215 protein-coding genes, 2 tRNA genes, 5 pseudogenes and 1 riboswitch (2 of these 223 cut by a window edge) are annotated in these 230,686 nt (G+C 45.9%); of the genes and pseudogenes, 49 read left to right on the top strand and 173 right to left on the bottom strand.

The window, feature by feature from the left end:
- Both DW720_RS01120 and DW720_RS01115 read right to left on the bottom strand, forming a co-directional pair.
- Positions 1 to 107: the beginning of a spore maturation protein gene (locus tag DW720_RS01120; RefSeq protein WP_118749161.1), read on the bottom strand. The gene continues 418 nt to the left of window position 1, outside the view; 107 of the gene's 525 nt are visible here — the first part of the coding sequence; it begins with the start codon at positions 105 to 107; its stop codon lies off the left edge, out of view.
- Between the two features lie 164 nt (positions 108 to 271).
- Positions 272 to 913 (bottom strand): nucleoside recognition domain-containing protein, encoded by a 642-nt coding sequence (locus DW720_RS01115; RefSeq protein ID WP_118749160.1) that lies wholly within the window; start codon positions 911 to 913, stop codon positions 272 to 274.
- 280 nt (positions 914 to 1,193) lie between these two features.
- On the opposite strand from DW720_RS01115, the gene DW720_RS01110 reads away from it, so the two are divergent.
- Positions 1,194 to 3,068, top strand: a complete 1,875-nt coding sequence (locus DW720_RS01110; protein ID WP_118749159.1) for an ABC-ATPase domain-containing protein — start codon at positions 1,194 to 1,196, stop codon at positions 3,066 to 3,068.
- Positions 3,069 to 3,207: 139 nt separating this feature from the next.
- Here DW720_RS01110 and DW720_RS01105 read toward each other — a convergent pair whose 3' ends face one another.
- From DW720_RS01105 to DW720_RS01065, 9 genes are all read right to left on the bottom strand, one after another.
- Positions 3,208 to 4,314: a nitronate monooxygenase family protein gene (locus tag DW720_RS01105; protein ID WP_118749158.1), complete on the bottom strand. Its 1,107-nt coding sequence runs from the start codon at positions 4,312 to 4,314 to the stop codon at positions 3,208 to 3,210.
- 61 nt (positions 4,315 to 4,375) lie between these two features.
- Positions 4,376 to 6,268: an acetyl-CoA carboxylase, carboxyltransferase subunit beta gene (accD, locus tag DW720_RS01100; protein ID WP_117796539.1), complete on the bottom strand. Its 1,893-nt coding sequence runs from the start codon at positions 6,266 to 6,268 to the stop codon at positions 4,376 to 4,378.
- Positions 6,269 to 6,288: 20 nt separating this feature from the next.
- The gene (gene fabZ / locus DW720_RS01095) at positions 6,289 to 6,711 is read right to left on the bottom strand and encodes a 3-hydroxyacyl-ACP dehydratase FabZ (protein ID WP_022359380.1); all 423 of its coding nucleotides are present in this window, start codon (positions 6,709 to 6,711) and stop codon (positions 6,289 to 6,291) included.
- A 124-nt stretch (positions 6,712 to 6,835) separates the two neighbouring features.
- Positions 6,836 to 8,080, bottom strand: coding sequence for a beta-ketoacyl-ACP synthase II (gene fabF, locus DW720_RS01090; RefSeq protein WP_107000851.1), 1,245 nt, complete (start codon positions 8,078 to 8,080; stop codon positions 6,836 to 6,838).
- A gap of 159 nt (positions 8,081 to 8,239) precedes the next feature.
- On the bottom strand, positions 8,240 to 8,980 hold the full coding sequence (gene fabG / locus DW720_RS01085; protein WP_118471598.1) for a 3-oxoacyl-[acyl-carrier-protein] reductase: 741 nt from the start codon (positions 8,978 to 8,980) through the stop codon (positions 8,240 to 8,242).
- A complete protein-coding gene (gene fabD, locus DW720_RS01080; protein WP_118749157.1) occupies positions 8,974 to 9,906 on the bottom strand; it encodes an ACP S-malonyltransferase in 933 nt (310 codons plus the stop codon). Before fabD ends, fabG begins: the two co-directional genes overlap by 7 nt.
- 17 nt (positions 9,907 to 9,923) lie before the next feature.
- Positions 9,924 to 10,850, bottom strand: a complete 927-nt coding sequence (gene fabK / locus DW720_RS01075; RefSeq protein WP_118749156.1) for an enoyl-[acyl-carrier-protein] reductase FabK — start codon at positions 10,848 to 10,850, stop codon at positions 9,924 to 9,926.
- Positions 10,850 to 11,083: an acyl carrier protein gene (acpP, locus tag DW720_RS01070; protein ID WP_022360533.1), complete on the bottom strand. Its 234-nt coding sequence runs from the start codon at positions 11,081 to 11,083 to the stop codon at positions 10,850 to 10,852. Before acpP ends, fabK begins: the two co-directional genes overlap by 1 nt.
- A gap of 131 nt (positions 11,084 to 11,214) precedes the next feature.
- Complete coding sequence (locus DW720_RS01065) at positions 11,215 to 12,177, bottom strand: beta-ketoacyl-ACP synthase III (protein WP_118749155.1); 963 nt, start codon at positions 12,175 to 12,177, stop codon at positions 11,215 to 11,217.
- A gap of 444 nt (positions 12,178 to 12,621) precedes the next feature.
- Between DW720_RS01065 and DW720_RS01060 the strand changes: the two genes are divergently transcribed.
- The 3 genes from DW720_RS01060 to DW720_RS01050 are packed head-to-tail and all read left to right on the top strand — an operon-like array spanning position 12,622 to position 17,034.
- Positions 12,622 to 13,317: a response regulator transcription factor gene (locus DW720_RS01060; protein WP_022360531.1), complete on the top strand. Its 696-nt coding sequence runs from the start codon at positions 12,622 to 12,624 to the stop codon at positions 13,315 to 13,317.
- A gap of 45 nt (positions 13,318 to 13,362) precedes the next feature.
- Complete coding sequence (locus tag DW720_RS01055; protein ID WP_118742776.1) at positions 13,363 to 15,906, top strand: HAMP domain-containing sensor histidine kinase; 2,544 nt, start codon at positions 13,363 to 13,365, stop codon at positions 15,904 to 15,906.
- Positions 15,907 to 15,933: 27 nt separating this feature from the next.
- Positions 15,934 to 17,034, top strand: coding sequence for an alginate O-acetyltransferase (locus tag DW720_RS01050; protein ID WP_118742775.1), 1,101 nt, complete (start codon positions 15,934 to 15,936; stop codon positions 17,032 to 17,034).
- Between the two features lie 536 nt (positions 17,035 to 17,570).
- Here DW720_RS01050 and glf read toward each other — a convergent pair.
- The 26 genes from glf to DW720_RS15595 all read right to left on the bottom strand — a co-directional run bounded on the left by glf (position 17,571) and on the right by DW720_RS15595 (position 45,030).
- A complete protein-coding gene (gene glf, locus DW720_RS01045) occupies positions 17,571 to 18,683 on the bottom strand; it encodes a UDP-galactopyranose mutase (protein WP_117796542.1) in 1,113 nt (370 codons plus the stop codon).
- A 265-nt stretch (positions 18,684 to 18,948) separates the two neighbouring features.
- Positions 18,949 to 19,716, bottom strand: coding sequence for a hypothetical protein (locus DW720_RS01040; protein ID WP_118468888.1), 768 nt, complete (start codon positions 19,714 to 19,716; stop codon positions 18,949 to 18,951).
- Positions 19,716 to 20,648 (bottom strand): MarR family transcriptional regulator, encoded by a 933-nt coding sequence (locus DW720_RS01035; protein WP_118468890.1) that lies wholly within the window; start codon positions 20,646 to 20,648, stop codon positions 19,716 to 19,718. Before DW720_RS01035 ends, DW720_RS01040 begins: the two co-directional genes overlap by 1 nt.
- 137 nt (positions 20,649 to 20,785) lie before the next feature.
- Complete coding sequence (locus tag DW720_RS01030; RefSeq protein WP_147355499.1) at positions 20,786 to 21,835, bottom strand: hypothetical protein; 1,050 nt, start codon at positions 21,833 to 21,835, stop codon at positions 20,786 to 20,788.
- Positions 21,836 to 21,983: 148 nt separating this feature from the next.
- Positions 21,984 to 23,210 (bottom strand): glycosyltransferase family 4 protein, encoded by a 1,227-nt coding sequence (locus DW720_RS01025; protein ID WP_118742773.1) that lies wholly within the window; start codon positions 23,208 to 23,210, stop codon positions 21,984 to 21,986.
- A 16-nt stretch (positions 23,211 to 23,226) separates the two neighbouring features.
- On the bottom strand, positions 23,227 to 25,698 hold the full coding sequence (locus DW720_RS01020) for an LTA synthase family protein (RefSeq protein ID WP_118742772.1): 2,472 nt from the start codon (positions 25,696 to 25,698) through the stop codon (positions 23,227 to 23,229).
- 24 nt (positions 25,699 to 25,722) lie between these two features.
- Positions 25,723 to 26,775, bottom strand: a complete 1,053-nt coding sequence (locus DW720_RS01015) for an acyltransferase family protein (RefSeq protein WP_182427947.1) — start codon at positions 26,773 to 26,775, stop codon at positions 25,723 to 25,725.
- 1 nt (position 26,776) lies between these two features.
- A complete protein-coding gene (locus DW720_RS01010; protein WP_118742770.1) occupies positions 26,777 to 27,691 on the bottom strand; it encodes a sugar phosphate nucleotidyltransferase in 915 nt (304 codons plus the stop codon).
- A gap of 57 nt (positions 27,692 to 27,748) precedes the next feature.
- The gene (locus tag DW720_RS15645) at positions 27,749 to 27,919 is read right to left on the bottom strand and encodes a hypothetical protein (protein WP_182427946.1); all 171 of its coding nucleotides are present in this window, start codon (positions 27,917 to 27,919) and stop codon (positions 27,749 to 27,751) included.
- Between the two features lie 57 nt (positions 27,920 to 27,976).
- Entirely contained in the window at positions 27,977 to 28,330 is a 354-nt protein-coding gene (locus DW720_RS01005; protein ID WP_118742769.1) for a multidrug ABC transporter, read from the bottom strand.
- Positions 28,320 to 28,682 carry a transporter gene (locus DW720_RS01000; RefSeq protein ID WP_118742768.1) on the bottom strand — a complete coding sequence of 121 codons (363 nt, stop codon included), beginning with the start codon at positions 28,680 to 28,682 and terminating at the stop codon, positions 28,320 to 28,322. The genes DW720_RS01005 and DW720_RS01000 overlap by 11 nt, the downstream gene beginning before the upstream one ends.
- Positions 28,675 to 29,832 carry an ATP-grasp domain-containing protein gene (locus DW720_RS00995; RefSeq protein ID WP_118742767.1) on the bottom strand — a complete coding sequence of 386 codons (1,158 nt, stop codon included), beginning with the start codon at positions 29,830 to 29,832 and terminating at the stop codon, positions 28,675 to 28,677. Before DW720_RS00995 ends, DW720_RS01000 begins: the two co-directional genes overlap by 8 nt.
- Positions 29,829 to 30,842, bottom strand: a complete 1,014-nt coding sequence (locus tag DW720_RS00990; protein ID WP_118742766.1) for an NAD(P)-dependent oxidoreductase — start codon at positions 30,840 to 30,842, stop codon at positions 29,829 to 29,831. Before DW720_RS00990 ends, DW720_RS00995 begins: the two co-directional genes overlap by 4 nt.
- Before the next feature lie 4 nt (positions 30,843 to 30,846).
- On the bottom strand, positions 30,847 to 31,773 hold the full coding sequence (locus tag DW720_RS00985; protein WP_118742765.1) for a glycosyltransferase family 2 protein: 927 nt from the start codon (positions 31,771 to 31,773) through the stop codon (positions 30,847 to 30,849).
- Entirely contained in the window at positions 31,773 to 32,909 is a 1,137-nt protein-coding gene (gene rffA, locus DW720_RS00980) for a dTDP-4-amino-4,6-dideoxygalactose transaminase (protein ID WP_118749154.1), read from the bottom strand. Before rffA ends, DW720_RS00985 begins: the two co-directional genes overlap by 1 nt.
- A gap of 26 nt (positions 32,910 to 32,935) precedes the next feature.
- On the bottom strand, positions 32,936 to 34,447 hold the full coding sequence (locus tag DW720_RS00975; protein WP_118742764.1) for a glucosyltransferase domain-containing protein: 1,512 nt from the start codon (positions 34,445 to 34,447) through the stop codon (positions 32,936 to 32,938).
- A gap of 89 nt (positions 34,448 to 34,536) precedes the next feature.
- Positions 34,537 to 36,867 carry a glycosyltransferase gene (locus DW720_RS00970; protein ID WP_182427945.1) on the bottom strand — a complete coding sequence of 777 codons (2,331 nt, stop codon included), beginning with the start codon at positions 36,865 to 36,867 and terminating at the stop codon, positions 34,537 to 34,539.
- A 40-nt stretch (positions 36,868 to 36,907) separates the two neighbouring features.
- A complete protein-coding gene (locus tag DW720_RS00965) occupies positions 36,908 to 38,782 on the bottom strand; it encodes a DUF4422 domain-containing protein (RefSeq protein ID WP_118742762.1) in 1,875 nt (624 codons plus the stop codon).
- 41 nt (positions 38,783 to 38,823) lie between these two features.
- The gene (locus tag DW720_RS00960; RefSeq protein ID WP_118471628.1) at positions 38,824 to 39,585 is read right to left on the bottom strand and encodes an ABC transporter ATP-binding protein; all 762 of its coding nucleotides are present in this window, start codon (positions 39,583 to 39,585) and stop codon (positions 38,824 to 38,826) included.
- Between the two features lie 9 nt (positions 39,586 to 39,594).
- Positions 39,595 to 40,383 carry an ABC transporter permease gene (locus DW720_RS00955; protein WP_118493379.1) on the bottom strand — a complete coding sequence of 263 codons (789 nt, stop codon included), beginning with the start codon at positions 40,381 to 40,383 and terminating at the stop codon, positions 39,595 to 39,597.
- Positions 40,384 to 40,411: 28 nt separating this feature from the next.
- Positions 40,412 to 41,359 carry a DUF4422 domain-containing protein gene (locus DW720_RS00950; RefSeq protein WP_118468910.1) on the bottom strand — a complete coding sequence of 316 codons (948 nt, stop codon included), beginning with the start codon at positions 41,357 to 41,359 and terminating at the stop codon, positions 40,412 to 40,414.
- 32 nt (positions 41,360 to 41,391) lie between these two features.
- Positions 41,392 to 42,738, bottom strand: a complete 1,347-nt coding sequence (locus tag DW720_RS00945) for an exopolysaccharide biosynthesis polyprenyl glycosylphosphotransferase (protein WP_118749153.1) — start codon at positions 42,736 to 42,738, stop codon at positions 41,392 to 41,394.
- Between the two features lie 25 nt (positions 42,739 to 42,763).
- A complete protein-coding gene (locus DW720_RS00940) occupies positions 42,764 to 43,276 on the bottom strand; it encodes a transcription termination/antitermination NusG family protein (protein WP_118742761.1) in 513 nt (170 codons plus the stop codon).
- Between the two features lie 364 nt (positions 43,277 to 43,640).
- Complete coding sequence (locus DW720_RS00935; protein ID WP_118742760.1) at positions 43,641 to 43,829, bottom strand: hypothetical protein; 189 nt, start codon at positions 43,827 to 43,829, stop codon at positions 43,641 to 43,643.
- A gap of 245 nt (positions 43,830 to 44,074) precedes the next feature.
- Positions 44,075 to 44,362 carry a type II toxin-antitoxin system HicB family antitoxin gene (locus DW720_RS00930; protein WP_243023737.1) on the bottom strand — a complete coding sequence of 96 codons (288 nt, stop codon included), beginning with the start codon at positions 44,360 to 44,362 and terminating at the stop codon, positions 44,075 to 44,077.
- 203 nt (positions 44,363 to 44,565) lie between these two features.
- Positions 44,566 to 45,030, bottom strand: coding sequence for a hypothetical protein (locus tag DW720_RS15595; protein WP_147355498.1), 465 nt, complete (start codon positions 45,028 to 45,030; stop codon positions 44,566 to 44,568).
- A gap of 615 nt (positions 45,031 to 45,645) precedes the next feature.
- Between DW720_RS15595 and DW720_RS00925 the strand changes: the two genes are divergently transcribed.
- Together DW720_RS00925 and DW720_RS16110 are read left to right on the top strand one after the other, a co-directional pair.
- A complete protein-coding gene (locus DW720_RS00925) occupies positions 45,646 to 49,239 on the top strand; it encodes a hypothetical protein (protein ID WP_147355497.1) in 3,594 nt (1,197 codons plus the stop codon).
- Between the two features lie 155 nt (positions 49,240 to 49,394).
- Complete coding sequence (locus DW720_RS16110) at positions 49,395 to 49,517, top strand: hypothetical protein (protein WP_279221033.1); 123 nt, start codon at positions 49,395 to 49,397, stop codon at positions 49,515 to 49,517.
- A gap of 137 nt (positions 49,518 to 49,654) precedes the next feature.
- Here DW720_RS16110 and DW720_RS00920 read toward each other — a convergent pair whose 3' ends face one another.
- From DW720_RS00920 to DW720_RS00860, 13 genes are all read right to left on the bottom strand, one after another.
- The gene (locus DW720_RS00920) at positions 49,655 to 50,248 is read right to left on the bottom strand and encodes a YHYH domain-containing protein (protein ID WP_118742757.1); all 594 of its coding nucleotides are present in this window, start codon (positions 50,246 to 50,248) and stop codon (positions 49,655 to 49,657) included.
- Positions 50,249 to 50,400: 152 nt separating this feature from the next.
- A complete protein-coding gene (locus DW720_RS00915) occupies positions 50,401 to 51,444 on the bottom strand; it encodes an ATP-binding protein (RefSeq protein ID WP_347560693.1) in 1,044 nt (347 codons plus the stop codon).
- Positions 51,445 to 51,755: 311 nt separating this feature from the next.
- Entirely contained in the window at positions 51,756 to 51,881 is a 126-nt protein-coding gene (locus DW720_RS16105; protein ID WP_270224331.1) for a hypothetical protein, read from the bottom strand.
- 154 nt (positions 51,882 to 52,035) lie between these two features.
- Positions 52,036 to 52,812 carry a hypothetical protein gene (locus DW720_RS00910; protein ID WP_117796563.1) on the bottom strand — a complete coding sequence of 259 codons (777 nt, stop codon included), beginning with the start codon at positions 52,810 to 52,812 and terminating at the stop codon, positions 52,036 to 52,038.
- A gap of 414 nt (positions 52,813 to 53,226) precedes the next feature.
- Complete coding sequence (gene hisIE, locus DW720_RS00900; RefSeq protein ID WP_118742756.1) at positions 53,227 to 53,913, bottom strand: bifunctional phosphoribosyl-AMP cyclohydrolase/phosphoribosyl-ATP diphosphatase HisIE; 687 nt, start codon at positions 53,911 to 53,913, stop codon at positions 53,227 to 53,229.
- Between the two features lie 336 nt (positions 53,914 to 54,249).
- Positions 54,250 to 55,008 (bottom strand): imidazole glycerol phosphate synthase subunit HisF, encoded by a 759-nt coding sequence (hisF, locus tag DW720_RS00895; protein ID WP_117796566.1) that lies wholly within the window; start codon positions 55,006 to 55,008, stop codon positions 54,250 to 54,252.
- A gap of 84 nt (positions 55,009 to 55,092) precedes the next feature.
- Complete coding sequence (gene hisA / locus DW720_RS00890; protein ID WP_118471643.1) at positions 55,093 to 55,803, bottom strand: 1-(5-phosphoribosyl)-5-[(5-phosphoribosylamino)methylideneamino]imidazole-4-carboxamide isomerase; 711 nt, start codon at positions 55,801 to 55,803, stop codon at positions 55,093 to 55,095.
- Between the two features lie 78 nt (positions 55,804 to 55,881).
- A complete protein-coding gene (hisH, locus tag DW720_RS00885) occupies positions 55,882 to 56,499 on the bottom strand; it encodes an imidazole glycerol phosphate synthase subunit HisH (RefSeq protein WP_022360499.1) in 618 nt (205 codons plus the stop codon).
- Between the two features lie 108 nt (positions 56,500 to 56,607).
- Positions 56,608 to 57,204, bottom strand: coding sequence for an imidazoleglycerol-phosphate dehydratase HisB (gene hisB, locus DW720_RS00880; protein WP_118493391.1), 597 nt, complete (start codon positions 57,202 to 57,204; stop codon positions 56,608 to 56,610).
- A 109-nt stretch (positions 57,205 to 57,313) separates the two neighbouring features.
- A complete protein-coding gene (gene hisC / locus DW720_RS00875; RefSeq protein ID WP_118524365.1) occupies positions 57,314 to 58,429 on the bottom strand; it encodes a histidinol-phosphate transaminase in 1,116 nt (371 codons plus the stop codon).
- A 6-nt stretch (positions 58,430 to 58,435) separates the two neighbouring features.
- Positions 58,436 to 59,149 carry an ATP phosphoribosyltransferase gene (gene hisG / locus DW720_RS00870; protein ID WP_022360496.1) on the bottom strand — a complete coding sequence of 238 codons (714 nt, stop codon included), beginning with the start codon at positions 59,147 to 59,149 and terminating at the stop codon, positions 58,436 to 58,438.
- The gene (locus DW720_RS00865) at positions 59,143 to 60,315 is read right to left on the bottom strand and encodes an ATP phosphoribosyltransferase regulatory subunit (RefSeq protein ID WP_118749152.1); all 1,173 of its coding nucleotides are present in this window, start codon (positions 60,313 to 60,315) and stop codon (positions 59,143 to 59,145) included. Before DW720_RS00865 ends, hisG begins: the two co-directional genes overlap by 7 nt.
- Positions 60,316 to 60,576: 261 nt before the next feature.
- Complete coding sequence (locus tag DW720_RS00860; protein ID WP_107000889.1) at positions 60,577 to 61,344, bottom strand: NAD(P)-binding domain-containing protein; 768 nt, start codon at positions 61,342 to 61,344, stop codon at positions 60,577 to 60,579.
- A gap of 402 nt (positions 61,345 to 61,746) precedes the next feature.
- Here DW720_RS00860 and DW720_RS00855 point away from each other — a divergent pair, with 402 nt between their 5' ends.
- The 5 genes from DW720_RS00855 to DW720_RS00835 are packed head-to-tail and all read left to right on the top strand — an operon-like array spanning position 61,747 to position 66,776.
- On the top strand, positions 61,747 to 63,087 hold the full coding sequence (locus DW720_RS00855; RefSeq protein ID WP_118482493.1) for a potassium transporter TrkG: 1,341 nt from the start codon (positions 61,747 to 61,749) through the stop codon (positions 63,085 to 63,087).
- Between the two features lie 13 nt (positions 63,088 to 63,100).
- The gene (locus tag DW720_RS00850; RefSeq protein ID WP_118482492.1) at positions 63,101 to 63,748 is read left to right on the top strand and encodes a TrkA family potassium uptake protein; all 648 of its coding nucleotides are present in this window, start codon (positions 63,101 to 63,103) and stop codon (positions 63,746 to 63,748) included.
- Between the two features lie 17 nt (positions 63,749 to 63,765).
- Entirely contained in the window at positions 63,766 to 64,050 is a 285-nt protein-coding gene (locus DW720_RS00845; protein WP_147353584.1) for a hypothetical protein, read from the top strand.
- A 49-nt stretch (positions 64,051 to 64,099) separates the two neighbouring features.
- A complete protein-coding gene (locus DW720_RS00840; RefSeq protein ID WP_243015363.1) occupies positions 64,100 to 66,082 on the top strand; it encodes a DUF4118 domain-containing protein in 1,983 nt (660 codons plus the stop codon).
- Entirely contained in the window at positions 66,075 to 66,776 is a 702-nt protein-coding gene (locus DW720_RS00835; RefSeq protein ID WP_022360489.1) for a response regulator transcription factor, read from the top strand. The genes DW720_RS00840 and DW720_RS00835 overlap by 8 nt, the downstream gene beginning before the upstream one ends.
- Positions 66,777 to 66,952: 176 nt before the next feature.
- On the opposite strand, the gene DW720_RS00830 is transcribed toward DW720_RS00835, so the two are convergent.
- From DW720_RS00830 to DW720_RS00710, 25 genes are all read right to left on the bottom strand, one after another.
- Positions 66,953 to 67,441: a MogA/MoaB family molybdenum cofactor biosynthesis protein gene (locus DW720_RS00830; RefSeq protein WP_117796574.1), complete on the bottom strand. Its 489-nt coding sequence runs from the start codon at positions 67,439 to 67,441 to the stop codon at positions 66,953 to 66,955.
- A 29-nt stretch (positions 67,442 to 67,470) separates the two neighbouring features.
- Positions 67,471 to 67,908 carry an MOSC domain-containing protein gene (locus DW720_RS00825; RefSeq protein ID WP_022360487.1) on the bottom strand — a complete coding sequence of 146 codons (438 nt, stop codon included), beginning with the start codon at positions 67,906 to 67,908 and terminating at the stop codon, positions 67,471 to 67,473.
- Between the two features lie 126 nt (positions 67,909 to 68,034).
- Positions 68,035 to 69,015, bottom strand: a complete 981-nt coding sequence (moaA, locus tag DW720_RS00820; RefSeq protein ID WP_118493371.1) for a GTP 3',8-cyclase MoaA — start codon at positions 69,013 to 69,015, stop codon at positions 68,035 to 68,037.
- Positions 69,012 to 69,488, bottom strand: coding sequence for a cyclic pyranopterin monophosphate synthase MoaC (gene moaC, locus DW720_RS00815; RefSeq protein WP_118749151.1), 477 nt, complete (start codon positions 69,486 to 69,488; stop codon positions 69,012 to 69,014). Before moaC ends, moaA begins: the two co-directional genes overlap by 4 nt.
- Positions 69,463 to 70,452 (bottom strand): NTP transferase domain-containing protein, encoded by a 990-nt coding sequence (locus tag DW720_RS00810; RefSeq protein ID WP_182436500.1) that lies wholly within the window; start codon positions 70,450 to 70,452, stop codon positions 69,463 to 69,465. The genes moaC and DW720_RS00810 overlap by 26 nt, the downstream gene beginning before the upstream one ends.
- 22 nt (positions 70,453 to 70,474) lie before the next feature.
- On the bottom strand, positions 70,475 to 71,563 hold the full coding sequence (locus DW720_RS00805) for a sulfate/molybdate ABC transporter ATP-binding protein (protein WP_118742749.1): 1,089 nt from the start codon (positions 71,561 to 71,563) through the stop codon (positions 70,475 to 70,477).
- The gene (gene modB, locus DW720_RS00800) at positions 71,560 to 72,339 is read right to left on the bottom strand and encodes a molybdate ABC transporter permease subunit (protein ID WP_118742748.1); all 780 of its coding nucleotides are present in this window, start codon (positions 72,337 to 72,339) and stop codon (positions 71,560 to 71,562) included. Before modB ends, DW720_RS00805 begins: the two co-directional genes overlap by 4 nt.
- A gap of 263 nt (positions 72,340 to 72,602) precedes the next feature.
- Positions 72,603 to 73,463 carry a molybdate ABC transporter substrate-binding protein gene (modA, locus tag DW720_RS00795; RefSeq protein WP_118742747.1) on the bottom strand — a complete coding sequence of 287 codons (861 nt, stop codon included), beginning with the start codon at positions 73,461 to 73,463 and terminating at the stop codon, positions 72,603 to 72,605.
- A gap of 390 nt (positions 73,464 to 73,853) precedes the next feature.
- Positions 73,854 to 74,930: an XdhC/CoxI family protein gene (locus tag DW720_RS00790; protein ID WP_182427943.1), complete on the bottom strand. Its 1,077-nt coding sequence runs from the start codon at positions 74,928 to 74,930 to the stop codon at positions 73,854 to 73,856.
- 69 nt (positions 74,931 to 74,999) lie between these two features.
- Entirely contained in the window at positions 75,000 to 76,019 is a 1,020-nt protein-coding gene (locus tag DW720_RS00785) for a molybdopterin-binding protein (protein ID WP_118742745.1), read from the bottom strand.
- A 21-nt stretch (positions 76,020 to 76,040) separates the two neighbouring features.
- Positions 76,041 to 77,726, bottom strand: coding sequence for a DVU_1551 family NTP transferase (locus DW720_RS00780; RefSeq protein ID WP_118742744.1), 1,686 nt, complete (start codon positions 77,724 to 77,726; stop codon positions 76,041 to 76,043).
- Between the two features lie 11 nt (positions 77,727 to 77,737).
- Positions 77,738 to 78,139 carry a NifB/NifX family molybdenum-iron cluster-binding protein gene (locus tag DW720_RS00775; protein WP_022360477.1) on the bottom strand — a complete coding sequence of 134 codons (402 nt, stop codon included), beginning with the start codon at positions 78,137 to 78,139 and terminating at the stop codon, positions 77,738 to 77,740.
- Between the two features lie 130 nt (positions 78,140 to 78,269).
- Complete coding sequence (locus tag DW720_RS00770; RefSeq protein WP_118742743.1) at positions 78,270 to 80,159, bottom strand: DVU_1553 family AMP-dependent CoA ligase; 1,890 nt, start codon at positions 80,157 to 80,159, stop codon at positions 78,270 to 78,272.
- Positions 80,160 to 80,188: 29 nt separating this feature from the next.
- Positions 80,189 to 81,718 (bottom strand): radical SAM (seleno)protein TrsS, encoded by a 1,530-nt coding sequence (trsS, locus tag DW720_RS00765; protein ID WP_207665576.1) that lies wholly within the window; start codon positions 81,716 to 81,718, stop codon positions 80,189 to 80,191.
- Between the two features lie 41 nt (positions 81,719 to 81,759).
- Positions 81,760 to 81,996 carry a DVU_1557 family redox protein gene (locus tag DW720_RS00760; RefSeq protein ID WP_022360474.1) on the bottom strand — a complete coding sequence of 79 codons (237 nt, stop codon included), beginning with the start codon at positions 81,994 to 81,996 and terminating at the stop codon, positions 81,760 to 81,762.
- A gap of 5 nt (positions 81,997 to 82,001) precedes the next feature.
- Complete coding sequence (locus DW720_RS00755) at positions 82,002 to 84,296, bottom strand: pyridine nucleotide-disulfide oxidoreductase/dicluster-binding protein (RefSeq protein WP_182436499.1); 2,295 nt, start codon at positions 84,294 to 84,296, stop codon at positions 82,002 to 82,004.
- Between the two features lie 414 nt (positions 84,297 to 84,710).
- The gene (locus DW720_RS00750; protein ID WP_022359117.1) at positions 84,711 to 87,632 is read right to left on the bottom strand and encodes a molybdopterin cofactor-binding domain-containing protein; all 2,922 of its coding nucleotides are present in this window, start codon (positions 87,630 to 87,632) and stop codon (positions 84,711 to 84,713) included.
- Positions 87,633 to 87,717: 85 nt separating this feature from the next.
- Complete coding sequence (locus DW720_RS00745) at positions 87,718 to 88,158, bottom strand: C-GCAxxG-C-C family protein (RefSeq protein ID WP_118672475.1); 441 nt, start codon at positions 88,156 to 88,158, stop codon at positions 87,718 to 87,720.
- A 193-nt stretch (positions 88,159 to 88,351) separates the two neighbouring features.
- A riboswitch (molybdenum cofactor riboswitch) is annotated at positions 88,352 to 88,471 on the bottom strand.
- Positions 88,472 to 89,056: 585 nt separating this feature from the next.
- On the bottom strand, positions 89,057 to 89,764 hold the full coding sequence (locus DW720_RS00740) for an FCD domain-containing protein (RefSeq protein ID WP_107000908.1): 708 nt from the start codon (positions 89,762 to 89,764) through the stop codon (positions 89,057 to 89,059).
- Between the two features lie 256 nt (positions 89,765 to 90,020).
- Positions 90,021 to 91,709 carry a peptide ABC transporter substrate-binding protein gene (locus DW720_RS00735; RefSeq protein ID WP_243099680.1) on the bottom strand — a complete coding sequence of 563 codons (1,689 nt, stop codon included), beginning with the start codon at positions 91,707 to 91,709 and terminating at the stop codon, positions 90,021 to 90,023.
- Positions 91,710 to 91,901: 192 nt separating this feature from the next.
- Positions 91,902 to 92,840 (bottom strand): ATP-binding cassette domain-containing protein, encoded by a 939-nt coding sequence (locus DW720_RS00730; RefSeq protein WP_022359121.1) that lies wholly within the window; start codon positions 92,838 to 92,840, stop codon positions 91,902 to 91,904.
- Complete coding sequence (locus DW720_RS00725; protein ID WP_022359122.1) at positions 92,837 to 93,916, bottom strand: ABC transporter ATP-binding protein; 1,080 nt, start codon at positions 93,914 to 93,916, stop codon at positions 92,837 to 92,839. Before DW720_RS00725 ends, DW720_RS00730 begins: the two co-directional genes overlap by 4 nt.
- Before the next feature lie 11 nt (positions 93,917 to 93,927).
- Positions 93,928 to 95,052, bottom strand: a complete 1,125-nt coding sequence (gene opp3C / locus DW720_RS00720) for an oligopeptide ABC transporter permease (RefSeq protein ID WP_227589457.1) — start codon at positions 95,050 to 95,052, stop codon at positions 93,928 to 93,930.
- Between the two features lie 11 nt (positions 95,053 to 95,063).
- Entirely contained in the window at positions 95,064 to 95,999 is a 936-nt protein-coding gene (locus DW720_RS00715) for an ABC transporter permease (RefSeq protein ID WP_118524694.1), read from the bottom strand.
- Positions 96,000 to 96,104: 105 nt separating this feature from the next.
- A complete protein-coding gene (locus DW720_RS00710) occupies positions 96,105 to 98,048 on the bottom strand; it encodes a beta-L-arabinofuranosidase domain-containing protein (protein WP_118749148.1) in 1,944 nt (647 codons plus the stop codon).
- Positions 98,049 to 98,497: 449 nt separating this feature from the next.
- On the opposite strand from DW720_RS00710, the gene DW720_RS00705 reads away from it, so the two are divergent.
- Positions 98,498 to 99,415 carry an AraC family transcriptional regulator gene (locus DW720_RS00705; protein WP_118749147.1) on the top strand — a complete coding sequence of 306 codons (918 nt, stop codon included), beginning with the start codon at positions 98,498 to 98,500 and terminating at the stop codon, positions 99,413 to 99,415.
- Positions 99,416 to 99,630: 215 nt separating this feature from the next.
- On the top strand, positions 99,631 to 99,870 hold the full coding sequence (locus DW720_RS00700) for a helix-turn-helix transcriptional regulator (RefSeq protein WP_022359127.1): 240 nt from the start codon (positions 99,631 to 99,633) through the stop codon (positions 99,868 to 99,870).
- Positions 99,871 to 100,064: 194 nt separating this feature from the next.
- Here DW720_RS00700 and DW720_RS00695 read toward each other — a convergent pair whose 3' ends face one another.
- From DW720_RS00695 to nrdD, 3 genes are all read right to left on the bottom strand, one after another.
- Positions 100,065 to 101,039 (bottom strand): hypothetical protein, encoded by a 975-nt coding sequence (locus tag DW720_RS00695; protein ID WP_118524693.1) that lies wholly within the window; start codon positions 101,037 to 101,039, stop codon positions 100,065 to 100,067.
- Positions 101,040 to 101,247: 208 nt separating this feature from the next.
- The gene (nrdG, locus tag DW720_RS00690) at positions 101,248 to 101,745 is read right to left on the bottom strand and encodes an anaerobic ribonucleoside-triphosphate reductase activating protein (RefSeq protein WP_117796799.1); all 498 of its coding nucleotides are present in this window, start codon (positions 101,743 to 101,745) and stop codon (positions 101,248 to 101,250) included.
- 47 nt (positions 101,746 to 101,792) lie between these two features.
- Complete coding sequence (nrdD, locus tag DW720_RS00685; RefSeq protein WP_117796798.1) at positions 101,793 to 103,982, bottom strand: anaerobic ribonucleoside-triphosphate reductase; 2,190 nt, start codon at positions 103,980 to 103,982, stop codon at positions 101,793 to 101,795.
- A 735-nt stretch (positions 103,983 to 104,717) separates the two neighbouring features.
- Between nrdD and DW720_RS00680 the strand changes: the two genes are divergently transcribed.
- Positions 104,718 to 104,790 (top strand) — tRNA-Lys (locus tag DW720_RS00680).
- A gap of 261 nt (positions 104,791 to 105,051) precedes the next feature.
- On the opposite strand, the gene trxA is transcribed toward DW720_RS00680, so the two are convergent.
- The 3 genes from trxA to trmB all read right to left on the bottom strand — a co-directional run bounded on the left by trxA (position 105,052) and on the right by trmB (position 106,460).
- Positions 105,052 to 105,369, bottom strand: a complete 318-nt coding sequence (gene trxA, locus DW720_RS00675; protein ID WP_118468980.1) for a thioredoxin — start codon at positions 105,367 to 105,369, stop codon at positions 105,052 to 105,054.
- Positions 105,370 to 105,430: 61 nt separating this feature from the next.
- The gene (locus DW720_RS15640) at positions 105,431 to 105,574 is read right to left on the bottom strand and encodes a hypothetical protein (protein ID WP_181357206.1); all 144 of its coding nucleotides are present in this window, start codon (positions 105,572 to 105,574) and stop codon (positions 105,431 to 105,433) included.
- Positions 105,575 to 105,824: 250 nt separating this feature from the next.
- A complete protein-coding gene (trmB, locus tag DW720_RS00670) occupies positions 105,825 to 106,460 on the bottom strand; it encodes a tRNA (guanosine(46)-N7)-methyltransferase TrmB (RefSeq protein ID WP_118749146.1) in 636 nt (211 codons plus the stop codon).
- A 576-nt stretch (positions 106,461 to 107,036) separates the two neighbouring features.
- Here trmB and DW720_RS00660 point away from each other — a divergent pair.
- Positions 107,037 to 107,939 (top strand): SH3 domain-containing protein, encoded by a 903-nt coding sequence (locus tag DW720_RS00660; RefSeq protein WP_118749145.1) that lies wholly within the window; start codon positions 107,037 to 107,039, stop codon positions 107,937 to 107,939.
- 139 nt (positions 107,940 to 108,078) lie between these two features.
- Here DW720_RS00660 and DW720_RS00655 read toward each other — a convergent pair whose 3' ends face one another.
- Positions 108,079 to 108,741 carry an HAD family phosphatase gene (locus tag DW720_RS00655; RefSeq protein ID WP_107000922.1) on the bottom strand — a complete coding sequence of 221 codons (663 nt, stop codon included), beginning with the start codon at positions 108,739 to 108,741 and terminating at the stop codon, positions 108,079 to 108,081.
- 440 nt (positions 108,742 to 109,181) lie between these two features.
- Here DW720_RS00655 and DW720_RS16170 point away from each other — a divergent pair, with 440 nt between their 5' ends.
- Complete coding sequence (locus DW720_RS16170; protein WP_347560686.1) at positions 109,182 to 111,560, top strand: TIGR01906 family membrane protein; 2,379 nt, start codon at positions 109,182 to 109,184, stop codon at positions 111,558 to 111,560.
- 153 nt (positions 111,561 to 111,713) lie between these two features.
- On the opposite strand, the gene DW720_RS00640 is transcribed toward DW720_RS16170, so the two are convergent.
- Entirely contained in the window at positions 111,714 to 112,697 is a 984-nt protein-coding gene (locus DW720_RS00640; protein ID WP_118749144.1) for a 3'-5' exonuclease, read from the bottom strand.
- Positions 112,698 to 113,026: 329 nt separating this feature from the next.
- Here DW720_RS00640 and DW720_RS00635 point away from each other — a divergent pair, with 329 nt between their 5' ends.
- Positions 113,027 to 114,316: a RelA/SpoT domain-containing protein gene (locus DW720_RS00635; protein ID WP_118628363.1), complete on the top strand. Its 1,290-nt coding sequence runs from the start codon at positions 113,027 to 113,029 to the stop codon at positions 114,314 to 114,316.
- A 204-nt stretch (positions 114,317 to 114,520) separates the two neighbouring features.
- Here the strand turns inward: DW720_RS00635 and DW720_RS00630 are convergent, their stop codons facing one another.
- Both DW720_RS00630 and DW720_RS00625 read right to left on the bottom strand, forming a co-directional pair.
- Positions 114,521 to 115,711 (bottom strand): iron-containing alcohol dehydrogenase, encoded by a 1,191-nt coding sequence (locus DW720_RS00630; RefSeq protein WP_022359140.1) that lies wholly within the window; start codon positions 115,709 to 115,711, stop codon positions 114,521 to 114,523.
- Between the two features lie 132 nt (positions 115,712 to 115,843).
- Positions 115,844 to 116,731 carry a LysR family transcriptional regulator gene (locus DW720_RS00625; RefSeq protein ID WP_118628362.1) on the bottom strand — a complete coding sequence of 296 codons (888 nt, stop codon included), beginning with the start codon at positions 116,729 to 116,731 and terminating at the stop codon, positions 115,844 to 115,846.
- A 250-nt stretch (positions 116,732 to 116,981) separates the two neighbouring features.
- Between DW720_RS00625 and DW720_RS00620 the strand changes: the two genes are divergently transcribed.
- The 15 genes from DW720_RS00620 (at position 116,982) to DW720_RS00545 (ending at position 131,099) form a co-directional block, all read left to right on the top strand.
- Positions 116,982 to 117,941, top strand: a complete 960-nt coding sequence (locus DW720_RS00620; protein WP_118628361.1) for a threonine/serine dehydratase — start codon at positions 116,982 to 116,984, stop codon at positions 117,939 to 117,941.
- Entirely contained in the window at positions 117,938 to 118,315 is a 378-nt protein-coding gene (locus tag DW720_RS00615) for a RidA family protein (RefSeq protein WP_118628360.1), read from the top strand. Before DW720_RS00620 ends, DW720_RS00615 begins: the two co-directional genes overlap by 4 nt.
- 311 nt (positions 118,316 to 118,626) lie before the next feature.
- On the top strand, positions 118,627 to 120,600 hold the full coding sequence (locus DW720_RS00610; protein WP_182436498.1) for a phosphatidylglycerol lysyltransferase domain-containing protein: 1,974 nt from the start codon (positions 118,627 to 118,629) through the stop codon (positions 120,598 to 120,600).
- Positions 120,601 to 120,616: 16 nt separating this feature from the next.
- Positions 120,617 to 121,540, top strand: coding sequence for an alpha/beta hydrolase (locus tag DW720_RS00605; protein ID WP_118628359.1), 924 nt, complete (start codon positions 120,617 to 120,619; stop codon positions 121,538 to 121,540).
- A 138-nt stretch (positions 121,541 to 121,678) separates the two neighbouring features.
- The gene (locus DW720_RS00600; RefSeq protein WP_118628358.1) at positions 121,679 to 122,218 is read left to right on the top strand and encodes a phosphatase PAP2 family protein; all 540 of its coding nucleotides are present in this window, start codon (positions 121,679 to 121,681) and stop codon (positions 122,216 to 122,218) included.
- Between the two features lie 118 nt (positions 122,219 to 122,336).
- Positions 122,337 to 122,483 (top strand): helix-turn-helix transcriptional regulator, encoded by a 147-nt coding sequence (locus tag DW720_RS00595; protein ID WP_118749143.1) that lies wholly within the window; start codon positions 122,337 to 122,339, stop codon positions 122,481 to 122,483.
- Between the two features lie 351 nt (positions 122,484 to 122,834).
- Positions 122,835 to 123,569, top strand: coding sequence for a hypothetical protein (locus tag DW720_RS00590; RefSeq protein ID WP_042741426.1), 735 nt, complete (start codon positions 122,835 to 122,837; stop codon positions 123,567 to 123,569).
- Between the two features lie 35 nt (positions 123,570 to 123,604).
- Positions 123,605 to 123,913, top strand: coding sequence for a hypothetical protein (locus DW720_RS00585; protein ID WP_004614026.1), 309 nt, complete (start codon positions 123,605 to 123,607; stop codon positions 123,911 to 123,913).
- 487 nt (positions 123,914 to 124,400) lie between these two features.
- Positions 124,401 to 124,865, top strand: a complete 465-nt coding sequence (locus DW720_RS00580) for a hypothetical protein (protein ID WP_004614025.1) — start codon at positions 124,401 to 124,403, stop codon at positions 124,863 to 124,865.
- Positions 124,865 to 125,356 (top strand): hypothetical protein, encoded by a 492-nt coding sequence (locus DW720_RS00575; RefSeq protein ID WP_004614024.1) that lies wholly within the window; start codon positions 124,865 to 124,867, stop codon positions 125,354 to 125,356. Before DW720_RS00580 ends, DW720_RS00575 begins: the two co-directional genes overlap by 1 nt.
- A 533-nt stretch (positions 125,357 to 125,889) precedes the next feature.
- Positions 125,890 to 126,264, top strand: coding sequence for a hypothetical protein (locus DW720_RS00570; RefSeq protein ID WP_054344485.1), 375 nt, complete (start codon positions 125,890 to 125,892; stop codon positions 126,262 to 126,264).
- Between the two features lie 131 nt (positions 126,265 to 126,395).
- Positions 126,396 to 127,610 carry an XRE family transcriptional regulator gene (locus DW720_RS00565; protein WP_054344484.1) on the top strand — a complete coding sequence of 405 codons (1,215 nt, stop codon included), beginning with the start codon at positions 126,396 to 126,398 and terminating at the stop codon, positions 127,608 to 127,610.
- 1,046 nt (positions 127,611 to 128,656) lie between these two features.
- Positions 128,657 to 128,866, top strand: coding sequence for a tRNA wybutosine-synthesizing protein 3-like protein (locus DW720_RS00555; RefSeq protein WP_113990460.1), 210 nt, complete (start codon positions 128,657 to 128,659; stop codon positions 128,864 to 128,866).
- A 111-nt stretch (positions 128,867 to 128,977) separates the two neighbouring features.
- Complete coding sequence (locus tag DW720_RS00550; RefSeq protein ID WP_113990459.1) at positions 128,978 to 130,591, top strand: recombinase family protein; 1,614 nt, start codon at positions 128,978 to 128,980, stop codon at positions 130,589 to 130,591.
- A 61-nt stretch (positions 130,592 to 130,652) separates the two neighbouring features.
- Positions 130,653 to 131,099, top strand: coding sequence for an XRE family transcriptional regulator (locus tag DW720_RS00545; protein WP_118628349.1), 447 nt, complete (start codon positions 130,653 to 130,655; stop codon positions 131,097 to 131,099).
- A 268-nt stretch (positions 131,100 to 131,367) separates the two neighbouring features.
- Here the strand turns inward: DW720_RS00545 and DW720_RS00535 are convergent, their stop codons facing one another.
- From DW720_RS00535 to DW720_RS00370, 33 genes and pseudogenes are all read right to left on the bottom strand, one after another.
- Entirely contained in the window at positions 131,368 to 132,195 is an 828-nt protein-coding gene (locus DW720_RS00535) for a Tim44-like domain-containing protein (RefSeq protein ID WP_118749141.1), read from the bottom strand.
- 35 nt (positions 132,196 to 132,230) lie between these two features.
- A complete protein-coding gene (locus tag DW720_RS00530) occupies positions 132,231 to 132,707 on the bottom strand; it encodes a YbaK/EbsC family protein (protein ID WP_117796789.1) in 477 nt (158 codons plus the stop codon).
- Positions 132,708 to 133,089: 382 nt separating this feature from the next.
- Positions 133,090 to 134,730 carry a hydroxylamine reductase gene (hcp, locus tag DW720_RS00525; protein WP_118628345.1) on the bottom strand — a complete coding sequence of 547 codons (1,641 nt, stop codon included), beginning with the start codon at positions 134,728 to 134,730 and terminating at the stop codon, positions 133,090 to 133,092.
- A gap of 31 nt (positions 134,731 to 134,761) precedes the next feature.
- Positions 134,762 to 134,935: a hypothetical protein gene (locus DW720_RS15635; protein ID WP_182436497.1), complete on the bottom strand. Its 174-nt coding sequence runs from the start codon at positions 134,933 to 134,935 to the stop codon at positions 134,762 to 134,764.
- A gap of 74 nt (positions 134,936 to 135,009) precedes the next feature.
- Positions 135,010 to 136,242: an ATP-binding protein gene (locus DW720_RS00520; RefSeq protein ID WP_118749140.1), complete on the bottom strand. Its 1,233-nt coding sequence runs from the start codon at positions 136,240 to 136,242 to the stop codon at positions 135,010 to 135,012.
- 140 nt (positions 136,243 to 136,382) lie between these two features.
- Positions 136,383 to 136,604, bottom strand: coding sequence for a calreticulin (locus DW720_RS00515; protein WP_243099679.1), 222 nt, complete (start codon positions 136,602 to 136,604; stop codon positions 136,383 to 136,385).
- A gap of 120 nt (positions 136,605 to 136,724) precedes the next feature.
- Positions 136,725 to 137,787, bottom strand: a pseudogene (locus DW720_RS00510) (FUSC family protein).
- Between the two features lie 31 nt (positions 137,788 to 137,818).
- Entirely contained in the window at positions 137,819 to 138,862 is a 1,044-nt protein-coding gene (locus DW720_RS00505; RefSeq protein WP_118672467.1) for a HAMP domain-containing sensor histidine kinase, read from the bottom strand.
- Positions 138,862 to 139,533: a response regulator transcription factor gene (locus DW720_RS00500; protein ID WP_118749138.1), complete on the bottom strand. Its 672-nt coding sequence runs from the start codon at positions 139,531 to 139,533 to the stop codon at positions 138,862 to 138,864. Before DW720_RS00500 ends, DW720_RS00505 begins: the two co-directional genes overlap by 1 nt.
- A gap of 18 nt (positions 139,534 to 139,551) precedes the next feature.
- The gene (locus DW720_RS00495) at positions 139,552 to 140,985 is read right to left on the bottom strand and encodes a phospholipase D family protein (protein WP_118749137.1); all 1,434 of its coding nucleotides are present in this window, start codon (positions 140,983 to 140,985) and stop codon (positions 139,552 to 139,554) included.
- Positions 140,986 to 141,101: 116 nt separating this feature from the next.
- A pseudogene (locus DW720_RS00490) lies at positions 141,102 to 141,374 on the bottom strand (antirestriction protein ArdA); the annotation flags it as partial.
- Positions 141,375 to 141,948: 574 nt separating this feature from the next.
- A complete protein-coding gene (locus tag DW720_RS00480; protein ID WP_107000935.1) occupies positions 141,949 to 142,107 on the bottom strand; it encodes a rubredoxin in 159 nt (52 codons plus the stop codon).
- Positions 142,108 to 142,197: 90 nt separating this feature from the next.
- On the bottom strand, positions 142,198 to 142,572 hold the full coding sequence (locus DW720_RS00475) for a desulfoferrodoxin family protein (RefSeq protein ID WP_118749136.1): 375 nt from the start codon (positions 142,570 to 142,572) through the stop codon (positions 142,198 to 142,200).
- Between the two features lie 27 nt (positions 142,573 to 142,599).
- Positions 142,600 to 142,899: pseudogene (locus tag DW720_RS00470) on the bottom strand (L-lactate dehydrogenase); the annotation flags it as partial.
- Positions 142,900 to 142,915: 16 nt separating this feature from the next.
- Positions 142,916 to 144,097, bottom strand: coding sequence for a rubrerythrin (gene rbr, locus DW720_RS16100; protein WP_107000937.1), 1,182 nt, complete (start codon positions 144,095 to 144,097; stop codon positions 142,916 to 142,918).
- Positions 144,090 to 144,497, bottom strand: coding sequence for a transcriptional repressor (locus tag DW720_RS00460; RefSeq protein ID WP_107000938.1), 408 nt, complete (start codon positions 144,495 to 144,497; stop codon positions 144,090 to 144,092). Before DW720_RS00460 ends, rbr begins: the two co-directional genes overlap by 8 nt.
- Before the next feature lie 127 nt (positions 144,498 to 144,624).
- Positions 144,625 to 145,374 (bottom strand): peroxide stress protein YaaA, encoded by a 750-nt coding sequence (gene yaaA / locus DW720_RS00455; protein ID WP_118749135.1) that lies wholly within the window; start codon positions 145,372 to 145,374, stop codon positions 144,625 to 144,627.
- Entirely contained in the window at positions 145,374 to 145,829 is a 456-nt protein-coding gene (gene bcp, locus DW720_RS00450) for a thioredoxin-dependent thiol peroxidase (protein WP_118293336.1), read from the bottom strand. Before bcp ends, yaaA begins: the two co-directional genes overlap by 1 nt.
- A 3-nt stretch (positions 145,830 to 145,832) precedes the next feature.
- Positions 145,833 to 146,042 carry a DUF6219 family protein gene (locus tag DW720_RS00445; RefSeq protein WP_015516636.1) on the bottom strand — a complete coding sequence of 70 codons (210 nt, stop codon included), beginning with the start codon at positions 146,040 to 146,042 and terminating at the stop codon, positions 145,833 to 145,835.
- Positions 146,043 to 146,306: 264 nt separating this feature from the next.
- Positions 146,307 to 146,609 (bottom strand): annotated as a pseudogene (locus tag DW720_RS00440) (NifB/NifX family molybdenum-iron cluster-binding protein); the annotation flags it as partial.
- Positions 146,603 to 147,001: pseudogene (locus DW720_RS00435) on the bottom strand (AAA family ATPase); the annotation flags it as partial. The pseudogenes DW720_RS00440 and DW720_RS00435, both read right to left, overlap by 7 nt.
- A gap of 21 nt (positions 147,002 to 147,022) precedes the next feature.
- Positions 147,023 to 147,469, bottom strand: coding sequence for a ParB/RepB/Spo0J family partition protein (locus tag DW720_RS00430; protein ID WP_243099678.1), 447 nt, complete (start codon positions 147,467 to 147,469; stop codon positions 147,023 to 147,025).
- 700 nt (positions 147,470 to 148,169) lie between these two features.
- On the bottom strand, positions 148,170 to 149,633 hold the full coding sequence (locus DW720_RS00425) for a site-specific integrase (RefSeq protein WP_015573044.1): 1,464 nt from the start codon (positions 149,631 to 149,633) through the stop codon (positions 148,170 to 148,172).
- A 12-nt stretch (positions 149,634 to 149,645) separates the two neighbouring features.
- The gene (locus DW720_RS00420; protein ID WP_015573045.1) at positions 149,646 to 149,852 is read right to left on the bottom strand and encodes a helix-turn-helix domain-containing protein; all 207 of its coding nucleotides are present in this window, start codon (positions 149,850 to 149,852) and stop codon (positions 149,646 to 149,648) included.
- On the bottom strand, positions 149,842 to 150,543 hold the full coding sequence (locus DW720_RS00415; protein WP_015573046.1) for a helix-turn-helix domain-containing protein: 702 nt from the start codon (positions 150,541 to 150,543) through the stop codon (positions 149,842 to 149,844). Before DW720_RS00415 ends, DW720_RS00420 begins: the two co-directional genes overlap by 11 nt.
- Positions 150,530 to 150,781 carry a helix-turn-helix domain-containing protein gene (locus DW720_RS00410; RefSeq protein ID WP_015573047.1) on the bottom strand — a complete coding sequence of 84 codons (252 nt, stop codon included), beginning with the start codon at positions 150,779 to 150,781 and terminating at the stop codon, positions 150,530 to 150,532. Before DW720_RS00410 ends, DW720_RS00415 begins: the two co-directional genes overlap by 14 nt.
- Before the next feature lie 106 nt (positions 150,782 to 150,887).
- Entirely contained in the window at positions 150,888 to 151,148 is a 261-nt protein-coding gene (locus DW720_RS00405; RefSeq protein ID WP_015573048.1) for a helix-turn-helix domain-containing protein, read from the bottom strand.
- Positions 151,141 to 151,719, bottom strand: coding sequence for a type II toxin-antitoxin system PemK/MazF family toxin (locus DW720_RS00400; protein ID WP_024721675.1), 579 nt, complete (start codon positions 151,717 to 151,719; stop codon positions 151,141 to 151,143). Before DW720_RS00400 ends, DW720_RS00405 begins: the two co-directional genes overlap by 8 nt.
- Before the next feature lie 100 nt (positions 151,720 to 151,819).
- Positions 151,820 to 152,359 (bottom strand): sigma-70 family RNA polymerase sigma factor, encoded by a 540-nt coding sequence (locus DW720_RS00395; protein ID WP_015573050.1) that lies wholly within the window; start codon positions 152,357 to 152,359, stop codon positions 151,820 to 151,822.
- Positions 152,360 to 152,797: 438 nt separating this feature from the next.
- On the bottom strand, positions 152,798 to 153,469 hold the full coding sequence (locus tag DW720_RS00385) for an ImmA/IrrE family metallo-endopeptidase (protein WP_243099677.1): 672 nt from the start codon (positions 153,467 to 153,469) through the stop codon (positions 152,798 to 152,800).
- Positions 153,470 to 153,548: 79 nt separating this feature from the next.
- Positions 153,549 to 153,800 (bottom strand): hypothetical protein, encoded by a 252-nt coding sequence (locus tag DW720_RS00380; protein ID WP_003525178.1) that lies wholly within the window; start codon positions 153,798 to 153,800, stop codon positions 153,549 to 153,551.
- 2 nt (positions 153,801 to 153,802) lie between these two features.
- Positions 153,803 to 154,102: a hypothetical protein gene (locus tag DW720_RS00375; RefSeq protein WP_024721677.1), complete on the bottom strand. Its 300-nt coding sequence runs from the start codon at positions 154,100 to 154,102 to the stop codon at positions 153,803 to 153,805.
- A 12-nt stretch (positions 154,103 to 154,114) separates the two neighbouring features.
- Entirely contained in the window at positions 154,115 to 155,350 is a 1,236-nt protein-coding gene (locus tag DW720_RS00370) for a DNA polymerase IV (RefSeq protein WP_015573051.1), read from the bottom strand.
- 150 nt (positions 155,351 to 155,500) lie between these two features.
- Between DW720_RS00370 and DW720_RS00365 the strand changes: the two genes are divergently transcribed.
- Positions 155,501 to 155,911 carry a helix-turn-helix transcriptional regulator gene (locus DW720_RS00365; RefSeq protein ID WP_015573052.1) on the top strand — a complete coding sequence of 137 codons (411 nt, stop codon included), beginning with the start codon at positions 155,501 to 155,503 and terminating at the stop codon, positions 155,909 to 155,911.
- A gap of 100 nt (positions 155,912 to 156,011) precedes the next feature.
- On the top strand, positions 156,012 to 156,545 hold the full coding sequence (locus tag DW720_RS00360) for an ImmA/IrrE family metallo-endopeptidase (protein WP_024721678.1): 534 nt from the start codon (positions 156,012 to 156,014) through the stop codon (positions 156,543 to 156,545).
- Positions 156,546 to 156,586: 41 nt separating this feature from the next.
- Here the strand turns inward: DW720_RS00360 and DW720_RS00355 are convergent, their stop codons facing one another.
- The 7 genes from DW720_RS00355 to DW720_RS15630 form a co-directional block, all read right to left on the bottom strand.
- Positions 156,587 to 157,036 (bottom strand): GIY-YIG nuclease family protein, encoded by a 450-nt coding sequence (locus DW720_RS00355; protein ID WP_015573053.1) that lies wholly within the window; start codon positions 157,034 to 157,036, stop codon positions 156,587 to 156,589.
- A 124-nt stretch (positions 157,037 to 157,160) separates the two neighbouring features.
- Positions 157,161 to 157,586 carry a sigma-70 family RNA polymerase sigma factor gene (locus DW720_RS00350; RefSeq protein WP_000323895.1) on the bottom strand — a complete coding sequence of 142 codons (426 nt, stop codon included), beginning with the start codon at positions 157,584 to 157,586 and terminating at the stop codon, positions 157,161 to 157,163.
- 94 nt (positions 157,587 to 157,680) lie between these two features.
- Positions 157,681 to 158,190 carry a sigma-70 family RNA polymerase sigma factor gene (locus DW720_RS00345; protein WP_105116765.1) on the bottom strand — a complete coding sequence of 170 codons (510 nt, stop codon included), beginning with the start codon at positions 158,188 to 158,190 and terminating at the stop codon, positions 157,681 to 157,683.
- A 599-nt stretch (positions 158,191 to 158,789) separates the two neighbouring features.
- Complete coding sequence (gene tet(40), locus DW720_RS00335) at positions 158,790 to 160,010, bottom strand: tetracycline efflux MFS transporter Tet(40) (RefSeq protein WP_118749134.1); 1,221 nt, start codon at positions 160,008 to 160,010, stop codon at positions 158,790 to 158,792.
- A 50-nt stretch (positions 160,011 to 160,060) separates the two neighbouring features.
- Positions 160,061 to 161,980, bottom strand: coding sequence for a tetracycline resistance ribosomal protection protein Tet(O) (tet(O), locus tag DW720_RS00330; protein WP_109215033.1), 1,920 nt, complete (start codon positions 161,978 to 161,980; stop codon positions 160,061 to 160,063).
- Between the two features lie 367 nt (positions 161,981 to 162,347).
- Positions 162,348 to 162,722, bottom strand: coding sequence for a TnpV protein (locus DW720_RS00325; RefSeq protein ID WP_001129922.1), 375 nt, complete (start codon positions 162,720 to 162,722; stop codon positions 162,348 to 162,350).
- A complete protein-coding gene (locus tag DW720_RS15630) occupies positions 162,703 to 163,158 on the bottom strand; it encodes an SWF/SNF helicase family protein (protein WP_161945185.1) in 456 nt (151 codons plus the stop codon). The genes DW720_RS00325 and DW720_RS15630 overlap by 20 nt, the downstream gene beginning before the upstream one ends.
- Positions 163,159 to 163,684: 526 nt before the next feature.
- Between DW720_RS15630 and DW720_RS00315 the strand changes: the two genes are divergently transcribed.
- Genes DW720_RS00315 through DW720_RS00305 form a run of 3 tightly spaced genes read left to right on the top strand, consistent with a single transcriptional unit; the run spans position 163,685 to position 164,623 of the window.
- Positions 163,685 to 164,059, top strand: coding sequence for a hypothetical protein (locus DW720_RS00315; protein ID WP_102364679.1), 375 nt, complete (start codon positions 163,685 to 163,687; stop codon positions 164,057 to 164,059).
- Positions 164,060 to 164,082: 23 nt separating this feature from the next.
- A complete protein-coding gene (locus DW720_RS00310) occupies positions 164,083 to 164,415 on the top strand; it encodes a hypothetical protein (RefSeq protein WP_015573057.1) in 333 nt (110 codons plus the stop codon).
- A complete protein-coding gene (locus DW720_RS00305; RefSeq protein ID WP_015573058.1) occupies positions 164,402 to 164,623 on the top strand; it encodes a hypothetical protein in 222 nt (73 codons plus the stop codon). Before DW720_RS00310 ends, DW720_RS00305 begins: the two co-directional genes overlap by 14 nt.
- A gap of 58 nt (positions 164,624 to 164,681) precedes the next feature.
- Here the strand turns inward: DW720_RS00305 and DW720_RS00300 are convergent, their stop codons facing one another.
- From DW720_RS00300 to DW720_RS00170, 28 genes are all read right to left on the bottom strand, one after another.
- The gene (locus tag DW720_RS00300) at positions 164,682 to 166,391 is read right to left on the bottom strand and encodes a CHAP domain-containing protein (protein ID WP_015573059.1); all 1,710 of its coding nucleotides are present in this window, start codon (positions 166,389 to 166,391) and stop codon (positions 164,682 to 164,684) included.
- Positions 166,392 to 166,431: 40 nt separating this feature from the next.
- Complete coding sequence (srtB, locus tag DW720_RS00295; protein WP_015573060.1) at positions 166,432 to 167,202, bottom strand: class B sortase; 771 nt, start codon at positions 167,200 to 167,202, stop codon at positions 166,432 to 166,434.
- A 37-nt stretch (positions 167,203 to 167,239) separates the two neighbouring features.
- Positions 167,240 to 169,573: a VirB4-like conjugal transfer ATPase, CD1110 family gene (locus DW720_RS00290; protein ID WP_015573061.1), complete on the bottom strand. Its 2,334-nt coding sequence runs from the start codon at positions 169,571 to 169,573 to the stop codon at positions 167,240 to 167,242.
- A complete protein-coding gene (locus DW720_RS00285) occupies positions 169,566 to 169,931 on the bottom strand; it encodes a PrgI family protein (protein WP_015573062.1) in 366 nt (121 codons plus the stop codon). Before DW720_RS00285 ends, DW720_RS00290 begins: the two co-directional genes overlap by 8 nt.
- The gene (locus tag DW720_RS00280; RefSeq protein ID WP_015573063.1) at positions 169,931 to 170,116 is read right to left on the bottom strand and encodes a hypothetical protein; all 186 of its coding nucleotides are present in this window, start codon (positions 170,114 to 170,116) and stop codon (positions 169,931 to 169,933) included. The genes DW720_RS00285 and DW720_RS00280 overlap by 1 nt, the downstream gene beginning before the upstream one ends.
- A gap of 14 nt (positions 170,117 to 170,130) precedes the next feature.
- Positions 170,131 to 170,967 (bottom strand): hypothetical protein, encoded by an 837-nt coding sequence (locus tag DW720_RS00275; protein ID WP_003525214.1) that lies wholly within the window; start codon positions 170,965 to 170,967, stop codon positions 170,131 to 170,133.
- A 73-nt stretch (positions 170,968 to 171,040) separates the two neighbouring features.
- Positions 171,041 to 171,400, bottom strand: coding sequence for a glutamyl-tRNA amidotransferase subunit A (locus tag DW720_RS00270; RefSeq protein ID WP_014635894.1), 360 nt, complete (start codon positions 171,398 to 171,400; stop codon positions 171,041 to 171,043).
- Positions 171,401 to 171,414: 14 nt separating this feature from the next.
- The gene (locus DW720_RS00265) at positions 171,415 to 173,211 is read right to left on the bottom strand and encodes a VirD4-like conjugal transfer protein, CD1115 family (protein WP_024721685.1); all 1,797 of its coding nucleotides are present in this window, start codon (positions 173,209 to 173,211) and stop codon (positions 171,415 to 171,417) included.
- Positions 173,198 to 173,401, bottom strand: a complete 204-nt coding sequence (locus DW720_RS00260) for a hypothetical protein (protein WP_002606285.1) — start codon at positions 173,399 to 173,401, stop codon at positions 173,198 to 173,200. Before DW720_RS00260 ends, DW720_RS00265 begins: the two co-directional genes overlap by 14 nt.
- A 9-nt stretch (positions 173,402 to 173,410) precedes the next feature.
- Complete coding sequence (locus DW720_RS00255) at positions 173,411 to 174,295, bottom strand: hypothetical protein (protein WP_015573064.1); 885 nt, start codon at positions 174,293 to 174,295, stop codon at positions 173,411 to 173,413.
- Between the two features lie 5 nt (positions 174,296 to 174,300).
- A complete protein-coding gene (locus DW720_RS00250; protein ID WP_003525219.1) occupies positions 174,301 to 175,095 on the bottom strand; it encodes a PcfB family protein in 795 nt (264 codons plus the stop codon).
- Complete coding sequence (locus tag DW720_RS00245; RefSeq protein ID WP_024721688.1) at positions 175,079 to 176,449, bottom strand: relaxase/mobilization nuclease domain-containing protein; 1,371 nt, start codon at positions 176,447 to 176,449, stop codon at positions 175,079 to 175,081. The genes DW720_RS00250 and DW720_RS00245 overlap by 17 nt, the downstream gene beginning before the upstream one ends.
- On the bottom strand, positions 176,440 to 176,781 hold the full coding sequence (gene mobC, locus DW720_RS00240; RefSeq protein ID WP_024721689.1) for a plasmid mobilization relaxosome protein MobC: 342 nt from the start codon (positions 176,779 to 176,781) through the stop codon (positions 176,440 to 176,442). The genes DW720_RS00245 and mobC overlap by 10 nt, the downstream gene beginning before the upstream one ends.
- Entirely contained in the window at positions 176,762 to 176,890 is a 129-nt protein-coding gene (locus DW720_RS00235; RefSeq protein ID WP_242989553.1) for a DUF3789 domain-containing protein, read from the bottom strand. Before DW720_RS00235 ends, mobC begins: the two co-directional genes overlap by 20 nt.
- A gap of 148 nt (positions 176,891 to 177,038) precedes the next feature.
- The gene (locus tag DW720_RS00230; protein WP_102364678.1) at positions 177,039 to 177,956 is read right to left on the bottom strand and encodes a DUF3846 domain-containing protein; all 918 of its coding nucleotides are present in this window, start codon (positions 177,954 to 177,956) and stop codon (positions 177,039 to 177,041) included.
- On the bottom strand, positions 177,953 to 178,906 hold the full coding sequence (locus DW720_RS00225; protein WP_118749133.1) for a DUF3991 and TOPRIM domain-containing protein: 954 nt from the start codon (positions 178,904 to 178,906) through the stop codon (positions 177,953 to 177,955). The genes DW720_RS00230 and DW720_RS00225 overlap by 4 nt, the downstream gene beginning before the upstream one ends.
- Positions 178,907 to 178,922: 16 nt before the next feature.
- Positions 178,923 to 179,315, bottom strand: a complete 393-nt coding sequence (locus DW720_RS00220; protein ID WP_014635901.1) for a hypothetical protein — start codon at positions 179,313 to 179,315, stop codon at positions 178,923 to 178,925.
- A complete protein-coding gene (locus DW720_RS15825; protein ID WP_242989552.1) occupies positions 179,305 to 183,873 on the bottom strand; it encodes an SNF2-related protein in 4,569 nt (1,522 codons plus the stop codon). Before DW720_RS15825 ends, DW720_RS00220 begins: the two co-directional genes overlap by 11 nt.
- 1,916 nt (positions 183,874 to 185,789) lie before the next feature.
- Positions 185,790 to 186,122, bottom strand: coding sequence for a TnpV protein (locus DW720_RS15820; protein ID WP_229105187.1), 333 nt, complete (start codon positions 186,120 to 186,122; stop codon positions 185,790 to 185,792).
- Positions 186,123 to 186,984: 862 nt separating this feature from the next.
- Positions 186,985 to 187,668 (bottom strand): hypothetical protein, encoded by a 684-nt coding sequence (locus DW720_RS00210; RefSeq protein WP_015573070.1) that lies wholly within the window; start codon positions 187,666 to 187,668, stop codon positions 186,985 to 186,987.
- A gap of 5 nt (positions 187,669 to 187,673) precedes the next feature.
- The gene (locus DW720_RS00205; RefSeq protein WP_024721694.1) at positions 187,674 to 188,231 is read right to left on the bottom strand and encodes a hypothetical protein; all 558 of its coding nucleotides are present in this window, start codon (positions 188,229 to 188,231) and stop codon (positions 187,674 to 187,676) included.
- Positions 188,209 to 188,442: a hypothetical protein gene (locus DW720_RS00200; protein WP_015573071.1), complete on the bottom strand. Its 234-nt coding sequence runs from the start codon at positions 188,440 to 188,442 to the stop codon at positions 188,209 to 188,211. Before DW720_RS00200 ends, DW720_RS00205 begins: the two co-directional genes overlap by 23 nt.
- Before the next feature lie 13 nt (positions 188,443 to 188,455).
- Entirely contained in the window at positions 188,456 to 189,049 is a 594-nt protein-coding gene (locus tag DW720_RS00195) for a hypothetical protein (RefSeq protein WP_015573072.1), read from the bottom strand.
- Positions 189,050 to 189,058: 9 nt separating this feature from the next.
- Entirely contained in the window at positions 189,059 to 189,352 is a 294-nt protein-coding gene (locus DW720_RS00190) for a hypothetical protein (RefSeq protein WP_003525240.1), read from the bottom strand.
- 148 nt (positions 189,353 to 189,500) lie between these two features.
- Positions 189,501 to 193,751, bottom strand: a complete 4,251-nt coding sequence (locus tag DW720_RS00185) for a SpaA isopeptide-forming pilin-related protein (protein WP_015573073.1) — start codon at positions 193,749 to 193,751, stop codon at positions 189,501 to 189,503.
- Between the two features lie 70 nt (positions 193,752 to 193,821).
- The gene (locus tag DW720_RS00180) at positions 193,822 to 194,526 is read right to left on the bottom strand and encodes a hypothetical protein (RefSeq protein ID WP_024721696.1); all 705 of its coding nucleotides are present in this window, start codon (positions 194,524 to 194,526) and stop codon (positions 193,822 to 193,824) included.
- A gap of 233 nt (positions 194,527 to 194,759) precedes the next feature.
- Positions 194,760 to 195,704, bottom strand: a complete 945-nt coding sequence (locus DW720_RS00175; RefSeq protein WP_024721697.1) for a ParB/RepB/Spo0J family partition protein — start codon at positions 195,702 to 195,704, stop codon at positions 194,760 to 194,762.
- A complete protein-coding gene (locus DW720_RS00170) occupies positions 195,661 to 196,485 on the bottom strand; it encodes a ParA family protein (RefSeq protein ID WP_024721698.1) in 825 nt (274 codons plus the stop codon). The genes DW720_RS00175 and DW720_RS00170 overlap by 44 nt, the downstream gene beginning before the upstream one ends.
- 610 nt (positions 196,486 to 197,095) lie before the next feature.
- On the opposite strand from DW720_RS00170, the gene DW720_RS00165 reads away from it, so the two are divergent.
- Positions 197,096 to 197,317, top strand: a complete 222-nt coding sequence (locus DW720_RS00165) for a DUF3784 domain-containing protein (RefSeq protein ID WP_015573075.1) — start codon at positions 197,096 to 197,098, stop codon at positions 197,315 to 197,317.
- Between the two features lie 75 nt (positions 197,318 to 197,392).
- Here DW720_RS00165 and DW720_RS00160 read toward each other — a convergent pair whose 3' ends face one another.
- From DW720_RS00160 to DW720_RS00130, 7 genes are all read right to left on the bottom strand, one after another.
- Positions 197,393 to 197,572, bottom strand: a complete 180-nt coding sequence (locus tag DW720_RS00160) for a hypothetical protein (RefSeq protein ID WP_102364675.1) — start codon at positions 197,570 to 197,572, stop codon at positions 197,393 to 197,395.
- Between the two features lie 370 nt (positions 197,573 to 197,942).
- Positions 197,943 to 198,019: transfer RNA gene (locus tag DW720_RS00155), tRNA-Arg, on the bottom strand.
- 507 nt (positions 198,020 to 198,526) lie between these two features.
- On the bottom strand, positions 198,527 to 199,405 hold the full coding sequence (locus DW720_RS00150) for a DUF3881 family protein (RefSeq protein WP_118743221.1): 879 nt from the start codon (positions 199,403 to 199,405) through the stop codon (positions 198,527 to 198,529).
- 74 nt (positions 199,406 to 199,479) lie between these two features.
- On the bottom strand, positions 199,480 to 199,983 hold the full coding sequence (locus DW720_RS00145; protein WP_107000950.1) for a DUF4446 family protein: 504 nt from the start codon (positions 199,981 to 199,983) through the stop codon (positions 199,480 to 199,482).
- A gap of 51 nt (positions 199,984 to 200,034) precedes the next feature.
- A complete protein-coding gene (locus tag DW720_RS00140; protein WP_118749132.1) occupies positions 200,035 to 201,210 on the bottom strand; it encodes a ParB/RepB/Spo0J family partition protein in 1,176 nt (391 codons plus the stop codon).
- A 77-nt stretch (positions 201,211 to 201,287) separates the two neighbouring features.
- Positions 201,288 to 202,058 carry an AAA family ATPase gene (locus tag DW720_RS00135; protein WP_107000951.1) on the bottom strand — a complete coding sequence of 257 codons (771 nt, stop codon included), beginning with the start codon at positions 202,056 to 202,058 and terminating at the stop codon, positions 201,288 to 201,290.
- A gap of 158 nt (positions 202,059 to 202,216) precedes the next feature.
- Complete coding sequence (locus DW720_RS00130; RefSeq protein ID WP_243023785.1) at positions 202,217 to 202,756, bottom strand: HD domain-containing protein; 540 nt, start codon at positions 202,754 to 202,756, stop codon at positions 202,217 to 202,219.
- A gap of 810 nt (positions 202,757 to 203,566) precedes the next feature.
- Here DW720_RS00130 and DW720_RS00125 point away from each other — a divergent pair.
- Positions 203,567 to 204,517 (top strand): alpha/beta hydrolase, encoded by a 951-nt coding sequence (locus DW720_RS00125; RefSeq protein WP_022358786.1) that lies wholly within the window; start codon positions 203,567 to 203,569, stop codon positions 204,515 to 204,517.
- A 64-nt stretch (positions 204,518 to 204,581) separates the two neighbouring features.
- Here DW720_RS00125 and DW720_RS00120 read toward each other — a convergent pair whose 3' ends face one another.
- The 10 genes from DW720_RS00120 to rpmH all read right to left on the bottom strand — a co-directional run bounded on the left by DW720_RS00120 (position 204,582) and on the right by rpmH (position 212,788).
- Entirely contained in the window at positions 204,582 to 204,794 is a 213-nt protein-coding gene (locus tag DW720_RS00120) for a hypothetical protein (protein ID WP_118696089.1), read from the bottom strand.
- 184 nt (positions 204,795 to 204,978) lie between these two features.
- Positions 204,979 to 205,107 (bottom strand): hypothetical protein, encoded by a 129-nt coding sequence (locus DW720_RS16095; RefSeq protein WP_279221049.1) that lies wholly within the window; start codon positions 205,105 to 205,107, stop codon positions 204,979 to 204,981.
- Positions 205,108 to 205,201: 94 nt separating this feature from the next.
- On the bottom strand, positions 205,202 to 205,969 hold the full coding sequence (gene rsmG, locus DW720_RS00115; protein ID WP_118471741.1) for a 16S rRNA (guanine(527)-N(7))-methyltransferase RsmG: 768 nt from the start codon (positions 205,967 to 205,969) through the stop codon (positions 205,202 to 205,204).
- Positions 205,970 to 206,229: 260 nt separating this feature from the next.
- The gene (gene mnmG / locus DW720_RS00110) at positions 206,230 to 208,137 is read right to left on the bottom strand and encodes a tRNA uridine-5-carboxymethylaminomethyl(34) synthesis enzyme MnmG (RefSeq protein WP_118493311.1); all 1,908 of its coding nucleotides are present in this window, start codon (positions 208,135 to 208,137) and stop codon (positions 206,230 to 206,232) included.
- 234 nt (positions 208,138 to 208,371) lie between these two features.
- On the bottom strand, positions 208,372 to 209,751 hold the full coding sequence (mnmE, locus tag DW720_RS00105) for a tRNA uridine-5-carboxymethylaminomethyl(34) synthesis GTPase MnmE (protein WP_107000955.1): 1,380 nt from the start codon (positions 209,749 to 209,751) through the stop codon (positions 208,372 to 208,374).
- 189 nt (positions 209,752 to 209,940) lie between these two features.
- Positions 209,941 to 210,609, bottom strand: a complete 669-nt coding sequence (gene jag / locus DW720_RS00100) for an RNA-binding cell elongation regulator Jag/EloR (protein ID WP_107000956.1) — start codon at positions 210,607 to 210,609, stop codon at positions 209,941 to 209,943.
- A gap of 14 nt (positions 210,610 to 210,623) precedes the next feature.
- Positions 210,624 to 211,877, bottom strand: coding sequence for a YidC/Oxa1 family membrane protein insertase (locus tag DW720_RS00095; RefSeq protein WP_347501752.1), 1,254 nt, complete (start codon positions 211,875 to 211,877; stop codon positions 210,624 to 210,626).
- A gap of 19 nt (positions 211,878 to 211,896) precedes the next feature.
- Complete coding sequence (gene yidD / locus DW720_RS00090; protein WP_333489800.1) at positions 211,897 to 212,106, bottom strand: membrane protein insertion efficiency factor YidD; 210 nt, start codon at positions 212,104 to 212,106, stop codon at positions 211,897 to 211,899.
- Complete coding sequence (gene rnpA / locus DW720_RS00085; protein ID WP_107000958.1) at positions 212,102 to 212,461, bottom strand: ribonuclease P protein component; 360 nt, start codon at positions 212,459 to 212,461, stop codon at positions 212,102 to 212,104. The genes yidD and rnpA overlap by 5 nt, the downstream gene beginning before the upstream one ends.
- A 192-nt stretch (positions 212,462 to 212,653) precedes the next feature.
- Positions 212,654 to 212,788, bottom strand: coding sequence for a 50S ribosomal protein L34 (gene rpmH / locus DW720_RS00080; protein ID WP_087225913.1), 135 nt, complete (start codon positions 212,786 to 212,788; stop codon positions 212,654 to 212,656).
- A 599-nt stretch (positions 212,789 to 213,387) separates the two neighbouring features.
- On the opposite strand from rpmH, the gene dnaA reads away from it, so the two are divergent.
- The 6 genes from dnaA to gyrA all read left to right on the top strand — a co-directional run bounded on the left by dnaA (position 213,388) and on the right by gyrA (position 222,058).
- On the top strand, positions 213,388 to 214,758 hold the full coding sequence (gene dnaA / locus DW720_RS00075; RefSeq protein WP_022358493.1) for a chromosomal replication initiator protein DnaA: 1,371 nt from the start codon (positions 213,388 to 213,390) through the stop codon (positions 214,756 to 214,758).
- A gap of 285 nt (positions 214,759 to 215,043) precedes the next feature.
- Positions 215,044 to 216,162, top strand: coding sequence for a DNA polymerase III subunit beta (dnaN, locus tag DW720_RS00070; RefSeq protein WP_118524027.1), 1,119 nt, complete (start codon positions 215,044 to 215,046; stop codon positions 216,160 to 216,162).
- A gap of 60 nt (positions 216,163 to 216,222) precedes the next feature.
- Positions 216,223 to 216,429 carry an RNA-binding S4 domain-containing protein gene (locus DW720_RS00065; RefSeq protein WP_107000960.1) on the top strand — a complete coding sequence of 69 codons (207 nt, stop codon included), beginning with the start codon at positions 216,223 to 216,225 and terminating at the stop codon, positions 216,427 to 216,429.
- Between the two features lie 11 nt (positions 216,430 to 216,440).
- Positions 216,441 to 217,550 (top strand): DNA replication/repair protein RecF, encoded by a 1,110-nt coding sequence (gene recF / locus DW720_RS00060; RefSeq protein ID WP_117796771.1) that lies wholly within the window; start codon positions 216,441 to 216,443, stop codon positions 217,548 to 217,550.
- A gap of 22 nt (positions 217,551 to 217,572) precedes the next feature.
- Complete coding sequence (gene gyrB, locus DW720_RS00055; RefSeq protein ID WP_117796770.1) at positions 217,573 to 219,486, top strand: DNA topoisomerase (ATP-hydrolyzing) subunit B; 1,914 nt, start codon at positions 217,573 to 217,575, stop codon at positions 219,484 to 219,486.
- A 46-nt stretch (positions 219,487 to 219,532) separates the two neighbouring features.
- Positions 219,533 to 222,058 carry a DNA gyrase subunit A gene (gyrA, locus tag DW720_RS00050; protein WP_117796769.1) on the top strand — a complete coding sequence of 842 codons (2,526 nt, stop codon included), beginning with the start codon at positions 219,533 to 219,535 and terminating at the stop codon, positions 222,056 to 222,058.
- Positions 222,059 to 222,353: 295 nt separating this feature from the next.
- Here gyrA and DW720_RS00045 read toward each other — a convergent pair whose 3' ends face one another.
- On the bottom strand, positions 222,354 to 223,367 hold the full coding sequence (locus DW720_RS00045) for a LacI family DNA-binding transcriptional regulator (RefSeq protein WP_117796768.1): 1,014 nt from the start codon (positions 223,365 to 223,367) through the stop codon (positions 222,354 to 222,356).
- A gap of 184 nt (positions 223,368 to 223,551) precedes the next feature.
- Between DW720_RS00045 and DW720_RS00040 the strand changes: the two genes are divergently transcribed.
- From DW720_RS00040 to DW720_RS00025, 4 genes are all read left to right on the top strand, one after another.
- Positions 223,552 to 225,123 (top strand): AbgT family transporter, encoded by a 1,572-nt coding sequence (locus tag DW720_RS00040; protein WP_118743223.1) that lies wholly within the window; start codon positions 223,552 to 223,554, stop codon positions 225,121 to 225,123.
- A gap of 127 nt (positions 225,124 to 225,250) precedes the next feature.
- Complete coding sequence (locus DW720_RS00035) at positions 225,251 to 227,068, top strand: aminopeptidase P family N-terminal domain-containing protein (RefSeq protein WP_118743224.1); 1,818 nt, start codon at positions 225,251 to 225,253, stop codon at positions 227,066 to 227,068.
- A 351-nt stretch (positions 227,069 to 227,419) separates the two neighbouring features.
- The gene (locus tag DW720_RS00030; protein WP_022358414.1) at positions 227,420 to 228,262 is read left to right on the top strand and encodes a fumarate hydratase; all 843 of its coding nucleotides are present in this window, start codon (positions 227,420 to 227,422) and stop codon (positions 228,260 to 228,262) included.
- 132 nt (positions 228,263 to 228,394) lie between these two features.
- Positions 228,395 to 228,979, top strand: a complete 585-nt coding sequence (locus DW720_RS00025) for a Fe-S-containing hydro-lyase (protein ID WP_333489799.1) — start codon at positions 228,395 to 228,397, stop codon at positions 228,977 to 228,979.
- A 128-nt stretch (positions 228,980 to 229,107) separates the two neighbouring features.
- On the opposite strand, the gene DW720_RS00020 is transcribed toward DW720_RS00025, so the two are convergent.
- Together DW720_RS00020 and DW720_RS00015 are read right to left on the bottom strand one after the other, a co-directional pair.
- A complete protein-coding gene (locus DW720_RS00020; RefSeq protein ID WP_118749131.1) occupies positions 229,108 to 230,031 on the bottom strand; it encodes an AEC family transporter in 924 nt (307 codons plus the stop codon).
- Positions 230,013 to 230,686, bottom strand: partial view of a 2-dehydropantoate 2-reductase gene (locus DW720_RS00015; protein WP_118743226.1) — the 3' portion only. 259 nt of this gene lie beyond the right edge of the window; the window shows 674 of its 933 coding nt (coding positions 260-933); its start codon lies beyond the right edge, outside the window; the stop codon is at positions 230,013 to 230,015. The genes DW720_RS00020 and DW720_RS00015 overlap by 19 nt, the downstream gene beginning before the upstream one ends.

The raw sequence follows: 230,686 nt of genomic DNA, 5'->3' as shown, positions 1-230,686 counted from the left end.
TCGATAAAATCATCAAAAACCGGGCGTTTCTGAAGCACCGCAAACCCAACGATATAAAACAAAACAACCGGAACCAGGTATTCAGAGAGGTAATTGATGCAGCGCATTTGACGGCTCCCGTGTCTATACTTGTTTTATATGTATGGTTTGGATCCGCGTTCTATGATAACGGATCTGTTTCCAGAGTCCCCTATTTTAACAAGGGCATTATAGGGGATAAATTTGTTTTTTGTGTGAAATTTTCCCCCTACATGACGCCAAATTGCGTTTTCTATTTCCAGCCATCCTTTTTTATTGATTTATATTGCTTTCTCCTGCACATTACGTGGCACACCGCCACTCCTGCCAGAGTGCTGATACAGGTCGCCAGGAACGCCGGACCGGTCACTGCCAGCGGGTGCGCCGATCCGTACTGGCTCCGGTAGGCGATCATATTGATAGGAATGAGCTGCAGCGATGAAATATTTACGACCAGAAACGTACACATTTCATCGCTCGCCGTTCCCTGTGTGACCGCCGCCGGATCCCCCGCCGCTCTCCGTTCCTCCTCCAGTTCTTCCAGCTCCTTCATCGCCGTAAGCCCCGCCGGGGTCGCCGCCCAGCCAAGCCCCAGCATATTGGCAATCATATTGGCGGCCATCGAAGAAAGCGCCGGATGACCCGCTGGAATGCGTGGAAAGAGGAAATGAAGCACCGGCCGCATCCCCGCCGACAACTGCTCAATCAGTCCCGCCCGCCGTCCGATCTCCAAAATTCCCGTCCAGAACGCCATCACCCCCAGCATCGTGATTCCCAGCGAGACTGCATCCCCCGCCGCTGCAAGCATTCCCTCCGTCACCGCCCCCAGCGTCCCATGCACCGCCGCCCAGCCAAGCCCCGTAAGCATCATAAACGCCCAGAGTGCATTTAACATGCATCTACCTCCCTACTGTCATATGGTACGCTCAGAACATTTTATACTCAGACAAGTATAAAAAGACGCCAAATATACACCATCATAAATAGATACAATTATATCGTTTCTTTTCGTCCATTCTGCTTGCATTTCAGAATTTGGATCTTTAAAATAAGAACTATCATCTACTTCACATGACAGACATTCTTTGAAAAAGGCCATTTTATATGGATTCTCCTGCCAAAAACCGTGAAGACATTGAAATATGATTTAATATTATGAAAACGAGGTATTCAGAATGAAACAATCCGCAGATTTAAAGCGTCTCCTCACCTCCATCGATCACAAAAGCTATCCGGCTTACAAGGACGTGCGCGGTGCTTATGATTTTAATACGTATATTTTATCCATCGACCATGTACAGGGTGACCCGTTTGCGTCCCCTTCCAAGGTCAGTATCCAGGTCCGCCACGCGAAAGCCGGATTTCCGGCAGAGCTCTTTGATACACCGTGGAAAAAAACAGCGCTTGAAGATTACCTGCTCCGCTGTTTTTCCCGTGAAATCGGTCGTCTTTCTTTCAAGGCAAAAGGTTCTGGAAAAAGTGGTCTGATCGCCACCAGCCGCCCCGGTCAGGAGGTTCTCTCCCGGACCGCCTGCGAGATCGGGAGAAATGAGATTACAGCCCGTTTTGAGGTTGGTTTCCCGGCATTCGGGCGCACCATCAACTCAGGTGAACTGATCCGGATTTTCTTTGATTTTCTTCCAGGCTGTGTCGAAAACGTCTTTTTCTACCGCCGCCAGAACAACGCCGAAATCAAAAAACGCATCACGCTGGCAGACGACCAGCAATTTATCCGCAATGAGCTGAAACGTTTAGATCTCGTCTCCTTCGTCGCAGACGGCTCAATCCTGCCGCGTGAAACCGGCGTCTCCGACCGTCCGATGAAGGGCAGTGTTGCGTTCCATTCCCCGGATTCCTTAAGAATCACTCTGAATCTGCCGGGACACGGTCCGATCTCCGGCATGGCAATCCACCGCGGTATCACCCTGATCGTAGGCGGCGGCTACCACGGCAAATCCACACTGCTAAAAGCGCTGGAATCCGGCGTCTACAACCATATTCCGGGGGATGGACGTGAATATGTCATCACCGATGAAACCGCAGTCAAGCTGCGCGCCGAGGATGGACGCAGCATCAACCACGTTGATATTTCCCTCTTTATCCGGGATCTGCCGAACAAAAAAGACACCACCTGCTTTTCCACCGCCGATGCCAGCGGCAGTACCTCCCAAGCGGCAGCCGTGATCGAAAGCATTGAAGCGGGAACCCGCGCTTTCCTGATCGATGAGGACACCTCCGCTACCAACTTCATGCTGCGGGACGACCTGATGCAGCGCATCGTCAGCCGCGATAAAGAGCCGATCACCCCGTTCATCGAACGCGCCCGCGATCTCTACAAGCAGGCAGGCATCTCCACCGTCCTCGTAGCCGGAAGCTCCGGCGCCTACTTCTTCATCGCAGACACTATTATCCAGATGGATGCATACCGCCCGTTTGATATCACGGAGATGGTAAAAAATGCCTGCGAACAGGAGGCTTCCAAACCCGCCATCCAGGCGCCTGGGTTCAAGCTCCCGACAGCTGGACGGAAGCTGGCGGCTGGCGGAACAGGACGGGCTGTGGGCGCGATGGCGCTGAATTTTGGCGACAGCCGCGCAGAAGCTGGAGGTGAATCTCAGGAAAAGGGCGAAAACAGCGGTCGTTCTGGACGGTTTGGCAATCGCGGCGGCAGCGCCTCCGATGCAGGACGCTTTGAACGCGGTCGCGGAGGACGCCGCGAAGCTGACCGAAATTCCGACCGGAACACGCGTATCAAAGTCCGTGTCCACGACAAACACTCTTTCCAGGTTGCCAAAGAGCCGGTCGATCTGCGCTTCGTCGAACAGCTTGCCGACAGCGAGCAGACCGCCGCACTCGCCCAGATGCTGCGCTACTGCCTGGAAAAAGGGCTTCTGGAGCGCTGCACCGTACAGGAAACGGTTGCCACACTCTTAAAAGCCTATGAAGCAGACGGGCTCTCTGTGTTCAGCGATGCTTCATATGCCGCCATAGGACTGGCAATGCCGCGCGTGCAGGAGATTTATGCTTGTTTAAATCGTTTTAGGGGATGATTTTTAAGATAAATATAAAAAGAGGGCTGCATTTTGCAAACCCTCTTTTTATATTTTTGCATTTTATATCAAACTATTTGCAAGTTTCATCTTGGCTTATCCCTGAACTCTGCCAAAATCTATGGTGCCAAAATCTATCCTACCCTTCGCACAGCGCCCGCATCACGCCCTCAACCGTCTCGATTTTCTCTGCTCTCCACGCGTTTCCGCCGCAGAAAATCAGAGCATGATCCTCATCACCGCGGGCGGCATTGACGAGTGCCTGCGTGATGCAGTATGGGATCTTCACCGGATCACAGTGTTCCAGACACTGGTAACAGTGTGTCACTGCCTGTCTTCCTTTTTCCAGTTCTTTTAAGAACGCATTCTTGATCGCACGTCCCGGCATGCCGACCGGACTTTTGACAATCACGATGTCCTCTTCCTTCGCATCCAGATATGCCTGCTTATATGCCATCGGTGCATCGCATTCCTCGGTTGTCACAAAACGGGTTGCCACCTGCACGCCGTCCGCGCCAAGCTCCATCTGGTGCATCACATCCGCATGGTCGTAGATGCCGCCAGCCGTCACAACCGGAATCGATTTGCCATATTTCTGCGCGTATTTTTTAACCAGCGCGATAATTCCCCGCACTTCCTCGTCATATTCCGCCTGATGGAATGTCTCGGCTGCGTGCGGCGTGTCTACCTCCAGCTCGGTCAGCTTCTCACGGTCAAATCCCAGATGTCCGCCCGCCAACGGTCCCTCAACGACCACCAGATCCGGTGCGGTCTGGTACTTGCGGTCCCACATCCGGCAGATGACCGTCGCCGCCTTAACGGAGGAAACGATCGGCGCAATCTTCGTCGCCGTCCCTTTCACATACTCCGGCAGGGAAACAGGAAGTCCTGCGCCCGATATGATCAGGTCAGCGCCCGCCTTGACCGCCGTTTTAACGTACTCCGCATAGTTTTTCGTTGCCACCATGATATTAAAGCCCACGATGCCGCCCTTCGCGATCGCGCGCGCCTTCTGTAACTCTGAACCGATCGCGCGCAGGTTTGCCTCCTGCGGATGTTCGGCAAAATCCGGCTCCCGGAAACCGATCTGGGCAGTGGAAATAATGCCGATGCCGCCAGCCCCCGCCACGGCTCCTGCCAGCGAGGACAGGCTGATGCCAACCCCCATACCGCCCTGGATGATCGGAAGCTTCGCCGTCAGATCACCAATTTTCAGCGGTTTTAACTGTGATAAAATTGTACTCATACGATCTCCTATATTCACAAAGGGGACCGCCGCGCGGCAACCCCCTTTCAATATCTATTTTTTAGATTTTTCTAAAACGTTCATACCGCTGCTCCGCGATCTCATCCGGTGTCTTTTCCGCGCAGGACTGGAAGAACTCACGCATATGGCGGTCGATGATGCGTCCGATCTCCTCGATGTTGTCATCGGTTGCCGGCTCATCCTCGCAGATAATGCGCTCGATCATGCCAAGCTCATACAGATCCTCTGCCGTCATCTTCATGACCTTCGCCGCCTCGCTGGCTCTCTTGGCATCTTTCCACAGAATCGAAGCAAAGCCCTCCGGAGAAAGGATCGAGTAGGTCGCATTCTCCATCATCCATACCTCGTTGGAAACCGCCAGCGCCAGTGCGCCGCCGCTGCCGCCCTGACCGGTGATAATCGCCAGAATCGGCACCTTCATATCCGACATTTCAAAGAGGTTGCGGGCAATTGCCTCGCCCTGGCCTCTCTCCTCTGCCTCCATACCCGGGAATGCACCTGGCGTATCGACAAAACAGATGATCGGACGGTTAAATTTCGCCGCCTGTTTCATCAGACGGAGCGCCTTTCTGTATCCTTCCGGAGACGGCATGCCGAAGTTGTGCTTCATGCTGTCTTTCGGGGATTTACCTCTCTCCTGTCCAATGACTGTGACCGGCATTCCATAGAAAGATGCCACACCGCCGATGACCGCCATATCATCGCCATAATACCGGTCGCCGTGGAACTCGGTAAAATCGTCAAACAGGATCCGGATATAATCGCTGGCGTTCAGACGTCCGGCGCTACGGGACTGGCGTACTGCCTCCCAGGCGTCTCTCTCTCGACCTGCGATCTTATTTAAGGTCTTCTGGCGCATGATACCGGAGAACGGTGCTTTCCGGCTCTTTAACTTGCCTTCCGCCACAGAAGCTGCTTTTTCTGCCTTGGATGCAGATGCCGCTTCTGTGTGGTTCTCCGCCTCGTCGTTCCATTTCTCCCAGCCATGCTCCTGGCTGTGAAGCTTCAAAATCTGTCCCAGAACACGCTTCTGATCTTTTCTTTCCACGATCTGATCCACAAAACCGTGTGTCAGCTGGAACTCGGCTCTCTGGAAGCCCTCCGGGAGCTTCTGGCCGATCGTCTGCTCGATGACACGCGGACCCGCAAATCCAATCAGCGCTCCCGGCTCTGCCAGGATGATATCGCCCAGGGACGCAAAGCTTGCCGTTACGCCGCCGGTGGTCGGATCCGTCATAAAGCTTATGTAGAGAAGTCCCGCCTCGGAATGACGTTTTAAGGCTGCGGAAGTTTTCGCCATCTGCATCAGGGAGATCATGCCCTCCTGCATTCTCGCGCCGCCGGAAGCCGCGTAGATGATAACCGGAAGCCGTTCCTCGGTCGCACGCTCTACCGCACGGGCAATCTTCTCTCCCATGTTGTGACCCATGCTGCTCATCAGGAAACGGGAGTCGCAGACCGCAATCACAGTCTCATAACCGTGAATCTTTCCTTTACCAGTGACAACCGCCTCATTTAACTCAGTTTTCTCTCTGGCTGCCTCAACCTTGCCCTCATAGCCCGGAAATGCAAGCGGATTGACCACAGACATCTCCTTATCCCACTCTTCAAAGGTACCTTCATCGATCAGCATCTCAATCCGGCGGTACGCATGCATCCGGAAATATCCGCCGCAGCGCGGGCACACATACAGGTTGTCCTTGACATCCTGCACCAGAATCGGTTTCTCACATTTATTACACTTACGCCATAAAGAACGCAGACTTTCCGGCGTCATCGCCGTCGGACGGCTCGGAATCTTCTCCGGTTTTTCCTGTGCTGCCTCTGCCGCCCTTTTATCTGCTTTCGCACTCTCCGCACGGCTTACGCCGGCAGAACCGTGGTCGTTTGTATTGATCGAAGTATACGATTTCTTAAACAGATTTTTAAACATCTCTTATTCAACCTCACTTATTAGCCAATCATAAACGTCAGCTCTGCGGAAACAGCCAGCTTGCCATCGACGGTTGCCGTCGCACTTCCGATGCCGACCGGTCCTTTTCTCTTGATGATATGGCACTCCAGCTTTAACTTGTCGCCCGGAACTACCTTTTTCTTGAATTTTGCGTTGTTGATTGCCCCGAAATATGCCGTCCTGCCCTTATTTCCTTCTTCACTTAAAATCGCAACCGCGCCGACCTGCGCCAGCGCCTCCACGATCAGGACGCCCGGCATGACCGGCTCCTGCGGAAAATGACCTGCAAACCACGGCTCGTTGTATGTTACATTTTTATATCCAACCGCGCCCTCGCCCGGTGTCACTTCCTCGATACAGTCGATCAAAAGAAACGGATGACGGTGCGGGATGATCTCCTGGATCTCTTTAATTCCCATCATAATTTCAGTTACCTCTTTCGCTTTCCCAGACATCATTTTTGTATGCTGCAAGTCTCTTCCGCCAGCTCCAGTGCGCTGCTTCCAATCATTCAATCATCCACACAAAAACGTCCTCAAATTATATTTAGTCCTCAAATTTCTTGATTACCAGGCTGGCATTGACACCACCAAATCCCAGAGAGTTGGTCAGGGCATAGTGGATATCCATCGGAACACCCTCGCCCATCGTGTAATCCAGATCGCAGCCCTCGCCTGCCTCTTTTAAACCTGCGGTTGCGTGTACAAATCCATCCTCAATGGATTTCACGCAGGCGATAAACTCAACACCGCCCGCTGCACCTAAAAGATGTCCAATCATCGACTTAGTGGAGTTAATTTTTACCTTGTAAGCGTGATCGCCCAGCGCTTTTTTCACTGCCATCGTCTCAAAGAGATCGTTATGGTGTGTACTGGTTCCATGTGCATTGATGTAATCAATCTTCTCCGGTGCGATACCTGCATCCTTGAGCGCCATCTCCATCGCATACGCTGCGCCGCTTCCATCCTCTGCCGGGGAAGTGATGTGGAATGCATCGTTGCTTCCGCCGTAGCCGACTACCTCTGCCAGAATCTTTGCGCCGCGCTTCTGCGCGTGCTCTAAGGACTCCAGAACTACGATACCAGCGCCCTCGCCCATGACAAAACCATCGCGGTCCTTATCAAACGGACGGGATGCCGTCTCCGGGTCATCATTGGTAGAAAGAGCCGTCAGAGCCGCGAAACCTGCCATACCGAGCGGTGTGATCGCAGACTCAGTACCACCGGCTACCATCACGTCTGCCTCGCCGTACTGGATCGAGCGGAACGCCTCACCGATAGAGTTCGTACCAGTCGCACAGGCAGTTACCACGTTGATGGATTTGCCCTTTAAACCATAATGCATTGCCACATTGCCGACTGCCATGTTGCTGATCATCATCGGAACAAGCAGCGGGTTCACACGGTTCGGTCCTTTTTCCAGCATTTTTTTATGCTCACGTTCCATCGCCTGTAAGCTTCCGATACCGGAACCGATGCTGGTTCCCACGCGGAACGGATCCTCTTTTTCCATATCCAGACCCGCCTGTGCGATCGCCTCACCGGCTGCCGCTACCGCATACTGGGAAAACGGCTCCATACGTCTCGCCGCCTTCGGATCCATGTATTTCTTCGGATCAAAATCCTTCACCTCGCCTGCCAGCTTTGCCTTATAATCGGTTGTATCAAAATATGTGATCGGCGCGATACCGACTTTTTTATCCTTTAATCCCTGCCAGAAGCTTGCTACGTCATTTCCAATCGGAGTGATCGCTCCCAGACCGGTTACTACTACACGTGTCTTATTTCCCATCTAAAAACCTGCCTTTCTATCGTCACAGTACACACGTTGTGCAAACTGCGACACGATTTTGCCGATGCTTCGCATTCCAAATTGGCAAAATCTGCTGCCACTACGTTATCGTACGCCACTTTCAGTTCCAAAAGTGCCTATCTGTAAAGCACCTTTTCCCTACATCGCCATTCCGCCGTCCACGCACAGAACCTGTCCTGTGATGTAGGCTGCGCGGTCAGAAGCCAGAAATACGGCTGCCTGCGCTACATCCTCGGTCGTACCGAAACGTTTTAACGGAATCTGCTCGCCCATCGCCTTCTTCACATCGTCCGGAAGAACGGCGGTCATTTCCGTATCAATAAATCCCGGTGCAATCGCGTTGACCGTGATACCACGGCTTCCAATCTCCCTTGCCACGGATTTGGTCAGTCCGATCACGCCCGCCTTGGACGCACAGTAATTTGCCTGTCCCGCATTTCCCATCACGCCGGAAACAGAGGAAATATTGATGATGCGTCCGCCCTTCTGCTTTAACATCTGGCGGGATACGTGCTTAATGCAGTTAAATGCGCCCTTTAAGTTCGTATCGATGACGGCGTCAAACTCTTCCTCACTCATCTTCATCAGAAGATTGTCACGGGTAATGCCCGCGTTGTTGACTAAAATATCAATTCTCTTATAGCGGCTGATAATGTCCTTTAAGAACACCTCCGCCGCGCTGTAATCCGAAACATTGCACTGAACGGCTTCCGCCTGTCCGCCCGCCTCGGTAATTTCCTTTACGACATCCTCTGCTTTTGCCGCAGAGCCATTATAATTGACAATCACCACAGCGCCCTCTTTCGCCATCGAAATAGCGATCTGACGGCCAATGCCGCGGCTGGCACCTGTCACAACTGCTACTTTTCCATTTAACATCCAAGCGCCTCCTTTACTTTGTCGATATCTTCCAGTTTCTCTATATTGAACGCCTTCGCGTTTTTGTCGATTTTACGCATGAAACCAGTCAGGGTCTTACCCGGTCCGATCTCAATAAATGTGTCCACACCGTCTGCTAACATCTTCCGGATCGTCTGCTCCCAGCGGACGGAGGAAGAAACCTGCTTCATCAGAAGCGGCTTTACATCGGCTGCATCGGTCACATAATCTGCCGTCACATTCGCGATATACGGAATCTCCGGTGTATGAATCTCAACGGTATCGAGTACCTTTCCAAGCTTCTCGCCAGCTCCCACTAACATCTTGGAATGGAACGGTCCGCTTACCTTTAACGGAAGAACGCGTTTTGCGCCCGCTTCCTTCAATTTCTCTCCTGCCTCGGCAACCGCCTCTGTCTTACCAGAGATAACAATCTGTCCCGGGCAGTTATAGTTGGCAATCTGCACGCCCTCGATCGGCGCGATCACCTCTTCGATCTTCTCTGCATCCATCGCCAGTACGGCAGACATGGCGCCCTGACCAACCGGGACTTCGCCCTGCATCAGGATACCTCTCTGCCGCACGGTACGGATGGCATCTTCGTCAGACATAACGCCTGCAGCCGCCATTGCAGGATACTCTCCCAGGCTCAGACCCGCAGCCACATCCGGGCGGATTCCGGTACGTTCCATGAATACACGCATCATCGCAAGGCTGGCGGTTACCATCGCCGGCTGCGTATACTCCGTGATATTCAGACGGTCCGTCTGCGCCGGATCAAAGCAAAGATCGGTCATTGAAAACCCAAGGAGCTCGCTTGCTTTCTCAAACATCTCGCGTCCCGTTTCCGTTTCCTGATAAAAATCCTGTCCCATGCCAGTGGTCTGTGCGCCCTGACCCGGAAAAATAAATGCAATTTTGCTCATAGCGTTACACTCACTCTCTACTTTCTGCCCAAAAGCGTCTCCGCCTGGGCCATCATTTCTTCAATCATTTCCTTACAGGTCTGCTCTTTCTTCACCATACCTGCAATCTGTCCAGCCATCACGGTTCCGTTGTCCACGTCACCTTCCATGACTGCCTTCCGAAGCGTTCCAAGTGTTAAATACTCCAGTTCCTCGAACGGGCGTCCCTCTTTTTCCAGCTTCAGATACTCTCTCGTCATCTTATTTCTAAGACAGCGGATCGGATGTCCGTGACTCATACCGGTTACGGTCGAATCAATGTCTTTCGCCTTGATGACTCTGTCCTTGTAAGCCTGGCTTACGATGGATTCCTTCGATACGACGAAGCGGGTTCCCATCTGGACCGCCTCTGCGCCCAGCATAAATGCCGCCGCAATGCCGCGTCCATCTGCGATACCTCCAGCTGCAATCACCGGAATCGAAACCGCATCAACCACCTGCGGAACGAGCGTCATCGTCGTCGCCTCGCCAATGTGTCCGCCGGACTCCATGCCTTCTGCAACGACTGCATCTGCGCCGCTCTTCTCCATCAGACGTGCCTGTGCAACCGAAGCGACAACCGGAATTACCTTAATGCCGGCTTCCTTCCACATGCCCATGTATTTGCCTGGAATACCGGCGCCGGTCGTTACGACCTTGATGCCTTCTTCCACAACTACCTTTGCCACGTCATCCGCATACGGGCTCATCAGCATGACATTGACACCAAACGGCTTCTTTGTCAGCTCTCTCGCCTTGCGGATCTCCTCGCGGACAACCTCACCTGGTGCATTGGCGCCGCCAATTAAGCCCAGACCGCCAGCTTCAGAAACGGCTGCTGCCAGATGATGTTCTGCCACCCATGCCATGCCGCCCTGAATAATCGGGTATTCAATCCCCAACATTTCTGTGATCTTTGTTTTCATTATGCCTCTACACCTTTTTCTTTTAAGTAGTTCATAACATCGCCTACAGTTGCCAGGTTCTGCAGATCCTCAGCCGGGATCTCTACGGAGTACTCGTCCTCCAGAGCCATAACCAGCTCAAACAGATCCAGAGAATCAGCACCCAGATCATCCTTGAAAGAGGAAGCCTCGGTAATGGAATCTGCGTCTACGCTCAGCTGCTCTGCAATAATTTCTTTCATTTTCTCTAACATCGTTTCAATCTCCTTTTTAAATGAATTTTCTTTTTGTGACCGCAAAAATGCAATCACTGTTCTTATATTTTATCAAAAAATGGGATAATGTACATTAGTTTTGCTATATATTTTTTTGCCTCTCCAGGCACCTACCAGGTCATCAATGCCGCGCCCCAGGTAAGACCCGCGCCAAAACCTGCCATCACCAGCGTATCGCCGCGTTTTAAGCGTCCGTTCCGGTGCATTTCATCCAGGAGAATCGGAATCGAAGCCGCCGACGTATTGCCGTAACGCTCGATATTGACCGGAATCTTGTCCATCGGAACCTTCAGACGGCGCGACGCCGCTTCCAGAATCCGGATATTCGCCTGATGCAGCAGATAATGCTGTACCGCCTCGCGGTCCGTTCCGGTCTCCTCCAGAATCGCATTCACAATCTCCGGTACCTTCTTCACCGCAAACTTGAAGACTTCCTGACCGTCCATCTGCATAAAACCAAGCTCCGGCTTGCCGCCCGTCAGGCAGTTTTCAAGACTTCTCGCCTGGCAGTACAGAACATCGTTCTTCGTTCCGTCGCTGCCGACCAGCGTCTTCACCACACCCGTCTCGTCCGCCCGGACAACCGCCGCGCCCGCGCCATCGCCAAACAGGATGCAGGAACTGCGGTCCGTCCAGTCTAACACCTTGCTCAGTGTCTCCGCACCGATGATCAGCGCTGTCTTGTAGATGCCCGTCTGAATAAATCCCTGCACAATATGTAAGGCGTAAATAAATCCGGAACATGCCGCCGTGATGTCAAACGCCACCGCATGTTTCGCCCCGATGGCTCCCTGTACATCCGCCGCCGCACTCGGGAACGCCCGATCCGGGGAAGAAGTCGCCACGATCACGATTTCAATCTCCTCCGGAGAAATGCCCGCGTCCGCGATCGCGCGCTTCGCCGCCTCTGTCGCCAACGCCGAGGTTCCCTCGCTCGTCGAGACATGTCTGGCTCCAATACCCGTCCGTTCCCGGATCCAGGCATCATTTGTATCAAGAAATTTCGTCAAATCCTGATTCGTCACAACCTGCTCCGGCGCATACGCGCCGATTCCAATGATTCTAGCTGTCATTTTCTCGTTTAACTCCGCTTCTTCTATAAAAGATAGTTTTAATTTCAAATGGTTTGATATTCAAATTAATTTAGAGTGTAGCGGAGAATCTGGGGTTTGTCAAGGATAACTTGTAAATGAACGGCAGGATTCTGGTGAGAAGACGCAACCCGGACAGAGAAGAGCCGCTCCCAATCTTCCGGAAAACGCTCTCGCTCTTGCACTCGCTGCAGCGGACACTAAGCTCGAAAAAACCTCGCTAAGTGCCGGCGCGAGTGATGTTTCCTACAGATTGGGAGCGGCTCTTCTCCTGAAATACGCATCACTTGAAATACATAAAAATTAGGATACCGCGGTTTCCTTTTTCGTTGTATAATTATAAGACATAGGTATCTTTATTGTATCTATACAGAAATTTGTATACTATATTATCTATATATTACCCTATTAAAAGGAGGAGTTGCTATGCAGAGTATTCTTGTATGTGACGATGACAAACAGATCGTGGAAGCGATTGACATATACTTAACCGGTGAGGGATTTGAGGTTATCAAGGCATATGACGGCGCGGAGGCACTGGAACTTTTAAAAACGCACACCGTGAATTTGATGATTCTGGACGTTATGATGCCAGGGTTAGATGGCATCCGGACGACGCTGAAGGTGCGTGAAACCAGCAGCATCCCGATCATTATTCTTTCCGCGAAGTCTGAGGATGCGGACAAGATTCTGGGCTTAAATATCGGGGCAGATGATTATATCACGAAGCCCTTTAACCCACTGGAACTGGTCGCCCGCGTGAAATCTCAGCTCCGCCGCTACACGCAGCTGGGAAATATGAACAATCAGATGGGCAACCACGTATTCAAATGCGGCGGCTTGCAGATCAACGATGAAAATAAGGAAGTAACCGTGGACGGCGAACTCATCAAGCTGACACCGATCGAGTACAACATCCTGCTTCTGCTCGTTAAAAACGCCGGAAAAGTCTTCTCCATCGACCAGATCTACGAGGCGATCTGGAATGAGGAGGCGATCGGCGCGGACAATACAGTTGCGGTTCATATCCGCCATATCCGCGAAAAGATCGAAATTAACCCGAGGGAGCCGCGCTATCTGAAGGTTGTCTGGGGTGTTGGATATAAAATTGAGAAGCAGTAAAAATGTGAATCATCCATCTAACAGAAGTTAGGAGTTGCAAAATTTATGACAAAACTCTCACATATTCCGATGCAGATCCAGAAATGGATCGCCAGCCTCGCGCATCTGTTTTTCCTGATTCTGGGACTCATCGGTATCAGCCTCATGTATATCAATGGAAATTTCGGGCTGGGGCTGACCGGCATTGGCTCGGTTCCTTATGAGGACACCGCGGAATTTAACACACAATTTAATAACGATCTGAACGATATCTTCCTATATATGGAATATCAGGACGTCTTCGGTGCCGACAGCTCGATCGACCTCTCGCGCCGGATGCTCAAAATGACCTTTGGACCAAGCGAGACCGAAAATTTCTCCCTGTCCTCCCTGATTTCCTATCTGGAATCCATGGGGTACCAGCTCGACGACGACTTTAACTGCCAGAAGGTTTCTGAACCGGCAGACGGCGTCAAGAGCCGCGAAGGCTACGTCGAATGGTCGGTTCAAGAGCCGCAGCGGATCTACAGCTACCGTTCTGCCAGCCGGAAGCGCAGCACATTGGAGGATGCGGCGGTCGAGATCATGGACACACTGCATCGTTATTACACAGTGTATAACCGTTTCGTCGCCAATCCATCCAACCTGCATTTTAAAATCCAGTACACGGAGCCAGATTCGGATCAGAGCGAAACAACCCAGTTTACAAACACCGATTCCCTGACACCGGAAAATGTCAAGGAATACGGGCGCTACGCGTACCTGCCGGGCAATTCCGTTTTCTACGACACCAACATGAAAGCGATCCCGCTCAGCAGCATTTCCGCACTGGCATCCAATAACCCGTACACCGGCAGCGACTATTATCTGCTGATCGGAATCGATACAAATTATCCAGTCACTGACCTTTACGCGCGCACGCATACCGCATACCTGCACCGGCAGCACCTGTATCTGACCGGATTTGCACTGACAATCTTTGCAACGATCGGACTGCTTTTAAGCTTCCTGTTTCTGTTCCGGGTGTCCGGCTACCAGAGTTACCGCAGCTTCGACGTGACGCTGCACGGCTTCGACAAGAGCGGCACTGAAACCGGCATCGTCTTTTTTGCCGCCATGACCGCGATCGCCCTGGTTGTAAGCGACCTGATTCTCATCCGCATCCTGCATCTGGTCATTCCATCGCAGTATTGGTACTTCTCCGATCACAGCCTGCAGGCGCTGGTCCTGTATCTGGGCGGACTGCTGCTCTTTTTCAGCCTCCTGCGCCGCTACCGCGCCGGTACCCTGTGGACCTCCAGCCTGATCTGCCGGATTCAGAAGAAAATGTTGATCCTCAAAACACGGCAGAACTTCCGCAGCCGCCTAGGCATCGGATTTGTTCTCTATCTTGCAATCAACACAGCGCTTATCAGCCTTGCCTGGTATTTCTGGGACCGCGTGTATGCAAATTTATACGTTGTTTACCTGCTGACAGGTCTGACTGTGCTGGTATTTCTGCTGTTTAACCTGTGGATCTTTTACATACTGTTCCGGCAGGCAAGCGAACAGGAATCCATCCGCGATGCCGTCCGCCAGCTCTCCGCCGGGGAGACCAGCTATCAGCTTGATCTCGATGAATTTGACGGTCCGGAGCTCACGCTGGCAGAGGGACTCAACAACATCAGTTCCGGTCTTGAAACCGCCCTTCAGGAGAAAATGAAGAGCGAACGCCTCAAAACCAACCTGATTACCAACGTTTCACACGACATCAAAACGCCGCTGACCTCGATTATAAATTATGTAAACCTAATGAAACGGGAACATATTGAAGATGCGCGGATCAACGCCTATCTTGATGTGCTCGACCAGAAATCACAGCGTCTCAAAACACTGATTGAAGACCTCGTCGAGGCATCCAAGGCAAGCTCCGGCAATGTGAAGCTTGAATTTACCGACATTGACCTCGTCCAGATGGCATTTCAGACCAACGGCGAATTTGAAGAAAAACTGGATGCCAGACATCTGCAGCTCATCATCAATGCCCCGCGGGAACCGCTGATGATCCGCGCCGATGGACGCCGCCTGTGGCGCGTACTTGAAAACCTGTACAACAACGTCTGCAAATATGCGATGGAGGGCAGCCGCGTCTACGTAGACCTCGCCCGCGTTCCCGGGAATGCAGAAACCGGTATTGCTGGCCAGGCAGTCTTCACCATCAAAAATATATCTGCCAATCCGCTCAACATCCGTGCTGACGAGCTGACCGAACGTTTCGTGCGCGGCGACGTCGCCCGCACCACCGAGGGAAGCGGACTGGGACTATCGATCGCCAAAGATCTGACAGAACTGCAGAAAGGGCAGTTTAGTTTGTATATCGATGGGGATCTGTTTAAGGCACAGGTGGCGTTTGATTTGGTGGAGAAAACGACGGAGAAGGCGGTTGAGGACGCAGGAATAATAGAAGAAACCGATGCTTCCGAAGCGGCTGAAAAGCCGAAAAAGGACGATGAACTGAAAAAAACAAATATACCGGAAGAAGCTACTATTCAAAAAGAGGTAAACGGCGAATCTTCCGAAAATGCTATCAATGAAACCATAAACACTACGGAAAATTCAAGAAATGAATAAAAATTTATGAATTGAGGACTTTATCCTATGAAACGCACTCATATCATGATCGCAGTCTTCTTCGCCTGCATCCTCTCCCCCAACCTGCTGTTTCCTATCCTGAAAACCACAGCCGATGAGGGCACCGGTGAAAACCGCAGTCTGGCGGCATTTCCAACTCTGTCGCTGGAAACCATCGATACCTTTCCATCCGGTGTTGAAGACTGGATCAACGACCACGCGGCGTTCCGCAACCGCTTCTTAAGCCTGAACGCTCGCTTAAACCTCTCCTTATTTCAGTTTGGAGACTCGCAGGACGTCATCACCGGAAAAGATGGCTGGTACTTTTACACGCTCGGAAGCTCTGTCGAGGACTTCCTCGGCACCAACCGTTTTTCCGCCGGGGAACTCCAGATGCTGGCATACAAACTCCAGACCGTCCACGACGCCTGGAAAGAAAAAGGCACCGAATTTATCTTCCTGTGTGCTCCCAATAAAGAAGGCGTATACAGCGAATTCCTCCCGGATGGCTTCACCGCACCGGACGGACCTACCCGCCGCAGTGAACTGCTCGATTATCTGGAAATACACACAAATGTCCCAGTTGTCAATCCATACACGGAGCTCAAAAACCGCCGGGACTATCAGTGGTATTTCAAAACCGACACCCACTGGAACGATGCTGCCGGATTTCTCGTCTCCGGGCAGATCATCGATGCCGCTGGCGGCACCTCCACGCCGATCGAAAACGTCACTGTCACCTATGAGCCGCGCGATCCGGGCGATCTGGCTAACCTGTTCCACATGCCAGAATCCATGTGCGACGATACCAAAGCAGATGTATCCGGTTACCGAAACAATGTAACCATCCACTACGACAGTGCCACCGACGATGGCAGCATCGCCCACATCTCAGCCGACCAGGCGCCCGACCCGCGCCGCATCGCGATCTACCGTGACTCCTTCGGCACCGCCCTGCTGGCAGGACTGCCGAAATACTTTGCGTATACCGATTTTTACCATTGGCAGGTATTTGAGCCGGAATTTTTGAACGAAAATAAGCCGGATGTGCTGGTGTATGAGGTGGTGGAACGGGATTTGGGGAGAATGATGGAGGATTTGGAGAAATTGATGCCCACGCAAAAATAATATGTGCATTTTTATATTTAAACAGTGCAAAAAAACTTTCGAATTTAAAAGAAATGTGATACAATCAATCTATGGATGCCACCATAACACGGTAGGCGGCTTGGTCCTCTTTCAGAGGGCTGCGTACCCTCTGATTACATAGATACCTGCAAGGGAATCTACCTGAGAGGAGGGATGCCATATGGAAATCATTGGAATTGTACTAGCGATTTTGAGTTTCGGCGCAACTTGCTTCAAAGCCGGATATTCACTTGGCAAAGATGTAGAAAAAAGCGCAAAAAAATAGCCGCCCATCCTGACACGATTGCGGCTATTTTCTTGTCTTAATCACTAGGGAACCAAACCGTCTATCGGTGGCATCCTTTATATATAATATAACATTATAGTCCGTAAGATTCAAGCGAAATTACAATTTTTTAGCAATTTAAAAATTTGCAATTTTCATTTCACCATTTTATCTGAATCAGCAGATAGCTTCCCATCCATTTCATGATTCCGAAACCATCCGCCGATCCGGATAAAAATCAAAAATTCTCCTACAGCTCCTTCTTCACCAGCTCCAACGCCGAAGCAATCACCGCATCCATATCATAATACTTATACTCGCCCAGACGGCCGCCAAAGATTACCTTCTCTTCCTTCTTGGCCAGCTCTTTGTACTTCTCATACAGAGCACCATTCTTCGCATCATTGACCGGATAGTACGGCTCATCGCCTAACTTCCACTCCGAACTGTACTCACGGCTGATGACCGTCTTCGGCAGATCATTGCCATCGGCATCCTTACCAAACTCAAACCATTTATGCTCGATAATACGCGTCCACGGAGTCTCCGCATCTGTATAGTTCACTGCCGCATTGCCCTGGAAATTCGGGATATCCAGCACTTCGGTATCAAAGCGCACAGAACGATACTCCAGAACGCCCAGCGAATACTCAAAATACGCATCGATCGCGCCGGTGTAAACTACCTTCTTTGCCATCGCATCCCAATCAGCCTTATTCTCAAAATAATCCTCTTCCAGGCGAACCTCGATGCCGTCCAGCATATTGGCAACCATCTTCGTATAGCCGCCCACCGGAATTCCCTGATACAGGGCGTTAAAATAGTTGTTGTCAAAAGTCAGACGAACCGGAAGACGCTTGATGATGAAGGACGGAAGATCCTTGCACTCTCTTCCCCACTGCTTCTGGGTATAGCCCTTGATCAGCTTCTCATAAATATCCGTACCAACCAGGCTGATCGCCTGCTCCTCCAAGTTCTTCGGCTCCGTGATGCCTGCTGCCTTGCGCTGTTCCTCGATCTTCGCCGCTGCCTCCTGCGGAGTCACGACACCCCACATCTTGTTGAAGGTGTACATATTAAACGGCAGGGAATACAGCTCGCCGTGGTAATTCGCCACCGGAGAGTTCGTAAAACGGTTAAACTCCGTGAACTGATTTACATAATTCCAGACTTCCTTATTATTCGTGTGGAAAATATGCGCGCCATACTTGTGAACCTGGATGCCCTCCATCGGCTCTGTATACACATTTCCTGCAATATTCGGGCGGCGGTCAATCACCAGAACCTTCTTGCCCGCTTTCTTCGCCTCATGGGCGAATACGGCACCGTAGAGACCGGCGCCTACTATTAAATAATCGTACATGTTGGTTTTCTCCTTGTTACGTGTTGTTATACTTGTGATTTATTTATAACATACAACGACAATTTAAACAAGAATATCCCGTCAGCTTCAAGCATTCCCCAAAACAAACTCTCAATTTGGACACAATACCTTATTAATACTCCATTAGGATACATGAGTCCTATGGAGTACAGACGTAGACTTGGATTGGCTGTTTAACCTGTCCAAGAAAATGTCCGCACCCTCCCCTCTCAGGGCGAGTCCAAAATCTTCAAGAACACTTTTACTATGTATTATCCTTCAACCCATAACACTGGTACAACATATCTGTCATTTTCTTCTTATCTGTTCCTCTTATACCCAAGGACTTTAAATCCACTGTTTCATCAGCTATTTCAGATAAGAACTTTTTCATATCCTCTGCTATTTCCGGACTGAGAACTTGCCTTGTATTGGCTGTGATTAACTGTGCTAATCGGAACACATCATTTTTATGTTTCTTTATATTTTTGCTGTCAACCTGCTCTCCATTCAGCTTGCGTTCCTTTAAATCCAGCCACGCTTTCGCCTTAAATGGTATCAGACAAGTCGGACTTAATACCGGAATGCCATCAACCATCAATTGTCCGGTTTTTAGCAATTCATAATACGCTTCATTTAAAAGGATTGCCGACAAGCTGGAGATTTCATCGTCTATCGGAAGCGGTGTGAGAACTGCATCATCTTCCAATATAACAAAATCCGGATTTCTGGAAAATATTTCTATCATATATGGATATTCTTTGCTTTTCGGAGATGTGAAACGATAAAACTGTGTATTTCCGGTACTTTTATTCAAATGCTCATATCCTGCTTCCTTGACATACTCCCAGAACTGCCTACCGAACTCCGCTGTTATGGATTCGACAATCAATACAATATCTACATCTTTTGTAGCACGAAACGGTAATTCTTCATTTTCCATAATCAAATCACAAGCTGTCCCGCCGATGATAACATATTGATTTTCAAAACCCTGAAATCTTTCCTTAAATTTTGTAAATCCGCTGACCATTACTCCTTCAACCTTCTTTCCTGCAATTCATCTACTGCTTCTTCAATTCTCTCATCGTTTGTATCTCCAAAAGATAAAACAATGGAAATATCGTCAGCACTGTTATCCTCTGAAAATTGTTTCGGGTTGTATGCCCATAATTCAAGTCTTACCTGCTTATCCGGGTCTATCAATTCATCGGTCAGCAAAGTTTTATCATAATCCCTCTCACTGATTGCATAGGTAGCAACTCGGCTTGGATTTAGCATTGTTTTTTCAGAAAGTGCCGTCCCCCCTGCAAAGACCATATTTTCTGTAACTTGCGTCTTATCTATATATCCTGCTTTGCGGACAGGTGTTGTCAAATATACTTTTGCTTTTTCAAATAATTCATCTCTGTTATATTTTGACTCAATAAACTTGTTGACACCGTCTTTTGCTACAAGAAACAAATCCGTCGCTTCCAACTGCTTTACTGCTCTGGTCAAGGTCATTGCTGTAAATGGAAGCACTTTTCCGGCTTCTGAAATATACAATCGTTTTTTCTTACTATACAGATAAAACAAAAACAACTGCTGTGTTGAGCAAACAAACTTACCTGTCAGCTTTTGGGGTTCTTTCTCATCAGAAAGCATTGTCCCGATGAAAGGAAGAAAGACCTGCTTATCAGTAATAAACGGTATATTATTTTCTATAAGGCTTTTTCTTCGATAATTAGATACCGACGCAAGTTCAAATACGACTGGTACATTATCAATCTGCTGTATTTTTGTAATCTGTTTTTTCAATGCCGGAAGTGTGGCAAGTTCTTCTGTCGGAGTAAGCATTATACAGCGTCTGTTTCCAATATATGCTGTGTGAAAATTATAACTCCCTGCAATATAAACAGGCAAAGAATCCTGATGATTCCATGCTTCATATTTTATAGAAATCCCGAATACGCTTGTAAGCATATTTCCCATTCCCCCTTAACTCAATTTCTTTCATTTTAACTTAGCTGATGTTAAAAGTAAAGTTTTTGAGTTATTTTAAGTTTATTGCTAATGTGAACTTCCAGAAATTTTACAACTAATTATATGTTTCATTTTTTTCATACGTCCCCGCCTCTACATCCGCCTGCCACACTCCCATACAAGAGTATCATCCAAAACATCGGCTGCCGGTAATTCACAAGGAAAAAACTCTCCGCCAGAAGTCCAATCACAGCGCAGGTCATAGCCGCATCTATGCGTCGCAGCTTGCGTCCAAGCCAGACCAACAAACAACTAGTCGGAATTAAACCATAGCAAAACATCACACTGAACAGGCAGCAATGAATCTCATTCACCTGACTTGCCAATGTAAATCGGTCAAAACCGCCCTCTCCAGCTCCATACAAAAGATACTGAGGGTACAGTACCAGCTTCTCCATTCCACGATCCAGAAAAAGTCCCAACAGGCCACCATGAGCAACCTTCCATATCTTCTCTTGAATCCGTGTCAGCATATTATAATCCACCGTCTTCACATCAAAATCCGCTGCAGGCCATATCCACCATAAAAACAAACCAAATATAAGCACTCCCATACAGATTCCCAAGATCCATACCTTCACTGATACACCCTTTTTGCATCCAATTCGATACAGTTCATACAAAACAGCCAAAATAGTAAATACAAAAAATCCCAATAAGATTCCCGTAGACTTCGATGCTGCGAGCACCGGCAAGGCCAGCACATAGAACACAGGAAAGCTCCGATCCCCAAACCGGCACCGGTACAGATACAAAAGCAATATCATCATAAACAGGAAAAATGCCAGTTGGTTCGGATCATTAAAGGTTCCCTGATAGCGAATCGCTCCCCAGTATTCACGAAATATGCGTCCATGACCCGACAGATATATCAGCAGCTGCACTCCGATATTCACTTTTACCACACGATTAATCCCGGTCAAAAAAGCTTTTCCGCCATACTCCGTCAGATAGCAGAAACTCCAAATAGCACAGGCATTGAAGATCCAAAAGCAGGTATACCTAAAAAATTCACCACGTCCCAGGCGAATTCCATAATATGTATTAATCACCACAACCGATGCCAGAAACCCATAAAACAGGCTTTCGGTCTTCAGCTGCAAGAGCCGCTCCGGTCTTCTTCTCATACAGTCACATAACAGCATAAAAAAAGAGGCGAACAGACATACATCCGCCGCCTCCATCCCCCCTGAAGGGAATAAATAAAATTGTTTCAAAAATATAAAAAGCAAAAAAAATAAGACCGCTGCCGTCTCATTTCCATCCGGTATACTTCTATTCCTTTTCTGTAAAACGTTCATAGATCTCCCTCATCTTCTTTTCCACCACATCTAGGCCAAACTCCCTACTTCGCATGATACAGGCTTCTCCCATCTCTTTCCAGCTGCTCCTCCTAGAAAGCATATCCCGAAGAGCTTCCGCCCAGACATCCGCATCCTGAAAATGATTCAGCATGATTCCGCCCGGGCATAGCTTCATTCTCTGATTTTCTGACTCGGTCCATCTATCTCCCATCAGATCCGTATTGCCCCGGATCTCCGAACAAATCACCGGAAGGCCACTTGCCATGGCCTCCAGCATCGCCCTAGGCAATCCCTCCTGAAAGGATGGAAAAAGGAAGATATCCGAAGCTCCAAAGATCTCCAGCATATCTTCCCTGTATCCTAAAAACGATATATGATCTGCAATTCCAAGCCTGTCCGCCAACCCATGAAGATGCTCGTTCAATTCTCCATGTCCGCACAAAAGCAGGTGCAGCTTTTCATATGCACTACGATGCGGCTCATCCTTCATTCTGGCAAGCATCCGGAACAGAACTTCCTGATTCTTCCTGGGTATCATCTCCCCGGATGTCAGAAGCACCACCTGATCAGGCCGCACCCCCAGCCTTTCTCTCTTCCTCTGCCTTTCTTTATCCCCAGGAAGGCGAAATTGAGAACGATCTATCCCCACTCCCGGCACATAATCTACATACTTCGCATGGAATTTCCGCTTCGCCAGTTCATAATCCTCCCGGTTAATACAGATCTGCTGATCCGTATACCTCGATAAAAACTTTTCCATCGGATAATAAAACAGCCAGTTCTTCCATGACGCCCCTTTAAAAAAATGGAATCCATGGGCCGTATAAATCACCGGGCCTGTCCCCGTCACATGTGCCGCCAGACGCGCCATCACCCCTCCCATCGGCGTGTGGCAGTGCACCAGCGAAAAATCTTCCCTGCGCATCAGCTCAACCATCTGACGATACACCTGAAAATTCCGCTTGTCAAACGGACTCCGCACAAAATCAATCTGATGGCAGATAATCCCCGTTCCATCCAGACGGTGATTATCCGTCCCATAGGACGGCGTATTAAAATTCGAAGCATAATGAACTTCATATCCCATGCTCTGTAAAATCCGGACGTTGTTCATCTCAAACTGCGGAACGAAGCCGCTGACATGGGTAACCAGAAGCACCTTCCCGCGCTGCTTTCCTTCCATTTCCTGTCTCTCCATTCAGGCACCCCCAGACTTAATAGTGAACCTTCTTGTCAAACATGTTCCGGTACTGCAATCTCCAGTACTCCTCCAAAATCGGCTGGCTGGTGTCCAGCACTTCCCAGGTGCCATCCTTATCGCGCCATGCACCACCATCCATCGCAGGGATCTCCTCTCTCACTTCCTTCAAAAACTCCTGATACGGAAGCAATTTTATCCCCGCCTTTTCAAACATCAGTTCCGAGAGAAAATTCGCACTGGTAAATACATTTTCCTCCGCATCGATCTCATAATTCGCCCAGATAAAAAATGGGACAATATAGCGGCTCTGCGCTTCCGCAAGTATCCACTCCGTCAGCGGCTTTCCTGCTAACGTCTCATAGAAACTTTCTTCCACCATCGGCTGATGATCCCCAAAGAATACGATCACCGTTGGATCTTCTATCTTGCTAAAATAATCAATCAACATCGGAATCGCCGCATCTGACTCACGAATCAATGTCAGATACTCTTCTGCATTTGGAAATTCTCCCTCATGCCCCGGAATCCGGACTGCATTCTCTGTAAAACATCCTGCGTCGTATCCGCTGTGATTCTGCATCGTCACATTAAAAATAAACGCCGGCTGTCCACTTTGACGGATTTTTTCAAACTCTTCGATTACCTTTTTATAAGAATCCCGATCCGAAATATAACGATCTCGAATCAGCTCTGCATTTTCAAAATCAGACACATCCAGAAACGTTTCAAAGCCAATTTTGGGATACACCTGAGCGCGATTATATCCTCTCTTATCGTATGGATGAATTGCCGTAGTATGATACCCTCTGGTTTTCAAAATCTGTGCAATCGAATACGTGCCATTCCGTGTGATATACTGCTGATACGGAATCGATCCTTGAAGAAATGCCATCGAATTTCCTGTCAGAAATTCATACTCTGTATTTGCCGTTCCGCCTCCGATCGGATATACCTGCATATAACCTTTTACTACATTTCCCGATAAAGAATTAAAATTCGACATATACACTTCATTATCCAATTCCGGGAAAATCACACTGAGATCCGAAAAACTCTCATTCATAATCGCGAGCACATTCGGACAATTCTGTTCCTTCTCATCTTCCGTTTCTACAAATTTCGAAATCATCTCTTCCGAATCTTTTGACGAATATCCCGCTGGCTCTTCCAGTTTCATATGGCGGATATCCGAAATGAAGCTAAGAGCAATCCCATACCTCTGAATGTTTATATTTTGGTTCCAAAAATCCATATCCGGGGCAAATAAAGTTCCACCCATCATAAAACTAAGCAGACATACAGACGGAAGCGACCACACTAAAACACACGAAAAAACACGTTTTTCTCTTCCATAAAAATAAAAAGTCAATACAAGAAACGCTATCAGAAGCCACAATGCCAGAAGCATCGGTCCCGTCACACTGTAGTGGTAATTCATAAACACATTTTTAGCCGTTCCCATCGCAAGAAAATCTCCCGGCACGATAGGCGAACCACGAAACAAACGCACAAACGAATTTGCTACGGAAAATATGTACATAACCAGCATGACCGCCGATACCGAATAAAAAATACTTCGAACCAGCATATACACCATCATCAAGAACAGAAGGTAAATCACAATATTTCCGAAAATATATTCTGCCCCAATATTTGCCAGATTCTGTTCCACCAGTTCGACCATGTACAATAAAATAACAGATGACAGAATCAGCCACACGCCATCTGTCACTATCTGATAAATCTTTTTGTCACTGTCTCGCTTCTCATGCCATTCATGCACATTTGCTCCAACCGCCGATATGACTAATAATGTCAAGCTACATCGAATTCCTAAATCCAAGATGTGAAAATAACAGGAAATAACATATAAGACAGCATAAAATCCAATAAAAAATGCTACTACCTTTTTGATTCCGATCGTTTTTCTTAAATTCACAATCAACTGTTCCATCCCTGCCAAACAAAACAGTGTTATCAGGAATACTCCGTCAAACATCACTAGATTATTAAAAATAGAAACTCTGCCGATTGTTTTCCGCAAATAGTAAGACTCCCACCCAGAAGAATACAAATCTGTGCGGCTGATTCTCTTATCATTAGACCAAACTTCTGCCACACCAGAGCCATCATGCATCTGGAAATCCACCTGAAGCTCTTTCACATTTTCTGCTGTATAAGAAAGCGTAGCCGGGCTGTCCGGATTGACCACCATCCAGACACCATCTGCATGCTTCCAATCTCCCTGCTTTTCTATTGAATCAAAGGGGACTTCCTCTCCATCCAGAAGAATTCGGACAATCCTTATATCTGATCCACCTGATTTGATATTTCGCTCGGCTGTTGCTGTAATCGTCAGCCTTGCTTCTTTTACAGGACTAGCAAATATATCATTAAAAATCGTATACGAAAAGAAGAGCGAGATTACCAGTGCTGCCAGTAAACTCACTCCATATTTAAAATATAAATTCTTTTTTTGTTTCATTGCTATAAATTCTCATTCTGAATTTTATCTTATAATCCGACTTAATATATTCATATGTATATACGAAATCAAGAAAATCACAGCTATAGTTATAACAAATGACAATGAAAACGGAATGCTTATATATGAAAAAAACGACAATAAAAATCTTCCAAATGTCATATGCATCAAATACACCGACAAACTGATCTTACAGCAAAAATCTATCATCTGACTCTTTTTGAATTGTTCTTTAAAAATTGCAAATATTATAATTAAAAAAAGAGAGTATATAAATGATACAAAATAACAATATGTATCATGATACTCTCTGGCAAATACCCAAAACCATATCACCATAAGCACATAATTTACAATCAGCAATAAACTCCCATTAAAAATTGAAATTCGCCGTTCTTTTCGAAAGATTTCTCCTAAAATCATTCCCATCAGAGGCATGTAAACGAACACTAACGTTGAGGAAACCGAAAGATGAAACCCCTTTAATAAAAACATTATCAATAATACAAATAATTCTAAAAATAAAAAGTTATACTCTGGTTTTATTTTTTCATAAATCCATGCATATCCTATTCTTACTAGATAAAATAAAAACAAAGGAATTAAAAACCACGTGGTGCCATTAATGACATCTCCATGACCTGTAAAATATCCAACCAAAGTCATACTTTCAATCCATTGTTTTATCGAAAATTGACTCCAATAAGTTGTTTTTATTATCCAAGTCAATCTTTGTAGAATATAAAACAAAAAAAATGCCATTAAACATCCCACATAGGTTTTCATTGTCTTTTTAAAAGTCTTTTTTGCTTCATTTTTATAATTTCCGTTATATGTAAACAAAAAACCACTAAGCAAAAAGAATAATGAAACACCAAAAGCGCCAAAATCTTGAATTATATCTAACGGAACTGCAAAAAAGAAATCTATTATTTTTTTTACAATCCAATTAGGATTATAAAAGCCTCCCAAGTGATCATATAAAATCATAACCAGTGCAATTACACGTAAATAATCAAACGCATATATTTTTGAACCGTTTGACTTATCTGAATATACATCTACTTTTTCCACCATACTACTTCCATAACTCCTTCGGGTATGTACCATCTTCTATCATAAGATGAAACTTCTCCTGCGCCGGTTCTATATCTTCCTTATACGTAATTCCAATCCACCGATCCGATGTATTCAGAACTTTTACAGAAGCCAAATTCTTTTCCAACAATTCAGCTACAATGTTCGGTAGAAGATATTCTTTTTTCTCCGGATTTTCTCCTAATGTATCAAGGAATCTGGTAAATCCTTCGTCTATGTACTTCAAAAAGTCCGGATATCCCGCCCACATATTCATGGATACCATCGTATCCAGTGTGATCCATTTGCTGACTTCCGCATTATCGCACTGGATTTTTCCATCCACTATCTGAATTCCCGTTGTCTCAATCACTTTCTCCAGATATCCATTTTCATCTGCCACACAGACACCTCTAGTTACAGATCCGTTCTCACTCAGCGTGTTCTTCAAAGAAAATCCAGCCATGGCAAGGTTCATCTTCTCTTTATTCTCATTCTCGGAACTCAAGAAATCATGAAGCTTTATAAATGCTTCTTTTCCATAATAATCATCTGCATTAATAATCACAAATGGCTCTTTGACCACACTCTTGCAAGCCAAAATTGCCTGTCCAGTTCCCCATGGTTTCACGCGCCCTGCAGGGACTTCATATCCATCCGGCAAGTTTTCCAATTCCTGATAGACATACTCTACTGGCATAACTTTCGATAAGCGATTTCCAATCACTTCTTTAAATTCCGCTTCGATTGCTTTTCGAATCACAAAAACAACTTTGGTAAATCCAGCTGCTTTCGCATCGTAAATCGAAAAATCCATAATAATCTCCCCATTGGGAGCCATCTTTGCAAGCTGCTTGATACCGGTTCCGAAGCGGGAACCGATGCCAGCAGCCATAATTATAAGCGTCGCATTCATATTTTTCTCCTAGAAGCATATTTTACCTATAGCTACTACTATAACTATCGCAAGTAATTAATCAGCCTGCTTTCCGAGCTCCTCTATCCTACAGTCTCTACAATGTGATTGAGGAATATACCTTCCATCACCCATATCTCTATAGCCAAACCACTCTTCAATCTTATCCTTATTTTTTGCTCTTTTTCCGCACCGCGGGCATTCCGCCCAATCTTTTCCATATGGCATATAATCATTTCTCCTTTTTACGTTTCTAAACATTTTTATAATAAACTACATTTTCTATTAACCACGCAATGCGCTAATCACAATTCCTACAATAATCAATCCTAATGCTATCCATTTTTTTGTATTCATTTTTTCTTTAAATATTGTCACGCCAAAAAATGTTACATATATATAACTCGTGGCTTCCAGTATCGGTCCCATAGAAAGTGGAATCCCCCTATATGCAAAAATTGATAAAATTGTTGTTCCAACAAACATTGAATATGCAATGATAACCAAAGGATTCACATATTCACGAAGTAAAGAAGAATACTGTCTCTGTGACGCCTTTTTTAACAACACTTGCGAAATAGCACTGATGAAAACACCACATAACAATAACCCTGCATAAAAATAAGCCTTACTGTCCATCCTGTACCTCATCTGTCTTTGCGAATATAATTACACCCCCAACAACCATTGCCGCTCCAACAAGTTTTCCAAATGTTATAGATTCTCCAAAGAACAGCCTTCCCCAGACGATCCCCCAAACAACCGTTACCGCCTTGTTTGCAAATGCAGTTGTTAAAGGAATATTCTTTATGACCTGCTGCCACCCAATAGCGTAAACTCCCAAAAGTCCAATAATAATTATATAATAGATACAAAAGCGAATGCTTAAAAACTTCTCACCTGCAGCTAGCTTGCTACATATTCCACTCATTGAATATATCATCAGCATTGCATGGAGTCCTAATAGCATTTTTATCATAGATTTATTCATTAGTAACCTCTTTTTCTTCCGGTAAATATGGAAGCAATTCTTCATAACTTTCTGCTTTCATTAAAAAATAACCAAATCGAGCCGAACTGTCCGTCACAATTCCTGGATGAATCGGCTGTATATCCTCTTCCATCAAATACTCTGGATGATCTTGTTTCAAAGATTCCAAAACATCCAGATCTTTCTTAGAAAAAACAAAGCGAACAGCAGCCGTCTTTCCCTCCTGTTGTTTTTTCAAATCCGGCTTCTGACCTAACGCAATTTGTATCACTGCGCGTACAAAATCAATTCCCGTAGATAACCTAACCAGACTACTTCCAATACAATCCCCGCCCATTCGTCCACCAATTTCAATTAATACAATTCTACCATCTGATGAAATCTTCAATTCTGTATGGGACGCACCATTGCATATCTCCAACGTATCTAACGCATGAAAGACCACTCTTTTCACCCGTTCCAACATCTCCTCAGCAATCGGCGCAGGCTCTATATGTCCCGTCTCAACAAAACCTGGCGCACCTGTAGTAAACTTTTTTGTCATTGCTAAGAAATAATGTCCTCCTCCATAAGAAATGCATTCAACACTATACTCTTGACCTGTGGCAAATTCTTCTACCAATGCATCTTTTTCGAATCCTTGTTCTTTTGCATATTCAATGGCCTCCACCAAACCATCTGAGGATTCTAATTTCGTAATTCCTCGACTTCCCGAACGATCCACCGGTTTCACAATAAGAGGATATTGAAACGAAACTGCTTCTAACTCTTCCACCGAATGAATCAGAAAGCTTTTAGGCGACGGATCACCGTTTTTCTCAAACGCTTCTCTCATTTTATGTTTATTTGTCGACTTTTCTGTGCATACTAGACTATTTCCGACAAGTCCCATTTCCATCGCCACATAATTTACTGTAATGGAAGCCAGATCTGATGCAATGCTACAAATTCCATCAATACCGATTTCCAGACATTTATCTAAGATTTTTTTCTTCTCAACAATACTAATTGGATAAAAATAATCTGCCGTTTTTTCTCCAATATCTCCAGATTTCCATGCAAATACATGCGTTTCAAGTCCCATCTCTTTTGCTTTCACAATTAACGGATTTTGAAGATAAGACGCCCCAATAATTGCTAATTTTTTCATTTCTTCTCTCCAGACTCAACAAGAACATTCCAAAAATCGCTTTCTAATTCTTTTTTATAATCCATCATCATATTCAAATAATCTGTATATTTCGGTTCAAATCCAAAATCACGCTTTGCTTTATCCATGCTATATAAAAATGATGGTGTTGAATTTGATTTTTCTGGTCTGTAAATAAGTGGACTCTTTTTCTCTCCTCCAAACACATTCACAACCGCCTTTACCTGTTCATCCAAATCAATCTGAACATGACCGGTCATATTATACAGGCCACAGGTTAAATTACTCTTTAATGCAGCTACATAAGCATCCGCTACATCCTTTACGTAGATAATATCACGTTTGATATGTGGATCCCCCCAAATCTCAATCGCTTTCCCCTCTCTTGCATTATCAATAAATGTAGCAATTCCTGATTTTTTCGGTGTGCCATTCACATAAATCGTTCCATGTGGTCCCACGCCATAAACAGGTGGAAATCGAAACCATGCACATTGCATACCATGCTGCTGATTATAGTACTCCATTACATCATTCGCCGCATTTCGGCTAATGACATAAATCGCATGATCGCCCATAAATTTAAAATTTCTAGGTTCATCTTCCGTAATTGGATATTTCTTTCCCCATGCCCCAGACACATCACTGTAACTACAGTTTCCTATCACTTTTCGGATTCCATTCCGTCTACAATATTCCAAAACATTTATCGTTCCTATTACGTTTACTTCAAAATAGTCTGCTGCATTCTCATCTACGTCAAGATTAACTGCCGCATTGGCTGGAAGAAGTCCCGCCAAGAGAATGACCCCTTCCACCCCTTCTGTTGGAAGCTTATCAAATTCATCCTTGTTCGTTATATCCAACGTAAGGAACTCTGCCCCCATCTCTTCCAGTTTCCTTCCAAGTATTTTATTTCTTCCAGTCGCAATTACCTGTTTTCCAGCTTTTAAAAACGCCTGAGTTGTATACATACCTATAAAGCCAGTAGCACCTATAATCAATACCATTTATCTACTCCTTCTCATTCAATGCTTCCGCAATTACATACAGCGGACGATTCTTAACTTCTTCAAAGATATTTCCAATATAGATTCCTGCAATACCAATCGCAATTAAAAGAATACCTCCCATTAAATAAATGGAAGCTACTATCGTTGTCCATCCACTTAACACATCGCCAATAATCACTGCCCGAAGCATTAGATATACAATATAAAGGAATGCACAAAATGCGATTACAAAACCTGCATGAACTGAAAAAAATAACGGTTTATTTGATTGAGATGTAATAATTTCGAACGCCATTTTTATCTTTCTTTTCAAATTATAAGAAGAAGTTCCCTCAAATCTGGCATCCGCTCTCAAATCAATCGCTGTTTCTTTAAACCCAAGCCAGCGTATAAACATGGTAAATGCCCGGTTATGTTCTCTCATACTGCAATAACTATTAATTACACTTCGTTTAGAAATGCTAAAATTGCAAATCGAGCTATCAAAAGCTCCATCTGTAAAATAATCATACACCTTATAGAAAGTTTTCGATAAAAACTTTGTTATAACCGAATCCACCCGCTCCTGTCTTCTGGCAAAAACAACATCATAGCCTTCCTGAGCTTTTTTATAAAGCTCTATAATTGCTTCAGGACGATCCTGCAAATCACAATCCATAACAACAATCCAATCTCCCTTTGATTTATCGAGTCCTGCTGTAATTGCACGAATTTGGCCAAAATTTCTAGACAAATGAAATCCCTTTACTCTTTTATCCTTCTGACAAAGCTTCACAATCTCCTCCCAGGAATTTTGTGGGCAATGATCATCCACTAAGATAATCTCATATGCATCCGTAATCTGAGACAATGATTCTGTTAATCTCTTATGCAATTCTGGCAAAGCTGCTTTACATCCATATACAGGAATTACAACCGAAATATCCATCAAATTTCCTCCTGAAAGAATGACTGTGTTCCCTGAATTACCATATCAATCTCTTTTTTATTTAAACCATAATAAAGTGGAAGACGCACTAAACGCTCACTCTCTTTTGTTGTATACTTATCTATACCACTAAAGCGCCCAAACTTTAAACCAGCCGGAGCTGAATGGAGCGGCACATAATGAAATACCGTCTGAACTCCTCGCTCTTTCATATAAGCAATATAGCGAGTTCGCTCTTCCAAGTTCTTTAATTTAATATAAAACATATGAGCATTATGGACACACTCCTCTGGAATTTGAGGAAGTTCAATTTTTCCGTCCTTCGCTATTTTCTCAAATGCCTCCCGATATCTATTCCAACTTTCTAGTCTATTTTCATTAATTTTATCTGCTATCTGAAGCTGCGCCCAAAGATAAGCCGCATTCAATTCACTTGGAAGATAACTGTCACCAAAATCAACCCATGTATACTTATCCACCTGTCCTCGAAAAAACTTTGCTCGATCCGTTCCCTTTTCTCTCAAAATTTCAGCTTTTTCATTATAAATAGGATTATTGATTACAAGAGCCCCCCCCTCTCCCATCGAATAATTTTTTGTCTCATGGAAGGAATAACAGCCAAAATCACCTATTGTTCCTAATGCCTTTCCCTTATAAGTACTCATAACTCCCTGTGCAGCATCCTCAACTACTTTTAAATTATGCTTATAAGCAATCTCCATAATTTTATCCATCTCGCAAGCTACTCCTGCGTAGTGAACCGGCACTATCACCTTTGTATGTTTAGTAATCGCTGCCTCTATCTTATCTTCATCAATATTCATCGTATCTGGACGAATGTCCACAAATACAAGTTTTGCTCCCGCCAGAACAGCTGATGTTGCTGTACTTGAAAAGGTATAGCTCGGTAAGATCACCTCATCTCCTGGTTTTAAATCGCACAAGAGCATCGCCATGTCCAACGCTGTGGTCCCACTAGTGGTCAGCAATACTTTCTGTGCATGAAAACGTTCTTCTAACCATGTATTACATTTCTTTGTAAATGGACCATCGCCACAAATTTTCAAATTTTCAACAGCTTGTTTAATATTATCTAATTCTCCTCCCACATATGGAGGTCTATTAAAATTTACCATCACTTACACTCCTTCCTTATCCTTTGTTAATACACAGCAATATACACCGTATCGCCTTCAAAATATATCTGCTCATCTAACTCAATATAATCCCAATTTTTACTTCCAAATAATCTTTCGAATTTATCTTCTTTAAATTTTTTCTCTTTAAAATTTCGCTTCAAATAGTAATTAATCATATTAACAAATGTCCATTCTACGTTAGCTCTACGAAGATTTGTGTCATAAATACAGTATTCAATTGGATCAAATGTCCATTTACAATTCGCATCTTTCTCATATGAAATATATTTAATCTGATTACCTGTAGACTGTTCGTATTCCTTGATTTTTTCCCCTAATTGATGCACATTTTCTTCTTCAATTCCCGCAAGAATTGCATTATTAACAATTATTTTTTGCGCTTGTATAAAATTAACAAATAAAAAAAGCATTAAAAATATTGCAAAGATACTCTTTTCAACATTTTCATGCTTCGAATACGTAAACGTTATTATACAAATCGAAAAAATCAGTGACGATATTCCTAATATTGTTCTTGGTGACAACCACAGCGTTGACACAATAAAATGCGGCAAATATGCTGCTATTACACAGGCTATTATAAAAATCAGCAGTGTTACACATCTTAAAACAAATTTCTTTTCTTTATACCAACTCAGAATTAATATTCCTAATATGATGAGCAAAAAAATCAACGCGCTATGTTTTGGTAAATATCTACAATAATCATCAATCGCTCCACAAAAATCCCGCGCAATCTCAATGCTATTATGTATTATTATATTTTTATCCAGAACAACTGTCCTACTATCTCCTGAAGATATTTTACAAATTTTTAAGAACTTTATAATTAGTATACTCACTATCGATGCCGCTCCACCAATCATAACAATCTTTAAAAAGTCAAAAATTGTTTTTCTTGTTAAAACGCATTGATTTTTTATCAAAACATATGTAGCTGTTATTATCAAAAAAATCTCTATATATACTTGATACATTCCTAATGCAACAACTAAAAGCAAAAAAGTTTTCAAATAGCCTTTCCAATCAATTGATTTGCAAAAAGAAATAATTGCGCCATAAGAAATCATTAATGAAATCGCTGCTCCAAAACAAGTTTCAGGGAATAAAAACCAACCTTCCAAAATGCTTATATTAAAAAAATTCAGCCATATTACAGCATCCAAAACAGCCGCATCTCTTTTATTTTCAACACCAATAAGTTCTGAAAACAAATTCCACAATAGCGTTGTCAACATTGCTATAATAAAAATCAAAAACGCTTGATTAAACAATACATGATGTTCAATTTTTATCCCAAAGCATTCTAGTCCTTTATAAATTATATAATGAAATATCCTTCCTAATCTTAAATGCTGATTTGCTGAAGACTCATAATATGTAGAAAAAAAGTCTGCACTATAATGTTTTGCTGAAAGCGTTATTGAATAGAAAACAATCGAAATAATGCAATTTACTACTAATAATACAAAAGTATTATTATTCAACAAATCTACCTTTTCTTTTTTATTCATCTTTTCAAACCTATTCTCCTTAATTTTTCGTAGATGTCTAAAAAATAGACACTATACTAATTCAAAATATTCTTAACAAATGGGACCTTTTACTTCTTTACCCCCACTTTTCTTAATACTCTCTTTATAATTCCTTTCAATGTTCCATTTTCAAGCCGTTTGATTCTTTCTTCATGCCATTTTTGGATCTCCCATTGATGATTAATTGACTTTTCATGGCGTTCCAAAATTTCTCTGTCTTGATTAATAATATTTTTTATATTATCATTTAAATCTTCTTTATAATAATGGGAACTCTCTGCATGATTCTCTTCGTGCTCCATTAAGACTTCTGTGTATATTTCATCTGCCAACATTCCTAACTTTCTCAAGCATTCAGATTTTTCTTCTCTCTGCTTCAATAATGTTTCATCTTGAATAAGCCTTTGAAATTCATTTTCGAAGTATTGAACCATTTCCTTTATCGTAAATTTCTGTTCAATTCGGTTTCTGCAATTCAAAGATAATTCCTTCCATTTTTCTTCATCGGATAAAATCTCTACAATCGCATCTGTATATGCGTTTATTTCTTTATCAGAAAAATCTCTTGAATCAAAATGCTTATCCTCATCCAGCATAAATGGAATTAATTTTCCTACCGAACTATCTATTAGATCTTTTTGGCCTCCTACGTCTGCACTAACTACTGGGACTCCCATTGCACAGGACTCATATGCTGTTAACGCTAATCCTTCTTTAATACTGCATATAAGCGTAACTTTGGTATCTTTATAATACGGTCGTACTTCATTTTTAGAGCCTAAAAAATAAACCGTATTATCTAACTCCATTGTTTTTGTAGCTGATATTAATTCTTCTTTTTGTGATCCATCACCAATAACTACAAATGCAACATTTTTAATTTTCTTTTGCACCTGTTTCGCTATTTTTAACATTAAAAATGGACGTTTTTGTGGATGAAGGCGACAGATAAATAGTACAATCGGACGTTTTTCAGAAATACCTAATTCCTCATATAATATGCCTGAACGCACCTTACTTGCATCAAATTGCACTTCATCAATTCCAATATGTACTGTTTCTACAGATTCTGGATTTCGGTGAAACTGTTGAATCATAACATCTCTCGTTACACTATTGCAAACATATGTTTTTTCAACAATTTCCCCCATAATCGCGCTACTTCTAGCATGTCCGCCATTTCTCCAATACCATTCCTCCATATGAACATAATCCACAATTGCTAAATGCGGAAAGTTTTTACGAATCCATGGCAGTAAATAATATCCCTCGGTTGAATTACTCGCAAATAATATATCTATTTCTCTACTTTTAATAAAATAATCAATAAATTCCGGATAATCATTAGGAGATAAAAAATTTGGCAAATTAAAGATTTCAGGCGTTACTTCTCTGAATCTCTGCAACCAATCATTATCTCTTTCCAATGTCGTTATAATACTAACCTCAAATTTGCTCTTATCTAATCTAGTTATCAAATCTAAATTAAATTTATCGGCTCCTCCCATCACTAGCCACGGAAGTACAAATAACACATGAATCTTCTTATGTTCTTTATAAATACTTTCTACATCTTTAGATTCATTTATATTAGCAAATTCTTCATATGTAGTAATCGGATAGATGATCGGATCTTTCGGATTAATCACGAATGCGGCTTGTTCAGAAATAATCTTCTTATTTCTTTCCTTCTTTTGATTATCCGTATGAATAGATGCCATTCTTCCACTATTAAGAATTCTGTACCAATGTAAATATTCATTACGCAACTGCACGCATGAATAGCCTTTAGCCATCAATTTTAACCAAAAATGCCAATCCTCATCAAACGCTTCTTCTTTTATCGTATACCCCCCAACACTAAGTGCATCCTGTTTACGAATCAATGCAGAAACACTTAATGTATTCTGTGTTTTCATTCCTTCTGGATCAAATCTTACATCCCATAAATATTCTTTTTCTTGAAAACCCGTAGATGCCGTAAATGACCAACTTTTTTTAGGGTTCTTCATCAATGCCCAATAATTATATTCCAAACTCGTTGGCTCTTCTAAATCATCTGCATCTAATATGTAGACATATTCTGTCGTTGCTGCATTGATACCGTTATTTCGTGCCGCACTTGGTCCCATGTTATTTTGATGCAAAATCTTTATTCTAGGATCTTTTGACGCTAACTTTTCTAATAAGCGCAACGAACTGTCATCCGTAGAACCGTCATCCACAATAATCCACTCAAACCATGGAAATGTCTGATTCATCACACAGTTGTATGTCTGTTCAAAATAAGCTCCGGCATTATAAAAAGCTGTAATAATAGAGATTAACGGTTTTTGATCCATTTTCAATGGTCGTTCCCATAAATTTAATCCTGGCTGTTTTGTATAATCAAATTTCATTTTCATACTCTCTCCTAATCATCATTATTCTATGAGCATATCACTTTATAATTCTTTTAACCCACTCTCTCCTCCGACTCCCAATCGGCAGCACCTTATTGGCAATCTTCCGGATGCCCGCGTTCTGCTCCATCCTTGCGATTCTTGACAGTTCCGCTTCTCTCTCATCCATCAGGCATCGTTTCGTTTTTCTCAGGATCATCGGATAATACGGCGACAGCTTCGCATACTCCCAGAAATATTCCGCAAAATCACAGTCCACCACATCCCAAGGTTTCTGGTATCCAGCGAAATGGATCAGATACGGGCGTTTTCTCGCCTGTGTGTATGCTTCATAGAGCTGTCTCGGCGCCATCTTGAGAATGTCCATACGGCTGCGTCCAATCTCCTGCCAGTCCATCAGCGTGTTCCACTGCTGTGGCAGGTAAGTTACTCTGTTTTTGCACACGATGTTCAGGATATCCTGATCGTGACAGCGATAGGAATGGGTCAGTGCCATCTGAATCATATCTTCTGAACTCATCGTCCTGCGGAGTCCGTCCAGATCAAGAATCAGGACACCTGCCTGGAAATAGTCATACGGGCTATCCAGACCCAATATCTCGGTCGCATAGGTCTGCCAGTTGTTCTGGTTCAGATTCAGCTGTCCTGCCACATCGATGTCTTTTGCTGCCCCGATCACAGCTCCGTTCAGGTCGAAATCATACAGTTCTGCTACGTCATGATCGGCTACCATATCACAGTCCAGGTAGAGAATCTTGTGATAATTCGGCATGATTTCCGGGATGATCAGGCGGTAATATGTCTCTACGGACAAGTGCTGATCGACAAATAATTTGCCCGCATCGAAGTATTCACATACTCGGATGAAACGAATCGATATATTCTGTTTGTCCCTGGCTGCCATGGAAATCAGATGCTGATTTTTCTCAGAAATGTCGTTGTACAGAATAATGATGTCATACTCTCTCTCCGGTGAGGCATTCACAATCACCGAGCGGATCATGATGTCAAGATACGGTGAAAATTTATCGTTGGCAGACAGCACGATCGGCACGCCTGCCGGATAAACCGGCTCCAGAACCGCTTTCGGCGCTGTCTCTTTGAACAGGGTTTTCGGCAATTCTCCCGCCCGGATTCCCGGCTGGGTTTTCAGCCACTCATAGTAGATGCCGCAAAGGCGTTCTGCCAGATATCCCATCACCCGGTATTCTTCCACGCTGTACCAGGTACTGTCGATCCGCTTTTCTGTCTCAAAAAGGATGTCAAAGAGCCATGCACAGTAGTCTTTATAGATCTCTTTTTTCATGATGAACATATTGCACTCATGGGCGTTTTCGGACTGCATATACGAATCTGCTGTCTGTGCAAACGCCGGATATTTTTCTTTCAAAATCTGCAGGGTAATGTCGAGATCTTTCCGGTGCTGGAAAGGAACCATGCCATATTCATGGTATACATCCATCGTTTTTCCTTCTGTCTTAATGCGCGGATACCGGCGTCCGCGGACGCTGATCACGTCATATTTTGTGATCAGATCGCGCATAATCTCCGGCTGAAGTTTCATTTCCTCGATCGCTTCTTCTGAGATGCGGTCATAGGCAATATTCCCCCATCCATCGTCTTTGTTCAGAGACGGATCAAATGCCAGATAGCGGCGGTAATGGAAAAATCCATAGTAATCCGCCTCTTCGTTTTTCCATGCCCAATACTGTGCCGTCAGCTCACAGTATGTCTTATTCCGTTCGGAAATATTGTCTCCCTCATCGTCATGCAGCATCCCCGGAAGTTTTTTTCCGGAGAGTGCCGTTCCTACCTGAATCGGGTATAAATATGGGTTTTCCGGCACATAGGCCGGTTTGTGGCAGACCACATAGATCCGGATATCCGGGATCTGTCCTGCTTGTTTTTCCATGTATATTACATTCCTTTCATCTACAGCATTTTGCGGGATTTTTATGCGTTTTCCGGCAGATTCAGGCTTTCCATATAAGCATCGCAGACGCTCTCTGCCTCGCCCTGCATAACCACATTTCCCTTGTTCAGCCAGATTGCATGGTCGCAGAGCTGCCGCACGGTTGCCATCGTATGGGAGACAAAGAGAAGTGTCGTTCCATTTTCCAGCATATGATGCATGCGTTCCTGGCATTTTTCCTGGAATGCCGCATCTCCGACGGCCAACACCTCATCGACGATCAGTATCTCCGGCTGCACGATCGTGGCGATAGCAAATCCCAGGCGGGCTGCCATACCGGAGGAGTAGTTCTTGATCGGCATATTCATGAAGTCTTTGAGTTCTGCAAATTCGACGATCTCATCGTAGTGTGCATCCATGAATTCTTTGCTGTAACCGAGAACGGCACCATTCAGATAGATGTTTTCCGTCGCAGTCAGTTCGCCGTCGAATCCGGCGCCCAGCTCGATCAAGGGCGCGATACTTCCCTTTACCTCTACCGTGCCCCGGTACGGCTTCAGGATGCCGCAGATCAGTTTTAACAGGGTTGATTTTCCGGAACCATTGGTTCCGATGAGGCCCCATGCTTCCCCGCGTTTTACTTCAAAATTGATATCTTTCAGAGCCATGAATTCCTGAAACATGAGCTCCCGTTTGATTAGTTTTACAAAATATTCTTTTAAGTTATCGATGCGCTCGGAAGCCATATTGAAACGGACCGCCGCATTGGTTACTTTTATGATTGTATCTTTGTCCGATGCCATTTCTGCCTCCTAGATATATAAGATAAATTTATCCTGCGTCTTTAAGAACGCGCCCACTCCGACCAGAAGTGCGATACCTGCTGCCACGAATCCGGCGATGATCAGATACAAATCTGGCATCCGGCATTCCAGAACGATCTGTCTGAACTGCGTGATATAGAAGTACATCGGATTCAGGGTCATAACCAGTTTCCGCAGTGCCTCCGGAAGCAGGGTGATCGGATAAAATAATGGGGTCAGGTACATCCATGCGGTCAGTACTGCATTGTAAATATGCTGGATATCACGGAAGAATACACATCCCTGTGCTAACAGCATTCCCAGTCCCAGGCAGAACAGATATTCCTGCAAAAGAATCACCGGAATGAACAGGAAGAATACATTCGGGACTACCCGGCACACGATAAATACGATAATAAGTGCCCCCAGAGCAAATATCATATTTACAAAGGAACTTGTGATTTTGGAGACGGTAAATACATATTTCGGTACATACGTTTTTTTTAGCAGGGACGCATTTCCAATGATGGAAAAGATCGCCTGTGTGGTTGATTCACTCATAAAGTTATAAAGAGTCTGTCCGATAATCAGGTATACCGGGAAATTGGTAATATCCGACCGGAACATATTGGAGAATACAATTACCATGATAACCATAACCATCAGCGGATTCAGAATACTCCAAAGATACCCCAGAAAGCTCCGGCGGTATTTCAGCTTGATGTCTTTTGTGACAAGCTGCTGCATCAGGAAGCGGTATTTGTAAAATCCGCCCAGTCGTTTTAAGAACAAATTCATATCTTTTCCTCTTTCTTCGATTTTGCTTTTATTTCAAAAAAAAACCGCGCAGCAATACCCGCCGGAAACTTCCTGCCGGAAACAGACGGTTTAACTTACGCATATCTATTTTAATTTTTAAGTTGGTCGGTTTTAAACGAAACTCCCGTATATTCGATACTTCTTCCTCCTTTCCCGGTTCAGTATGATAGAATTTAAGATAAGGAAGCTCGGCACATTGTATGCCTTTCTTCCTCTGGTAAAAGTAAAAGATACCAAACAACCGCTCCGCAAGATAGCCATACAGCCTTGGTTCCTGCGGTTTGTTTATCTCTTTTCTCTCCTGCTCGAATGTATCTAAAAGTGTAAAAAGCCATTCCATATAGGTATGGAACAGCTCTTTTTTCATGATATACATATTCATATAATAGATATCTTTGGAACTCATATATGCCTTTGCCGAATCTGTATATTCCGGGTAAACCCGGTTTACAATCTCCAGCATATGATTCAGTTCTTCTGCTTCATGATACTGGCAGTACTGGCGGTATACCGTCGTATTGATCCGCTCCCGGTAAACGGTCAAAAGATCGTATTTCGCGATCTGTTGTACCATCCACTCGGCTTCCATCCAATATGGTGTCAGATCGTCCCAGACGGAATCCAGCTCTATATACGGATGCTGGCGTTTTCCAAGGATTCGTCCACTCGCCATCACGGGGCAGACCCTGTGAAACGTCAGATAGCGGCGGTAATGAAAGAATCCATAATAGTCGCAGTCTATATTTTTCCAAGCCCAATACTGTGCCGTCAATTCACAGTAATCCGGATTTTTCCCGGATATATTATCGCCCTCATTATCTCGATATGCCATATGTTCCAGACGTTTTTCCGTCAACGCCGTTCCCACCTGTACCGGATAAAAAATTGGATTTTCCGGTACATAGGTCGGCTTATGGCAGGCAATAAAAATGCGTATATCTGGTTGTTTTTCCATGTCTTATTTCCTGTTTATAGCTTTTTATTCCGTTATTGCTGTTCTTCTTTGACTCCTTCCGTACTTTCCTTCATCAGCATAATCTTCGGCGTCATGATAATCAGCTTCAGATCTTCCAGCACTGAATAGTTGCGTATATACGTCAAGTCCAGTTTCAGCTTGTCATAAGGGGTCGTGTTATATTTTCCATACACCTGCGCGTAGCCGGTCAGACCGGCTTTGACTTGCAGGCGGAAGGAAAATTCCGGTATCTCTTTTTCCAGTTCTGCCGCCAGCTCTGGGCGTTCCGGGCGCGGTCCAACGATGGACATATCGCCTTTTAAGATATTGTAGATCTGCGGCAGCTCATCCAGGCGGGTTGCCCGCAGTATCCGGCCAATCGGCAGGATTCTCGGATCGTCCTCGCTTGCCAGCCGTGCCTTTCCGTCCGCTTCCGCGTTCTGCACCATGGTACGAAATTTATATATCTGGAATTTCTTTCCGTTTTTTGTAAGGCGCGTCTGCTGGTAAATCACCGGACCGCCGTCGGTCATCTTAATACAGATTCCTACAATCAAAAAAATCGGAATCGTGATAACGATTCCGATGAGTGATCCGACGATGTCGATGATCCGTTTCATAATTTCCTGCTCAATCTGCAGTCCCTGATTATTCCGCGACAGAAGCAGCGGCGAATCAAACAGATTCAGTTCCACCGAGCTGCGAAGCAGAATGTCCGATATTTTCGGGACGCTGTATGTCCGGATATTCTGGCCGAAACAATATTTGATGATATAGTTTCGCTCATGAGCCGGTATATCTCCGACAATCACACTGTCGTATTTGGCGATCTCCGCTTTGATGCGTTCCGGTCCTTCGTGGTAGCTGACAATCTGACTGATTATGTATTTATCTTCCCGCGCATTCATTTTTTCAATCAAATGATAATCCGAGTGATCGCCGGAGATCAGCAGCAGCTCTCTCGGCGGGAACATGCCCCGGTACAGCCAGAGAAATGTCATCGTCCACGCGAGGATGATGACAAGCGCCCCTATCAGATTGACCACCAGTGGCGCCGGTGCCGTGAATTTCTTATCCTGCACGCTGATCTGGAAATACGTAATAATATTGGTGACTACCACCGCCAGTATCTGCGAGTAGATCAGATTGCCCCGCTTCAGGAGCGCTATCTTAAATCCGCCGTACAGCTGCATAAAGAAAATAAGCAGGAGTCCATAGATGAATATCATCATCCAGTTACCCCTGCGGAAGAACGGCGCCCAGATGATCTTATTGTACCAGTTAATCCAGATGACGCCATAGAGTCCTGTCAGAAGCGCGACCAATATCAGGGCAAATCCCAGCTTGATCAGGCGCTTGTATTGCTCAAATTGATTCATGCTTTTGTGTTTTGGTTCCTTTCTTTTACTTATCTTCCGGCAGACGGATTCCCAATTCTATCCTGCGCTTTTCTCCCAGAAGCTCGACCTCAACCGTCACGATCCGCTTGCGGATGCGCTTGCGTACAATCTTGTCCAGGAAGAAGGATAATGGTCCCTGGGCAGTTAGGATGTTGCCGTCTTCGTCGAGGGTGACAAAGGAGCGGCGGACAAGACATTCATCCAACTCCATCATCTGGCAGAGCAGTTTCTTCTCTTCTTCCCGAATCGACCAGAATTCACAGTCCGTCCGCAGGAGTTTGGAAAGCTTCGGGACCCGCTTTAACGCCAGAAAGAATTCCTCCGGCGTATCGGTGTCCGCGATGACATAGGATGGAAAGAGCGGTTTCTGGTAAGCCAGAAACTCTCCGGCATTGCGCCAGACGCATTCCTGCTCGATCACAAAACAGGCGCGGTATCCATTTCCTTTCAAAACGCGTTCGATGCATTCTGTCAGCTCCTGTTCCCTGCCTGTCTGTGTCTGGATCACATACCACATATCGCACTCTCCTTTGCACTTTCTCTGCTTTCAGGTGCACAATGGGTATGCTTCGCCATCCCGGAGCCGCCTTCTGGCTGCCCGGATACGATCTCGATCCATCCTATGTTCCATCTTTCGTCTGACCATGACATTGATCACAGGCAGCTTACTCCACGTGCTTTTGATTCTTATTCTGCGTCTCTTAACGCGCTTTCATGCGTCCGCATCCGGCACGCCCTGATTTTAGAGGATTTGTGCCTATGCGAAGTCTAGTTTATTATACTACGGTTTGTGGGGGGATTCAATAGAAGTTTGTGGGAAGGAATGTTTAGGAAATTCTTAAATTAATTTAATAAGATAAAAGCGGAGTTTTCACCCCGCTTTATCTACAGTCTTTGCACCAGGACTGGTTTCTAATTTGACCATTTCCCATTTTACGGAAACCAAATTCGCTGATTGGTTTTGGCTTATTACAATTCGGACAAATATGTACAGGCTCACTTCCATTGTATCCACTTGATTGAATTATTGGTCTATCAACATTAATATTATTTTTCTTATTAGCCGCCATTACAATACTCCTTTTTAACACATAAACTTCTTTTTATTTGCAAGAGATTACTATTCGATTATATATTTGATTTCCCCCCAAATTCATTTATCTTTTCATACTTAACATTTTCTAGCGAAATAGAACAATTTCCAGTAAAGTATTCATTAAACATTGTCATTTCTATCCCTTCTTTATGCTAGTAGAATTTTTAAAGTCTATAATCTTGTTTGGGTATTTTTGTGCATTATTAATATTGCTTTCTTTTATCTCATTTTCACAAGTTCTTTTATATCTTTATTTATATCATTTGCTCTGCCATCCGATAAATAAACAGCAATTGCTTTTTCTACCGCTTTATTTAAAGAATCGCCATCTTCTAACGCTTTAAAAGCCAGTTTTTTATGTAATTCTGGCTTAATCCTGACATTAAAAGTGCCTTTATATTCCTTTTCAGGTTCCTTTCCAACTTCACTGCAAAATATAAGGTAATCGTCAACTGCACAATGAAATTCTTTTTCTACATCCGCAATATTACTTGTTTGAAAATCCACATAATCATTGATTCCTTCAATAACTCCATCAAATCTCCGCTTTTCCCATTTCCCTCCCCTTCCCCCCTATGCTACAATACCCTTATCACACCACCCAAAGGAGGCTCTCACCCATGATCCCACAAACATCCGTCAACTGGACCGCATTTAACTACAAATACTCCACCAATCCCCAACACGCCTTCGAATCCCTCACCTACTACCTATTCTGCCATGAATTCCAGCAGCCCTATGGTATTTTCCGCTATTTCAACCAGCCCCATATTGAGACAAATCCCATTCATGTGGGCGATCGCTATATTGGCTTCCAGTCGAAATACTATGCGGACAGTGTTACCATGTCTTCCAAAGAACAGGAACTGATCGGTGCTGTCAAGGGAGCCGTACAGAGATATCCAGGTATTACAACGCTTTATTTTTATATCAGCCGTGAGTTTTCTCCCAGTTCTAAAAAGGACGATATCATGCCCTCCTATCAGAAAAAAGTGGAAGCAGTCGCTGAAGAGCTTGGCATTGAGCTTGTCTGGCGGGTTCCCAGCAATCTGGAAGCGCAGCTGATGCTGGATAAGCAGCTTACCATTTGCCGCAATGTGTTTTTTCAGGTGGACTCTGCCGTACAGACCTGCTGTGAAAATCTTGAAAAACACAAAAAAGAAATATTTGATCATATTCACACCAGTGTAAGATACAAAGAAAACGATATTACGCTGGAACATACACAGCTGAACCTTAGATCGTTTCTAAATTCAGCTATGTCTGTTTTGCTCATTGACGGAGCTGCCGGTTCCGGAAAATCGGCTCTGGTAAAACAACTTACGGATGGACTTACAAATGACTGCGCATTCCTCGCTTTTAAAAGTACCGATCTGGATGTGAATGATATCCTAAATTTTTTAACCCCTTATGGCGAATTAAATTTGGATGAAGTGATCGATGTATACAAAATGGCTGACACACGTGTGCTCTATATCGATGCAGCCGAAAAGTTTTTTGTTTGTGAATATCAGGAAACGTTTGAGGATATCCTGAACCGCTTTATGGCAGCTGGATGGAAAATCATTCTGACACTCCGAACCGCGTACCGGGATTCTTTTCAAAACTCCCTATTACACGGTAGCAAGGTTCAGACCTATCATGTCGAACCGGTTGACTCTGATAAACTGTCCACTTTATCCCATACCTATGGTTTTCAGCTGCCACAGGACAAGCGGCTGCTGGATCTGCTCTGTGCGCCTTTCTATCTGGGCTTATATCTGGCTCTGGGAAACCTCGAGGATGAATCGATGCGTTCTTTGAACCGTGAGGCATTCGAGGAAAAGATCTGGAATGATATCATCCGTAACAACCGGAAGCGGAAGGACAATCTGCCAACCAGAAGGGAAACGGCTCTTATTTCTTTGACCACGAAAATGCTTCAAAATGAGATTTATTATTATGAGATTCTCGCAGCGGATGATTCCGAGGCACTTTCTGAGCTGGAGAAAAGTGGTGTGCTGTTCCAGAGCAACGATGCCAGAAGATATTTGCACAGCCATGATGTATTTGAAGAGTTGGTTGTCAGCCATATTTTTACTGAACGCTACCGGCATGATACCCTGAATGAGCAGTTTTTTGCCGATTTCCACCCTTCTCTCCGCATCCGAAAGCTATTTCGCGGATGGCTGGCTGATTTTGCCGCTGTTCCAACCCATCAGGAGCTTATTTTCCACCTTCTCGACTGCGAACAGGTAGAGCGGATATGGAAAGATGAGATTCTCTTAACGGTTATCAGCACGGAATCTTTAAAAGAAGTTTATCAAAAGCTGACACAAAAGATGGCTGCAAACAACTATGAGCTGTTACGAAAACTTGCCATTTTAATCAACACCTGCTGCCGCGCCGCAGAGAACTGGGAACAATACTGGAGTACTGGAAATCTGATTCCGTTTCGCCTTTCCAAGCCGTCCGGCTATGCCTGGCAGGCTTTGTTTGCTTTTTTGTTAGAGCAGAAAGAAACAATCCTCTGGGATGAACGTCTGATTTCCACCATCATTGAGGTACTGGATTCCTGGACCAAACACCTCGCTCATGCCAAATCAGAAAATACCCGCATGGCGGGAGAAATCGGAGTATTTTTGTTTCAAAAAATAGCCAATGACAAGGATCTGCGGTATACCTTTGAAAAAGGGCAGGCAGAAAAGCTGCAGGATGTATTGGTAAATTCTGCATGGATGATTCAAGGACCCTTAAAATCCCTTTTTCAAATGGTAATAGACGAAAAAAAAGGCGATGAAAATCATCCTCCTCTTCCCCGTATGTATACGGACCTGGCAAAATGCGCTGTATCGGATATTTATCATTATGGAATGGTTCCAGCTGCAATGCCTGAAATCGCGCTTCATCTGATGGCAAAATTGTGGGTTCGCTCCAATATGACTCTTCGTACCCATTACGCACATCCTGACGTTGAAGAAGATTTCGGTTTAAATCCTCATCTGGACTTTTGGTACCAAACCGCAAGTGCTTATGCAACACCAATTATCCCATTGCTGCAAGCCGAACAAAATCTTGCAACTGATTGGTTAATTGATTTTTGCAATCAAGCTGGTAATTCCTACGCACATTCATCTTTAAATGAGGATTATGGGGAATGTACAAACATTACTATTTATGTAAACGATATACCTGTAGAACAAATTGCATCTGACCGACTCTGGAAAATGTACCGCGGAACTTCGGTTGGTCCAAATCTTCTGATTAGTCTCTTGATGGGGTTTGAAAAATGGCTTCTTATGGTTATCGAGCATTCAGAAACTCTTATTGTTGTTAATTATTGCCGCTATATCCTGCAGAAGTCCCGCAATATTATGTTAACTTCCGTGATCGTCAGCGCCGCAGAAGCTTATCCAGATAAATTATTTGAGATTGCCTGTGAGCTTCTGCGTACAAAAGAACTGTTTCATCTGGATTCATACCGCTTTACCGCCGAATCCTCAGCTTCCTTTTTGTTGACCGGAAAAGATCTTCTTGAAAAAGAACGGCTAGAAAGTAACCGGCTTCCTTTCAGGAAAAAACGTCTGGAAGAAGTTATTTTATCGTATCAAACAAATTCCAGCGGTCTTTCAACAGAAGCCTTCAATTTCCGAAAACAAACACTTTATCAAGCGATTGACCGAGCGGCTGCCGATATCGATACCTGGTCATCCAATGACAAATTTGCCTATTACCGGATGGATTTACGACATTATCAGGAAATTGTTGATGTTCGGGAAAATGAGCACGGGCAGACACTCTGTACGGTTCTCCCTGATTTTACAGAAGACATGAAAGCATTAAGCCAGAAGAGCGCTGCCGCCTATGAACCTCATCTGAAATATATGGATTTACAGTTATGGAGCGATTATAAATTCCACCATGACGTTAAATTCCGGGAATATAAAAAGTATGAGAATGTCCGCACCATTTGCTCAGAGCTGAACGAAATCTGGGCATATATGAACGCTGAAGTTCGCAATGAGGAACTCACTTCCGACGATATATCTGTGATCGTGCACCGCTTTACCGCGATCGCATCTTACACCAGTGCTGTTTTACTTCGGGATTTTAAGGAAACATTGTCACATGAAGATCGGACATTATGCGAATGTATCATTTTCTCTATTGCTGATTTATTTGCACACGCTTCTCACTTTGAAATCGTTCAGGCTGGAAATGGAATCGATGCGATTGCCGTTGGACTGGTTCTTTTAAGCAATGAAGATAATATAAACGCCATAAATGACGAAAATCCTCTGTGCCTGCTTCTTAAATTGGCACTGAATGACTGGAGTTACAACAGCCGTATCGTGAACGGAATCGCGTCAACCATCTGGGCGCACAGCCAGAATGCTGCGTGGCATTTCCTATATCTGTTTTCACTCCTCGCCGATTCATATGAAGACGCGCTTTTGAAAAATGAGTCATTTTCCAGCGATGACTTTTTCAAACAGAATGAGGATGTAGTTGCCTGTGCGCTTGCGAAAGACTCAGTTGATATAACCGACTTTGATTTTTCCAAGCTCCAGAATATGACGATTTTCACGCTTCTTTCCTTGGTCTCTCCCCAAGCAGCAGAGGCATTTAAATTCGCGGACGCAACAAAAGATCTTGTCATGGAACTTGTTTTTACAGATAACAGGGATTTACGCGCCGAACGCAGGGAGCTTTCTGGCTATACAATAAACTATGTTTCCTGGCTGGCAGATGTTCTGCTCCATTGTGAACAGACAAAGCAGACTAACCTGATCGATGCATTTTTCCAATATGCAGATTTGACTCGAAATGATAACTCAGGATATCTGCTCACCGAGCTCATCCGGATACAGGATATCAACGGGAAAACAGATGCTTTCTGGAATGTATGGGAATTACTGAAACCTCACTTTCTTGCATTAAGCAGCAAACCACAGGTTTCTTTTGATAACCGCCATCCTTATGGACTGGACAAGGTGATTATCAGCTATTTATTTGGCAATTCTCCCTGGAGATCCGATGTTCACCGATGCGCCTTCCTTCCAGAAGGAAACGCGGCTTTCTTTGACGATTTTATCGACAAATCAGGAAGTCTCAAAGCCCTGTTCTACGCGATTTCCCGGCTGCTCTATACCGTTGGGCGGGAACCTTATCTTGAAAACGGGATCGACTGGATGTATAAACTGGTCACGCGCGATCCTGACTGCCAGTTACCGCTTTATCAGCAAACCTTGTATTATATGGAAGAGTACGTCGGCCTTTTTGTATCACGCCATCGCATGGATTTCAGGAACGATGTGGAACTGGCTTTGAAGACTCAGACGGTGCTGGAGTATATGGTAAATCGAGGATCGCAGATTGCTTTTTTCTTGCGGGAGTTGATTTAAAATAAAGGGTACAAAGGCAAAATTCTATATTTACTTAGAAATACATATCGGACTGATAGCGAACTCAGTTGGCATCGCAGAACATAAGTTCTATAATTGGCTTGTTAGCATTTACAAATTACAGATTTATAAATATTACCTCGGAGGCCAATGCCATGAAAAAAATAGGTTTAACCATATATGCTTTAAATGTTTTTCATACTGGAAAGTATCACATTGAAAAGAAACATGGACAGTTAACTTTTATAGATATGCTTTCAGCTTTCTCTAAGCTCTAGAACAGGGCAGTTTTCCCGCCCCCGTTTTGGTCTTCCATGAAACGAAGGATGCGGAAGTTGGTTTTAGAAAAGCGAAAATAGAAAGCCATGCGGCTTTATTACACAACCGCACGGCTTTTCTCTTCCATCACCTATTTTTATTTGCAAACCCGGTTCTCCAACTGCCCACTCTGCACATAATGTGTATAGTAAGCCTTCAAATCGTCTCCAAACACTGCCGCCAAATCCGGGTTATTTGCCTTATATACACTGACATCGAAATTCTCCGATGCCCTGCGTCCTTCTGCCATACCGCACGTATAAAAATGCTCAAATAACTTTTGCGAATCCAAGCCAACGACCGACTGCAAATCTGGATTATTCATATAATAATAATTTGCATCAAACACCGGCTGATACATGTTCATCTGTTCCGCTACCTGATTCTGATTACCTGCGGACTGTGCCTGTGTCTGAGTCTGCGTCTGACCGGACGTATTTCCATTCGAAACCGCCCCATTCTTATACGGGCAAACTCCATTTGGATGAAGATGTGCCTCATGGCCGCCACAATGATAATGATAACTTCCCAGACCGCTCTTATTCTTGTAGTCATGATGTCCGCCCTGTGCATCCGTCCGTCCCGGATGCGCCTCAGCTGTAATCATCGTCATGTTTGAGACAGTCGCGAACGATGTCGTCAGCATCATGCAGGATAAAAGCGCAGTTCCAAACTTTTTAAAACGTTTCATAATAACTCCCCCTTGTAACTGTAAAATGAAATGCTCTCCAATTTAATTGTAACATTTCCATACAGAAAACACAAGAAAATTGCCATAATACCGCACTAATTCTGCCTTATAAAACCATGCGGTTGCCATTACACAGCTGACACATACTCTTCTTACTCACCTTCTTTCAAGGAAAACTCCTTAAGAAATGGAATTCCTCCATATACCCCCGCCAGATAATCCTTTTCAAATGATGCATCGGAACGCACCTTAAAGTCCGAAAGCGCACATAATTCCGAATGTCCCAGCTCGTCTTTCTGTACAAACCAAATCTGGTCCCTTCGGAAGAATTTTTTATCCATTAATGTCGTATCATGTGTAGTATAAATCAGCTGAGCCATTGAATTGTTATCATAAAATAAATCAATAAAAAATTTTAACAACAATGGATGTAATTTTACATTTAGCTCATCCATCACCAGTACATAATCATTGATAATTGCCATATGTGCATGGATAAAAAGCATGATACTCTTGATTGTACCTTCTGACTCATCGTATAAATTCAAAGGATATAATTCCCCATCCGCCCCTTTATGAAATGTAAAAAACAGCGTTTCTTTTTCTTTATAAGTAATATCCTTTATTCCAATATCTATTGCGGTAAGAAACTCTAATAACTTTTCCTTTTTTCCATCAATCACCTTAGGTAAAAGAGCATCTAAAAACCTTGTATCTTCATAGTCATCCGACATAAAAACCAGTACATCTGTAATTCCTGAATAAACCGTTTTAAAAATACCTGTTTTTAACTTGAGCTTATTAAAGAAAGATAACAATAATGTCTCTGGTGGAATTTGATCTTTATAAGCTTCACATTCTTTTCTAACGGACACCCCTAAATTTACTTTTTGCATCGTCCTCTCAAAAATCGTCACTTTACGGTTTATCTTTAAACTCTTTCTGTACAGCCATTCCATCACGATCTTCTCAGAATTGTACTCAAACCCATACTGATACTCCTCGTCCCGCAGAATCTGTACAATCTCAAATTCTGAATTACCTTTGTTCTCTTCAAAAGAAAATGGTTTACTGCATTTTTTGAGTACGGACTCAGCTCCGTCATCAACATTGTTCAAAGATTGGGAAACAATCCACCGAAAAAGCTGTAGTGCCCACACGAAATTGGACTTTCCGCTGGCATTGGCGCCATAAATAGCTGCTACCCGCAGGAATTTTTCCTTGGTATCTATATCAATCAGGTTCGACGGTGCTCTTTATAAGCGCTGATTGCTGTCATATCAAAAATCGTTTCTTCTTTAAAGGAAAGAACGTTTTTCATTTTAAATTGCACCAACATGTTTTGTACCTTCTTTTTATATAATATACAAATTTCTGATTTTTATATCAACATTTTTGTGATTTTTCCGTTATTTTATTGATTTTATGTTTCATAATTACTCTATCCGTCTCTCTCAATTACAAAAAAAATCAAGATTCTATGCCGGAATAGAATCTTGATCATCAATTAGCCGCGATACTTTTCGCGAGGGATTCGCAGGCAGAACACCTTGAGGCCATATTGTGAAGCCCAGATGCGCACGCCCTTACGAGTAATATATGGAGTATATACTAAGACATATTCCTTATCCATAAGGCGGTCACCTCCTTTTTTGAAGGTTCCTCTTGAAATCCCCGACAAAGTATGATACATTTAAAAATGTAAATACGTATCCCGGCATACTCGTCGGCAGAATTTGTGCTGCAACACAGATTCAAGAGGCAGAACACCTATGGGTGGTCTGCTTTTATTTTTCCAACTCTTCTTTTAAGTTGGAAATAAAAGTGGGTAACATGTTTTCAATGTAAAGTGTGATGAAATCTAAATCTTTTTCGGTCACATTCTGGGGAATGATAACCTTTGCCACAGAACCAGAAAGTGTTGGTATTGTAAAACAATACGCCGACGGCTCCATCGACGTCAGAACTTCCTCTTTGGATTCAGCGGTACTATTTTCACTAACCTCTTTAGAATCTTTAGAAGAACTTTCATCCTCAAAGGAGTCAATATCATTCTCATCTGATTCCAAAAGAATAATGCCGTTTTTCAGTATTCCTACCTGCTCTGCATTTTCAATGAATTTCGCAGCGGCAATATCCTTAGCGCTTTTCGTTAGATTGTATTCTAAAAGAAGTATATTACTAAGCTTATCTTGACTAGGAAGGGCCTGGTTTTCATATCTTTCCACGATCTTACGATATAGCGGAGCCGATAAAAAGCTTTCTACGATAGCGCGTCTGGTATCTAATTCATTAACCGGATAGACAATCCGCTTGGCAAGTTCTGTCAGTTCAACCGCTCCATTTGAACCTCGAATCAATCCAAACTGCTTTGCAGTACTAATCTTTGCCCGAAAGGAATTTGTCTTCACGCTAAATCCAAGAACACTTGCAATAGTATTGATAGATACACGCTTTCCACCGATTTTTACAATTTCATTAATGAAATCCACAATTTCTTTAATAGAAAACATGGGATACAGTGAACTTCTTTCCTTTATATTTTTTTCAGCCGACTGTGCCATCTGAGAATCTCCCTCCTTAAATCCACGTCTAGTATAGCATCTACCATCCACTTCGTCAAGACTTAAACTTAATTTGATTCTCAATGTGCTCAAAATTTGATTCTTATTTACGTCCATTCTCGTAAAAACTATGTTTTTTACATTGTAAATTTAAAATTGAGTGCACATATCATTAAAAAAGACCATATCATTTTTCTTATATTTTGCGAAACAGCATCTGTTGTCATTTGCTGTTTCACAAATTTCATTTTTTCCTTCTGCACTCCTATTTTTAACCTGATTCTCCAGGCATTCCATACACTTAATATATATAATTTTCGTATAAAAATAGGCTATTGCAAACACCTGCATCCGCAATAGCCCATTCTTACCTTCTACTATATTCGTCACTCTCCAAAAACTTAAAAGAGCTTTCTACCGCATATACTCCTGCTTCACCTTATGATCCACCACATGCCGCTTCGCCAGCTCTTTCGTCACATCCTCTACACTGATGCCCGCGTCTGCCATCAGAACCATGGCATGGTAACACAGATCTGCCAGCTCGTAGATCGTTTCGTCCTTGTCTTTCTTCGCTGCCGCGATGATAACCTCGGTACACTCCTCGCCGACTTTCTTCAGAATCTTGTCCAGACCTTTATCAAACAGGTAAGTCGTATAGCTTCCTTCCTTCGGATTCGTCTTACGTCCCATAATGAGGTCGTAAAGTCCCTCATAGGAAAACGGCGTGATCTCCTCGTTCTGGTAAACCGGATCAAAGAAGCAACTCTCCGCGCCCGTATGGCATGCCGGACCTTCCTTGACTACCTCGACAATCAAGGTGTCCTTATCGCAGTCCGCATAAATACTGGAAATATGCTGCACATTCCCGCTCGTCTCACCCTTTCTCCAGAGTTCCTGACGGCTGCGGCTGTAAAAACAGGTTTTCTTCTCACGAAGGCTGATCTCCAGACTCTCCTTATTCATCCAGGCCATCATCAGAACCTTTTTGCTATAATGATCCTGCACAATCGCCGGAATCAGACCTTTCTCATTAAACTTTAACTCATCAATCTTAAACGACGGCTCTACGCCTGCAATCTCGTTGATATTCTCACTCATATTTTTATCCTGCCTTATCACATAAAATTTTAATTACATCGTAACTGTTCAGTACCTTCACAGTCACGCGCAAAATTCCATTAAAAATTGCCTGCTGGCTCATGTTTTCGTACGATCAGCGCAGCGCCGACGCTCTCCTTCGTGCTCCACAGGAGAACAGGCATCCAAAAACTGTAGAAAACATCGCATACGCCGGTGCTTAGTGAGGTCTTTTCGAACTTAGCACCGCTGCGTAGGCGCAAGAGCGAAAGCGTTTTTCGGAAGTTTCTGGATGCCTGTTTTCCGTCCCTCTCACGAAAAAGCGCCGCCCTCAAACTTTTGGGAAATCTATGCGATTTAGATCAACCGCATCTCCACCCCATTCTCCGCCAAATACTGCTTGAGTTCCTTAATATTTACTTCCTTCCGGTGGAAAATACTCGCCGCCAGTCCCGCGTCGATCTGCGGATACTGGAAGAGGTCTAAAAAATCTTCTTTCTTTCCCGCGCCTCCCGATGCAATAATCGGCACATCGACACGCTTCGCGATCTCCAAAAGCATCGGAATATCAAATCCCTGCTTCACACCGTCCGTATCGATACTGTTGACCACCAGCTCGCCTGCGCCGCGTCTGACGCCGGATTCTGCCCATTCCAGCGCATCAATGCCTGTATCGACACGCCCGCCCTGCTTAAATACGTGGTATTCGTCTCCAACACGTTTAACATCCATCGAAAGCACCACACACTGATCGCCGTAGCGGTGTGCCGCCTCGGTAATAAGCTCCGGATTTTTGATCGCGCCGCTGTTGACGCTGACCTTGTCCGCGCCGCATTTTAAAACGCGGTCGAAATCATCCAGCGTGCTGATGCCGCCGCCGACCGTCAGCGGGATGAAAACCCGTTTTGCCGCCTCAGTCAGGATGTCGGTAAAGATTTTTCTTCCTTCTACACTTGCCGTAATATCATAAAATACCAGCTCGTCCGCGCCGCTCTGGTTGTAAAATTCTGCCATCTCGACCGGATCCGCCACATCCTGGATTCCCTCGAAGTTGACGCCTTTCACGACACGCCCGTTCTTTACATCCAGACACGGAATAATACGTTTTGAAATCATGCCGTTCCCTCCTGATTTCTTTTTCTGATTATTCATTCGAACGCTTCGAATGATTTTTTTGCCGCTTTTTATACGGCGCTTCTCCTAAACGGAATATTTCAGTGCTTCCTTTAAATCAATCGCACCCAGATACAGCGCTTTTCCTAAAATCGCACCATACACCTCATTTTTCAAGATCTCAATCTCCTTGAGGCTGCTGATTCCACCGGACGCCACGATATCCAGCCCTTCAATCTGCGATAATTCTTTATAAAGCTCCAGGTTCGTTCCCTGCATCTTTCCATCGCGGGAAATATCGGTGTAAATGACCGTTTTCACTCCCGTATCGCGCAGGCGGCGGCAAAAGTCAACGCCTCTTACCTCGCTCGTCTCAAGCCACCCGTGAGTCGCCACAAAACCATCCTTCGCGTCCACACCGACTGCAATTTTATCGCCGTATTTGCGGACCATTTCTTCGACAAATGGATAATTTGTGACCGCCACCGTGCCGAGAATCACGCGTCCGGCTCCGAGCGACAGGTATTTGTCGATGGATGCCTCGTTGCGGATGCCGCCGCCGACTTCTACAAATAATCCCGTTGTCTTAATCAGCTTCTCTATCGTGTCAAAATTTGCCAGCGCCGCGTCTTTCGCGCCGTCCAGATCGACCACGTGCAGGTTTTTCGCGCCCTGCTCCTTGAATCCCAGCGCCACCTTCTCCGGCCGGTCGCTGAATACTGTCATCTGGTTATAATCGCCCTGCACCAGGCGCACCGCCTTGCCGTCCCGCAAATCAATCGCCGGAAATAGCTCCATGTCCGTTTCCTCTCCATAACTGTTTAAATCCAATCTACAAGCCTGAAAAAACAGTTACCTTTCTTGTTTTTCTATTAATTATATCTCCGAAAACGCCTTCAGAATCCGCAGTCCCACTTCCCCGCTCTTCTCCGGATGAAACTGGCAGCCCATGACATTTTCATTTGCCGCGGACGCCGTGACCGGAATGCCGTACTCCGAGGTTGCCAGCAGACTCTCATCACAATCTTTTCCATAGAAGCTGTGGACAAAGTAGACGTAATCGCCCTCTTTGCTGTATTTAAACAGCGGATGCTTCTTTCCTTTTTCCGTCAGATGCAGGCTGTTCCAACCCATGTGCGGCACTTTTAGGTTTGCCGGAATGTCTTCTTTTAAGTCTGCCATCACGCCCGGAATCAGTCCCAGACCCTGATGCTCGCCGTATTCATAGCTTTTATCAAAGAGAAGCTGCATTCCGAGGCAGATTCCCATGATCGGTTTGCCTGCTTTTGCTTCATCCAGCAGCGGCTCTGCCATTCCGGATCCGCGCAGTTTCGCAATCGCATCGCCATACGCGCCGACGCCTGGTAAAATGATGTGATCCGCTTTTCTTAAATCTTCCGGATCGCGGCTGACTTTATTTTCCAGTCCCAGGTAACTGAGGGAGGAACTGAGGGAAAACAGGTTTCCCACGCCGTAGTCAATAATTGTTATCATTTGCAGCCTCCTATATCAATTCATGTATGTTCCCGCAGTCAACGCAGGAACCTGCTGAATCATTATAAACCTATTAAATAGATTTGTTATACTTACTTTTATCTTAGATCATAATACCCCTTTTGTCGATGGAATCTCGTCCCGGTACTTCTCATCGATCGACACCGCCTCGCCGAGCGCGCGTCCCAGTCCCTTGAACATCGCCTCGATGATATGGTGGCTGTTTTCGCCGTGGAACATTTTAAAATGCAGCGTCATCCGGCTGTTGGAGGACAGTGCAATCATAAATTCCTTTACAAGCTCGGTATCAAAATCGCCCACTTTTTCGGTCGGAATCTCCACATCCATGACCAGATAGGAACGTCCGCTTAAATCGAGCGCCGTCATTACCAGTGTTTCATCCATCGGAAGCAGGAAACTGCCATAACGGCGGATGCCCTTTTTATCACCCAGCGCCTCTAAAATTGCCTGTCCCAGGGCGATTCCGATGTCCTCTGTCGTATGATGGTAATCGACCTGCGTATCTCCGTCACATTTCAATGTGAGGTCAAACCGTCCATGTCTGGCAAAGAGCTCCAGCATATGGTTTAAAAATCCGCAGCCCGTATCGACCTGATATTTTCCCGTTCCATCTAAATCAATCGACAGGCTGATTTTCGTCTCTGCCGTGTTTCGTTCTAATGAAATCTTGCGTTCTCTTGACATTTCTGCCAGCCTTCCTTTCTTATTCACAGCTGCCCCATCTACAAAAACCATGCTGCCAGCATTTTCATACGGTTCCCACAGTAAATGCGTGAACCTATTGAATTCCAGCCTATCTTACAACTGCACTTCTCGCCGCTTCCACCAGCTTCTTCGTCTCCTCAACAAACGTTTCCATCTCTTCCTCGGATCCGATGGAAATGCGGACGTAATCTTTGATCCGCTCGCTGTCCCAGCGTCTTACCAGGATTCCTGCCTCGCGCAGTCCGTCAAAATAGACTTTTCCCGGCATATCGCCGCTCTTGGCAAAAATGAAGTTGGTCTTCGAATCCAGCACAGTAAATCCAAGTGCCCGGAGCGCCTCGGTCGTTTTTTCACGCGTTTTGCAGATGCGCCCGGTACATTCTTTCGTGTAGTCCCAGTCGCGCATCGCCGCCGCGCCAGCCAGAATCGACAGGCGGTTGACGTTATACGGGTTAAAACTGTATTTGATCCGGTTCATATCCGCGATGAGTTCCGGGTTTGCGATGGCAAATCCGACGCGCGCGCCGGCTAAGCTGCGGGATTTGGAAAAGGTCTGGATAATCACCAGATTTTCGTATTTCGGAAGCAATGATACACACGATTCGCCGCCGAAATCCACATACGCCTCATCCACCATCACAACGCGGTCCGGGTTGGACGCCGCTACTTCCTCAATCGCAGAAAGCGGCAGGTTCATGCCTGTCGGAGCGTTTGGATTGGCGATGATCACATTATTTCCGCAATTTTTATACGGTTCGATATTTAAGGTAAAATCTTCCTCCAGCGGAACTACCTTGAACGGGATTCCATAGAGCCCGCAGAGTGCCGGATAAAAGCCATACGTCAGATCCGCGAACTGAAGCGGCGCGTTCTGGTCGCAGAATGCCCGGAATGCAAAACCTAAAATCTCGTCGGAACCATTGCCCGCGATGACCTGGTTTGTTCCCACGCCGTAGTGGTCGGCGATCGCCTCGATGAGGACGCGCTCTTCCGGATCCGAATAAAGGCGTAAATTTGCAAGTTCCAGCGGCATAATTTTAGAAGAATTTACCTCATACCCCGCCAGAATCGCCTCCGCAACCTTCGGGCTCGGCGGATACGGGCATTCGTTTGTGTTCAGCTTGATAAATTTCCGCCCCTGCGGCTGCTCACCCGGTGTATACGGAAGAAGTGATTCGCTTGCTTTGCTCAAAAAACGGCTCATGTCTGCCTACGCCTCCTTTTTATCTTCTGCTGCGGTTTCTTTCTCCGCTTTCTCTTTTGCTTCTTTTTCTTTCTTTTCCTGTTCCTTTTTCTTCTGGTGTGCTTCCACCGCGCCCTTCAGCTTCTCCGCCATCTCGGTGATCTGCTTGTTTTTAAACTCAAAGCTGCTCTTGTTGGCGATGAAACGGGCGCTGATCGGCAGGAACTCTTCCAGCACTTTCAGGTGATTTTCACGGATCGTGCTGCCCGACTCTACAATATCCACGATGACGTCCGAAAGTCCCAGAATCGGCGCCAGCTCAATGCTTCCGTTTAATTTGATAATATCAATATCGCGTCCCAGCTTCGCGTAATGCTCTTTCGCAATATTCGTAAATTTCGTTGCCACGCGCACCGGTCGGTCTTTGTCCTCGACGTAATCCTCTTTTCCAGCCACGCACATCCGACATTTTCCAAGTCCCAGATCGAGAAGCTCGTATACATCCGGGTTGCTCTCCATCAGAATGTCTTTTCCGACGATTCCGACGTCTGCCGCATGGTGCTCAACGTAGATTGCCACATCACTCGGCTTTACGAGCAGGTAGCGGACACCCGTCTGTGGGTTCTCAAACACCAGTTTTCTATTTTCGTCGTAAATACTCTTGCAGTCATATCCGACCGACGCCAGAAGCTCATACACCTGATCGCCCAGTCTTCCCTTCGGCAGTGCTATGTTTAACATCTCGCGCCCTCCTTTCCATTCTCCTGAAAGGCAGTTTCCCGGTCCTCTTCCAGGGAAAGACGTCCGTCATACCGGTACAGATAGCAGTAACGCAGATCCTCCGGCACAGCTTTCTCCACCCGCACACGCAGTCCCTGACGGCGCAGGCTTTCAACCGCCTGGCACAGGCGCACTACATCGACATCCGGCTCATAGAGCACCAGCGCATCGACATCGTAGCGGATGCTCTTTTCCGGCAGGCGTTCCAGCTCTTTTAAATAGATGGCAAATCCGATCGCATCGGCTTTCTTTCCTAATTTTGCCATCATACCGTCGTACTGGCCGCCGGAAAGAACCTGGCGTGCCAGACCGTCTAAAAATCCCTGGAAAATAATACCGTTATAATATTCAATGTCATTGATCATCGAGAAGTCCAGCCGCACCTTGTCAAGCTGTCCGCCCAGTCCCATCACCTCCAGAACCTCATACAGGCGGGATAAAAGTGCAACCGCCTCCTTCATTTTCGGCGTATCCGCGATCGCACCTGCCTCTGCCAGCACCCGCCCAAACTCTCCGTACAGCCCGGAAACCTTCATCAATTTCTCTGTATCGCCCTCCGGCAGTGCCAGATCCGCGCACAGTTTTTCCAGCCCGCTGCGGTTTTTCGTCCGGATCAGCCCTAAAATGATATCTTTCTGATCGGCATTGACCGGAAGCTCTTCCATCAGTCCCACCACGAAATCCATGTTGGAAATCTTGAGCACATAGTCCGTCTCAAAATCCGCCAGACTCTTTAGCGCCAGCGCCAGCACCTCCGCGATCACGCAGTCATCCACGCCGCCCATGCACTCCAGTCCCATCTGGCTGATCTCTTTGTAAGTGTGGCTTTCCTTGCTCTCACGGTACACACTCTCCAGATAATAGACCTTCTCGCACGTATTTTTATCTGCCTTGGTGTTCTTCGCGATACTCAACGTCACGTCCGGCTTGAGAGCCATCAGGCGTCCGTCCAGATCCGTAAATGTCGGCACATTTTCCCCCAGCAGGAAACTTTTATTCGCTGCATACAAACTATATTCCTCAAACCGCCCCATCCGGTACTTGCGGTATCCATAGCTCTCATAAAGACCTCTCAGGCGAAGCGTCGCCGCCTCCGCCCTCCGAAGGCTCTGAATCTCTAAATTCATGCTCTATCTCCTCTCAACTGCCGCCGCAACCGCCCCGCCTCAACAAAATCTGCCGGACAATCACCCGCTCGTCTATATCCTGCCGTTATAGCTCCCATCACTTTTGTTTATCTTGCTATCATGGTAGCGTACTAAAGTGTTTTCTATATACTATCATTCCTTCTTAAAAAAAGCAACTACTTTTTTAGAATACTCACACTTTAATTAAAAGAAAAACTCGGGGCGTGAGAAATGTGCGCCCCGAGTTTTTCCACCTCGACTCTATTCTTTTATAACCTTCTCCAAAATCGGCCCCAGAATCTCCGTCCAAGGCGTATACGCATCCTTTTCCTCCAGATGCGTCAGCGCCATCCAGTTCAGTCCTCCCGGTGTCATTTCTCTGGCAAGGTCTTCCAGATCCCCGTCCCACGTCGCTGCCTTGCGGGACAGCGCCCCAGTAAATTCGGTGATGTATGCCCGTGCGGATGGCTCATCCAGCCCGTTTCTCTCACACCACTGGATAATGACGGTCAGAAGCATATAGTAAGCGCTCATCAGGCCCGTCGTGCTCCTAAGGATCGCGATCTGCTTCGGCGTATCGACCGGAACCGGCTTGCCGACGTGACTCATCAGATCGACTACCTCCGGGATATCCGGGTAAATCACCACCGGTCCGAATCGGTTCGCTGCGAAGGTCAGAGGCACAACATCCGCCAGAATCTCTCTCGGTCCAAACATTTCCTCGATGCGCTTTAAGCTCAGCGTTGCAACCAGATTGATAAACTTCTTCTCCGGTCCGATATGAAGCGGTTTTAAGATATCTTCCGCCGCCTTCGGAAGGAGCGCCGCAAAGACCCAGTCCGACCGATCCACAACTTCCTGGTTATCCGCCGCGACCGACACGATCTCCGGGTATTTCTCATGCAGCATCTGCGCCCGTTCTTTATTTCTCGGCGATACAACGATCTGCAGATTCTCCATTCCGCTCTCGCAGAATCCAGTCACGACGGACGTCGTAATGATTCCCGTTCCAATAAATCCCAGTTTCATAAACTTCTATCCTCTCTTTCTCCTCTCCGTTTACCCGAAATTTTTCCAGACGATTCCGAGCGAACTTACCTGATAGTTACTCCCCGATTTTATTCATATACACAGTATACAACCAGAAACACATATTTTCCAGCATCCTACTCATATCTCGGCGCACTTTTCCGGTTCTTCATCGTAATTCCTCCCTCAACCTTCGCACCCCACTTTGATCAGGCGCCTTATTTTATCGTTCATATTCTCCTTGCCATTTTCTTTGAAATTGTCCACTTCCGCAAATAAAGCGATTGAAATAAGCCATCTCCTCATCTTTATTCAATCTTAATACGTCGTAAATCTCCCTTATCCGCTCTTAAAATCTCCAGCTGTATAATATGACCATCACAGAAATAAGGAGCTGTCTTTATGCCTGAAGAGATTATTCGACGAAAGCGCCGCCTTTCGTCTTTTCAAATTATCACATTAGGGTTTGCCGGGGTCATTCTACTCGGAGCGCTACTGCTGATGCTGCCGATCTCCACGACTGGAGAGAATATTACTCCATTCAATGAAACGCTGTTTACTGCGACCTCTGCCGTCTGCGTGACAGGGCTTGTAGTGCAGGATACAGGCAGCTACTGGTCAACCTTTGGGCAGGTGGTTATTCTGGCACTGATCCAAATTGGTGGTCTTGGTGTCGTAACCGCAGCAGCATTGTTTGCGCTTTTGTCCGGGCGAAAAATCTCTCTGATGCAGCGCAGCACCATGCAGGATGCAATTTCAGCACCAAAGGTCGGCGGAATCGTCCGTCTGACACGCTTCATCCTGCGAGGGACGTTTCTGATTGAGCTGCTGGGAGCGCTTGCCGTGCTGCCGGTATTCTGCCGGGACTATGGATGGCGCGGCATCTGGATGGCGGTATTTCATTCCATATCCGCTTTTTGCAATGCCGGGTTTGACATTCTTGGGACAGAAAGCAACCGCTATCCATCTCTTACCGGCTACGCGGACAGCCCGGTAATCAATATCACGATTATGCTGCTGATCGTGATCGGCGGTATTGGATTTCTGACGTGGGATGACATCTTTGAAAACAAGTGGCGGTTTCATCGCTACCGAATGCAGAGCAAGGTGATTCTGGTCACGACAGGTTTTTTAATTTTTCTGCCTGCTATGTTTTTCTTCTTTTCAGACTTTTCCACGCTTCCCGCCGGAAACCGGCTGCTGGCATCCTTTTTTCAGTCTGTTACGCCGAGGACAGCGGGCTTCAACACGGTAAATCTTTCCACGATGTCCGGTGCATCACAGGGCGTAATAATCCTTTTGATGCTCATCGGCGGTTCTCCAGGTTCTACAGCAGGCGGCATGAAAACAACGACACTGGCGGTTCTGCTTGCCAATGCCACTGCAACCTTCCGCCAGCGCGATAATGTCCAATTTTTCGGACGCAGAGTCGATTGCAGCGCCGTCAAGACCGCCGCGACCATTCTGACGATGTACTTGATGCTGTTCTTTGGCGGTGCTGTCTTTATCAGCGCATATGAGAATCTTCCGCTGTCTGCCTGCCTGTATGAAACGGCATCGGCGGTCGGGACGGTGGGATTGACACTTGGTATTACACCGCAGCTGCACATTCCATCGCAAATGGTGTTGATCACGCTCATGTATCTGGGCAGAGTCGGCGGTCTTACCCTCATTTATGCGACATTTTCCAGCAAAAAAGTGGGGAATGCAAAGCTGCCGCAGGAAAAAATCACGATTGGATAAGGAGTCTTTTCACATGAAAAACATTCTATTGATTGGCACAGGCCGCTTCGGACGGCATATTGCAGTACAGCTTTCTCAGCTGGGGCATCAGGTCATGGCGGTCGATACAAACGAGGAACGAATCAATGATGTGCTGCCATATGTCACCAACGCACAAATTGGCGACAGTACAAACGCGGAGTTTCTTCGCTCTCTTGGCATCGGAAATTTTGATGTCTGCATCGTGACCATCAGCGGGAACTTTCAGAACTCGCTGGAAACCACCTCGCTGCTGAAAGAGCTGGGGGCGAAGTGCGTGGTGTCGCGTGCCGAGCGTGATGTGCAGGCAAAGTTTCTGCTTCGCAACGGTGCCGACCAGGTAGTCTACCCGGAAAAACAGGTGGCAAAATGGGCAGCGATCCGATACACTGCCGACCATATTTTCGACTACATAGAGATCGACGAGCAGCACGCCATTTTTGAAGTAGAAGTTCCGGCCGGGTGGATCGGCAAAAGCGTTGGCGAACTGAATATTCGCAGAAAATATGGCATTAACATTCTCGGCATCAAACACTCTGGAAAAACCGACGTTTCCATTACGCCGGATACGATGCTGTCCGGGGAAATAACGATTTTAGCGTTGGGCGAATACAAAGCGCTGCAAAAGTGCTTCCGAATCTGAATGGACGGTGAGGGTATATGGAAGATAGCGTTTTGATCGCTGGGACGGCGCTAATGTTCCTGTTCGGCTGGTTTTTGATGAAACGGCTGGATCGCTTTCTGGACGAAAATCAGAAGCACATCAAAGAATCATCCGAACAACAGCAGGCTGAACCGTGCGTGCATCTGGTCGGAAATATTTCTCCTGACGAACTTGAGGAAACGTTTTCCCGATTTCGCAATAGTCATGCCCATGTAGAAATCGTGATCTATGATTCAGAGCAAATTTCTTTTCCGGACAACGAATCCGATTGGGCGCAGTAGAAACCTCCACATTTTGGTGCTATAATATTGTTTAAGAGGGGGTGAAAATGTGCAGAATAAAGGAAGCGAAATGCCAAAAGAGCATATTCTTGTGTGCCTGTCCTCGTCTCCATCCAATGAACGCATTGTACGAATGGCAGGGAAAATGGCACAGGCATTTTGCGCCAGTCTTACCGCACTTTACGTGCAGACCCCCGGAGACGCTGATATGAACGCGGAAGATACCGTCCGTTTGCAGGCGAATATGCGTCTGGGGCAGCAGCTTGGCGCAGAAATTGTCACAACGCATGGTGAAGATGTGGCGACACAGATCGCGGAATATGTGCGGCTCTCTGATGTGACCAAAATTGTGATTGGGCGAAGCGGCGTACAGCGGCGGCATTTCTGGAGCGAATCGACGCTGACAGAACAGCTCATTACGCTTGCACCAGAGGTAGATATTTATATTATTCCGGATGTGGAAGCCTATAAGAACTGCCGCAGAAATCAGCCGCTTACTATCCGCCCGGCGTTTCCGACCGCCCGGGAACTACTTCTGACCATCGGAATTCTGGCAGTTACGACGGTCATCGGATGGATCTTTCTGCGGCTCAGCTTTGCAAATGACAATATCATCATGGTTTACCTGCTGGGTGTGCTTCTGACTTCCACTTTTACCAGCGGATATACCTGCGGTGTGCTGTCCGCTTTTTTGAGTGTCCTCCTGTTCAATTATTTTCTGACGGAACCCCGGCTGTCTTTGGCAGCCTATGGCAGCAAATACCCGATAACCTTTGCCGTCATGTTCGCGGCTGCACTTTTGACAAGTACACTTGCGGCCAAGCTCAAAGCCCACGCACAGCTATCCGCACGGGACGCTTATCGCACGAAGCTCCTTTTTGATATGAACAGACAGCTCCAAAAAGCGGAAACGCCGGAGGAGGTCTATCGGATGACCGCGACGCAGATACAAAAGCTCATGCAGCGAGACGTTCTGATTTACCCGGCACAGGGCAACGCTCTGCTGGATGGGAACATTTATCCGGCTGACGGAAGTAGTCCATACAGCATCCCAGATACCGACCGGGAACAGAACGTGGTTCAATGGGTCTGGCAAAACCGCAAGCGCGCCGGAGCAACGACGCAAAACTTTCCAAAAGCAAAACGGCTGTATCTTGCCATCCGTACCGGGCAGCAGATTTACGGTGTTGTCGGGATTCCGATGGAAAAGCAAACGCAGCCTGACGCATTTACATCCAGCGTTCTGTTCTCCATCCTCGGCGAGTGCTCTCTGGCGCTGGATAACCTGCGAAATGCCAGAGAAAAGGAAGAAGCTGCCGTTCTTGCAAAGAACGAACAGCTTCGCGCCAATCTTTTGCGTTCGATTTCTCATGATCTCAGGACACCACTGACCTCGATTTCCGGCAACGCAGATACGCTGCTGCACAGCTATGACGTGTTGGATGAGCAGACACGGAAACAGATTTTTACGGACATTTATGACGATGCACAATGGCTGACGGGGCTGGTTGAGAACTTGCTTTCCATTACGAAAATTGTAGACGGCAGCGTAAAGCTGCACCTTTCTGATCAGGTCGTGGATGACATCATATCGGAAGCACTCAGGCATATTGACCGAAGAGCGGCAGAACATCACATCGCAGTAGATTGCGGAGACGTACTGTTGCTGGCACGGATGGACGCAGGACTCATCATGCAGGTGCTCATCAATCTGGTGAATAACGCAGTCAAATATACTCCAGTTGGCTCGAACATCCGGATCACGGCAATCCCGCGAGAAAATATGGCTGAAATATGTGTCAGCGATAACGGTCCCGGTATTCCGAATGAACTGAAGGAACGTGTTTTTGAAATGTTCTTTACTGGGGGCAATCCAATTGGCGACAGCCGCCGAAGTCTTGGACTTGGACTTACGCTCTGTCAAACTATTGTCCATGCACATCATGGTGAAATGACGTTGAAAGACAATTCGCCGCATGGCTGCATCTTTTCCTTTACAATACCACTTAGTGAGGTGAACTTAAATGAATAAGCCGCTCATCCTCGTTGTAGAAGATGATACCCCGGTGCGAAATTTAATAACGATGACACTAAAAACTCACGAATATAGGTATCTTTCGGCGCAAAACGGCGCAAGTGCCGTGATGGAAGCGCTGTCTCACAACCCGGACATTGTACTGCTTGATCTGGGGCTGCCGGATATGGACGGCGTAGAAGTCATCCAAAAAATCCGGTCGTGGTCGAATATGCCGATCATTGTGATCAGCGCCAGAACAGAGGATTCCGATAAAATCGGGGCACTGGATGCTGGGGCGGATGATTATCTAACCAAGCCTTTTTCCGTGGACGAACTGTTGGCACGACTGCGGGTGACGCAGCGGAGACTGTCGATGATGAAAACAGACTCCGTGCAGGATTCTCCGATTTTTACGAATGGTGCGCTGAAAATCGACTATGCGGCAGGCTGCGCATATCTTGACGGCACAGAGCTGCACCTGACACCCATCGAATACAAGCTGCTGTGCCTGCTCTCCAAAAATGTTGGTAAGGTTCTGACACACACCTATATCACGCAGCAGATTTGGGGCAGCAGTTGGGAAAACGATATCGCTTCTCTGCGGGTGTTCATGGCGACCCTGCGCAAAAAGCTGGAACGCGGAAAAGACGGGCAGCAATACATACAAACACACATCGGAATCGGCTATCGGATGCTCCGCATCGAGTAAGTAATTCCTGAACTGAACATTCATGACTGAATGGAGTAGATTTCTTGTGGTCATTCCATTCTGCCCCAAATAAGCTGACCATCGTTGAAATAGCGAGGACTTGAAAGTCCTCGCTATTAGCATACATCGTCTTATATATTATATCTGTTTTTCCATCTTCGTTTTTGCTGCTTTCCCTACTTTCTAGCACACTCCCCATCAAGCCCCAAAAGGATTTTTAATCCATGATCCAGCTGCGGCAGAATGTACTCCAGACACTCCCGCACTGCCTTCGGACTACCCGGCAGGTTGACGATCAGCGTGCGTTTACGGATCCCACTTGCCGCTCGGCTTAACATCGTCCGCTTTGTAAATTGTAAGCTGTATGCCCGCATCGCCTCCGGGATACCCGGAACCATCCGTTCCGCGACCGCCAGCGTCGCCTCCGGCATAACGTCGCGCGGAGAAAATCCCGTTCCGCCCGTTGTTAAGAGCAGATCGGCCTTTCCCTCATCGCAGATCTCCTTCATCGCCTCTTCCAACATCGCCTGGTCGTCCGGCAGCACCTTCTGCCAGACCACCTCATAACCAGCCTCTCTCACCATTTCTGCGATTACCGGACCACTCACGTCCTCCCGTTTTCCCGCGTACCCGGAGTCACTGGATGTAATAATTGCTGCTCTCATTGTTTTCCCACCTCTCTTTGATCTCTTTCCTACGCTTCTTCCAGAATCTCCAGATTATCTCCCTCTTTGATCACGCCGCCGTGCAGCACCTTCGTAAATACGCCCTCCCGCGGCATGATACAATCGCCCATCGCCTGGAAGATCGCGCATCCATGGTGGCATTCTTTTCCGATCTGTGTCAATTCCAGCACGACGTCGTTGCATTTAAATTTTGTCCCGATCGGGAGCGTCTTGAAATCGATTCCTTCCACGACCAGATTTTCACCGAACGCGCCGTCCTCGACTTTCGCACCACGCGCGCGGAATTCCTGAATCCGGTCATATGAAAGAAGGCTGACCTGACGGTGCCATTTGCCCGCATGGGCGTCACCCTCGATTCCATAGTCCTCGATAAGACAGACCTGATGGACATTTTTCTTCTGAACACCTTTGATTTCACTGGTACACGTTGCGATTACTTTTCCCATGATTGTTTCCCCTTTTCTTTATCCATAAATTTTCCGATTTCATATTTCATATACGATATTTCACTTGTAACATTCCGCCGGCTCACACTTTCACCGCAGAAACCATAATCCTCACAAACACCCTGCTTATCCGCCTATCTGGGACATTCCCCGGTGTTCCCGATCCGTAAATTCCGTCTTTTTCTCAAAATTATGTCCCTTCGGCTTTTCCGCAAGCGCCTGTCCGATCGCCCGGCGCAGGTCTTCATCGGTACCGCCGCCGCGCAGAATGGTCTTTAATTCTACCCCATTGTCATACTGGAGACAGGTCTTTAAGAATCCTTCTGAGGTCAGCCGGATCCGATTGCATTCGGAACAGAATTTATGGCTGACCGCGCTGATAAAACCGATCCGCCCCTGAAAGCCAGGGACTGCGAAATAATGGCACGGGCCATTTCCTGCCACGTCCCCGCACGGGGTAAAGGTTCCAAATGCCTCTTCCAGCGCATGCTTCAACGCATCTTCTTTCACAAAGGCAAACTGCGTTCCCATGCCGATCGGCATCATTTCGATGAAACGCACGTGCACGTTATGGTTTTTCGCCAGTTCCGCCACCTCTAAAAGCTTTTGCTCCTCGATCCCAAGCACCGGCACACAATTTATCTTGATCTGCATCCTGCCTTTCTGGATCGCCGTCCGAAGGCCGCGTCTGACCGCTTCGATCTCATCCCGGCGTGTGAGCTGCCGGTACACCGACGCATCCAGCGTATCCAGGCTGATCGTGACTGAATCAACCCCCGCGTCCGCCAGCGCATCGTACATTTCTTCTAATAAAACACCGTTCGTCGTGATCGTCAGGCTCTTGATTCCCGGAATCTGTTTTAACGCTGCTGCTAACTCCGGCAGTCTCCGGCGCACCAGCGGTTCGCCTCCGGTCAGCTTGATTTTCTGAATGCCGTTCTCTGCCAGAATCTGACAGACCCTCTCGATCTCACCAAACCGCAGGATCTCTTCATGTGAAATGCTGCAGACGCCTTCCTCCGGCATACAGTACACACAGCGCAGGTTGCATCGGTCGGTCACGGAGATCCTGACGTAGTCGATCGTTCTGCCGTATCCGTCTATCATCGCACAAATTCCCCGCTCTTTCCTCCCGATTTTGCATCGAGATGTATCTCTCCGATCTCCATCCGCTTGTCGATCGCCTTGCACATATCATAAATGGTCAGAAGCGCCACGCTGACACCGGTCAGCGCCTCCATCTCGACGCCGGTCTTTCCTTCCAGCTTCGCAGTACAAAGTGCCTTGATCGTCAGCTCTTTTTCATTCACCTCAAAATCCACGCTGCATTTCGTGATGAGAAGTGTGTGGCACATCGGGATCAGGTGTGCGGTCTGCTTCACCGCCATGATTCCCGCCACACGCGCCATCCCCAGCACATCGCCCTTGGCAACCGTTCCCTCCAGAACCGCCTTCATGACAGCTTCATTGACGTGAATCTTGCCGGATGCCGTCGCCGTCCGGCTGGTAATCTTCTTTTCCGTTACATCTACCATGATCGCATTTCCCTTTTCATCAAAATGCGTTAATTTCTCTTCCATCTGTATCCTCCTTTTCCTCTTCTTCCAGCTCCAGAAAGATTTTCTCAAACGCTGCTTCTGCTGCCGCCTGCACTGCTGCTTCCATCCGGCGGAATTTTTCTAAAAACACCTTTCCCTCCGGCGTCAGCACAGAAAATCCGCCCTTGCTTCCGCCCGTCTGGCGCTCTAAAAACTGGATTCCCAGCTGCGCCTCCGCGATCTTGAGCATTTTCCAGCCCTTGCTGTAAGAAATATCCCGGATCTGACAGGCACCGAGCATTGAACCACTCTCAGCAACTGCCTCCAGAAAATCCGCCGTCAGCGCGCTGAAGCATTCTTCCTCGCGGCTCAGCGAAATCGACGCCCGAAATGCCAGCTCCCCGCGCTTCTGCCTGTCTTTTTCGTAGGCAAGCAGCGATTCGTAGTCCATTTTCGTGTTGGTGTCCAGTAAAACACCCGGATCTTCAACCTCGATCTCCCGGACACCTTCGCCCCACGCATCCATTGCGCCGCGGAGTCCTTTTCCACCCCGGTACGTTAAGATATGTCCAAACACTTCCTTCGACAGCATGACCGGGTGTCCTTTTTTTCCCTGACAGACCGGTACTGCCATGCTTCCGGGCGCCTGCGCCATCTTCTCGATTGTGTCCGCCGTGATCATCGGCACGTCGGCAGGGAACAACAGCACCCGATCGGCTTTTTTCTGGATATGGCGCAGTCCCATGCAGATTGAGCCGTACATCTGCGATGTCTCATACCGCTTGTTTCGGATACAGACCGCCCCACGGTGTGAAATATGACGTTCCAGCACATCTGCCTGATACCCGGTCACGACGACGATCGGCGAGATCCCCGCCTGCCGGATCGTGTCGATCTCCCTCTGTATCATCGTGGTCTGCCCCATCCGGAGCATCGGCTTTAATTCTTCCATGTGCGCCGACCGCCCTGCCGCCAGGATGATCGCGCCTGTTTTCCCATCTGCCATACATATCCCCTTTTCTATCATTCTAACCTTCTTTTAAAAGCATGATATCTCCCGGTGCAATTCCCAGCCGGACGCAGTCTCCGCGCTGATACTGGTTTAGTGAATCACTCTGCTTATAGTCTACCTTCCACCAGATCACCTCGCGTTCCAGTGCATTTTCTTTGTCACCCGCTGCCCCTGCATTTTCCACCGGACGCAGCAAAACATCCCACTCAAATGGCTGGCAGAGTGTGTCCCCCCACTCGCACGTAAATTCATTCGCACTGCCGCGCGCTGGGTAAAACTGGTGCGCCCGGATGCCGATATAGGCATGCTCCGCGGCAACCGCTTCTTCGGTCTGAAACGTGAGTCCCCAGTCGAGCGCCTCCACCTCATATTCGCCGATCCGCCGGATCCGGCTGAAGTTTTTACAGCCTGTCAGGCGTGCCGCAGTGACATTTTCCGGTTTCTGGAAAATCGCCCGCGTCTCTCCCTTCATCGCCACCTGTCCGCGGTTTAAGATGATGCTCTTCTCGCAGAACCGATAGACCTCGTCCCGGCTGTGGCTGACCATCAGCACATCGCCCGTGTACCCGCGGAGTACCTCGCGCACCTGGAACTGCAGTTGTTCCTTCAGATAATAATCAAGTGCCGAAAATGGTTCATCCAGCATGATCACATCCGGCTCATAGACGAGAATGCGCGCCAGCGCCACACGCTGCTGCTGTCCGCCGGAAAGCTGGGACGGATACCTTTTTTCAAGCCCTTCTAATTTAAAGAGACGGATCATGCGGGCAGCCGCTTCCTGTTTTTCCTCCTTGCTGCCCGAAAGCCCCGCTGCAATGTTGGTTTCTACGGTCATATTCGGAAACAATGCATAATTTTGGAATAAATAACCGACTTTCCGCTTCTGCGGCGGCAGGTTGATGCGCTTTTCCGAATCAAAGAGCACCCTGCCATTTAACACGATCCGCCCTTCGTCCGGCGTCTCAATTCCGGCGATACACTTGAGCGTCATGCTCTTGCCGCTTCCGGAGGCGCCGAGAATGCCCATGACGCCGCCATCGGTGTTAAGCGATACGTCCAGCGAAAAGCCGGAAAATCTCTTTTTGATTGCCGCCTGCAGGCTCATCCCGCGCCTCCCTTCTGTGCATCCGCTTCCCTGTCCGCAAACAGTTCCACCGAAACCTTTGCATCCTGACCGCCCGCTTCCACACTGTTATCTTTCTTTTTATGATTGCTGCTTCCGCGCATATCCCGCCGCGACAGCACATTCATCAGCACGACGACCAGGAAGGAAATCACCACGATGATCCACACATACTGGTATGCCATCGACATTTTTCCAGCCGCCACCTGTGAATAGATGGCAAGCGGCAGTGTCTGCGTCTTTCCGGCGATATTGCCCGCCAGCATCGCGGTCGCACCGAACTCGCCCAGTCCTCTTGCAAAGGCAAGGATCGCGCCGCTGAGGACGCCCGGCATCGCCGACGGCAGAATTACCTTCCAGAAAATGCGGCTCTCGGAAAATCCCAGCGTCCGAGCCGCATAGATAAGCGTCACATCGACCTGTTCAAACGCGCCGCGCGCTGCCCGGTACATAAGCGGAAATGAGATCGCCACCGCCGCGATCACCGTTGCCACCCATGAAAATACAATCTTGACGCCAAACAATTCCAGAAACAGCTGTCCGAGCGGTCGTTTTACACCAAAAATCATCAGCAGGAAGAAGCCTGCTACCGTCGGCGGCAGGACCATCGGAAGCGTCAGGATGCCGTCCAGCACCATTTTCACTTTCTCAGAGCGTGCCGATACCACCAGCCGCGCCATCCAGACTCCCAGAAAAAACGTAATAATGATCGACAGCGTTACTGTTTTCATCGATATCCATATCGGAGACCAGTCCATCTTTCTTCCCCTCCTTTCCTATGAATCAAGTCGAACGTCCGTGAGACCCAACTCCCACTGAGACAAATTTGCTATTATTCGCCACCTAAAGAGGTGGGAGTCTTCTCGACTGAGATAAAAACTGCCGCAGAACACCTGGTTTTCAACGGACCCTGCATTCTGCGGCGGATTTTATTCCATACATGGTTCACTGTCTGTCCTTCGCTGTCCTGCTTTCTATTCACACAGTCGGCTGCATATCCCAGACAGTCATCGCTCCCGGCTTATTTATTTGCTGTGAAGCCATACTCCGCAAAGAAGGAGAGCGCATCATCGGTTCCCAGATAATCTACAAACTTCTGTGCTGCATCTTTCTTTGTGCTTGCGCTTACAACACCAACCGGATAGATAACCTTCGATACGCTTCCTTCCGGTGCATATCCGATAACCTTTACCTGGTCAAACTGATCGCTGGTGGTTGCATCGGTCAGGTATACGATACCTGCATCTGCGCTTCCGGCTGCTACCCAGCTTAAAACCTCGGTTACGTTGGTACCAAAGCTTGTCTTAGCCTCTACATCATCCCACATACCCAGGTTCTCAAAGGCTTCCTTGGCGTACTGTCCAACCGGAACACTCTCCGGATCGCCGAGTGCAATCTTCTCTGCCTTTGTGATATCCTCAAAACCGGTAATTCCCAGTGTGGAATCCTTCGGAACGATCAGGGCGATCTTATTTTCCAGAAGCTCTACGACAGAATCTGCATCAACCAGTCCCTCGTCCTCCAGCGCGTTCATCTGCTTCATCGCTGCGGAGAAGAATACGTCTGCATCTGCGCCCTCTTCGATCTGGGTCTGCAGCTTTCCTGAACTGTCAAAGGTAAAGCTCAGCTTGATGTCCGGATTCTCTTTCTCAAATGCCGGCTGAATCTTGTCTTCCATAACGTACTGAAGGCTGGCTGCTGCCGCTACCAGAATCTCCTGCTGGTCGCCGGTTGCCTCTGCTTCTGCTTCGGTCTCCTCTGTCTCAGCTGCCTCTGCCTCCGTTTCCGGTGCTACTGTCTCAGCCGGTTTGCTGGATGAACATGCGGTCAGGGATGCTGCCGCCATCGCTGCTGCCATTACAAGTGCCCACGTTTTTCTCATATCTTGGTTTCTCCCTCATTTCACGCACACGTTTCCGGCATCCTCCTCGTTTCGATTCCTCACGCCATAGCAATGTGGTTTTTACCCTTCCGTTATTTTCGGAAAATTATAATGATATTTGCTAATCAAATAGTAGCACGTGGCACTTTTTTTGTCAATCTTTACAATGATTCTTATTGAATGCACATGGTCATTATGTGCACCAAAAAATAACGTGGCTTTTTTCTGCATTTTCCCTTTATTCTTATGAATTTTCCAGTTGTTCTTTCCAAACCCTTCCGTCTATTTTCGTGAAATTATTATGATGATTTTTCATATATTTTATTTTTATCTTTTTATTTTTCATTTATTTGAAATTTTGTATCCAAATACGCCGCCGTTTCGGTTTCCTTACCGGTCACACGGTTCCCGATCCGTGGCAAAGTCTTCCACCAGCACATCCATAATGCCGCCGCAGACCATTCCTTCATCTTCCGCTGCCTCGCCGGTCAGATCTACATGAACTACTTTGTACCTGCCGCTTCCGATCAGAGAACGTGCCTCGCCCAGCACGGCCGCCTCGCTGCAGCCGCCGCCGATGCTGCCGAGAATCCGTCCGTCCCGGTAGACAATCATCTTCGCGCCTGCCCCGCGCGGGGAGGATCCCTTTGATTCAATCACCGTGACCACTGCTTTCGACTCATCCGGCTCCTCTGCCAGGCGTTTCAGCACATCAAAATCCAGATCGGAACGGTTTTTCACACGTTTGTCTTCCCGATCCATGCGCTTTACCTGTATGATCTCCGCCAGAATCGAGATCGCGATCTCCTCCGGTGTCACACCGCCGATCTTTAAACCGATCGGGCTCTTTAAACGGCTCATTCGCTCTGGATCGTAACCCTCTTCCAGAAGCTCCTGTTTCACGATACCGACGCGGCGTCTCGAACCAATCATGCCGAGATACGCCGGTTCTTTTCCTTTTCCAATCATACGCAGGCAGTCCGCATCGTGGCGGTGTCCGCGCGTAACGATACAGATATAGTCGCTCTCCTGAATCTTGAGTTCTTTGATCGCATGCCCAAAGTCATCACAGATCACCTTCTCTGCCATCGGGAAACGTCCCGGATTCGCGAAGGAAAGGCGGTCGTCCACCACAGTTACCTGGAATCCGACGCGCGCGCCAAATTCTGCCACCGGAAGAGCCACATGGCCGCCTCCGAGAATAATCAGGCGCTCTTTCGGGAAAAATGGTTCCGCCACATTCCAACTGCTTCCGGCGCGCCCACAGACCGGCTGCCCCTGTGTCAGGGCTTCTTTTCCAATCTCCGACGCCTCTGCACCTTCTTTCAGTTCACAGCGCATATCTGCTAGATTTCCCTCTTCTCCCACAAAGCTTCTCTCGAGCGCCAGACACGGCGTCCCTTCCAGTTTTTTCAGAATCTCCCCATACAGATTCATATCACGCACTTCCTCTCTTTTATACTGCATGAGCCATCCATTTCTCATTTCGCAGTTGTGCCATCGCGGTTGCTGCCTCATCGCCTCTCTCTGGCTCGATTATTTACCAAAACCGCAGTTCGGGAAAATACAAGTTGGACAATTTAAGCACAGACCACCTGCGCCCATCTTCGCCAGATCTGCTTTTGTCACCGGCACATCTGCCATCACACGCGGCAGCACCAGATCAAAGATGGTCCTCTTCGCATACATCACGCAGCCCGGAAGTCCCATGATCGGTCTTCCGTCCTTCATATATGCCAGCAAGAACATCGCACCCGGAAGTACCGGCGCGCCGTAGGAGACAACCTCCGCCCCGGTCTGCTTGATCGCGCTCGGTGTCGTATCATCCGGATCGACGCTCATGCCACCGGTACAGACAACAAAATCGGCGCCCTGATCCAGCCATTCCTGGATTGCCTCCGTGATTTTATCCGGATTGTCCCCTATAATCTTCTGTCCCAGAACTTCCACACCAAATTCCTGAAGCTTTTCCCGGATGACCGGGCCAAATTTATCCTCAATCCGTCCATAGAACACTTCATTTCCGGTCGTCACAATGCCCGCTTTCTTATTTTTATACGGAAGCAGCTTTAACAGCGGCTCTGAACCCGCTGCCTTCTTCGCCTCTTCCATTTTTTCTTTTTCAATTACCAGCGGGATCACACGGGTTCCGGCTAACTTATCACCTTTTTTTACCGGGAAATTCGTCCGGCGGGTCGCGATCATCATCTCCGGCAGGCTGTTGACCTTTAAGAGGCGTTCTTCATCAACCTGAAACAGACCGTCCGACTCCGCAATCAGCTCAATCTTGCCTTCCTTCGGATCGGTTGCACGCATATACTCATTCTGGCAGATGCCGCGCAGAATGTCCGCCGCCTCGTCCTCATGATATTTTGTATCGTCCTTTTCCCAGACATAAATATGATCTTTTCCAATCGAAAGCAGTACCGGGATGTCCTCCTCGCGCACGATATGTCCCTTACGGAATACGGCATCCTTCGTCACATCCGGAATAATCTGTGTCATATCATGGCAGAGTACCTGTCCGACTGCCTCGGTTGTTTTCATTAATTTCATATGATTTTCCTCTTTTCCTTTTTACAGTAATGCCTCCGCACGCTTTGCCAGCTGATACCGCCGTTCCACGCCCTCCAGCGCCTCCGGGTTATCCTTAAATTTCTCCCGTTTTGCCGCAAACCGTTCTTCGATCGTTACACGCCGTTCTCCCTGTACCTGCTTGTCCGCCAGGTACACAATCAGGCTTTCATTCAAATATCCCAGCTTTTCTTCCGGCAGATCCATATGATCCGCAACGATATCCGCGATCCCGGTATGTCCCAGAAGCCGCAGCCATCTCGCCCCTGTTTCCGGATGTTCGGGATATGCTTTGGCGATGTCGTGAAGAAGCGCCGCCGCGTAGATTTTATATTTATCAATTGGGGGGCTTTTGTATGTCATCTCCACACATGTTTCCGCCCTATGCTTTAGAACTCTATCTGCCAATTTCACGGCCAGCTCCGCAACCACCCGGCTATGGCGCACCGTCGCCTCCGGCGTGCGGAACCATGCAAGCAGACGTTCACACTCCTCTTTGTCCGGGACAGGTCGTTTTCTCTCCCAGTCACGCAATTTCTGAAACTCTTCCTGGGTATCCGCATCAAACGCGCAGCCCGGATCCGGCACATCCAGGGAAATCCGGCGGATTCCCGGCTGTTCACAAGCGCCTTTAAGCCCCATCGTCCCGTCATGCTGCAGCAGTTTTGCGATCACATCTGCACGGATCAGAAGCGGATGCCCCGGTGTTTTCTCATACTCCGGGAGATAGACATCCCCATCGCCTTCCGCAAACCGGTATTTTTCATATTCCAGCGTAAATGGCGTAAACAGCGGCACATCCACCGGGAAAAAGAAAATGCCATCCAGCGTCTCTTTTCCTGCCGTTTTCCGCTTTTTCTCATAATAGGAAAGCCCCAGGCAGACGGAATCAAACATTTTCGTCTCCGCATACGCGGGATTATGGATGAAATGGATTCCCGGTCCCGCAGCCGCCGCGCGTATATCTTCCGCCCGTCGTCCGGTAATGATCGTGATTTCATGTACGCCGCACGCCCGCAGCGTCTGTATCTCACGTTCCAGAACCGTCTGGGCGCCGAGCTTCATGAGCGGTTTGAAATCCCCCATCCGCGAGGATCGCCCCGCCGCCGAGATCAAGGCGTCAAATACATAATCCTTTCTTTCATACACCTGTCCGTAGCCAAAGGGAATCTGCAAAAGTTCTGCCTTTTTCCGCTTCTCCCAGCCGCTGATCAGTGTCCGGAACCAACCCGCGTGCCCGATTACCAGAATATCGCCCCGGCTCTTCATCCGGAGTTCATTCCAGGTTGTCCTGGCGCGCCCTGCACAATCTGCAAAACTCTCTCCCTGCGGCGGTCGGAAATCGTACATATCTGCCCCTCGTGCCACATACTCCGCTGGAAACTGTTCCCGGATTTCATCGAAGGAATGACCATCCCATTCCCCCATGTCAATCTCCGCCAGACCATCTACGACCTCAATCGGAATACTTCTGTCAATCACTTCCTGCAGGATCGCGGCTGACTCCTGGCAGCGCTTTAACGGGCTGGTATAAATCTTTTCAATTCTGCGTCCCGCAAATGTCTCCCCCAGCGCCCGAATCTGTGTCCGCCCTTCCTCTGAAAGCGGCAGATCCGTCCGCCCGATGCAATATTTCCGTTCATCTGGAAATTCCGGCTTCCCATGCCGGATCAAATAAATCGTCCGCATTCTGTCCTTTCCTAGTGCTCGTGTTCCTCTTCTTCCCCACACTCGCAGCTGAAATCATGGCTGTGTCCAAATGGTCCCGGTCCGCCGATGTAGTCGCGGATCAGCTCCAGTTTATAACGGTTCATATAGCTATATGCCTTCTGAACCGTATGCCCGCTTCCCAGATAACGGGTCACGCCCGCCTTTACCAGTATCTCAAACGGTTCTTTCTCGATCGGTCCGCAGATGACTGCCTCACAGTCATGTTCTACCACCTTCTTCGCAAATACCAGATTGTCCGGATCCTGTTTTCCATAGACATGGAAAATCTGGTTCTTGTCCGCGTCAATAATCATCAAAAACGGACTCTCCTTAAAAGTCGCCGGCACCAGTCCGTCGATCTCCTCTGTCTCTGATGCAATCGCTATGTTCATTTTTTTCTCCTTGTTCTTGTCAAATTTTACTGATTTTTTTCAAAATTTCTCGATTATTTTTAATTTTATGATACTGCAATTAAAACTTATCGTCAAGTTTTTCATGATATTGAATTTTACCACTCATTTTTCATTTTTCCTCGATGATCAGCCGCCTTTTTCCCGAACCGATATAGGGGGAAATTTCTTTTTCTATCACTGAGACGGTCAGGCAGTTCCCAAAGTATTCCGTTAATGCTGCTTTGACATTTTTCACTCTGCTTCCTACCGCATCTGCATAACCCGCTTTCTTCATAACAGCCACCGTCAGATGCTTCTGCGCCGCATTGTAAGATGCCTGAAAATCTTCCACCTCATCCAGGGCAAATAAAAGCTCATCTAATATGTGCATGGAAAGTACTTTTCCGCCGGACAGCCGGACGCTGTCATCCAGCCGTCCCTCAACCTTATCAAGTCTGGGCTTTAAACATCCGCAGGCACACGGTTCTGCAATCATCCGCCCCAGATCGCCGGTCCGATAGCGCACAAGCGGCATTCCCCGCCGCCGAAGCGTTGTCAGAACCAGCTCGCCGTATTGCCCTTCCGGAACCGGCTGTCCCGTATCCGGATCCAGAATCTCAATCAAAAGGTCCCGGTCCCGCAGATGGTAACCCACACGCGCCCCACACTGTACGCCGCCGCCGTAACCAGTTTCCGTCATCCCCCAGTGTGTAAAGACCCGGCAGTTCCATGTTTTTTCCAAAAAACGCTGCACGCTGACCGGCACATAATCAGCACTTAAAAGCACTGTTTTCGGGCCAAGTCCCGGCGCATGGGCTGCCAGCGCATACATCTGGCTTGGGACACCGATCAGGCAGTCTGCCCCCTCGCCGTCCCGCGCTGCCGCTTCCATATCGTGAATCAGTCCATGAACCTTCGTCTCCACCTGAATGCGCCCCAATCCTTCTTTTAAAAGTCCTCCAATCGAAAAAAATCCCGGTCCTTCCATATAAACCGTGACCCGATCGCCTGGCTTTACCATGTACTGCATCCCTGTTTCAAAGAAATCCGCCGTCTGCATCAGATCGTCTTCGGTAAAAAACAGGCGCTTCGGTGCCCCTGTACTGCCGGAGGTTTTCAGCGTGATGATCCGCGCGATCTCCTTGGCTGGAACACATAAAAATGTTTCCGGCTCCGCTTTCAGTTCCTCCGGGGTTGTGAGGGGAAGTGTCCGGAAATCCGCCCATGAAAACGAATCCGGTGCGAGCCGTACATCGGAACCTGCCATTTCCCCAAGCTGTCCCCAGACGGATGTAAATTTCTTCTGATAAAATGGACTTTTCTCCTTTACATACGAAAGTGTCCGCCATAACCCGGACGGCTGCGCCGCCGCAATAAAATAACCGCAGGCCGCTTCTTTTAAAATCTTCCGGTCCGCCCCCAGCGCTGCGCAGACGGATTCCAGATTCCCATCGAAGATCTGTTGCCCGATCCACTCCGCCAATGTTCCCGACACGTCCTGCATCTTTGCAAGCACAAATCCCGCCTCCGCCAGCCGGTCACGGATTGTTTTAGCAGACTCCAGCCGTCCCAGCATCCCGTCTAAGAAAAGCTCTTTCTTCCGGGCATACATATCGCTCATCAAAAGCCATCCTTCCAGTTTTAACACCCGGTACGCCTCCCGGAGCGCCGCCGCCGGTTCCGCAGCCTTGGAACAACTGCATTCCATCAGAATGATATCCGCCGTCTGAGCTGGATATGGCAGTTTCTCCGCACATCCAGTCTCTATCCAGCCAGGTTCATGCACATCCGGATTCTTATCCAATCCGGAAATCTGCCAGCCCGGGAAATGCTCAGAAAGCCATCGCATCGTGCCGCCGGTTCCGCAGCCGATGTCGATGACGCGAAGCGACACTGCAGGGTCTGTAGACTCCGTCTCTGCCGCTCCCGCCTCCGGTATCTCAATTCCCGCAAACTGGAACATCTGCCTCGTCAGCGCAAATCCGCCCGGTCGGCAGAGACTGCACTCATTTGTATTCATTTTTTGCACCTCTCCTTTCTGCGCTTCTATTATCTGCCTCTTTCCATCGGAGACAAGTAGTATGCACAGAACGGAATCTTCTTCCCGTCTTTATACACATGCAGGCTGCACTGGCGCAGGCGCTCGATATCGAGATTGCCGGCATCCTGAAACGCCATGGATGTGATCGTGAAGCCATGGCTTTTGGCACGCTTTAAGAAGTCCTCCATATTTGTTATGTCAAGCGACTCTTCTTCACAGCAGCAGGATTCTGGTTCGGGCTGAGTTCCGCCACAACCGCAGTTTCCTGGTTCTGGTTGAGTTCCGCCACAGCAGCAGCTTTCTGGTTCGGGCTGAGTTCCGCCACAGCAGCAGCTTTCTGGTTCTGGCTGGGTTCCGCCACAGCAGCAGCTTTCTTTTTCCGGCTGGCTTTCTCCACAACAGCACGCCTCTTCCACATCGCGCCGTTCCCAGCGGCGTCCGACAAATTCACGGTTCTTCTCCGCCGGATCCGGACCGCAGCAGCAGCCTTCGCCCTCCGGTTCTGTCTCGGTTTTTCCACTATAATTTGTCAACGGCATCAATTTATCCCCAGGCATCACGATAAAATCCCCGTGGAACCCACACATCGGGTGATCGCAGCAGGATGGCGCGATCTGTTCCTCTTTGATAAGCCCCCCGCTCTGGCTGACAACCGCCTCCAAAAGTTCATCCAGCGTATAGCGGTCATCATCCGCCGGCAGCTCCGGGATACGTCCAAAATAGCTGACCGGCTGGAAATGCACGCCGCGCACATACGGCGACCGCTGAATGGCAAACCGGATGATGTCCCCGATCTGCTCCGTATTGACGCCCGGAACAAGGACCGGAACAAGCGTCACGCCGATTCCATACCGGCCGCACTGCTCGATCGCCCGTTTTTTCACTTCCAGCATCGGGCGGCGGCGCAGTTTTTCATATACGGCATCGTCCACGCCGTCAAACTGCATAAATACAAACGAAAGTCCCGCATCTGCCAGACGCTTTACAAACGCCTCGTCCTCCGCCAGGCGCAGACCGTTGCTGTTTAACTGCACATATTTACAGCCAACCTGCTTCGCATACGCCACGATCTCCGGCAGATCGTCCCGCACTGTCGGTTCCCCGCCGGAAAGCTGCAAAAGTGTTTTTCCCGGATCCGTCAGATCGTCGATCCAGCGTTTTATCGTGTCTAAGGACGGATCCTTGGCCCCGTCCGGCTCCGCAAAACAGAAGGTACAGTTCATATTGCACCGCGCTGTGATCTCCAGCAAGGTACAGCAGGTGGCGCGTCTGTGCTCCGCACATAGACCGCAGCCCGCCGGGCAATTTAGATTTTCATTTTCTCCCACCGCCGGACGTTCCCCGCGCCAGTCGGCAAACTTACGCTTATTTCTCCAGATTACACTGGAAAATGTCCCGTGATCCGGACAGGTTTTTACCAGATATATCTGCCCGTCCCGCTCTTCCCGCTTTGCCGGAATGCGTTTTAAACAGACCGGACAGACACTGTATGTATGGCGCATTTCTTCCGGCAGGACGCCTCTATCCTGTGAATCCATTATCATCTTCCTTCATCCCCTTATCCCAATCTATATATCTCCTATTTATCTTCCAGCTCTCTCTCCACATCCGCCATACGTCCTTTTACCAGCGCTTCCGGCAGATATACCTCGCCGCACTTCGGGCAGCACAGGATCTCGGTGTGGAAATTGTGCCCCAGATAGTCAAAAAATGTGGATTTCGGCACCATCTCCACCTGACACCGGCGGCAGATGACTTTTTTCTCCAACGCCTCTTTGATCCGCTGATCTCTTCCGCCTCCATCGATCGTCGGCATACTCATCACTCTCCTTCCAGATTCATGCGGTGGCTGTAGCCATTCCAGAGCCTATAACCGCCGTCCGGCAGCACCTCGTACTCTGCCCAGTAGGTCATATGCTGGATCTTCAGATGCCCGATCCGATGTCCTGTCTCCGGGTCGATAATACCGCGGTCTTCCCGCTCACAGTGTTCAATGACCTGCTCCATATCTTCGATCAAAATCTGACCCGCTGACAATTTGCGTTCCAGTTCCTTCTCAACTTCTAATTTCATGTGTGTTTCCTCTTCGATCGTCTCATTCCAATATGTCTTAAGCAGTTCCCGTTTTGCCGCCAGTCGGTTGTGCCAGCGCTCTGTTACCGTCGCTGCCGGACGTCCCGCGCCATTTAACCCAAACAGCAAATCGAGGATATGTACCGCCTCCTTGCCCTGTCCTGCAAAGGACTCCCGGCAGTTGACGCAGTAGGTCACATACGGCAGTTCCTCCTCTTTTGCACGGGAAGTTGTCATATAGCTTGTGTGGCTCGGAGAAGCAATCCCGATATGCCCGCCGTATCCGCAGCAGCGCGCCTTTTTCCCGTCATACGGCAGATTTTCCCACGTAATCCCCGCCGCATCCGCCAGATGGCGTACACTCTCCTGCAATTCCGGGTAATAGCGGCTGGCGCAGGGATCAAACAAGGCATACGACTGCGCTTGCTGGGTACTTCCTGCTTCCATTTCACCCTTTTCAGCATTGTCCGGTTCCAAAGCAGCATCTTTCTCCATGCCCCACTCTTCCATCACTTCCGCCAGAAAGACAACCGGAAGCTCCGGCAGGTATTCTTCAAACATCTTCCGGCAGTTCGGGCATGCTAAAACCACTGTCGGTTCGCCAAGCTCTCTCCACTGCCGCCGCATTTCCTCCAGATGTGCCGCGTGGATGTCCACTTCGCCTGCCCACTCGGCAGGCGCACCGCAGCAGGTCATCCAGATCGCCGCATCCGGCTTTTTGGAACGCAGCCACTCATACGTCCGCGTCACATAGCGCGGATCCGAACCGGCGAGCTGGCATCCCGGAAAGAATGCATAGGAACTCTTCTTAACATTCTCCGGTTTCCGCGTAAGCCCCGCTTTTCCGGAGGCATACGCCATGTCGCGCAGCCAGAAATCGTGGAATGGCCACGGCATCGCGCCTTTTTTTTGCATTGCCCGCATACTGTCAAGCAGAAACTGGCTGAAATCGATATGCTGCGGACAGACTTCCTTGCAAAGCCCGCAGTGGTCGCAGGTGCTGATCAGTCTGGTCGCCCACGTACCATCGCGCGATAACGTACCGGGATGGATTGTTATGTAAACCTCTTCATACAAACGGCGCGGTGTTTTCTCATGCAGGCGCATCAGATCACAGGCACGCATACAGGCATCACACGAACACTTCTGGCAGCGCGCGATCTCCTGCATCGCCTCTTCCTCCGTATACGATTCCCCGTTTGCCGGAACCACCCGCTCGGCACGCTCGATCCCTTCCGTTTGAAGCTTTAAAAGTGTCCCTTCCTTTCGAAATGGCTCATTCATGCCGCCCGTTTTCAGATACCGTTCGATCGCAAGCGAAACCGCCAGCCCATCTGCCAGCGCCTTCATGCTGTCGCCGCCTGTCAGGGAACCTCCAATGAAAACGCCCGGTGTCCGGGTTGCAAATGCGCCGTCCGGGTCCATTTCCAGACCAAAGTCCGCGCCATCTGCCCCAGTTGCCACATACACGGCATCATAGTCCGCCCGGAGTGCCTCCAGATCCGTTACCGTTTCACCGAGATGGCGTGAAAATTCCTCAAACTGGAACTGTGCCTCGATCTCCGCATCAAATTCCGCCGGATCCATCTGGTTTCTCGCCTGACCGCCCAGAACCATTTCCCGCTCATAAATCGTTACCTCGTACTTTTTATTGCAGAGACGCAGTGCACAGCCAAGCCCCGAAAGACCGCCTCCGACGATCGCGATCTTTTTTCCTTTCGACGGCAGGTTATACGCATTCGGTGCCTTCCGCTTCGCGTACTCGACAGTCGCCCGCTCTAAAAGCCCCATCGCGATCCCCCCGTCCAGCTTCGCACGCAGACATGCCTTCTCGCACGGATGGCTGCACAGCTTCGACACAATATCCGGAAATCCCACCGTATTCTGATAGGTCCGGTACGCCGCGTTGAAACGTCCCTTTTTCCACTTTTCTTCCAGCCCCTTGATATCCAGCCGGAACGGACAGGCTGCCTGGCAGAACGGCGGCTCGTTCTGATGGCATTTCTCCGCCAGCGTCTTCTCAAAATCTTCCAAATAGCTCACAGGGCGGACCTCCCTTCTTTTCTCCTGCATTTATCGTTACTGTTCACGCATACATGCCCAGTAACGGAATTTGCCGTGGCTTCGCATTTAAATACGGCAAATTCCTGCTGCCACCACGTTTTCTTACGGCACTTTCGGTTCCAAAAGTGCCTACCCGTGAACAGTAACCATTTATCCTCTCCCAGAATCATTTATCCCGTCCTCCATCGATAAGTAAAAATTCTAAGAGCCAACTTTTAATACTTTTTATTATATACCATAATTACAAAAAAGCCGCTGCAAAACCTACCTCTCTAAACATAGATTCTGCAGGTTCGCAGCAGCTTTTATTTAATTCTTATTTACAATCACGCGATACGCCTTGCCGCAGCTGCCCGCTTCATGTGCAGCCACGCATTCCTCTTCCGAATCGGATTAGAACGGACGCTCAGCTGTCGGATCATCCAGGGATACGTAGAAGCTCTGGGTTCCTACCTGTACCGGATTCTCTTTGATGTTCTCCAGTTCCTCATACATATCGGAACCAAGGAAGTATTTCTTCGGCTCGTACGGTTTCTCGCCCTTTGCGATTGCATCCAGACCAGCTTTTACCTTCTCCGGAAGTGCCGGGATCTCATGGATACGTACGCCGCAGGCATTGTAGATACCATTCAGAACTGCACAGTGGCCAGATGCCTGGAATGCCTCAGAAGCACCTGAAGAACCGAACGGACCATCAGAGATAGCGCCATCGATATGAATCAGGTTGATATCATCCGGAACATCCTTGATGTAGGAAGTACCAGCGCCAAACATGTTCGCATGTTTCTTAACGTCTGCGTAGTCCTCTTTCAGGGCGAAGCCGATACCATGCATGATACCGCTGTATGCCTGACCGTTAACAGCATCGATATTACCGATACGTCCAACGAAGTCAACACAGGTGAATTTCAGAACGGTAGTCTTACCGGTCTTAGTATCAACCTCAACCTCTGCCAGGTTCAGGCAGTATGTGAATGCCGGAGTCGGGTCGCCGATACCGGTATTCGGATCCAGACGGCACAGACCCGGAGTTGTGTTGGTCTCGTAACGGCCGAGATACTTGGTCTCGATGCCTTCTGCCTTCATCTCATCATAGGTACGAAGTGTACCATCTTCTTTTCTCATAGCTGCCAGAAGCTTGTTAGCTGCGATGATGGTTGCATTACCATCCATGTACAGGGAACGGCTGGCACCAGCCATACCGGTATCCGGACAGGTCTTGGTATCATTCTGAATCAGCTGGATATCTTCCGGTGTCAGATGCATTTCTTTCAGAGCTTCCAGTGTTACTACCAGAGAACCGGTTGTAGCACCCTGGCCCATTGCATGCCATGTGTCGTATTTGCGGATCTTGTTGCCCGGCATAAGCTCAAGAGCAACCTCAGCGCTGTCGCCGCCGCCCTCAGTAACGTTGAAGCCGCCCCATGCGATACCAACGCCTCTTCTCTTCTCCGGTGTGTCAGCTGCTTTCGCATCAGCCACCGCCTTCTCATAGATTGGACGCATGGTATCCATGATCTTCTCCATCGGATACTGCGGATATACATAGCTGTTGATATTCTTATCGCCTTCACGGCAGATATTCTTATAACGGAACTCGAACGGATCCATGCCCAGTTCTTCTGCCATCATATCCATCAGCGGTTCACTGAGTGTATATGCCTGCGGAGAACCGTAGCTTCTGTAAGCAGTACCAAATGCATGGTTTACGTTGGCTACACGAACCAGACCTGCTACGTTCGGTACATTGTACGGGAAGAAGGTGAAACGTGCCGGTTTGGTCATAACGTCGTCACCGCCCCAGGAGTAAGCGCCGTGGTCCATACCGATATCAAACTCTGCAGCCAGGATCTTACCTTCGTTATCACATGCCAGACGGCCATTGGAGTATGCCGGGCAGCGTTTGCCGCTGAAGTGCTGATGCTCTTCATAGGACATGGACAGGGATACCGGCTCGCCGGTAACTACGGTACAAGCAGCACACAGTGCGATATCGCCTGCGTTGGTAGACCATCCAAAGCTTGCGCCGGTCGGGTTCATGATGATACGGTATTTATCCTTCGGTACACCAAGGCAGTTACCCAGACGTCCGATAGAGGAGTATACACACTGGGATTTACACTGAATGGTCAGCAGGCCATCATCGCCCCAGTAAGACTGAAGTACACAACCCTCGATGGAAAGATGCGGCTCACGGGAGGAGGAGAAGCTTCCTTCTACTACATGCGGTGCTTTGTCGATTAAGTCTCTTACCTCTTCTGCATCTTCCAGACCTGCTCCCTTTAATACCGGCTGCTCGCAGAAGATGTTCGGAGTATCCTCATGGATACGGATAGCATCCGGCATAACTGCATCCAGATATGTCAGATACTCTGGCAGCTGCTCGTATTCCATCGTAACCTTAGCGGCTGCTGCACGAGCCTGACGATGTGTATGAGCTACTACCATAGCGATAACATCACCGTAACGATAGATCTTCTCATCCTGAAGAACTTTACGGGATGGTGTCATAACAGTACTTCTCTCATGGAACTGACCCTCAGCCATGATGTTAGTTCCGCCTGCTGCGATAAGATCTTTTGCTGTGATAACCTTAACAACGCCCGGCATCTTCTCAGCTTCCTCAGTATGGATAGCCAGAATCTTTGCATGATGGGTAACCTTCGGCTGAACGATAGCTGCATATAAAACGCCCTGCGGCATCTTAAGAGCCTGATCATCGCCGTAGTCGGTCAGGCCACAGACTTTACCAAGTGCATCCTGACGAACAACCGGTTTTCCGTAGTAGTTGCCATCTTCCGGATTGTGGAACTTGATATCCTCGATGCTGCACTCGCCACGCATAACCTTAGCTGCAGCCATAACTGCATCTACAATCTGTTTGTATCCGGTACAACGGCATACGTTTCTTGTCTTCTGGAACCAGTCACGAACCTCTTCACGGGTCGGATCCGGGTTCTGCTCTAACAGAGCATATGCGGAAACGATGAAGCCTGGTACACAGAAACCACACTGTACAGCACCGCAGTTCATCCATGCAACCTGTAACGGATGCAGATGCTGCGGAGTACCGATACCCTCGATGGTGGTAATCTTGGAATACTCTTCTACCTGGCTGATTTTCTTGGTACAGGAACGGATTACCTGTCCGTTCAGAATGATGGAACATGAACCGCAGACACCGGTTCCACATCCAACCTTAACACCGGTCAGACCGATCCGGCGCAGAACATCTGACAGTTTATCGTTTTCCGGATCGCACATAAACATACGATCAACACCGTTGATGTTCAACATCATTTTTCTTAATTTCATGCTGCTTAGTCCTCCTTCTTTAAAATAAATAGAGCCCTGATGCTTCCGACTATCCTTCCGCATCATACCCAATACTTACGATTCCTTAGTCATCCGCGTTTTCCAGCATCTCTGCCAGATCCGCCAGATCCACGCCATAGTCCTCCAGAAGTTCTCTGGCCTTGCGGTAGGTATTCTCTACCACCTGGGGACACCGAAGTGCCTTGTTGGCCATGTTATCTCCTAAAATCGAATGACAATCACTTCCTCCATAGATTTCACCATAGTTTTCCTGAAACCAGTCTGCCAGTTCCGGTATCATCTCGCTGTATGCTGCTTCCGGCTCAAAGAGCGCCATCATCATCGCCGCACCGGTCAAAGCTCCGCAGGTAAGCCCGCTTCTGACTCCCAGACAGAGTGCTGCAGATGCCTTCAGAAAGCTCGGGTTCTCCTCACCCTTAAGGGTAAGTCCCAGTGATACAAGTGCCTGACTGCAGCAGCTTCCCGATAAAAGCAGCTGGTTCAGTTTTTTAATATCCGGCTCCATCCGCACCTCCTGTTCTTAGAAACACAAAAAGAAAAGCGGCACCGCCTCTGAAAAGACAGTACCGCTTAACGTATCCGAGTTTGTATATACATCTGCACCTATAGATATGGATACACCTATATCTATACCTATCTGTCAGCACATATATACCCTATCTATACAAGAAGCCTGACAGCTTCTCGTATCCATCGATGTAAAGCGAATCTCTCTTTCTTTTCAAATGCGGAAGGCACTTCCATTTCCAGATGTACCCATTGGCCTGACTGCATACGGTTTCCCGCTTAGCAATTTCGGCTCGAAAAACAGATTGTTTCTATTTTGGTTTTGATACCTCTATGGTACTCTGATTCCCACTGAAAGTCAATCTCATTTTTCATAATTTTGAAATTTTTTACATCGACAGGACACTTGTTCGCCCATTATTTTACCTCAATACGGGATTTTCAACATGCTATTTTACCCTTGTAATATCTGTTTACTTACAGAATTTCAGCATAACTTCCGTTCAAATGTTGTATTATTTGAAGATTTGTATTCTTCCTTTCTACTATTTGATCGAGTATTTTTTAAAAAAATAACGGTTCACACGCTTTCATAATTTTTCATTTTCATTTGTTTAAACGTGAATTTTGTTCACTTGGATTTCACTTATATGAAATTTATATCTTTTTGATTCATAATCAAACATGAATATCTGTTATTTATCCGCTATAAATCCTCACATTTTTAAGTATCCTTTTTTCATTTTCTTTTTCTGTTTTAAATTTTATTCTGCAAACCATTATTTTTTATTTCAGATAACGCAAGCATATTTAAGAACAGAATTCTTGCACATACAAATTCCGCATCGAAGATGTGATTTGCATAAATTTTTTCTTATTTATAATCCGTACAAATCCTACTTTCTCCCCGCAAAATACGCCTGCAGGTTCTCCCCTACATGCTCCAGATGCCGCTCCATCTCCCGGCGCGCCAGTGCCCCGTCTCCGGCTTCAATCGCTGCCAGAAGGCTTTCGTGTTCATTTTCCCGGACTTCGTCAGAGCGGACTGCTGCCTGGTTGAAGCGCGCATAAGCGTCCTGGTCGGTCAGGATGAGCTTTAACATCCGCAAGATAGACGGGCTGCCTGAGAGATGCGCAATTTTCAGATGGAACGCCAGATCTTCCTCGCTTCCCGCCCTTCCATGGCGGATTGCATAGAGATAGTCTGCCTGCAGATCTTTTAATTTCTGAAGTTCCTTCGGCTCAATCCGCTCTGCACATGCCTCCGCCGCATATCCTTCCAGGAGTTTCCGCACCAAAAGAATATCCTCCAGCCCGCTTTCTGTCTCCATCGACGCCGCCTCGATAAGCTCATTCGCCGCCTTCATCTTCTCCCGGCGTGACCGTTCTTCTTCCAGAAAGCGTTCGCCCTGCGGCGTCAGGATCCGCCCCTTGTTCTGCACCTTGACAAGCAGCCCTGCTTTCTCCAGATCCAGAAGCTCCCGCCCGATGCTGGCGGACGGAAGATGCAGGATCTGCGCCAGCTGGAGTGCTCCCGCCGGGGTGTTTAAGTCCTGCATGGCTGTCAGTATTTCAAAGCTGCTGTTTCGTTTTTTCCCTGCCATCTTTCCACCTCAATACTCTGTACTATTTCTATGATTGTATCATCATTTCCGATTCGTGTAAATCATCCCTTACTGTATCGTACGGAATTTTCAGTTCAGAAAATTCCTACCTGTGAACCGTTACAAGCAGGCTGCAGTTTGACAGCGAAAATGCCATAAAATAACAAAAAAGCGAACCGCAGAGTACATTTTCTCACTCTGCGGTCCGCTTCGAATCTAAAATCATTTCAGATTTTGATCCATCTGTTTTTATTTATTACTTTTTATCTACATTGATGAACAGATAAGGAAGTCCTACGGAGTAGTACTGGATACCGCTTACATCCGGATTGGTCATAACGGCTACAGACTGTCCGTAAATCGGGAACAGAACACACTGATCTGCCAGCGTCTTCTCACAGCCAACTAAAGCTTCCCAACGAGCATCCTGGTCGAGTGCCAGATCGCCCTTCTTTGCGGACTGAATGGTTGCATCGTAGTCTGCATCGGAGAACTGGGAGTAGTTGGTGGAGCTGCCGGTTATCCACATATCCAGATCAGTCATCGGATCTGCGTAGTCCGGACCCCAGCGGGTAAGACCGATATCATATTCACCTTTCTGCATGTATTCCAGACGGGCTTTCTTCGGAAGTACCTGAAGTTCGATGGTCAGACCCGGCAGGTTGTTCTGCCACTCGCTCTGTAAGAACTGTGCAACAGCCTGTGCAGAATCAGTATCTTCGCACATTAAAGTGAAGGATAAGGAATCTTTGCCAAGCTCGCCAAGACCTGTCTTCCACAGCTCTTTTGCTGCCTCTACATCGTAGGTCCAGCTGTCGTATGCGCTGCCTGCTGCCTCACGGAAATCTTCGCCCTTTTCATTGGTTGCAAGGCCCTGCGGTACGAAGTAATCCATCGGTGTGGAACCATCTTTCAGAACACGGGTTGTGATCGCTTCTTTGTCATACGATTTTGCCAGTGCCTTACGGATATTTACATTGTCAAGCCCCTCTTTCTTCATGTTCGGGGTCAGATACCAGTTGTAACCGTCACTTCTGGTTGAGAATCTCGGATCATCCTCATACTGCTCTACCAGGTTACCGCTTAAGGTTACAACGTCCAGATCGCCATTCTCAAAAGAAAGGGCTGCCGTCTGGCTGTCGGTAATGATCGAGAACTCAACACCGTCTAGTTTGACATCGGATGCACCGAAGAACTGATCATTCTTTACTAATTCTACCTTCATGGCAGACGGCTCATAGGAAGATACCTTGAACGGACCATCTGCTAACAGGGTATCTGCGGAAGTTGCAAAGTTGCCGCCGCAGCTCTCTACAAATTTCTGATTTAAAGGCAGGAAGCATGCGCCGGATGCCATCAGGTAATCAAAGATAGCACACGGGGAGCTTAAAGTTACGACTAATGTCTTATCGTCCGCTGCCTCTACACCCAGTTCCTCAACCGGTTTTTTACCTGTTGTTACCTCTTCTGCATTTGCGATGCAGGCAGTTGTGATAAAGAACTGGTAATCACTTGCAGTTGCCGGATCGGCTACTCGTCTCCATGCGTAAACGAAATCGTTTGCCGTTACCGGATCGCCGTTGGACCATTTTGCGTCGTCACGGATCTTGAAGGTCAGGGTCAGACCATCCTCGGACTTCTCCTCACTCTCCGCCACGCCATAAACCGGAGCACCTGACTCATCCTTGGTCATCAGACCCATCATAAACTGGGAGATAACACCACTGGATGTGTAGTCGTTGGAAAGTGCCGGATCCAGGGAGTCTACCAGAGTGCTTGCCTGATAGCGAAGCACCTTGCCGCCCTCAGCCGAGCTGCCGCCCTCTTCGCTTCCAGATTCAGCCGCTGCTGTCTCTGTTGTCTGGGTCGAGCCGCCGCAGCCTGCCAAAAGTCCAGCAAACATGGCAGAAGCCAGCGTCCACGCCATTACTTTTCTTAGCTTCATAATACTTCCTCCTTTTTTGTTTTTTAATAAAACCAAACCATTCCCGTTTCATGCTGCATTTCCTGGTCCCGGCTGTCTATCCTCAGTTGTCTGCTGGTTCGGCTCATCTATAAAATCACCCGCTAAACAGGTCATTTTATCACATTTATTATGGTTGATTTTGTGCCGGAATGCATCGGCTTTCTTTTAAATCTACACCCATTTTTCCAAATCTGCATCGGTTCCGCGCACAAAATGTGTGCCCTCAATCTGATGCATCGTACCTGCGCCGTAATCCAGACCGCTCGTCTTATAATCATAGTGCAGTGCAATCCGGCTGCGCTCTACCACCGGGTTCGGGTTCGGGATCGCCGAAATCAGGCTTCGGGTGTACGGATGTACCGGATGGGAGAAGATCTCCTCCGTCGTGCCCGTCTCCAGAAGGTAGCCCAGATGAAGAACGCCGATGCGGTCGGAAATATATTTAACCATCGAGAGGTCGTGGGCGATGAAGAGGTATGCAAGCCCCGTCTCGTCCTGGATGTCCTTCATCAAGTTGACAACCTGCGCCTGAATGGACATATCGAGCGCCGAGATACACTCGTCGGCGATGATCAGCTTCGGGTTCATGACAAGCGCCCGGGCGATGCCGACACGCTGCCGCTGACCACCGGAAAACTGATGCGGGTACCGGTTTGCATGTTCCGGCGCCAGACCTACCTTGTGGAGGATGTCTGCCACCATCTCAGTCCGCTCTTTCTGGGAATGGTACCGGTGATGGATATCCAGCCCCTGTGCAATGATATCCGCTACTTTCTGGCGCGGATTTAAACATGCCATCGGATCCTGGAAAATCATCTGCATATCACTTCTGAGTCTCGCCTCTGTCTGGCGGCTCATTTTTCCGGAAATATCCATCCCGTCAAAGGTAATTTGTCCTGCGGTCGGATCGTAGAGGCGGATCAGCGCCCGCCCGATCGTCGTCTTTCCCGATCCGGATTCCCCCACAAGACCATAGGTCTCGCCCGGATTGATATAAAAACTGACATCCTCAACCGCTTTTACGGTAAATTTCCGGCTGACCGGAAAGTATTGCTTGAGTCCTTTTACTTCCAGAAGGGGCTTTTTGTTTGTCTCTGTCACTGTACTCATGCGATTCCCCCCTCTTTCTTCATTCTCTCAATTCGATCCCGAAGCTCCGGCGGCATATCGACCTTCGGCGCCTTCGGATGCAGCAGCCATGTCGCGGCGCTGTGCGTCTCCGATATCTTGAACATCGGCGGCTCCAGACGACTGTCAATGTTTAACGCATATTTATTCCGCGGTGCAAACGCATCGCCCGTTACCTTGTGAAGCAGGTTTGGCGGGCTGCCCGGGATTGTGTAAAGACGTTCGTCGTCCGTTCCCAGATCTGGCATCGCGGAGAGAAGTCCCCATGTGTACGGGTGGCGCGGATCGTAGAATACATCCTCGACCGTGCCGCTCTCGACGATCTTGCCTGCATACATGACGTTGACATAATCGGCAACCTTCGCAACGACGCCCAGATCGTGCGTGATATAGATAACCGACAGCTGCCGTTTTTTCTGAATCTCCTGAATCAGTTCCAGAATCTTCGACTGAATCGTAACGTCCAGCGCCGTCGTCGGCTCGTCGCAGATTAAAAGCTCCGGATCGCACGCCAGTGCGATCGCAATGACGATTCTCTGGCGCATACCACCGGAGAGCTGGTGCGGATAGTTTTTGATTCGCTTCTCCGCGTCGGTGATGCCGACCAGCTTCATCAGCTCCAGCGCCTTCTTATATGCCTCTTCCTTCGGTGTATGGTAATGCCAGATCATGCCTTCCATGATCTGTTTCCCAACCGGCATCAGCGGGTTTAAGGAGGTCATCGGATCCTGAAAGACCATCGCGATCCGTTTTCCGTTGATATGGCGGCGGATTTCCTCTTTTTTCATCTGCAGAATTTCTCTGGTGACCCGTTCCTCCGGGTTACGGTAATATGAAAATGTGATCTGTCCGCGGTCGATCGTTCCGTTCTTTGCCAGGATTCCCATGATCGCCTTCGCAGAAACCGATTTACCGGAACCGGATTCCCCAACGATTGCAACCGTCTCGCCCCGGTTTACCGTCAGATTGACGCCCCGGACGGCATTGACCACTCCGGCTGTCGTCTCGAAGGAAATGTCCAGATTCCGCACTCGTAAAATTTCTTCTTTTTTCTCCATGCCATTTCCTCCTACATATCCTTCATCTTCGGATCCAATGCATCACGCAGACCATCCGCCAGCATGTTAAAGCACAGCATCAGAAGTCCCATGACAATTAACGGGAACACGATCATGTACGGATGGCTTGTAAAGTTCTGATATCCACTCGAAATCAGGGAACCCAGCGAAGCCATCGGCTCCGGCACACCCAGGCCAATAAAGGCTAAGAATGCCTCGGTAAAGATCGCATGCGGGATCGAGAACATCGTCTGTGTAATCAGAGGACCAAAAATATTTGGTAAAATCTCTTTGAAAATAATGCGGAAACTCTTTGCTCCCAGCGTCCGGGAAGCAAGCACATATTCCTGCTCTTTCAGCTTTAAGACCTCCGCGCGGGCGATTCGGCTCATGCCCAGCCACCCGGAAAACATCAGGGCGAACGTGATGGACATAAGCCCCGGTTTCATGACTAACAAAAGCAGGGTAACCGTGATCAGGTACGGAATACTGTTTAGTATCTCGACGATACGCTGCATGATCATATCGACTTTTCCACCAAAATATCCGGATACAAGTCCATACGTCAGACCAAACGCAAGGTCGATGAATACCGCCAGCACCGCTACATACAGGCTGATCCGCGTTCCGCTCCAGGTTCTGGTCCAGAGGTCGCGTCCCAGCGAATCGGAACCAAACCAGTAGTAGGTATCAGTCAGATCGTTGCTCTCATAATAGTTGATTTCTTTACTTCCGGTGGATGTACGGATCGTCTCAGAACCATCTAAGATACCCATATTTTCCAGTCCCGGCACTCTCGGCGCCATGTTCTGGTTGGTAATAATCTGCTGATCGTAGGTAAACTGGTTCATGTGAGGTCCGACAAGCGCCATCACAATCAGAAACAGAATACAGACAAAGCTGAACATTGCGCCCTTATTTTTCTTAAACCGTGCAATTGCCTCTTTCCAGTAGCTCTGGCTTGCAAAGTTTGTATCGACATGTTCAAAGCCGTCTTTGTGCTGGAATTCAAAATCATCGTCCAGAAATTCGATCTGGCTTAAATATTCTTCGGGTGATAACACATGCTCCCGAACGGAAGCCGCATCCCCGCCTGTCATTTTCTCATCTGTCTTTTCGTCACTCCGTTTTTTCATGCCATCACCTCTCAATCCGATTTCTTCGCCAGACGGATTCTCGGGTCGATAATTCCGTACAGGACGTCAACCACCAGCATCAGGACAATGTACATGACACTGTAGATAAATGCCAGCGAAATCGTCACGTTGTAATCGTTGGACTGAATCGCTGCAATCATTAAACTTCCGATGCCCGGAATCGAGAAGATCTTCTCGATAACCAGGGAACCAATCATCAGATCGACAACCAGCGGCGCCAGTACCGTAATGATCGGGATCAGCGCGTTTCGAAGTGCATGGCGCACCAGAAGCGGGCGTCCCGTGATTCCCTTGCTCTCCGCAAGCAGCATGTAGTCGCTGTCCAGCACCTCCAGAAGGGAGGTTCTCGTAAATCGAGCCACCGTCGCTACCGTAAACATCGACAGCGCCAGCATCGGCATGATCGACGATGCGAAGAACCTCTTGCCGTCAAACAGAAGCGGCAGCCACTGTGCCTTGTAGCCGATGAAATATGCCATAACCAATGCAAAAACATAGGACGGAAGGCTGACGCCCAGAACTGAAATCACAGTACAGATGGTATCAAGCCAGCTATTTTTCTTGAGCGCTGCCAGAATACCTAAAATCAGTCCGACTACCGCACCGAAGGAAACTGCCTCCAGTCCGATTCCAAAGCTGACCGGCACACGGTTCTTTAACAGAACCGAGATGGAGGTATCCTTGGAGATAACATACGATACACCAAAATCGCCCTGCAGCAGGTTCTTCACATACGTGAAAAACTGTACGATCAACGGTTTGTCCAGTCCATATTTCTTCGACATCATCGCAATCTGATCCGCGGTCAGCTTTTCATCGTTGAACGGAGATCCCGGCATCAGCTGCAGCAGCATAAAAAGTACCAGGATGATGATCAGAAGCGTGACAAGAGAAATCATGATACGTTTTCCGATATATTTCTTCATGTCCGTACTCCCTTCTTTCTTATATAATACGTCTCTCTCCTTCTCTTATAGCCCGGATATTCTTTCAACTCCGAAGTATAAAATAAGACAAACGGTTTTATCTCTCTATTCCTGCATCCACACGCGCATATGCGTCATGCCGCGGTTGCACCATGCATAGTACGGAATTGCCTGCAGGATTACCACCTCTTCCGGTGCCGCATCTTCTGCATAAAGCGCCGGATTAACCGCCGACTTCTTCCGGCAGCCCGTCACGCGCAACGCCACGATGCCTCTCAGCAGATCCGCCTGATACGGAAGCGCTTCAATCTTCGCCTCCCGCGGAATCCGCAGTGTCTGAAGCTCCTCTCCGTTGTCCACGCCCTCAAAGGTGTAGATGATTGGTCCGCGTCTGAGTGCCACGCATCCGGCATCCGCCCGCACCATCGGGTGTGCATAGACCCGCTCCGGCTCCATCTCCATCTCGCAGGAAACAGTATCACCAGGCTGCCAGCTTCTCTGGATCATCCAGTAGCCCTTGTCTGTCTTGACTGCCCCGGAAACCGGTATGCCATTGACCTTCACCTGCATCTGATGGCACCAGCCCGGATAACGGACTGCCAAAGTAAATTCTGCTCCCGCCTTCTCCGGTTCTACCGTGTAGGTAACGGAGCCGTTCCACGGATATTTCGATGTAAGCGCTATCTTCACGCCGCCCGCCGTTTCAAAGGAAGCCGTTCCCCCGACAAACAGGTGGGAATAGATCGTATCTTCACTTGAAGACCATACATAAGAACCAAGTGAAGTCATCAGACGCGCCAGGTTCGGAGGGCAGCATGCACAGTCATACCAGCCGATCCGCTCCGGCGTGTACTCTTCCTCGCCGTATGCGTTGGTCGGCATGCCCGGATTGGCTTCAAGCTGATTGATATAAAAGAATTTCGTTCCGTCTAACTGCATGCCGCTGATGGTTCCGTTGTAAATCTCCCGCTCCAGAATATCTGCATACCGCGCGTCCGGATCCGCCTCCAGCATCTGTTTCGCGAAGAAGCAGACCCCCACCGCCGCACACGTTTCCGCGTAAGCGGTATCATTCGGCAAATCATAATCCACGGTAAATGCCTCGCCGTAATAGGTGGAACCGATTCCACCCGTTATGTACATCCGCCGGTCTACCATGTTGTCCCACATCTTCCGGCAGGCTGCCATCAGCGCCTCATCATGATTCTGCGCTGCCAGGTTTGCCGCCGCCGTCAGAAGATACATACAGCGGACCGCGTGTCCTTCCACCGTATCCTGCTCACGCACCGGCTTGTGGTTCTGCATGTAGGACGGCGGCTGCTTGTCCATGTAATCGGTGCGGCTCCAGCTTCTAGCCGCCGCTTCTTTATGGAAGAACTCCGGATCCCGCCCGCGCTCATCGATAAAATATGCCGCCAGCTTCCGGTATCTCTCTTCCCCGGTTGCCTGATAAAGCCGCATCAGCGCCAGCTCGATCTCCTCATGTCCCGGAATGCCGGTTACTTTGCCTGCTTCCCGTCCGAACCGCCGATCGATATGATCGCACAGCTTGCAGCAGATATCTAAAAGCTTCGTCTTTCCCGTCGCCTGATAGTACGCGACGCCTGCCTCCGTCATATGTCCGGCACAGTACATCTCATGGCAGTCCGTCAGGTTCTGCCACTTATGTTCCGGCTCCGCCGCAATGAAATAGGTGTCCAGGTAGCCGTCCGGCTGCTGCGCCCGCCCGATCAGGTCGATGATCGCATCGGCACGCGCCTCCAGCTCTGGATTTGCCTCGACGGTCAGCGAGTACGCCACCGCCTCCAGCCATTTCGCCAGGTCGCTGTCCTGAAATACACGCCCGTAATACGTTCCTTTCTCATCTCCCGCTGCAATGCGGAAGTTTTTAATCACATGGCTCTTTCGGATTCCGGACACCTCATCGTGAAGCACCCGTTCCTGATACGGAAGCATCGTGTGAATTACCACATTCTGTACCCGCGAAAAGAACGGGTCGTCTATCTTTACCTGTTTCAAATCAATGAAACTTGTCTCCTTTTTTACCATTCACAGAAAACCTCCTGATTTATTATTCACTTATCCGTAAGCGCCTATCAATAATCTGAAAAAGACTTCTTTTTTTGTATGTTTTCTTATAAGTATACCATTCAAATAGCGGAAAAGCGATCTAACACATTTTGCATATTATAGAAAAGAATACGCGTATTTTTATAGAACAAAATCAGCCTGATTTCATTCCTTCTTTTTCTCTGATTTTTCTTTATTCTTCATTCATCCCCTCTTATTTTCCCAAGTAGAGTGTTTTGTTTCTGCAAATATAAGAGATTTTCCAAACAGATTCTTGCTGTTTTTCTTTCTATTTGATATAATAAAATTGATATTTTAAATTTGTTTAACAACCTGGCAAAATTGTCCTGTTTTTCGTTTGCTTCTCTGCGGTTCAGACAGGATTCCTGTTACGTGGCTGTTTTTATTTAAACGGGAGTACATACATCATGAATTTTATTAATTTAAACTGTCCGCCCCTTCCTTATTTTATCGTCGGAGGCGGATGTGTTTACCGCCCCGGCGATATCCATGAGCGCCGGACGATCCGAAATGTCTTTGATCTTATCTATGTTCACAGCGGAACTTTATATCTCGAACAGGATCCGTTCCGCGTTGAACTGAATGCCGGGCAGTTTTTTATCATTACCCCCGATACCCCGCACCGCGGCAACCGCGTCTGCCAGGAAAAGACCACGACGAGCTGGGTGCATTTCTATACCAACGGCAAATACAGCCTGTCCGATGAATTTTACCCGGACAACGTAACCCGGCGCGCCGCGCCGAAATTTTACTATTCGCCGCAGAATTTCATTCTCTCCCTGCCGCGCACCGGCGCCGTGCCGGAAGCCAACCGGGAGAAGCTGGAAAAGTATCTGCAGCGGATGAACCTGGTTTCTTTCAGCAAATACACACAAAAAAAGAGCTTTCCGTCCTCCGTGCGGACGCCGTTTGAGCTCCAGAATGATTTCATTGAATTTCTCCAGGTTCTCTATGCGCCGTACTGCTACAGCCGCGAGAAGGAAAGCATCGCCCAGACGCTGCGCGACTATCTGGATGCCCACTACACGGAGGAGATCTCCTTAAACGATCTGGCGCGCCAGTATTCCTACAGCCCGTCCCACTTAATCCGCAGTTTCCACCAGGCATACGGCGCCAGCCCGATGCAGTACCTGAAAAAACTACGCATCGAACACGCCTCCCAGCTTCTCCTCCACTCCGACGCCACGATCCAGTCGGTCGGTGAGATGGTAGGACTGCGAATCCCATCCTATTTTATCCGCGTATTCAAGCAGGAGATCGGCATCACCCCAGCGCAGTACCGAATGTTTTACGCAGAAGAGAATGGGGGGAGTGAGGCGCCTTAAAGGCGATTCACAGCTGATGTTTTTTACTATCTATTTGTTTTCGTAAGAACTGCCATGAGCGTGGCAGTTCTTTTTTATACACAAACCAGTGAACAGTTTTTTAATGTATCTATCAGTTCCTTTACATCAGCTATTGTTTAAGCCAGTTATCCGCACATTGAAAATCCTTTATATTTAATGTGACACTGTGTGTATACAAAGGAGGAAATTCCGAATTGAAAACTGTCACGATTAAACTTCGCATTCATAAACTTTTGGCTGAAAAGCGTCTGACGAAATACCGTTTTATCGCCATGACCGGGCTTGGCTATAAAAATGCCAGCCGAATTCTGGACAATGAAACTGAATCCATCCGCTTCAGCACCATCGCCCGCATCTGCTCCGCACTGGACTGTACGCCCGGCGATCTATTTGAAGTTCATGAGGAAGAAGATCCTTACGATGGAATGTATTAAACATTCGGAAACAAGTGATTTCATGTGCGGATCGCACGCCAAAAAAGAGCTGTCAACCGACGGTTTGCACCGGCTTTTGTGACAGCTCTTTTTGGTGATCCTATTTTTAAAAACAGAAGCGGTACCGCCTCTGAAAAGACAGTACCGCTTAACCTATCCGAATATTATATATAAGTGTCCACCAACAAGATACCTTACCAGTCATCCCGTCCATACTCTTCCCGCTCATCCAGGGCATCATCTACACCATCGGCATATTCTGAATCCCGGCGGTAGCGATCCCAGTCATAATCATCACCTTCCATAACATCATCATATCCTGCATCATACGCTGCATAGGGATTCTGGAGATTCTTTTGCACCGGTGGTATTCCCCTCTGCGCAGGTGTGTTTTTACGGCTCCGTTGTTTCAGTTCCCACAAGGGATCCTCTTCTATCCGTTTAAGATATTCCTCATGGCTTCTGGATTCCTCTTCTTCTTTTTTCTTCTGTAATTCTATCAGCTCAGCCCGTTCTCTTTTTTTACGTTCCTCTTCTTCCCGTTTACTTTCTTCTATCTTCTCTGCCCTGTGCTGTTCACAGTATATGCCATCAAAGGCCAGATTGTAACATCCTTCCTCCCAGCACTTATACGGATATAGCAGAACCACGAGAAGTCCACAGCCCATCGCACAGATAAGCAGCGTACAGAGAGTCTGGCGATGCTTTCCAAACCAGTTTTTCATTCCTGCTGCCAGACGGTTTTCTTTTTTCTCTGTTTCCTTCTCAGATTCAGGACTCTCTTCTTTCTTTTTCTTCCGGGACTCCATCCACCAGGTCAGTTCGGCATCCAGCAAAAACAACGGTATCAGACATGTAAAGGTGCCAACAAACAGCATCAAAGCATTGCCCGAATCTCCATGCACGCTTCTCGCATACTGGTAATGGCACTCTTCGTCATACCAACTATACAGACTCCAGGCATATGCCCCCAGAATGCCGATCAGAACTATCCATTTTATCTGCTTTTCTTTCCGCAGGATTCTCATGACGAGAAGTGCTCCTGCCATCGCAAACAGGAAACCTATCTTTAGATACACCGGTGCCGCCACCAGAGAAATCCAGGCTGTATATACCGGATAAAAGACACCAATAACCACTATCACAATCATCAGAATTCCAGACTCCATAGCTATACCCCCTATTAAGTCCATCTTACCACAAATGCGGATGCTTAGGTGGGTTATTTATGCCCCTTGAAGAAAATATCCACTTATGATAGCCTGCCCCGGATTACAAAGGCACGTATATGCTTGCTGTATCTCCCTTGTAATGCAAAAAGCTGCCGCAGATCAGAAAGTTTTTTCCGATCTGCAGCAGCTTTTTATCTCATTCTTATTATTTTCTTCCTATTCTCTTAAGCTCCAGAATCCTCTGGTTCCGGCTTCCGCGAAACTGCAGGGTCAGATCCTTCTCCGCTTCCACGAACTCTCCGTCCACCAGCACATCCACATAGGACAGCATCTCGTCTGTCACCTCTGTATGGACCACGCCGCCGGCTGCCAGATCCCGATCCCACAGATAGCCGCTGTAGCACCAGATATCCTTCTCCGGATACGTCTCGCGCACCTTCTGAAGTAAATGTACCAGCTCCACCTGGTTTTCCGGCTCAAACGGTTCTCCGCCGAGCAGCGTAAAGCCCTGTATATATCCCGGCTCCAATGCCGCTAAAATCTCTTTCTCCGTCTCTTCTGTATATAACTGTCCATATCGGAAATCCCACGTCTCCGCATTGAAACAGCCCTTACAGTGATGGCGGCACCCCGACACAAACAAGCTGACGCGCACGCCAGGACCGTTGGCAATATCATACTTTTTGATGGTTCCGTAATACATATCTTCCTCCCCTAGACCAATGTACTCTCGGAGGCTTTCACCACATCCTACAGATGCAGCACCCGATCGCGGATCTCCTGGGTACGTCCCTGATTCCAGAACTGGGTTCCGATGTAGCCGCAGGTACGGCGTGCGACAAAGAGCTTGTTCTGGTCGCGGTTGCCGCAGTTCGGGCACTCCCACACCAGCTTGCCAGCCTCATCCTCAACAATCTTGATCTCGCCGTCATAGCCACACTTCTCACAGAAATCACTCTTGGTGTTCAGCTCCGCGTACATAATGTTATTGTAGATAAACTGCATTACAGAGAGAACTGCCGGAATATTAGTCTGCATATTCGGCACCTCGATGTAGCTGATCGCACCGCCCGGGGAAAGCTTCTGGAACTCTGCCTCAAATTTCAGCTTACTGAACGCGTCAATCTTCTCGGATACGTGTACATGGTAGCTGTTCGTGATATAGTTCTTATCCGTAACGCCCGGAATGATACCGAAGCGCTTCTGCAGGCATTTTGCAAATTTATAAGTCGTAGACTCCATCGGCGTGCCGTATACAGAATAGCTGATGTTCTCCGCCTCTCTCCACTCTTTGCATTTATCATTCAGACGCTGCATAACTTTCAGTGCAAATGGCTTCGCCTCCGGATCGGTGTGGGATTTTCCTAACATCCGCATACACATCTCATACAGACCTGCATATCCCAGAGAAATCGTAGAATAGCCGTTGTACAGGAGTTTGTCGATCGTCTCACCCTTTTTCAGGCGGGCAAGCGCACCATTCTGCCACAGAATCGGCGCCACATCGGAGATCGTGCCGAGCAGCCTCTCATGACGGCAGCGGAGCGCACGATGGCACAGTTCCAGTCTCTCATCGAGAATCTGCCAGAAACGGTCCATATCTCCCTCCGAAGAACAAGCCACATCGACCAGGTTAATCGTGACAACACCCTGGTTGAAACGTCCATAGAATTTATGCTTACCGTTCGGCAGCATCTGGGAATCTTCTACCGTCAGGAAAGAACGGCAGCCCATGCACGGGTAAACCTCGCCCTTCTTTAATTCCTTCATAATCTTAGCGGAAATGTAGTCCGGAACCATCCGTTTCGCGGTACATTTCGCTGCCAGCTCAGTCAGGTGCCAATATTTCGAACCTTCTGTAATATTGTCCTCATCCAGCACATAGATAAGTTTCGGGAACGCCGGTGTGATCCAGACGCCCTTTTCATTCTTGACGCCCTGCATTCTCTGCAGCATCACTTCCTCGATGATCATCGCAAGGTCATCTCTGGTCCGTCCCTCCGGAACCTCGTCCAGATACATAAATACCGTGACAAACGGAGCCTGTCCGTTACAGGTCATCAGGGTGATAAGCTGGTACTGGATCGTCTGGATGCCGCTCTTAACCTCCTCGCGCAGACGGCGTTCGGTCACGCGGTTGATGATATCCTCATCCAGTGCCTCGCCGCACTCGGTGCGCTCTGCAATCACGTTCTTGCGCAGCTTCTGACGGCTGATGTCCACAAACGGTGCCAGATGCGCCAGAGTAAAGGACTGTCCGCCATACTGGTTGCTGGCTACCTGCGCCACGATCTGGGTAGTCACGTTGCAGGCCGTAAAGAAACTGTGCGGCTTCTCGATCATCGTCTCACTGATCACAGTGCCATTCTGCAGCATATCCTCCAGATTGATCAGGTCGCAGTTGTGCTCCTTCTGTGCAAAATAGTCGGTATCATGGAAATGGATGATGCCTTCCTCATGCGCGCGGACGATCTCCTCCGGCAGCAGCACACGCTTGGATAAGTCCTTGCTGACCTCGCCCGCCATGTAGTCACGCTGGGTCGAGTTGATGACCGGGTTCTTGTTGGAGTTTTCCTGATTCACTTCTTCATTAATATGGTCCAAAAGTGCCAGGATGCCGTTATCGGTCGTGTTGGACTTGCGTTTTAACTCCCTGCGGTAGCGGTAGCGCACATATTTCTGTGCAACCTCATAACCACGCATCTCCATAATGCTGGTCTCTACCATATCCTGGATATCTTCCACATTCACCGCGTGCGGCATCTCCTGCACCTGCTCGGCGATCGTATCTGCAATCGCTTCAATCTGGTACGGGTTCATCTGGTGAATACGCTCCACATTGCCGTTCGCTTTCGTGATCGCATTTACGATCTTCGCCCGGTCAAAATGTACTTCTTCTCCATTTCGTTTGATTACATTGGTTGTTACTGTGTCTTCCATCCCTGTTCCCTCTCCTTACCCTTAAGCCCGTTTTATGACTTGTCTTCTATAATCTATAAATTGACTCGCCGGTTCCTGTTTCTGTGATTTCTCTTTCTACTTTTATGGCATACATCGAACATCCATCTGTATCCATTTCCCGTCCCCCAGCTTACTCTCATTTCCTCATTCATGAGAGCAACGCCTTCTTCTGACAGGCTATTTTTCATGTCCGGATGCCTTCACTGACAGGATTCTTTTCCGTTCCGACTTGTCTTACGATTGGCTTTATTTTTGATTTGTATTTAGGTAATTTTTAGAATTACACACAAAATATTGAACTCGTTTTCTTTCATAACACAATATATAGTGTGTTCGTCGTGACGTATTTAAGCATACACCAATTAGATTAAAAATGGAAGAGGATTCCCCTATATTTTTTCGAATCAGAATTTTGCACAAAAATCATTTTCTCCCTTTACAAACACCCAAATCTGTGATCCCCTTTCCACGACGTTCTTTCCAGACTTATCCACCGTCCCATGTGCAAAACCCACCTCGTCATTTCTCCCATGGCTGCATCCCATATACCCTCTGAGTCTCCTTCGCCCATACCCTTATCTGTTTTAAAAATACCGAAAATAATGCTTTTTAAAATATTTTTAAAAATATTTAAAAAACTGTTGACATTTTATTCTGGATGGAGTAGAATAACTCATGTCTTACGGATGAGGCATCCGCAAGAAAACAAAATAAGCGCCTTTAGCTCAGTTGGTAGAGCAGTAGACTCTTAATCTATTTGTCCAGGGTTCGAGTCCCTGAAGGCGCACTATCAAGTGCTTGTTTCGCAGACCGAGAGCTGTGGGGCAGGCACTTTGTGTTTAGGCAATGAGGCGTGCAAAATAAAAAAGGTATGGCTTCTGAGGCGTTGTGCTCGCACATAAGCATCAGAAGTTATACCTTTTTTGTTTTATAGGGCGAATGCCCTACAGCGAGGAAAAGCGCCAGCTTTTTCGAGCTGCCGCACGCCGGATTTCAAAGATGCGACTCTTTTCAAACTGCCCCACGCCGGACTCCAAAGACGCAGCTTTTACAGTGCCCGCCCAATCGCCTTCTCCACTTCCTTCTTTGAACTAGCGCCGACTTCCTTGCTGAATACTTCCCCATTCCGGAAAATAATCATCGTCGGGATCGACATAACCTTATACCGGACTGCAATATCCGGGTTCTCATCGACATTCAGCTTTCCGATCTTCACTCTTCCCTCATACTCGCCCGCCAGCTGCCCGATCACCGGCGCCATCATCTGGCACGGACCGCACCAGTCTGCATAAAAATCAACCAGTACCGGAATCTCCGATTTCAGTACCTCCTCCTCAAAATTCGCGGTCGTAAACTTCATTTCCATCACTCATTTTCTCCTTTCGTTCTATCCATACAGGCAGTCAACAGAAGTGCCCTGTTTCTCTTTACGACGGCTTCTTTTTACCGCCTCCCAGTGCCTTTGCTGCCTCTTCCATCGATTTTTTCCATTTTAACGCCTGTTTATTCAGTTCCACCTTATCGCTGGTCGCCTGAATAAGTTTCCGTGTAAGCTGCTTTTTAATATCCATTCCTGACTTCTGGCAAACGCTCTGCGCGCCTCGTTACCATTCATGTGAGTCCAGGTTTCTCACAAAAAGCACCGCCGCGCATCCAGCCATCCTTCTTTATATTATAGTAAATATATGCAGCTTTTATTTTCTTTATTCCGGCTCTGCCAGCTCAGATAACCGTTAAATACGGCAAATTCCTGCTACCACCACGTTTTCTTACGGCACTTTCGGTTCCAAAAGTGCCTACCCGTGTACAGTAATGATTTTCCTACCGCACTGCCACCAGCTTGCAGATCGGCTTGCCCTGCGCCGAGAACTTTGCCTCGTACTCGGTCATGACGTTGCCCTCTGCCATCTCGCTGTGGTGCAGGTCACGGGTATATTCTGTGATGCGCCAGCCCGCCTCCGGGATAGCTTCCAGGGAATAGGAAAATAAATCCTGGTTGTCCGTCTTGAACTCGACTCTTCCATCCTTCTGGAGAATCTGATCGTACACTGCCATAAATGGCGGCGAGGTCAGTCTCCGTCTCGCATGGCGGTCCTTCGGCCACGGATCCGAAAAATTCAAATAAATCCGCTCTACTTCCCCCGGTCCAAAAATCTCTGCCAGTTCTCTGGCATCCTCACATAAGAAATAGATATTGGACAGTTCCATCTGTTCTCTCTTGCGGATCGCCTTTAAAAGAACCGTCGAATATTTCTCAATACCAACAAAATTCACATCCGGGTTGCGGGACGCCTGCTCCAAAATAAACTGACCTTTACCCATACCCACCTCGATGCGGATCGGATGGTCATTTCCAAAAATCTGCTGCCAGGTTCCCTTCTTCTCCTTCACCCCATGAACCACATGCGGGTTTTCTTCTATCATCTGCTCTGCGCCCGGTATATGGCGTAATCTCATCTTCGTTCCTCCTGCTGTCTACAATCTGCGCCGTCCCGGATGGACTTTCTTCCGTACCGTATCATTCCGTTGAGACGCCCCGGCTTACCCGCCGGATCTATCCTTATCTTACCATTGAAGCCCCCATTTCGCAAGCAAAGGTGCTCTATTTTCACACCATTTTACGATCCCCGTGTTACTGTTCACGCATACGTGCCCAGTAACGGAATTTGCCGTGGCTTCGCATTTAAATACGGCAAATTCCTGCTGCCACCACGTTTTCTTGTGGCACTTTCGGTTCCAAAAATGCCTGCCCATAAACAGCCTCCACTCTCCTCCATGCCGTCCCTTCTAATCCGTCCGACTTTGTGTCCTTTTCTTACAAATTTCATAACTTTTCCAATTTTCATCATTTTATAGATGAATAATTCAACCGATTATATTATAATAATTTTAGAGCAAAACCAAACATACGGTCACGAAATGGCTGCCGTCTTTTCACCCGTTCGCCGGACATTCAAAAGTCAGGATCCGTCCGGGAACAGCCGTCGGCACGCCGGTTTCGGACCTGCATCATATACACAGGAGGATATGCCTATGGGAACAACAGCTAACACAGGTCAGAGCACCTGGGAACAAATCCACGGCGGGGTTCGCGAGACCGAGCGCCTGATCGGACAGAAGAATTATAACCTGGCGATGGTGAAAGCCCGCCAGACCCTTGAATACATGGTCAAATGCCTCTGCGAGCGATATGGCATCCTGGAGACCGGCCTTCTGGAAATGATCGATGCCCTCTACAGCGCCGGAAAAATCAGCAAGACCACCTGCGAACATTACCACAAGATCCGCACGATCGGCAACAAGGCGATCCATGAGGGAGACAACAGCGCCTACAACGCCAATCAGGCGCATCACCTTCTGTCGCAGGAGGTCTACACCTTCGCAAATGACTACAATGACACAAAAAAATCCACCCGGGCTTCCCGAAGTGCAGCTCCAACCTCCGCTTCTTCCCGCCTTCGTGGGAACAGCCGCCATCCCTCTGCCGGCTCTGGAAACGGAAAACCTGCCTGCACACGTTCCGGCAGCTCCGAGGGACGCCGTCCGCGCGCCTATGCAGGCGGTCCGTCTTTTGAATTTCGAAGCATTATTAAACCAGTGCTTCTGATTATTATTATCATCCTGCTGCTTTTGATCATCAAGATGATACGCCCTGCGACGGATGCCAAACCGGATTCTACTGCAGCCGTCAGCACCGAATCGCTGGCTCCAGAAACCGAGGCAGAGACCGTTGCCGCAGAATCGACCGTTTACCGGACCACCGACACAGTCAATGTCCGTCCGGAACCATCCACCGACACCGACAGAATTGGTGTTCTAGCACCAGATACCGATGTGGAATATCTCCGTGATTACGACGAAAAATGGGCGGTAATCAGCTACAACGGACAGGAAGCCTACGTTTCCAGAGACTTTATCCGGCAGGTTTCGCAGTAATCAGCCAAAAAAGAACCATACATGCAGTGATTCTTCTCCCTGACATATATGGTTCCTTTTCATTTTCTTTGTACAATGGTTCATCACTTTCGCAATTATACTTTCCGCAATGAATCCCTGAATTTACTCAACTCAAATTTTACTTTAAATCCCGAATTTTCTCCGCCAGCGGCACAATCTCCTCCAGCGAATTTAACTCATAGTCCGCCAGACTCCGGTCAAAGGAAAAACGGTTATCGATGAGCGCCGCCACTGTCATTCCCGCGCAGTGCCCCGCCGTAATGCCGACCGTCGAATCCTCAATCACAAGGCACTCCTCCGGCTGCAGGCCCATCTGCTCCGCCGTATAGAGGTAAACCGCCGGATCCGGCTTGCTGCGCTTGAACGTACTCGCACTGATCATCCGCTCCAGACGGGACGCCACGCCATTTTCCTTTAAAATGCGCTCCACCTGCTCAATATTCGTCGCGGATGCGACCGCCAGCCGGAAGCCCTCTGCTTTCAGGCGATCCATCACATCCAGAATCTCCGGGCGGAAGATCGAGAGATAATCAATCGAATTAAAAATGTCCGTCCAGCGCCCCAGATACTCGTCATGCAGCTCCTGCCAGGTCTGACCATTGTGGATCGCCTTCTCCACAACCATCCAGCAGTCCTGCTTCGTCGTCCCCACCGTCCCGTGCAGACTCTCCAGAGTCACCTCCGGATTTTTCGTTTTTGCATATTCATACAGATAATTCAGATAAATTCCTTCACTGTCAATGATGACCCCATCCATATCAAAGATGACTGCCTTTATCATATTCGTATCCTCTCTCTTTCTGCTCCAGATTATAACATCTTCCCCCAGTATACAGGAATCCCCCGCCAGCTGACAAGCCCCTATTCCACCCTCCCGCCATTCTTTCGAAAAATTTATTACTGTTCACGCATCGTGCCCAGTAACGGAATTTGCCGTGGCTTCGCATTTAAATATGGCAAATTCCTGCTGCCACCATGTTTTCTTACGGCACTTTCGGTTCCAAAAGTGCCTACCCGTAAACAGTAACAAAAATTTCACATATTTTTCCATTTCGCGCCTTTTCATGCTTCCCCGAAACTGTTATACTGGATAACGAAACGGAAACTTTAACATACAGAGCCGTTTCAAGGAAAATAGAACAAACGACCTCTTTACAAATTTATCACATAAAATGAAAGGCTGCAGCTGTACCACAATCTGACAGCCGCGAAAGGTTTTATATGACACAGAAAAAAACATATTTAAGCTGGCTTCTGGGGCTTATCTGTGCTTTCAGTCTGATGATCATGTTTCTGATCACCTCGGTGGAAGCCGTCGCTTACTGGACGCCGCATTATTATGAAAATGAATACACCCGCTACCAGGTTGCCGATGATGTCCATATGGAGATGGACGACCTGCTTTACGTGACGGACGAGATGATGGCGTATCTGCGCGGCAGCCGCGACGATCTGAACATTGACACCGTCGTAGACGGGACGCCGCGCGAATTTTTCAACGCCAGGGAAAAGGCGCACATGGCGGATGTCCGCAACCTCTTTCTCGGAGGACTGGCGCTGCGCCGCCTCTGCCTGTTTCTGGCAGCGGCATCGGTTGCACTGCTGGCACTTTTAAAGGTTCCGTTAAAACACCTGCTGCCACGGATGCTCTGCGCCGGGACGGTTTTATTTCTGGGCGTGACCGCCCTGCTTGCCGGGATCATTTCCACTGATTTTACGAAATATTTTATTATTTTCCACAAAATCTTCTTTACCAACGATCTCTGGCAGCTCGATCCGCGGACCGATCTTCTGATCAACATCGTGCCGGAACCATTTTTCATGGACACCGCCGCCCGGATCGGCATCACCTTCTGCCTGATGACCGGCGCCCTGTTTCTTCTCTGCCTTGCATGTATCCTGCGGGAACACCGCAGGGGCAAATCAGGGGCAGAAAATTCCGGAAATTCCGGAGGTGTCAGCTCTCCAGGTAGTTCCAGCCACCCGGCTGCTCCGGATTTGAAGACGAAAATAGCTGGCAGCACAGGCAGCAAGTTGTCCTTGTTTTTAATTGGTACACTTTTGCTGTCCCTGCTCGCCGCCCCGATGCAGGCGCTTGCCTCCACTGAATGGCCGTCGGACATTTCGATTGACTCCGATGCCGGGATCGTCATGGACGCCAACACCGGAGTCGTTTTATATGGAAAAAACATCCACGAAACCTACTCTCCTGCCAGTATCACGAAGGTTCTGACCTCCCTCATCGTTCTGGAGCACTGTTCCCTCGATGAGACAGTCACCTTTTCCGAGAGCGCGGTCTACAACGTGGAATCCAACAGCAGCAGCGCCGGATACGATACAGGCGATACTGCCAGCGTCAAGGACTGCCTCTACGCCCTGCTTTTAAAATCAGCCAATGAGGCTGCCAACGCACTCGCCGAGCACGTAGCTGGCTCCGCTGATGCATTTGCTGTTTTGATGAATGAAAAAGCCGCCGAGCTTGGGTGCCAGGATTCGCATTTTGCAAATCCGAGCGGTCTGAATAACGAGGAACACTATGTCAGCGCCTACGACATGGCGCTCATCACGCGGGCGGCATTTGAAAATCCTACGTTTGCCAAGATCGTCGAGACAACCTACTATAAACTGCCGCCGAACCAGAAAAATCCCGAGGGACAGGGCATCTCCCCGGGCAATAAGCTGGTCAAAAAGAACTGGCCGCAGTACTACCGTCCGGACGTCCTCGGCGGCAAAACCGGTTATACCTCCATCGCCCTCAACACACTGGTCAATGGTGCCAGACAGGGCGATACGACACTGATTACCGTCATCCTGCACAGCAACAACACGCAGTATGAGGATACCAGCCGGCTGCTCGACTTTGGATTTAACAATTTCCAGTCGGTCAAAATTGCAGATTATGATCAAACTTTTTCAAATATCGGAAAAGATTTAAAAATTGCAGATGTGTCTACCGCCGGGGGCGAATCCCTGTCCATCGACCCAGATAGCCGCGTGGTACTTCCAAAAACAGCGGATTTCTCGGAGACAACGACCTCCTTCGACTATGAGATCCCGGCTGGCGCACCGGACGGCACAATCGCCTGTGTCACTTATTCGCTCGGCGATCACAAGGTTGGCCAGGCATATCTGACCCTCACCGACAGCAGCCAGACAGCGGCAGATATTCCTGAAAAGCTCGTATCCCAGGCGGCAACAGCTGCCGCGCAGGACAGCTCCGACACTGCCCTCTCAAACGGCTCCTCGGAGGCCTTGCCGCTCTCCAATCCGCCCGAATCGGCTGCTAATCAGGAAAATAGTTCCACCAGTAAATCCTTTGGACAGCTGTTTCATATTTCCGTCCGCGTTCCACCGGCATTCATCGCCGCACTGACCGCCATTCTTGTCGTGATCGGCGCGGTCACCGCCGGCATCCGTTTTCTCCAGATGCAGCGCCGCCAGGAGGAGGACGCCCTCGCAGAACGCCGCAGACGGCGCGCGGAACGTCTCCGCGACAGCGGAATGTCCGAAGCAGAGTTCGACCTGATGATGCAGGACCGCCGAACGGCGCTGGCGAAAAAAAGGAAGAAACGATCGCATAAAATAAAATCTCATAACTGACACAAAAAGAGTTACCAGATGTGGAACTTCTCTTCATTTCCATATCCAGTAACTCTTTTCTTTACATTATTTCGTAACTGTTCAGTACCTTCACAGTCACATTATTTCTTTAATTCCTATTTCATACGGTCAATCCACTCGGCTGCCTTCGCCCTACTCGGCGGCTTCTGCCGTCTTTCCAGACTTCTTCGCCTTGTTGCGTTCCGCGCGCTTCTTCTTCGTTTCCTCCTTCTTCTGCTCCACGTAGGCTGCTCCCTCTTCTCCGACCAGCTTCGTCGTCTTAACAGCAAAGAATGAGCCGTCCTCCGACTTCTTCATCCGGATCTTTCCCTTCATATAACCGTGCTCCGGACAGACCGCCAGACAGAAATAAAATTTCTGATTTGAGGAAAACCAGCGGATCTTTTTCCGCAAGGTCCGGCGGCATTTGTAACAAACCATCTCCGCCACACGCCGTTCCTCCAAAATTTCTTCCTTCGTCTCATGCTCACGCGACACAAATTTCGCATATTCTGGAAATTCCAGGTAAATCTCGTCCTCCTCCGTCAGCGGCGGCTGGTAATAATCCACTGAAATATACTCCATCATGCTGTAAAAGTCCATCTCACTCATGACACGCCCCGTGTAGTACGCATCATCCAGCGCCCGGTGGAACGGGCGGTCTTCCGTGAGGTGCAATTCCTCTACCACGGTATCTAACGACTCCTTTTGCTTAGTGCCGTGGATCAGGGCATAAATTTTCTGCAAATCATAGTAGAGAAGCGGCAACGGAAACTGCAGATCCATCCCGTGATACACCATATTCCGCTGCAATTCAGTCAGATCCATCGAGCCCCACGTACAGAACCGATAATCATCCCCGCACCATTCTAAAAATTCGGTCATCGCACGCACAAAATCCTCGCCTTCTGTGTCAAGCTGCTCGATCGACATATGCGTCACTTCTGATATCTTATAATGCATCTGCCGGTACACCCGCGGGCGGATCAGACGGCGAAATTCCGAAATGATTTGAAGATTTGTATTTAATTTTACCGCGCCTATCTCAATAATCTCAAATGGAAGCCGGTTCATCGAGCCTTCCTTGCCCGCCGGACTCTGGTTCCATTCCAGATCTAATACTATAAACTGTCCCATAATTCTCGTCTCTTTGTAACGGTTCCTTTTTTCCCCATTACCTCTTACTTTTCTTTCTTCACGTTGTCACTGTCCATAACTTTACCACAAATCTGTGTATAAGTCCATATTTGGTTATTGGTTCACGGGTAGGCACTTTCGATTCCAAAAGTGCCTACCCGTGAACAGTAACTTTGGAACCGAAGGTGCCGTAAGAAAACCTAATATTTTACATAGAACCACTGGCAGAGTGCTTCCATCTTTGCTATACTTCATGATAGAAAGAAAAAGCATTTTTTATCAGAATGCTTTCTTCTAAGCTTTATTATGCACCTTGGGAGGGGCTGCTTATGGATTTAATACAACAATTTATCGATACATACAAGATGAAATGGACGTTCTACGACGCAGCCGGCCGGCTCGCGGCAGAGAAACTCCAGCTTGCCCTGCAAAATGCCGGTATCCGGGCGATCGTGACCTCTCGCGCCAAGAATCCCGCCAGACTCCGCACAAAAGTGCAGCGGCGCAATTCCAGACGTGAAGAACCATACCAGACACTCGAGGAAATCTACAACGACATTGCCGATCTGTCCGGCGTGCGCGTCTCCCTGTATTTCCCCGGTGATCGCGGCAAGGTAGATGCGATCATCTCGGAGCTTTTCAATATCCTGGAATTTAAACAGTTCCCAGAACAGTCGAAACCCCCGACTTACCACAAACGGTTTTCCGGCTATTGGGCGAACCATTACCGCGCGCGGATGCGCGATGAAATTTTAAATGAATCACAAAGAAAATACGGAGCGGCGCGCATCGAGATCCAGGTGGCATCCCTGATCATGCACGCGTGGTCCGAGGTTGAACACGACCTGATTTACAAGCCGATGCAGGGAACTTTATCTGAGGAAGAGCTGTCAATCTTAGATGAGTTAAATGGTCTGGTTCTTGCCGGTGAGATCGCGCTGGAACGCCTACAGGCAGCCGGAAATGAGCGGCTCCGCAGCCGCAATGCCGCGTTTGGAAGCCAGTACGAGCTGGCGTCCTATCTCTATAACTTCCTGAGCAGCCATCTCAAAACCGAGGACATCGAGCTTCGAATGGGAAATATTGCCCTGCTCTACCGACTTTTGCAGCGTTTACAGCTCACCGGTCTCAAAGATATTACCCCCATTCTGCGGTCTGTCAAATTTGAAAAGGATCGGCGCACCATTTCCCAGCAGATCATCGATCAGATTATCTCCGGCAATGAAAAGCGCTACCAGTGCTACCAGGAGCTGCGGACGGAACCAGAAACCACCTCACCAGAAACCCTGCAGGCTGTCAACCAGTTTCTTGAAGAGTGGGTACCGTTAGAGCGCCTGCTCAACAAGACTGCACGGCGCACCTCGCCGCGTTCCCGCGGTGCCTTCAATATCAATACGCTCAAGCGGATGGATCTCTTTGACAAAGAAATGATCAACCAGATTGTCCAGCTCCGCAAGCTGCGGAATGTCCTGATCCACGACATCGAGCTGCCGGATCAGGCGCAGATTCTCCGCTGTACAGAGGAAGCGAAAGCACTTCTGGCACGGCTGACCGGGCAGCATGAAGCAATGACAGACGGAGAAACCGGTGAGAAAAACAGTCACGCAGAAAACGCATAGGACGCAAACGCGCCAATCACCAAAAAGGTAAAACACCAGCTAACAAAAAAACACAATGATAAAAGCCATCCAGTTTTTAGCCGGATGGCTTTTATCATTCTAAATCAGAAACTTATTAAATTAGAGATTGCAGGCAAAAATCCCATTGCCGCAGGCAATTTTTAATGGATTTTTGCGCGTGACTGTGAAGGTACTGAACAGTTCCTAGAAATCAACCTCTGTATCATAGAAGCAGCAGGTCAGAAGTTTCGCCATCTGCTCCGGATTGATCGAACGCGGGTTGGAACCGGTACATGCATCGCCAACTGCCAGCTCTGCTACGGTTGCCAGTTTGTCATTGAATTCTTTCTCGTCAATGATTCCACCCTCATAGAGCTTAATGCTCGGAGCGATATTTAACTGCTTGTTCATCTCTTTGATCTCGGCAATCAGAGCGTCAACCAAAGCCTCGTCGCTATCTCCCTGTAAGCCGATGAACTTCGCGATATCTGCATAGCGGGAAGCTGCCTCCGGTTCCTTGGAGTTAAATTTAATAACCTTCGGAAGATACATCGCATTCGCTGCACCATGAACGATATGTCCGCCGGAGTAAGCTGCACCTGTCTTGTGTGCCATAGAATGGACGATACCAAGCAGTGCATTGGAGAATGCCATACCTGCCAGGCACTGTGCGTTGTGCATACGTGCTCTCGCTTCTTTGTCGCCATTGTAAGATTTAACCAGATAGGTATGAATCATCTTAATTGCGTGAAGTGCCAGCGGGTCGGTGTAATCACAGTGAAGTGTGGATACATACGCCTCGATCGCATGGGTCATCGCATCCATACCGGTGTTTGCGGTCAGCTTCTGCGGCATGGTCTCAGCCAGCTCCGGATCCACGATCGCTACATCTGGTGTGATATTGAAATCTGCTAACGGATATTTGATACCCTTATGATAATCGGTAATAACGCTGAATGCCGTAACCTCAGTTGCTGTACCAGAAGTAGACGGAATCGCGCAGAATTTTGCCTTTGTACGCAGTGTTGGGAAATTGAACGGAGTGATCAGATCCTCAAACTTGGTATCCGGATACTCGTAGAATGCCCACATCGCTTTTGCTGCATCGATTGGGGAACCGCCGCCGATCGCTACGATCCAGTCCGGACCAAATTCCTGCATAAGCTTTGCGCCCTTCATAACGGTCTCAACGCTCGGATCTGGCTCTACTCCCTCAAACAGAGCCACTTCCATGCCAGCTTCTTTCAGATAATCCTCTACTTTCTGAAGAAAACCGAAGCGTTTCATGGAACCACCGCCAACGACAACGACTGCCTTTTTGCCTTTCAGATTTTTCAGTTCCGCTAAAGATCCTTCTCCATGATAGAGATCCCTCGGTAATGTAAATCTAGCCATATTGATACTACCTCCTGTTAATTTTTTAACCACCCTATACCTAGATTATAGCACGCGTTCTGGTGGATTTCAACCGTTTTGGCTATTCATTTTTTTGTATATTTGTATACTTTTCAAAATTTTTACAAAATCCTACCTTGATTCCCGCAAAAATAGGCATCTCAGTTCGTCAATTGTCAAACGGAGTGCCGGTTCTTCCTGCCGATACCGGTGATACGTCAGATACACGCGATGCATCGGCGCTGAATTATCCTCAAGCGGCGCCGACACAAATCCCCTTGCCTCCATCTCCCGCGCAACCGCCGCCGGGGCAATCATCCAGTCATCCGGGCTTTCAAAATAAAGCTCCGCCGTTGAAGTCGTATTGACGCGGATCTTGACGGTGTGAAGCGGCCAGTGTGACTCAAACCACGCCTGAAAATACGAATCAAACGCCTGGAAAATTCCTTTCTGCTGCGCCAGTTTCGACGGCATCACCGGCCTCCCCTGCCCCTGGCAAAGCGTGCCTCCCTGCAACTGGATTACCCGGTATTCCTCCTCATAGAGAAGTTCCGAAACCAATTCCGGCGAGGTGACCGGAAGCTGCGTGATTCCCAGATCGATGCGCTTCTTTTCCAGCAGCGGAAGAATCTCCACCGTATGATGATCCTCCACCGTCAGGCAGATCTCCGGATGTTCCTTCCTAAGATAAGCCAACAGCGGAAGAAAGACCTCCCCGTGCGCACTGCGGATGCTGGCCGCCGTCAGATACACCCGCTGCTGCGTGTCCTTAAGCCTGAGCGCCTGTTCATAGAGAAGCTCCATCCTCTCTGCGATATCCACAAACGCCTCTCCGGCCGCCGTCATCCGGATCTGCTGCTGCCCTTTTCCCCGCAAAAAAAGTTCCGTCCCCAGCTCTTTTTCAAGCGCCATCATCCGCTTTCCGAGCGCTGGCTGGGACATATAACGCTGTTTTGCGGCTCCCGTGATACTCCCCGTCTGAATCACATCCAAAAACGCCCGTATACTCTCCATATCCATGATTTTTCGCCTCTTTCTTCCGTTTTTCTTCTTTTAAATAGTTATTTTAGTTTTATTATATAGTTAAAATAGAAATTTTACAACCATATCAAAATCCGCTACAATCAGAGCATAGATAGAAACATATTTCCACTTCTATCTATATAAGTACCACCTACTTCCGGAACTTTCCCATATCTGCTTTCATCCTATAAAAGCAAATCGTTGAAAGACTCCGGGCCGTATATACAATCTGCAAGGAGGTTTTATTATGTCAATTTCTTTAACTGATATCTATCAGGCCAAGCAACGGATCGAGCCTTATATTACAAAAACACCACTCATACGGCTTCAGAAACTGGATGAATTTCTACACTGCCAGGTTTATGTAAAAGCAGAATGCATGCAGCTGACCGGTGCCTTTAAGCTGCGCGGAGCATTAAATAAAATTCTTAAATTGTCCCCTGAACAGATCCAGTGCGGAATCGTTGCTGCTTCTTCTGGAAATCACGGAAGAGCCGTTGCCTATACAGCAAAAATGCTTGGAACAAGTGCAACTATTGTCATGCCTTTTAGTGCACCCGCCATTAAAGTCCAGGCAATTAAGGAGTTAGGCGCAAAAGTTGTACAGTGTGATACCTCTGAACGTTTCGATGTCGCCGCCCGCATCTGTGCCGAACAGCATGCTGTCATGATTCCACCCTTCAATGATGAAGATATCATGGCTGGCCAGGGAACCGCTGGTATCGAAATCCTCGAACAGTGTCCTGAAATTGACACCGTGGTTGTTCCAGTCAGCGGCGGTGGCTTAATCAGCGGCGTCTCCACAGCTGTAAAATCCATGAAGCCATCCATCAAAGTCTATGGTGCAGAACCAGCCGTCCTGCCGCGCTATTCTGCCAGCGTTCAGGCTGGAAAACCTGTCCGAGTTGAACAGAAAAAATCCATTGCCGACGCCCTGGTTGCACAGATTCCTGGAGATCTCTGCTTTCCTTGTGCCGCTGCTCACACAGACCAATTTCTGGATGTAGATGATACATTCCTTTTAAAGGCCTGGAAGCTTCTCTTAACTGAAGGGAAAATACTCTGTGAGCCTTCTTCCGCAATCGGTATGGGAGCTGTTTTACAGGGACTCACCCATTTTCAAGAATCCGATAAAGTCTGCTTCCTGATCTCCGGCGGCAGTGTATCCCTTGAACAATTAAAAATCTTAGAGGAGGTAACCTTATGAAATCCATTTTTAATGAAAATTCCCCCAGAGGCCATTACACCCCTGGCATGATCTGCCAGAATACTCTCTACATCTCCGGCCAGACCTCCGCTGATCCAGCCACTAAACAACCGGCTGAAGGTGGATTTGAAGCTGAAATGAATATGGCTCTCCATAAAATGGAGAGCGTCCTGCACGCCGCCGGCTGTGATAAAAACAGCGTCGTCATGTGTAAAATCTACCTCTCTTCCATGGAGCTTTGGGACAGAGCCAATCAGGTATACGCAGCCTTTTTCGAATCTCACAAACCGGCCCGCATCGTCCTTCCGGTCGGTCCTTTAAGCAACGGCTGCCAGGTTGAGATCGAAGCCATCGCAGAAATAGCACACAATTAGTGTACCGCATCACTTTCTGGAACCAGATTTCCCAAAAAAGCAGGGATGTCAGAAAAGATTTTCGCCCCTTTTACAGGCAAAATCTTTTCTTGACATCCCTATTTTTGTATACTATAACAAGAACAAACGAAAGCCGGCTTTTTCGGATTCTGTTCGTTTCACTGCATCCATCCGTCAGCAAAATCATTTTATTTTTCTAAGCTGCGGGATTTTTCCGGATGCATCAAAACTTAAGCTGCACCAGAATCTTCTCTCCAGACAGATGCAAGAAGATTCTGAACGCACACGACTTACATGGGAGGACTTTAATTATGAAACAGAACACCCGAATACAACTGGAAAACATCCTGATCGGCGCACTCTGTGCCCTTTCCCTGGTTCTGTTTGTTCTCAGCTTTCTTCCGGGACTGGGGCTTGCAAACCGAGTAAGTGTTTTTCTGGAAATGGGGCACATGGTACAGCGTGCTTTTTCCGTTGTGCTCTTTATCCTGACATTTCAACTGAAAAAGCGGAAGCGCGCCGCCTGGAATATTGCGGTCATTTTGCTTTTTCTGAGTTTTTTGCGCGGACTGACATCCCTCTCGGCACCGCTCTATCTGCCGTTTCACATCGCAGAAGCGGTACTGTTTCTGCTTCTGCTGTATTTCCGTAAGGATTTCTGCTGCCCGTCCGACCGGCGCAGCCTGGGAAAATGCCTTTTATTTTTAGGACTGTCCCTGGTAGGTGTCGTTGTCAACGCTGGCATCAGTTATCATTTTTCGGTAAAACCACTGGGGGAAACGACGATCGCCTCACTGGGAGACAGTTTTCTGCAGGGCACTGCCATGATTTTTGGAATGGGAAATCCCCTCGATGTTTCACGTGGAACACACGTATTTGAACTGGTCATGTTCTGGTTCAGCTGGGGCTGCATTCTCGCATCTATCCTGTATGCGGTCCGTCCCTGGCTGATGCGCCCTGCCAGCCACGCCTCGGATCTCCAGCATGCCCGGACACTTTTAAATCTGTACAGCCAGAACCCCAGCGCCTACCTGACACTGGAGGACGACAAGTTTCTGTACTTTGGACAGAAGGTGGACGGCGTAATTCCTTACGGTGTTGTTGGAAGCACCATCATGGTCAATGGCGATCCGATCTGCGCGGATGATGATTTTCCAGCACTCCTGGCAGAGTTTAAAGAATTCTGCCAGCGCAGCACCCACAACCTGTTTTTTATCAGCGTCACCGATCATTTTCTGGAAGAATATAAACGGCAGGGGTTTGGATGGGTTAAAAACGGCGAAGAAGCCCGCTTTCACCTCTCTAACTATGAGATCTCCGGCAAAAAAGGTGCCAAGATGCGCATGAACATCAATCATGCCCGGAAAGCCGGTGTCGTCGTTCACGAATACCGCCCGCTTGAAAATCGTGATCTGGAGATCGAGGCCAATCTGGACCGCATCACCAACGAATGGCTCCAGCAGAAGAAAAGTTCCATGCTGACCTTCGTCATGGGAACGGTAGGACTCGACAATCCGATGGATAAGCGCTATTTCTACGCCACCAACGCTGATGGAAAGATCGTTGCGTTCATCGTATTCGTCCCATTCCTCGGGAAAAACGGCTATATGGCAGACGTTACCCGGCACGGAACCGATGCCCCGAGCGGCGTGATGGAGACCATCATTTATGACGCATTTCAGGTATTCAAGGAGGAAGGCATCGAATACGGTAGCCTCGGAGTTGCCCCGCTTGCCGGTCTGGAAAACGACAGCTCCAATCCGGTCGAGAAGCTGCTCCGCTTTGCCTACGATCACTTAAATGACTGCTACGGCTTCCGCGACCTCTACCGTGCCAAAGAAAAGTACAGTCCGACCGAATGGGTTCCTTCCTATTATGTTTATCTGCCAAAGATTCCGACACCGGATATGTTTTACGCCCTGGTGACCATTCAGAATCCGCACCAGATCCAGGAAGCCGCCCGGGACATTCTGCATGGATGGGGACAGCGTTTTAAGAATCACCATAGCAGTCCAAAAAACAGTGCGCCGGATCATTCCAAAGACGGCGCGAAAGAGATAGGAAAAAAAGGAGCGGAGAAGGAAGAAACTGGAAAGAAAGAGACTGGAAAGAAAGAGGCTGAAAAGAAAGAAGCGGGAAAGAAAGAGGCCGGAAGTGAAGCAACTCAAAATGACGCAGTTGGAAATGAAGCAGTTGGAAATGAAGCAGTTGGAAGCTCTGAAAAGCCAAAAAAACTAGAAAAACCGGAAAAAACAGAAAAAACAACCGCAGAAAAAGACGCGTAAAAAGAGGAGCTGCATCATGGAAACACATGCTTATTTTTTTACTCACAGCAGTAAAATATATTATGAGATTCACGGCAGCGGCACACCGCTTCTGATCCTGCACGGAAACAGCCAGTCTCACAAGGTATTTGAACCTTTTCTTTCTTATTTTAGGCCTGGTTTTCAGGTGATTCTGATGGACAGCCGCGGACATGGACGTTCCCGGCTGTTCGTCCGTACCGCCCTTCGCGGCTTCTCCACAGAGGACATGGCCGATGATGTGGCTGCCCTGCTCCGGCATCTTCACCTTTCCTCTGTCCATCTGCTCGGGTTCAGCGACGGCGCCAATATCGGCCTGGAGATTGCCTGCAAATATCCGTCTCTTCTGCGCTCTCTGATCTGTCTGAGCGCCAATGCCTCTCCCGACGGTCTGCTCACACCGCTCTATCTGGGTGCCCGGGTTCAGCACGCGTTTCTGGACGGACTCAGCCGGTTTCTGTTTCCGCTTACTCGGCCATTTTTCCTAAAAAGGCATAGTTCCCGGCGGATCCCTGCGCTGTACGCGGCCGCCCGCAGCAGCCGTCATCTTCTTGCGCGTGCGCATCGTCCGCATCCTGTTCTGCCGCCTCTGTTGCACCGGATTCTCCGCCGCCGCAATCTGACCTCGCTTCTTCTCCACTCTCCCCATCTGAGTGCCAGAAAACTGCAGGACATCTCCACGCCGGTCTTACTCATCGCCGGGACCCGGGATCTCATCAAGACTTCCCACTCCCGCTGGCTCTCCCGCCAGATTCCGGGCAGTCAGCTCCTGCTGATAACCGGCGGGCATCACACCACCTTTTTCCGCACGCCAGAGCCCTACCTGAATGCCATTCTCCGCTTTCTAAGGCAGCATTCAGAAACCGGTTTCCAGGCACAGGCCGAGACATCGTCACAGCCGCATTCCCATTTCGCAGAATGACGCAAAAGTGAGGGAGCTTCTACACTCCCCCGAAATATGGAGGACCGCCAAAAAATCAATGACGGCAAAACCGCTATAAAACAAATTTTTAAAAAGGACTTCTGAAAGAGCAAAACTCAGAAGAAAAAGAAATTTACAATGGAATTACATATGTTACATCTGATTCAGGCCCTGCATAATCCCATTCTGGATTCGATCATGGTCACTGTTTTTAACCAGCTGGTAGGCTCCCTCGGTCAATTCTGGATCCTGGTTGGCCTGCTGCTTCTGATCATCCCAAAGACAAGAAAATGTGGTGCGGCAGTTCTCCTATCTTATGTTGTCTCTTTCCTCATTGGAAATGAGTGGCTGAAGGATCTGATCGCAAGGCCCCGTCCATGTGCCGTGGATGACACCGTTACATTAATTGTCAAAAAACCTGGAAGCTTTTCCTGCCCGTCTGTCCATACCTACCTAGCATTTTCAAGCGCGATGGCTATTTTCCACTACTATAAAAAAGCAGGAATCGGAATCCTCGCATTTGCAGCCATGGTGGGATTCAGCCGGATGTATTTCTTTGTGCACTATCCGACCGATGTGCTGTTCGGAGCCGTGTTGGGGATTGCGACAGCATGGGTTGTGTGTGGGCTGTTGGATAAGGTATCTTTTTCAGCAGAACACAGGAAAACGAGGACATAAAGTGCAGCCTAAACGAAAATCCCGCTATAATATATTTCCCGCTTCTTCCCCCCTCTACTTTACGTAGGTACATAATTTCGGCACAACGCTGTAATATAGTTTCTGGAGGTGATTATCAATGAATCAATATCTTACAGGAGCTGTTATCAAAAAATTGCGCGAAGAAAATCAGCTCACACAAGCCGAATTATCTGAAAAGCTGAATGTCTCGGACAAAACCATTTCCAAGTGGGAAACCGGAGTTTCCCAAACAAAAGGATATTAAGAAATAACCTGTGTTTTCCTGCTTGCGAATAAAAGAATAGTGTGATTAAGTTAGAAATACTGCATAAATGTGCTGGTATCTCTTTTTCGTTGCCTTGAAACAGCAGACTATTTCATTTCTGCTTGATTACTCTAAACTTATCAGGCTGTGGTTTGTCAAGGGCTTGTTGCGTAAGCAATGCTTTGGCACCCTTTACAAATTATGGACGGTAAAGTAGCTTTTCAAAAGCAGAAAAAGGTAGTCTTAAGATTTTGAAATATTGTAGCGGGTAGTGGAAAATGGTATAATGTGAATACAGAGAAACATATAAATTTGTATTTAACAATCAATAAATTGAGAGGGCTTAATCTTATGACTAAACAAAAGAAGGTAATTTGGATAATATTGGGAATAATTATTTTTGTGTTTAGTGTTTTTCTAGGGCTTGGATATTTAGGTCAAATAACAGGTGGAAATAGTTTAATACAAAGAACAGAAATGAACGATAAATATGTTCCGGAAGAAATAACAAAATATTATCCAATAGAAGATTTAAACTCAAAAGAAAGTTTACTTTCTGATAAAAATTATGCAAACTCAATACAGGATGCTCTGTTAAGTGCCTCTATTGAGTTTGAACAAGGCGAAGAATATAAAACACATATTGATAAGATTATAAAGGAGTTTGAAAACGAAAACTATAAAAGTGTTTTGTATATATCAGAAAAAAACGATATAGAGTCAAGTTTGACATTTTCAAAATTCAAAATTAAGGAAGTAGATGGTAAAAAGAGATATGCTCATATTACAAGTGTACATGAGGTTATAAAGAAAGACCGCCCGTATGACAAAGATACGATGTCGTTACTAAAATCACAGTTAGCATTAAGTGATAGATTGCAAGACTTAAATATCAGTCCAGACAATAGTCGCTTTTTATATGGATTTGTACATGATGAAGATATTTACAATACAAAAATAGAAAATAAAAAACCCGATGAAATTATTTATTTTGAACTTTGTGAAAAGCCTTTCTATTTTTGGTATTATGAAAATTTTCAAAGTGATAAATCTGGAAAATCTTTAAGTATAGAAATTGAAAGATAATAATAGAACAATTCCAGGTTGTAGAGGTGATTAGAATGAAGAAACTATATTGCATGAACTGTGGTACTGAAATAAAAGGAGGAATACCTAACGAATGTTCTTGTGGAGCTGAATTTGATTTAGCAGATACAAAAAACATAAAAAGAATAATTACAAGCATTATATTCTTTGTAATATTAATGTCTCCACTGCTTATTCTTATTCACTTTGGCAGACAATATTTACAAGCGTCAATTATTTTATATGCTTTGCTCCTGATTCTAGGTATTTTTTGGTGTCGTATCGTACAAACTATTTTAGTTCGTCTTGGGTTAGTAACTATGACGAACATTGAAATTAAATAACAACAATAACATCTTCACAACTCTACTGAGCAGGAAATCTGAAAAGGTCTCCTGCTTTTTTATACCAAAAAGATTAAAAATCCTATTATCCGCATAAACGCAGGAACTTTAAGCAATATGAATGAAAATACAAAAGAAATTTACCACTAATTTACTACGATTGAAAGAACCTTGATACGACAAAGAAAATAGCATAAAGAAAAGCAAAATGGCATTTCATACAAAATATGAGATGTTTTTTTGTTGCTGTAACACAGCACAATTTGTTCTTTTTTCTGCTTGACTATCTTTCATTTTTTAGAGCATGAATTGTCAAGAGCTTGTTGCGTAAGCAATGCTTGCACTCTTGATAAGGCATGGGATAAAAAATATTTTGACAGATAGCAGAAAAGTAATGACATGTGAGTTCTATAAATGATATAATAAATTATCAGATAAAAAATCAATCGGTTAACAATTTGCAAAGAAATTTCTAGGAGAAAAGAGTATGGGGAGAATAATTATGGTTTTATATATGGAAGCTTTATTGTTATCTGTTCTTACAATATGGTTTTTATATCACATAATAAAAAAGAAAAAAATCTTTCGTTGGGAAAATGCTCCATTGGACATGAGAGATTTTGTAAAGAGAAATGAAAAAAGGATGAATATGATTTCAAATGGTATTATAGGTATCATTTTGATTCCTGCGTTTTTGCGGGTAGTTCTTCCTGCTGTACAGGATTTTCCAAACATAAATTCTGGCAATTATCTTGAAGTAGAGGGAACAGTAACATCTTGGAATTATAGTGATGAAGATAAAAACAAAACAAGAGCTATTGGAATTATGGATAATAAAACTAAAAAAGAAATATTTGTAACTGTTTATAGTAAAGGAATACAAAAGGGGGAATATCTGAGAGTTAGATATTTACCTAATAGTAGATATGGAGAGATTAAGGAGAATAAGTGATGAAAATAATAGGATTATTTTTTATGACATTAGTATTTGGAATAATATCTATGATAACAAGCAAAAAGTATAAATTGCAAGGGGATTTAAAAGAATTATGCTTTCCACCTGTATTTTCTAAAATTTTATATGGGTGTTTCATTATTTCTATGATATGTTCAGTGGTTATTATATATTTATGGCAAGATACTGGTATTACTATTTTGTTTTTGGTTATGGGGATTATTAGTGCTTTTACTGCATGGGCAATCAGTAAATATAAAATAATTATAGAAGAACAGGAATTGATTGTTATTTACCCTATGAAGAAAAGAAAGATTTCAATTACAAAAATAGAATATATTGAAATCAGTACAAGCGGTAGTATAAAAATCATAGTGCAGAACGAGAAAAAAATAAATTTAGATGCAATGCTAATAGGGACTGAGTCTTTTATAGAATACATGAAGAAAAATGGAGTACCTATACAAGAAAATAAAGGAAATGATTAAACAGACGGAGTGATCCAGACACGGTGGCAGGAAAATCTCTCAGATTTTTCTGCCATGTCTTGCAAGTGGCTGGTTCACTTCGTCTGTGAGCGAGCCTGTGGCGAGCGAAGATTAAGCCCCCGTTATCTAACAAGGGGGGCACAAAAAACAAGAGTCAATATACATTAACAAGCGGAAAACGCTGTATTTACAAGGCGAAACCGCATTTTACATGGTGTGATATAAATTATGCCATTATCACTTGGAAAAATTGAATAAGACATAGGACAGACCGTTGATTTCAAACAAGAAGTTAATTGTCTTTTTCTTTTGCAGAAATGTAAGTATTGGCAATTATCAATATACAGTAGTAGTTGCCTTAATTGTTGTAGCTCAGTATTCAACGCTGATGGTGTGAAAGATTTACGGTTGGAGATATTCAATAAGATTATTGGTGCTTAATTATTTTTATTGTGGTGCTGATATGAGAATGTTATAATGTGGATATGAAAAAATAAAAAATTTGAAGTTGTTATAAGAGAGGATAAACTTAAATGTTGATTTTAGGAATTATTATCATTATTGTCAGTTTATACTTGTTGTATCTAAAATATAGAGTTGTTTTTACTGGCGAAAAATGTAAAGGAAAAATAATAGGTATTGTAGACCAAAACGCTGGGTATGTAGTTGGTGGAATTTCTGTAAAAAAGCACGCTTATATTATAAAAATTAAGAATAAAAAGTATTATACGGCACACGGTTGTATCCTTTTATCACTGGGAAAAAGAAAAATTGGAAAAGAAATATTTGTATTTAAAAATGAAAAGTATGGAAAAGAAGTTTTTAAGTGTTTTGATTTTCGTATAGAAATTGTAGCTTTTTTGACATTTTTATCAGGTGTGTTTCTGATTTATGAGAGCTTGCAATAAAGGTAAACAACTTCATATCTGTATGCATAAGCAGTTAGTCTTAGGATTGACTGCTTTTTCTATACAGATTTTTAATGACAGGCAATTATCAGTAAATGGTAGTTGCCTTTTTTGATTGGAGGAATTAAAGAATGAATGATAAAAACTTTTTTGAAGAATTAAGACAAAAGCGTGAAGAATACGGAGTAACGCAAACAAGGTTTGCTGTTGCCTGTGGTATCAGCCGTGAATATTACAACCGCATTGAAAAAGGAAAACAGCCATTGAATGACGAATTAAAAGAAGTCATGGAAAAACAGATTGAGCGTTTCAATCCGCAAGAGCCATTATTTCTGTTGATTGATTACTTCCGTGTCCGCTTTCCTACTACGGACGCATTAAAGATTATTCGTGATGTATTACAACTAAAATCCGATTATATGCTTTATGAAGATTATGGAAAATACGGATATGAAAGTAAATATGTTTTAGGCGACATCAATATCATGTGTTCCATGCAAGAGCATTTAGGTGTTTTGTTAGAGTTAAAAGGCAGAGGGTGTCGTCAAATGGAAAGTTATCTATTGGCACAGGAACGCTCATGGTATGACTTCATGCTTGATTGTATGACGGCAGGTGGTGTGATGAAACGTCTTGATTTAGCAATCAATGATAAAGCAGGAATATTGGATATTCCAAAGTTAAAGGAAAAATACAAGGCAGGCGAATGTATCTCCTACTTCCGTAAGCAGAAAGATTACAGCGGTACGGAAAAATGCGGTAGCGATTTGCCAAAGAATACAGGAGAAACATTATATCTCGGTTCAACCAGTAGTGAGTTATATATGTGTGCTTATCAGAAGAATTATGAGCAGTATGTCAAGAATGGCACAGAAGTTGAAGATACAGAAATCAAGAACCGTTTTGAAATACGCATGAAGAATGAACGAGCCTATTATGCGGTTGTAGATTTACTGACCTATAGGGACGCTGAACGCACCGCTTTTTCTATCATCAATCATTATGTCCGCTTTGTAGATAGAGAAGATGATAAACCCAAAAGTCAATGGAAAACAAATGATGATTGGGCATGGTTTGTAGGGGAAAACAGAGAGCCGATACGATTAACTACAAAGCCAGAACCTTATACTTTACAAAAAGCGTTGCATTGGTTACAAAGACAGGTTGCACCAACCATAAAAATGGTACAGGCATTAGATAAAGAAAATCATACAACGATACTAAAAGATATGATTGAACAGGCAGAACTCAAAGATAAGCATAAACACTTATTACAGTTAGAAAAATCAACCATAGAAGAACGAATAGATACCAATGTTCCACAAGAGAATGACGGTATTTTTTAATTTCTTTGAGAAATCTGCAACAAAACATCAACTTTCGTACAGATATGGTGCGAGAACAGGAAATCTAACTTGAGAGCATGAAAATTTTATTTGATGTACAGATATGAAAATTAAAAAGAAATTGAAATTATTTTGAAAAATCTGCAACAAAACAAGGTTTCTATTCCTTATATGGTGTGAAGTTGAGGAAATCTAAACTTTTTTTGAAAATAGGTCATTAAATTTTGGCTTGCTGTCCCTATATGAAGTGAAAGACGAAAAAAGTTTTGAAAAAATGTCGGAAAATCGAGTTGAGTGGACAGTATTATGCAAAAAGAAGAAAAACTATCTTCCATTTGTATTCAAACAGGCATTGACTGTTGAGTATTGATGTGAAAAGAGAAAATTATTTTATCTTCAACTTAACAATTTAAGGTTTCCGTTCCCTATATGGCGTAGAAAGAAAAAAGTTTAAGAAATGTGATACAAATAACGCTTTTCTGTCCTGATATGGAGTGAAGAAAATAGTTCATTCTATTGTTGGCAGTAACAGTATCTTTTTGGTAGTTAGGGTGTGAAAAGGAAAATATTCTTTTTTCATCATCAACTTAGCAAAATGACATTTTCTATCCCTATATGGTGCATGAAAAGAAGTTAAAATTTTTCTATTTCAACTTAGCAAATGGACGTTTGCTGTACAGATAGTAGTGAAAAAGGGAAAAAGTTTTGAATTTTAGTTACATTTCTCCTCTTTTCCTACGCGGTATATAGGAAAGATGATTTTCTTCTTTCAATCGCTCTTTGACAACTGAATAAAGCAATTCAATACCTTTGACAGACAGCGAGCCGTTGAAACAGATACGCCATGACCTTTCTCCTGCAAAAGTGAGCGACAACCTATCTGTGTTCTTGTAAAAGACTTGTCCTCTTTTATCGCCATGACCTGTGCTGTCAGATAATGATACTCCCGTACAGCCACAGCTTGAGCGTTCAGAGCGTCGCACGCAATGGGTACGGCTACATTGATAATGCAGAGGTGGAAGTCCTGTGGGCTATGACAAAAGCCGTTGAATTGCTTAGAAAGATTTTACAGAAAGGGGGTATGTGTTATTGATAATGCTGTAAAAACAATTCAAAAGAAAAATGGCAAGTGTGGCATTGGCAACAGAGGAAAGACAAAGATTGTTGTAAAAGAGCATTTCTCCGAAAAGGGAAAGACAATGGAAGAACTTCTAACTGATGTCATGTTGGAAAAAGCAAAGCAGACAATCACATAAAATCAGTGCAGTTGTAAGAAATAGATTGAATGACAAAAAGTACCCGTGTTATACTTTACTTGCAAGCAGGTATTGTAAACACGGGTTAGTTATAAAGGAGGATAACTGACAATGAAACAACAGATTTACAATACTGCACTTTATCTTAGGTTAAGCCGAGATGATGAATTACAGGGCGAAAGTTCCAGCATTACCACACAAAGAAGTATGTTGCGTCTATATGCAAAAGAACATCATTTGAATGTGATTGATGAATATATTGATGACGGATGGTCGGGAACAAATTTTGAAAGACCGAGTTTTCAAAGAATGATTGAGGATATAGAGGCAGGAAAAATCAACTGTGTTGTAACAAAAGACTTATCACGACTTGGTAGAAACTATATTATGACAGGACAATATACAGAATTGTATTTTCCTAGCCATAATGTCCGTTACATAGCGATTGACGACGGTGTGGACAGCGAAAAAGGCGAAAGTGAGATTGCACCATTTAAGAACATCATCAATGAATGGGTAGCAAGAGATACGAGCCGTAAAGTGAAATCAGCCTTTAAGACGAAATTTGTAGAGGGTGCGTATTATGGGGCTTATGCTCCGTTAGGATATAAGAAACACCCCGACATCAAAGGGAAACTGTTGGTTGATGAGGAAACAAAATGGATTGTTGAAAAAATCTTTTCCCTAGCCTATCAAGGTTACGGAAGTGCAAAAATCACAAAAATACTGCGAGAAGAAAAAGTCCCGACCGCGTCTTGGTTGAATTTTACAAGGTACGGTACTTTTGCTCATATCTTTGAGGGAAAGCCCGAAAGCAAGCGTTATGAGTGGACGATTGCTCATGTAAAGGCGATATTGAAAAGTGAAGTCTATATCGGAAACAGCGTTCATAATCGACAATCAACCGTTTCTTTCAAAAGCAAGAAGAAAGTACGAAAGCCCGAAAGCGAATGGTTTCGAGTAGAAAATACCCACGAACCGATTATTGACAAGGAAGTGTTCTATCGTGTGCAGGAGCAGATAAAATCAAGGCGTAGACAGACAAAGGAAAAGGCAACGCCGATATTTGCAGGGCTTGTCAAGTGTGCGGATTGTGGCTGGTCTATGAGATTTGCGACAAACAAGGCGAATAAAACCCCATATAGTTATTATGCTTGCAGTTATTACGGGCAGTTTGGCAAAGGTAATTGTTCTATGCACTATATCCGCTATGACGTGCTGTATCAAGCCGTATTGGAACGCTTGCAGTATTGGGCTAAGGCAGTACAGCAGGACGAAGAAAAGGTATTGAACAAAATACAGAAAGTCGGCAATGCAGAGCGAATACGGGAAAAGAAGAAAAAGGCAAGTGCCTTGAAGAAAGCCGAGAACCGACAAAATGAGATTGACCGTTTATTTGCGAAAATGTATGAAGATAGAGCCTGTGAGAAGATAACGGAACGAAACTTCATCATGTTGTCGGGGAAATATCAAAAAGAGCAGATAGAACTGGAACAGCAGATAACCAACCTAAGAGAAGAATTAAGTAAAATGGAACAGGATATGATAGGTGCTGAAAAGTGGATTGAGTTAATCAAGGAGTATTCCGTACCAAAGGAACTGACAGCACCGTTATTAAATGCAATGATAGAAAAAATACTCATTCACGAAGCAACAACGAATGAGGATAACGAAAGAATACAGGAAATAGAGATATACTACCGATTTATTGGAAAAGTAGACTGATAAAGAGGGTTCATATCTTTAACTAAGGGAAACTGGCAAGGGATATCCGGATATCTCATTATTGGAACCAATCGCATCCGTATTTGGCGTCTCCATTATGGAGCTGCTCTCCGGCAATGCGATTTCAAATCTGAACGTATCCGCCAATATGCTGCGCTCCAACTTTTATGTCTGCCCTGTATGCGGCAATGTCGTTCATAGTATGGGAGAAATCGCCATCAGCTGCCATGGGATACAGTTACTGCCGGAACCTGCCGAGTGCATGGATGAAAATCATAAAATTCGAATCGAGCAAGTTGAGGATGAGTATTATATCCGGATCGAACATGAAATGACCAAAAAACATTATATTTCCTTCGTCGCTGCCCTGTCTTCCTATGGGCTTCAGATGGTTAAGCTGTATCCGGAAGGTGCTCCGGAGGCACGGTTAAAAATGAGCGGTGTTAAAAAAATCTTTTGCTATTGCAATCAGGACGGCTTATTTTACATCGATACACGTAAGCGATGATTGATTTACCGAACCATCCGGATATGGCACCTGATTTTCCATTTTCTGTATATAAAAAAGCCGGACGCACTCCCCCAAAAGGAGCTGCCGCGTCCGGCCTTTTTCATATCGAAAAATTTGATACATTTTATGTTTCACGTGAAACATTTTTAAATTTCAAAATTCATTATCTTTCCTGAAACTCTTTTCTCCGTATCTCCTCCGGCGGCTCAAACATATCTGCCAAACAACCTCCTCAGAAGCTCTGCTTCCGGCACTCAAGCACCTCTCAGCACAACTTCCGCCCATTATCCACTTCTTCCTTCTGGCAGATCTCATCCAGCACCCAGTTTCCATCTTCCAGAACAAACCTCCAATATTCGAAGAAATCTTCCATTTTCCGGGATCCCTTCAAAAGTTCTCCGGTTTCTTCGTGATACACATAGTCGATCATCTTTCCATGGATCAAATACCAGATATAGTCGCGGTCGTCGCCGTCCTCATTCTCCGCTTCCACCAAAATCGCATCCAGAAGCTGGATCCCTTCCATGACAAACACCTCATGGCGCATCCTGCTCCACTCAAATTTCGTCTGAAACTCCTGCTGCATCTTCTGGCTCAGGTAAGGATGCCCTTTTTCCAGATCTCGATCCCGCCAGCATTCCTGAATCCGGTAATATGATTCCCGCACCCGCTCCTGTATCTCACTCCGATCCCAATGATCTTCTCCGATGGAAAATTCTTTCAATTTTTCACGGGCTGCCGCCTGTTTCTTTTTTGCCCGGTGCAGGTATGTAATGGTTCCGGCACTTCCCAGAATCACAAAGGTTCCCGTAAGCAAAAGCGCCTGAAACGCACCCGCCCGTCCGCCTTGTCCCCGGCTGCTGCTTGTATGATGATGGGAAGAACCACCTCCGCCACCTCCGCCGCCGGAAGCACCTCCCGCTCTGGCAAAGGCGGTAAAAGATCCAAGAACCATCATGGCTGCTGTCAGGCAAAGCAGGCGGACGAACGTTTTCCGGCACAGGCGACCTTTCTTTCCCAATCTGGAACCCACCCTGATTCCGCCGTTATCATTTTCTCCCCTGCTTCTCCCCGTTGCTTTCACATCTCTCATATGAATTCTCCTAAAATCTCCCACACCTACTCGTGCTACTGATCCTCCGGCTCCCTGCAGACATCCACCCAGCCTTTCGCTCCGGACACTTCTTCCAACTCTGGGATCGTGAGACGTACCGCGCTGTGGTCGTCTCCTGCTGCCGGATAAACCGTCTCAAAACGCTTCAGGCTCTCATCCAGATACACTTCAATTCCATCCTTGATACCAAACGGGCAGACCCCACCCGGCGCATGACCGGTAACCTCCTCCACCTGCTCAAACGGGATCATCTTTGCTTTCACGTGAAACGTATCTTTATATTTCCGGTTATCCACTTTCGCAGTACCTTCTGTCAAAATCAATACCGGCTGTTCTCCCTGCAAAAAGGACATCGTTTTCGCAATCATCCCCGGCTCCACGCCTAATGCCTCCGCTGCCAGCGCAACCGTCGCTGTGGACTCTTTTAACTCAATAACATGATCCAAAAATCCGGCTTCCTTTAAGTAACTTTCTGCTTTTTCCAGTGACATGGCTGTTTTCCTCCCGCATCCTCTATCGATTGATCTGCCGTATCAATTTCTTTTATATTTTAGAACTCATTCATCTTTCCCATCATATCACACTTTCATTTTCCATATCAATATTTCTATAAATAAAAAAGAATGCGCATCATTGGCACGTTAGTGCCTTTTTGTGTAATAGGGAATTCCAAGGAATTTCCTATTACATGAAAAAGGCAGTTCCCTGCATTTGCCAGAGAACTGCCCCCTATTTCACTAACTGCCGTTTTCAAGATCGTTCCGACCGCTTTTTGTAAAACCAACACAGATTTTTTGCAAATCTATCTCCAGATTTCAGATCCAAATTCCGACTTTGTTCGATTCCCTCTTATCCAGTTCCGTCCTGTATTTATCACTTCTCCCCGAAAAATAATTCCACATCGCTCTCCACGCTGTCAATTCCCGCGATTCCAAACTTTTCCACCAATACATTTACCACGTTCGGACTTAAAAATGCCGGAAGCGTCGGTCCAAGATGGATATTCTTGATACCGAGTGAGAGTAGCGCCAGAAGAACAATGACCGCCTTCTGCTCATACCAGGCAATGTTGTAAATAATCGGCAGGTCGTTGATGTCATCCAGCCCAAAAATCTCCTGCAGCTTCATCGCAATGACCGCCAGGGAATATGAATCATTGCACTGCCCCGCATCCAGGACACGCGGAATTCCTTCAATATCGCCCAGATTCAGCTTATTGTAGCGGTATTTCGCACAGCCAGCCGTCAGAATTACCGTGTCCTCCGGCAGCGCCTTTGCAAAATCGGTGTAGTAAGTGCGGCTCTTAGCCCGCCCATCACACCCCGCCATGACGACAAACTTTCGGATTTTTCCCGATTTGACCGCATCCACTACCTTATCTGCCAGCGCCAGCACCTGTGCATGGGCGAAGCCTCCGACAATCTGCCCCTGCTCAATCCCGGTCGGTGGCTCACAGCGCTTCGCATGCTGGATGATCACTGAAAAATCCTTCTTTCCTCCGATTCCACCGTTGATATACGTGCAGCCCGGATATCCCGCCGCACCGGTTGTGTAGAGACGATCCTTGTAGCTATCCTTCGGCGGCACGATGCAGTTCGTCGTCATCAGGATCGGTCCATTGAACATCTCAAATTCCTCCTTCTGACGCCACCATGCATTGCCGTAATTACCCTTAAAATTCGGATATTTCTTAAATGCCGGATAATACTGGGCCGGAAGCATCTCCGAGTGCGTATATACATCGACGCCGGTTCCCTGCGTCTGCTCCAGAAGCATTTCCATATCGCGCAGATCATGTCCTGAAACAAGAATGCCCGGATTACTACCGACACCGATATCAACCGTAGTAATCTCCGGATTTCCATAAGTCTCGGTGTTTGCTCGATCCAAAAGCGCCATTCCCCGGACACCATATTCGCCGGTTTCCAGCGTCAGGTGAATCAAATCATCCACACTCAGACCGTCATCCAGCGTCGCCGCAAGCGCCCGCTGTAAAAATGCATCTGCCTCCCGGTCCTCCTGCAGCAGGACGTTCGCATGCCGGGTATAGGCAGACAAACCTTTCAAGCCATACGTAATCAAGCTGCGAAGGGAAATAATATCCTCGTTCTGCCCGATCAGAACGCCCGCTTCCGACGCTTTTTTTATAAATTCAGACGGCTCACCTGTCCAGCCAGCCGCCTCCGGCAGATTGTCCCGACGTTCCAACTGCTCCCACAGTGCCGTCTTCATTTCCAGCGTCTTTTCAATTCTTTTTTCAATCGCCGCCTTATCAAAATTGGCATTCGTGATCGTCGTAAACAGATTTTCGGTAACCAGATGATTGACCTCATCTGCCACCGCACGTCCCTCCTCGCGAAGCCGTGTCGTCACCGCGCTGATACCCTTCGTCACCCACACAAGCAAATCCTGCATTGCCGCCACATCCGGCTGCTTACCGCAGACACCGACCACCGTACAGCCCTTGCATCCGGCCGTTTCCTGACATTGATAACAAAACATTTTCTGATCCATTGTTCACTCCTCCTATCGCATCTATCGTGTCTTATATAATCTGCATTTCTCGTGATTTATATTCTTGATAGGAATAGATAACGAAGCTGCCTTCCATATTATCAGCGCCATGATTAGCGCCATCAGCGTCAAGAATAGCGTCATCCGTGGTGCTATTTGTCATCTGATTTAAAAGTTCCGGAGGGATTTTTGCAGCCTGATACAATTTTCTGTAATCTCCGCCATAATAAAAATATCTCCATCATTTCAAAAGAGAATGGCGGAGATATTTCACCTTGTTTATTCTTGTAGCAACCAATCGGCTATATCATGGATTTCGATTCCTTCATAACTATATTTTGGATGTTTGGTTCTGGCAATAATCATTTTCGGATAAGCATCTCGGATCTGAAGCAGAGAAGAGCATTCTCTCTCAAATGTTTCCTGCCCGGAAATGTTGTCACTGACCTGAATATAAATCTTCTCGCTGCCTCTCTGAGCAACAAAGTCGATCTCCTTTTGATAGAGCTTGCCGACATAGACATCGTATCCACGGCGAAGAAGTTCGATGCAAACGATGTTTTCATATACTCTGCCGTAATCCATATTTCTGCTTCCCAGTATTGCATATCGAATACCGCTGTCACACAAATAGAACTTTTCAGAGCTTTCAAGGTATTTCTTGCCTCGGATATCGTATCTCTTAATATCATAAAATACAAAAGCATTGCACAAATACTTAATGTACTTGCCGACGGTTACATGATTGGTCGGAGTCTCATTTGCTGTCAGCAGCTGACTGACCTTATTAGGAGAAGTCAGGTTGCTGATATTATCCATAAGGAACTCGCTCAGACGCTGTAAAACCAAAGTGTCCGGGAGCGCATATTTCTGCACCAAATCCCTTGTAACAATCGTTTCGTAGACCTCTTTGATATAGTTTGTTCTGTCTTTTTCGGTTCTGTAAGCGTAAGAACCTGCTAAACCGCCCTTGATAGCGTAATCATCAAAGAGGTTATCCTTATCACTAACATCATCATAATATTGGCAATATTCCTGGAAGCTGAAAGGAAACACATGAATTTCAATATAGCGTCCGGTAAACAGAGTTGCCAGATCCGCACTCAACAGGAAAGCATTGGAGCCTGTTACATAGATGTCGTATTTTCCCTTAGAGTATAGGCTATTGATTGCCAACTCAAACTTGGGGCACATCTGCACCTCGTCTACAAACAGGTAGTTCGTTTTACCTTCCTGATAATGTTCTTCCACATAGGCGTGTAAGGCATGATATTCCTTGATTTCCTCATACGCCAAATCCATGAAGTCAATGAAGATAATATTGATGTTTTCAAAATGGCTTTTCAGATACTCAATATACGCCTGCATCAGCTTGGACTTACCGGATCGACGAATGCCCGTGATGATCTTGATGTCAGGAGTGTCATTCAGTTCAATGATTCTATTGAGATATTTTGCTCTCGTGATTGTTTTCATATCGTCACCCGCTTTCAAAAATTGAAATTTTTTCATTTCTCGAAACCGCTTCACTGTACTTATTATACTGTCTGCTAATAGTATATGCAAGATGTCGCTTTCAAAAACATAAAATTTTTTATTTTTTGAAAGTGGAAATTATGTAAAGGCTGCCCCAGGCATCAAGCCTATCCTGTTTACACAGGTTCATTATCATCTTCATCGACGGAGCTATCTGCATCATCGTTCTCAAACTCCGGATCGTACCCATAGTCCTCGTCATCGTCCACATAATCAGCATCTGGGGCAGGCTTTGCCGCTTCCTGTTCCTTCTTCTTTTCCTGGACTTTCTTAAATACGAAGATTACCTTTGTGTTAAAATGAAGGAAGATAGGCAGGTATAAAAAAAGATCTGTCACCCTTAGGATTCTTCCCAAAGCCAACAGATCTTAAATTTTCCCTTACATCTTCATACTCTTCGCCAGACTCGTCAGCAAAGCTGCCATTTCCGGATTAACCCTTTTTCTTTCCATCCCACGTTATTCTGCATCTACGGTTACCACTGTTTCCTTTTTTCGACATAAACCAATAAAACATAGAACAAAATATTAATGCAAATACAACGCCAAAAACATTCTGAATCACTCTAAGACCAACGGCTCCTTTTAGTCCATAACTCTCTGTAGCAATGGCCAAAGCACCAAATGTGTTAAATACTGCCTGCCAGCCATATTTTGCAGAAAGTCCTACACCAATTCCGCCAAGGATTCCTATGTATGTATAGATGGATGACGGAAGCAGAAAATATAGTACTGTAAAGCATATTACACCTGCAATATTTCCGACAATCCTTTTACGGACTCTGTAGTGCATATCTTCCATAAACGGCAAAATCGCGGACATGGCCGCAATACCAGCCCACATTGCACGTGGCATATTACAAAGTTCTGCAATGCAAAGGACAATCGGTACGCATAAAATCTGACATATCTGCCATTTTGTTCTGGAAGAAGTGATATCAAATTCTTGTATCAGATCTTTCAGATTTCTTTTATAAGTTCTGTTTTTATGATTTCGATAAAATACGAAGCAGGTAAGTGCTGCACCTAAAGCCATTCCGGTTAATCGCATCTGATAACTTTTTCCTGTTACATCATATCCATACAATAACAGATAACCAAGAACCAATGTAGATTGATTAAACATGAATGGATTATGGCATCCGAACAGAATCAACACAGCCAGTGCCGCAATATTTAACAGCATTCCAAGTACCGGTGAAAGCTGGTTTGCTAAATGCGGACATACAGTCATAATTACAAAGAACAAAGCCAAAAGCATCGTAGATTGTCCGGTGTGGATCCCCAGATCCGCATTCCGAAATACCATAAGGCATAATAAAACTACTACACCCACAATACTATTCTCATTTCCAAATAAGATACTGAAAATAGTAACAAATAAAAAACAAAATGCCATTGTAACAGCTATCTTTACCAAATATACCAGCATATGATATGATTTTTCTTTCACTGTTTCACTCTTTTTCAACAAGTTTTTAGAACCTGCCTGATTTAACTGCAATTCCTGATAAAATGTCATGTAATTCCTCCTCTATCTGTTTTTCTTAAACTTATATGGCCTCATCTTTCTGTATTGGAAGCTCTACAACAAATCTGCATCCACCATATTCCCGGTTTTCTGCCTTGATCGTCCCGCCAGCACTATCTACGATCCGTTTCACAAGTGCAAGGCCGAGACCATTTCCTTCTGCTTTGTGAGAACCGTCTGCCTGATAGAACTTGTCAAATATTCTGGTTTTCACATCATCTTCTATTCCCGGTCCTTCATCTTCCAGAATAAACATTACAGAATCCTTTTCCTGCTTCAGAAACATCATAATTGTCCCCTTTGCAGGACTGAACTTAATCGCATTATCTAAAAGATTCATCCATATATGCATAAAAAGTCCTTCATTCCCAGTATATTTAACTTCCTCCAGCTCTACCTGGAAACCAATTTCTTTTTCTGTCCATTTTGTCTCCAGGGAAAGAAATGCCTGACGGATCTGTTCATCCAAACGATATTCTGTTTTTTTCATTGGTATGTTCTGATTCTCTAACTTGGATAACAGCAAAATATTACCAACCAATCCAGAAAGTCTTTGGGTGTTAAATAAGATTTTTTCTACATATTCCTCTTGATCCGGAGACAGTTCTTCTCCCTGAAGCAGCATTGTATATCCTTCAATGGCATTGATCGGGGTCTTAAACTCATGAGAAACATTGGAGACAAAATCCATCTGCAGTACTTCTGTTGCACGAAGCTCTTTTGTCATCACATTAAAACTTTGATAAGATTCTCCAACTTCTGCGATACGGCTGTTCGTTTCCAAGTGCTGTTCAAAATCTCCCTGCGAAACTTCCTTCATTGCTTTACTGAGTCTGGTAATTGGTTCCAGCAACCTTGCATTGATAAAGGAAGTAATCAGCCCTGCAATCAATGTATTAAAAATCAAAAGCCAGCCAAGCACAGGTATGCTACCAGGCAGATTAAAAAAATGATTCAAAAAAGCAAATAATAACGCAGATATGACTGTTGAAAATACAAGTGCCAGCCAGATTGCACCAGTCAGACAGGATCGGATCCGCAATCCTTTTTCTTTCTTTTGTTCCATTATTTTTTCATCACCTTGTATCCAATTCCACGCATTGTTACGATTTCAAAATCAGGGTTATCTTTCAAACGCTCCCTGATTCTTCCTATATGTACCTCTATCGTATGTGGGTCTGCCTCCGTCTCGTATCCCCATACTTCATCCATCAACTGTTGTTTTGTAAATGTTCTGCCTGGCGAAGCTGCAAGCTTATATAAAAGCAGGAATTCTTTTTTAGGCAAAACAAGACTTTCCTTATCAGTTGTAACCGTCATTGCATCATAATCAAACTCTGTTGAACCGATCACAATTTTGTGTTCATTCAATATCTGTGCACGGCGAAGCAGTGCTCCGACTCTTAAAACCATTTCATTCACATTTACCGGTTTTACCATATAATCGTCACTTCCCGAAAGAAATCCCTGGCGCATATCATCAAAGGAACCTTTCGCAGTGATCATAAGTACCGGTATCTGATATCCTGCTGAACGGAGTTTCGACACCAGTTCATAACCATCCATAACCGGCATCATAATATCGGAAATGATCAGATCAATATACTCTTTATCCAATATTTCTAATGCCAGTGCTCCATCCGATGCACTTTTGACCTGATATCCATTCTTCTCAAGCACTTTTTGGAATAGCTGGCTTAATTCTTTATCATCTTCTACAATTAATATTTGAAACACGATCTTCTTCCTCCTTTATCAGAACAGATATCTTGCCCATCCAAGCAGATGCTGTACCAAAAGTACGTTTCTCTGACGCTTCTTTGTCAATTCAATTGGCTCTACATGATACGGATCACGATAGGTTCCATCTTCCAATACCTGTCGGGACACTCTTTCATATTCCATCATGCCTTCTTCCAACTGTTTATTAATCTCTTTGCTACGTATTACAAGCATCAGTTCCGTATCCAGATACGTGCTTCTCATATCCATGTTAAAGGAACCGATTACGGATAGATCATCATCGAGCAGGATGCTTTTTCCGTGGTAAGAATAGCCGCCTTCATACTCCCAGATATCAATTCCTGTATTTAAAATTCTGTTTCTGTTTCTCGCATAATCAGCAGAACCAAACGGATTTCCATTGTTGGCAACCGAATTGGTCATGATAGAAAAATCCGGAACTCTCTCCGCAATCTCTTTCCATGTATTATACATCATATCATTGCAGATAATATATGGTGTATGAATTTTCACGCGCTCTTTTGCATTTTTCATTAGTTCTCCCAGTTGATACCAGACTACTGGTTCCTTGGGACCTGTGTGGATAGGATTTGACACTAATACAATCTTTTCTGTCTCAAAAGTTTCGTCCGTGTAATCGGTATCGCAGATTCTTTCCTTATTCTCTTCAAAATATTTCTGATAGCCGTTCTGCAGCTCTAAAACTGCGTTCTTTACAGATTTTCTATTTGCCAGTTTTTTATTGTCATGAAAATAACCACTGTCTTCTTGTTCCCATATCGTTTCAAAATACTCTAACAACTGGTTAACTGAATTTTCTTTCTCAGGTTCATTGCAAACCACTAACACATCTCTGTCATAGTTCTTATGTCCCAGAAAATCACCCAGGAAATAATTGTATGTATTTCTTCCACCAAGAATATATGTCTTACCATCTGCAATCAAATATTTATCATGCATTCTCCCCATCATCTTCCATGGTTTCAACGGATTGGCCTTATTATACAGTTTAATTTCAACATTCTCATGGGAAGATAATCCATAGAAATACGGATTTCCTTCCATATCAATCCAGCTCTCCATTCCATCTACTAACAGACGAACATGCACACCTCTGTCTGCCGCATCATGCAGTGCTCCTAAGATCAATTTTCCACTTTCATCGGATTGAAATGCAAAAGTAGAAAGAATAATGTCTTCTTTTGCATTCTTGATCAAACGCACTCTTTGTAAAAGCGCTTCTGGATTCTTTTCTATGATTACTGCCCGTTCTGTATTTTCACTGCATTCGTTCCATGACCCATTTTTTGTTTCTTTTTTGGTTGTATTGGACACTTCCGGCTGCTTTTTATATGCAACGCAGATTCCGAGCAATTCATAAAAAGCCACACATAAAAAAATTGCCAGTATAACAAGAAGGATTTTACATATTTTATGCTTTTTCATTGTACAGCACCTGATTCCTTTTTATTTCATACTTATACAATACAAAGTCAATCTCAATTTAACCTCAACAAAATTTATTTTTCATAAAAAAATATGACCGGCTTCTTTTTAAAGAAAGCCAGATAATTGAGTTCATCCAGACTTTCGTATTCTCCCAGCATTTCATACAGCCCATCGACATAACAGTCATAATCTCTTATGAACCATTCTTCATAAGGATTACCAAAGTCATCTTTTGAACCGATTCCAATTCGTTCAAATACTTTTTTCAGATCTTCTGATGTGGTAGGAAACTTTACCCATTCGCCTACCAACTCCCCTTCGTTATATTTTCCGAGATTCGTGATGTAAGCTTCAAATGGGCAATCGTGGCCATATTCATATGCCATGCTATTTCCTCCTGTTTCATTTTTCAGGTCATCACCCGGTTTTCGGCATCAAAAAAAGCGCCATACTCATCACCATTCCGGCAATGAGCAGACGCTTTATATTTTGTCCGTATTCTTTTGCAAAAGAGAAACAAATGAAATGTAAGTTTGTAGCTCATGTCTCATTTGTCTATGATAATATTAGCACAGGTCAATTCTGAAAAAAAAGAGGTAGAATGGTAGCAAAAGGATAGCAATTGGTAACAACATGGGAGTAATACGGAAACATGCTGCACATTCCCCTATCCTCTATCCGCAGACTCTACACATATAACCATAATCTGTTCATCTTGATCTTCTATCTCATCATTATGATGTTCTATAAATTCATCAAGTTTGTGTATAAATTTCAGATATTGAACTTTCTGTGTAAATAACTTCTTATAATTAATAGATTCCATATACTGCTCTTCATCAGTAAAGTATTTTACTGTATAATCACGAAGATTTTCCAATATTATGTCAATTCTATCATATTTATTCCATTATAATATTCTGGTTTCATTTCATACATCCATTAGTCCTGCTTTCATTTTTATTCAGCCTTTGAAAACTGGTCTTTGCCTACAAAACATAACGGACATTCAAAATCTTCCGGAATATCCTCCCACTTTGTACCAGGTGCAATACCACCTTCTGGATATCCCTTCTCCTCATCGTATTCCCATCCGCAAACATCACATACATATTTCATTTGTTGTTCCTCCTTATAAATACATTAATACACAGCCTATATTACGGTTATATTTGTGTTGTTCTTAAATCTTAATATGTATAAATGCTTTTAGCATTTCCATAATCCATGCAGGTTACAATATGCATATACTTCTTCTACCTGTTCACCATCGCAAAGACAAAAATCTGCTATCGGCTCCTGCCCTGGATTTAACTGTTTTCTGTATATTCCCCGATTGGTATTTAATGTAATCCACTCAATGAAATGTTCTTCAAGCATTGGATGTTTTGTCTCTCCGACCACGACATGAACATAATTGCCTTCCACTGTATATACAGGCACGTGCTTCTCAACAGCCGCATCTGTCACACCGGCTTTTAATTCCTGCATAGGTTCTCCGCAACAAATTACAGGAACACCTTTATCCTTTACCTTTTCAACAATGTTTCCACAATGCTTACATATATAATACTTTACTTCCATGCTTTTATCTCCTTCCATGTGTATAATTTATAGTTCAATCGTCTCTATAATCTTTTTCAAAGAATCTGCAGATTTCTTAAGCTTTAATGCTTCCTCACCACTTAAATTAATAGGTATATTAGACTCAATACCATCAACACCTACAATAACTGGCATACTTAACGATACTCCGTCAATATCATATACGCCATGAATTATGTGCGATACCGGAAGTATTGATTTTTCATTTCTCATAATTACTTCACAGATTCTTTTTACAGACATTGCCATTCCATAATATGTAGCGTGCTTTTTATTTATTATTTCATAAGCACTGTTCTTGACTGCTAATAATCTTATCTCCTTAATAATTCTCTTCATGTACTTCAAAATAGCTTTGTGGATGGTTACATACCGGACATACCTCAGGAGCCTTTGTTCCTACCACAATATGTCCGCAGTTACGGCATTCCCATACCTTAACTTCGCTCTTTTCAAATACCTGTGCAGTTTCAATATTCTTAAGAAGTGCACGATATCTTTCCTCATGGTGCTTCTCAATCTCACCTACTGCCCTGAATTTTGCTGCAAGCTCAGGGAATCCTTCTTCCTCAGCTGTTTTAGCAAAGCCGTCATACATATCTGTCCACTCATAATTTTCGCCTTCTGCCGCTGCCGCCAGGTTTTCCTTTGTATCACCAATTCCTGCTAATTCCTTGAACCACATCTTTGCATGTTCTTTCTCATTATCTGCAGTCTTTAAAAACAATGCTGACATCTGCTCGTAACCTTCCTTTTTCGCTACAGAAGCAAAATAGGTATACTTATTTCTTGCCTGTGATTCCCCCGCAAATGCCTCCTGTAAATTCTTCTCTGTCTGTGTTCCTACATATTTGTTTTCTGCCATCTCTTTTACCTCCGTTTTCTTTACTACTTTTTCAAAATCTGATGCCGGGTGCTTGCACAAAGGACATATAAAGTCATCCGGTAATTCCTCGCCTACATATTCATATCCGCAAATTCTGCAACGCCATATTGTCTGACTGTCCTCTGTTTTTCCAACCTCCTGTGGCTTAGGCTTAATGTTATTCTGATAATAATCATATGTTACTGAAGGAACATTGCTTAAAACTTCCATATCGGTTATCTCACCGATAAACATCGTATGTGAACCTAAGTCCTCTGTTTTAGTAACTGTCACAGAAATGTATGCATTTGTACCTTCTGTAATATAATAAATACCATTCGTGCCCCTGGCACACTGCTCAAATGCTTCAAACTTATTGGTATCTCTTCCTGATTGGAAGCCAAAATGTTTGAACAATTCAAATTGTGCCTTCTGACTTAAGACTGATACAGTAAATTTTCCGGTTCTTTGAATCATATCATGCGTATAATTTGCCTTATTTACACAGATACTTAACTGGTTTGGTTCCGAAGCTGCCTGAATGGCTGTATTAATGATGCATCCGTTATCTTTTTCTGCTTCTTTAGCGGTCAATATAAACAGTCCATAACTCAACTTATACATTGCTTTCCTATCCATGCTGTTCCTCCTTTACCTTCTCCCTGCATTTCGGGCAAATGCCTTTAAATGAAATATCGTAATCCACAAATTCAATTCCATGAGTGTTATGAATTCTTTCCAGCAAATCCGGTATTTGATCCATATCCACATCAAAAATTTCACCGCACTTTATACATCTTACATGGTAATGATTTTTCAATGTAAAATCAAATCGGTTCGGTCCATTCGGAACTTCAACCTTTCTTAATGCACCTTCCTCTACCAATATATCAAGATTTCTATATACAGTTCCTTTTCCAATTGATGGATATGCTTCTTTTATAAATTCATACACTTCAATTGCCGTAACGTGTCTTCTCATTTCGTATACGGTATTTCTTACGAGATCTTTTTGAATGGTATTTCTCCTACTTGTCATCCGTCCTCCTTATTAGGATTAGTTCTTAATAAGGATTATATACCACTATTATCCTGTTGTCAATAAAAATAGTAATGATTCTCATTATTATAAAAGGTGCTAAACTGAGCATCTTTTACCTGAATAACTATTTTATTTTGCGTTCAAATACATATTCTGAATCTGAAGATAAATCAGACCTAAACGAATATCCGAGTCTGTCAAATTTCTGAATCTCCACCGGATTTTCAATATTATTTTCCGCTATGAATCTGACCATTTCACCACGAGCCATTTTGGCATATGTACCTTTTGTTACCATTTTATCTCCAGACATTTCGCAGAATGTAATCGTAATATATCTGTCCTTCGATGTCAGGTACTTTTCTATACATTTTGAGTATTCTTTTGATGCCAAATTAATGATAATCCTGCTATCATCGATCACAAAGCGGTATAACAAGTCTTCCCAAAACTCATACAGATTTTTTGCATCTCCAATGTCTGCTTTTGCCTGCATTTCAAGACGATAAGGCGTCACTCCGTCCATCGGTTTCAGAACCCCATAAAATGCAGATAATATTCTTAAATGATTTTGCAGATACTCAAACTGCTGGATTTCAAACACAGATGGTGCCATATATTGAAATGCAATCCCTTCATATGCTAAAACAGCCGGAGTAAGTCTGTTATAAAGATCCATATTTTCCAATCTGTGAAAGTTCTGCTCTACAATCTTGTCATTACATTTCCAGATAGCTTTCAGTTCCTCTTTTGATTTGCTTTTCATCCAGCTCAATATCTCTGCTGTCTTATCAATAAAGGCAGGCAGTTCAACCGGTGCTATGTTATCTGTATCTACAATCATCTTTTTTGCAGGTGACAATATAATCTTCATCAATTTAATTCCTTAAGCATATTTTCAGGATCATCTGCCGCCTTGACTTTATCATTTGCCTTTCTAATGATTCCCTGCTCGTCAATAAGATATGTGGTTCTTACCACACCCATAGAAACCTTGCCATATTTTTTCTTTTCTTTCCAGACATCATATGCTTCGATCACCTTACGCTCCGGATCTGCCAAAAGTGTAAATGCCAATCCATATTTTTCCTCAAATTTCTTGTGAGAGGCTACAGAATCCTTACTGACTCCAAGGATCACCGCACCTTTCTCGGTGAATTGTGGATAACGCTCAGAAAAGCCACATGCCTGCTTCGTACATCCTGGTGTATTATCCTTTGGATAAAAATATAAAATTATTTTTTTACCTAAATAATCACTTAATTTATGCACTTCTCCGTTCTGATCCGGCAATTCAAAATCCGGTGCTTTTGTTCCTATCTCTAACATTTACTATTCCTCCGCTTTTGTATTTTCCACCTGTTTTCTTGTTCTTTTATTACCTGAAATCATTTTATGACCAGAATAGACTGCCATAATCATGCATATCAGAGAGCCAAATGCAAAGTATTTGTGTGCTGCTTTTAACCCTTTATATCCTGTATAAAAAGTTCCAACCATTGTAACTATTGCTCCGATTGACCAATATTTATGTGCTTTCATTTTATACCTCCAAATTGATTAAGCTGTTTCCAAAATAAATATCTCTGGATCATTAACAATATTATACCTTCCATTCATCACTTTCTACAAGTAAGAAAAGAAAAATACTCAATCCATGTAGAGATCGATGTAGCATTCACAGTTTTTAACCGCCTTATTGAAAATGTAATCTGCCATCTTATCAAATAATACAAAAGGATGTATCACGATAATTCTCCCATTACCTTGACGCATCCTTTCGTATTGTATTTTTTGCTATTCTTCTTAATGACAGCTATGGTTTCCACATCCATGTTTACCACATGTATGTCCCTCTCCGTGGCTGTGCTCATGGTGAGAACACTTAACATCTGGATTATAATCAAGTGTATCATTGATAAAAACTTCTACTGCTTTATCTGCATCTCCTGAAACTCCGCCAAAAAGCTTAATGCCTGCTGCCGCTAACGCAGTCTGGGCACCTCCTCCTATTCCGCCGCAGATCAAAACATCGGCATTTAATGCATTAAGAACTCCTGCCAATGCACCATGTCCGCTTCCATTCGTATCTACTACTTCTGAATACAATCTATAATGATAAAATCATAAAATTCCCTTAATCTCTCAATAAGTGACCTCATAATCAGTTCCCTGCTCATTGCGTTTACCAAAGATACCTCAATCGCTGATAATTCTATATTGGCCGGTATCAGATCCACACCTTCCTTATGATGAAGGATTGTTTTTTCCATGTTCATTTTTCCATCATTCACAATATTTAGCATCAGCGTTGCAAGAGAATACTCCATTTCATCCGGTTCCTCATACCCTAAACTAATTGTGAGACTGCCCTGCGGATCTGCATCTATCAGAAGAACCTTTTTCCCTTCCTGTGCCAATCCGATTCCTAAATTCACGCACGATACCGTCTTTCCAACTCCACCTTTTTGATTTGATACTGCTATACACCTGCTTCGCACTGTCACCACAAAGTTCTCCGATTACGTCAATACTCCTCTTTCCTGTATTGTGGTCAACTTGACTACAATTCTTTCTGCCTGCCTTTTTTTGATGGCATCATATTTCATCTTATAGGCATAGGCCTTTTCACTTGGTGTAATTTGCTCTCTCTGCAAATTGGAATCGACCATGATCACTACTGCTTCATCATCCTGCAACATACGAATGATTACCGGAATTTTCTTATATCCCAGCTTCTCAGCCGCATATTTTCTTCTGTGGCCAGAAATAATTTCGTAGTAGCCTTCAATCTTTGGACGAACAATCAATGGATTCAGTACATCATACTTTTTTATGCTGTCCTGCAGCTCAATCATCTGACTGTCTCCGATCACTTTAAATGGATGATTTGGAAATGCTCTTAACCGTTCCATTTCAATCTCAACAACTTTTTCATCCGGATCTCTTACATCCGTTTTTTTATCCATAAGCTATCCTCCTCTAAAATATCTGTAACGAAAAAATCCGCCCAGAATAGATTCTTAATCTAATCTGAGCGGATAGATCCGTCAGGCCTGTTTTGTTCAGGCAAGAAAACCATATTTACATTCATTGACACCTCAATCCTTATCCTACGCTGTAGTTATCTCCATTCGGTACCAGGATTGAATTATTGCATTGGTGCCCGTTAAGAAATTTCGGTGCTCAATATCTGCGTTTAAGTGTTCTCTCGGTGCTCACGAGCACCGGAAAAAAGAAAAAGCAGCAATGAACTTTTACGATCATTGCTGCAAAAAATGCACGTTCCCAGGGGGAATCGAACCCTCAACTAGTGCTTAGGAGAAGCCCCCGAGGGGCATTTTTGACTCCCTACAAATCCCCGAAAATCCTTGATTTTACTGGCTTTTCTGGGATTTCACTGTTAGTAAATTCTCGTCCAAAACCTGCTAATTTTTCGTGGTTTTTTGCCTTCCTTTTAGCAGGGTATTAGCAAATGCAAAGAAATATGGGAAACATCATTGAGTTAATCTGTAGCCCATAAATCACAGGAAACGCATTTGAAGTTTACGCATTCTCTTATGCAAATCAATAATCTGTGTTCAAATATTATAATGGTTTTTCTTCTTGATTTCAAGATTTTTCAGGAATTACAAAAGGCAACCCTGACGGATTGCCTTTTTTGTATGACTAAATTGTTTTCGCTAAAGCCTTTAATAATGCTGCTGTTTCCGGATTTGATAACAGTTTTGTGAGCAAGGCGGCGTTTTCATCTGTACTGTTCTCAGCAGGCTTTTCTTTTTCAACTTCGCTCTCTTTTTGAACCTCTGCCATTGGGTCAAGGAGTTCAACCGAAGTTTCAAACTTGGGCATTGGAGCAGTTTTACCTTCTTCCGCATTTTTGAGACCTTTAGCGTTGTAGAACTGTTCCTCAAACTTCTGTGCGTTATATCGCCTGTCCTCGTCGATTATATGGCTGTAAACATCGGCAACCATATCCATTCGGGCGTGTCCTGAGTCGCCTTGAACCGATTTCATATCGCCGCCGTTCCATTTCAGCTTGTAGGTTATACTTGCGTGACGGAAGCTGTGAAATACCACATCGGGTAAGTCGTTGTCCTGTATCAGCTTTTTCAAAGCACGGTTGATTACCTGACCTTCCATCGGTCTGCCTGACGAATGGCAGAATACCAAGTCATAATCCAAATACTCATCACCGAAAAGCTCTTTCATTTCGTCAATCTGCTTTTTTCTCTCTAACAGCATTTGAGCTACGGTTGACGGCAAGAAGATTTTTCTCACACTTGTTTTAGTTTTTGGCGTTTTCAAAACAAGGGAGGTATTTGTATTTGACAGAGTTCTCGGAAAGACACGGATAATGTCCTTATTATCAAGCACCTCCATTACATCTCTGTTTACTCGCTGAAGCTCTTTATCTACAAAAATGGAAGCGTTGTTTTCTTTCAGGCTTTCCTCCGAAATATCAATGCAATCCCAAGTAAGACCGAGCATTTCACCCATACGGAGTGAACAGGCAAAGGATAAATTGATGGCTAATGCGAGAATATCATCATCGCACACTTCAAGAGCGTGCATAAGAGTTTCTGCTGTCCATATTTCTCGTTTCTGATGTTCCTCTTTCGGGAGCGTTGCATTGAGAACCGGGTTTCTTGTCATCAACTCCCATTTTACCGCCTGATTAAAGGCACTCCTTAAAAACTTATGGATTTCTCTTACGGTATGTACGGTCAGATACTCATTTTTAGGCTTTTTATTCTGTACCACTTTGGTCTTAACTTTCAGAAGGCTTTGATAGAATTTATCCATAAGTCTCGGAGTCAGTTCATCAAGTTTCACATCGCCGATAAGCGGAATGATGTAATTATACATAAGCCCTTTCTTTGAACGGTAGGTTGACATTGCCCAGTTATTTACTCCGTACACGGAGCAGTATTCTTCAAGCAAATCCGCAACTGTCGTAGCATTAGGAATGATGAATGTACCGCTTTGCTGTTCAAACTCAATTTGAGTTTTTCTCTTTTTAGCGTCTGCGTTTGTATCAAAGGTTTCCCATTTTTGATGTTGGTTTCCGTCATCGTCTTTGTAGGTATAAACGACGGAATATCGATTCTTTCTCTTTACAATAGAAGCCATAGTCGTTCCTCCTTATTCATTATCCAGCCATTTATCAAAGCTGGTCTTTATTATGCGGTATCCGGTTTCGAGCATTACTGCCTGAAAACACCCCTGTTTGATGAGCTTATATACGGTCTGTCGGGTAATACCCAAGATTGACTGAACTTCCTCTACGGAATAGCTCTTTTTTGTATATGTACCGCCGTTTAATTCACGAACTCTATCCTCAATCGACATATCCCTCCACCTCCTCGATTTCCTTAACTTTAGTGTATTTACTTTGCGAAGCGTACCACTTATCAAAGCTTTCTCTTTTTATTCGGCGTTTACCGTCAACCCATATAAACTCAACAATGCCATCGTTCATAAGGTCATTTGCGGTGCTTCTCGGAATGCCGAGTACCTTTGCAACAGTAAGAGGAGAGAGCGTTTTGCCGTATTTCTTACCGGGTCTTTCGCCGTTTACTTTCTCATAATGGAATTGTCCTGCATACCAATCTTCAAAGCTATCCACATCAACTCTCATTTTGCCCAGTACCAAATAGGTCTTAAATCGGCACTGATTGATGAGTCGGTATGTAGCCGTCTTTCCAAGACCGAGTATTCTCATTACGTCGGGTACAGACATTGTCTTTTTGTCCTGATATGTAAGAACTGCCTTGACGATTTTCTTATTTTCTTCAACGCTTTTCTTTGAAGCTCTGTATTCGTTGCCGACTCGGTATGTTTTGAATAAGCCGCAATTCATCAGTTTCAGTGCTTCTTCTTCGGAAATGGAAAACAACCGAGATATTTCCTTGACAGAATAGGCTTGCCACTGTGCTTCCTCCTGAAGCTTTTCATCGCTGAACAATTCTGCCAAGCGTTCATTTTCCTCTCTGAGATTAAACTGCTCCACTCGGTCATTGAACATATTAACAAATGCCATCTTCAGAACCTCCTTTCTCGCCATTGAGCCAATTTTCAAAGCTCTTTTTAGATATTCGATATTGACCTCCGACACGAACGCTATGGAATTTCTTGCTTTTAAGCAGCTCATAGACGGTAGTTCTGCTCACTTTCAAGATGTGCTGTATATCATCTACCGTGTATGCTCGTATATCAGGTTCAGTCTGCCTGAATGTATTAGGAAGTCGAGTATCGCTCTTTTCAATTTTCTTTCGCATTACCGTTTACCCCCGATTTCTTATTTGCCACTCTGACTACCATATAGCCAAGTGACTTGGCTATATGGTACTGAAAATCGGAGTTTTTGTTAATTATGCGATTGGTTTAATCGCATAATTGACAACCGGAGCTTTCGCTGTCCATATTATCAAGCCATCGGTCAAAGCTCTTCTTGGAAATTCTGTAATGTCCGCCGACCTTTACAAAATGGAAAACGCCTGAGTTGACGAGAGCATAAGCAGTGTTCTTTCCAATGCTGAGAATATCCATTATTTCTTCTACCGTATAAACTCTTTTCTCAAAGCCGGAACTATCATCAACAGCGTTGGGTAGTTTGTTCATTGCTTCAATCTTATCTTCAAACATTGTCAACACCTCCCTTAGCGTGATGATGGTTCTTTTTGAAAATCATATAGTCATAGCCGTATCCTACCTGACATTTATCGCACATCTCTTTATCTGCCTGAAAGGGGTCAAGTCTTTTTACAATGTTTTCAGGGATAGACTGAAACTCGCTTCTGCAACGAGGGCAAAGACTTAGTACAATGCCTTTACGCTCTGTCTTGGGTTTAACGGGAATACCGACTGCAAATTTCAATCCTCGCTTGATTTCGCTGATTTTATCTGCGTCGGTAATTCTTCCGACAAAATTATCAAGCTCTGTGGCTTTATCCACGGTGCGTAGCTGCTCAAGCATTACCATCGACGGCTCTTTTAAGCCACAATCCGTGTTTAGCTCAATATGAGTATTCATTGCCGTTTTCTTTTTAACAGCCGTTATAGCGGCTACAACGACCGTAGGACTGCTTTCATTTAAGCGATTTGTCTGAACCACAAGAACCGGTCTCATTCCCGATTGCACACTACCGTTTGTAACCCCCAAGTCGCAGTAATAAATATCGCCCCATCTGACATTCTTAAATTCTTTTTCTTTCATATGTAAATCCTCGCTTTCGATTATTCTGAGGTAATTCATATCCGGATTAGAATTAACCCCTTCACTTGTTTGAAATGGGAGAGCGTTTTTGGGGGGTGTTTTAGAAAAATTTCCTCAACTTTTTTATTGCACTGTTTACCGATTCCCTTACAGAAGTAAAATCGACTCCTTCTTCATCTGCGATTTTTTCAAGTGTTTTGTTGTAGAAGAAATACTTAAAAACTCTGCGTTTCTGTGTTTCGCTTAAGTAACACAAAACCTCCCGAAGTCGCTTAATATTGTCTTTCAGCATTATTTCTTCGATTGGGTCTGTATCGACTGCCAATTCCGGATGATGCACTTCAAATTCTCCGTCATTGATGTCAAATGCGTGTCCGAAAAGAAGCCTTCTCATTCTCTCTCTTGCTTCGTAGTTCTGATACTCCGTTATCACTTCGCCCTGAGCCATAGAAAGCAGAATGAACGGAGTGTACCGACGGATAACATCAGGGTATTTAACCCACAATTCTTCTTCCGCCAGTTCTGTTACAATCGCCCATTTCTCCGTGCCGGTGTAGCCGTGATATTCATACCGCAGGTTAATGAGCTTGCAGTCGTTCGCAAATAATAATTCCTGTTGTTCTAATGTAAGTTTTGTCATTGTCGTAATCTCCTTAAATTTGAATTTTTGAATTTGGTTGAAATCAAAAATTCGGAGATTACGGATACTTGGCGATATACGCCAGCCACTTATATGTCACGGTCTTGCTCCTTTCGGGAGCGACAAAAAAGCCGGACACCAAGAACATTAGGATATTTCTATCCCTTAATTCTCAGCGTCCGGCAATTTGATGACTCAAGAGCTTTCGCTCAAGGACTCGTGGCTCGGTACATCTGTCCGATATTTAATTGTTCGCTCTGTTACTACTTCTTGTTAATCTGTACTTGACTGTTCCCTTGCGTAGGGATAGGTCAACCTCTACTACTCTGTGGCAGTTCGGACATTTCAGTTCAATCACGCCTGTTGTCATTGTTACCTTGTCAAAAATACGCCAGCCACAGTTTTTGCACCTTACGATTATCTTTTGTTCCAACGATTTCATAGCTCGCTCACCTCCGGATAAACCGTAACCAAATCAAAAGGATTATCAAGATACTCCTTTTTCAAAAGTCCGAGCTGTTTCATTCGTATAGCAAGTGCTTTTTTGGAACACCCTAAAAAATCCGCAAGTGCATCAAATCTCTTATATACGCTCGGATAGTATATTTTGTTCAGACACTCAATCTTTTCTCCAAGACTGAACAGATACATTCCCTGCTTTATAAGGTTTTCGGGAAGAAGGATAGCAGCTCCAAGCGTATTTGCCTGCCATTCCTCCCAATCGGATATAGGCTTATTTCTCTCGGAATTTGCCTTGTAATAATGTACTCCGGCAGATTTCTGTGTCACACCGTAATCATTCGGGAACAACATCTTAAATATCTGATGGCTGCCCTCGTGCATTAAGGTGAAATTCTTTCTGCCTTTCAGCTTGCTGTCAAAGTTCAAGTCCTTTTCCACGAGAACGGTTTTTCCATCCAAAAAGAAAAAGGCTTCGTTATCATCATCTTCAAATACCTGAACACCCATTTCCGTAAATGAGGTCATTCCGAGAATACTACCGTCATAAGATAGGTGCTGGTATTCGACATTCAATCCGAGAACCTTCTCCAAGAGAAGCTCCGGGTCAATTCTGTATATTTGTGTGTTACGGACATCGGGAAGTGCCATATATGCCTGAACATACTTGTCGGCAATCGCTTCGATGTCAAATCTCGATAAATGTTTCAAGTTACAAAACCTCCTACCATTAGGATTTTGCTTCTACAAACCACTTTCCGTTTTCTTCGTCGAACAGAAATGTGGGCTTGCCGCAAATCTGTACCGTGTAGCGGATACCGGTTCCTCCGACTTTGGTGGAAGCCGCACGGCATTTCTGAATTACACGGTCTATCTCATATTTTTCATCATTCTCAAACTTGATGAAGTTCGGACGAGCCGTTCCATCAGGTCTATGTGTTACATTTACTTCAACATAAACTTTTCTTCTTTCGGATTCCATTTTTATTCCTCGTAATTTCTCAAAGTCAAAACTAATCTTCCCAAGTGCTTGTATCCGTCGATGTTCTTATCCGACACCCTGTACTTGGGTCGGTCATCTCCGGCAGTATTGATGTAACAGGAAAGCCTTCCTTTCTTAAAGCGTTTTTTCCGGTCAAAGAAAAGAAACATTCCCTCATATATACCGTAGTCGGTAAAATGGTTTCCGCCGTCCGCACGAAAGATAACAATATCTTCGCTGCACCCCTGCAAAAAGCAGTCGGGCATCGTAACATAAGCCGTAACCTCTTTTTCGTCAATCACATTTAGACCTCCTTAACCAACCATACCTGTCGGCATAGTGATTTCGGCTTTTTCCGGTGGTAGCCGCAAGTTCTGACACAGAACCCCATTCCTTATGCTGTCCTTTCCGAAACGCCGTCTGATTTCTTCAACACACTTTTCCATTCGCTCCAATTTGTCCTGCTTTGCGGCGTCCATAAACATATCTATTTGACGGGGCGTGTCTTGTGGAATAAGATTTATGGCTTGTACTGTCACAGAACGGATAGGGTTATTCCACCCATATCTTTTTTCAAACAACTGAAAAGCGGTCTTTGCAATAATCATCGGAGACTGTGTAGGAAGTGCAATCTTCGTCTGCCATTGCCTTGTATTGAGCGTGTTGTCTCTAATATGTATTGCGACACCTTCTGCACTCAGTCCGTGAACACGGAGCTTGTGTCCGATGTCTTGGGTTAATTCGAGAAACACGGGCCACACCTGCTCCGGTTTCTCTAAATCTGCTACTGTTGTTATACCGTGTCCTACACTTTTTATAGGAGAAACGAAGTCTTTCTTGGCAACAAGGGAAAGGTCGTTGCCGTTGGCATAGTTCCATAAAACTACTCCGTTCTTTCCTAATCTTCTGCGTAAGAACTCAGGGTCGTTATTCGCTAAATCCCCGATGGTACGAATACAATAGCTGTCAAGCACTCGCTGGGTTGCCCGTCCTACACCGAGCAGGTCAGCGGCAGGAAGTCCCCAAATCTTTTCTTTGAATGTATCCTTTGGTATAACGGTTACTGCGTCCGGTTTCTTCATATCCGAGCCGAGCTTCGCAAATATCTTATTAAAGGAAACACCCACAGAAATCGTCAAGCCGAGTTCAAACTTCATCGTTTCACGAATTTCATTTGCCACCTTTTCCGGCGAACCGAAAAGGCTTTCTGTCCCGCTAATATCCAGCCAACACTCGTCCATACCATACGGTTCAACTTGGTCGGTATATCGCTCATAAACGCTTCTCGCAAGCTTTGAGTATTTGATATACTCCTCATAATGGGGCGGCACTACAACCAAGTCCTTGCACTTCTGTTTAGCCTGCCATACTGCGTCCCCGGTTTTCACATCAAAAGCCTTTGCTTTGTAGTTCTTTGCAAGCACGATACCGTGTCGTTCCTCCACAGAGCCGCAGACAGCAATCGGATATTTCTTCAATGCGGGGTCGAGCATACATTCGACGCTGGCATAGAAGTTGTTCATATCACAATGAAGTATGCTTCGTAACATTTTTTGAACCCCCCTTGACATTTTGGGAAGTTTAGTGTAAACTATGAGTAGTTCAACTTCCTGTTTCTTATTATACGCAGTTTAAGTGTACTTGTCAAGAGTAAATGAGAAGTTAAACTGTAAATATTCTTTTAAGGAGTGAAATCAAAGATGACATTCGGTGAAAAAGTCAAAGCAGAGAGGACTAAACTCGGTCTTAATCAGGATGAATTGGCTGAAAAAATAGGCGTAACCCGACGTGTAATTTGTTCTTATGAAAATGATAAATCCCGTCCGAGAGGAACGGAAAGATACAAGAAGCTGGCAGAAGCATTAAATGTAAATGTGAATTATCTGCTGTCTGAGGATGACGCTTTCATCGCCGATGTAGAGGATAAATACGGACGCAGAGGGGCAAGACAGGCTCAGGAGTTGCTTGCAGAAGTTACCGGTCTGTTTGCCGGCGGCGAAATGGCTGACGAAGATATGCGTGAAATGGTTGACGCTATTCAGGAAGCATATCTTATTGCAAAGAAGAACAATAAAAAATACACCCCGAAGAAATACCGCAAAGACGAGTAATCCTCACAGTGAACTAAGTCCAATATATGGGACACACAATAGTTTATAATTTATTATAGGGTAAATATCCGATATACTATAATATGGGAGGTGAGCCGGATTGGGGTATTACACTACGGCTGAAATTGTGAAAATCGTCAACAAGCTCATTGACCGTTGCGGTACTCGTGACCCGTACAAGGTCGCAAAAGAGCTTGGTATCAATATTATCTACCGAGATTTTGAAAAGCAGCGTGGAGCATACAAGGTCATTCTGAAGAACCGCTTTGTTTTCCTTAAAAACGGTATGCACCCGGTCGTGGAACAGATAGTGCTATGGCACGAAATCGGACACGATGTTCTCCACAGGCAAGAAGCGGTTGCTGTCGGCGGGTTCAAAGAGTTCAACATCTTTGATATGAGAGAGAACCGTATGGAGTATGAAGCAAATATCTTCGCTTCTCAGGCTTCGCTCCCGGACGACACCATTTTGGAATACATTGAAAACGGCTATGACATTCAGCAGATTGCACGGGCAATGTGTTCCGACATAAACCTAATTGCTCTGAAAGTAGATACGCTGATTGCACAAGGCTATCAACTTCGCAAACAGGAACACCAAAACGATTTTCTTAAATACAGTAAAAAAATATAAGACCGTCAAGTCTCGAATGAGATCTGACGGTCTAATTTTTATCAGTTTTTATTATATCCGAATTGTCTTGTGCAAAGGGTATCTTTCCACCATTTTTCACGACTCAGTATGTAATTATCATCCATTCGTGCGTTATAGTTTTCTAATACTGAATACTGAAAATTTGCTTTTATATAATCAAACCCTTTGGTGTCAACAATATGTTTAAGTTCAACATTCCCACCGTGTCCATTGTCTATATAGTTAGTCCACCTTTGAAGCAACATTCCATACTGAGCAGTTGCCGAGCCAACATACATTTTTCCGTTGCTGGTATCAGTTATAAGATAAACTGCTTTTTGATTTCTCAAAGCATCAAGCCAACCGCTGCGTTTATTCCGAATAATCGTTTCCAGTTGTGAAAAACTCAATCTTATGTTCTCATAACCCGGAAATTCGTCACCATCATAAGCAGTAGAAAGAATTTCTATTACTTCCAGTTCCTCCATCATAGACTCATAGGTTCTTCCCATGCCTTAACCCTGTATGCCATCCTGTTGTCCTCCTGCAAAAAATGAGTGAGGGGATTTCCATCCCTCACCCAGTAGCCCGCAGGATGGCAGGCTGTTTTAGAAGCTATAAAATTTTCCGCAGCTTCTTCCGCAGATGGTCTAACCTCGCATAGATGGCACCAGTCGTCAAATGCACAAGCGGGGCAATCTCCTTTGTGGAATACCCCTGCATTTTCAGCAGGACGATTTTCAAGGTACGCCCGTCCACCGTGACTAATACTTGATAGAGATTTTCGCTCTCAATCTCTTCCAGTAACTCCGCAACCGTACCCACTTCCGCCTGCCGCTCCCTGCCTGCCATGTCCTCAAGATATTCCGCAACGTCATTCGTCCATCGGTAAAACCGCCTGTTGGAATTGAAGTCTGCCCTGTCCGCCATGCGTATCTGCTCAATGGTCGCTTCATCAACGCCGCACTCACGCAGCAGCTTTTCCTCCGCTTCTTTCCAGATACGCCATTTCCTGTCCTCCCGTCCGTGGTTGTATGCCATTCTTACTTCCTCCAATCAGAATTGATTGAGAGGGCAGAGAAAAGCCCCCTCATCTTCCCAAAGGAAAAAACAAGGGGGCTGAACGCCTTAAATTTTAATTTTCTATTATCTTTCTTAGTTTTATTAGGATTCTGGCTTTGCGTTTGTTTACAACGCTCTGGGTTATGCCCAACCTCGCCCCGACTTCACGCTCGGAAAGTCCGTCAAAAAAGATTGCCTGTATCAGCTCCTGTTCACTATCCGACAGCAAAGGCAGGGCGGCTTTCAGCCTGTCCACCATGACCGCATTGACAACGGTTTCTGCAATGTCCACCGCTTCATCAGTGATAAAGTCCAGAGGATTCCCCTCGCTGTCCGTAAATCCGTCGAGAGATAGCAGTCTATTCTTTGTATCTAATTTTTGCAGATAACGCCACCGTTCCTTGTCACGGTAGAAGTCTGTGTATTGCTCCCTCACGACTTCAAGCAGACAGCCTTGAATGGGGATAAACAGCTTGTCCATATAGGTCTGGTCGGATTCCCTGCAACGGCAGAACTCCGTGTAGGATAATTCCACATAGCCGCCACTTTCTCTGATATATACCTTTCTTGGTGCATATTTCACCATAAATACCTCCCATCTGAATTTTTGAAATGTAAAAAATCCAGATGGAGAGGCGGAGAACGACACCGCATATCAGAAACAGCCCTACGGCACTTTCCAACAAAAATCGACAAAAGAAAAACCGCAAAGGCTCTGTGACCTTTACGGTTATAGGAAATAGTAATTCTATTGTATGGAGATTGTACTTCTACTTTCAAGGTGAGAAGTACCGTTGCACTGGCAGAAATTTTTTTAACTGGTTTCCTGCCGTTCTCTGATATGCTATGTATTGATAAATTTTGCTTCGTATGAGCAGATAGATAACTGCCCGAAAAAAGGACATAAAAAAATCCCTCCAAATTTAAAAACAAATTCAGAGGGTAATTTAGGGTATAACAAAATAACCCACCCGAATATCGTTTTTTTTATTTGGTGAGTTTGTTCTTTCAAATACGAAACAAATGCTCATGTACGGTAAAGTATCACAAGAAAATTATGTCGAATTGACAGCCGCCTCCGCTATACCGAATAAGGAAATAAAGAGTCCTCAAATTTTGCGCTACTAAATGAAGACGAGCGGAAGTAATCTCCCGCTCGTCAGTAAACTTAACTATGCCATATCAATCCCGCTTCTTTCCCGCCACCGGCACTAAGAACAGCGCGGGCAACAGCAGGAAAGCGGTACAGACCAGCCCCCAGGGTATGGACACCTGCTGGGCTACCAGCCCCACAATAGGCCCGCCGATGATCTGCCCGAAAGAGTCCAGCTGTCCGCTGGTGGAAAAGAGTGTGGCGCGCATTTTCTCATCCACCTGGTCGTTCATCCAGGCGGCCAGCACAGGCTCCTTGATGGTGCGCATAAGCCCCGCCAGCAGGAACACCAACAACATGAACCAAAAGCTCCGCCCCACCGCGAAGAGAACCAGGCACAGGATATACCCGGCGCTGGTGGACATGACCACACTGGTTCGGCTGACAGTCCCTTTTTTCTCCATGCGGGCGATGAGCAACTGAGAAGCCAGAATACCTAAGCCGCTGCCGATAAGACTGATAACACCGAACCAAGTGACGCTGTTCAGCGGCCCGATAACGGGTATTACCGTGTCATCCAGAAAATGAGCGGTGGAGAGCCGGTCAAAGCCTTCACTGGCAAGTCCCCCGCATAGTGTGATTGCTAAGAGCGCCAGCAACACAGGTGCGCCTTTCACAAAGCCCAGGTTGAGCTTGAACAGGCAGACAAAGTCTTTAAGCAAGCCCTGCCGTTCCTCAATAGCAGGGGAGAAGTTGGTTTCTGGCATGATGCGAACCATCACCAGCCCCAACAACAAGCACAAACTGCCCCCCAAGATGACAGGCATTTGCAGGTTTATGTTTCCCAGCAGTGTGCCCAGCACCACGCCCAGAACGCCGCCGATTTGCCCCATTTGACTGCCCCGCATGAACACCTTGTCTATGGGTTTGTCCTCTTCCTCCGAGGCAATCCACGCCTCCAGAGCGCCGGTGATGAAGGTATCACCGCAACCCCAGACAACCTGGGCCAGCAGAACCGTCGCGAACCACGGTAGCGCACCCTCCATCAGAAAGCCCAGGCCGTAGAGGAACATTCCAATCAGCACCGAGCGCCGACGGCTATACAAATCCGCCACCACACCGGTGGGCATCTCGAACAGAAAGCAGGAGGTCTCCTGAACCGTCCCTACCAGGACAAGCTGGAAAGCATCCAGCTGCACCACCTCCATGTGGTACACGATGGAAAGCACTGTGGACATAGAAACCGCCAGGGAACAGACAAATCGGAACAGCAGGTAGACAGAATATGCCTTTGAATTTTTAGCAAACATGAAGTTACATTCTCCTTTCAAATCTCATTTTATATGACTTTTGCAAGCTGTTAAGCTAACTTGTGGAACATATGCCGAACCTTATCTATACGGCTATTCGGGCGGCGGGGTTGGCAAATAAATTTACCAATAGCTGGCTGGTATCCTTTTAACTCTGTCAAGCAGACTCCCTGCCCATTTGTGAAATAAGTTAAATCGTTCCTGTATTCTTGAATACATCTAGCAGGGATTTCTCCTTTCAGAATGACCTCGTCATTCTTTATCTGAGTACTTACAATATCTGCACAATACCTTGGAGCATCATGATACGCCCGTGAGAGATATTCCTGCGGTGCATAAATTTCAAAGTGGAGATATGGCTCTAATAGTTCTGTCCCTGCTTTTTTTAAAGCCTGCTCCAATACGATAGGGGAAAGCAGCCGAAAGTCTGCGGGGGTACTTACAGGACTATAATACAATCCATATTCAAAACAGATTTTACAGTCTGTCACTTTCCATCCATACAGCCCCTGCTCGCAGCCATAAAGAACCCCCTCCATAACCGCATTTTGGAACGATTGATTTAAATATCCAAGTGAAACTCTGCTTTCATACTGCACTCCGCTTCCAATAGGGAGCGGCTCTATGGACAACCCGACAGAAGCCCAGAAAGGATTTGGCGGGACTTCTATGTGGATGGTATATTCTGCTTTTCTAAGCGGTCTTTCCATATATATAACAGTAGGCTCTTTTATTTCTGCCTCCACATGATATTTTTCCTCAAGGATGGCACAAATGACTTCCATCTGCACATTCCCCAAAAAAGATAACATAATCTCATGGGTAACAGTATCAATGTCAAAATGCAAAAGAGGGTCTGTATCAGCAATCTCTGCGAGGGCATTTAACAGGGCTTCCCTTTGCTCCGGCTTTTGCGGCTCTACCGTTGTCCGAAGTAATGGCATGGGATTATCAATCCGTGTTTTGTGAGGCAGGAGTTTTTCATTTCCCAGGATATCGTTCAGTTTCAAAGTATCATCAGCTAAAATAACAATTTCTCCCGGACAGGCATGGTCAGCCGGGACGATTTCACCGTTTGTCGGAACACACATCTCTGTGATTTTTATTTTCTCTTTTTCAGATATTCTAATAACATCCCTCAAATGCAATGTTCCGCTATATATACGCACATAAACAAAACGCCGCCTTTTCTCTGAATATTCAATCTTAAAAACCTGCCCGCATAGTTCAGATTGACCTTCAGGCGTTGATGAATAAAATTTACTGGCAATTACTTCTATAAGCTGCCGAATCCCCAGATTGTTTTTAGCGCTTCCGTGATAAACGGGAAATAACGTTCCGTTTTGGAATCTCCTGTTTTCTTCCTGTTCCAGTTCTGACATTTTAAACGGTTTCCCTGACATATATTTCTCTAATAGTTCATCGTTTCCCATAATTACCGCATCCCACTGTTCCATATCGTCATTGTCCGTTACATTTATATGGGGATGCTGCCCAACCTTTTGCTTCACTATAATTTCCGAAGAAAGCTTTGCTTTCATTTCCCGATATACCATTGGCAAATCAATCCCCTCTTGGTCAATTTTATTGATGAAAAAAATTGTCGGAATCTTCATTATCTGTAGTGCATGAAACAGTATACGGGTCTGTGCCTGTATGCCATCCTTTGCAGAAACTAATAATACTGCTCCGTCTAATACGGATAAAGAACGGTATACTTCCGCCAAAAAATCCATATGGCCTGGCGTATCTATAATGTTGACTTTTACATCCTCCCACTGAAAAGATGTCACTGCTGTCTGGATAGTGATTCCCCTTTGACGCTCCAAATTCATTGTATCTGTCCTTGTTGTGCCTTCATCTACGCTCCCTAGTTCTGCAATTGCACCACTGGTATACAATAAACTTTCCGTTAATGTTGTCTTTCCTGCGTCAACGTGAGCCAGAATGCCTAAGTTAATTATTTTCATGTGATTTTCCTCCTATCAACACCCAAAAAAGGGCATAAAAATACCCAGTGATAAATACTCCTATCACTGGGTAAATAACTCCAATAGCCCCAAAACACTTATATGTTTTCGGGCATATAAAATTACATGATAAAAGTATTCTTAAACTGGGTACAAAAAAACTAAGCCCCATATTAAAAGTGAAACGGGACTGCTACTTTTTGTTCCCACTATCAAATTGACAGTTTATTTAAGAATACCTTGCCGCATATTTATTAGCTCCTTGTATAATACTGAATCTAATTATACTCCTTAACCCTTTATTTGTCAAGCTGACAAACTAAAGCAGAAAAAGCGGCAGGATTTCCCCCTGCCACTAATCATCTGTTTATGCAAAAATAATTTCCTTTTCCACAATCTCCCTCGCACAAGCCCTTATGTTATTGAGGCATCCTGTCCATTCTAAGGCGTTTTCTGCCTTTAGCTGTTCCGTTATGCCCTGTGCCTGTTTCATACCCTCTATGAGCCTTTCAAAGCGTTCCTGTGCCTGTCTGTTGATGTCGGCAAGGTAGGCGTTTAGCCTGCCGCTTGTAAGAAGATTGGTGTATGTAACTTTACGGTACTGTTTTAGATAATCTAAATGCCGTTGCCCCCAGATGCCTATTGCCTGTTCTTCTTCGGCGGGTACAGTTAAGCACGGTATCAAATAATCCCCTTGCCTTTCGTATTTGCCGCCCAGTTCCTCAAATAATGATTTTGCCATTGTCTGTTACCTCCACATTCTTTTTTATTTTGAATGTCCGCAAAATCCGTCCTACATCAATCGGATTTGATGGCAGATTCCAATGCACAATTCTTCGGCAATAATTGTGGAAATCCAATCCTTCTTGTCCTATGGAAGTAGATGCTAAAACAAATGGTCTAAATGGAGAATTGAAAGAATTTCTAACGCTCTTTTTTCTGTCTGCGTCCTTTTCTTTTCCATCTCCTTTAGTAAAGGCAACTGCAAAGTGAGAACGAATAGCAGTTGGTTTTTCCTTTGTTCCATTTGCTCTTGCCTTAAACGCATTGAATGTATCAATAGTGTATATTGTGGTTCTCACATCCATAGAACTTGCTATTGTATAGTGTAAGTTATCAACCAAATTATTGTCTGCGTCTAAACCGTTTGTAATTAAATGAGCATATTCATCAAACATAGCCTGAATGTTTCCCTGCTTGCAATAGGTAAGCAGATTTTCCCAATGTGCGTCCTCGCTTTTTTTACCACAAGCAAGCTCGACTGTGGCTGTAGACTCGGCTGTATTCATACGGTTTATAAAGATTTTTGCAATCTGACTTGGCAAATAACTTGGAAAAGTAGTTCCTCGTTTGCAGTAAGATTGATAGGTTCTGTTTATAGTTATTGCAGGAGAAGCTATATGAACTATGCTTCATATAATGGATATATAAAGAAACTGCTGGGACTTATTTTTATCCTGTCCGACGACTTTTCTATGTTCAAAGCAAAAGATAATAGAGACAGCGATTTGTTGATGTGTTTTACTTATCACACGCACAATGTCTATCTGAAAGATAGAGAAATAACTGATTTTGAATAATGTACTTGATGGCTACTCAAACGAGCAGCCATTATTTTTTTATTGACTTTTTTCAAGTAATAGTGTATTATAACAATGTGAAGTGTGCAGTTCACAATTTTAGGAGTAAAAGAGGTGATTAAAAGTGTCGAGAGTATACACCAGTTACAGTGAGGAAGAATTTGCTCTAATATCTAATGAATGCGAGCAATATGGAATGACCCCCTCTGCATTCCAAAAGTATTGTGTACTATTATACTTAGGACAAAATGCCGAGGAAATTAAAAAGATAGATATAGAAGAAATGAAACAAATTATGAATCAAGAACTTAATAACAAAAAAGTTGGAGACAAATTCATTGTAAGTGCTTTGTTACCACCGGAAAAGTGGTCAAATCTAAATCGAAGTCAAAAAATCACATTAAGCCTATATTTAAAGAACATAATAGAAAACTGTTCTGACAGATTTAGAGTATGTGATATTTTACACAATAATATCAAGCAATATGAAAGATACTAAAGTCAAGCGAAAGAAAAAATGTTATGGATTATTTGAAAACGGCAGATGAAATTGTTGATGTCTATTTTGTCACATATATAGAGTCTTGTGATAAGAATAATAATTCACATTCTACATCTTGGAGAAATAGATATATAGGTCAAGACGGTGTTATCTATATTCTTAAGAATGGAAACAGACAATTCTTTGTTTGGCATCCTGTTGACGATGATTTTAAACCAATTACTTCTTTGGGAATTATTAGTTCCCGTGATGATTATTATATTAAAAAGAACAATCTATTAGTAACAACTCAGAATTCCATTTACAAATTCAGGCTTATCAACAAGGAGGTGAACACTGATGATAAAACTTAACAAAATGGAACAAAATGAATATAACGCTTTTATTGTTGCTGTTGTTCCTTCATTATTACCCGGCACATACCACTTTAGAGACTTTTTCACAAATAGAGTTACATCTGCAAGAATCGGTCGTAAATTCTATGAAGATGTTGTCAATGGTATATATCCGCATATTTCTCTTGTTGGGACAAAGGCTTCAGAAGGTTATATTTGTTCTTGAGTAAATACCTGATTTCTCATAATGTACTTGATGGCTACTCAAACGAGCAGCCATCTTTTTAATATGCCGGAATACCGTATCCGTAGATAACAGAGCTTCCGACAGGGTATGTTTTGGTTCTGCAAGTGTCGCCTGAGTTGCCCTCAACGGTATAGACTGTACCGTTTTCGCATTTCTGAACAATACCGGTGTGGTCTGTCACACCGTCGCCCTCCCAGTCAAAGAAAATGATTGTACCGGGCGAAGGCTCATACGAACCGTCTGCCCACTGTCCTCGGTCTCTGAACCATTGTACACCGTTTACACAGCCGGCATACTTTGGAATAATACCGGCGTCGATATATCCGCACTCGTTAGCACACCAAGAGACGAAGCAGGCACACCATTCTACACGGGAGTCAAATCCGTACCAAGACCAGTAAGGCTGACCGCCTACATTACCCACCTGTGACAAGGCAACCGTTACGATTTGGTCGTCGCTGTATCCGATACCGTAAAGCACCTGAGACCATAGTTGATTGTTTTCGTCCTTTAGCAGCTCGGCAAGATACTCTTTCTGCTCCTGATTAAATCCGTACATAGCCGCCATTTCATCAACGGTCTTGTGCGATACCGTGATATACAGGAAAGTTTCTGTTACTGTGGTTTCGGTCTGTACGATGTTGCCGTGTCCGTCGTCGCTTTCTTCGATTTCGGTATGGGTTTTCGTTTCCGTTCGGGAAGAAATATCGTTCATTTCCCAAAAAATATCCGACAGTAGCTGCTTCTTGGTTTCATCAACCGTAGCAACCTCCATCGGATTGTCGGGGTCGGTATTCACTTTAACAGAATAGACCGCAAGAACATCTTTCCAAACAGCTCTGCTTCCGCTCATTTCAAGCACATCATAGCTTACAGAGTTCTTTTCCTGTTCCAATCGGTCATCATATTCCTGATTGATTTCCTGAACGACTGTCTGCATTGACATTCCCGTGCCGGAATCCTCTCCCGAAAAGAAGATACCGAACACAGAACCTGCAATCAAGGCTACAAGACATAGCACAATAATTACTACCACCGCAACCCAACCGCCGGCAGCGATAGCGGCAATAAGACCTTTTACCGCCGCTATGATTGCTTTTACTGCGGCAATGGTGGCTTTGGCTGCGGCTTTAATCGTAGCGGCTGTTGCTTTGGCTGTGGCTTTTGCCGCCTGTGCCGCTTTCTGCGAAGCCTTAACTGTCGCCTGAGCTGTTTTCTGTGCCGCTTTTGCCGCTTGCTGACTGGTTTTTATCGCAGTCTTTGCAGTCTGCTCAGCCGTCTTAACCGATTTCTGTGCGGTCTTTGTTGCTTCTTTTCCGGCAAACTTAATGGTTTTCTTTCCGGAGGAAGTGGCAGACTGCTTTATGGTCTTTTCCGCCTTATCGACAGTCTTAATCGCAGAGCTTGTGTTTTGCGAAGCCTGTTTTCTCAAAGACTGCTCGGCTCGCTGCTGCTTGAAACGCTGAATACCGTCCTTTGCGGTGCGGATATTCTCTTTTGTGGTTTCAAGTCCCTTTCGTCCCGCCTTGTCAAACGCATAGGCACCATCGTGAAACACCTCGTCAATACCGCTTTCCAGTTTATCGGAAGCGTATTCCTCGGCAGAACTGCTGTTGGCATTTACCGACCGCTCCGCCTTTTCTTTTGTTGCGATATACGCCTGCTTCATTCGTTGGGTTGCGACGGCAGCCTTATCTATTGTTCGTATCGTACCTTTTGCATTGTCTTTCGTTTTAATATCAGCCATACAATCCCTCCTTCCTATGCAGGCTGAACTACCTGTTGTATTATTCGTTTATTAGCTTCGCCACTACAACAAGTCTGCCGTTTGTCCGGGAATACTCACAGGTGGAAAGGGTCAGGAGCTTGTCGCCGTATTCGGCGGTTATGCCGGTTTCGTAAAGCGACAGTTTCTTGCACTTCTCAACATAGGCAGTGAAATCCTCGGCGGTGTCCGCATTGACGAACTGATAATATTTGAAGCTGTCGGGACTATCCGTATATACTACGGTTTTGAACACGGCAATTACTTCATAGGTCTGTCTATCGGTCAGCGTATCAAAGGATACTGTTTTGTGCTTTTCCCAAAAGCTCTTGTCCTTGAATTTCATAAGACCGGCGAACATAGAGCCGTCGTTCATATGATGACCGTAGATAATGATATTGTCGCTTGGCAGTTCCATATCGCAGTTTTCCTGAACATAAGGACAGCCGTAGTCGGTGTATGCCTTATCAAAGCCGTGCTTCAGATAGAAGTTCGGGTTGTCCTTTGACTGCATAACGGGATAATTGATTTTTGTGTCCTCAACCTTAATCCAGCCGACCATATCGTTATTTTGCAGATAAAGCTCCTGATACTCCGGGATAAAGGTCTTTTCTTCGGAGTAGTTCATCAGCTCTGTGGTTTCTTCAGGCTCGGTCTCCACAACCTCAATCAGATTGTCGTACATCTCAGCCTGCTTTGCAGAGTCGCAATAGTGCTTGATGAGAAAACCTGAACTGACGGCAAATACAATGCTGAAAGCACAGATTATGGCAATATAGATTTTGTTTTTCATAGGTGTTTCCTTTCTCATTTACAGAATAGGGCAAGGGTTATGCACCCTCGCCCGGTTTGGTTGTCATCAGCTTATACAGCTTCGTATTCTTCGGGAACTTATTTGCAAACGGCACAAGCGAACTGCCGACCTTAATCAATCCGTGTCCTGCGTCAACATTCGTGATATACGAAAGCTGGAGGTCAGAAATGTTAAGGAGCTTTGCAAGCTCAATTCTGTCGGTTGACGCCTGATTGAGCATAATCAAAAACTCGCTGTTTGCAAGCATAGTTCTCGCTGTATGGCTCTGCAAAAGGTCGTCCACATTCTGTGTAATGCCGGTGGCATAAGCGCCGTACTTTCTTACACGCTTCCAAAGCGTAAACAGGAAGTTTGCAGAATACTCGTGCTGGAACAGGAGGTAGATTTCATCAATGAAGATAAAGGTCTGCTTACCTTTAGCACGGTTCTGTGTAATACGGTTCAGAATAGAGTCGAGGACGACAAGCATACCGATAGGCATAAGCTGCTTGCCGAGGTCAAGAATGTCATAACAGATAAGTCGGTTATCCGTATCAACATTGGTTGGCTTTGCAAAGGTATTCAAAGAACCGTGAGTAAACAGCTCGATAGCAAGGGCGATTTCCTTTGCTTCCGGCTCGTCCTGTTTCAAAAGCTCCGCACGAAAATCCTGCAAGGTAGGAACAGTACCGGTATATCCTCTCTGCTGATAGTCTCGGTAAACACTTGCCGTACAACGGTCGATGATAGATTTCTGCTTTGCTCCGAGGTTTGTACCGCCGATAAGCTGTTCGCAAAGGGACATAATGAACTCGGATTTCAGGATAACCGGGTTTGCTCCGTCGCCGTATTCCTTGTTCATATCCATCGCATTGATATGGCTCGGAGAAGTAGCGGAAATATTGATTATTTCGCCGCCGAGAGCTTTTACAAGCTGCGAATACTCTCGCTCAGGGTCTATGATAATAACATCTGCATTGGAGGAAAGAATGATATTTTCAATTTCACCCTTTGCCGCAAAGGATTTTCCGCCGCCGGATACGCCGAGAATAAAAGAGTTGCCGTTGAGTAGCTGTCTGCGGTCGGCAATAATCATATTTTTACTGATGACATTCTGACCGTAGTAAATGCCGTTTTCGTGGTAAATGTCCTGAACCCTGAAGGGAATAAAGACCGCAAGGCTTTCTGTGGTAAGGGTTCTGAATGCGTCAATCTTGCGTGTTCCAAAGGGCATAGCCGTATTCAGTCCGTCCATCTGCTGATACTTGAGAACGGCAAACTGGCACAAATGCTTTCTTGCCGTAGTAAGCAGAGCTTCGGTGTCGTTATCAAGCTGTTCTTTGGAGTCCGCAGTATGAACCATAGTGAGTACAGCGAACATCATTCGCTGATCACGAGTGGTAAGGTCATCAAGGAACTCCTTCATTTCCTTTTTCTGCTGTTCCATATCATACGGAACGGTAGCGGAAAAGTTATTGTTCTGATTCTGCTTTCTCTGCCAGTTGGTTATATTCGTCTCAACCCCAAGCAGTCTGCTCTCTGCTTCTCGCACCGCTTCATCGGTAGGAACAGGTACGATGTCAATGGACATCATCAGGTTGCGGTTCAGGTCGGTAAGCTCGGCTACCATACTGTCCTTGATATAGGAAGCGTACTCACGAAGAAAAAGGACTCTCCCGTAACGGTTTCCCATTTTGAAGTAGTCCTTTTCAAATTCCATTGTATCGGGGCAAACATAATCCTTGAAATCGTGTCCCTTCTTTCTCGTTTCCTTAATATTGAAGTGGTAGGCGGTTTCCTCCCCGACACGGAAGAAATCGTGGACAATTCTCAGTCTCTCATCGGTTTCAAGCTCCACACATTTGCTTCCGAGTCTTGCAAAGTGGGCAATCAGGTCAGCACCGACACGGGCAAAATAGGTTCGTGCGTCCTCCACGCTCTTTTTATTGATGGAGATAGTAACATATTTATCCTGAACGATGGCATTTGCCCCGGTTGCCTTGTCGAGAAGCATTTTGTTATATTCCTCTCGGTAAACATCAAGCTCATCGCCGGTTTCGGGGATAAGAATGGTTTTCTCAAAGTCAAGACGGTTAAGCCGTCTGTTGTTGATAGTCAGCTTTGTAGTAGCTCCGCTGTCAAGAGAGTTGAGAAGCTCGGAGTATTCAAGGAACATTGCTTCCTTATCCTCACGGCTCGCTACGGCATAGTTAATATCCGTGAACTTGAAGCTTTTGGAATACTTGTCCTTGCCTACACGGAAAATGCCGTCATCATAAATAGCGGTAATGGGAATACAATCCTGTACGCCCTTTGGTACTACGAACTTTTCTTTGTCCTGCTTTAACAGGTTTGTAAGAGTTTTAATCATTGTTCTTATAAGCCTCCTTCTGTTTTTGTTCGATTGTCGGTTTCATCAATTCGTAATAGGTGTTGGTGGAATGAAAGACCAGCTTTTTCGGCATAAGGAACTCGGACTTTATCCACGCCCATATAAATTTCTCAGCCGTCATTCCGTTGTATTTCACAAAGCCGAGAGCCGCAAAAGGGGCAGCTCCCAAAATGCACACCCACGATACAGTTTCTGTTCCGAGGTACGGTTTTAGGAGGAAGTAAAGTCCTACCGCTACCGCACAGGCGAGGACAGAAAAAATGAACTGTCTGAGCGACAGTCCAAAAAACATTGACTCTGTGTAATTTCGTATCTCTCGGTTAATTTTGACTTCCATCAAAAGCTCCTTTCTCTGCGATATGCTTGTTTTGCGTGACGGATTTCATCAGAGCAGACGCAGGTGTCCGCAAGGCAAATCACATTGCCGTTTTTCTTTCCTCCGTAATACACACAATATTTGCAGTCGCAGTCGGCAGGCGTATAGCCCTGCCATCTATCGTTATTATTCTTGTTTTTCTTCATCAGAGAACCTCCCGTTATAAGCCCATCATTTCACGGATAATTCGGTCGCTCATCTTAACCGCACCGACAAGCACAAGCATATTGAATACCAGTTCGCCGATATATGCCCATACCTGAGTAACGGCTGCTGCGTCAGGGTTCACTACCGGCGGCGTAGAAGCAAATAGGGAGAAGATGATACAAGCAAGTACAATTACTGCTCCCTCAAGCAAAACGGCACAGTAGCTCTTTATAAAGCTCTTACCCACATTCTGCGACGGTTCTCCGGCAAATGTGGAAAGCGGTATCGGAGCGAGAGCAGTGTACATATACAGCTTGAAAAATCGTCCGTACACCGTCATTATCATAATGAACGACAAGACCGTGATAAACAGTCCGCCGATAAGAGTAACCGCCCACAATGGGATACTTTCAAAAAATCCGCAGCTTTCAATGGTTGTTACCATTTCAGCAGGTAAAGTTGTTTGATTGGGCGTACCGAATCCCGCAGATGTCATAATGGTTGAAATCGTACCTTGTACGATGTCGAACAGGGCAAGCATAAGCTCCAGCCCGTAGGTAATCACACCTTTGGCAATGGCAAAGCGGATAAACAGCTTTAATGCGTGTTCCGGTTTCTTTACATCGGTAAAACTTCCGCAGGTGCGAACCACACCGACAACAAAAAACAGAACAAGCAGGGCAAGACCGATAGCCTGAACTGCTCCGTTGATATTCACCATTACCGACCAAATACTGCCGCCTTTGAACTGTTGCGGCGAAGTGGTTAGCAACTGCCATATTTCCGAAAGCTTGCTGTTCCAAGTTTCAAGGGCATTTTCGAGGTTCTGAACTACCCAGTTATCACTCATCTGTTTGCACCTCCTTTAAGATTAGGGGCATACCTGAAATGCCAGGTATGCCCCGTTTGATAACTGTGTTCTCTTAACCGGTAATAAGGGTAAGGATTTCCTTTGCAAAGGTAATGATGATACCGCCTGCAAGAGTCAGGAAACCGTTGGCTCTCTGAGACGGGTCGTGAGACTTCAAAGAGAGACCGACCTGAACGATACCGAAGCCAAGCAGGATAAGACCGATGGCACGGATAAGACCGAAGATGAAATCGGACAGATTGTTGACTACGGTAATCGGGTCGCTGGCGGCAAAAGCGGTAACGCTCATACCGCAAACAAGAGTTGCTGCTGCGATTACGGCGCAGTAAGCACGGAAGCCTTTCTGAACCTTTCCGGTCATAGGCAGCTTCTGAGTAGTTTTCTTTTCGTTGTTCTTCTTAAAAATGTTCATTGTGTTTTCCTCCGTTAAAATAAGTTTTTATTCACTTCAAAATCCTCATCGGACAGAAGTTCGTAATTGGTTTCTCCGTAGCTTTCCTCCGGAAGTTCTTCCGGGTCAATAGAAAGAACGGAAATTGATGAGTGCTTGATGGTCACTTCGCCGTGTTTATATGCAGAAGCCTTTCCATCGGTTGTAAGTGCCACATTCGGGTGCTTCAAGATGTCGTACTTGAAGTCCATAACAGGGCGTTCTCCACGAATAAACAGAATTGCATATTGGTTATCAAGCATACGAACCTCATCAGGAGTAAGAAGCTCTCGACCGCTAATCTGATAATTTGTGGAGTAGTTGCCGCTTCGACCGGTACTTTTTCCGAAAGTGTTGGTATCAATGGTTTCCTTGCCGAGAAGCTCGGACACATATTTGTGGGTGCTTTGCTCGTTGCCGCCGAGATATAAAAACTCGTCGCAGTTACCTACAATGCTTTCCCATTGCTTTTCAAACAAGGCTTTAAGCTGTGCCAAGTTCTGCAAGATAATACTTACCGATACCCCACGGGAACGCATAACCGAAAGAATTTTGTCGAAGTCATCAGGGAGTGAAACATTCGCAAACTCGTCCATCAAAAAATGAACGGGAACGGGAAGCGAGCCGCCGTGAATATGGTCGGCAGCATAAAACAACTGCTGAAAAAGCTGTGTGTAAAGGATAGATACCAAGAAGTTAAAGCTGGAATCGTTATCCGGTATCAAAGCGAACAGAGCGACCTTTTTCTCTCCGAGTGACGGGAGGTCAAGCTCGTCTGTGGTGGTTAAAGAAGCAAGACTTTCAAGGTTGAACTTTTCCAGTCTTGCCGCAAGGGTTATCTGTATGGACTTTAAGGTTTTCGCCGCACCTGAATGATAGGAACGGTAATACTTCAAAGCAATGTGGTCGGGATTCGACATCTCCAATTCCGCAAACAGTTCATCAAGAGGAGAAGGTCTTGTGTCCTCCTCGTCCTCAATCGCACCGGCTCTGAGCATTTCCATTATCATTGCAAAGTTCTGTTCATCTTCGGGTGCTTCATAATGAAGATAAAATACAAGTGCAAGCAAAAGCATTGAAGCCGAGGTATCCCAAAAGGGGTCTTGTGATTGACTTCCTTTCGGAGTGGTACTCTTAAAAAGGTTCGTCACGAGCTTTTGCACATCGTTGTCATTCTGCAAATAGACAAACGGGTTATAGCAATGGCTTTTCTCCATTGAAATCAAATCGAGAACACGGACTTCATAGCCTTTGCTTTCAAGCAGCTTTCCGGTATCTCGGAGAATTTCGCCCTTTGGGTCAAGAATGACAAATGATGTGTTGCACTGCATAAGATTCGGCTTGCAGTAAAACCTTGTCTTACCGGCTCCCGAACCGCCGCACACAAGGGTGTTTAAGTTTCTTCGGTGTTTCTTCGCATTGAGTCCGATACAGACATTTTGCGTCATCAGCTTATTTGCAGAAGCCGGAGACTGTCTGTATTTTTTGTTTACGGCTCTTGCATTGCCCCATTTTGCAGAACCGTGTTCTTCACGCCTTCGGTAATTCTTCTGTGTTGAGAAGTAAATCCCAATACCCATTGCATAGCAGAGAAGCAAAACGAGGACAGTTTTTAGGCTGTCCTCGCATAGCTCAATATGAAATGGTTCGTTGAACGCTGTTAATAGGCTCGGCAGTATTTCCGGCAATCCTCCTTTTACAGAGGGTGCAATCAGAAGTGCCAGCCATACGACCGGGATAATACCGATGACGGAAAGAATAATAGCAGACTGCCTCTCGTTATCTCGATTCACAGGAGCGTTCCTTTTCGATAACTTTGAACTTTTTCTTTGGGGCAGTTCCGACCTTGATGATAAGGTCGTCCACCGCATCGGTAGATTTGCCCTCGTTCATCAAATCTGTTTTCTCGTCGTTGAGAGAACGGATAATAATGCCGTGTTCATAATCGTCCAATGCGATATGATACATTTCTTCCTTCGCCATAGTCTCACCTTATCTTTCGTAGTCTTTGCTTCGTTCCTGCTTTTTCTTGTAAAGCTCATCGGAAACACGGGAGTGAATATCCGCCATTGCGTTTCTCGTTTTGGAAAGCTCATAGCGAATGTCCTTCGGCTCTTTGCCGGCGAGCTTTTCAGGGATACGGTTGATAGCAAAATTCTGTGTATCGACGCCGTACTTTTTGCAAAGCATATAGCCGATACATACTGCCTGAAAGCCCATATCCGCTCTGCTGTAACTGTCGCTGTTGATAGAGAGCTGTGCGTGGCCAAGCTCCTGTGCTACGCACTGAGCGACCGCTACGCTGTCTCCCACATCACGCTTTACATACAAGGTCTGTTCCTCGTTGTTATAAAACGCCGCCATATTGGGATACGGAAGCTCATTTGTTGCTTCCACTTCAACCGGGGAAGAATCCAGCATAACGGTAATGAGTGCTTTCGGGTCACGGTTGACAGTCGGTGCAGGCGGTCTTTTGCCGTTGGTCTGCGAAACATCAAAGACCTTTTTCACATTGTAGGAAATGCCGGTCGTACCGTCTTTCTTTGCATACTCGACAGGTTCAAGAATGGAAATGCTTTTCGCACCTTTCTGAATTTTCACATTATCTTTGCTCCAGTCATCAAAGTTTTTAAGCTGGCTTGCTTCGGGAAGCTGCTTGAAAATCAGAAGTGCGTTGACCGCAGAGTATCTGTCAAGACGGCTCTGCGTATCAAGGAAGGCTTTGAACTTTTCCGGGTCGGAAACAATCGCCTTTGCGGTGTCGTCCGCCATCTGATATACGGCTTCTTTTTCAGCCTTCATCTTCTCGGCATATTCCTCTTTGGAAAGTCGTTTGCTCTGCTGTCCTGCCTTAGCAGGGGTAAAATTGTTTGTCATTGTGATTACCTCTCTTTCACATTTTTGCTTTTAGGTTTCGGCTGCTGGTGTACGGTCTGTGCCGGGGCGTTCTTGACTTCCGGCTTTGATACCTCCGGCTCTTTGCGTTCTGCTTCTTTCTGCTGCTTGGACTGTGCCTTATATCGGTCAAGCTTTGCTTTTACCGACGGCTTTCTCTGTCTGTCGCTTACAGTACCCTTATCAGTTTGCATATCTACCGGCTCGGAGTCGTGCCTTGACGGAGGGTTTTTGTCCGTTTTGGCGACTGTGGGGTTTGACTGGGAATACCCCTCTTTCTGAATAGGTTTTCTGACGGCTTCCTCAGTGATGATTTCGTTTTTGGTTTTCGTCGGCTTGTCTTTCTCCAAAGCTTCACGCTTTTCGACAGCCTTCTGAGACTCGGTGACAATCGCAGCCTTATCAACTTTACCGAGTTCAAATCTCTCAACGATTCTCTGAATTTTGGAAGCGTCCTCTGCACGGGCAATAATATCAATCGGGACATTATCGCCCTTTGTGTTTTTATCCCTGAGTACGCAGTAGAGAACGCCGTAGCGTTTTGCCTGCTCGGTAAACTTCTTCAAGTCCTTGTTGGGGATAGAAAACACCTTCAGCTCCTTGCCCGACTTAATCATATTAGTAAGTCGAGCCTTGCCTTTTGTTTTCTGTTCCTGTTTGAGAACAGAGACTAAAAGAACGGCAATATTCTTTGCTGCCGCTCCGCTTAATTTTGCGGCTACTTCAAAGCCTTCAAGCGATAGCCTGACGACCTGTTCTGCCGCATCACCTCCGTTTGTCATTACGGTTCTGCTCCTTTCGTTCTTGTTTTTCTTCGTAAACTCTTACCGTTTCAAGGTTGGCTTCAATAACCTTTGACCTTTCGGCTATGTCATCACAAAGACCGACCTCTTTGCGGAGAGTCCACAGCTTGCTCGTGATTGCCGTAATCTGCTCTTTGACATTTGATAGCTCATCGTCACTCAAATTTCTTCTTAACTGTTTTCGCAGGTGCGTTCTATCGTCAGTCAAGGATTTGATTTGCGACAACACGGACTCTTTATATGAGAAAAGCTGCTCGTCGGTAGAAATGTTCTCCCGTCCAAGCAGCCTTGTCTCCTGAGTGATTTTGTCGAGCTTCAGCAAATCTTCTTTCAAAAGATAGTGAAGCCTTGCGGTATTCTGTTTTTTGTACTTCGGCAGATAACCCAGCTTATAGCAGTAATGCAGATACAGCCCATACAGTCCGCCGACCTTTTTGACTTTGTGTTCTCTTGTGGGCATTCGGTACTGCCTGACTCTTACCGTTTCCTTTGCAAAAGGAACGATAAGAACCTTTTGATTTTCCGTCAGCCTACGCTTGATTGCGTCCTCGGTATAATTCTCTCCGAGTGATTTAAGTCGTATCGGCTTCTTGTATCCTTTCGGGACAATCGTCCAATACTTTCGACTGTCGCTGAGACAATGTTCATAGCCCATCTGAGTCAGGATATAATCAAAGGTCTTTAAGTTGGTGCTGTGTGCAATCGCTTCATCAATGGCGTCACGGGTCATTGAATATCGGCTCGGCATACCGGCTTGTTCCTGCTTGTAGTAATAAGAGGATTGCTTACTGCGGTTTGGGTTCGGATTGTAATACAGTCCGTACTTTTCACAAAGGCAGTCGGCAACCAAACGAAACTTGAACCACGCTTTTTCGTCGCCCCATAACCGCTTGCCGTCCACAAAGGAAACGGAGTTTATTACATAATGACAGTGCAGGTGTTTCGTGTTCAGATGAGTAGTAACCACCACCTGAAATCTTTTGCCCCACACTTCGTTTGCAAATTCCATTCCGATTTTCTGTGCAAGCTCCGGGGATATGTCCTGTTCCTTAAAGCTCAGGTATCCGTGATAGGCTTGAATGCCGTCGTCTTTGCCGTATGCTTTTTTTACAGATATAAACTGGTCTCTTGCGGTCGCAGGGTTGCAGTTGATACCCTCTACGAAAAACTCACGCTCGGTTTTTTCTTCGTCCTTTGCATAGCTGAGAACATCACGGAGAGCCTGATACTGTTCCTCGGTGTAAATGTCTGCCGCCGTCTTTTCGGGATTGGCGGCATAGTCGATTACCTGACCGAGCCTTGATGTGACCGACCACAATTTACTTACTGCCATTTCATATCGCTCTTATCGGGTCTTAAAAAAGTACGCTCCACATCAGCCTGAAACTTGTGCCAACGCTCGGCTTCCTTTTTGAGCTGCGGTGCGTCCACAAATCCGAGGGTGTTTGCTTTCGCCGCAAGCTGATTGATGTTGTTGCCGATAGCGGAAAGCTCACGCATAACATCGTAAAATCTTTCATCGGGCTTTTCTCTCGGCTCGTATCCTCTGAGAAGCAAACGGATAAGTCCGCCTTCGGAAAGACACGCCCGCTTTGCTTTTTTCTGCAAATCCTGAGCTTCTGCCTTGTTCATCAGAATGTGCTTTTCAATGTTTCTCTTGCTCATTTTTATCGCTGTCCTTTCTGTAAATATAGTGTCTGTCCCGGTTTATCTGAAACAGGCACATTGTTGTTACTCCGAAAAAGCCGCCGATGAGTAACCCGGCGGCGACCAATACTATCTCCCGCAAAGCTTATGCTCCTTTCTTGCTTGGGGTATTAGGGGCAACCCCTAACGAGTGTACCGTTTTGGACATTCCTGTCCATAAATGGTCTGCTCGCTAAGATTATGCAGACACTCAGGGTTGCCCCATAGATTGACTCTTATCTCTCCATATCCTTTGAGACAGGCTTATACGGCTTTGCTTCAATACCGTCCAAGGACTTATAAAATCTCTCCGGGTATTTGAACTTTTCCTCGTACTTACGAGCCAGTTCTTTCGGCATACTGAGGAACTTTTCCGACTCAATCGGTGCGTATGCAATGAAGAACTTGCCGGCAATAATGTCGAGCATTTCACGGTTGCTGTCGTCTTTCACATAACATTTTTCAATCTTCCAACCATCCTTGCCGCCGTGTTCATCAGCCATATACGCTTCCAGTCGCACACATTTATCCGAGCCGTCAAGGGAAGAAGCATAGATAGAATATCCTCCCATACCCTCAATGAAAGCCTTATTGTTACTGCTGACAACATAGGTTCTTTGTTCCTCTGTGTAAGGCTTGTCAAAGCTGTCATCCGTAAAAACAATATATCCGGTCGTGTGGTTTCTTTCTTTTTCTGCCTGCCGGAAATGAGCTTTCAACTGCGGATAACTCATCTCAACATTCTCAGGCTCGGAATAAACTGCCCTGTTCAACGGCAAGCCGTTCATCTTTCCTTCATCGTTGCAGATGATGGCAACTTCGTCCTCAAAGGGCATATATTCTTCAATATCTCCCTCCACAAGAGACTGCATTGCTTCAAGCGTATCCTCGATTTCAATGAGCTTCGGATACCTGCCCGGCTCAACAAGAATGACGGAAATCTTCTCAGGTGCTTCTACCTTTTCAAAGGTATCCTCGTTAATATTCAAGGCGAGGGAGCTTCCGTTTTCCCAACTCATATGAATCTGTCCGGCGTCGTCAACGAATTTAACCGTTCCTTTCAGACCGTAGGGCATTTGACTTTCGCCAGCCATTTCAGTGAGTACAATCTGCGTTCCCTCCGGGTACATTTCTCTGATTTCTTTTAGTTTCATCGTGCAAAACTCCTTTCGGTTTTATCTTTTATTCCCAAGCGTTTACAAAGAAAGTCGTTGACATCTTTCCCATATTGGGGAGGGTCGTCAACGACTTCATACTTATCTGAAAGAATCGTCTGCAACGCTTTGGTCGCTTTTCTTCCGGCAATATCATTGTCCAAATGAAGAACAATTCGCCTGATTGTTTTGTCCTTTTCAAGCAGCCTGCCGAGTGTAACAGGCACTTTCGAGTCCTCGATTTTCTGCTTTTGGGAATACACTCCCGCAAGAGAAACAAGGTTAAACTGTCGCCAGTCTTTGCCCTCCAGCTTCATCAAAGTTGCATAGGAAAGCAGGTCAATGGCACACTCAAAAAGATGAACCTCTCCGGTGTTCTCGGCAGTCAGGCGGAAAGAATATTGCTTTTTGCTTCCGGTGCAGTCGCCCATAATTCTTGATTGATTTGTTGCTCTGTATGCGGCGTATTTAGGTTCTTTGTTCTCGTCATAGCCGATAAAAACAGCATTATGATATGGGAGCGACTCGATGATTAGCTTCTGTTCCAAGCAGTAGTTGATAATTTCATAATCAATCCCACGCCCGAAAAGATAATCAAATACCACATCGGTAGTGGGGCTTTTTTCAGGCAGAAGCAAAGGCTGGTTCTCATAACTTTTGATGTTTTCACAAGTCGGAAAGCTGACTGAACCGTTTCCCATAATGGTCTGAACCGCCTCCACAAAATCCATTCCACGGACTTTGATAAGGTAATCGAGGGCAGATTTGCCCCCGATACCTCTCGACCACCACATCCATTTGCCGTTGGAAATCTTCAAGCTGTCGTGGGTTCTTGTGGTGTAGGTGTTACTTGAAAATTTAACAAGCTCGCCCGGTTCATACTCTCTAAGATAGGTTAATAAATCCATTCGTTTGGCTTCGGTTATGACTTCCGGTGCAATATACGGCATAATTATCACCGCCGTTCTACATCAGCAAATCGGCAACCGCTTTCTGTATCGGTTCGTTGATACTGAGCTTTGCAATGATAATGAGTATCTTATCAACAGGGCAGCCGATGTCATTCCAAACAGTCCAAGCACCTCCCGCAAGGTCGTCGTTTTCATACAAAGCAATGATTTCTTCCGGCGAAAACACCGTTTCAATGCTCTGTCGAACCAACTCTCCGTAGAAAGAAAGCTTTGCATTTCTAAGGGCAAATTCTGCTTCCTTTGCGGGCGGTTTGCTTCTTTTCAATTCGAGATATGCTTTATCAAGTCTCCTGACCACAACCATCATCATTGCGTCAAAAGGGTTAATGATTGCTTTTCTGCAAGGGCAGTTTTCTCTTTCCTTATCGGGTGTCATTTTATCGTTCATAGGTTTTCTCCTTTCGTGTGTTCGGCACTTCGCCCTCATCGGGTTCGCCGCCGACAATTTCGTTTTCTCGCTTATCCATATTGAGCAAGATATTCAGCTCGTCCAAGCGGGCAAGCTTTGTCTTTAGTTCTTCCTCTTGGATAAACGGTTTTTGGACTTCTTTCTTTGCGGTTTCCAACTGATTTGTGGTGTTCTCAAGGTCATTTTCCGCAAGCGACAAGCTCTCGGCAAATCTCTCAATGCCGTTATCAAGACGGATAATATTGCCGTGTGCGTCATCACCGAGAGGAACATTTCTGCTTGTCGCACCTTTCAGTCGAACCTCATAATTTCGCTCTGCGGTATTAAAAAGCAGTTCCGTTTCAAACCCTCGGTACTTGCCGAGAGGAATAGGGTCGGGGCTGTTCATCTGCTTGCAGGCTTCAATGATTGCTTTACCGGCGTCGGCTTTTTCGGAATAAAAAACACCCTTAACCTCCATACCGACAAATCGGTCGTCCGTTGGTTTCGGGTGCTGTTTCGCAGTTTCTACATCTTGCTTCAATCCTTCAATACGGTTTTCCAAAGCTGTAATTCGCTGCGGATAATATTTGATTATCTTATCTTCCAAAGCGTATTTTTCAGATAGAAAGTTGGATTTTAAGAGCTTCAGCTTTTGAACTTGAATGTCCAAATCCATCTTCTCCTTAATATACGGGTTGCCGGTGGCAAGCATTTTAATCTCTGCATAGGAAAGGGCGGTTTCATCAATATCCTCGGCAGAACGCACCGGGGATTTGCTCGTCATAATCTGACTGGCGAACTTTTGCTTTCCCTCTACAAGCTGATAGAGATATGCGTCAAAGGTCTGCTCCGTTACATAGCGGTAAATATCTACATCAGGATTTGAGTTACCCTGACGGATAATTCGACCGGAACGCTGCTCCAAGTCTGACGGTCTCCACGGGCAATCCACATCGTGAAGTGCGATAAGTCTGTCCTGAACATTCGTGCCGGCTCCCATCTTTTGCGTAGAGCCGAGAAGCACTCTGACCTCGCCTTTACGGGTCTTTTGGAACAGTTCTTTTTTCTTCACATCGGTATCTGCTTCGTGGATAAAGCGGACTTCGCTTTCGGGGACACCACGCTCTATGAGCTTCTTTCTGATGTCGTTATATACCGAGAATGTTCCGTCATTCTTTGGAGTTGAGAGGTCGCAGAACACAAGCTGTGCCGATTTTTTATCGGCTGTTTCCTCCCAAATACGGTAGATGTTATCGACGCAGGCGTTGATTTTACTGCCCTCAAAATCAGGCAGCATATCGTTAAGCATACGCTGGTCAAGTGCTAACTTCCTGCCGTCGTTTGTAATTTTAAGCATATTATCTACACTCGAATCTACACCGCCGCCACGGACTTTCTCGGCTCGTTCCGCAAGGGAAGCAACCATCTCTTTCTGCATTTCCGAAGGCTTGACCGCAACATTGTGGAAGTGTGCTTCCGGCACAGGCAGTTCCAGCATATCCGCCGTCTTGATGTCGGCGACCTCCTTAAACATCGCCATAAGCTCCGGTAGGTTGTAGAATTTCGCAAAGCGGGTTTTCGCTCTGTAACCCGTTCCCTCCGGGGTAAGCTCAACGGCTGTTACAGTCTCTCCAAAGGTACTTGCCCACGAGTCGAAGTGCTGCAAGTTGTTTTTGACAAGCGTGTTGTACTGCAAGTATCGCTGAATGGTATATAGCTCCACCATACTGTTTGAGATAGGAGTACCGGTTGCAAATACCGTTCCTCGACCGCCTGTAAGCTCGTCAAGGTATCGGCACTTCATAAACAGGTCGGAGGATTTCTGTGCTTCCGTTTGAGCGATACCGCCCACATTACGCATTTTGGTGTAAAGATAGAGGTTCTTGTAATAATGACTCTCGTCAATAAAAAGCCTGTCCACACCGAGTTCTTCAAAGGTAACAACATCGTCCTTTCGGCTTTGGTCGTTGAGCTTTTCCAGCTTTTGTTTCACGGACTTTTTAGACTTTTCAAGCTGTTTAATGGAGAAGTTTTCTCCACGGTTTCGCTTCAAATCCATAATACCGTCTGTCAGTTCTTCAAGCTGCTGCTCAAGAATTGCCCTCTGTCTTTCAATGGACATCGGGATTTTCTCAAACTGAGAATGACCGATGATTACGGCGTCATAATCTCCCGTGGCAATTCGACCGCAGAACTTTTTGCGGTTCTTTGTCTCAAAATCTCGCTTTGTCGCTACGAGAATATTCGCCGCCGGATAGAGTTGTAAGAACTCCGCCGCCCATTGCTCGGTTAAGTGATTTGGCACTACGAACAGCGACTTATTGCAAAGTCCCAGTCGTTTGGACTCCATAGCGGCGGCTACCATTTCAAAGGTCTTGCCCGCACCGACTGCGTGTGCTAACAGCGTATTACCGCCGTACAGAATGTGTGCAACCGCATTTTTCTGATGTTCACGGAGTTCGATTTCCGGGTTCATACCGTTGAAAACAATGTGGCTTCCGTCGTACTCACGGGGTCTTATACTGTTGAACTTTTCGTTATACATCTTCGTGAGTTTTTCTCGGCGGGCAGGGTCAGCCCATATCCAGTCCTGAAAGCCCTGCTTTATGAGTTCCTGCTTTGCCTGTGCGATTGCCGTCTCTTTTTTATTGAGAACGGCTTTCTTTCTGCCTTCCTCATCTTCGATATAGTCAAAGATTCGGACATCTTTCAGGTTCAGTGTTTCCTCAATTATCTTATATGCGTTGATGCGGGAAGTACCGTATGTGCTGTACGCTTTTACATTGGAACGGTCGTAGCTCTTTCCCTCAATGTTCCATTCGCCGGTAAACTGAGAGTAGTGAACCTTGATATTCCATTGTGCATAGCGTGGGGTGTCGAGAAACTCAAACATAAACTGTTGGAATATTTCGGGCGGTATCCAAGTCGCACCGAGCCTTACGGAAATCTCGCTTGCCGTCAAATCCTTTGGCTGCACCTTTTCAAGTGCCTGCACATTGACGGTGTAATCTTCGGGATACAGTGCCGCAGACCTTTTGGCTGTCGCCAGCTTCTCACGAACATTGCCCGACAGATATTCGTCTGCCATCAGATACTTCGGCTCATAGGAATTACCGTACTCATAAAGGGGATTTAAGAAGATTACACCCTTTAAGTCAGCGAATAATTCCTCCTCACTTTTGCCGGACAACTCCATCATATATTCCATATCAATGGCTGCTTTTTCGCCCATAGAGACAGCGAGAGCCTCGTCTGCGGTGTCAACCTCCGTTACCGGCTTGTGCGGTTTAATCGTCCTTTTGAAGAACATATCCGCCTTGCGTTCCAGTTCGCCATCTTCATTGATAACCTCAAGAGCGGAGAGCAGAGCATAGGAGCTGTCGTCGGAAAAGGCAGAAGTATTGGCACGGCTGTTAATCAGTCCGTACTTCTTTGTAAAGCTGTCATACAGTGTGTTCAGCTTATCCTGTGCCTGTTTGATTTCGCTGTCCGGGTAATCCTCGGTTTGCAGTTCAATCAAGTTACGGACGCAATCTCTTATCCCAATCATACCCTTAATGCGGTTCTCAGCGGTTGCAGATACCTCCACCGGGGACATACGGGAGTTCTCACGGAAATAGATTTTATCGTCTAAAACAGTGTAAGAGAAGTTCCTTACCATAGGGTCTGCCGGGATAGAATTATCTTCTTCCTCCAGTTCGTCGGCAACCTCGTATTCGGAGATTTCTCCGTGAATGTTTGAGACTGCTTCGTTCAAAAGCTCCGAAAGGTCGGCATTTTCAAACGGTTCACAGGTTGCTTCCGGTCCGAAGCGACCGCTTACCATTTTCATTTCGCCGAGTATCATTTCCGGGTGCTGAACAAAATATGAGTTCATCCTTATACCGTTTTCGTCGGTGTCAAGATGAACCCAATCCGGCTCAATATCTATGAGTCTGTCTCGCTTTTGCAGAAACAGAATATCGGATACGACCTCTGTCCCGGCATTACCTTTGAAGGTGTCGTTCGGAAGTCTGATTGCTCCGAGAAGCTCCGCCCTCTGTGCGATATATTTACGCACATTGGAGTTTTCCTTGTCCATAGTTCCTTTGCTTGTCACAAGAGCCATCACACCGCCGGGGCGTAACTTATCAAGCGATTTTGCAAAGAAATAATCGTGGATTAAGAAATTGTACTTGTCGTATCGTTTATCGGAGACTTTGAAATCTCCGAAAGGCACATTGCCGATAATGCCGTCAAAGAAGCTGTCGGGGACATTTACTTCCTCAAAGCCCTGTGCCGCAATGGAAGATTTCTGATAAAGCTGCTGAGCGATACCGGCTGAAATGGTATCAAGCTCAACACCGTAAACCTTTGCGTTTTCCATTGACTTGGGCAGCATACCGATGAAATTACCGATACCGCAGGACGGCTCAAGCAGGTTGCCCTCCTGAAATCCCATCTGTTCCAACACCTTGTAAATGGCGGTAGATACTTCGGGCGGAGTGTAAAATGCAGTCAGTGTGCTTTCTCTTGCCGACGCATATTCCTCCGGCGTCAGGATGTTTTTCAGCATTGCATACTCTGTATGCCAAGCTCCTGCTCGTTCGTCGAAGGCTTCGGGAATACCGCCCCAACCGACATATCTCGACAAGATTTTCTGCTCGTCAGGTGTTGCAAAACGGTTTTCGTTTTGACAATCTCTCAGGACTTTTATTGCTGCATAGTTTCGGTGGAAGCGTTCTTTCTTGTTCACTTCTTCAACCTGATTATTGGCAAGGTCAAAGTTGTGTCGTTCGGACATAGGAATATCCGGGTGGAGGTCAAAGCTCTTTACTTTTGACTTTTTCTTTTGCTCCCAAGCGGGGACAATCGGTTCAGGCTCTTTGTCGTAACCGTTGCCGATACGAACACCCTCGTTATACATTTCCTCATCGCTGTCAAAACCGTTTTGAGTAGCAACGATTTCTCTGTAATCCTCAATCGGTACATTCCCGATATTTGTTGCCACCATATCAGCTCTTTCAGTGTTTTCAATAAGAGCTTCCATTGTGGCAGAGGTACAGTCGGTCAAATCCGGTGTCCTGTGAAATTCTCGGTCTGCGTCCACAAACCATTCCGTACCTACATCGGCAAGCTCCTGATTTGCAATGCTACCGAGATAATCAAAGAAATCCTCTGCCGAGTCATACTCCCGTGCGACTTGCTGTATCTCGTCAAAAGAAAGAGTATTTGTAACATACTGACCTCCGGCATTGCTGTCGGGGTTATAGTACATCCAAGTTACACTTTCATTGTCCCGGTCAATAAAGAAGGCGTCGTCATAACCGGTTTTCGGACTGAAATCCGGTACGGTTTCAGTATCGTTTTGAGCTTTATTTTCGCCTGTAACGGTTTTTTCTTCCGCCGGTAATACACTGACCTTCAAGTGGTCGTTCATCGGATTTTCACGCACTTTGCGGTCAAATTCTTCCCTTGAAAGTTCCTTGTTGAATAAGGGCATATCGAAGTCATAGAGCATTACACGGTTTTCATCAAAGGACAAAATCTCATACTGAGAAGCCCCAATATACACGCTGTCGCCGAGATGATATTCATACTGCGCTTCCGGCTCGTCCTCTTTGTTTTCAGGTTCAGGCGGTGCGGTAGAAAGTATCTCACGGTTTTTTCTCTGCTCTGCAAGCTCGGCTCGCCGTTCTTCCTGCTTTTCAAGCCATTCAGGGTACTTTTCTTTTTCCTTTGGGTTTAGGTATCTGTCCATACGGATAAGGTCTCCGATACGCTTTTCCACCTGAGACCAAGAAAGAGTAATGTGCGGCTTGTCGCTTCCGATACCTTTTGAAATTGTGATACCTTTTCCGTCGTGCTGTTCGTCAATGCCTGCACCGATGATGACCGGATAAGAGCCGCCCCAACCGTATTCGTTTTTCAAGAAGTCGGCGTTCTCTTTTGCGGAAATGCTCTTTTCAAACTGCTCATAGATACGCATTTTACCCTCGGAAACTCCGCTTCCACGGGTCAATACAGCGTCTATGATTTCCTGAGAAAAAGTAAAGGCAGAGGTTTTTTGTTCCTCTGCCTGATTTCCCATAATGAGAGTCAACTGACCGTCCATAGACGGAATCGGTTTCATTGTATCGGTCAATTCTCCCAAAAGTCTCATTGCTTCAAAATGCTGTGCGATAACGCCCCAGTCGTAGAAACTCTGAGCGGTTCTGTTTTCGTATTCACCCTCCCACAAGTGGAGGACATTCTGAAATGTTTTGTATCCCACAAGCCTGCCGTCGTTTAAGGTAAGCCGGGTGTAGTCGTTATTGAAGATACCCTTGATATATTCGGTACGGGTCGCATTGTCCGTATTTCTCTCATAGAAGTCTTTGATTTCTTCCTTTGAAGCGGACAAATGCGGGGTAGTACCGAGTATCTCTCGGATAGTATCATCGCCACCGAAAAACGGCAGGCTCTTGTCCTCGTGGTTTCTGTCGTAATACTCTAAGCGAATATTACCTGATTCTTCACGATTTCCTGTGCCGAGTTCCTGATGTTGTTCATCAGGCGAACCCACTTCATCATATCTTCCGCTTTCATCTGCTCCGTCAGCCCGGCTTTCTGTGCCATCTGCTTCACGAGAGTTTCCTCCAGTTCGCTGGCTCTCTGCTGAACCTCCGCCAAGTGACTGTTCAGAATCCCTTTCGTCAGAAGATTGTAGTACAGGATTTTGTGATGTTCCTTCAGATAAGTTCTCCTCATCTGCGACCATCTGCCGAGAGTCACTTCCGTCTGCTCCGGCAGTTTCAGGTTCGGAAGATTGTAATCTCCCACCATCGTGTATGTGATTTCGCTCATCGCTTTGACTCCTTTCGTCTTTGATGTCTTTATTGTATTCGGATTGCTCCTGTTCATCAATTATGCGATTTTCCTTGCTGAGCGTGCTGATTGTTCTGCTGACAGGGAGCAACGCCATTTCTGCAATGTCGCTTGTAGCAATACCCACCGCATTGAGAACTTCCTGTGAATTAAAACTTGAAATACCGGCAAAGTCATCGGGAGAATAGACCTTGTCTGCGTTCAGTCCCAATCGTGCCATAACCATATATGATACGCTGTTTCTGACAAGCTCCAAATACAAGGCATTTGCTTCGTCGGCAGACAAATACTCAATATCGCTTCCTGCACCCAAACTCATAAAGTCGGAGATATAGTCTGCGATGTTATCCTCAACGGCATTGGCAATGCTCTCTTTGACGACATTTTCAATACTCGTTGTATCGTTTACCGCACCGAAAGTATTTTCAAGTGTTTCAATAACTTCTGCTTCATATTCGGGTCTCATCTCCCAAATCGGAACAGGGCGGGAATGTCGACTTTCGTGGGTGTCCGATATATCAAAGTAATGAATCAGCCTTTGACGGCTTCTGTCTGTGTCCTCAAATACGGCAATACCCTTTGCTCCTCGGTTTACCCAGCGACCGAAAGTACCGTTCCATCGTTCGATTTCAAGCACGGCTGTTGCGTCGGGTCTTTGGGCATAAATGAGAAGCTGTTCATCAAATCGGAGCCTGAAATTTCTGCCTGCTGTTTTCAGAAACGATTGCCAGTTTACCGGATTGTCTGTAACTGCAAAACAGGTTCTTTCATACAGCTCTGAAATCAGGTCAAATTTTCTTGCCACCTCGTCTGCACCTCCTTATCGTGTTTTTTCTTTGTCCTTTGCGGATTTCGTGTTTTCTTTTGCGGCTGGTTCTACGGTATGACCGTTTCTCTCGCAAAGCTCGGCAAATTCGCAGATATGGTAGAGATTTGTGCCGACCTCCAAATGGTAGTCGTCGATATATCTGCAAGTTCTCTCCATTGTTTTGCCGTCGCCGAGCTTGATTGAGATTTTTTCTCCGTCCGCAATGCGAAACTGCTCCTGATAGTGCGGGTTGATAAATCGGATACCTCGCTCAGCGTTTTTCAAGTGGGCATTTAGCCACTCTTTCTGATAGCAATAGCAGTACAGATTGTACTCGCCCCTGTTGGGGTTAAATCTCATAAGATAGCTGTACTTTCCCGTATCAAGACGGATGCCGTAGTGGTTGCAGTCATCATTAAAGGAGCTGTCGGGAGTGGAATAACAGTAAGAGGACATAGCCTTTCTGCCGGACAAAACATCGCCGTCACGCAATCCGTTTATGACTTCATCAAATTCAGCCTTAAATTCATCGGTTTTCAAGTCTTTTCTGAAATCGTTCCAAGTCGTCCAAAACTCGTTCCCGTTAGAACCGAAGTCGGCTCTCAAATATCCGATAAGACCGGTCTGCATAGAGAGCTGCTGACTTTGGCTGAAGGTGTATTTACGCTCTGCTTCGGTCAATACTCTGTAATCCATTTTCATCACCTCGCTTGTTCGTTTGTTTGTCTTTGCTTTGGAATAGGAAAACCATAAACTCCGGCAATGTCATCGCCGAGCCTTTTGGTAACTCGTGTGATGTCGGCTCTTGTGGCTTTTCCGTTATAGATTTTATCTTGCAGATTTTCAATCTGCGTATCGGTAACACCGTCTTTGAATACACGGTAAAGATAATGGTTTGTACCGTCGTGATGAACGGCGTCGGCACGAAGGTCGCCGTACTTATCCACATACCATTCGTTGTAATCGGTATCGGAATAAAGGCAGTCCTTAATGTTGCCGGAATCAATCATCTTGTAGCCCGACACTCTGCCGTTCCATCTGCCGAGGTCGCCGATAACAATAATCGGCTGTGAAAGCTGAATATTGAGATTTACTCGTTCATCATAAAGATTTTCGGCATTGGATTTTACCATAATGTCGTAAAGCTCATCATCGGAATATCCGGGATACAGTTCCTCCAAAGACTCTCGCCAATCATCAAGGTCAAGGCTAATGTCGCTCCAAATGATATGGCGGTCATTCTGTTCCTGCCTGCTCATCAGTGCCACCTCCCAAATAAGAGAACAGCTTATTGGCTTTGGTCTGCTTCTGAAACTCGATAATCAGACTCATATCCGGAATAGTGATACCCGGAATTTTCAAAATGCTCTCCATGTCGAGCTGCTGCAATTTCTTTTCGGTATTGCAGCCTGCGTCAAACAGTTTCGTCAGAAGCTTTGTCTTTTGCTGAAAAGTGAAATTTTCCTTCATTGCTTTGTCCTCCTTATCGTTCTTTGTCTTTATTTCGCTTCTTGTTTGAAAGCTCTTGTGCCTTTTCCTTTGCCCATTCAGGCAGACGCTCAGGCTTTATTTCGCCCATAACATCCATTCTTTCATATCGGGTTGATTTGCCGGTGTGAAGATTGGTACAAAACACGGCACTTCCACGGCTGTTTGCCGACGCACCGAAACCACCTGTAACATAGTAGAGCTGTCTGTCGGCTCTCTGAAATTCAGGCTTTAATACCTTGGGGTCAATGGCTATGATTTTGCCGTTGATGTCTTTGGAATAGTGGTCGGGGATACAGTCGGCTTCTGTTATGAGTGTGATTGGAATATCCAGTTTTTCGACCTGTTCCTTGAAAAGCTCCGCTTCATTTGCCACACGGCTTCCGAAAAGGTGTACGATTTCGATATAGTCATCGCTTACCATACATTCCGAACACAGTTCAAACAGGTCGTTTCGCTCTGCAAAGCCGCACATAAATTTATCGCCGTTTGTACTTTGCTCATTGGAAGCCAAGATAACTTCCTTTTCGCCCACATTGACCGAGCAAAGAACAGTGTATTCACCGATTTTTCTTTTTCCCTCGTTCATATCCACACCTCAGCTTACTTCAATCACAATTCTGATGTTTCCGCAGTCGCAGCCACTGCACTGCCTTGACAGTTCGGGAAATAGGGATTGCACTCTCTGTCTTGCTCTGCGGATAGTCTCAAAGCACGGCAAGCCGTAGCCTTTATAGTTGTTGACTATATCCTCAAGCGGTAAATCTCCGACTCTCATATAGCTGTATCGGTTGTAATAGCAAAGGATAAGCTGCATATCGTCATACCTCGTTTCGGGGCATTCTCTGAGTATTGCAAGCACCTTGCTGTCAACCGTCTTTTGCTTATTCATAATGCACCTCCGTAAAAGAACGGTGGGCGAAGTTTTCACTCCGCCCACACAAGCGTTCCTTATTTCTTTCTGTTCTTAATCTGCAAGAAGATAAAGCCGCCGATAATAAAGGCGACTAATACAACTGCTACGATTGTTTTAGCGTCCATTACTCATTGTCCTCCTTCTTCTTTTTTCTGTACGCAACAACGGCTGTGCCGACAATACCGAGGGCAGAAAGTCCCGCAAGTGCCGTCCACAAGCCCACATTGCTGTTATCTCCGGTCTTTGGTGTATCTCTCAGCTCATTGTGCATTTCCACAACGGTAGTAGAACCGACCTTTACGGTTGCAATCTTATCCGCAGGAAGCACATAGGAAGCAGAAACACTATCCTGAACCTCGGAAATGGTGTAATCGCCGATACGAAGTCCCTCGATAATGATTTCGCCGTTCTTATCGGTCGTGAAGCTTCGGTCGTAACCGTTTACTCCTGTAACTCTGAAAGTGAAGCCTTCAACCTTACCGTCAGAGGAAGTTTTAACGATTTTCAGGTTTCCTTTCATAGCTGTGTTAATAAAGCCGACGCCGGCTTTGTTTTCTACCTCGTAGGTGGTTTCATCTTTTTCAATGAAAACAGAGTACACACCCTTATCAAGCTCAAAGCCATCCGGTGCTTTGGTTTCTCTTACAAGGTATTTTCCGTAAAGAAGTTCCTTCATCTCGTAAATACCGGTAGAGGTTTCGGAGAGAGTTCCGATAAGCTCGTCGGCGTCATCCAGTTTACCGTCGCCGTTTACATCTTTGTAAACCTCAAAGGTCGCTCCTGTCAGCTTGTTGTCCGGGTAATCTTCATCGACCTTAGTCAACTTGATATTGCCGTGAACATACTCATTGACGATTTCGACCTCAATGACCTGAGCGACCTCGGAGATTTTAACTTCATAAGAAGTTTCATCAAGCACGAAGCCCTCCGGCTGCTCGATTTCTCTTACAAGCCAGTTGCCATACGGTACTTTCTCAAAAGAAAAGCTACCGTCTTTTTGGGAGGTAGCAGTCATCAAAGCATTTTCTTTTGTAAATTCGGTTTCATCAGCCTTAAACAGACCGATTACAGCACCTCCCAGTGCTTCGCCGTTTTCGGTAATCTTCTTACCGGAAACAGAACCGTAAATGAGCTTGTTTTCAATCGGCTTGCCGTCATTGACCGCAATCTCAACATTTGCGGTATCCTGACCGGCATAGCTGAAAGTGAACGGATACTTGGCGTCGGTAAGGATATAATGCTCATCGGTGGCAAGTTCCTTTACATAGTAGCTTCCGAAAGGAAGGTCGGTTTTGATAACAGCCTTGCCGTTCTCGGAAAGTGAGATAATCTCAATCAGTCCGTCTGCCGGAATAGAAGTACCGCTTGCAGAAACAAGTTCTTCTGCGGCGAAAAGTCCGAAGCTGATATTCTTCATTTCATCGCCGTTGCCGATATTGAAGATGTCGTTCTTTTCAATAGTCTTTTCAAGACTTACCGCTACTTTCTGCCTGTCGTTTACAAAGCTTGTGGCGGTTTCGGTTACAGACACTTCCTGACCGGCATAAGTCAGCTCAACATCGTGAGCTTCTTTGTTGATGACCATACCCTCCGGTGCAGTAATTTCAACCACCGTATATTTTCCGAGATAAAGCTCCTTACTCTTGGCAAGTCCGTTTTCATCTGTGGTAACAGTATCTACTACCTCGCCCTTTGCATAACGGAGTGTACCGTCGGGAGTGATAATATCTTCTGCTGCGCTAATCTCATAAACTGCACCTGCAAGACCTTTCACTTCATAGACAGGCTGATAAATCACATCGGCGTTTTCCACGCCGGAGATATTTACCCCTGAAAACACCTCGCCGGTCTTTTCAATGCTGACTGTACCTTTCTGTGCCATATTAGGCTTATCGACCTTAATCACGGTAATACCACCCTCATCGGAAGAATGTTCCTCTGCCACATCAAAGTACACCGGTGTGCTGTCAAGCACATATCCGTAAGGAGCCTGAACTTCTACAAGAGAATATCCCTTGCCGTATTCCAGTTTTTCCGGTGTCACAAGCTGTCCGTTTGCGTCGGTGTAGAAAGTATCAATCGTTGTCGGAGTAGGATAAGTGAAGGTCATTGTTACCTGATTGCCGTCAGGGTCAAAGATTTTGAAGCCTGCACCGGCATAAGGAATGTTTTTACCGCTTTCTGCGTCCACCTTGACAACCTTGATATAGCTTTCAAAGTTTGCGTTGTTGATAAGATAGCGGTAGGTCTGTCCGTCCTGAGCAATGAACACATCAAAGTTCTTCATCAGCTCACGACCTTCCCAACCGGAGGTCTGATGAACGGTATATACGCCGTAAGGCATATCCTTTGTCTGCCCGAAACCGTTTTCATCACAGACAATGACATCTCTTTCATCTTCTTCTGCTGCGTCAAAACTGCCGGAAGATTTGAGATAGATTTCAAAGGTTGCTCCGTTTTCCGGTGTTTCAATCTGAGTTTCGCCGTCATCGGTGTGCTTGATAATGGCGATATTGCCTTTCATAACCTGTTCGGTAACATCATTTGCTGTCTGATTGTGTTCCACCGTATAAAGCTGCGGTTCAGCACCGACCTTGTGAACAGTCGTATCAAGCAGATAACCCTCGGACGGCGTGATTTCACGGATTGTCCAGTCATTATCACAGACATATTCCTTTGTGGTAAACTGCCCGTTCTTATCCGTCACATACTTGTCCACAAGGGTTTCGCCTTTATAGATACCGTAAACTGCTCCGGCAAGGGTAGCGTCGCCCTGCGGTGTGCCTTCCTCTCGGTCGCTCTTTGTTACGGTTACGCTGAACTTTTTGAGAATGTTCGTGAAGTTTCTTGTGGTTACTTCTTTCCAGTTAATCGGTGCGGTCTGATTTGCAGGCACAACATAACGGATTGCGGTATCCACTTCCTCAATGGTGTATGGGGTAGTGCCGCTGATAAGCACATCATCAAAAGAAGCAACACCGTTCTTATCTGTCACGGCATACTCATCGACAGCAATACCGGAAAGAGATGTGCCGTAAAGATGGAAGGTAACGCCCTCAACCAAGTTATCCTCAGAAGATTTGATGACCTGAAGATTACCTCTTTTGAGAACATTATTGAAATTGACCTTTGACACCTGACCGGCAACAACAGTTACTCTGTGAACCTCCTGCGGAACATATTTGTCGATAGACTGTTCTGTTACCGTGTAAACACCGGGCATAAGGTTATCCAGTTGGAATTTACCGCCGTTTGCGGTTGTTACAGTCTGATTGACACCGTTACCGCTTATGGTAAACTGAATGCCGTCAACCTTTCCGTCCTCACTTGTCTTTACAATCTGACAAGAGCCGTAGCTTACCTTCATTTTGACAAAGCCGCTGACAGGGTCACTGACCTCCTGAGCATAAGTGACCACATCCTGAATGCCGTTTCCGTTCTGATGGATACCGTCAGACCATACGACAACACCTCTGCGGACACCGTTCTTTTTTGCGGCTGTGATGGTAAATTCCTTGCTCGGAGCTTTCTCCATCGAAACAGTCAATTTGTTTCCGCTGACAGAGAAAGAAACCCCGTCAATGTTTGCCGAGAAGTTGTAATTGCCAAGCACACCGTTTGTATCGGTGAGAGTAGCAACATACTTGCTTCCGTTCCATTCAAGCTCGTTTACCTTTGCAGAACCGCTTGACCTTGTGCAGAAGCTCGGCACTTTGGTGTGATTCTGAACACTTGTTACCATACTGTTGTAGTACGACAAGATTTTACTGCGGAGTGGGTGTGCAGTGCTTACACATTCAAGCACGGCATTGTATCCGCTGGTAGAAACGTGATTAAAGCCTGCGTCTCTTTCTCCGACAATCGTTTCCCAAATCAAAATCTGAGTGGCATAAGCGTGTGCGATGCAGTTTGCGTCGCTTTCATTCTGCGACTTCCAGCTTGTCGAAATACCTCCACGGTAGCCGTACTGCAAGATACGACCGATAAGCAGGCGAATGTCATCGCCGGAAATCGTTCCGTTCGGGCTGATGTTATTAAAGAAGTTCTCGTCCTTTTCGGTGAGAGTATCTCCAGTCCGCTGACCTGTACCCGGTTCAATACAGTAGGCAATATTGCCCGAATACGAACCCATTGCACGAAGTCCTGTATATTTTGTGGACAAGCCTTTCCAACCGTTCATATAGTTGAGATTGCCGTGTCCCCATTCGCCGTTGTTATTGGTATCTCCGCTTCGGGGATAATCGACGAGGTACACATCGGCTTTTTCTCCTACGGCTGCAAAGGCTGTCGTTGCCCCAATGCCCGTAAAAGCAGTAAGGCTCATAACCGCCGCCAACATAAGCGAGACGGCTTTCTTGAATTTTGTTTTAACCATTGCGTTTTCCTCCTTGAAATGCAAAAACGCACCGATTTTACTCAGTGCGTCCGCTTAAAATTATTTTGTTTTAGCAGTAGCCGATATAGATGTTGTAATCCGTATCGGATAGCTTTTCTGTCCATATCCACACAGCGGTAAAACCCTCGCTGTTCTTGTATCGGTTCAGTCTGCTTTCAATATCAGACTTGATACCGCTTCGGTTAGGATTTGCGGATATGGGGTTGTCCCAACATTCTGTCGCCGTGATGTCAAGAGAAAGCCCTATGCTTACCGCATACTCTTTTGCGTAACTAACATAAGGGCTGACATCGAATGTCTGCTTGTGCGGCTCTGTCGGTTTCGGTTCTGCCGGCTTTTCAGTCGGTTTTTCAACCGGCTTTTGTTCGGCAGTTGTCTGTTCTTTTGGCTGTTCCGTTTGTTTTTCGGGTTCAGCCTGCGTGGTTGTCTGCTTCGGTGGCTCTGCCTTTGGCTTTTCGGTTGCAGGAGTATCAGCCGTTTTTTCTTCCGCCGGTTTTGTCTGAACAGTCGCAACCGTCTGCCTTTCAGCGGTTGATTGGCTTTCTTCTGCCGTAATCGGTGTTTCTTCCTGAACTGTCGTGCTTTCCGGTTCTTCTGCCGTTTCTTCCTGAGAATCTGTTTCGGTATTACCAGCCGGAAAAGAAGTCTCTGTTTTCGTAATCTCCTGTGCAGCTTCTTTGGCTGTGTTACCGTTACAACCTACGAGGAAAATCATCAGGCAGGCAAGAACACAAGGTATCAGCCTGTTTTTCATATCCATCGCTCCTTTCTGCCTTAATCGTAATCAAAACCGGTCAAAACATCAAAGGTGCGATTGGCTGAACTTTTTATCGTAGCAGACATTTTGCTTTTGCTCCAAATGTGCGAACCCTTTTATAGACAGCTATATGTTATTAGAGATAGATATACTCAAGGGAGATAGAGTATATTTTTCAGCAGGTTAATAGCCGGTATATATAGGGGTTAGAGTGTGAGAAAGGGGGAAGGCTATCGGCTGTCACGGTCGGCTCTGCTTCGCAGAAACTTGTTGTAATGCTCCAATGCCTTGCACACAAAATCCTCCGTTTGGCTTATGGGAATATTCTTCGGGATAAGCTGTCGAACCCTATCGCCCCTCAAAACAATTTTCTCCCTTTGGTTTGGTTTTTCCTCCGACATAATCGCTTGGATTGCTTCGGTTGTGAGCTTGCCCTCCTCAAAGAACTTTCGCATACGGATTGTTTGGTCGTGGGACGGGGTTGCGTCGTTCAGGTCGATTTCATCAACCACATCACGCTGACTGTCCTCATCGAGAAAAGACAATTCAACCGCCGGTCGCATTTTAATTCGCCCCTCATCAACATATTCCAAAAGTTCGGGAACAAGGTTTGTAAGGCGAATATATCTGCGAACTTGGGTTTGACTGTCACCCGACTGCTCTCCAATTAGTTGTGCTGTTTCTTTTCCGCTTGACTTCCAACCCACTGGGTCGGAAGTTAGGTCTGTTCTTTTGCCTTGTCTGCTCAATGCTTCCAAACGCATTTTGTAGGCATAGGCTTTTTCCGAGGGAAGTATCTGCGACCTTTGGTAGTTGCTCTCAACCATTAAAATCGTGGCTTCGTCTCGGTTCAGTTCAACGACCTCACAACGGAGAGTATCAAACCCGGCAAGCTCACAGGCTCGCTTTCGTCTGTGTCCCGATATGAGTTCGTATCTGCCGTCCTCTTTCTGCCTTACCGTCGCCGGAGTGATTACCCCTCGTTCCTTAATACTCTCAATGAGCTGTGCCATATCCTCGTCATCACGCACCTTAAAAGGGTGGTCGGGGAAATCGTCAATCTCAGTCAAGGGAATATCTCGGATTTTTGAAAGTTTTTCTTCATCTCTCTGTTCCTGCGTCGAGAATAAGTCATCGAGCTTCGTGAGAGTGAAGTCGCTCTTTCTTCCTGCCATCGGCTAACACCTCCTTTGTAAATTCGGTGTACGCTTTTGACACCGTGCTGCCCGGTTCGTAGGCAAAAATGCTCTTGCCTTTGGAAGAAGTCTCTGCGGCTTTTACGGCAATCGGGATATATGTTCGATACATCTTGATTTGACTACCGAAGTTCTCTCTCAGAGCTTCTACCGTGCTTTTGGCGAGGTTGGTACGGCTATCCACCAAAGTGAGAAGCATACCGTCAATCTTTAAGCCCGGATTGATACGCTTCTTAACTCGTGAAATGGTCTGAACAAGCTGCGTCATACCTTTTGCCGGTAAATACTGAGCCTGAACAGGAATTATTACGCTGTCTGCCGCAGATAGAGCATTGATTGTTACCATTCCGAGGGAAGGCATACAATCTATTAAGATATAGTCGTATTTCTCCTTCACTTCGCTGAGATAGTTTCTCAATGCCGTCTCTCTGCTCATTGCGTTGACAAGGTTAAACTCCATTGCTGAAAGCTCAAGGTTTGCCGGAATAAGGTCAACACCTTCGTCGTGGTGCAGAATACCGACCGTAGGGTCATTCATCGTTTCATTTATGACATCTGTGAGTTTCGTTGCAAGCGTGATACCCAAGTTGTCTGTATCCTGCCAACCGAGACAAGTGGTTAAGTCGCCCTGTGGGTCTGCGTCTATGAGCAGCACTTTCTTTCCCTGCATTGCAAGACCGACGCCGAGGTTTACCGTAGTGGTCGTCTTTCCAACTCCGCCTTTTTGATTGCATATCGCAATCGTTTTGCAGTTCGACACTTTGTGCGTCCTCCTTTCGTGAAATTCATAGCCATCGCAGTATGGCTATGTACTTGACCGGCTCATTTCCTAACCGGTCGGGCAATATTTGTTCTCAACACCCCTTGCCGAGCAATAAGCTCACGGGAAGTCACTAAGGAACAGACTGCTAATCTGTATCATAGGAATTTCACCTCTGCCGGGTACTCCGCCAGCTCCGTAGAGAAGTATCATTATCCTTCTGACTGTCATCGCCGTAACAGGGGCAACCTGTTACCTATACCGGGAGTTCTCGCTGTTCTGCAATGCAGAAGTCACGGCGTACCCGATAAGGTGGCTAAAATCATCAGAATTAAAGTCTTAGTGAATGGTTTATTCAGTTGTCAAAATACAAGTGAAAGGGCTGACCTTTTCGTGGCTCGGAATTAACCCCTTCACTTGTTTGAAATGGGAGAGCGTTTTTGGGGGGTGTTTTTTCAAAATTTCTTGAAAATTTTTTTGCTAACAAAAAAAGCCACCTACTTTCCTCTTAATTGAGGTCAATAGACGGCGGGTAGAAATATTCATAATTTTGGTGTATAATAGGAAATTAAGAGAAAGACAAATTTGAATTTTTTGTGGAGGTGTTTATATGATATTCCTAAAGGTATTGGCTGTAGTTCTGGGATTGGCATTCCTTCTGTTTGGATACTTCATTTACTTTAAAAAGAAATACAATCTTATCAACGGTTTTGAGGCGGATTTCAAAGCCGGTCGGAAGAAAGAAGAATACGCAAAGAAAGTGGGAATGATAGAGTTTGTTGTTGGTATAGTTCTGCTTATCACAGGTGTTGCACTTATTCTGTTTGCCTAATAAATTCCAGTTTGTCTAACTTACTCTAAATTAGCAAAGACCGCTTACAAAAGTGTAGGCGGTCTTTATTCGTGTTCAGATATATTTGATTTTGAACTTTCTTTTCTTGGCTGAAAGCACCTTGCAAAGAATATCATCTGCTGCGTCCGTGTATCTGCCTTGTGCTATCAGGCTGTTCTTCAAACGGATAAGTGATTGCAGCACTTCGCTGTATTCGTCCTTGGAAAGGTATAAATGATATTTTTGTTCTTTCAAAACAACCACCTCCTGTTACCGCAATTATATAATAAGAAATGGCATAGAAGTAGTGTGCGATTGTCGCTTGACCACCCCTAAATGAACGAATTAACAGGGTAACGAACGCCTTATTCATTAGCAGGAATTTTGCTCGAATTTTTCTGCCATTAGCAGAGAGGGCATTTTCATTAGCAAAATAGCGAAAATCCTGCTAATTTTTATTAGCAAGTCGTTCACCTGAAAGGCGGACGACATTCGTCCTAATTTCCATTAGCTGACGGAGATTTTGCTAATGAAAATCTGTGAATTTTACGATTTTTCACTTTTTCCGTAAAAATGAAAAAACGCCGGAAACCCTTGATTTTACTGGGTTTTCCGGCGGAGTTTTTGGCGTTCCCGAGGTGATTCGAACACCCGACCTACCGCTTAGGAGGCGGTCGCTCTATCCAGCTGAGCTACGGAAACATCTTTAAAATCTATTCAATTTTAGTCTTAAACTTACTCAATGTCAATCGCCTTTGCCCGAAAGGCGGTCGTTATAACATATTCTTAGGAGGCGCTTGTTATATCCATTTAACTATGGGAACAAATGCCGTATTTTCGGGCTTTTTCAGCCTTTTCGGTCACGGCGACCAACTTTATGAACTCAATCACTTTCGTGATGAATTATCTCTTTCTTATCTCTTCTAATTTTTCAGATTTCGCTTCCTTAAGTGACCCTCAAACGCTACCCTTTTTCTTCAAAAAGGTTCCGCCATGGTTCTACCTTAGGAGGCGAATACTCTATCCTACTGAGCTACAGAGATTTATATGTTTCACGTGAAACATATATCGTATTTTCATACTGCATTTTATTATAATTCATTTTCATGTGTTCCGCAACTATTTTCTCTTCCTGCCTGCTCCGTATGTAATTTCTGTGTAACTGTTCACGGGTAGGCACTTTTGGAACCGACGATTTTTTATAGACCTTTACGCAAAATGAGCCGTTCCCATCATCCATATTTTTCCTTTAAACCGACGTCCCGGAAGCGGTTCTCCAAGCAGGTCTATCTTATTGATACCTACGCGGAAATACAGCTCGTTGCATTCCACCTTGAGATCATAGATTTCCTCGCCGGTAAACCGGTTTTTCTTACATACAACCTCTTTGATCTCGCCTAAAATCGAATACTGATCGCACTCGATCCCGCTTGGCATAAAAGTTGTATCGACGATCGAATAAATATCCTCTCTCGTCGCCCGGCGCGATGCCATCGAATAGAGATCCAGATCCTCGATTGTTAAGGACTCCATCGCATCCTCGTCGCCATTTTTTGCCGCTTCCAAAAGTTCATCCCGGTTTTTCGCCGCCACTTTGGCTTTTTCAATCTGCAGCGCCGTCTTTTTGATCGGAAGAAGCACCTTGCCCCGATTGGCAAATCCTGCCAGGCTGACCGAAGTCACCTGTAAGCGCTCGCGCTCTTTCCGGTAACACTCCCTGTATTCGATCGGATTCAAGAGATAAAAGATCAGCGAAAGCCCTACCTTATACTCATCCAGAAGCCCCGCATAGGTTTCCTTCTCCGTATGACGCTGAATGGAACATTCTGCCCGCGAGGTTACCTCCTCGTTCAGGATATAGGGATAATAATACTCTATCTCCATCTCATCCTGCTCATTCAGCTCCCCATACATCGCCACGCCGATCCCCGGCGCAACTTCTGTCTTGATCTCATATAATTCGGTCTCCCTGTCAAGCTGAAGACAGCTGGAGGTTCCCGCCTCTCTCGCCAGACAGCGAAGCAAGGCACGGATGTCCTTCTTCTTCTGATACATACTAAATCCGGCAGCTCGCAAAAAACGATGCATATTGACTCCTTCTAACTACAATCCGCAGCTGCTGCCAACACATACAGCCGCCTCATTTCTATCCTTTATTTTCCTTACTTATACCCAAGCGCACGCTCCAGTGCTTCCTTCTCTTCACTTCCTAAAAGCACCTCGGTCTTGCCCTCTACGACATCCTTCAGATACAGGTAACAGCCTTCACGGCTGTGAACAGAATTCAGCACAAATCCCGTGTTGTTATCATCCAGCATGGCAATGACAAAACTCAGATTGCCGCCCATGCCCTTAAACGCATTGTACTTGACAATACCGGTTTTCTGGTATCCAGCCTGCGCCTTGGAGACAACCGAATCCACCAGGCGTTTTGTATCTCCGTCCTTTGCCCGCAGATACTCGGTCTCATCCACCAGTTCCATGATCGTGTCTTCGAGCGTCTCCGCATCTTTTCCCCGCATAAACATATCATATCTGCGATACAACTTCCTATACTGCGAAAAACAGATGACGGACGCAATAAATGATATGAGTGTCAGGATCGCCAGAACGATCACGATAACCCCCGGATCGATGCCAATCCCGCTAAAAATACTGCTCTCCATCTTTCATTCCTCATTTCCCATCATCCGTCCCCTGGGACGAATTTTGTGTGATTACTGTCTTAATGACTCCAAAAGCTCAATCAGACGTTCCAGTTCCGCTGATGAATAGTATTCGATCTCGATTCTGCCTTTATTCTTATCCTTGCGGTTGATCGAAACCTTCGTTCCCATAACTCCTTTCAGCTTCTCTTCCACATCCTTGAAAAAGACCTCCATATCGCGTTCCGGCTCTGCTTTCTTTTTCGCCTTTTTCGGCTTCAAAAGCTCTTTCACCAGACGCTCGACCTCGCGGACGCTCAAATGATTTTCTACTATTTTAAGCGCCAACTGGTACTGTTTTTCACCATCTTCCAGCGAAAGAAGCGCTCTCGCATGACCTCCGGTAAGCCGGTCCTGAATCAGCATCTCCTGCACTCTCTCATCCAGTTTCAAAAGACGCATGCTGTTCGTGATCGTCGCACGGTTCTTCGCTACGCGCTCTGCCACGTCCTCCTGACGCAGCCCAAACTCCTGAATCAGCATCTGGTAGGCTTTCGCCTCCTCAATCGGATTTAAATCTGCACGCTGTACATTCTCGATCAGGGCGATCTCCATCGTCTGCTGTCTCGTATACTCGCGCACGATCACCGGAACTTCCCGAAATCCTGCCAGTTTGGCAGCTCTCCACCGGCGCTCTCCGGCAATCAGCTCATAACGATCGCCCTTTTTCTGAACCAGAAGCGGCTGCAGCACGCCGTAACGGCGGATGGATTCTGCCAGCTCTCCGAGCTGTTCTTCATCAAACATCTTACGCGGCTGGCTGACATTTGGCTCAATCTCCGAAATATTTAGAAATTTCTCTTTTTCCACCTCAACGATCTTTACGACCGGCTCCGCTTTTGCCGTCTGTGTCTTCGATTTTGCCGCCGTCTCCCCGGCTGTGCGGGTTTTTCCTTCTGTCGTCGTCTTTCCGGATGCCTTTGCAACTCCCACACGGCTGCCTTTTCCCACTGTTTTCGCAGCTGTCTTTCCGGCAGACGCCGATTTTTTCTGTTTTTTAGATCCCGGAAGCACCATATCCAGCTCTTCCAGGCTCTTTTTCTCTATCTCCTGTTCCGTCTCACGAATGGAAGTCTTTTTTCCGGCTTCATCCGATGGCTTTGCGCTGCTTTTTCCCGCTTCTGCATCCTCGTAATCATTTCCAAAAAAAGCTCCCAGTCCTCTGCCAAGCCCCGTTCTCTTTGACATTTCCTTCCTCCTCACGAACCTCCCGACGCCCCCGGCAGGCATCCTTTCTGAATTTCACTTCACCGTTATTTTCCTGCCTACAGCTCTTCTCCCCGGCTGATCACCTCTGCTGCCAGCAGACGGTAGCTCTCTGCACCGGTCGAACGGCTGTCGTACAGGTTGATCGGCATTCCGTGGCTCGGCGCCTCCGCCAGTCGCACATTTCTCGGTATGATCGTCTTGTAAATCCGCTCATTTAAGTTCTGTTTTACATTCTCTACGACCTGCAGGGAGAGATTCGTTCTCGCATCATACATGGTAAATACCACGCCCTCCAGCTCCAGCGACGGATTCATCTTTTTCCGGACCAGACCGATCGTCCGGAGTACCTGGCTCAGTCCTTCCAGCGCATAATATTCGCACTGGATTGGCACCAGCACCGTATCTGCCGCTACCAGCGCATTGATCGTCAAAAGACTCAGCGACGGCGGGCAGTCGATGATAATAAAATCATACTGATCGCGGATTGTCTCCAGATAACCGTTTAACACCGACTCTTTATTTTCCACATCCAGAAGTTCAATCTCAGCTCCTGCCAGATTCGAATCCGAAGGAAGAACATCCAGATTTTCCTGAACATCGCGCATCAGACAGTCCTCCAGTGTGCAATCGCCCAAAAGCAGCTCATAGACTGTATCTTCAATCTGTTCTTTTTCCAATCCCAAACCAGTGGTTGCATTTCCCTGCGGATCAAAATCGATCGTCAGAACCCTCTGTCCCGCCTCTGCCAGGCATGCCGACAGGTTGATCGCCGTTGTCGTTTTACCTACGCCGCCCTTCTGATTTGCAATCGCAATCGTTCGTCCCATACCGTATTCCTTCCATTTCCTCGGTTTTATCTCACATGAAAGACAGGAAAAAGCCTTCCCGCAAGCATCCGCACAGCGATTTCCAGCTTTTTCCCGTTCTTGTCTTGCCTAATAGTATAACACACTTAAAACTCATTTCCTACTTTTTTAGAAAAATTTCATTTAAAATGTTTCACGTGAAACATCGGCTCCACCGTCTCCCCCAGAGCACACCATTTATCTGCCAGACACACAATCCATGCCTCGCGGCACTGAGGCGGCACCGGTATCAGCGGAAACATATGACGTGCGATGATATTTTTTTCCTTCCAATTTAAATGGTAATCTCTCTGTGCATTTCCAAGCGCTGTTTTCGGGTGACGGAAGCCGTGCAGGCGGTGCGAGGAATCCTTCTGATGCCAGTCATACAAAAAATAATCGTGCAGCAGTGCCCCTCTCACAAGTGATTTTGGTTCCAAGCGAATCTGCCACCGTTCCATCATCCAAAGGCTTGTGTAGGCAACATTGAGGCTGTGGCGGTAAATGGATGTCGTACCATGCTGCATCGCCAGCTTCTCCTCGTCTAAGCGCCCTTCCAGCTTCAGTTCGCGTATCGTTTCCGCCAGCAGCCGCTGCCTGCCCGCCGACAACTGAAAAGATTTCTCTGTCTTCCGTTCCATACGATGCTGAAAGCATAACTTATTTTCCTTCTTTATCATATCGCGCATTTCTTTCCCCATCGATTGATTTTTTGATACGTGAACATTATAATGAATTTAATATCGATTTTCAATGAAATTTTGTTTACATAAAATGTCATATTCATAACTATTCACAGGTAGAAATTTTCTGAACTGAAAATTTCGAACGCTACAGTTCTGGTTGCAGATTTTTCCAATTTGAAATGCGAAGCATCGGCAAAATCCCGTTACTTGGGCACACATCTGTGAACAGATATTCTGTGAAAAATACGCTGGAAATAGCTGAACTGGAATACAGGAAAATATGATATAATGAGCGCAAGTGGGCCAGAAAGCTGCTTGCAGATTTATGGCGAACGGCGAATGGTGATCACGATAGCTGCGTCAGCAGCGGTAAGCATCGAAGATGCGAATCGTGATATAATGTGAACACTTGACGAGGTATTTTCGAGTCTAGTGAGAACATATACCTGACCACTTAATGAGGTGTTTCACGAATTTAGTGGTCATGGTATAATGAGCGCAGAAGAAAAGAATGCGGCTGCGAAGCAGACATATTCTTTTCTTGCGCCATTAACGAACGAACAGCCATGCGAAGCAGGGCGGTAGAGCGCGATAGCGCGGGTTCGTGAGTGGACGGGTGAGAATACGTTCATATGATATATATGAACACTTAGCGATGCATTTTCGATCCTAGTGCGAGTCATACCTAAATACTTAATGAAGCCAAGCCAAAGGCGATAGCTGAATTTAGTATTTATGGTATAATAGAATTACTTGATGAGATATTTTCGAGTTTAATTTTTCGATTCAAAAGGAGCTTTCTATATGAACACAAAAAACAAGATCATGACCTGCCTGATGCTGTCCGCCGGCGGCGCAGTTTCACTGGCACTTTTAAATAAATATATTCAATTTTCTGCCACCTCCCGCGGTCTGACCCGGGAAGAGAATTCTCTCTGTTACAAATGGCGGCTGGGAAATATCTACTATACAAAATGCGGTTCCGGCAAACCGCTTCTGTTAATTCACGATCTGCACTTTGCATCGAGCGGCTATGAGTGGGAATCCATCCGCGAACAGCTCAGCCGCTCCTACACCGTCTACACGCTCGACCTTCTCGGCTGCGGACGCTCCGAGAAGCCGAACCTGACCTACACAAATTACCTGTTTGTCCAGCTGATCTGTGATTTTATCAAATCTGAGATCGGACATCGGACCAACATTCTCTCCACCGGTGATTCAGCGGCACTGTCCATCATGGCGTGCAGCAACTCTCCAGAACTGTTTGATCAGATCATGCTCATCAACCCGAGCAGCCTTACCGACTGTTGTCAGCTTCCGGGTAAAAATGCCAAGCTTTATAAGCTTCTTCTGGATCTCCCGCTGGCTGGAACGCTCATTTACCACATTGCGTGCAGCCGCTCTATGATCGAAGAGGCATTCCGCACCAAATATTTTTACAATCCGTATACCGTAAAACCGGTTCAGATCGACCGCAGCCACGAAGCCGCACATCTCGGTGAATGTCCGAAAGCGATCTTCTCCAGTATTGAATGCCGCTATACCAAGTGCAATATTTCCAATGCTCTCAGGAAGATCGACAACAGCATCTTCATCATCGGCGGTTCCGAGGAACCGATGATCGAGGCGACGATTCAGGATTACAAGATTTATAATTCCGCAATCGAGTCCTCTATCATCCCAAAGACCAAACATCTGCCGCAGTTAGAACAGCCAGATGCCGTGATGGATGCGATCCATATGTTTTTTTCTTAAAAAAGGATAATGCGTATGCATACCGCGGAGCGTTTTTTCGTCATAGGACGAAGCTTATTACTGTTCACGCATACGTGCCCAGTAACGGAATTTGCCGTGGCTTCGCATTTAAATACGGCAAATTCCTGCTGCCACCACGTTTTCTTACGGCACTTTCGGTTCCAAAAGTGCCTACCCGTGAACAGCTACTCTCTCTTTCCCACATCTCCATAAAAATTGCTTTTTCATACTCATGCCATGATGCAGATACCATTTTTCCAGTATCTTTCATATTCACAGCGTCATCCTTCCGTACGCCTTGTTTGTTTCTTCTTGATAGGAACGGTCCTAATGTTTCATCCAGGTCCCGCCGCACTATCTATATACAAACAAAACCCCCGGAATGCTCCTCTTTATTCTACATTATTCCCACTCGATCTCTTCGACTTTCGCACAAAAAAACTATATTCTGTAACGAAAACTCAAATTTTATAAATTTTCCCTATTATTTCCAGCTCTGCCATCGCCTCTACCCGCTTCTCCAGATTTCCTCTGTCATATGCCTGATACGGCTTCTGGAACACAATCTTCCAGAACAAATATTCAGTCATACATTTTTGTTTAAACCCCGCCTATATGAAAAAGAAAGACTGCATATCCTACGTGTTCCATATACAGTCTTTCTCTATCTACCTTTTGATTGCTTTATTTCAGCGGCTCCCGCGACGGCGTTCCCGCTTTTCTCGGATACTTCTTTCCCGTCCTCTCTGTCTTATGAATCCGGACCAGGTTACGCTCATCCTCATTGGCAAGGTGGAAGGAAATCACATCCTCCAGCTCGCCGCCCAGCTTGCGGATCGCACCTTTTCCCGTCTTCATCTCTTCCTCCAGTTTGCCCGATTTGTACGGCACAAACCAGCCACCCACCTTGACAAACGGCAGGCAGTATTCCGACAGCGTGGACAGATTTGCCACCGCGCGTGAAACGCAGAAATCAAATGTTTCACGTGAAACATTATCATGTGCCGCATCCTCCGCCCGTCCGTGAACCGCCTGAATTTTTTCCAGTTCCAATGCCTGAATTACCTCGTTCAGAAAGTTGATCCGCTTATTTAAAGAATCGAGAAGCGTGACCTTTAAATTTGGAAATGCAATCTTTAACGGGATACCCGGAAATCCAGCTCCCGTTCCAACATCGATCAACGTATACTCTTTCTCTGCCAGATCCGGCACCGCTTTCACAAGTGCCAGACTATCCGAAAAATGTTTGGTCACAACTTCCTTCTGTTCCGTGATCGCTGTCAGATTCACCATCGTATTCCAATGAATCAACAGTTCATAGTAATCGTAGAACTGCTTGATCTGGTGTTCATTTAACGTGACGCCCATCTCCTGCGCTTCTTTCTGAAGCTGCTCGGTAAAGTCTGCCGGAGGCAGAACCACACCGCTTTCTACTTTATTTTCTTCTGCCATAAATATATCCTTTATGATATGTTCTATTTTTTCTCAGGTTCTTATCAATCTTACATTTTGAGTTGCTGCAATGCGTTTACCTGTTTCCATGCAGTCTCTGACTCGTTACTGTTCACGCATACGTGCCCAGTAACGGAATTTGCCGTGGCTTCGCATTTAAATACGGCAAATTCCTCCTGCCACCAGGTTTTCTTACGGCACTTTCGGTTCCAAAAGTGCCTGCCCGTGTACAGTAACTCTGAATCCGCTCGTTTCTATATTTACAGTTCTTTCTTCTCTTCCCCATGTCCCGCATGGCGGCTCTGCTCTAAGTGTACCAGCAGCACCGAAATATCCGCCGGTGACACGCCCGCGATTCGGGATGCCTGACCGATATTTGCCGGTTTATAGAGATTTAATTTCTGTACTGCCTCACGGCGCAGGCTTCCGACCGTGGAATAGTCGAAGTTTTCATCCAGCTTCCGGCTCTCCATCTTCTTGAACTGTGCAACCTGCTGCAGCTGGCGGCGGATATAGCCGTCATACTTGATGTTGATGTTGATCTGCTCGATCACATCTTCCGGAAGTTCCGGACGGTTCGGATCCAGCTCTGCCAGTGCTTCATAGCTTAACTCCGGACGGCGTACCAGCTCTGCCAGCGTTGCCGCGGTCTTGAGCGGGGTGCTTCCGTGGCGCTCTAAAAATTCCTGCACTTCTTTTCCAGCGCCAATGTTGATCTTCTCCAGACGCTTTGCCTCTTCCTCGATCATTTTTTCTTTCCAGAGGACACGCTCATACATCGCATCACTGACCAGTCCAATCTCATGCCCGATCGGGGAAAGACGCAGATCCGCGTTGTCCTGACGCAAAAGCAGGCGGTATTCCGCACGCGACGTCATCATCCGGTACGGTTCATGGTTTTCTTTGGTAACCAGATCGTCGATCAAGACACCGATATATGCCTGGGAACGGTCGAGGATGATCGGTTCTTTTCCCAGCACTTCGCGCGCCGCATTGACACCCGCCATAAAGCCCTGTACCGCCGCTTCCTCATAACCGGAGCTTCCGTTAAACTGACCGCCGCTGAACAATCCCCGGATCGCCTTAAATTCCAGCGATGCCTTTAACTGGCGTGCATTGATACAATCGTACTCAATTGCATATGCATTTCGAACAATTTTTACATTTTCGAGTCCCGGCACGGTACGGTACATCGCGTACTGCACATCCTCCGGCAGGGAACTGGACATACCGCCCAGATACATTTCATTCGTATAAATTCCCTCCGGCTCGACAAAAACCTGATGACGGTTCTTATCTGGAAATTTTACCACCTTATCCTCGATCGATGGACAGTAACGCGGACCTGTTCCCTCGATCGCGCCCGAAAAGAGGGGCGATCGATCCAGGTTGTTGCGGATGATCTCATGTGTTTTCTCATTGGTATAGGTCAGCCAGCAGGACACCTGCTCCTTCTGCACCGACTCCGGATCGGTGGAAAAAGAAAATGGCACAACCCTCTCATCGCCGAACTGCTCTTCCATCTTAGAAAAATCGATGCTGCGCTTATCGACACGCGCCGGTGTGCCCGTCTTGAAACGGAACATCTCGATTCCCAGCTTTTTCAGGGAATCTGTCAGATGGTTTGCCGCCTGCAGACCATTCGGTCCGGTCGGATTGCTCACATCGCCATAGATACATCTCGCTTTCAGGTACGTTCCCGTTGCCAGCACCACCGCCTTGCAGTAATACGTCGCGCCGGAGTACGTTTTCAGTCCTTTGATCTGACCTTCTTCCACGATCAGCTCTGCCACCTCTCCCTGACGGATCGTCAGGTGATCGGTATTTTCCATGGTACGGCGCATCTGGCGGGTGTATTCCTGCTTGTCCGCCTGCGCGCGGAGCGAATGCACCGCCGGTCCCTTAGACTGGTTGAGCATCTTGGACTGTATAAAGGTTTTATCTATATTTTTTCCCATCTCGCCGCCGAGCGCATCCAGCTCGCGCACCAAGTGGCCCTTCGAGCTTCCGCCGACATTCGGGTTGCACGGCATCAGGGCGATGCTGTCCACGCTGACGGTAAACACGATCGTCTCAAGTCCCAGTCTCGCGCTTGCCAGCGCCGCCTCACAGCCGGCGTGTCCCGCCCCGACGACCGCTACATCATAATTTTCTGTTAAACAGGGCATATTTCCTCTTTCCTCTCTATCTCTGCGTTCTATTCAAGTCGAACGTCCGTGAGACTTGGCGCGTGATTCTGGTCAGCGTAAGCTGACATATTCTTTACAGAATCACTGCGCATGAACCGCAGCCGATTTTACTGCAGCTGCACATTTCAATTCGATCAAACGCCTTATATTCTTTCTTGTTTTCAGATCCACCCTATCATACCACAAGGAAAGAAACCTTGCAAAAAAATTGATCTATTTCCCCATACAAAAATGGCTGAAAATCTCATTCACCAGATCCTCTTCCAGTGATTCCCCAAGGATCGTTCCAAGATGTTCATAGGCATCCATCAGATCAATCGAGAAAAAATCCTCCGGCATCGCATTGTCGATGCTTGTCTCGACCAGACGCAGGCTTTTCAGCGCCTGCTCCATCGCCGTCTTGTGACGGACGTTTGTCAGCATGACCTGATCGTTGAAATTCAGGTTTCCCTGCAAGAACATCGTCTGAATTTTTTCCTCCAATCGATCAATTCCCTGCTGTTCTTTCGCCGATACCGGGATCACTTCCTGCCCGCACGCTTCGCGAAGCGCTTCTTCTGTGAGAACCGGTTCCAGATCTGTCTTATTTAAGAGGACGATCACCTTCCGTCCCCGGATCAAATCGAGGATCTGACGGTCATTTTCATCCAGCTCCCTTGATCCATCGACCACATACAAGATCAAATCTGCCTCATCCGCAATCTTTCTCGCCCGTTCCACGCCAATCTTTTCAACGATATCCTCCGTTTCCCGGATGCCCGCCGTATCGATCAAATTTAAGCTAAGCCCGCGCAGACGGATATTTTCCTCCAGCGTATCGCGTGTCGTACCGGCGATCTCTGTCACAATCGCGCGCTCCTCTCCCAGCAGTACATTCATCAGGGACGATTTTCCTGCATTCGGCTTACCTAAGATCACGGTTTTGATCCCCTCCGTCATGATACGCCCGTTGTCAAACGTCCCGATCGACGCCTCCAGTTCCATCTCAATCGGCTGCAGCGTCTCCCGAAGGCGCTCCGGGTATCCGTCCAGGGAAATATGCTCCGGATCATCAAGTGCGGACTCAATAAAGGCGATCTCATAGATTAGTTTTTCGCGGAGTTCCCGCACTTTCCGCGACATTGAACCGCTCAACTGGCTGACCGAAGACTGCAGCGCATACTCATTTTTCGACTGGATCACATCGATCACGGCTTCCGCCTGCGAAAGATCAATTCTGCCATTTAAAAACGCCCGCTTCGTAAATTCGCCTGGTTCCGCCAGCCGCGCCCCACATTTTACCGCCAGCTCCAGAATCCGCTTCATCACCAGCACGCCTCCGTGACAGTCAATCTCTACCGTGTCCTCCGCCGTATAACTGTGCGGACCGCGCATCAAAAGAAGCAGCACTTCATCGATCCGTTCCTCTCCATCCCGAATATATCCATAATGAATCGTATACGTTTTCTGCTCTGAAAGCCTCTTCCCCGCCACCGCCGGTTCAAACATCCGCTCCGCCACCGCAACAGCGTCCGAACCGCTAATCCGGATAATCCCAATCCCCGAACTCGAAAGCGCCGTCGCGATCGCGGCGATTGTATCTGTATATACCATATATATATAAATCCTTCCTTGCTTTTTATCTTCTTATTCTATACCATATGGAAGCATTTTCCCATCTTTATTTACAAATCTAGTCTAATATTTATTTCTTTTTTCATGTTTTCACGATAAACCTCTCGCGCTCGATCCCCCACAAAAAAGAAGGTCTAGATACCTCCAGACCTTCTTCGTCACACTTATTTACTTCTCATATCTCCCATACCCGTCACTTCTCTCGCGTCTGCCCTCGCGCTTCAGCGAAATAATCACATGCCGGAACGGATCCTCGCCCTCGCTGCGGGTGGTGACATACTTGTCATTCTGCAGCGCTGCATGAATGATCCGTCTCTCATACGGGTTCATCGGCTCCAAAGATACGGAGCGTTTCGTTCTCTTTACCTTGTAAGCAATGTTCTTTGCCAGTGTCTCAAGCGTCTCTTTCCGTCTCTCGCGGTAATTCTCGGTATCGAGCTTCACGCGGACGTAATTCTCGCTCTTCTTGTTGACAACCAGGCTGACCAGATACTGGAGAGAATCCAGGGTCTGACCTCTCTTACCGATCAAAATACCCATATCCTCGCCGGAGAGGTCAATGTTCATCTCGCACTCTTCCTCATTGAAAGCCGCTGCGATCTTCACATCTAAGTTCATCGCATCAAATACCTGGCTTAAAAAGTCGATCGCACGATCCTCGAGCGTCTCTTTTTTCTTAGCACGGATGATCGCCGGTTTCGCGCCGATCCCCAGAAATCCGGCGCTTCCTTTTTCGACCACTTCGTACTCTAATTTATCACTGGTGGTTTCCAGTTCAATCAGTGCCTTTGTTACTGCCTCATCGACTGTCTTAGCGGTAACCGTAATCATATCCATCCTGCGCCCTCCTTCTATTTTTTCGCGTGCTTATCGTTGTACTTCTGCACCATCTTGGCCTTGGAAGCCAGACTGCCCGGCTTCGGATCGGAATTGTAAAATGCTTCAGACGCCTCCATCTGCTTTTTATTGCGGGAGATCTTGTCCTCTTTCGCCTTGCTTTCCGCATCCTCGCGTGCCTGAAGCGCCTTTAAATTCACGCTTGCCTTCTCGCTGACATTGGCCGGCGGCAGACCTTTTCTCGCTCTCTTCTTGTTCATCTTCTCCACGTTGCGGCGGATCAGATCATCGACATCGATCTTGTTCATATGTGCATTTACGATCAGCTGCTGAACGAGCTGGAATGCACCCTGAACGACCCAGTAGATACCGATCGCGGACGGCAGGGAGAAACAGAAGAATACGGACATCAGCGGCATCGTGATCATCATGCTGTTCATCATGCTCGCGCCCGGCGCGTCCTGATCCACCTGCTGTAAATTGGAAATCAGCTTGGTGGAGAGCCACTGGGTCAGACCCGCAAGGATCGGGATGATCCATGCGATCGTGATGTGGTTAAAACCGGTAAACGGCGGAGTTGCCAGATTGATGCCGAAGAAATAGTTCATCTGCTCAATCTTGCTCGCATTTTCTGCGATCGTCGAAGAGATCTGCGGGAATAAACTTTCCAGCGTATCCCATCCAGCCGGTGTCAACTTATATAACATATCTACGACTTTGTTTGCCACGGTGTAGTCTACCTTGTCCACCGCCATGCCGACACCGCTTGCCAGCTCGGAAATCTTGTTGATGTAATCCGGCTGCCCCATCAGCGGGTTCGCTACGTTGTCAAAAAAGACACGTACTGACGGTACGTATGCCGGAATGTTGTAGATAACCCGGTACAAAGCGAAGATAATCGGAAGCTGAATCGCCATCGGCAGACATCCTGCCATCGGATTCGAGCCATATTTCTCATAGACTGCCTGCATCTCGACCTGTTGTTTAGCCATCGATGCCTGATCGGTTTTTCCCTTATACCTATTCTGAACCGCCTTGATTTCAGGGTTCATAAGCGACATAAGTTTTGACGATTCCTGCTGTTTGATCGTCAGAGGAAATAACAGTAACTTTGTGATAATGGTAAACAGGATGATACACAGACCGATATTCATGATCCCCATGCTGCTGGTAATCCGGAATAAAAAGTCCATGATATAACCAAACACGCTGGCGATCGGTCCCATGATCGAACCTGCCTTTGTCGCAACTAAAACGCTAACGTCCAATGAACTACCTCCTCATCCTTTACGGAACTGGATCATAACCGCCTTCTGCAAATGGATTACAGCGAAGAATCCGCTTACATGCCAAAATCATACCTTTTACAGCGCCGTACTTTTTAAGTGCCTGGATGGCGTACTCCGAGCACGTCGGCGTGTACTTGCAGTGAGGTCCTGTCATAGGGGAAATATAGAGCTGATATCCCCGAATCATCTTTATCAAGATCTTCTTAATCAATATTCTCACTTCGATTCTCCAGAATGTTATGCAGTCCGCATAAGTGCAGGTATGCACTCTCAATTTTTTTGAAGTCTGCTTCTTTCGCTGCCGGTCTGGCAACGACTACGATGTCTAATCCGAGTCTGACTCTGTCCTTATTTAACCGATAGCTCTCCCGTACCAACCTTGTCACGTGATGGCGGACCACGCTGTTTCCAACCTTTTTGCTGACGGAGATACCGATCCGAGGCTCCTTCCCGTCATCCACCCGCTTCACGTACATAACCAGAAGCTTATTGGCATAGGATTTCCCTGTCTTGTAAACCTTTTGAAATTCGCTGTTCTTCTTAATTGAATTAAAACGCTTCATTAAAATCACCAATGATAAATAATATAAAATAGAATCCGGCTCGCCGGATTCACGCACCGAGGTGCGATTGCATTAGCAATCATTTTCCCCTGCAGCGAGTGTGCATCGCAGAGCTTTTCTTAATATTCATAGAACTTTTTCTATGAATATTAAGAAAGGCCACAATCTATAACTCGATTGCGGCCTCGTTCATTAAGCAGATAATTTTGCTCTACCTTTTGCTCTTCTGGCAGCCAGAACTTTTCTTCCACCTGCGCTGCTCATTCTCGCACGGAATCCATGAACTTTTGCTCTCTGTCTTTTCTTCGGCTGAAATGTCATCTTCATGTCTGCATACACCTCCTCATCCATAATATAGTAAGAGAAATCCACGCTTCCTCCGGCTCACGCCGAAATCCGCATTCTTCTCAACATAGTTAGACTATTGTAATTAAACATCTTCTCCATTATATAGAAGAATTCCGCATTCGTCAACCACTATTTTGATCTTTTTAATCCCCATAGAACAAGGAATTTCTGTGGTTTTTCCACCATTTCGATCCTGCGTCCCCACAGATCGATCGTCGATTGCTGTCGAGGCACCTTATTGTATACAGTATACACACCGGGACGTTTCCATTTTGTGGATAAAAAAATCCTTATTTTATCAGCATTCCCGCCACCTATTCACAGCTTATCCTCCACTTATCCACATTTTGGGGATAACTTGTGGAAAAGCCGTGGACTACGATCTGGATAAGCTTCTGATTGTTCACACCCATTCACCAAAAAGCCTTATTTTTCGGCGTTTTTTCCACGTGGATAACTGAATTTCACTTATTCACATTGCGGGTTTTTATTGAAAAATGTGGACAAATCATGTAGAATAGAACTTAGATTGGGTTATTTTGCAGTTTTGGCTGCTTTTTACGTTTAGGAGACACAGTATGATAGAGAAAATTAAGGAAAAATGGGATGAAATTCTCCTCCATATTAAAGAAGAACACGAACTGACGGACGTTTCTTTCAAAACATGGCTGCTTCCGACGCAGCCTTATTCCATGAAAGACGGCACCCTTCAGATCCTGGTTCCGGATGTGCAGTTTCTCGGCTATATCAAAAAAAAATACGGACTTTTGATCCAGATTACCATCGAAGAACTAACCGGAATCGAGTGTGAGGTCGATTTTGTCACCATCGAACAGGTCGATGAGCCGCAAAAAGAGACGGACAAAAGCCATCTGATCAACCGCCCGTCCGAGGTCAGCCGCCAGCTCATCCAGGATGCGAACTTAAATCCGCGCTACACATTCGACACCTTCGTCGTCGGCGCGAACAATAACTTAGCGCACGCCGCTTCCCTCGCCGTGGCAGAATCTCCGGGTGAGATCTACAACCCTCTCTTCATTTACGGGGGTGTAGGTCTGGGAAAAACGCATCTTATGCACTCGATCGGACATTTTATCTTAAAAAACAATCCAAAAGCGAAGGTTCTCTACGTTACAAGTGAGAAGTTTACGAACGAACTGATCGATGCGATCCGGAACAAAAACAATATTTCCACCACGGAGTTCCGTGAAAAATACAGAAACAACGACGTCCTCCTCATCGATGATATCCAGTTTATTATCGGTAAGGAATCGACACAGGAAGAATTTTTCCATACCTTCAACGCACTCTATGAAGCGAAAAAACAGATCATTATCTCCTCAGATAAGCCGCCGAAAGAGATCGAGACGCTGGAAGAACGGCTTCGTTCCCGTTTCGAATGGGGCTTGACCGTCGATATCCAGTCGCCGGATTATGAAACCCGTATGGCGATCCTCCGCAAAAAAGAGGAACTCGAGGGCTACAATATAGATAATGAAGTGATCAAGTACATCGCCACCAACGTCAAGTCCAACATCCGTGAGCTCGAGGGCGCCCTCACCAAGATCGTCGCCCTTTCCAAGTTAAATAACAAGGAGATCACGACGGAGCTGGCGGAGGAAGCGCTCAAGGATCTCATTTCCCCGAACGCGGAGAAAGAAGTGACCCCGGAGCTGATCATCCAGGTCGTTGCTGATCATTTCGGTATCACTCCGCTTGACATCTCCTCCCAGAAGCGCAACAAGGAGATCGTATTCCCGCGCCAGATCGTGATGTATATCTGCCGTTCGATGCTCGGAACTTCCCTGCAGAATATCGGCAAATATTTAGGCGGTCGGGATCACACGACGATCATCCACGGTCACGACAAGATCGCTGCCGATATGGAGAAAAACGAATCGCTTCGCAATACAGTGGAAATCTTAATGAAAAAGATCAGCCCACAGTAGGTTTCTTCCACAATTTCGCGTGGAAAAGTGGTTGAAAACCTGTGGATAACTTTTCCCACATTTTGCTCCATTTCAGGGCTGTGGATAATTCAAAAGTTATCCAGCCGGTTCCGGACAGTTTTACACAGCCTTTTTAACCATTTAAAAGGAGTCTGAACCCCTGTATTTTCAGGGCTGTCCGGAGAATTCCACATATTCACAGTCCCTACTACGATTGCGACGGAATTTATATATATCTTTTCTTTCCGTTCCACGTTATTTTTAGCAAAGGAGTTATCAACAAACATGAAGCTTTCATTTGAAAAAGATCATTTAATGAACGGCATCAACATTGTTCTGAAGGCCGTTCCTTCCAAAACCACCATGCCGATTCTCGAATGCATCCTAATCGATGCTGTTTCGGATGAGATCAAACTGACCGGCAACGATATGGAGCTGGGAATTGAGACGAAGGTCGAAGGAACGATCCTGGAACGTGGAAAAATCGCTCTTGATGCCAAGCTTTTTTCCGATATTATCCGCAAGCTCTCCGGTGAAAATTCTACGATCACGATCGAATCGGATGAAAAATACAACACGACGATCACCTGTGACAAGGCTATTTTCCAGATTCAGGGCAAGGACGGCGATGAATTTTCTTATATTCCCCACATTGAGCGAGATAAATTCATCACACTTTCCCAGTTTACCTTAAAAGAGATCATCCGCCAGACGATCTTCTCGATCTCGCCGAACGACAGCAACAAGATGATGACCGGTGAGCTGATGGAGGTCACCGGCAATGAACTTAAGCTCGTTTCCCTCGACGGACATCGCATGTCGATCCGCAAAGTTGCATTAAAAGAACAGTACGATGATATAAAAGTCATCGTTCCTGGCAAGACTTTAGGTGAGATCAGCAAGATCTTAAACGGTGACAACGACTCTGAGGTACAGATTTTCTTCAGCACCAACCACATCATGTTTGAATTTGACGACACGATCGTGTTATCCCGCCTGATTGAGGGCGAGTATTTCCGGATCAATCAGATGCTTTCCTCCGATTATGAGACGAAAGTTACCTTGAACCGCCGTGATTTCATGGATGCGATCGACCGTGCGAGCATTCTCGTCCGTGAAAATGATAAGAAACCTTTGATCTTAAACTTTACCGATGAAGAAATGGAATTAAAGATGCATTCCGCCTTCGGTACGATGGATGCACGTCTGGCGATTACCAAGTTTGGAAAAGACCTGATGATCGGCTTCAACCCGAAGTTTTTGGGTGATGCGCTGCGAATCATCGATGATGAGGAAGTGACTCTGTACATGATGAATCCGAAATCCCCGTGCTTTATCCGGGACGAGGAGGAGACTTACATCTATCTGATCCTGCCGGTCAATTTCAATGCGGCAGCGATCTAACCTGCCATTTTTTGACATGGCAGGTGCAGGCAGACAGTGACAGAAAGGATCTGAAATAAGATGGAGATAAAACTGAGAGATGAATTTATAAAACTGGGTCAGGCGCTTAAGGCAGCCGGTCTGGTAGAGTCCGGCGTGGATGCTAAATTTGCGATTCAGGACGGGCTTGTGAAGGTCAATGGCGCGGTGGAGATGCAGCGCGGCAAGAAGCTTTACGACGGGGACAAAGTCGAGTATGACGGAGAGACCGTAACAATCACCAAATAAAGGATGGTTTCATGTTTATCGAATCGATCGAACTCAAAAATTACCGCAATTACGGGGAATTACATATGGATTTTGATCCGGGGACGAATGTTCTCTACGGGGACAACGCGCAGGGTAAAACCAATATTCTTGAAGCGGTCTACGTGTGTGCGACGACCAAGTCCCACCGCGGCAGCAAGGACAGGGAGATCATCGAATTCGGAGAGGACGAGTCCCACATCAAGATGCAGCTTCGCAAGGACGATGTGCCGTACCGGATTGACATGCATCTAAAGAAAAATAAGACGAAGGGCGTGGCGGTCAACGGGATCCCGATCCGGCGGGCGAGCGAGCTTTTCGGCATTGTTAACGTGGTGTTTTTTTCGCCGGAAGATCTGAATCTCATTAAGAACGGACCGGCGGATCGGCGCCGTTTTATTGATCTGGAATTATGCCAGTTAAACCGGCTCTACGTACATTCGCTGGTGCAGTACAACCGGGTGGTGATACAGAGAAATAAGCTCTTAAAGGAGCTGTTTTTCCATCCCGAGTACGAGGAGATGCTGGATATATGGGATATGCAGCTTGCTTCCTATGGGCGGGAGGTGAGCCAGTACCGGCGGGAATTTATCGGTGAATTAAACGAATTGATCCGTCCGATCCATCAGAAATTGTCGGGTGGAAAGGAAGAACTCGTCATCCAGTATGAGCCGAACACGGAGGCAGATCAGTTGGAAGCGGCAGTCAAAAAGAGCCGCGAGGCGGACCGGAAGCAGAAGACGACGCTGGTCGGACCACACCGGGATGACTTAAGTTTCTATGTCAACGGAATTGACATCCGGCGCTTCGGTTCACAGGGACAGCAGAGGACGGCGGCATTATCGCTCAAACTGGCGGAGATTGAGCTGGTTAAAAAGATCAAAAAGGAGTATCCGATTCTGCTTCTCGACGATGTTTTGTCGGAGTTAGATGGGAAACGGCAGGATCATCTGCTCGCCAGCATCCGTCATATACAGACGATCATTACCTGTACAGGCTTGGATGATTTTATCAGCCACAGCTTCCAGATAGATAAGACCTTTCGGGTCGTGAGCGGGACGGTCACCTGTGAACGTCCAAACAAGACAACTAGTCAGACATAAAACAGCAAGTGAAGGAGGAACTATGGGTTCAGAATACAGTGCAGATCAAATACAGATATTGGAGGGATTGGAGGCGGTCAGAAAGCGTCCTGGTATGTATATAGGCAGCACATCTGTAAGAGGCCTCCATCACCTGGTGTATGAGATAGTTGACAACTCCGTAGATGAGGCATTAGCCGGATTCTGCAGTCACATCGAGGTGCAGATCAATGCGGACAATTCCATCACGGTACAGGATGACGGTCGTGGCATTCCGGTTGATATTCAGAAAAAAGCCGGACTTCCGGCCGTTGAGGTTGTATTTACGATCCTGCATGCAGGCGGTAAATTCGGCGGTGGCGGATATAAGGTATCAGGCGGACTTCACGGTGTAGGTGCATCGGTTGTAAACGCTCTTTCCGAGTGGCTGGAGGTTGAGATCTGCCGGGATGGAAAGGTATATAAGCAGCGCTATGAGCGGGGCAAAACCATGTATCCGCTGAAAGTAGTCGGTGAGTGTGCTCCGGATAAGCACGGCACACGGGTTGTATTCCTGCCGGATAAGGAGATTTTCGAGGAAACGGTCTACGACTATGATACGTTAAAAGTACGCCTGCGTGAGACGGCATTCCTGACGAAAAACCTCCGGATCACGCTGCGTGATGACCGCGAGGTAAAGCATGAGAAGACTTTCCATTACGAGGGCGGTATCAAGGAATTTGTCACCTACTTGAACCGGAGCAATGAGAAGCTCTATGAGCCGGTTATTTACTGCGAGGGCATCAAGGACAAGGTATTTGTCGAGGTGGCGATGCAGCATAACGATTCCTACACGGAAAATATCTACACATTCGTCAACAATATCAATACCCCGGAGGGCGGTACGCATCTGGCTGGTTTCAAGAGCGCGCTGACGAAGACTTTTAACGATTATGCAAAGAAAAATAAGCTTCTCAAGGAAAATGAACCGGCGCTCAGCGGCGAGGATATCCGCGAGGGCATTACAGCCATCATCAGCGTCAAGATCGAGGAGCCTCAGTTTGAGGGACAGACGAAGCAGAAACTCGGCAACAGCGAGGCCCGCGCGGCGGTTGATGCGATCGTGAGCGAGCAGCTGACGTATTTCTTAGAGCAGAATCCGGCGGTTGCCAAGATCATCTGTGAGAAATCGATTCTTGCCAAGAGAGCCCGCGACGCAGCCCGCAAGGCCCGCGAGATGACGAGACGTAAATCAGCGCTCGATGGCATGGCGCTTCCAGGAAAGTTAGCCGACTGTTCCGATAAGAATCCGGAAAACTGCGAGATCTACATCGTAGAGGGAGATTCCGCGGGCGGTTCCGCCAAAGAGGCGAGAAATAAATCCAATCAGGCTATCCTGCCTCTTCGAGGCAAGATCTTAAACGTAGAAAAAGCAAGACTTGATCGAATTTACGGCAATGCGGAGATCCGTGCGATGATCACGGCATTTGGTACCGGTATTCATGAAGATTTTGATATTTCAAAACTTCGTTACAACAAGATCATTATCATGACCGATGCCGATGTGGATGGTGCACATATCAGTACCCTGCTTCTGACGTTCCTGTATCGTTTTATGCCGGATTTGATCCGGGAAGGACATGTATATCTGGCACAGCCGCCGCTTTATAAGATCGAGAAGAATAAGCGTGTCTGGTATGCATACAGCGATGATGAGCTGAATTCGATTCTGACTGAGATTGGGCGTGACAACAACAATAAGATCCAGCGTTATAAAGGTCTGGGTGAGATGGACGCGGAACAGCTTTGGGAGACGACTATGGATCCGGAGCGCCGAATTCTTCTCCGTGTCCAGATCGACAGTGAGACTGCTTCGGAGGTTGATCTGACATTTGCTACCCTGATGGGGGATCAGGTTGAGCCGCGCCGTGAGTTTATCGAGGCAAATGCGAAGTACGTAAAGAACCTGGATATTTAATTAAATTTAAGTCACTTAAATCCTTTTGAGGACGAAAGGAGTATAGATGGAACCAAATATATTTGACAAAATTCATGACATTGATCTGAAAAAGACAATGGAAACGTCTTACATCGATTATGCGATGAGCGTTATTGCTGCCCGTGCACTTCCGGATGTGCGGGATGGCTTAAAGCCGGTACAGAGACGTGTTCTGTATTCCATGGTCGAGCTGAATAACGGGCCGGATAAGCCCCACCGTAAGTCAGCCCGTATCGTCGGTGATACAATGGGTAAATACCACCCGCACGGCGACAGCTCCATTTACGGCGCATTGGTTAATATGGCTCAGAAATGGGCTACCCGTTACCCGCTTGTAGATGGACATGGAAACTTCGGTTCCATGGACGGTGATGGTGCCGCAGCGATGCGATATACCGAGGCGAGACTGAGCCGTATTTCCATGGAGATGCTGGCAGATATCGGCAAGAATACCGTTGATTTTATGCCGAACTTTGATGAGACTGAGAAAGAACCGACGGTTCTTCCGGCTCGTTTTCCCAATATTCTGGTAAATGGCGGCACCGGTATCGCCGTTGGTATGGCAACGAATATTCCGCCTCACAACCTGCGTGAGGTAATTGCTGCCGTTGTCAAGATCATAGACAACCGGGTGGAGGAAGACCGCCCGACTACCATCGAAGAACTGATGGAGATCGTAAAGGGACCTGATTTCCCGACAGGAGCAACCATCCTTGGAAAAGCAGGCATCGAAGAAGCGTACAGAACCGGACGCGGCAAGATCCGTGTACGGGCTGTATACAATATCGAGGCCATGGCAAATGGCAAGAGCCGTATCATCGTGACAGAGCTTCCTTATGCAGTGAATAAGGCTCGTTTGATCGAAAAGATCGCAGAGCTTGTAAAGGATAAAAAGCTTGATGGAATCACGGATCTGCGTGATGAATCCAACCGTGAGGGACTTCGGATCTGCATTGAACTGCGCCGTGATGTGAATGCCAATGTCATCATGAACCGTCTGCTGAAGCATACACAGCTGCAGGACACCTTTGGTGTGATTATGCTGGCGCTGGTTAATAATGAGCCGCGTATCTTAAATCTGCAGCAGATCCTGGAATATTACTTAAAGCACCAGGAGGATGTGGTAACCAGAAGAACCAAATATGATCTGAACAAGGCAGAAGAGAGAGCCCATATTTTGGAAGGTCTTTTAAAGGCACTGGATCATATCGATGAGGTTATTAAGATCATCCGCGGTTCTGCCAATGTTCAGGCGGCGAAAGCTCAGTTAATGGAGCGTTTTGATCTTTCGGATGCACAGGCACAGGCCATCGTAGATATGCGTCTGCGTGCTCTGACCGGTCTGGAACGCGAGAAACTGGAAAATGAATATAAAGAGCTGGAGGCAAAGATTGCAGAGTTGAAAGCGATTCTGGCAGATGAGAAGAAACTTCTGTGTGTTATCAAGGAGGAGATCTCCCTCATCGCTGATAAATACGGAGATGACCGCCGTACCGCCATCGGATATGATGAATACGATATGTCTGCGGAGGATTTGATCCCGGATGACGATATCGTTGTGACCATGACCAATTTTGGCTATATTAAGAGAATGTCCAGCGATAATTTCAAGAGCCAGAACCGCGGAGGCAAGGGAATCAAGGGCATGCAGACTATTGAGGAAGATTATATCGAAGATCTGCTGATGACCACAACCCATCATTATGTGATGTTCTTTACCAACAAGGGACGCGTATACCGTCTGAAGGGATACGAGATTCCGGAGGCAGGACGCACTGCCAGAGGTACTGCCATCGTGAATCTGCTTCCGCTGATGCCAGGCGAGAAGATCACATCCATCGTTCCTATGAAGGAGATCGATGATGAGAAATATCTCTTCATGGCAACCCGCAATGGTATGGTTAAGAAGACTCCGATGAAGGAATACAGCAATGTCCGCAAGAACGGTCTTCAGGCGATTGTACTTCGTGATGACGATGAATTGATCGAAGTTAAGGCTACCGATAATACCGAAGATATTTTCCTGATCACAAAGAAAGGTATGTGTATCCGATTCCATGAGACCGATGTCCGCGTGACAGGCCGTGTTTCCATGGGGGTTATCGGCATGAAGTTTGATGAAGGCGATGAAGTCATCGGTATGCAGATGGCCAGCCAGGGAGAATGCCTGCTGGTAGTATCGGAAAATGGTTATGGAAAACGCACTCCGATTGATGAATTTACAGCCCAGAACCGAGGCGGCAAGGGCGTGCGCTGCTATAAGATCATCGACAAAACCGGTGATTTGGTGGGTGCAAAGCTGGTAGATAATGAGCGCAAGATCATGCTGATTACCAATGAAGGCATCATCATCAAGATGGCAGTCAGCGACATCTCGATTATCGGACGCAACACCTCCGGTGTGAAGCTGATGAGTATTGATGCTGAATCCGGCATAGCAGTTGCAAGCATCGCCAAGGTGCGGGAGAGCGACAAGGATGAGGATGAAGAAGACGAATTTCTGGAGGAACAGGACGGAGAAGAAACCGAATCTGAGAATACGGAAGAATAAAAGTTACAGTTCAGCCATGCGCTGGTTTGAATGAGAAAGTGTGTTGCAAGCTTGCTTGCATAAGCACTTTTTCATCCAAATCAGCATATGGTGGACCCACCATGCTTCTTGTTTTCATGAATATGGAAACAAGAAGATGTCATGGCTGAACTGTAACGAATAAAAAGTAAAAAAGATCAGATATCCTTGATCCTTGAAAAGAAAATCATAAAAAAGAGAACATCCGGCAATTCATAAACTGGAATTAGCGGGTGTTCTCTTTTTGATCTTTATAAGGCGCAGTATTTTAACAGCGTCACAGCGTCGTTTCTCTCTGAATGAGTCGGCACCTGAATTCCTGGTAGGTAAATTCAGATTCACGGTTTTCGATCATAGCAAGAAGAAGTTTGGCAGCATACTCGCCCATTTGATCGTAGGGAATATCAATGCCGCTGATAGAAGGATAGTCCATTTCATAGAAATTCACCTCGTTCAGGAAGATATGGCGAATTCTCTGAGGGATGGAAAAGCCTGTTTTTAATATTTCACGCTGCAGCAGCAGTCCAATGTCGTAGTTTTGAGAAATGGCAAGATCAAAACTGCGGTTTTCCATGTATTTAGCTAAAAATTGCTGCAGATGAATCAGATCACGATCCTTGATAGGGCAGATCACGTGCTCCAGATGGCAGTTCGGTGCCGTCCGGCGAAGCAGGGATTCAAAAAGCGGATATTTATTATTAACTAAAAGACCGTCATTGCTGATGGAAAAATACCGCACTTCGCGGATTTCCTTTTCCAGACAGAAGGAGGCACATTCCTGCAGGGCATATTCAAATGCATGGGGGAACGGCGTTTTTTTTGAGAAAACCCCGTCCATACAGATAACCACATAGGGAATATGATTTTCATCGGCCGGTTTTGTAAAAGCAGCGTGATCATCGTTGGAAATAAAAATGAGTCCATCGATCACGTTGGAATAATAGCTTTTGACATAATCCGGAGAAGAATCTATATCATCCATTTCATTGAAAATCGTGATGGTATAGTCGATCTGGGACAGGTACTGGCTGATTCCGGTAAAAGCATTTAAGAAAGCCTGGCGGCTGTAATCCTTTGCACATACAATTCCGATGGACGTGCAGTTTTTGGTCCGCATGCTTTTGGCGGAAGCATTGGGATAGTAGTGAAGTGTTTCAACGGCATCTAAAACCTTGCGTCTGGTTTCCTCACTGATCTTCTGATTCTGGCGATTATTGATCACATAAGATACAGTCGCCTGAGAGACTCCGCAGAGTTTTGCGATGTCTTTTGCAGTAACATTTTTTTTCATAATTTTGTAGACTCCTTATAACACTTTTACAGTTTATTAAATTTCTCTAAAAATGTCTATAGAAATTCACTAAAATACACAATAATTTAATATTGCTAAAAAAATAATTGAAATGCCGATCCTTTTGTGATATTCTAACAATACAAAATTCACTTATACGTATAAGTTGGGAATGGAGGAAAAAATGGGAAAAGCAAACGAACAAGCAAAAGATAAGCCTTCGTTATTAAACCGCTGGCTGAACGGAATTGAGAAAGTCGGAAATAAACTTCCGCATCCGATTTCTATTTTTGCAATTTTAGTTCTCTTTGTTATCGTTCTTTCTGCTGTCTGTGAGATGGCTGGAGTTTCGGCAACAGGTGAACTGGTTAACCGTTCTAAGGGAGTCGTAGAGACTCAGACGGTTCAGGCTGTCAGCCTTTTGAATGGTGAGGGGCTTGTGTACATGCTGACACATGCAATCACTAACTTTACAGGATTCGCTCCTTTGGGAGTTGTCCTGGTAGCTATGTTTGGTATCGGACTTCTGGAGGACAGTGGTTTAATCGGAGGCGCATTAAAGTCTGCTGTAGAGGTTACTCCGGCTAAGTTAATCACTCCGATGATCGTATTCTTGGGCGTTATGTCCAACCTGGCTGACGCAGTTGGATACATCGTTCTGATTCCGATTGCTGCACTGATGTTTATGGCATACAATCGTCATCCGGTAGTTGGTATGGCAGCAGCATTTGCAGGTGTATCCGGTGGTTTCTCTGCAAACTTATTAATCGGTACTCTGGATCCGCTTCTTTGCGGTATTACCAACGAGGCTGTAAAGATGGTAGACCCGACTTATGTAGTTGAGCCGACCGGAAACTGGTACTTCATGATGGTGTCTACCTTCCTGATCACAATCTTAGGTACTATCATCACTGAGAAAGTCGTTGCACCGCGTTTTGGTGAGTATCACGGCAATGGGGAAGAGAATGAAACAAGCTCTGAGTATAAATTAAATGACCAGGAAAGAACGGCTCTGAAAGTAGCTGGTTTAACCTTACTGGTTATGATTCTGGTTCTGGTAGCTTTCTGTCTCCCGGCTAACTCTGTTATGAGAGCTGAGGACGGAACACTGTTAGGAAACTCCCCGTTTATGGAGGGCATCATCCCGATTATCACTGTACTTTTCTTCGTACCGTCTGTTGTATATGGTCATATGACTGGTGTATACCACGGAGAGAAGGATGTCTGCAACGCTATGGGACGTGCCATGGGAACCATGAGCTCCTACATCGCTCTGACCTTTGTGGCAGCACAGTTTATTAACTTCTTTGGTTATACCAAATTAGGAACGATCCTTGCATTAAAGGGAGCTGAGTTTTTTAGAAACTCTGGTATTGGAACTATCCCGACCATGATCTTATTCGTTCTTTTTGCAGCATTCATCAACCTGTTCATGGGTTCTGCATCTGCAAAATGGGCTCTGATCGCTCCGGTATTCGTACCGATGTTCATGCTGTTAGGTTACACACCGGAGTTCGCTCAGGTTGCTTACCGTATCGGTGACTCCTGTACAAACGTTATCACTCCGATGATGTCCTATTTCGCAATGATTATCGTATTCATGAAGAAATACGATAAAGAGGCTGGTATCGGAACCCTGGTTTCCACCATGCTTCCGTACAGTATCTGCTTCCTGATTGGATGGAGTATCCTGTTAGTATTATGGATCGTACTTAACCTTCCGTTAGGACCGGGCGTTGGAATGTTTCTTGGCTAATGGGGCTGAATTGTTACGATAATTTAAATAACTAGAATAAGATGTACTCTGGGAATGTTTTATGCGGAATGCATAGACATTCCAGGAGTACATATTTTTTCAAAAAAATCGCATGAAGGAGGAAATAATGAACCAGACAAATATAAAAATTGGACAATTAAGAGATCGCATGAAAGAACTGGGAATCGATGCATACCTGGTTCCGACTGCGGATTTTCATGAATCTGAGTATGTAGGCGAATTCTTTAAATGCCGTCACTTCCTGACCGGTTTCAACGGAACCGCTGGAACGGCTGTTATCACTATGGACAAAGCCGGACTCTGGACAGACGGAAGATACTTTGTACAGGCAGAAGAGCAGCTTTCAGGCAGTGAGATCAAATTATACCGCATGGGTGAACCTGAATTCCCGACTCTGGACGAGTTTTTAGAGGAGGAGCTTCCGGTTGATGGATGCCTTGGATTTGACGGCCGTGTTGTAAACTCTGAGCTGGGTTATGGTCTTCAGAACTTACTGCAGGAAAAAAATGTAACAATCAACTGCAGCAAGGATCTGGTAGGTGAGATCTGGACTTCCCGTCCGGCTATGTCCTGCGAGCCTATCTGGAGCTTGGATGTAAAATATGCCGGAAAGAGCACCGTAGAGAAACTTTCAGATCTTCGTGATGCCATGAAGAAAAATAAAGCACAGATTCATCTGATGACGGCCCTGGATGAAATCGCATGGTTATTCAATCTCCGTGGAAACGATATTGTAAATAACCCGGTATTTCTGTCCTATGCACTTATTACACAGGATGAAGCCTATTTATACGTACAGAAAGAAGCTATCAAAGAAGATACTAAGATGGAAAAAGAGGTTTGTGCGGCTTTAGCTGAGGCAAAGGTTCAGGTAAAAGAGTATGCGGAATTCTTACAGGATGTGGCAGCCCTGAAGAATGAGAAGATTCTTCTGGAACGCAAGAAAGCAAGCTTTGCTGTATGCGAGAGCATTGATGCTTCCTGCCGTATCATAGATGAGATGAATCCTTGTGCTACCATGAAGGCTGTTAAGAATGCGACCGAGATCGAAAATATGCGTAAGGCCCATTTAAAAGATGGTATAGCTGTTACCAAGTTTATGTACTGGCTGAAGCATACCATCGGAACCTGCGATATGACAGAGATGACAGCGGCTCATAAAATTGAAGAACTGCGAGCCGAGCAGGGCAACTATATCGAGCCAAGTTTCGTAACCATTGCAGCTTACAAGGAAAATGCAGCGATGTGCCATTATCATCCAAGCGATGAGGTATGCAAGAAATTAAAACCAGAAGGTCTTCTGCTGGTAGATTCCGGCGGACAGTATTTAGAGGGAACTACTGATATCACAAGAACCTATGCATTAGGACCTCTGACCGAGAAGGAAAAAGAGTACTACACAATCGTAGCAGCCGCTATGCTGAAGGTATCAACCATGAAGTTCCTTCACGGCTGCCGGGGAATTAACTTAGACTACACCATCCGTGAAGCATTCTGGAAACGTGGTCTTGATTTTGCACATGGTACCGGACATGGTGTTGGATATCTTTCTAACGTACATGAGAGACCGAACGGACTGCGCTGGAAGGTTGTTCCGGAGCGTCAGGACAGCGCTGTGATCGAGCCGGGCATGATCTGCTCTGATGAGCCGGGTCTGTACTTTGCAGGCGATTTCGGAACCAGAACAGAGAATCTGATCTTATGTGTCGAGGATGAGAAGAATGAGTACGGACAGTTCCTGAAGTTCGAATTCCTGACCAAGGCGCCGATTGACTTAGAGGCACTGGATACACGTTTCATGGACGACGCGGATATCGAGCGCTTAAATACATACCATAAAGACGTATACGAAACCATTTCTCCGTATATGAATGACGAAGAAAAAGAGTGGTTAAAACACGTGACAAGAGAAATTTCAAGATAATATGATGTTACAGTTCAGCCATGCGCTGGTTTGAATGAATATGGAAACAAGAAGATGTCATGGCTGAACTGTAACAATATAATACCTCCTGAATAGATAGAGATAAATTCAAGTCGAACGTCCGTGAGACTTGGCGCGTGATTCTGGTCAGCAAAGCTGGCATATTCCTATCAGAATCACTGCGCATGAGATCAAAATCTATTCAGGGGGTATTTTTATTACATCTATTCAGAAATGATTGCAAGATTATTTAATTTCTATTATGATGATATAAGAGTCATTAATGATTAAGAGATGCGGTTCTGTCAGCAGGGGCAGATAAAAATTTCATGGAAGAAGGGTAGTTTTCAAATGAGAAGAATCAATGTTGAAACCATTACACAGAATATCAAAGAAATGTGCATTGAGGCCAACCATTTTCTGTCACCGGATATGAAAAAGGTGTTTGATGAGGCGGCAGCGAGTGAAGAATCTCCATTGGGACGTCAGATTTTAGGCCAGCTGGAAGAAAACTTATGTATCGCTGGTGAGGAGATGATTCCGATCTGCCAGGATACCGGAATGGCAGTTGTGTTTATCAAGGTAGGACAGGATGTACATCTGATCGGCGGTTCTCTGACTGATGCTATCAATGAGGGCGTGCGCCAGGGATATGTAGACGGATATCTCCGTAAATCCGTGGTTAAGGATCCGATTTACCGTGAGAATACGAAGGATAATACACCGGCTATCATTCATTATGAGATCGTAGAGGGTGAGCAGGTAGAGATCACGGTGGCTCCGAAGGGATTTGGAAGTGAAAATATGAGCCGTGTGTTCATGCTGAAACCGGCAGATGGAATTGAAGGAGTCAAGGATGCTATTCTGACAGCGGTGCGGGATGCGGGACCGAATGCCTGTCCTCCGATGGTAGTAGGCGTTGGAATCGGTGGAACCTTTGAAAAGTGTGCAGAGATGGCGAAGCACGCGCTGACCAGAAATCTGGAAGAGGAATCACCGGTTGAGTATGTGCGTGATCTGGAAAAAGAAATGCTTGAAACGATCAATAACCTTGGGATCGGTCCTGGCGGATTAGGCGGACGGACAACCGCCCTGGCTGTCAATATTGAAACCTACCCGACCCATATTGCAGGGCTGCCGGTAGGCATCAATATCTGCTGTCATGTAAATCGTCATGCGCACAGAGTGATTTGATGAATATTTTTAGGATTGCGGAAGTGCGAAGCACATAGCAATCCGGTATCAAAAGGGGAAAAATCTCTTGTGACCCAAACATCATTTGATAGTATAAAGAATGTACTCTCGGAGTTTTTCCTGCACAAAAAGATACCGAGAGTACATAAGATAGATTTGGAGGAAAATATGGATAAAACAATCACAGCTCCAATTGACAGGGAGACATTAAAAAGCCTGCATGCAGGTGATTATGTATATATAAGCGGAACCATCTATACGGCACGTGATGCAGCTCATAAGCGCATGATAGAGACGCTGGATGAAGGAAGAGAACTTCCCCTTGATCTGAAAGATAATGTAATTTATTATATGGGACCGTCACCGGCCAGAGAGGGCCGTCCGATTGGTTCTGCAGGTCCGACCACAGCCAGCCGTATGGATAAATATACTCCAAGACTTCTGGATCTCGGCATGGGAGCCATGATCGGAAAAGGAAAGAGAAGCCAGGCAGTCATCGATGCCATCGTTCGCAATGGTGCCGTTTATTTTGCGGCAGTGGGCGGAGCCGGAGCAATTCTTTCAAAGTGCATTAAGGAATCGGAAGTGATTGCATACGATGATCTGGGAACAGAGGCGATCCGAAAATTGACGGTAGAAAATATGCCTATGATTGTGGTAATTGATTCCGAAGGAAACAATCTTTACGAGACCGCAGTAAAGGAATATCAGAGATAGGATAATAAGATATCAGATGTGGGATGACTCCCATCCCGCAGCAAGAATGCAGATGCATTTTTGAGTTTTATGAAGAGAGGTTATTGGCTGTTTTGCAAATAACCTCTCTTTTGTCGTGAAGAATAAAGTTATAATTGATAGAGATAAACCATGATTGGCATGGTTATCATACAAAGCAGAGTGGTAATTACGTTAATGGCACCAGCATAGCGGGCATCTTTTCCATATACCTGGGCCATCTGCGTGATTGTGGAGGCGGATGGGGTGATTGTGGCTAACAGGATGACAAGCAGAATTTGTGAACCATTCTCAGCAAAAGAAGCAAGGCTGCTGAATTTAAGAAGTAAAATTGTCAAAAGCGGTACACCGATGAGTCGCAGAATCGTGACAAGTCCAATATGGGGAAAAGCCAGAATTTCCTGGGGCGTGGTTCCGGCAATCAGCATTCCTGAGATCAGCATGGCCAAAGGACCAATCATGCTTCCCAGGGAGTGGACAGCGCTGTCCACTGGATCGGGAAGTGAAATCTGTGCCAAGAATAGAAAAATACCGAATAAAATGGCAATCATATTTGTATTTGTTATGATTTTTTTAAAATCAGGCTTCTTTTCTTCACAGATCATCATTTTGCCATGACTCCAGAGAAGAAAAAGCTGTACAGAGACGTAGGCGCTGGAATAAATAACCCAGTCTGGTCCTAGAATAGAGGAAACAAGCGGTATAACAAGATTTCCTGCATTAGAGTAGATGATAGAGGCTTTTTCAACTCCGTTAAGATGAAGAAGAGGTCCTATAAAGTAAAAAAGGACAATCAGGATGAGATGGATCAATACAGCAGCAGCCACCGCCAAAAGAAGCCCATTTAGGATGGAAGGGCTGCAGCTGACCTGAAAAGCAGATAAAATCGAACAGGGGACTACGATATAGACAGACAGGCGTGAAAGAATGCGGCTGTCATCTGAGCGGCAAATGCCAGTCTTTACCAAAACAAAGCCTAAAAACATGATGATAAATAATGCCGCAATTTTACCAACTAAAATTCCAATGGACATAATACGTTTGCTACCTCCTCATAACAGGGCATAGAGACAGAATATTTTTTTGCAAGTCGGAGTGGCTCCATGACAAGTCCGTCCAGTTCCGATGGTTTTCCTTCCATTATGTCACGCTGCATGGAAGTGGTGGCATCGGCAGATAAGTTGGAAAGAATCTCCAGATTTATTTTTACATAGTCTTTTTCAAAGGGATATCCCATGGCAGCAGCCAGAGCGCTGATTTCACGAATCATGGATTTAAATAATTCACGGGTAGGTCCTTCCTTTTGAAAATCTCCGGCCACGGCATGAAGGTAGACTCCGGAAGCTCCGATAGGGGAGACATAGGAAAATTTCTCCAAAGCATCCCTTTGGATATGGGTGGATAAAACTCCATCGATACCGCTTTCGCAAAGATCCGATTGAATGGCTGATAAAATCGGAGAAATATAGGAAGGATCCCTGGGACCGAAGACAACCCTTAAGATAGGACCGTGCTGAACCAGAACACCGGGATGTTCTAAGGATGCAGAAACATAGATGCATCCATCCAGAACGGTACAATCCGGTAATTCTTTCTGCATCCTGGCACCGGTTCCATATATATTTAAGATGGGAATAATAATTGTGCGGGGACCAGCGGTCTGGCGGATAAAAGGAAGGACGGAATCAA

It is taken from the genome of Clostridium sp. AM27-28 (assembly GCF_003480955.1).
GTDB lineage: Bacteria > Bacillota > Clostridia > Lachnospirales > Lachnospiraceae > Otoolea > Otoolea fessa.
This window is presented reverse-complemented; position numbering and strand designations above follow the sequence as displayed.

Coding starts and splice junctions, on each gene's coding strand:
- DW720_RS01115 (WP_118749160.1), bottom strand. CDS start 913: ATGTTAAATGCACTCTGGGCGTTTATGATGCTTACGGGGCTTGGCTGG.
- DW720_RS01110 (WP_118749159.1), top strand. CDS start 1,194: ATGAAACAATCCGCAGATTTAAAGCGTCTCCTCACCTCCATCGATCAC.
- DW720_RS01105 (WP_118749158.1), bottom strand. CDS start 4,314: ATGAGTACAATTTTATCACAGTTAAAACCGCTGAAAATTGGTGATCTG.
- accD (WP_117796539.1), bottom strand. CDS start 6,268: ATGTTTAAAAATCTGTTTAAGAAATCGTATACTTCGATCAATACAAAC.
- fabZ (WP_022359380.1), bottom strand. CDS start 6,711: ATGATGGGAATTAAAGAGATCCAGGAGATCATCCCGCACCGTCATCCG.
- fabF (WP_107000851.1), bottom strand. CDS start 8,080: ATGGGAAATAAGACACGTGTAGTAGTAACCGGTCTGGGAGCGATCACT.
- fabG (WP_118471598.1), bottom strand. CDS start 8,980: ATGTTAAATGGAAAAGTAGCAGTTGTGACAGGTGCCAGCCGCGGCATT.
- fabD (WP_118749157.1), bottom strand. CDS start 9,906: ATGAGCAAAATTGCATTTATTTTTCCGGGTCAGGGCGCACAGACCACT.
- fabK (WP_118749156.1), bottom strand. CDS start 10,850: ATGAAAACAAAGATCACAGAAATGTTGGGGATTGAATACCCGATTATT.
- acpP (WP_022360533.1), bottom strand. CDS start 11,083: ATGTTAGAGAAAATGAAAGAAATTATTGCAGAGCAGCTGAGCGTAGAC.
- DW720_RS01065 (WP_118749155.1), bottom strand. CDS start 12,177: ATGACAGCTAGAATCATTGGAATCGGCGCGTATGCGCCGGAGCAGGTT.
- DW720_RS01060 (WP_022360531.1), top strand. CDS start 12,622: ATGCAGAGTATTCTTGTATGTGACGATGACAAACAGATCGTGGAAGCG.
- DW720_RS01055 (WP_118742776.1), top strand. CDS start 13,363: ATGACAAAACTCTCACATATTCCGATGCAGATCCAGAAATGGATCGCC.
- DW720_RS01050 (WP_118742775.1), top strand. CDS start 15,934: ATGAAACGCACTCATATCATGATCGCAGTCTTCTTCGCCTGCATCCTC.
- glf (WP_117796542.1), bottom strand. CDS start 18,683: ATGTACGATTATTTAATAGTAGGCGCCGGTCTCTACGGTGCCGTATTC.
- DW720_RS01040 (WP_118468888.1), bottom strand. CDS start 19,716: ATGGTCAGCGGATTTACAAAATTTAAGGAAAGATTTCAGGGTTTTGAA.
- DW720_RS01035 (WP_118468890.1), bottom strand. CDS start 20,648: ATGCTTACAAGCGTATTCGGGATTTCTATAAAATATGAAGCATGGAAT.
- DW720_RS01030 (WP_147355499.1), bottom strand. CDS start 21,835: ATGAGAAGAAGACCGGAGCGGCTCTTGCAGCTGAAGACCGAAAGCCTG.
- DW720_RS01025 (WP_118742773.1), bottom strand. CDS start 23,210: ATGGAGAGACAGGAAATGGAAGGAAAGCAGCGCGGGAAGGTGCTTCTG.
- DW720_RS01020 (WP_118742772.1), bottom strand. CDS start 25,698: ATGAAACAAAAAAAGAATTTATATTTTAAATATGGAGTGAGTTTACTG.
- DW720_RS01015 (WP_182427947.1), bottom strand. CDS start 26,775: ATGGTGGAAAAAGTAGATGTATATTCAGATAAGTCAAACGGTTCAAAA.
- DW720_RS01010 (WP_118742770.1), bottom strand. CDS start 27,691: ATGAATGCGACGCTTATAATTATGGCTGCTGGCATCGGTTCCCGCTTC.
- DW720_RS15645 (WP_182427946.1), bottom strand. CDS start 27,919: ATGCCATATGGAAAAGATTGGGCGGAATGCCCGCGGTGCGGAAAAAGA.
- DW720_RS01005 (WP_118742769.1), bottom strand. CDS start 28,330: ATGGACAGTAAGGCTTATTTTTATGCAGGGTTATTGTTATGTGGTGTT.
- DW720_RS01000 (WP_118742768.1), bottom strand. CDS start 28,682: ATGAATAAATCTATGATAAAAATGCTATTAGGACTCCATGCAATGCTG.
- DW720_RS00995 (WP_118742767.1), bottom strand. CDS start 29,832: ATGAAAAAATTAGCAATTATTGGGGCGTCTTATCTTCAAAATCCGTTA.
- DW720_RS00990 (WP_118742766.1), bottom strand. CDS start 30,842: ATGGTATTGATTATAGGTGCTACTGGCTTTATAGGTATGTATACAACT.
- DW720_RS00985 (WP_118742765.1), bottom strand. CDS start 31,773: ATGGATATTTCGGTTGTAATTCCTGTATATGGATGTAAAGCAGCTTTG.
- rffA (WP_118749154.1), bottom strand. CDS start 32,909: ATGGTAAATTTTAATAGACCTCCATATGTGGGAGGAGAATTAGATAAT.
- DW720_RS00975 (WP_118742764.1), bottom strand. CDS start 34,447: ATGAATAAAAAAGAAAAGGTAGATTTGTTGAATAATAATACTTTTGTA.
- DW720_RS00970 (WP_182427945.1), bottom strand. CDS start 36,867: ATGAAATTTGATTATACAAAACAGCCAGGATTAAATTTATGGGAACGA.
- DW720_RS00965 (WP_118742762.1), bottom strand. CDS start 38,782: ATGGAAAAACAAGCAGGACAGATCCCGGATATCCGGATCTATGTGGTC.
- DW720_RS00960 (WP_118471628.1), bottom strand. CDS start 39,585: ATGGCATCGGACAAAGATACAATCATAAAAGTAACCAATGCGGCGGTC.
- DW720_RS00955 (WP_118493379.1), bottom strand. CDS start 40,383: ATGAATTTGTTCTTAAAACGACTGGGCGGATTTTACAAATACCGCTTC.
- DW720_RS00950 (WP_118468910.1), bottom strand. CDS start 41,359: ATGGAAAAACAACCAGATATACGCATTTTTATTGCCTGCCATAAGCCG.
- DW720_RS00945 (WP_118749153.1), bottom strand. CDS start 42,738: ATGAATCAATTTGAGCAATACAAGCGCCTGATCAAGCTGGGATTTGCC.
- DW720_RS00940 (WP_118742761.1), bottom strand. CDS start 43,276: ATGTGGTATGTGATCCAGACACAGACAGGCAGGGAACAGGAGCTGACA.
- DW720_RS00935 (WP_118742760.1), bottom strand. CDS start 43,829: ATGGCGGCTAATAAGAAAAATAATATTAATGTTGATAGACCAATAATT.
- DW720_RS15595 (WP_147355498.1), bottom strand. CDS start 45,030: ATGATCAAATATTTCTTTTTTGTGTTTTTCAAGATTTTCACAGCAGGT.
- DW720_RS00925 (WP_147355497.1), top strand. CDS start 45,646: ATGCGTTCTTTGAACCGTGAGGCATTCGAGGAAAAGATCTGGAATGAT.
- DW720_RS16110 (WP_279221033.1), top strand. CDS start 49,395: ATGAAAAAAATAGGTTTAACCATATATGCTTTAAATGTTTTTCATACT.
- DW720_RS00920 (WP_118742757.1), bottom strand. CDS start 50,248: ATGAAACGTTTTAAAAAGTTTGGAACTGCGCTTTTATCCTGCATGATG.
- DW720_RS16105 (WP_270224331.1), bottom strand. CDS start 51,881: ATGGATAAGGAATATGTCTTAGTATATACTCCATATATTACTCGTAAG.
- DW720_RS00910 (WP_117796563.1), bottom strand. CDS start 52,812: ATGGCACAGTCGGCTGAAAAAAATATAAAGGAAAGAAGTTCACTGTAT.
- hisIE (WP_118742756.1), bottom strand. CDS start 53,913: ATGAGTGAGAATATCAACGAGATTGCAGGCGTAGAGCCGTCGTTTAAG.
- hisF (WP_117796566.1), bottom strand. CDS start 55,008: ATGATTTCAAAACGTATTATTCCGTGTCTGGATGTAAAGAACGGGCGT.
- hisA (WP_118471643.1), bottom strand. CDS start 55,803: ATGGAGCTATTTCCGGCGATTGATTTGCGGGACGGCAAGGCGGTGCGC.
- hisH (WP_022360499.1), bottom strand. CDS start 56,499: ATGATAACAATTATTGACTACGGCGTGGGAAACCTGTTTTCCCTCAGT.
- hisB (WP_118493391.1), bottom strand. CDS start 57,204: ATGTCAAGAGAACGCAAGATTTCATTAGAACGAAACACGGCAGAGACG.
- hisC (WP_118524365.1), bottom strand. CDS start 58,429: ATGAGCCGTTTTTTGAGCAAAGCAAGCGAATCACTTCTTCCGTATACA.
- hisG (WP_022360496.1), bottom strand. CDS start 59,149: ATGTTAAACATAGCACTGCCGAAGGGAAGACTGGGCGATCAGGTGTAT.
- DW720_RS00865 (WP_118749152.1), bottom strand. CDS start 60,315: ATGAATTTAGAGATTCAGAGCCTTCGGAGGGCGGAGGCGGCGACGCTT.
- DW720_RS00860 (WP_107000889.1), bottom strand. CDS start 61,344: ATGAAACTGGGATTTATTGGAACGGGAATCATTACGACGTCCGTCGTG.
- DW720_RS00855 (WP_118482493.1), top strand. CDS start 61,747: ATGCCTGAAGAGATTATTCGACGAAAGCGCCGCCTTTCGTCTTTTCAA.
- DW720_RS00850 (WP_118482492.1), top strand. CDS start 63,101: ATGAAAAACATTCTATTGATTGGCACAGGCCGCTTCGGACGGCATATT.
- DW720_RS00845 (WP_147353584.1), top strand. CDS start 63,766: ATGGAAGATAGCGTTTTGATCGCTGGGACGGCGCTAATGTTCCTGTTC.
- DW720_RS00835 (WP_022360489.1), top strand. CDS start 66,075: ATGAATAAGCCGCTCATCCTCGTTGTAGAAGATGATACCCCGGTGCGA.
- DW720_RS00830 (WP_117796574.1), bottom strand. CDS start 67,441: ATGAGAGCAGCAATTATTACATCCAGTGACTCCGGGTACGCGGGAAAA.
- DW720_RS00825 (WP_022360487.1), bottom strand. CDS start 67,908: ATGGGAAAAGTAATCGCAACGTGTACCAGTGAAATCAAAGGTGTTCAG.
- moaA (WP_118493371.1), bottom strand. CDS start 69,015: ATGATAGACGGATACGGCAGAACGATCGACTACGTCAGGATCTCCGTG.
- moaC (WP_118749151.1), bottom strand. CDS start 69,488: ATGGAAGAGAAATTAACGCATTTTGATGAAAAGGGAAATGCGATCATG.
- DW720_RS00810 (WP_182436500.1), bottom strand. CDS start 70,452: ATGGCAGATGGGAAAACAGGCGCGATCATCCTGGCGGCAGGGCGGTCG.
- DW720_RS00805 (WP_118742749.1), bottom strand. CDS start 71,563: ATGAGCCTGCAGGCGGCAATCAAAAAGAGATTTTCCGGCTTTTCGCTG.
- modB (WP_118742748.1), bottom strand. CDS start 72,339: ATGGACTGGTCTCCGATATGGATATCGATGAAAACAGTAACGCTGTCG.
- modA (WP_118742747.1), bottom strand. CDS start 73,463: ATGAGAAAAACGTGGGCACTTGTAATGGCAGCAGCGATGGCGGCAGCA.
- DW720_RS00790 (WP_182427943.1), bottom strand. CDS start 74,930: ATGCAGTATAAAAGAGAGGAAGTGCGTGATATGAATCTGTATGGGGAG.
- DW720_RS00785 (WP_118742745.1), bottom strand. CDS start 76,019: ATGAAATTAATGAAAACAACCGAGGCAGTCGGACAGGTACTCTGCCAT.
- DW720_RS00780 (WP_118742744.1), bottom strand. CDS start 77,726: ATGCGGACGATTTATTTGATCCGGCATGGGAAGCCGGAATTTCCAGAT.
- DW720_RS00775 (WP_022360477.1), bottom strand. CDS start 78,139: ATGAACATAGCGATTGCATCAGAGACAGAGGAGATCGACGGACTGGTG.
- DW720_RS00770 (WP_118742743.1), bottom strand. CDS start 80,159: ATGAATACAAATGAGTGCAGTCTCTGCCGACCGGGCGGATTTGCGCTG.
- trsS (WP_207665576.1), bottom strand. CDS start 81,718: ATGGATTCACAGGATAGAGGCGTCCTGCCGGAAGAAATGCGCCATACA.
- DW720_RS00760 (WP_022360474.1), bottom strand. CDS start 81,996: ATGCCGACGATCGATGGAGGCGGAAGAGATCAGCGGATCAAAGAGGCG.
- DW720_RS00750 (WP_022359117.1), bottom strand. CDS start 87,632: ATGAAATTAAGAAAAATGATGTTGAACATCAACGGTGTTGATCGTATG.
- DW720_RS00745 (WP_118672475.1), bottom strand. CDS start 88,158: ATGGAGCCGGATATTAAAAAACTGAACCAGCTGCTTTTATCGGGAAGC.
- DW720_RS00740 (WP_107000908.1), bottom strand. CDS start 89,764: ATGGCAGGGAAAAAACGAAACAGCAGCTTTGAAATACTGACAGCCATG.
- DW720_RS00735 (WP_243099680.1), bottom strand. CDS start 91,709: ATGAAGCTAAGAAAAGTAATGGCGTGGACGCTGGCTTCTGCCATGTTT.
- DW720_RS00730 (WP_022359121.1), bottom strand. CDS start 92,840: ATGAGTACAGTGACAGAGACAAACAAAAAGCCCCTTCTGGAAGTAAAA.
- DW720_RS00725 (WP_022359122.1), bottom strand. CDS start 93,916: ATGGAGAAAAAAGAAGAAATTTTACGAGTGCGGAATCTGGACATTTCC.
- opp3C (WP_227589457.1), bottom strand. CDS start 95,052: ATGAAAAAACGGAGTGACGAAAAGACAGATGAGAAAATGACAGGCGGG.
- DW720_RS00715 (WP_118524694.1), bottom strand. CDS start 95,999: ATGAAGAAATATATCGGAAAACGTATCATGATTTCTCTTGTCACGCTT.
- DW720_RS00710 (WP_118749148.1), bottom strand. CDS start 98,048: ATGGTAAAAAAGGAGACAAGTTTCATTGATTTGAAACAGGTAAAGATA.
- DW720_RS00705 (WP_118749147.1), top strand. CDS start 98,498: ATGAATTTTATTAATTTAAACTGTCCGCCCCTTCCTTATTTTATCGTC.
- DW720_RS00695 (WP_118524693.1), bottom strand. CDS start 101,039: ATGGAGTCTGGAATTCTGATGATTGTGATAGTGGTTATTGGTGTCTTT.
- nrdG (WP_117796799.1), bottom strand. CDS start 101,745: ATGTATTACGGAACCATCAAAAAGTATGATATTGCCAACGGTCCTGGC.
- nrdD (WP_117796798.1), bottom strand. CDS start 103,982: ATGGAAGACACAGTAACAACCAATGTAATCAAACGAAATGGAGAAGAA.
- trxA (WP_118468980.1), bottom strand. CDS start 105,369: ATGGAAATGAAGTTTACGACCGCGAATTTTGAGGAGGAGGTACTGAAA.
- DW720_RS15640 (WP_181357206.1), bottom strand. CDS start 105,574: ATGGATATTAAAAAGCAGCTTACACGGAAACTTATTCAGGCGACCAGC.
- trmB (WP_118749146.1), bottom strand. CDS start 106,460: ATGAGATTACGCCATATACCGGGCGCAGAGCAGATGATAGAAGAAAAC.
- DW720_RS00660 (WP_118749145.1), top strand. CDS start 107,037: ATGGGAACAACAGCTAACACAGGTCAGAGCACCTGGGAACAAATCCAC.
- DW720_RS00655 (WP_107000922.1), bottom strand. CDS start 108,741: ATGATAAAGGCAGTCATCTTTGATATGGATGGGGTCATCATTGACAGT.
- DW720_RS16170 (WP_347560686.1), top strand. CDS start 109,182: ATGACACAGAAAAAAACATATTTAAGCTGGCTTCTGGGGCTTATCTGT.
- DW720_RS00640 (WP_118749144.1), bottom strand. CDS start 112,697: ATGGGACAGTTTATAGTATTAGATCTGGAATGGAACCAGAGTCCGGCG.
- DW720_RS00635 (WP_118628363.1), top strand. CDS start 113,027: ATGGATTTAATACAACAATTTATCGATACATACAAGATGAAATGGACG.
- DW720_RS00630 (WP_022359140.1), bottom strand. CDS start 115,711: ATGGCTAGATTTACATTACCGAGGGATCTCTATCATGGAGAAGGATCT.
- DW720_RS00625 (WP_118628362.1), bottom strand. CDS start 116,731: ATGGATATGGAGAGTATACGGGCGTTTTTGGATGTGATTCAGACGGGG.
- DW720_RS00620 (WP_118628361.1), top strand. CDS start 116,982: ATGTCAATTTCTTTAACTGATATCTATCAGGCCAAGCAACGGATCGAG.
- DW720_RS00615 (WP_118628360.1), top strand. CDS start 117,938: ATGAAATCCATTTTTAATGAAAATTCCCCCAGAGGCCATTACACCCCT.
- DW720_RS00610 (WP_182436498.1), top strand. CDS start 118,627: ATGAAACAGAACACCCGAATACAACTGGAAAACATCCTGATCGGCGCA.
- DW720_RS00605 (WP_118628359.1), top strand. CDS start 120,617: ATGGAAACACATGCTTATTTTTTTACTCACAGCAGTAAAATATATTAT.
- DW720_RS00600 (WP_118628358.1), top strand. CDS start 121,679: ATGGAATTACATATGTTACATCTGATTCAGGCCCTGCATAATCCCATT.
- DW720_RS00595 (WP_118749143.1), top strand. CDS start 122,337: ATGAATCAATATCTTACAGGAGCTGTTATCAAAAAATTGCGCGAAGAA.
- DW720_RS00590 (WP_042741426.1), top strand. CDS start 122,835: ATGACTAAACAAAAGAAGGTAATTTGGATAATATTGGGAATAATTATT.
- DW720_RS00585 (WP_004614026.1), top strand. CDS start 123,605: ATGAAGAAACTATATTGCATGAACTGTGGTACTGAAATAAAAGGAGGA.
- DW720_RS00580 (WP_004614025.1), top strand. CDS start 124,401: ATGGGGAGAATAATTATGGTTTTATATATGGAAGCTTTATTGTTATCT.
- DW720_RS00575 (WP_004614024.1), top strand. CDS start 124,865: ATGAAAATAATAGGATTATTTTTTATGACATTAGTATTTGGAATAATA.
- DW720_RS00570 (WP_054344485.1), top strand. CDS start 125,890: ATGTTGATTTTAGGAATTATTATCATTATTGTCAGTTTATACTTGTTG.
- DW720_RS00565 (WP_054344484.1), top strand. CDS start 126,396: ATGAATGATAAAAACTTTTTTGAAGAATTAAGACAAAAGCGTGAAGAA.
- DW720_RS00550 (WP_113990459.1), top strand. CDS start 128,978: ATGAAACAACAGATTTACAATACTGCACTTTATCTTAGGTTAAGCCGA.
- DW720_RS00535 (WP_118749141.1), bottom strand. CDS start 132,195: ATGAGAGATGTGAAAGCAACGGGGAGAAGCAGGGGAGAAAATGATAAC.
- DW720_RS00530 (WP_117796789.1), bottom strand. CDS start 132,707: ATGTCACTGGAAAAAGCAGAAAGTTACTTAAAGGAAGCCGGATTTTTG.
- hcp (WP_118628345.1), bottom strand. CDS start 134,730: ATGGATCAGAAAATGTTTTGTTATCAATGTCAGGAAACGGCCGGATGC.
- DW720_RS00520 (WP_118749140.1), bottom strand. CDS start 136,242: ATGAAAAAATTTCAATTTTTGAAAGCGGGTGACGATATGAAAACAATC.
- DW720_RS00505 (WP_118672467.1), bottom strand. CDS start 138,862: ATGGAACAAAAGAAAGAAAAAGGATTGCGGATCCGATCCTGTCTGACT.
- DW720_RS00495 (WP_118749137.1), bottom strand. CDS start 140,985: ATGAAAAAGCATAAAATATGTAAAATCCTTCTTGTTATACTGGCAATT.
- DW720_RS00480 (WP_107000935.1), bottom strand. CDS start 142,107: ATGAAATATGTATGTGATGTTTGCGGATGGGAATACGATGAGGAGAAG.
- DW720_RS00475 (WP_118749136.1), bottom strand. CDS start 142,572: ATGGAAGTAAAGTATTATATATGTAAGCATTGTGGAAACATTGTTGAA.
- rbr (WP_107000937.1), bottom strand. CDS start 144,097: ATGGATAGGAAAGCAATGTATAAGTTGAGTTATGGACTGTTTATATTG.
- DW720_RS00460 (WP_107000938.1), bottom strand. CDS start 144,497: ATGACAAGTAGGAGAAATACCATTCAAAAAGATCTCGTAAGAAATACC.
- yaaA (WP_118749135.1), bottom strand. CDS start 145,374: ATGAAGATTATATTGTCACCTGCAAAAAAGATGATTGTAGATACAGAT.
- bcp (WP_118293336.1), bottom strand. CDS start 145,829: ATGTTAGAGATAGGAACAAAAGCACCGGATTTTGAATTGCCGGATCAG.
- DW720_RS00445 (WP_015516636.1), bottom strand. CDS start 146,042: ATGAAAGCACATAAATATTGGTCAATCGGAGCAATAGTTACAATGGTT.
- DW720_RS00430 (WP_243099678.1), bottom strand. CDS start 147,469: ATGGATAAAAAAACGGATGTAAGAGATCCGGATGAAAAAGTTGTTGAG.
- DW720_RS00425 (WP_015573044.1), bottom strand. CDS start 149,633: ATGGCTTCTATTGTAAAGAGAAAGAATCGATATTCCGTCGTTTATACC.
- DW720_RS00420 (WP_015573045.1), bottom strand. CDS start 149,852: ATGTCGATTGAGGATAGAGTTCGTGAATTAAACGGCGGTACATATACA.
- DW720_RS00415 (WP_015573046.1), bottom strand. CDS start 150,543: ATGGCATTTGTTAATATGTTCAATGACCGAGTGGAGCAGTTTAATCTC.
- DW720_RS00410 (WP_015573047.1), bottom strand. CDS start 150,781: ATGCGAAAGAAAATTGAAAAGAGCGATACTCGACTTCCTAATACATTC.
- DW720_RS00405 (WP_015573048.1), bottom strand. CDS start 151,148: ATGTTTGAAGATAAGATTGAAGCAATGAACAAACTACCCAACGCTGTT.
- DW720_RS00400 (WP_024721675.1), bottom strand. CDS start 151,719: ATGAAAGAAAAAGAATTTAAGAATGTCAGATGGGGCGATATTTATTAC.
- DW720_RS00395 (WP_015573050.1), bottom strand. CDS start 152,359: ATGACAAAACTTACATTAGAACAACAGGAATTATTATTTGCGAACGAC.
- DW720_RS00385 (WP_243099677.1), bottom strand. CDS start 153,469: ATGGCACTTCCCGATGTCCGTAACACACAAATATACAGAATTGACCCG.
- DW720_RS00380 (WP_003525178.1), bottom strand. CDS start 153,800: ATGGAATCCGAAAGAAGAAAAGTTTATGTTGAAGTAAATGTAACACAT.
- DW720_RS00370 (WP_015573051.1), bottom strand. CDS start 155,350: ATGTTACGAAGCATACTTCATTGTGATATGAACAACTTCTATGCCAGC.
- DW720_RS00365 (WP_015573052.1), top strand. CDS start 155,501: ATGACATTCGGTGAAAAAGTCAAAGCAGAGAGGACTAAACTCGGTCTT.
- DW720_RS00355 (WP_015573053.1), bottom strand. CDS start 157,036: ATGATGGAGGAACTGGAAGTAATAGAAATTCTTTCTACTGCTTATGAT.
- DW720_RS00350 (WP_000323895.1), bottom strand. CDS start 157,586: ATGGCATACAACCACGGACGGGAGGACAGGAAATGGCGTATCTGGAAA.
- DW720_RS00325 (WP_001129922.1), bottom strand. CDS start 162,722: ATGGCAAAATCATTATTTGAGGAACTGGGCGGCAAATACGAAAGGCAA.
- DW720_RS15630 (WP_161945185.1), bottom strand. CDS start 163,158: ATGTTTGATGAATATGCTCATTTAATTACAAACGGTTTAGACGCAGAC.
- DW720_RS00310 (WP_015573057.1), top strand. CDS start 164,083: ATGGATTATTTGAAAACGGCAGATGAAATTGTTGATGTCTATTTTGTC.
- DW720_RS00305 (WP_015573058.1), top strand. CDS start 164,402: ATGATAAAACTTAACAAAATGGAACAAAATGAATATAACGCTTTTATT.
- DW720_RS00300 (WP_015573059.1), bottom strand. CDS start 166,391: ATGGCTGATATTAAAACGAAAGACAATGCAAAAGGTACGATACGAACA.
- srtB (WP_015573060.1), bottom strand. CDS start 167,202: ATGAAAAACAAAATCTATATTGCCATAATCTGTGCTTTCAGCATTGTA.
- DW720_RS00290 (WP_015573061.1), bottom strand. CDS start 169,573: ATGATTAAAACTCTTACAAACCTGTTAAAGCAGGACAAAGAAAAGTTC.
- DW720_RS00285 (WP_015573062.1), bottom strand. CDS start 169,931: ATGGAAGTCAAAATTAACCGAGAGATACGAAATTACACAGAGTCAATG.
- DW720_RS00280 (WP_015573063.1), bottom strand. CDS start 170,116: ATGAAGAAAAACAAGAATAATAACGATAGATGGCAGGGCTATACGCCT.
- DW720_RS00275 (WP_003525214.1), bottom strand. CDS start 170,967: ATGAGTGATAACTGGGTAGTTCAGAACCTCGAAAATGCCCTTGAAACT.
- DW720_RS00270 (WP_014635894.1), bottom strand. CDS start 171,400: ATGAACATTTTTAAGAAGAACAACGAAAAGAAAACTACTCAGAAGCTG.
- DW720_RS00260 (WP_002606285.1), bottom strand. CDS start 173,401: ATGGCGAAGGAAGAAATGTATCATATCGCATTGGACGATTATGAACAC.
- DW720_RS00255 (WP_015573064.1), bottom strand. CDS start 174,295: ATGACAAACAATTTTACCCCTGCTAAGGCAGGACAGCAGAGCAAACGA.
- DW720_RS00250 (WP_003525219.1), bottom strand. CDS start 175,095: ATGACAAACGGAGGTGATGCGGCAGAACAGGTCGTCAGGCTATCGCTT.
- DW720_RS00245 (WP_024721688.1), bottom strand. CDS start 176,449: ATGGCAGTAAGTAAATTGTGGTCGGTCACATCAAGGCTCGGTCAGGTA.
- mobC (WP_024721689.1), bottom strand. CDS start 176,781: ATGAGCAAGAGAAACATTGAAAAGCACATTCTGATGAACAAGGCAGAA.
- DW720_RS00230 (WP_102364678.1), bottom strand. CDS start 177,956: ATGAAACTAAAAGAAATCAGAGAAATGTACCCGGAGGGAACGCAGATT.
- DW720_RS00225 (WP_118749133.1), bottom strand. CDS start 178,906: ATGCCGTATATTGCACCGGAAGTCATAACCGAAGCCAAACGAATGGAT.
- DW720_RS00220 (WP_014635901.1), bottom strand. CDS start 179,315: ATGAACGATAAAATGACACCCGATAAGGAAAGAGAAAACTGCCCTTGC.
- DW720_RS15825 (WP_242989552.1), bottom strand. CDS start 183,873: ATGCTGAAAAACATCCTGACGCCGGAGGAATATGCGTCGGCAAGAGAA.
- DW720_RS15820 (WP_229105187.1), bottom strand. CDS start 186,122: ATGGTGGGAGATTACAATCTTCCGAACCTGAAACTGCCGGAGCAGACG.
- DW720_RS00210 (WP_015573070.1), bottom strand. CDS start 187,668: ATGGATTACAGAGTATTGACCGAAGCAGAGCGTAAATACACCTTCAGC.
- DW720_RS00205 (WP_024721694.1), bottom strand. CDS start 188,231: ATGAGCAGGCAGGAACAGAATGACCGCCATATCATTTGGAGCGACATT.
- DW720_RS00200 (WP_015573071.1), bottom strand. CDS start 188,442: ATGAAGGAAAATTTCACTTTTCAGCAAAAGACAAAGCTTCTGACGAAA.
- DW720_RS00195 (WP_015573072.1), bottom strand. CDS start 189,049: ATGAACGAGGGAAAAAGAAAAATCGGTGAATACACTGTTCTTTGCTCG.
- DW720_RS00190 (WP_003525240.1), bottom strand. CDS start 189,352: ATGAATAAGCAAAAGACGGTTGACAGCAAGGTGCTTGCAATACTCAGA.
- DW720_RS00185 (WP_015573073.1), bottom strand. CDS start 193,751: ATGGTTAAAACAAAATTCAAGAAAGCCGTCTCGCTTATGTTGGCGGCG.
- DW720_RS00180 (WP_024721696.1), bottom strand. CDS start 194,526: ATGAAAAACAGGCTGATACCTTGTGTTCTTGCCTGCCTGATGATTTTC.
- DW720_RS00175 (WP_024721697.1), bottom strand. CDS start 195,704: ATGGCAGGAAGAAAGAGCGACTTCACTCTCACGAAGCTCGATGACTTA.
- DW720_RS00165 (WP_015573075.1), top strand. CDS start 197,096: ATGATATTCCTAAAGGTATTGGCTGTAGTTCTGGGATTGGCATTCCTT.
- DW720_RS00150 (WP_118743221.1), bottom strand. CDS start 199,405: ATGCATCGTTTTTTGCGAGCTGCCGGATTTAGTATGTATCAGAAGAAG.
- DW720_RS00145 (WP_107000950.1), bottom strand. CDS start 199,983: ATGGAGAGCAGTATTTTTAGCGGGATTGGCATCGATCCGGGGGTTATC.
- DW720_RS00140 (WP_118749132.1), bottom strand. CDS start 201,210: ATGTCAAAGAGAACGGGGCTTGGCAGAGGACTGGGAGCTTTTTTTGGA.
- DW720_RS00135 (WP_107000951.1), bottom strand. CDS start 202,058: ATGGGACGAACGATTGCGATTGCAAATCAGAAGGGCGGCGTAGGTAAA.
- DW720_RS00130 (WP_243023785.1), bottom strand. CDS start 202,756: ATGATAAAGAAGGAAAATAAGTTATGCTTTCAGCATCGTATGGAACGG.
- DW720_RS00125 (WP_022358786.1), top strand. CDS start 203,567: ATGAACACAAAAAACAAGATCATGACCTGCCTGATGCTGTCCGCCGGC.
- DW720_RS16095 (WP_279221049.1), bottom strand. CDS start 205,107: ATGACTGAATATTTGTTCTGGAAGATTGTGTTCCAGAAGCCGTATCAG.
- rsmG (WP_118471741.1), bottom strand. CDS start 205,969: ATGGCAGAAGAAAATAAAGTAGAAAGCGGTGTGGTTCTGCCTCCGGCA.
- mnmG (WP_118493311.1), bottom strand. CDS start 208,137: ATGCCCTGTTTAACAGAAAATTATGATGTAGCGGTCGTCGGGGCGGGA.
- mnmE (WP_107000955.1), bottom strand. CDS start 209,751: ATGGTATATACAGATACAATCGCCGCGATCGCGACGGCGCTTTCGAGT.
- jag (WP_107000956.1), bottom strand. CDS start 210,609: ATGGATATGATTACGGTTACCGCTAAGACAGTCGATGAGGCAGTAACA.
- rnpA (WP_107000958.1), bottom strand. CDS start 212,461: ATGAAGCGTTTTAATTCAATTAAGAAGAACAGCGAATTTCAAAAGGTT.
- rpmH (WP_087225913.1), bottom strand. CDS start 212,788: ATGAAGATGACATTTCAGCCGAAGAAAAGACAGAGAGCAAAAGTTCAT.
- dnaA (WP_022358493.1), top strand. CDS start 213,388: ATGATAGAGAAAATTAAGGAAAAATGGGATGAAATTCTCCTCCATATT.
- dnaN (WP_118524027.1), top strand. CDS start 215,044: ATGAAGCTTTCATTTGAAAAAGATCATTTAATGAACGGCATCAACATT.
- DW720_RS00065 (WP_107000960.1), top strand. CDS start 216,223: ATGGAGATAAAACTGAGAGATGAATTTATAAAACTGGGTCAGGCGCTT.
- recF (WP_117796771.1), top strand. CDS start 216,441: ATGTTTATCGAATCGATCGAACTCAAAAATTACCGCAATTACGGGGAA.
- gyrB (WP_117796770.1), top strand. CDS start 217,573: ATGGGTTCAGAATACAGTGCAGATCAAATACAGATATTGGAGGGATTG.
- gyrA (WP_117796769.1), top strand. CDS start 219,533: ATGGAACCAAATATATTTGACAAAATTCATGACATTGATCTGAAAAAG.
- DW720_RS00045 (WP_117796768.1), bottom strand. CDS start 223,367: ATGAAAAAAAATGTTACTGCAAAAGACATCGCAAAACTCTGCGGAGTC.
- DW720_RS00040 (WP_118743223.1), top strand. CDS start 223,552: ATGGGAAAAGCAAACGAACAAGCAAAAGATAAGCCTTCGTTATTAAAC.
- DW720_RS00035 (WP_118743224.1), top strand. CDS start 225,251: ATGAACCAGACAAATATAAAAATTGGACAATTAAGAGATCGCATGAAA.
- DW720_RS00030 (WP_022358414.1), top strand. CDS start 227,420: ATGAGAAGAATCAATGTTGAAACCATTACACAGAATATCAAAGAAATG.
- DW720_RS00020 (WP_118749131.1), bottom strand. CDS start 230,031: ATGTCCATTGGAATTTTAGTTGGTAAAATTGCGGCATTATTTATCATC.